This is a genomic window from Corynebacterium sp. LK31 (assembly GCF_014335015.1).
Lineage (GTDB): Bacteria > Actinomycetota > Actinomycetes > Mycobacteriales > Mycobacteriaceae > Corynebacterium > Corynebacterium jeikeium_D.
Genome location: NZ_PDGW01000011.1, coordinates 288,357 through 519,042, shown reverse-complemented (window position 1 = coordinate 519,042; position 230,686 = coordinate 288,357). Strand labels below are relative to the sequence as shown.

The 230,686-nt window shown below is 57.9% G+C and carries 200 protein-coding genes, 8 tRNA genes and 2 pseudogenes (2 of these 210 only partly in view); 70 read left to right on the top strand and 140 right to left on the bottom strand.

Features of this window, described 5'->3' with window-relative positions; genetic code table 11:
* The 7 genes from CRD18_RS04595 to CRD18_RS04565 all read right to left on the bottom strand — a co-directional run.
* Positions 1 to 245: the beginning of a YafY family protein gene (locus CRD18_RS04595; protein ID WP_049170545.1), read on the bottom strand. Its footprint begins 787 nt before the window's first position; 245 of the gene's 1,032 nt are visible here — the first part of the coding sequence; it begins with the start codon at positions 243 to 245; the stop codon falls past the left edge of the window.
* Positions 245 to 1,273: a YafY family protein gene (locus CRD18_RS04590; protein WP_049189894.1), complete on the bottom strand. Its 1,029-nt coding sequence runs from the start codon at positions 1,271 to 1,273 to the stop codon at positions 245 to 247. Before CRD18_RS04590 ends, CRD18_RS04595 begins: the two co-directional genes overlap by 1 nt.
* Before the next feature lie 43 nt (positions 1,274 to 1,316).
* Positions 1,317 to 2,777, bottom strand: coding sequence for a Pup--protein ligase (gene pafA, locus CRD18_RS04585; protein ID WP_049189969.1), 1,461 nt, complete (start codon positions 2,775 to 2,777; stop codon positions 1,317 to 1,319).
* Positions 2,778 to 2,846: 69 nt separating this feature from the next.
* Positions 2,847 to 3,041 (bottom strand): ubiquitin-like protein Pup, encoded by a 195-nt coding sequence (locus tag CRD18_RS04580; protein ID WP_005510795.1) that lies wholly within the window; start codon positions 3,039 to 3,041, stop codon positions 2,847 to 2,849.
* 61 nt (positions 3,042 to 3,102) lie between these two features.
* Positions 3,103 to 4,680 carry a depupylase/deamidase Dop gene (gene dop / locus CRD18_RS04575; RefSeq protein ID WP_070827721.1) on the bottom strand — a complete coding sequence of 526 codons (1,578 nt, stop codon included), beginning with the start codon at positions 4,678 to 4,680 and terminating at the stop codon, positions 3,103 to 3,105.
* Positions 4,673 to 6,250 carry a proteasome ATPase gene (gene arc / locus CRD18_RS04570; protein WP_242458672.1) on the bottom strand — a complete coding sequence of 526 codons (1,578 nt, stop codon included), beginning with the start codon at positions 6,248 to 6,250 and terminating at the stop codon, positions 4,673 to 4,675. The genes dop and arc overlap by 8 nt, the downstream gene beginning before the upstream one ends.
* A gap of 109 nt (positions 6,251 to 6,359) precedes the next feature.
* Positions 6,360 to 7,202 (bottom strand): tRNA (adenine-N1)-methyltransferase, encoded by an 843-nt coding sequence (locus tag CRD18_RS04565; protein ID WP_048734095.1) that lies wholly within the window; start codon positions 7,200 to 7,202, stop codon positions 6,360 to 6,362.
* Between the two features lie 125 nt (positions 7,203 to 7,327).
* Between CRD18_RS04565 and CRD18_RS04560 the strand changes: the two genes are divergently transcribed.
* Positions 7,328 to 8,215, top strand: a complete 888-nt coding sequence (locus CRD18_RS04560) for a RecB family exonuclease (RefSeq protein ID WP_070567070.1) — start codon at positions 7,328 to 7,330, stop codon at positions 8,213 to 8,215.
* 179 nt (positions 8,216 to 8,394) lie between these two features.
* On the opposite strand, the gene CRD18_RS04555 is transcribed toward CRD18_RS04560, so the two are convergent.
* The 5 genes from CRD18_RS04555 to CRD18_RS04535 form a co-directional block, all read right to left on the bottom strand.
* Complete coding sequence (locus CRD18_RS04555) at positions 8,395 to 9,708, bottom strand: anaerobic C4-dicarboxylate transporter (RefSeq protein ID WP_070429706.1); 1,314 nt, start codon at positions 9,706 to 9,708, stop codon at positions 8,395 to 8,397.
* Positions 9,709 to 9,747: 39 nt separating this feature from the next.
* On the bottom strand, positions 9,748 to 11,196 hold the full coding sequence (gene aspA / locus CRD18_RS04550) for an aspartate ammonia-lyase (RefSeq protein WP_070429707.1): 1,449 nt from the start codon (positions 11,194 to 11,196) through the stop codon (positions 9,748 to 9,750).
* Between the two features lie 258 nt (positions 11,197 to 11,454).
* Positions 11,455 to 12,300, bottom strand: a complete 846-nt coding sequence (gene hisG / locus CRD18_RS04545; protein WP_016422792.1) for an ATP phosphoribosyltransferase — start codon at positions 12,298 to 12,300, stop codon at positions 11,455 to 11,457.
* A gap of 14 nt (positions 12,301 to 12,314) precedes the next feature.
* On the bottom strand, positions 12,315 to 12,578 hold the full coding sequence (locus CRD18_RS04540; RefSeq protein ID WP_005510825.1) for a phosphoribosyl-ATP diphosphatase: 264 nt from the start codon (positions 12,576 to 12,578) through the stop codon (positions 12,315 to 12,317).
* A 22-nt stretch (positions 12,579 to 12,600) separates the two neighbouring features.
* Positions 12,601 to 13,284, bottom strand: coding sequence for an HAD family phosphatase (locus CRD18_RS04535; RefSeq protein ID WP_083276364.1), 684 nt, complete (start codon positions 13,282 to 13,284; stop codon positions 12,601 to 12,603).
* A 155-nt stretch (positions 13,285 to 13,439) separates the two neighbouring features.
* Between CRD18_RS04535 and CRD18_RS04530 the strand changes: the two genes are divergently transcribed.
* A complete protein-coding gene (locus CRD18_RS04530; RefSeq protein ID WP_016422790.1) occupies positions 13,440 to 14,345 on the top strand; it encodes a thioesterase family protein in 906 nt (301 codons plus the stop codon).
* 7 nt (positions 14,346 to 14,352) lie between these two features.
* On the opposite strand, the gene metH is transcribed toward CRD18_RS04530, so the two are convergent.
* The 4 genes from metH to CRD18_RS04510 are packed head-to-tail and all read right to left on the bottom strand — an operon-like array spanning position 14,353 to position 20,727.
* On the bottom strand, positions 14,353 to 18,012 hold the full coding sequence (metH, locus tag CRD18_RS04525) for a methionine synthase (protein WP_049193510.1): 3,660 nt from the start codon (positions 18,010 to 18,012) through the stop codon (positions 14,353 to 14,355).
* A 49-nt stretch (positions 18,013 to 18,061) separates the two neighbouring features.
* The gene (locus CRD18_RS04520) at positions 18,062 to 18,469 is read right to left on the bottom strand and encodes a hypothetical protein (RefSeq protein ID WP_016422788.1); all 408 of its coding nucleotides are present in this window, start codon (positions 18,467 to 18,469) and stop codon (positions 18,062 to 18,064) included.
* 2 nt (positions 18,470 to 18,471) lie between these two features.
* Positions 18,472 to 19,827, bottom strand: coding sequence for a cysteine--1-D-myo-inosityl 2-amino-2-deoxy-alpha-D-glucopyranoside ligase (gene mshC, locus CRD18_RS04515; RefSeq protein ID WP_070604591.1), 1,356 nt, complete (start codon positions 19,825 to 19,827; stop codon positions 18,472 to 18,474).
* Positions 19,828 to 19,845: 18 nt separating this feature from the next.
* Positions 19,846 to 20,727, bottom strand: coding sequence for an undecaprenyl-diphosphate phosphatase (locus CRD18_RS04510; RefSeq protein ID WP_040361409.1), 882 nt, complete (start codon positions 20,725 to 20,727; stop codon positions 19,846 to 19,848).
* Positions 20,728 to 20,859: 132 nt separating this feature from the next.
* Here CRD18_RS04510 and CRD18_RS04505 point away from each other — a divergent pair, with 132 nt between their 5' ends.
* The 3 genes from CRD18_RS04505 to CRD18_RS04495 all read left to right on the top strand — a co-directional run bounded on the left by CRD18_RS04505 (position 20,860) and on the right by CRD18_RS04495 (position 24,168).
* Positions 20,860 to 21,795 (top strand): aldo/keto reductase, encoded by a 936-nt coding sequence (locus CRD18_RS04505; RefSeq protein ID WP_049170569.1) that lies wholly within the window; start codon positions 20,860 to 20,862, stop codon positions 21,793 to 21,795.
* A gap of 108 nt (positions 21,796 to 21,903) precedes the next feature.
* Entirely contained in the window at positions 21,904 to 23,067 is a 1,164-nt protein-coding gene (locus tag CRD18_RS04500; RefSeq protein ID WP_187401166.1) for a hypothetical protein, read from the top strand.
* Positions 23,068 to 24,168 carry a quinone-dependent dihydroorotate dehydrogenase gene (locus tag CRD18_RS04495; protein ID WP_016422783.1) on the top strand — a complete coding sequence of 367 codons (1,101 nt, stop codon included), beginning with the start codon at positions 23,068 to 23,070 and terminating at the stop codon, positions 24,166 to 24,168.
* A gap of 138 nt (positions 24,169 to 24,306) precedes the next feature.
* Here CRD18_RS04495 and CRD18_RS04490 read toward each other — a convergent pair whose 3' ends face one another.
* On the bottom strand, positions 24,307 to 24,879 hold the full coding sequence (locus CRD18_RS04490; RefSeq protein ID WP_049170574.1) for a YbhB/YbcL family Raf kinase inhibitor-like protein: 573 nt from the start codon (positions 24,877 to 24,879) through the stop codon (positions 24,307 to 24,309).
* A gap of 226 nt (positions 24,880 to 25,105) precedes the next feature.
* Here CRD18_RS04490 and CRD18_RS04485 point away from each other — a divergent pair.
* A tRNA-Leu gene (locus CRD18_RS04485) sits at positions 25,106 to 25,191 on the top strand.
* A gap of 77 nt (positions 25,192 to 25,268) precedes the next feature.
* Here CRD18_RS04485 and cls read toward each other — a convergent pair.
* Positions 25,269 to 26,762: a cardiolipin synthase gene (gene cls / locus CRD18_RS04480; protein WP_065421642.1), complete on the bottom strand. Its 1,494-nt coding sequence runs from the start codon at positions 26,760 to 26,762 to the stop codon at positions 25,269 to 25,271.
* A 187-nt stretch (positions 26,763 to 26,949) separates the two neighbouring features.
* Here cls and CRD18_RS04475 point away from each other — a divergent pair, with 187 nt between their 5' ends.
* Entirely contained in the window at positions 26,950 to 27,282 is a 333-nt protein-coding gene (locus CRD18_RS04475; RefSeq protein ID WP_016422780.1) for a metalloregulator ArsR/SmtB family transcription factor, read from the top strand.
* A 59-nt stretch (positions 27,283 to 27,341) separates the two neighbouring features.
* On the opposite strand, the gene meaB is transcribed toward CRD18_RS04475, so the two are convergent.
* The 3 genes from meaB to CRD18_RS04460 all read right to left on the bottom strand — a co-directional run bounded on the left by meaB (position 27,342) and on the right by CRD18_RS04460 (position 32,641).
* Complete coding sequence (gene meaB / locus CRD18_RS04470; protein ID WP_049193502.1) at positions 27,342 to 28,454, bottom strand: methylmalonyl Co-A mutase-associated GTPase MeaB; 1,113 nt, start codon at positions 28,452 to 28,454, stop codon at positions 27,342 to 27,344.
* A 66-nt stretch (positions 28,455 to 28,520) separates the two neighbouring features.
* Positions 28,521 to 30,740 carry a methylmalonyl-CoA mutase gene (scpA, locus tag CRD18_RS04465; protein WP_005510731.1) on the bottom strand — a complete coding sequence of 740 codons (2,220 nt, stop codon included), beginning with the start codon at positions 30,738 to 30,740 and terminating at the stop codon, positions 28,521 to 28,523.
* A gap of 8 nt (positions 30,741 to 30,748) precedes the next feature.
* A complete protein-coding gene (locus CRD18_RS04460) occupies positions 30,749 to 32,641 on the bottom strand; it encodes a methylmalonyl-CoA mutase family protein (protein WP_049193500.1) in 1,893 nt (630 codons plus the stop codon).
* Between the two features lie 385 nt (positions 32,642 to 33,026).
* Between CRD18_RS04460 and CRD18_RS04455 the strand changes: the two genes are divergently transcribed.
* Positions 33,027 to 33,698, top strand: coding sequence for a TVP38/TMEM64 family protein (locus tag CRD18_RS04455; protein ID WP_052317814.1), 672 nt, complete (start codon positions 33,027 to 33,029; stop codon positions 33,696 to 33,698).
* A gap of 128 nt (positions 33,699 to 33,826) precedes the next feature.
* Entirely contained in the window at positions 33,827 to 34,399 is a 573-nt protein-coding gene (locus CRD18_RS04450; protein WP_049193497.1) for a hypothetical protein, read from the top strand.
* Positions 34,400 to 34,403: 4 nt separating this feature from the next.
* Here CRD18_RS04450 and CRD18_RS04445 read toward each other — a convergent pair whose 3' ends face one another.
* The 3 genes from CRD18_RS04445 to CRD18_RS04435 all read right to left on the bottom strand — a co-directional run bounded on the left by CRD18_RS04445 (position 34,404) and on the right by CRD18_RS04435 (position 37,230).
* Positions 34,404 to 35,786 (bottom strand): SPFH domain-containing protein, encoded by a 1,383-nt coding sequence (locus CRD18_RS04445; protein WP_049193495.1) that lies wholly within the window; start codon positions 35,784 to 35,786, stop codon positions 34,404 to 34,406.
* Positions 35,787 to 35,877: 91 nt separating this feature from the next.
* Positions 35,878 to 36,315 carry an NfeD family protein gene (locus CRD18_RS04440; protein WP_042388696.1) on the bottom strand — a complete coding sequence of 146 codons (438 nt, stop codon included), beginning with the start codon at positions 36,313 to 36,315 and terminating at the stop codon, positions 35,878 to 35,880.
* A gap of 60 nt (positions 36,316 to 36,375) precedes the next feature.
* Entirely contained in the window at positions 36,376 to 37,230 is an 855-nt protein-coding gene (locus CRD18_RS04435; protein ID WP_187406525.1) for a DUF3097 domain-containing protein, read from the bottom strand.
* A gap of 65 nt (positions 37,231 to 37,295) precedes the next feature.
* Between CRD18_RS04435 and CRD18_RS04430 the strand changes: the two genes are divergently transcribed.
* Positions 37,296 to 38,153, top strand: a complete 858-nt coding sequence (locus CRD18_RS04430; protein ID WP_187406524.1) for a hypothetical protein — start codon at positions 37,296 to 37,298, stop codon at positions 38,151 to 38,153.
* A 40-nt stretch (positions 38,154 to 38,193) separates the two neighbouring features.
* On the opposite strand, the gene CRD18_RS04425 is transcribed toward CRD18_RS04430, so the two are convergent.
* The 6 genes from CRD18_RS04425 to CRD18_RS04400 all read right to left on the bottom strand — a co-directional run bounded on the left by CRD18_RS04425 (position 38,194) and on the right by CRD18_RS04400 (position 45,146).
* On the bottom strand, positions 38,194 to 39,252 hold the full coding sequence (locus CRD18_RS04425; protein ID WP_187406523.1) for a ferrochelatase: 1,059 nt from the start codon (positions 39,250 to 39,252) through the stop codon (positions 38,194 to 38,196).
* 119 nt (positions 39,253 to 39,371) lie between these two features.
* A complete protein-coding gene (locus CRD18_RS04420) occupies positions 39,372 to 40,364 on the bottom strand; it encodes a VWA domain-containing protein (protein WP_049190713.1) in 993 nt (330 codons plus the stop codon).
* Positions 40,365 to 40,479: 115 nt separating this feature from the next.
* Complete coding sequence (locus CRD18_RS04415) at positions 40,480 to 41,328, bottom strand: DUF58 domain-containing protein (RefSeq protein ID WP_070827716.1); 849 nt, start codon at positions 41,326 to 41,328, stop codon at positions 40,480 to 40,482.
* Positions 41,328 to 42,332 carry a MoxR family ATPase gene (locus CRD18_RS04410; RefSeq protein ID WP_016422767.1) on the bottom strand — a complete coding sequence of 335 codons (1,005 nt, stop codon included), beginning with the start codon at positions 42,330 to 42,332 and terminating at the stop codon, positions 41,328 to 41,330. Before CRD18_RS04410 ends, CRD18_RS04415 begins: the two co-directional genes overlap by 1 nt.
* A gap of 54 nt (positions 42,333 to 42,386) precedes the next feature.
* Positions 42,387 to 44,006, bottom strand: a complete 1,620-nt coding sequence (locus CRD18_RS04405; RefSeq protein WP_049193489.1) for a DIP1281 family NlpC/P60 protein — start codon at positions 44,004 to 44,006, stop codon at positions 42,387 to 42,389.
* A gap of 630 nt (positions 44,007 to 44,636) precedes the next feature.
* Positions 44,637 to 45,146 carry a DUF6676 family protein gene (locus CRD18_RS04400; RefSeq protein ID WP_049193487.1) on the bottom strand — a complete coding sequence of 170 codons (510 nt, stop codon included), beginning with the start codon at positions 45,144 to 45,146 and terminating at the stop codon, positions 44,637 to 44,639.
* A 367-nt stretch (positions 45,147 to 45,513) separates the two neighbouring features.
* Between CRD18_RS04400 and acnA the strand changes: the two genes are divergently transcribed.
* The 6 genes from acnA (at position 45,514) to CRD18_RS04370 (ending at position 53,848) form a co-directional block, all read left to right on the top strand.
* Positions 45,514 to 48,300, top strand: coding sequence for an aconitate hydratase AcnA (gene acnA, locus CRD18_RS04395; RefSeq protein ID WP_080971469.1), 2,787 nt, complete (start codon positions 45,514 to 45,516; stop codon positions 48,298 to 48,300).
* A gap of 222 nt (positions 48,301 to 48,522) precedes the next feature.
* Positions 48,523 to 49,089 (top strand): TetR/AcrR family transcriptional regulator, encoded by a 567-nt coding sequence (locus tag CRD18_RS04390; RefSeq protein WP_016422763.1) that lies wholly within the window; start codon positions 48,523 to 48,525, stop codon positions 49,087 to 49,089.
* 142 nt (positions 49,090 to 49,231) lie between these two features.
* On the top strand, positions 49,232 to 49,981 hold the full coding sequence (locus CRD18_RS04385) for a hypothetical protein (RefSeq protein ID WP_016422762.1): 750 nt from the start codon (positions 49,232 to 49,234) through the stop codon (positions 49,979 to 49,981).
* Positions 49,982 to 50,028: 47 nt separating this feature from the next.
* A complete protein-coding gene (locus CRD18_RS04380) occupies positions 50,029 to 50,775 on the top strand; it encodes a glutamine amidotransferase (protein ID WP_083324612.1) in 747 nt (248 codons plus the stop codon).
* A 45-nt stretch (positions 50,776 to 50,820) separates the two neighbouring features.
* Positions 50,821 to 53,097: a sensor histidine kinase gene (locus tag CRD18_RS04375; protein ID WP_016422760.1), complete on the top strand. Its 2,277-nt coding sequence runs from the start codon at positions 50,821 to 50,823 to the stop codon at positions 53,095 to 53,097.
* Positions 53,090 to 53,848 (top strand): response regulator transcription factor, encoded by a 759-nt coding sequence (locus CRD18_RS04370; RefSeq protein WP_224433497.1) that lies wholly within the window; start codon positions 53,090 to 53,092, stop codon positions 53,846 to 53,848. The genes CRD18_RS04375 and CRD18_RS04370 overlap by 8 nt, the downstream gene beginning before the upstream one ends.
* Here CRD18_RS04370 and CRD18_RS04365 read toward each other — a convergent pair.
* Positions 53,845 to 55,476: an ABC-F family ATP-binding cassette domain-containing protein gene (locus tag CRD18_RS04365; RefSeq protein ID WP_038625400.1), complete on the bottom strand. Its 1,632-nt coding sequence runs from the start codon at positions 55,474 to 55,476 to the stop codon at positions 53,845 to 53,847. The two genes, CRD18_RS04370 and CRD18_RS04365, sit on opposite strands and share 4 nt — an antisense overlap.
* 20 nt (positions 55,477 to 55,496) lie before the next feature.
* Here CRD18_RS04365 and CRD18_RS04360 point away from each other — a divergent pair, with 20 nt between their 5' ends.
* Both CRD18_RS04360 and CRD18_RS04355 read left to right on the top strand, forming a co-directional pair.
* A complete protein-coding gene (locus CRD18_RS04360) occupies positions 55,497 to 56,705 on the top strand; it encodes a lycopene cyclase family protein (protein ID WP_070827712.1) in 1,209 nt (402 codons plus the stop codon).
* Positions 56,706 to 56,803: 98 nt separating this feature from the next.
* Entirely contained in the window at positions 56,804 to 58,267 is a 1,464-nt protein-coding gene (locus CRD18_RS04355; RefSeq protein WP_187406522.1) for an amino acid permease, read from the top strand.
* Between the two features lie 404 nt (positions 58,268 to 58,671).
* Here the strand turns inward: CRD18_RS04355 and CRD18_RS04350 are convergent, their stop codons facing one another.
* The 7 genes from CRD18_RS04350 to CRD18_RS04320 all read right to left on the bottom strand — a co-directional run bounded on the left by CRD18_RS04350 (position 58,672) and on the right by CRD18_RS04320 (position 65,122).
* On the bottom strand, positions 58,672 to 59,136 hold the full coding sequence (locus tag CRD18_RS04350) for a metal-sulfur cluster assembly factor (RefSeq protein ID WP_016422755.1): 465 nt from the start codon (positions 59,134 to 59,136) through the stop codon (positions 58,672 to 58,674).
* Positions 59,129 to 59,644 carry a Fe-S cluster assembly sulfur transfer protein SufU gene (gene sufU, locus CRD18_RS04345; RefSeq protein ID WP_016422754.1) on the bottom strand — a complete coding sequence of 172 codons (516 nt, stop codon included), beginning with the start codon at positions 59,642 to 59,644 and terminating at the stop codon, positions 59,129 to 59,131. The genes CRD18_RS04350 and sufU overlap by 8 nt, the downstream gene beginning before the upstream one ends.
* 20 nt (positions 59,645 to 59,664) lie before the next feature.
* A complete protein-coding gene (locus CRD18_RS04340; protein WP_016422753.1) occupies positions 59,665 to 60,918 on the bottom strand; it encodes a cysteine desulfurase in 1,254 nt (417 codons plus the stop codon).
* Positions 60,911 to 61,672 (bottom strand): Fe-S cluster assembly ATPase SufC, encoded by a 762-nt coding sequence (gene sufC / locus CRD18_RS04335; RefSeq protein WP_016422752.1) that lies wholly within the window; start codon positions 61,670 to 61,672, stop codon positions 60,911 to 60,913. The genes CRD18_RS04340 and sufC overlap by 8 nt, the downstream gene beginning before the upstream one ends.
* 92 nt (positions 61,673 to 61,764) lie before the next feature.
* Positions 61,765 to 62,955 (bottom strand): Fe-S cluster assembly protein SufD, encoded by a 1,191-nt coding sequence (gene sufD / locus CRD18_RS04330; protein WP_070567116.1) that lies wholly within the window; start codon positions 62,953 to 62,955, stop codon positions 61,765 to 61,767.
* Positions 62,956 to 62,960: 5 nt separating this feature from the next.
* On the bottom strand, positions 62,961 to 64,427 hold the full coding sequence (gene sufB / locus CRD18_RS04325) for a Fe-S cluster assembly protein SufB (protein WP_016422750.1): 1,467 nt from the start codon (positions 64,425 to 64,427) through the stop codon (positions 62,961 to 62,963).
* The gene (locus tag CRD18_RS04320; RefSeq protein ID WP_048734176.1) at positions 64,424 to 65,122 is read right to left on the bottom strand and encodes a metalloregulator ArsR/SmtB family transcription factor; all 699 of its coding nucleotides are present in this window, start codon (positions 65,120 to 65,122) and stop codon (positions 64,424 to 64,426) included. The genes sufB and CRD18_RS04320 overlap by 4 nt, the downstream gene beginning before the upstream one ends.
* A gap of 185 nt (positions 65,123 to 65,307) precedes the next feature.
* Between CRD18_RS04320 and mptB the strand changes: the two genes are divergently transcribed.
* The 4 genes from mptB to CRD18_RS04300 all read left to right on the top strand — a co-directional run bounded on the left by mptB (position 65,308) and on the right by CRD18_RS04300 (position 69,951).
* Positions 65,308 to 67,047 (top strand): polyprenol phosphomannose-dependent alpha 1,6 mannosyltransferase MptB, encoded by a 1,740-nt coding sequence (mptB, locus tag CRD18_RS04315; protein WP_069359565.1) that lies wholly within the window; start codon positions 65,308 to 65,310, stop codon positions 67,045 to 67,047.
* A 25-nt stretch (positions 67,048 to 67,072) separates the two neighbouring features.
* Positions 67,073 to 68,041, top strand: a complete 969-nt coding sequence (locus CRD18_RS04310; protein WP_049193479.1) for an ABC transporter ATP-binding protein — start codon at positions 67,073 to 67,075, stop codon at positions 68,039 to 68,041.
* Positions 68,041 to 68,844 (top strand): ABC transporter permease, encoded by an 804-nt coding sequence (locus CRD18_RS04305; RefSeq protein ID WP_070827709.1) that lies wholly within the window; start codon positions 68,041 to 68,043, stop codon positions 68,842 to 68,844. The genes CRD18_RS04310 and CRD18_RS04305 overlap by 1 nt, the downstream gene beginning before the upstream one ends.
* A 93-nt stretch (positions 68,845 to 68,937) precedes the next feature.
* Positions 68,938 to 69,951 carry a heme A synthase gene (locus CRD18_RS04300; RefSeq protein ID WP_070827707.1) on the top strand — a complete coding sequence of 338 codons (1,014 nt, stop codon included), beginning with the start codon at positions 68,938 to 68,940 and terminating at the stop codon, positions 69,949 to 69,951.
* A gap of 382 nt (positions 69,952 to 70,333) precedes the next feature.
* Here the strand turns inward: CRD18_RS04300 and CRD18_RS04295 are convergent, their stop codons facing one another.
* Complete coding sequence (locus CRD18_RS04295) at positions 70,334 to 71,248, bottom strand: heme o synthase (protein ID WP_172954651.1); 915 nt, start codon at positions 71,246 to 71,248, stop codon at positions 70,334 to 70,336.
* 289 nt (positions 71,249 to 71,537) lie between these two features.
* Between CRD18_RS04295 and tkt the strand changes: the two genes are divergently transcribed.
* Both tkt and tal read left to right on the top strand, forming a co-directional pair.
* Positions 71,538 to 73,637 carry a transketolase gene (gene tkt / locus CRD18_RS04290; RefSeq protein ID WP_049170630.1) on the top strand — a complete coding sequence of 700 codons (2,100 nt, stop codon included), beginning with the start codon at positions 71,538 to 71,540 and terminating at the stop codon, positions 73,635 to 73,637.
* A 170-nt stretch (positions 73,638 to 73,807) separates the two neighbouring features.
* Positions 73,808 to 74,923, top strand: coding sequence for a transaldolase (tal, locus tag CRD18_RS04285; RefSeq protein ID WP_070653086.1), 1,116 nt, complete (start codon positions 73,808 to 73,810; stop codon positions 74,921 to 74,923).
* A gap of 268 nt (positions 74,924 to 75,191) precedes the next feature.
* Here the strand turns inward: tal and CRD18_RS04280 are convergent, their stop codons facing one another.
* From CRD18_RS04280 to CRD18_RS04270, 3 genes are read right to left on the bottom strand one after another with little or no spacing between them, the layout of a single operon-like run.
* Positions 75,192 to 75,911 carry a hypothetical protein gene (locus tag CRD18_RS04280; RefSeq protein ID WP_070547097.1) on the bottom strand — a complete coding sequence of 240 codons (720 nt, stop codon included), beginning with the start codon at positions 75,909 to 75,911 and terminating at the stop codon, positions 75,192 to 75,194.
* Complete coding sequence (locus CRD18_RS04275; RefSeq protein WP_069358692.1) at positions 75,908 to 76,627, bottom strand: hypothetical protein; 720 nt, start codon at positions 76,625 to 76,627, stop codon at positions 75,908 to 75,910. The genes CRD18_RS04280 and CRD18_RS04275 overlap by 4 nt, the downstream gene beginning before the upstream one ends.
* On the bottom strand, positions 76,624 to 76,986 hold the full coding sequence (locus CRD18_RS04270; RefSeq protein ID WP_070549601.1) for a GntR family transcriptional regulator: 363 nt from the start codon (positions 76,984 to 76,986) through the stop codon (positions 76,624 to 76,626). The genes CRD18_RS04275 and CRD18_RS04270 overlap by 4 nt, the downstream gene beginning before the upstream one ends.
* 134 nt (positions 76,987 to 77,120) lie before the next feature.
* Between CRD18_RS04270 and zwf the strand changes: the two genes are divergently transcribed.
* Genes zwf through pgl form a run of 3 tightly spaced genes read left to right on the top strand, consistent with a single transcriptional unit; the run spans position 77,121 to position 80,556 of the window.
* Positions 77,121 to 78,725 carry a glucose-6-phosphate dehydrogenase gene (gene zwf / locus CRD18_RS04265; protein WP_016422737.1) on the top strand — a complete coding sequence of 535 codons (1,605 nt, stop codon included), beginning with the start codon at positions 77,121 to 77,123 and terminating at the stop codon, positions 78,723 to 78,725.
* 50 nt (positions 78,726 to 78,775) lie between these two features.
* Entirely contained in the window at positions 78,776 to 79,792 is a 1,017-nt protein-coding gene (locus CRD18_RS04260; RefSeq protein WP_070653088.1) for a glucose-6-phosphate dehydrogenase assembly protein OpcA, read from the top strand.
* Positions 79,789 to 80,556, top strand: coding sequence for a 6-phosphogluconolactonase (gene pgl / locus CRD18_RS04255; protein WP_070653090.1), 768 nt, complete (start codon positions 79,789 to 79,791; stop codon positions 80,554 to 80,556). Before CRD18_RS04260 ends, pgl begins: the two co-directional genes overlap by 4 nt.
* A 91-nt stretch (positions 80,557 to 80,647) precedes the next feature.
* On the opposite strand, the gene CRD18_RS04250 is transcribed toward pgl, so the two are convergent.
* Positions 80,648 to 81,958 (bottom strand): ISL3 family transposase, encoded by a 1,311-nt coding sequence (locus CRD18_RS04250; RefSeq protein WP_070439683.1) that lies wholly within the window; start codon positions 81,956 to 81,958, stop codon positions 80,648 to 80,650.
* A gap of 122 nt (positions 81,959 to 82,080) precedes the next feature.
* On the opposite strand from CRD18_RS04250, the pseudogene CRD18_RS04245 reads away from it, so the two are divergent.
* Positions 82,081 to 83,196 (top strand): annotated as a pseudogene (locus CRD18_RS04245) (AMP-binding protein); the annotation flags it as partial.
* 3 nt (positions 83,197 to 83,199) lie between these two features.
* Here the strand turns inward: CRD18_RS04245 and CRD18_RS04240 are convergent.
* The 47 genes and pseudogenes from CRD18_RS04240 to aspS all read right to left on the bottom strand — a co-directional run bounded on the left by CRD18_RS04240 (position 83,200) and on the right by aspS (position 135,855).
* Complete coding sequence (locus CRD18_RS04240) at positions 83,200 to 83,514, bottom strand: multidrug efflux SMR transporter (RefSeq protein WP_035757985.1); 315 nt, start codon at positions 83,512 to 83,514, stop codon at positions 83,200 to 83,202.
* Positions 83,511 to 83,861 (bottom strand): multidrug efflux SMR transporter, encoded by a 351-nt coding sequence (locus tag CRD18_RS04235; protein WP_035757987.1) that lies wholly within the window; start codon positions 83,859 to 83,861, stop codon positions 83,511 to 83,513. Before CRD18_RS04235 ends, CRD18_RS04240 begins: the two co-directional genes overlap by 4 nt.
* A gap of 148 nt (positions 83,862 to 84,009) precedes the next feature.
* The gene (secG, locus tag CRD18_RS04230) at positions 84,010 to 84,246 is read right to left on the bottom strand and encodes a preprotein translocase subunit SecG (RefSeq protein ID WP_005510775.1); all 237 of its coding nucleotides are present in this window, start codon (positions 84,244 to 84,246) and stop codon (positions 84,010 to 84,012) included.
* Positions 84,247 to 84,347: 101 nt separating this feature from the next.
* A complete protein-coding gene (gene ppc, locus CRD18_RS04225; protein ID WP_070653094.1) occupies positions 84,348 to 87,176 on the bottom strand; it encodes a phosphoenolpyruvate carboxylase in 2,829 nt (942 codons plus the stop codon).
* Between the two features lie 202 nt (positions 87,177 to 87,378).
* The gene (gene tpiA / locus CRD18_RS04220) at positions 87,379 to 88,167 is read right to left on the bottom strand and encodes a triose-phosphate isomerase (RefSeq protein ID WP_049193719.1); all 789 of its coding nucleotides are present in this window, start codon (positions 88,165 to 88,167) and stop codon (positions 87,379 to 87,381) included.
* Positions 88,168 to 88,236: 69 nt separating this feature from the next.
* Complete coding sequence (gene pgk / locus CRD18_RS04215; protein ID WP_187406521.1) at positions 88,237 to 89,448, bottom strand: phosphoglycerate kinase; 1,212 nt, start codon at positions 89,446 to 89,448, stop codon at positions 88,237 to 88,239.
* Between the two features lie 110 nt (positions 89,449 to 89,558).
* Positions 89,559 to 90,563, bottom strand: coding sequence for a type I glyceraldehyde-3-phosphate dehydrogenase (gap, locus tag CRD18_RS04210; protein ID WP_048731894.1), 1,005 nt, complete (start codon positions 90,561 to 90,563; stop codon positions 89,559 to 89,561).
* Between the two features lie 183 nt (positions 90,564 to 90,746).
* Complete coding sequence (gene whiA / locus CRD18_RS04205; protein WP_048731892.1) at positions 90,747 to 91,745, bottom strand: DNA-binding protein WhiA; 999 nt, start codon at positions 91,743 to 91,745, stop codon at positions 90,747 to 90,749.
* A gap of 191 nt (positions 91,746 to 91,936) precedes the next feature.
* Positions 91,937 to 92,884, bottom strand: coding sequence for a uridine diphosphate-N-acetylglucosamine-binding protein YvcK (yvcK, locus tag CRD18_RS04200; RefSeq protein WP_048731879.1), 948 nt, complete (start codon positions 92,882 to 92,884; stop codon positions 91,937 to 91,939).
* Between the two features lie 23 nt (positions 92,885 to 92,907).
* Positions 92,908 to 93,798, bottom strand: coding sequence for an RNase adapter RapZ (gene rapZ / locus CRD18_RS04195; RefSeq protein ID WP_005510809.1), 891 nt, complete (start codon positions 93,796 to 93,798; stop codon positions 92,908 to 92,910).
* Between the two features lie 112 nt (positions 93,799 to 93,910).
* A complete protein-coding gene (gene uvrC, locus CRD18_RS04190) occupies positions 93,911 to 95,959 on the bottom strand; it encodes an excinuclease ABC subunit UvrC (protein WP_070604564.1) in 2,049 nt (682 codons plus the stop codon).
* 29 nt (positions 95,960 to 95,988) lie between these two features.
* Positions 95,989 to 96,483 (bottom strand): PH domain-containing protein, encoded by a 495-nt coding sequence (locus CRD18_RS04185; protein WP_070653095.1) that lies wholly within the window; start codon positions 96,481 to 96,483, stop codon positions 95,989 to 95,991.
* A 2-nt stretch (positions 96,484 to 96,485) separates the two neighbouring features.
* Positions 96,486 to 96,968 carry a 6,7-dimethyl-8-ribityllumazine synthase gene (ribH, locus tag CRD18_RS04180; RefSeq protein ID WP_070653096.1) on the bottom strand — a complete coding sequence of 161 codons (483 nt, stop codon included), beginning with the start codon at positions 96,966 to 96,968 and terminating at the stop codon, positions 96,486 to 96,488.
* Positions 96,969 to 98,231, bottom strand: a complete 1,263-nt coding sequence (locus CRD18_RS04175) for a bifunctional 3,4-dihydroxy-2-butanone-4-phosphate synthase/GTP cyclohydrolase II (protein WP_016422725.1) — start codon at positions 98,229 to 98,231, stop codon at positions 96,969 to 96,971.
* Positions 98,232 to 98,242: 11 nt separating this feature from the next.
* Positions 98,243 to 98,830, bottom strand: a complete 588-nt coding sequence (locus CRD18_RS04170) for a riboflavin synthase (RefSeq protein WP_070653097.1) — start codon at positions 98,828 to 98,830, stop codon at positions 98,243 to 98,245.
* A 69-nt stretch (positions 98,831 to 98,899) separates the two neighbouring features.
* Entirely contained in the window at positions 98,900 to 99,952 is a 1,053-nt protein-coding gene (gene ribD / locus CRD18_RS04165) for a bifunctional diaminohydroxyphosphoribosylaminopyrimidine deaminase/5-amino-6-(5-phosphoribosylamino)uracil reductase RibD (RefSeq protein WP_070653100.1), read from the bottom strand.
* 16 nt (positions 99,953 to 99,968) lie between these two features.
* Positions 99,969 to 100,637, bottom strand: coding sequence for a ribulose-phosphate 3-epimerase (gene rpe / locus CRD18_RS04160; RefSeq protein WP_069358698.1), 669 nt, complete (start codon positions 100,635 to 100,637; stop codon positions 99,969 to 99,971).
* Positions 100,638 to 100,648: 11 nt separating this feature from the next.
* Positions 100,649 to 102,106, bottom strand: a complete 1,458-nt coding sequence (locus tag CRD18_RS04155; RefSeq protein WP_070653102.1) for an RsmB/NOP family class I SAM-dependent RNA methyltransferase — start codon at positions 102,104 to 102,106, stop codon at positions 100,649 to 100,651.
* Entirely contained in the window at positions 102,107 to 103,081 is a 975-nt protein-coding gene (gene fmt / locus CRD18_RS04150) for a methionyl-tRNA formyltransferase (RefSeq protein WP_016422720.1), read from the bottom strand. It lies immediately after the preceding gene.
* A gap of 94 nt (positions 103,082 to 103,175) precedes the next feature.
* Positions 103,176 to 103,679: a peptide deformylase gene (gene def, locus CRD18_RS04145; RefSeq protein WP_016422719.1), complete on the bottom strand. Its 504-nt coding sequence runs from the start codon at positions 103,677 to 103,679 to the stop codon at positions 103,176 to 103,178.
* Between the two features lie 60 nt (positions 103,680 to 103,739).
* Entirely contained in the window at positions 103,740 to 105,776 is a 2,037-nt protein-coding gene (locus CRD18_RS04140; RefSeq protein ID WP_070604551.1) for a primosomal protein N', read from the bottom strand.
* A gap of 49 nt (positions 105,777 to 105,825) precedes the next feature.
* On the bottom strand, positions 105,826 to 107,043 hold the full coding sequence (metK, locus tag CRD18_RS04135; protein ID WP_016422717.1) for a methionine adenosyltransferase: 1,218 nt from the start codon (positions 107,041 to 107,043) through the stop codon (positions 105,826 to 105,828).
* Positions 107,044 to 107,161: 118 nt separating this feature from the next.
* Positions 107,162 to 108,442: a bifunctional phosphopantothenoylcysteine decarboxylase/phosphopantothenate--cysteine ligase CoaBC gene (gene coaBC / locus CRD18_RS04130; RefSeq protein ID WP_070547083.1), complete on the bottom strand. Its 1,281-nt coding sequence runs from the start codon at positions 108,440 to 108,442 to the stop codon at positions 107,162 to 107,164.
* Between the two features lie 27 nt (positions 108,443 to 108,469).
* Positions 108,470 to 108,748 carry a DNA-directed RNA polymerase subunit omega gene (gene rpoZ / locus CRD18_RS04125; RefSeq protein WP_005510796.1) on the bottom strand — a complete coding sequence of 93 codons (279 nt, stop codon included), beginning with the start codon at positions 108,746 to 108,748 and terminating at the stop codon, positions 108,470 to 108,472.
* Positions 108,749 to 108,865: 117 nt separating this feature from the next.
* Entirely contained in the window at positions 108,866 to 109,438 is a 573-nt protein-coding gene (gene gmk / locus CRD18_RS04120; protein ID WP_070438382.1) for a guanylate kinase, read from the bottom strand.
* Positions 109,439 to 109,443: 5 nt separating this feature from the next.
* Positions 109,444 to 109,770 carry an integration host factor, actinobacterial type gene (gene mihF / locus CRD18_RS04115; RefSeq protein WP_016422714.1) on the bottom strand — a complete coding sequence of 109 codons (327 nt, stop codon included), beginning with the start codon at positions 109,768 to 109,770 and terminating at the stop codon, positions 109,444 to 109,446.
* Positions 109,771 to 110,191: 421 nt separating this feature from the next.
* Positions 110,192 to 111,061 carry an orotidine-5'-phosphate decarboxylase gene (pyrF, locus tag CRD18_RS04110; protein WP_070438379.1) on the bottom strand — a complete coding sequence of 290 codons (870 nt, stop codon included), beginning with the start codon at positions 111,059 to 111,061 and terminating at the stop codon, positions 110,192 to 110,194.
* A 1-nt stretch (position 111,062) separates the two neighbouring features.
* On the bottom strand, positions 111,063 to 114,422 hold the full coding sequence (gene carB, locus CRD18_RS04105; RefSeq protein WP_049193726.1) for a carbamoyl-phosphate synthase large subunit: 3,360 nt from the start codon (positions 114,420 to 114,422) through the stop codon (positions 111,063 to 111,065).
* A 24-nt stretch (positions 114,423 to 114,446) separates the two neighbouring features.
* Positions 114,447 to 115,679, bottom strand: coding sequence for a glutamine-hydrolyzing carbamoyl-phosphate synthase small subunit (gene carA / locus CRD18_RS04100; protein ID WP_255465687.1), 1,233 nt, complete (start codon positions 115,677 to 115,679; stop codon positions 114,447 to 114,449).
* A 38-nt stretch (positions 115,680 to 115,717) separates the two neighbouring features.
* Positions 115,718 to 117,079 (bottom strand): dihydroorotase, encoded by a 1,362-nt coding sequence (locus CRD18_RS04095; RefSeq protein ID WP_048731852.1) that lies wholly within the window; start codon positions 117,077 to 117,079, stop codon positions 115,718 to 115,720.
* Complete coding sequence (locus CRD18_RS04090) at positions 117,080 to 118,033, bottom strand: aspartate carbamoyltransferase catalytic subunit (RefSeq protein ID WP_070827705.1); 954 nt, start codon at positions 118,031 to 118,033, stop codon at positions 117,080 to 117,082.
* Positions 118,030 to 118,599: a bifunctional pyr operon transcriptional regulator/uracil phosphoribosyltransferase PyrR gene (pyrR, locus tag CRD18_RS04085; protein WP_016422708.1), complete on the bottom strand. Its 570-nt coding sequence runs from the start codon at positions 118,597 to 118,599 to the stop codon at positions 118,030 to 118,032. Before pyrR ends, CRD18_RS04090 begins: the two co-directional genes overlap by 4 nt.
* Before the next feature lie 434 nt (positions 118,600 to 119,033).
* Positions 119,034 to 119,555 (bottom strand): annotated as a pseudogene (gene nusB, locus CRD18_RS04080) (transcription antitermination factor NusB); the annotation flags it as partial.
* A 48-nt stretch (positions 119,556 to 119,603) separates the two neighbouring features.
* Positions 119,604 to 120,167 (bottom strand): elongation factor P, encoded by a 564-nt coding sequence (gene efp / locus CRD18_RS04075; RefSeq protein ID WP_016422706.1) that lies wholly within the window; start codon positions 120,165 to 120,167, stop codon positions 119,604 to 119,606.
* A gap of 87 nt (positions 120,168 to 120,254) precedes the next feature.
* On the bottom strand, positions 120,255 to 121,427 hold the full coding sequence (locus tag CRD18_RS04070; protein ID WP_070827703.1) for a Xaa-Pro peptidase family protein: 1,173 nt from the start codon (positions 121,425 to 121,427) through the stop codon (positions 120,255 to 120,257).
* Entirely contained in the window at positions 121,424 to 121,900 is a 477-nt protein-coding gene (aroQ, locus tag CRD18_RS04065; protein ID WP_070601466.1) for a type II 3-dehydroquinate dehydratase, read from the bottom strand. Before aroQ ends, CRD18_RS04070 begins: the two co-directional genes overlap by 4 nt.
* Entirely contained in the window at positions 121,900 to 123,006 is a 1,107-nt protein-coding gene (gene aroB / locus CRD18_RS04060) for a 3-dehydroquinate synthase (RefSeq protein WP_070827701.1), read from the bottom strand. Before aroB ends, aroQ begins: the two co-directional genes overlap by 1 nt.
* Before the next feature lie 87 nt (positions 123,007 to 123,093).
* A complete protein-coding gene (locus CRD18_RS04055; RefSeq protein WP_038628898.1) occupies positions 123,094 to 123,615 on the bottom strand; it encodes a shikimate kinase in 522 nt (173 codons plus the stop codon).
* Positions 123,616 to 123,655: 40 nt separating this feature from the next.
* Positions 123,656 to 124,843 carry a chorismate synthase gene (gene aroC, locus CRD18_RS04050; protein ID WP_070827699.1) on the bottom strand — a complete coding sequence of 396 codons (1,188 nt, stop codon included), beginning with the start codon at positions 124,841 to 124,843 and terminating at the stop codon, positions 123,656 to 123,658.
* 94 nt (positions 124,844 to 124,937) lie between these two features.
* On the bottom strand, positions 124,938 to 125,549 hold the full coding sequence (locus tag CRD18_RS04045; protein WP_070827697.1) for a prepilin peptidase: 612 nt from the start codon (positions 125,547 to 125,549) through the stop codon (positions 124,938 to 124,940).
* Positions 125,550 to 125,575: 26 nt separating this feature from the next.
* Positions 125,576 to 126,391, bottom strand: a complete 816-nt coding sequence (locus CRD18_RS04040; protein WP_070601470.1) for a shikimate dehydrogenase — start codon at positions 126,389 to 126,391, stop codon at positions 125,576 to 125,578.
* 14 nt (positions 126,392 to 126,405) lie between these two features.
* A complete protein-coding gene (gene mltG, locus CRD18_RS04035) occupies positions 126,406 to 127,632 on the bottom strand; it encodes an endolytic transglycosylase MltG (RefSeq protein ID WP_070827695.1) in 1,227 nt (408 codons plus the stop codon).
* Positions 127,633 to 127,892: 260 nt separating this feature from the next.
* On the bottom strand, positions 127,893 to 128,396 hold the full coding sequence (ruvX, locus tag CRD18_RS04030; RefSeq protein ID WP_070827693.1) for a Holliday junction resolvase RuvX: 504 nt from the start codon (positions 128,394 to 128,396) through the stop codon (positions 127,893 to 127,895).
* A gap of 37 nt (positions 128,397 to 128,433) precedes the next feature.
* Positions 128,434 to 131,094, bottom strand: coding sequence for an alanine--tRNA ligase (gene alaS, locus CRD18_RS04025; RefSeq protein WP_070827691.1), 2,661 nt, complete (start codon positions 131,092 to 131,094; stop codon positions 128,434 to 128,436).
* Between the two features lie 128 nt (positions 131,095 to 131,222).
* A complete protein-coding gene (locus CRD18_RS04020; RefSeq protein ID WP_224433708.1) occupies positions 131,223 to 132,548 on the bottom strand; it encodes a replication-associated recombination protein A in 1,326 nt (441 codons plus the stop codon).
* A gap of 148 nt (positions 132,549 to 132,696) precedes the next feature.
* Positions 132,697 to 133,878 (bottom strand): phosphotransferase family protein, encoded by a 1,182-nt coding sequence (locus tag CRD18_RS04015; protein WP_016422694.1) that lies wholly within the window; start codon positions 133,876 to 133,878, stop codon positions 132,697 to 132,699.
* 147 nt (positions 133,879 to 134,025) lie between these two features.
* On the bottom strand, positions 134,026 to 135,855 hold the full coding sequence (aspS, locus tag CRD18_RS04010; RefSeq protein ID WP_016422693.1) for an aspartate--tRNA ligase: 1,830 nt from the start codon (positions 135,853 to 135,855) through the stop codon (positions 134,026 to 134,028).
* Positions 135,856 to 136,126: 271 nt separating this feature from the next.
* On the opposite strand from aspS, the gene CRD18_RS04005 reads away from it, so the two are divergent.
* On the top strand, positions 136,127 to 137,014 hold the full coding sequence (locus tag CRD18_RS04005; protein WP_016422692.1) for a neutral zinc metallopeptidase: 888 nt from the start codon (positions 136,127 to 136,129) through the stop codon (positions 137,012 to 137,014).
* Positions 137,015 to 137,041: 27 nt separating this feature from the next.
* On the opposite strand, the gene hisS is transcribed toward CRD18_RS04005, so the two are convergent.
* Together hisS and CRD18_RS03995 are read right to left on the bottom strand one after the other, a co-directional pair.
* On the bottom strand, positions 137,042 to 138,325 hold the full coding sequence (gene hisS / locus CRD18_RS04000; protein WP_049193738.1) for a histidine--tRNA ligase: 1,284 nt from the start codon (positions 138,323 to 138,325) through the stop codon (positions 137,042 to 137,044).
* A 43-nt stretch (positions 138,326 to 138,368) separates the two neighbouring features.
* Entirely contained in the window at positions 138,369 to 139,040 is a 672-nt protein-coding gene (locus tag CRD18_RS03995; protein ID WP_049193739.1) for an MBL fold metallo-hydrolase, read from the bottom strand.
* 292 nt (positions 139,041 to 139,332) lie between these two features.
* Here CRD18_RS03995 and CRD18_RS03990 point away from each other — a divergent pair, with 292 nt between their 5' ends.
* Positions 139,333 to 140,172: a peptidylprolyl isomerase gene (locus CRD18_RS03990; protein WP_049193740.1), complete on the top strand. Its 840-nt coding sequence runs from the start codon at positions 139,333 to 139,335 to the stop codon at positions 140,170 to 140,172.
* A gap of 120 nt (positions 140,173 to 140,292) precedes the next feature.
* On the opposite strand, the gene CRD18_RS03985 is transcribed toward CRD18_RS03990, so the two are convergent.
* The 8 genes from CRD18_RS03985 to ruvC all read right to left on the bottom strand — a co-directional run bounded on the left by CRD18_RS03985 (position 140,293) and on the right by ruvC (position 149,639).
* Complete coding sequence (locus CRD18_RS03985) at positions 140,293 to 142,554, bottom strand: bifunctional (p)ppGpp synthetase/guanosine-3',5'-bis(diphosphate) 3'-pyrophosphohydrolase (protein WP_049193688.1); 2,262 nt, start codon at positions 142,552 to 142,554, stop codon at positions 140,293 to 140,295.
* Between the two features lie 7 nt (positions 142,555 to 142,561).
* Entirely contained in the window at positions 142,562 to 143,098 is a 537-nt protein-coding gene (locus tag CRD18_RS03980) for an adenine phosphoribosyltransferase (RefSeq protein WP_016422687.1), read from the bottom strand.
* Between the two features lie 110 nt (positions 143,099 to 143,208).
* Complete coding sequence (gene secF / locus CRD18_RS03975) at positions 143,209 to 144,426, bottom strand: protein translocase subunit SecF (protein WP_049193687.1); 1,218 nt, start codon at positions 144,424 to 144,426, stop codon at positions 143,209 to 143,211.
* 6 nt (positions 144,427 to 144,432) lie between these two features.
* Positions 144,433 to 146,358 carry a protein translocase subunit SecD gene (gene secD, locus CRD18_RS03970; protein WP_049193686.1) on the bottom strand — a complete coding sequence of 642 codons (1,926 nt, stop codon included), beginning with the start codon at positions 146,356 to 146,358 and terminating at the stop codon, positions 144,433 to 144,435.
* Between the two features lie 310 nt (positions 146,359 to 146,668).
* The gene (gene yajC / locus CRD18_RS03965) at positions 146,669 to 147,133 is read right to left on the bottom strand and encodes a preprotein translocase subunit YajC (RefSeq protein ID WP_070438357.1); all 465 of its coding nucleotides are present in this window, start codon (positions 147,131 to 147,133) and stop codon (positions 146,669 to 146,671) included.
* Between the two features lie 66 nt (positions 147,134 to 147,199).
* Positions 147,200 to 148,312, bottom strand: coding sequence for a Holliday junction branch migration DNA helicase RuvB (ruvB, locus tag CRD18_RS03960; protein WP_070827689.1), 1,113 nt, complete (start codon positions 148,310 to 148,312; stop codon positions 147,200 to 147,202).
* A 66-nt stretch (positions 148,313 to 148,378) separates the two neighbouring features.
* Positions 148,379 to 148,999, bottom strand: a complete 621-nt coding sequence (ruvA, locus tag CRD18_RS03955; protein WP_048731308.1) for a Holliday junction branch migration protein RuvA — start codon at positions 148,997 to 148,999, stop codon at positions 148,379 to 148,381.
* A gap of 82 nt (positions 149,000 to 149,081) precedes the next feature.
* Positions 149,082 to 149,639 (bottom strand): crossover junction endodeoxyribonuclease RuvC, encoded by a 558-nt coding sequence (gene ruvC / locus CRD18_RS03950; protein WP_070827687.1) that lies wholly within the window; start codon positions 149,637 to 149,639, stop codon positions 149,082 to 149,084.
* A gap of 115 nt (positions 149,640 to 149,754) precedes the next feature.
* On the opposite strand from ruvC, the gene CRD18_RS03945 reads away from it, so the two are divergent.
* On the top strand, positions 149,755 to 150,219 hold the full coding sequence (locus CRD18_RS03945) for a DUF3817 domain-containing protein (protein WP_070827685.1): 465 nt from the start codon (positions 149,755 to 149,757) through the stop codon (positions 150,217 to 150,219).
* A 512-nt stretch (positions 150,220 to 150,731) separates the two neighbouring features.
* On the opposite strand, the gene CRD18_RS03940 is transcribed toward CRD18_RS03945, so the two are convergent.
* The 14 genes from CRD18_RS03940 to CRD18_RS03875 form a co-directional block, all read right to left on the bottom strand.
* Positions 150,732 to 151,484, bottom strand: coding sequence for a YebC/PmpR family DNA-binding transcriptional regulator (locus CRD18_RS03940; RefSeq protein WP_048731316.1), 753 nt, complete (start codon positions 151,482 to 151,484; stop codon positions 150,732 to 150,734).
* Between the two features lie 79 nt (positions 151,485 to 151,563).
* On the bottom strand, positions 151,564 to 152,184 hold the full coding sequence (gene pdxT / locus CRD18_RS03935; protein ID WP_049193683.1) for a pyridoxal 5'-phosphate synthase glutaminase subunit PdxT: 621 nt from the start codon (positions 152,182 to 152,184) through the stop codon (positions 151,564 to 151,566).
* The gene (locus CRD18_RS03930; protein WP_187406519.1) at positions 152,184 to 153,062 is read right to left on the bottom strand and encodes an acyl-CoA thioesterase II; all 879 of its coding nucleotides are present in this window, start codon (positions 153,060 to 153,062) and stop codon (positions 152,184 to 152,186) included. The genes pdxT and CRD18_RS03930 overlap by 1 nt, the downstream gene beginning before the upstream one ends.
* 2 nt (positions 153,063 to 153,064) lie before the next feature.
* A complete protein-coding gene (gene pdxS / locus CRD18_RS03925) occupies positions 153,065 to 153,967 on the bottom strand; it encodes a pyridoxal 5'-phosphate synthase lyase subunit PdxS (protein ID WP_049172998.1) in 903 nt (300 codons plus the stop codon).
* 139 nt (positions 153,968 to 154,106) lie between these two features.
* Positions 154,107 to 154,610: a hypothetical protein gene (locus tag CRD18_RS03920; RefSeq protein ID WP_016422677.1), complete on the bottom strand. Its 504-nt coding sequence runs from the start codon at positions 154,608 to 154,610 to the stop codon at positions 154,107 to 154,109.
* Between the two features lie 53 nt (positions 154,611 to 154,663).
* Entirely contained in the window at positions 154,664 to 155,806 is a 1,143-nt protein-coding gene (locus tag CRD18_RS03915) for a glycosyltransferase family 4 protein (RefSeq protein WP_070429455.1), read from the bottom strand.
* A 2-nt stretch (positions 155,807 to 155,808) separates the two neighbouring features.
* Positions 155,809 to 156,711, bottom strand: coding sequence for a phosphatidylinositol mannoside acyltransferase (locus tag CRD18_RS03910; protein WP_070429454.1), 903 nt, complete (start codon positions 156,709 to 156,711; stop codon positions 155,809 to 155,811).
* An 11-nt stretch (positions 156,712 to 156,722) separates the two neighbouring features.
* Positions 156,723 to 157,424: a phosphatidylinositol phosphate synthase gene (gene pgsA, locus CRD18_RS03905; protein WP_049193676.1), complete on the bottom strand. Its 702-nt coding sequence runs from the start codon at positions 157,422 to 157,424 to the stop codon at positions 156,723 to 156,725.
* The gene (locus CRD18_RS03900; protein ID WP_042388668.1) at positions 157,418 to 158,053 is read right to left on the bottom strand and encodes an HIT domain-containing protein; all 636 of its coding nucleotides are present in this window, start codon (positions 158,051 to 158,053) and stop codon (positions 157,418 to 157,420) included. The genes pgsA and CRD18_RS03900 overlap by 7 nt, the downstream gene beginning before the upstream one ends.
* Positions 158,054 to 158,204: 151 nt before the next feature.
* Entirely contained in the window at positions 158,205 to 160,199 is a 1,995-nt protein-coding gene (gene thrS / locus CRD18_RS03895) for a threonine--tRNA ligase (protein ID WP_222867477.1), read from the bottom strand.
* Between the two features lie 159 nt (positions 160,200 to 160,358).
* The gene (locus CRD18_RS03890; RefSeq protein ID WP_040361740.1) at positions 160,359 to 161,585 is read right to left on the bottom strand and encodes a Dyp-type peroxidase; all 1,227 of its coding nucleotides are present in this window, start codon (positions 161,583 to 161,585) and stop codon (positions 160,359 to 160,361) included.
* Between the two features lie 287 nt (positions 161,586 to 161,872).
* Positions 161,873 to 162,481, bottom strand: coding sequence for a copper chaperone PCu(A)C (locus CRD18_RS03885; RefSeq protein ID WP_049193674.1), 609 nt, complete (start codon positions 162,479 to 162,481; stop codon positions 161,873 to 161,875).
* A gap of 4 nt (positions 162,482 to 162,485) precedes the next feature.
* Positions 162,486 to 163,076: a copper resistance CopC family protein gene (locus CRD18_RS03880; RefSeq protein ID WP_040361738.1), complete on the bottom strand. Its 591-nt coding sequence runs from the start codon at positions 163,074 to 163,076 to the stop codon at positions 162,486 to 162,488.
* 185 nt (positions 163,077 to 163,261) lie between these two features.
* Positions 163,262 to 163,336: transfer RNA gene (locus CRD18_RS03875), tRNA-Val, on the bottom strand.
* 357 nt (positions 163,337 to 163,693) lie between these two features.
* Between CRD18_RS03875 and CRD18_RS03870 the strand changes: the two genes are divergently transcribed.
* From CRD18_RS03870 to CRD18_RS03825, 10 genes are all read left to right on the top strand, one after another.
* Positions 163,694 to 163,766: transfer RNA gene (locus tag CRD18_RS03870), tRNA-Gly, on the top strand.
* 66 nt (positions 163,767 to 163,832) lie between these two features.
* Positions 163,833 to 163,903, top strand: a tRNA-Cys gene (locus tag CRD18_RS03865).
* 32 nt (positions 163,904 to 163,935) lie between these two features.
* A tRNA-Val gene (locus CRD18_RS03860) sits at positions 163,936 to 164,010 on the top strand.
* 27 nt (positions 164,011 to 164,037) lie between these two features.
* Positions 164,038 to 164,110 (top strand) — tRNA-Gly (locus CRD18_RS03855).
* A 66-nt stretch (positions 164,111 to 164,176) separates the two neighbouring features.
* Positions 164,177 to 164,251, top strand: a tRNA-Val gene (locus tag CRD18_RS03850).
* Between the two features lie 27 nt (positions 164,252 to 164,278).
* Positions 164,279 to 164,354 (top strand) — tRNA-Gly (locus tag CRD18_RS03845).
* A gap of 148 nt (positions 164,355 to 164,502) precedes the next feature.
* Positions 164,503 to 165,459 carry a DUF1963 domain-containing protein gene (locus CRD18_RS03840; protein ID WP_049193214.1) on the top strand — a complete coding sequence of 319 codons (957 nt, stop codon included), beginning with the start codon at positions 164,503 to 164,505 and terminating at the stop codon, positions 165,457 to 165,459.
* Between the two features lie 78 nt (positions 165,460 to 165,537).
* Positions 165,538 to 166,227: a hypothetical protein gene (locus tag CRD18_RS03835; RefSeq protein WP_049193212.1), complete on the top strand. Its 690-nt coding sequence runs from the start codon at positions 165,538 to 165,540 to the stop codon at positions 166,225 to 166,227.
* A complete protein-coding gene (locus tag CRD18_RS03830) occupies positions 166,224 to 166,520 on the top strand; it encodes a hypothetical protein (RefSeq protein ID WP_070438326.1) in 297 nt (98 codons plus the stop codon). The genes CRD18_RS03835 and CRD18_RS03830 overlap by 4 nt, the downstream gene beginning before the upstream one ends.
* Positions 166,513 to 168,411: a radical SAM protein gene (locus CRD18_RS03825; RefSeq protein ID WP_049193209.1), complete on the top strand. Its 1,899-nt coding sequence runs from the start codon at positions 166,513 to 166,515 to the stop codon at positions 168,409 to 168,411. Before CRD18_RS03830 ends, CRD18_RS03825 begins: the two co-directional genes overlap by 8 nt.
* Positions 168,412 to 168,478: 67 nt before the next feature.
* Here the strand turns inward: CRD18_RS03825 and CRD18_RS03820 are convergent, their stop codons facing one another.
* Positions 168,479 to 168,976 (bottom strand): ferritin, encoded by a 498-nt coding sequence (locus CRD18_RS03820; RefSeq protein ID WP_070438323.1) that lies wholly within the window; start codon positions 168,974 to 168,976, stop codon positions 168,479 to 168,481.
* A 103-nt stretch (positions 168,977 to 169,079) separates the two neighbouring features.
* On the opposite strand from CRD18_RS03820, the gene CRD18_RS03815 reads away from it, so the two are divergent.
* From CRD18_RS03815 to msrB, 3 genes are all read left to right on the top strand, one after another.
* Positions 169,080 to 169,892, top strand: a complete 813-nt coding sequence (locus tag CRD18_RS03815; RefSeq protein WP_049193029.1) for a dihydrofolate reductase family protein — start codon at positions 169,080 to 169,082, stop codon at positions 169,890 to 169,892.
* A gap of 143 nt (positions 169,893 to 170,035) precedes the next feature.
* Positions 170,036 to 171,292 (top strand): glycosyltransferase family 87 protein, encoded by a 1,257-nt coding sequence (locus CRD18_RS03810; RefSeq protein ID WP_070827430.1) that lies wholly within the window; start codon positions 170,036 to 170,038, stop codon positions 171,290 to 171,292.
* Positions 171,285 to 171,710 (top strand): peptide-methionine (R)-S-oxide reductase MsrB, encoded by a 426-nt coding sequence (msrB, locus tag CRD18_RS03805; RefSeq protein WP_048733231.1) that lies wholly within the window; start codon positions 171,285 to 171,287, stop codon positions 171,708 to 171,710. The genes CRD18_RS03810 and msrB overlap by 8 nt, the downstream gene beginning before the upstream one ends.
* Before the next feature lie 91 nt (positions 171,711 to 171,801).
* On the opposite strand, the gene hemQ is transcribed toward msrB, so the two are convergent.
* From hemQ to hemE, 3 genes are all read right to left on the bottom strand, one after another.
* Positions 171,802 to 172,500, bottom strand: coding sequence for a hydrogen peroxide-dependent heme synthase (gene hemQ, locus CRD18_RS03800; RefSeq protein ID WP_049173031.1), 699 nt, complete (start codon positions 172,498 to 172,500; stop codon positions 171,802 to 171,804).
* 84 nt (positions 172,501 to 172,584) lie between these two features.
* On the bottom strand, positions 172,585 to 174,063 hold the full coding sequence (gene hemG, locus CRD18_RS03795) for a protoporphyrinogen oxidase (RefSeq protein WP_049193028.1): 1,479 nt from the start codon (positions 174,061 to 174,063) through the stop codon (positions 172,585 to 172,587).
* 105 nt (positions 174,064 to 174,168) lie between these two features.
* Positions 174,169 to 175,278: a uroporphyrinogen decarboxylase gene (gene hemE / locus CRD18_RS03790; RefSeq protein ID WP_049193027.1), complete on the bottom strand. Its 1,110-nt coding sequence runs from the start codon at positions 175,276 to 175,278 to the stop codon at positions 174,169 to 174,171.
* Positions 175,279 to 175,448: 170 nt separating this feature from the next.
* On the opposite strand from hemE, the gene CRD18_RS03785 reads away from it, so the two are divergent.
* Together CRD18_RS03785 and CRD18_RS03780 are read left to right on the top strand one after the other, a co-directional pair.
* Positions 175,449 to 176,003 carry a DUF3000 domain-containing protein gene (locus CRD18_RS03785; protein ID WP_016422661.1) on the top strand — a complete coding sequence of 185 codons (555 nt, stop codon included), beginning with the start codon at positions 175,449 to 175,451 and terminating at the stop codon, positions 176,001 to 176,003.
* 40 nt (positions 176,004 to 176,043) lie between these two features.
* Complete coding sequence (locus CRD18_RS03780; RefSeq protein WP_049193026.1) at positions 176,044 to 177,345, top strand: HRDC domain-containing protein; 1,302 nt, start codon at positions 176,044 to 176,046, stop codon at positions 177,343 to 177,345.
* On the opposite strand, the gene CRD18_RS03775 is transcribed toward CRD18_RS03780, so the two are convergent.
* The 3 genes from CRD18_RS03775 to dut all read right to left on the bottom strand — a co-directional run bounded on the left by CRD18_RS03775 (position 177,346) and on the right by dut (position 180,096).
* Positions 177,346 to 178,611 carry a class I SAM-dependent RNA methyltransferase gene (locus CRD18_RS03775; protein ID WP_049193025.1) on the bottom strand — a complete coding sequence of 422 codons (1,266 nt, stop codon included), beginning with the start codon at positions 178,609 to 178,611 and terminating at the stop codon, positions 177,346 to 177,348. It abuts the gene before it with no gap.
* Positions 178,612 to 178,745: 134 nt separating this feature from the next.
* Positions 178,746 to 179,525, bottom strand: coding sequence for a DUF3710 domain-containing protein (locus CRD18_RS03770; RefSeq protein ID WP_070438320.1), 780 nt, complete (start codon positions 179,523 to 179,525; stop codon positions 178,746 to 178,748).
* 118 nt (positions 179,526 to 179,643) lie between these two features.
* Positions 179,644 to 180,096: a dUTP diphosphatase gene (gene dut / locus CRD18_RS03765; protein WP_016422657.1), complete on the bottom strand. Its 453-nt coding sequence runs from the start codon at positions 180,094 to 180,096 to the stop codon at positions 179,644 to 179,646.
* Between the two features lie 166 nt (positions 180,097 to 180,262).
* Here dut and CRD18_RS03760 point away from each other — a divergent pair, with 166 nt between their 5' ends.
* Positions 180,263 to 180,739 (top strand): DUF3093 domain-containing protein, encoded by a 477-nt coding sequence (locus tag CRD18_RS03760; RefSeq protein WP_049173043.1) that lies wholly within the window; start codon positions 180,263 to 180,265, stop codon positions 180,737 to 180,739.
* 109 nt (positions 180,740 to 180,848) lie between these two features.
* Here CRD18_RS03760 and CRD18_RS03755 read toward each other — a convergent pair whose 3' ends face one another.
* The gene (locus tag CRD18_RS03755) at positions 180,849 to 181,145 is read right to left on the bottom strand and encodes a DUF4193 family protein (protein ID WP_016422655.1); all 297 of its coding nucleotides are present in this window, start codon (positions 181,143 to 181,145) and stop codon (positions 180,849 to 180,851) included.
* A gap of 203 nt (positions 181,146 to 181,348) precedes the next feature.
* On the opposite strand from CRD18_RS03755, the gene CRD18_RS03750 reads away from it, so the two are divergent.
* Positions 181,349 to 181,957, top strand: a complete 609-nt coding sequence (locus CRD18_RS03750) for a LytR C-terminal domain-containing protein (RefSeq protein ID WP_160310020.1) — start codon at positions 181,349 to 181,351, stop codon at positions 181,955 to 181,957.
* Between the two features lie 9 nt (positions 181,958 to 181,966).
* Here CRD18_RS03750 and CRD18_RS03745 read toward each other — a convergent pair whose 3' ends face one another.
* Positions 181,967 to 182,944, bottom strand: a complete 978-nt coding sequence (locus CRD18_RS03745) for an inositol monophosphatase family protein (RefSeq protein ID WP_016422653.1) — start codon at positions 182,942 to 182,944, stop codon at positions 181,967 to 181,969.
* Between the two features lie 34 nt (positions 182,945 to 182,978).
* Here CRD18_RS03745 and ppgK point away from each other — a divergent pair, with 34 nt between their 5' ends.
* Complete coding sequence (gene ppgK / locus CRD18_RS03740) at positions 182,979 to 183,734, top strand: polyphosphate--glucose phosphotransferase (protein WP_042388657.1); 756 nt, start codon at positions 182,979 to 182,981, stop codon at positions 183,732 to 183,734.
* A 395-nt stretch (positions 183,735 to 184,129) separates the two neighbouring features.
* Complete coding sequence (locus CRD18_RS03735; RefSeq protein WP_049193023.1) at positions 184,130 to 185,686, top strand: RNA polymerase sigma factor; 1,557 nt, start codon at positions 184,130 to 184,132, stop codon at positions 185,684 to 185,686.
* 318 nt (positions 185,687 to 186,004) lie between these two features.
* Here CRD18_RS03735 and CRD18_RS03730 read toward each other — a convergent pair whose 3' ends face one another.
* The 4 genes from CRD18_RS03730 to CRD18_RS03715 all read right to left on the bottom strand — a co-directional run bounded on the left by CRD18_RS03730 (position 186,005) and on the right by CRD18_RS03715 (position 190,365).
* Positions 186,005 to 187,612 carry a DASS family sodium-coupled anion symporter gene (locus CRD18_RS03730; protein WP_049170921.1) on the bottom strand — a complete coding sequence of 536 codons (1,608 nt, stop codon included), beginning with the start codon at positions 187,610 to 187,612 and terminating at the stop codon, positions 186,005 to 186,007.
* 282 nt (positions 187,613 to 187,894) lie between these two features.
* Complete coding sequence (locus CRD18_RS03725; RefSeq protein ID WP_016422649.1) at positions 187,895 to 188,335, bottom strand: hypothetical protein; 441 nt, start codon at positions 188,333 to 188,335, stop codon at positions 187,895 to 187,897.
* A 39-nt stretch (positions 188,336 to 188,374) separates the two neighbouring features.
* On the bottom strand, positions 188,375 to 190,120 hold the full coding sequence (locus tag CRD18_RS03720; protein WP_048733265.1) for a DEAD/DEAH box helicase: 1,746 nt from the start codon (positions 190,118 to 190,120) through the stop codon (positions 188,375 to 188,377).
* Positions 190,117 to 190,365 carry a DUF3039 domain-containing protein gene (locus tag CRD18_RS03715; protein WP_005509477.1) on the bottom strand — a complete coding sequence of 83 codons (249 nt, stop codon included), beginning with the start codon at positions 190,363 to 190,365 and terminating at the stop codon, positions 190,117 to 190,119. The genes CRD18_RS03720 and CRD18_RS03715 overlap by 4 nt, the downstream gene beginning before the upstream one ends.
* 174 nt (positions 190,366 to 190,539) lie before the next feature.
* Between CRD18_RS03715 and CRD18_RS03710 the strand changes: the two genes are divergently transcribed.
* From CRD18_RS03710 to galE, 6 genes are all read left to right on the top strand, one after another.
* Entirely contained in the window at positions 190,540 to 191,079 is a 540-nt protein-coding gene (locus CRD18_RS03710; protein WP_016422647.1) for a DUF3099 domain-containing protein, read from the top strand.
* 38 nt (positions 191,080 to 191,117) lie between these two features.
* Positions 191,118 to 192,683, top strand: coding sequence for a methyltransferase (locus CRD18_RS03705; protein WP_049189733.1), 1,566 nt, complete (start codon positions 191,118 to 191,120; stop codon positions 192,681 to 192,683).
* The gene (dtd, locus tag CRD18_RS03700; RefSeq protein WP_016422645.1) at positions 192,684 to 193,118 is read left to right on the top strand and encodes a D-aminoacyl-tRNA deacylase; all 435 of its coding nucleotides are present in this window, start codon (positions 192,684 to 192,686) and stop codon (positions 193,116 to 193,118) included.
* Between the two features lie 136 nt (positions 193,119 to 193,254).
* Positions 193,255 to 194,244 carry a sigma-70 family RNA polymerase sigma factor gene (locus CRD18_RS03695; RefSeq protein WP_016422644.1) on the top strand — a complete coding sequence of 330 codons (990 nt, stop codon included), beginning with the start codon at positions 193,255 to 193,257 and terminating at the stop codon, positions 194,242 to 194,244.
* 303 nt (positions 194,245 to 194,547) lie between these two features.
* Complete coding sequence (locus tag CRD18_RS03690) at positions 194,548 to 195,228, top strand: metal-dependent transcriptional regulator (protein ID WP_016422643.1); 681 nt, start codon at positions 194,548 to 194,550, stop codon at positions 195,226 to 195,228.
* Positions 195,225 to 196,208 (top strand): UDP-glucose 4-epimerase GalE, encoded by a 984-nt coding sequence (gene galE, locus CRD18_RS03685; RefSeq protein ID WP_016422642.1) that lies wholly within the window; start codon positions 195,225 to 195,227, stop codon positions 196,206 to 196,208. Before CRD18_RS03690 ends, galE begins: the two co-directional genes overlap by 4 nt.
* Before the next feature lie 26 nt (positions 196,209 to 196,234).
* Here galE and CRD18_RS03680 read toward each other — a convergent pair whose 3' ends face one another.
* The gene (locus CRD18_RS03680; protein ID WP_242458670.1) at positions 196,235 to 197,347 is read right to left on the bottom strand and encodes a DUF4192 domain-containing protein; all 1,113 of its coding nucleotides are present in this window, start codon (positions 197,345 to 197,347) and stop codon (positions 196,235 to 196,237) included.
* A 229-nt stretch (positions 197,348 to 197,576) separates the two neighbouring features.
* On the opposite strand from CRD18_RS03680, the gene CRD18_RS03675 reads away from it, so the two are divergent.
* Complete coding sequence (locus CRD18_RS03675) at positions 197,577 to 198,794, top strand: PAC2 family protein (RefSeq protein WP_187406517.1); 1,218 nt, start codon at positions 197,577 to 197,579, stop codon at positions 198,792 to 198,794.
* Positions 198,795 to 198,836: 42 nt separating this feature from the next.
* On the top strand, positions 198,837 to 201,356 hold the full coding sequence (locus CRD18_RS03670; protein ID WP_141753114.1) for an RNA helicase: 2,520 nt from the start codon (positions 198,837 to 198,839) through the stop codon (positions 201,354 to 201,356).
* Positions 201,357 to 201,434: 78 nt separating this feature from the next.
* Here the strand turns inward: CRD18_RS03670 and CRD18_RS03665 are convergent, their stop codons facing one another.
* Positions 201,435 to 202,367 (bottom strand): hydrogen peroxide-inducible genes activator, encoded by a 933-nt coding sequence (locus tag CRD18_RS03665; protein WP_049189738.1) that lies wholly within the window; start codon positions 202,365 to 202,367, stop codon positions 201,435 to 201,437.
* Between the two features lie 105 nt (positions 202,368 to 202,472).
* On the opposite strand from CRD18_RS03665, the gene CRD18_RS03660 reads away from it, so the two are divergent.
* Complete coding sequence (locus CRD18_RS03660) at positions 202,473 to 203,069, top strand: peroxiredoxin (protein ID WP_016422637.1); 597 nt, start codon at positions 202,473 to 202,475, stop codon at positions 203,067 to 203,069.
* A gap of 5 nt (positions 203,070 to 203,074) precedes the next feature.
* Positions 203,075 to 203,599 carry a carboxymuconolactone decarboxylase family protein gene (locus CRD18_RS03655; RefSeq protein ID WP_187406516.1) on the top strand — a complete coding sequence of 175 codons (525 nt, stop codon included), beginning with the start codon at positions 203,075 to 203,077 and terminating at the stop codon, positions 203,597 to 203,599.
* 125 nt (positions 203,600 to 203,724) lie between these two features.
* Here the strand turns inward: CRD18_RS03655 and CRD18_RS03650 are convergent, their stop codons facing one another.
* Both CRD18_RS03650 and CRD18_RS03645 read right to left on the bottom strand, forming a co-directional pair.
* Entirely contained in the window at positions 203,725 to 204,942 is a 1,218-nt protein-coding gene (locus CRD18_RS03650) for a hypothetical protein (protein WP_070652957.1), read from the bottom strand.
* A gap of 143 nt (positions 204,943 to 205,085) precedes the next feature.
* Complete coding sequence (locus CRD18_RS03645) at positions 205,086 to 207,188, bottom strand: neutral/alkaline non-lysosomal ceramidase N-terminal domain-containing protein (protein WP_070652956.1); 2,103 nt, start codon at positions 207,186 to 207,188, stop codon at positions 205,086 to 205,088.
* Between the two features lie 216 nt (positions 207,189 to 207,404).
* On the opposite strand from CRD18_RS03645, the gene CRD18_RS03640 reads away from it, so the two are divergent.
* From CRD18_RS03640 to hrpA, 3 genes are all read left to right on the top strand, one after another.
* Positions 207,405 to 208,907 carry a DUF1846 domain-containing protein gene (locus tag CRD18_RS03640; RefSeq protein WP_070643044.1) on the top strand — a complete coding sequence of 501 codons (1,503 nt, stop codon included), beginning with the start codon at positions 207,405 to 207,407 and terminating at the stop codon, positions 208,905 to 208,907.
* Positions 208,908 to 208,968: 61 nt separating this feature from the next.
* Positions 208,969 to 209,901 (top strand): rhodanese-related sulfurtransferase, encoded by a 933-nt coding sequence (locus CRD18_RS03635; protein WP_016422632.1) that lies wholly within the window; start codon positions 208,969 to 208,971, stop codon positions 209,899 to 209,901.
* 93 nt (positions 209,902 to 209,994) lie between these two features.
* The gene (gene hrpA / locus CRD18_RS03630) at positions 209,995 to 214,050 is read left to right on the top strand and encodes an ATP-dependent RNA helicase HrpA (protein WP_187406515.1); all 4,056 of its coding nucleotides are present in this window, start codon (positions 209,995 to 209,997) and stop codon (positions 214,048 to 214,050) included.
* On the opposite strand, the gene nrdR is transcribed toward hrpA, so the two are convergent.
* Positions 214,047 to 214,529, bottom strand: a complete 483-nt coding sequence (gene nrdR / locus CRD18_RS03625; RefSeq protein ID WP_042388651.1) for a transcriptional regulator NrdR — start codon at positions 214,527 to 214,529, stop codon at positions 214,047 to 214,049. The genes hrpA and nrdR overlap by 4 nt on opposite strands.
* A gap of 865 nt (positions 214,530 to 215,394) precedes the next feature.
* Here nrdR and lexA point away from each other — a divergent pair.
* From lexA to CRD18_RS03600, 5 genes are all read left to right on the top strand, one after another.
* A complete protein-coding gene (gene lexA, locus CRD18_RS03620; protein ID WP_016422629.1) occupies positions 215,395 to 216,096 on the top strand; it encodes a transcriptional repressor LexA in 702 nt (233 codons plus the stop codon).
* Between the two features lie 93 nt (positions 216,097 to 216,189).
* Positions 216,190 to 216,969 carry a DeoR/GlpR family DNA-binding transcription regulator gene (locus tag CRD18_RS03615; protein ID WP_016422628.1) on the top strand — a complete coding sequence of 260 codons (780 nt, stop codon included), beginning with the start codon at positions 216,190 to 216,192 and terminating at the stop codon, positions 216,967 to 216,969.
* A complete protein-coding gene (locus CRD18_RS03610) occupies positions 216,966 to 217,937 on the top strand; it encodes a 1-phosphofructokinase family hexose kinase (protein ID WP_016422627.1) in 972 nt (323 codons plus the stop codon). The genes CRD18_RS03615 and CRD18_RS03610 overlap by 4 nt, the downstream gene beginning before the upstream one ends.
* A gap of 35 nt (positions 217,938 to 217,972) precedes the next feature.
* Positions 217,973 to 220,132, top strand: coding sequence for a fructose-specific PTS transporter subunit EIIC (locus CRD18_RS03605; protein ID WP_187406514.1), 2,160 nt, complete (start codon positions 217,973 to 217,975; stop codon positions 220,130 to 220,132).
* 140 nt (positions 220,133 to 220,272) lie between these two features.
* Positions 220,273 to 220,545: an HPr family phosphocarrier protein gene (locus CRD18_RS03600; RefSeq protein ID WP_016422625.1), complete on the top strand. Its 273-nt coding sequence runs from the start codon at positions 220,273 to 220,275 to the stop codon at positions 220,543 to 220,545.
* Positions 220,546 to 220,637: 92 nt separating this feature from the next.
* Here the strand turns inward: CRD18_RS03600 and CRD18_RS03595 are convergent, their stop codons facing one another.
* From CRD18_RS03595 to CRD18_RS03575, 5 genes are all read right to left on the bottom strand, one after another.
* A complete protein-coding gene (locus CRD18_RS03595; RefSeq protein ID WP_224433128.1) occupies positions 220,638 to 221,981 on the bottom strand; it encodes a uracil-xanthine permease family protein in 1,344 nt (447 codons plus the stop codon).
* A gap of 116 nt (positions 221,982 to 222,097) precedes the next feature.
* The gene (hflX, locus tag CRD18_RS03590; RefSeq protein WP_048733307.1) at positions 222,098 to 223,705 is read right to left on the bottom strand and encodes a GTPase HflX; all 1,608 of its coding nucleotides are present in this window, start codon (positions 223,703 to 223,705) and stop codon (positions 222,098 to 222,100) included.
* Between the two features lie 75 nt (positions 223,706 to 223,780).
* Positions 223,781 to 224,098, bottom strand: a complete 318-nt coding sequence (locus CRD18_RS03585) for a FeoC-like transcriptional regulator (protein ID WP_101687554.1) — start codon at positions 224,096 to 224,098, stop codon at positions 223,781 to 223,783.
* 102 nt (positions 224,099 to 224,200) lie between these two features.
* Positions 224,201 to 226,186: a ferrous iron transport protein B gene (gene feoB / locus CRD18_RS03580; RefSeq protein ID WP_187406513.1), complete on the bottom strand. Its 1,986-nt coding sequence runs from the start codon at positions 226,184 to 226,186 to the stop codon at positions 224,201 to 224,203.
* A 43-nt stretch (positions 226,187 to 226,229) separates the two neighbouring features.
* Positions 226,230 to 226,487: a FeoA family protein gene (locus CRD18_RS03575; protein WP_016422620.1), complete on the bottom strand. Its 258-nt coding sequence runs from the start codon at positions 226,485 to 226,487 to the stop codon at positions 226,230 to 226,232.
* 280 nt (positions 226,488 to 226,767) lie between these two features.
* Between CRD18_RS03575 and CRD18_RS03570 the strand changes: the two genes are divergently transcribed.
* Positions 226,768 to 227,547 (top strand): hypothetical protein, encoded by a 780-nt coding sequence (locus CRD18_RS03570; RefSeq protein ID WP_016422619.1) that lies wholly within the window; start codon positions 226,768 to 226,770, stop codon positions 227,545 to 227,547.
* A 60-nt stretch (positions 227,548 to 227,607) separates the two neighbouring features.
* On the opposite strand, the gene dapF is transcribed toward CRD18_RS03570, so the two are convergent.
* Genes dapF through CRD18_RS03555 form a run of 3 tightly spaced genes read right to left on the bottom strand, consistent with a single transcriptional unit; the run spans position 227,608 to position 230,237 of the window.
* Positions 227,608 to 228,531 carry a diaminopimelate epimerase gene (gene dapF / locus CRD18_RS03565; RefSeq protein WP_016422618.1) on the bottom strand — a complete coding sequence of 308 codons (924 nt, stop codon included), beginning with the start codon at positions 228,529 to 228,531 and terminating at the stop codon, positions 227,608 to 227,610.
* 31 nt (positions 228,532 to 228,562) lie between these two features.
* Entirely contained in the window at positions 228,563 to 229,489 is a 927-nt protein-coding gene (gene miaA, locus CRD18_RS03560; RefSeq protein ID WP_370550937.1) for a tRNA (adenosine(37)-N6)-dimethylallyltransferase MiaA, read from the bottom strand.
* Between the two features lie 43 nt (positions 229,490 to 229,532).
* The gene (locus tag CRD18_RS03555; protein ID WP_070652950.1) at positions 229,533 to 230,237 is read right to left on the bottom strand and encodes a hypothetical protein; all 705 of its coding nucleotides are present in this window, start codon (positions 230,235 to 230,237) and stop codon (positions 229,533 to 229,535) included.
* A gap of 161 nt (positions 230,238 to 230,398) precedes the next feature.
* Between CRD18_RS03555 and CRD18_RS03550 the strand changes: the two genes are divergently transcribed.
* On the top strand, positions 230,399 to 230,686 hold the 5' end (the start) of the coding sequence (locus CRD18_RS03550) for a DUF349 domain-containing protein (RefSeq protein WP_016422615.1). Its footprint extends 1,077 nt past the window's final position; only the first 288 of its 1,365 coding nucleotides appear in the window; its start codon is at positions 230,399 to 230,401; its stop codon lies beyond the right edge, outside the window.

Below are 230,686 nucleotides of genomic sequence, written 5' to 3'. Positions count from 1 at the left end.
GCCTGAGGGCGAATACGGACATCAAAGCTGTTGCGGTAATCAACTTCAAAAGCCCGCACTCCGAGGAGTCCCGGCTGGTCAATATCTGCAATCTGTTCCACGATTGCCCGAATTCGGGCAAAAGGTATGGCCAGTTCGGTAGCGGCCTCTGTCATTGAACGGTGCTGCGAAAAGTACGGTACGACCGCCAACAACTCGTCGACACTGACACCTGCGTCCAGTTCCCGGGCTGCATGCACTGTCATTAGTTGCCCTCCAAAGCGTTCTTCGCACCATTCGAACCGCCATGGCGAGCGAGTACCTGCTCCAACCGAGCAATAATCTCCGACCGTGCCTCTTCAGGTGATTCCACAATCAAATCCGGTGCGTAACTCAAACCTGTGGACACAATCTCACTCACAGGTGCCGCTGGCAGCTCGTAGCGCCCATCCCCCAACGCGGTCGCTTTCATCACCACATCAGCGCAGGTATTCGGAGCGATACGAACAACCGCCTGATAGGTCTTGCCACCGCGGTGCAACATGTTTTCCGCAATCTGTTGCAAGTCACCATCGGGCATTGGCTGGGTCGCCGACGTCCCTGTATCCGACACATCGCGGATACGGCTGAGCCGGAACATACGCGCGGCCTCACGCTGCGGATCAAAGCCCAACACATAAAAGCGCCCGCGCAGGTTAATCAGACCCCACGGCTCCAGCATGCGCAGTTCATCATCCACGCCGTACTGGCGGGAGTACCACATCTCCACTGTCCGGCGCGGCGAGGTCATCGCGGTCAGCAGTGTGCTGAAATCCACTCGACTCATATCCACCGCATCGGCCACCACCACCGACTCATCCGGCTTCGCAATGGCGCTGCGCTGCGCAAACGATGCGAGCTTCCGCCACGCCGCCACAGCCGTCGAGCTCAGCTCCTCCGAACCAAACGCCGCATTCGCCGCCTGGAAAACCACCGAAGCCTCCGCTTCAGTGAACTCGGGGTCGTGCTGGGGCCACCGTAGTCTGTTCAGGCGCAGACGTTTGACCTTATCGCCCGCGCTTGACGACGAAACCTCCACCGGGACCCCGGCTGCCAGGAGTGCCGCGGTGTCCGCACGTAAATAACGAGCCCGGGAATCCTCGGAAACACGGGAGTAACCCTCGACATGTTTGGAGATCCACGACTCGCTGACCCACCCGGTGTCGTCGGCAAGCGCCAACAGCAGCTGAACCTGACGTTGGTTCTCACTGATCGCAGCGGATCCGGGGTTTTCCGATACCGGTGAGACAGACACGACTGTGGGGCTCCTTTTCCTGGGGCAGTTTCCGGGGACGGAACTAGTTATTCGAATCCGTATCCGAGGTCTTCTTCGCGGCCGTCAGAATCTCGATCATCTCATTGACCTCATCGTTTTCCGTGGCAAAGGGGTCGCCGAGCATAGTGGAGATGGGATCGTCGCCGGAGATTTTCAGGTGTGTCCAGTCCACTACGGTCTTCAAACTGGAGTCTTCGGCTGCAACGAGGAAATCACCGCGCAGCTTCGCACGAGTAGTTGGCGGTGCGATGCGGACCGCCTCAGCGACCTGCTCATCGGTAATCCACCGCGAGGCAATACCACGGGCTTCCAGCGCGCGGAAGATGCCTCGGCCGGGACGGATGTCGTGGTAGGCCAAGTCGATTTGATGAAGCTTGGGGTCCTCCAGCGTTAGACCGCGGTCCAGGTAGCGCTTCATGAGCGAGTACTTAATGGCCCAGTCAATGTCGTGCTCAATGAGAGACCAGTCACCGGTTTCCACGGCATCGAGCGCGCGACCCCACAGCTCGACAATGCGGCTCATTTCTTCGTTGGACGTGCCGGCACCGGCAATGCCCTTGTCCTCGTTGACCATGTTTTCTTCGCGGACCTTCAGCCACTCCGTCGCAGCGTCCAGGAACTCGCGTTGAATCTGCAGTGCGGTGGCAGTTTCGCCACTTCGCAGTGGAATCTCGGCCTTGCCGGTCATATCGCGGCTCACCGCACGGATGGACTTGATTTCGTTGGCGACTTCGAAGTCCGGCAACTTCACGCCGGCTTCAATCATCTCCAGTACCAGCTGAGTGGAGCCAATTTTGAGCGCAGTCGTCGTCTCACTCATGTTGGAGTCGCCCACGATGACGTGCAAGCGGCGGAATCGGTTGGAGTCCGCGTGTGGCTCATCGCGAGTGTTAATAATCGGCCGGGAGCGCGTCGTTGCACTGGAGACGCCCTCCCACACATGATCCGCGCGCTGCGAGAAGCAGTACTGAATCGGATCGTTGTGATACGGCGAGGTTGGGTACGGCAGGAAAATCTTCCCCGCGCCACAGATGAGCTGTCGCGTAACCAAGAAAGGTAGCAGCAGCTTGGACAGGGACTTCAGTCCCAGTTCACGTCCAACCAGGTAGTTTTCGTGACAACCGTAGGAGTTACCGACGGTATCAACGTTGTTCTTCAGCAGGTAGACCTTGCCACCGATGCCCTCGTCGGCAAGCTCTGCTTCAGCCTTTTCAGCGAGTTCATTCAAGATGACCTCGCCCGAGCGGTCGTACGCTACCAGCTGCGAGACCGAATCGCACTCAGCGGTAGCGTACTCCGGGTGGCTTCCGACATCGAGGTACATACGACCAGCATTGGGGGTGAAAATGTTGGTTGCCCCGTACTTAGCGATCACCGGGCGGAACATGTAGCGGGCAATCTCATCCGGTCCCAGACGGCGCGAGCCATCCAGCGTCAGAGTGATGCCGAACTCGGTCTCAATACCGGTGATGCGTCGGGTCAACGCCTGTGCCGGTACCGGTGTCGGCGTTGCTTCCGGCTCCTGCTGCCCTACCTGCTGGTCAGTCACTTTTTACTGGCCACCCTTCTGGACATACGAACGCACGAACTCCTCGGCGTTGTTCTCCAGCAGACCATCAATTTCATCCAGCAGGTCGTCAGCAGCTGCAACGTGCTCCTGAGCCTGACCGCCGCCAGCGACCTCGCCGAACTCTTCCTCGTCGCCTCCGCCGGAACCGCCGCCGAAAACCTGAGTGTTACCAGCCATGATATTGCTCCTTAAAAATGAACTTTTGAGTATTACTGCTCTATTACTGCACTATGTGTGCCTATTGTTCGCGGATAGCCCCGAGAGTACGCAGATGCTCAACCACCTTGGCCACTGTCTCCGCAGACTCCAACACGTCACCGCATTCTGCGGCAGTGAAACGGTCAACTTCATCCAGCGTAATGTAGGCCAGCGTAATTCCAGGCGACTCCACGTCACGAGTGCTCCGATACACCCCCGCGGTGTCCACCACCAAGCTGGTCCAACTGCCCGCGACGACATCCTTGCCAAAGCGGCGCAGAATGCCACCGCGTACATACGCACGCGTAGACTCCGGTGCGTATTCAACCGCTCGGTCGACTTCTTCCTCGGTCACGAGTGTGCGCATCGAACCGCGGCGCACCAGCGCATGGTACAGCCCACGAGCAGGGTCAATATCCGAGTACTGAATATCAATCAACGCCAACTTCGGGTGGTCCCAGCCCGCGCCCAGGCGGGTACGCAGGCCCTCCATGAGGTTGTATTTCGCCACCCAATCCAGCAGATGGGCTGCCTTGCGGAGGTCGTCGGAAAGCACGTCGAGCACTTCACGCCAGAGCTTGACGACGTCGCCCTGCTGGTCGTAGCTCTCCACGCGACGCAGGTACTCGTACTGCATTTCCACTGCGGACATCCACGTGACATGGTCTGCCAGCTGCAGCTTCTCGGTGCAAGTCAAGTCTCGGGAGACCTTATGGACGGCCTCGACGGGGTTGCGGAGCTGCAGGTCGTCGAAACGCACGCCGTCCTCGATGGCGTCGATGACCAAACCTGTGGTGCCCAGCTTGAGGAAGGTGGCGACCTCGCTCATGTTGGCATCACCGATGATGACGTGCAGGCGGCGGAAGCGATCGGAGTCTGCGTGTGGTTCATCGCGGGTGTTGATGATGCCGCGGTTCAAAGTGGTCTCCAGCGAGACCTCAGTCTCGATGTAGTCCGCGCGCTGCGAAATCTGGAAACCCGACTCCTGCCCCGTCTGCCCCAGACCCACGCGACCAGCGCCCGTGAACACCTGGCGGGTGACGAAAAACGGCGTCAGACCGGCGACGATGTCATCGAACTCGGTTTCTCGGGAGAAAAGGTAGTTCTCGTGGGCGCCATACGAGGCACCCTTGCCATCGACATTGTTGCGGTAGAGCTTGAGTACCGGGCCGGGGTTGCCCTCGGCATCGGTGGCTTCTGCGGCAAGCTGAGCTGCGCGCAGCATAATCTTGTCACCTGCGCGGTCAGCGATAACCGCCTCGCGGGCGGTTGCCGTCTCCGGTGAGGAGTACTCCGGGTGCGCGTGATCGACGTAGAAACGGGCACCATTTTGCACCAGCAGGTTTGCAGCGCCGACGGCATTCGGGTCAACAATCGGTGGCTGGTGGTAACGGCGCAGGTCGAAACCACGGCTGTCGCGCAGTGGCGACTCTGGTGCGTAATCCCAGCGGATGCGCCCCGACATGCCCTCCTCCTGCTCATGCGCGAAAGCGAGCACGGCCTGCGTGGAGGTGAGAATTGGGCTGACATCCGGGTTGTCCGGGCTGGAAATGCCGTACTCAATCTCCGTGCCGAAGAAGCGGTTCGACTGTGCAGAACTGGCGGCGGATTTAGCCATGGCGAATCACCTCGACCGAGGCAACGCGCGCCGCTGGACGACCGGAGATGCGAGCCCACTCATCTGGGTTCGAGGTGTTCGGCAGGTCCTCGTTCTGCGCGAACTCCTCCGCCACTGCGGACAGCAGGTGATCCAAGCTAATACCAGCCTCGCCGCCAGCGATAACCGACTTGATGGCGGACTTCTTCGCACGGTCGACGATGTTGGAAATCATCGCGCCGGAGTTGAAATCGCGGTAGTACATAACCTCGCTGGTGCCATCTGCATAGCGGATCCGCACGTACTCATTTTCTTTCGTCTTGGCGTACATCCGCTCAACAACGTGGTCAATGAGGTGGGCGACATTCTGCTCCACCCCGCCGCGTGTCTCCACCTCGGCTGCTTTATACGGCAGCTCTGGAGTCAAGTACTTGCGGAAGATATCCTTCGCCGCAGCCTCATTCGGGCGCTCAATGCGGATTTTCACATCCAAGCGTCCTGGGCGCAGAATTGCCGGGTCAATCATCTCCTCGCGGTTGGTGGCACCAATCACGATGACGTTTTCCAGCCCCTCCACACCGTCAAGTTCACTGAGCAGCTGCGGGACCACTGTGTTTTCCATATCAGAGGAGATGCCCGAACCACGAGTGCGGAAAATCGAGTCCATCTCATCGAAGAAGACAATTACCGGCTTGCCATCCTCGGCAATGTCGCGAGCGCGGTCAAAAATCAGGCGAATCTGACGCTCGGTCTCACCCACGAACTTGTTCAGCAGCTCCGGGCCCTTGACATTCAAGAAGTACGATTGCGCCCGCTGCGCCTCCGCCTCGCTCTTGCCTCGGGATAGCGCAATCTTGCGTGCCAACGAATTAGCCACAGCCTTGGCAATCAGCGTCTTACCATTGCCGGGAGGGCCGTAGAGCAGCACACCCTTCGGCGGACGCAGGTTGTACTGTTCAAACAGTTCTGGCTGCAGGAACGGCATCTCCACGGCATCGTGAATCTGCTCAATCTGACTGTCCAAACCACCGATATCCGTGTAGGTGACATCCGGTACCTCTTCCAGCACCAGGTTTTCCACCTCGGACTTCGGAATGACCTCAAACGCATAGCCCGACTTGCGGTCAATCATCACCGAGTCCCCCGGCTTCGGCGACAAATCCCCCGCCAGAGACACCACGAATTCCTCACCGTGAGTATCCGAGGCCAAAATGCGCTCCCGATCCGGCAGCACCTCACGAACATTGGCGATGTCGCCGCTTTCCGGATAACCGCAGTCCTCCACGATTATCGAGCCCTCATTCAGACGCACCTGCGCACCCGGCCGAAGCGCCCGCTCATTAATCTCCGGCTGCACCCGCAGGCGCATCCGTCGATTTCCGGTAAAAACCTCTGCGGTGCCTTTCTCCGGCCCCGGCTTAAGGAAAATACCGTACGTGCTAGGCGGCTCCAGCATGTCCTCCATGTCTTGGCGCAGTAGCTCTAGCTTGTTACGGGAGTCCCGCAACAGCTCAACCAGGCGATTATTACGAATGCCGAGGTTGTAGTTCTTCTGCTCAAGATCACGGATTTTGTCAGACGGCGTTGTCATGTATCCCAGATTACCCATAGGGCCAGATGCCGTTGTTGCTTGGTCGATTTAGACCGTGTGTCGCATCACGCTTTACGACGGCTACACCTCCCAGCGCGAAGCGGCGGGTCTAGAGCTTCTTTTGATTTCGTCGCTGTGGGCGCGGAGGCACCGTGCCGTCGGCAAGCCTGCGTGCCCACACCAGGAATGCGGTATGCGCCTGCATACGGTGCGCCGGGCGGACGGAGAGATCCTGAACATTCCAGTCGCGGACCAGGGATTCCCAGGCGCGTGGTTCGGTGAAGCACTTCTGCGCGCGGATGCCCTCCATGACTTTCATTAGCTGCGGAACAGTGGCGACATAGACCATGAGCACGCCGCCAGGCTGAAGCACCTTCGAGACGGTATCCAGGCATTCCCACGGAGCGAGCATGTCCAGAATGACTCGGTCGACCGGGCCGCCGAGCGACTCGATGGAGGCCTCGTTGAGATCGCCCAGGCGCAAGTCCCAGTTGTCGGGCTTGTGACCCATGAAGTCGACAACGTTGCGTTCGGCGTGCTCGATGTGATCCTCGCGGACCTCGTAGGAAATAAGCTGCCCGTCAGCGCCGATGGCGCGGAGCAGGTTGAGGCTGAGCGCGCCGGAGCCAGCGCCGGCCTCCAACACGCGCGCACCTGGGAAGATGTCGCCCTCGACGATGATCTGTGCAGCATCCTTCGGGTAAATCACCGCAGCACCGCGCGGCATGGACAGGACGTAATCGACCAGCAAGTGACGCATCGCCAGGTAGACGGTGCCTTCGCCGGAGGTGACGGTGGTGCCTTCCTTGGCGCCGATGAGGTCGTCGTGGAGGATGGTGCCGCGGTGAGTGAAGAACTTGCCACCCTCCTCGAGGATGACGGTGAAGTGGCGATTCTTCGAGTCAGTCAGCTGGACTCGGTCGCCGACTTGGAATGGTCCGCTCAATGCCATAGGTGTGTGGGCTCCTTTTGGGGTTTGGTTGGGTCGGGTCATGTCGGGTTGGGTCTGGTTCGGTTTGGTTGGGTCGGGTCATGTCGGGTGCAGCCAAATCCGGGCGGTACTCTAACCTGGCTAGTATGCCCGACAATGCCCAAAGTTCTAAGTCAGCAGTTCAGCCTTCCCGCCGCTCTAAGTTGGCGCTGTCGCCGTCGAGAGCTAATGACTACCGCCAGTGCCCGCTGAAGTACCGGTTCCGTGCGATTGACAAGATTCCGGAGCCATCGACTGTCGCGCAGGTCAAGGGCACGTTGGTGCATGCTGTGCTCGAACAGATGCATGCCTGGCCCCGTGAAGAACGCACTTACCCAGCGGCGGTGAAGCGTCTGAAGCCGACCTGGGAGGACATGCGTGCAAAGGACGAGGAACTGATTGAGCTAGTTCCGGAGGATGATTACTACGACTTCCTGGTCGAATGCCGCGGCCTGCTCAAGGGATATTTCATGATGGAAAACCCCATGGGCTTCGATGCTGCCGAGATGGAAAAGTTCGTTCAGCTGGTTATCGATCCGGATGCAGATCAGACTGTGCCGTTGTCGGTGCCACTTCGTGGTTTTATCGACCGCGTCGATATTGCCCCGACCGGTGAGGTCCGGATTGTCGACTACAAGACGGGCAAGAAGCCCTCTCCTCGCTTCCAGGATGAGGCGCTCTTCCAGATGCGGTTTTACGCGCTGGTGTGGTGGCGACTCACCGGTCGTATCCCGGAACAGCTGCGGTTGATGTACCTGAAGGTTGCCGATGACCTGGTGCTCAGCCCCACCTCGGCGGAATTAGAGGCCTTCCAAGCGGAGATTGCCGACTTGTGGTCGGCGATCGTGCGCGACGGTGAAAACGGTGACTTTGTGCCGAAGAAGTCCAAACTCTGCGGATGGTGTTCTTTCCAGGAGCTGTGCCCTGCCTATGGCGGGGTCACCCCGGAGTACCCCGGTTGGCCGGGTGCTGTCGGCGATGGTGGCGCTGAGTAAAAGCTGCGGATGGCGGTGGCTCTCGCGGCGATGTTAGCTTTCGCGGGGTGCCGCCGTCGGCGGTAACGGTGCCAGTAAAAGTTACTGACTAGGTTTATGACAGGTGAATGGAATTCACAGCTTCGATTTTGTCATAAACCTAGTCAGTTTCTCTATGCGGTGTTTTAGGTAGTCCCCCACTACAGCAGTGCGCTGCCGAAGGCGAATCCGAACGCGACGGACAGGGCAATACATAAGGTTCCTGGGATGATGAACGAGTGGTTAAACACGTATTTGCCAATTCGGGTTGTGCCAGTGTCGTCCATCTCCACCGCGGCAAGGAGCGTCGGGTAAGTAGGCAGTACGAATAGCGCGGAAGTCGCTGCGAAGGAAGCAATCGCAGTGATGGGAGAAACTCCCACCGCGAGTGCAGCGGGCATGATGGCCTTTGCCGTGGCCGCCTGCGAGTACAGCAATGCGGCCGCAAAGAATAGCACGATTGCCAGCATCCACGGCATTGTGGTCAGTAGGCTGCCGGACGCGGCCTTAATGTCGTCGATGTAGTGGTTGATAATTGTGGTTCCCAGCCACGCCACACCGAGAACGCAGACGCTGGCGGACATGCCCGATTTGAACACCGGTGTGTTCAAAATGGTTGCCGCGTCCAACTTGCAGGCCAGCACGATAACGGTGGCGGCGGTCAACATGATTGACATGATTGCCTCGTTTCGTGGGAGCGTGGGATCAGCGATGAGGCCGACCTGTTCAGTGCTGATGGTCGCATAGACCATCACCGCGAGAATCGAGAGTAGGAAAACCGCCACGGACCACTTGGCCGACTTGGTTGGCACGTATTCGCTCATCTGGCCACGTGGCTTGGAGACTAACCCCTTTTCCAAGCGGCTTTGATACTCCGGATCGTCGTCAAGCTCTTTGCCTAGGTGATTCGTGACAAAGGCGGTCGGAAGGATGGCGAGGAACGTCGAAGGAATGACAATCGCCAGGAGTGTGAGATAACCAACGCCGCGGGGTTCCATGAGCGAAGCCATGAGCACCACAGCCGCTGAGATGGGTGATGCCGTAATCGCCAACTGAGATGCGATGACCGCCACGGACAGCGGACGGGACGGGCGAACGCCTCCCTCCTTGGATACTTCGGCGATAACTGGGAGGGTGGAAAATGCGGTGTGGCCGGTGCCGGCGAGCAGTGTCATCAGGTAGGTGACAACCGGGGCCCAGTAGGTGATGTGTCGCGGATTCTTGCGCAGCAACCGTTCGGCAATGTGGACGAGATAGTCCATGCCTCCGGCCTTCTGCATAGCGGCAATTGCCGCGATTACCGACATAATGATGCCGATGACATCGAACGGAATGTCGTCTTTGGTGACCGGAACCCCGGTGATGCCCAGCGCCAAAACGCCCAGCCCACCGGCGAACCCGATAGCAATTGAACCAAGACGCGCGCCAAGGAGGATCGCTGCTAGAACGATAGAGATTTGGACGGCAACTAACATGTGTATCTCCGAAAAGTCACTCGTTAGACTTGTTGCCGCTTAGGACAAATCGTCGAGGCGAGACTCCCCTGCCACATAGCGCTTACCCCGATATTCCGGGTGCATGAGGTTCTCGGTGCTCAGGACCTGGTTGAGCTCCTTCTCGTCCATCAGCCTGCGTTCGAGGACAATGTCCCGGACGGAGCGGCCGGTGCGAGCGGCTTCCTTGCCGACCATATCGCCCTCGTGGTGGCCAATGACCGGATTCAGGTAGGTCACGATACCGATGGAGTTTTCCACATAGCCGCGGCAGACTTCCGGGTTAGCGGTGATGCCGGTAATGCACTTGTCGCGCAGAGTATCGGTAGCGTTGCGCAGCAGTTCAATCGATTCGAAGAGGCATGCGCCGATGACAGGCTCCATCACGTTTAGCTGCAACTGACCGGCCTCGGCTGCCCAGGTCAGGGTCACGTCGTTGCCGAAGACCTTGAAGCAGGCCTGGTTCGCGACCTCCGGGATTACCGGGTTAACTTTTGCCGGCATAATCGAAGACCCAGCGGCGCGCTCCGGCAGGTTGATTTCATTCAGTCCTGCTCGTGGACCCGATGCCAGCAGGCGCAGGTCGTTGCACATCTTGGAAATCTTCATGGCCGCACGCTTCAGGGATGCATGCACGCTGACGTAGGCGCCGGTATCGCTGGTGGCTTCGATCAGGTCCTTCGCAGAGGTCACCTTAAAGCCACTGACCTCACGTAGTGCCTGGGTCACGGCCTCGCGGTAGCCTGCCGGCGCATTCACGCCGGTACCGATAGCGGTTGCTCCCAGGTTGATTTGCAGCAGGCGTGCCGACGCAGTTGCGATGGACTCCTGCTCTTCCTCAAGGTTGTGGGCAAATGCGTGGAAAGCCTGTCCCAGGGTCATTGGAACGGCATCCTGCAGCTGCGTGCGGCCCATTGTGATGATGTCGTTGAATTCATCACCCTTGGCGTGTAGGGCCTCAACCAGGGAGTCGAAGTGCTTCTGCAAGCTCAGTAGCGACATGTGGATAGCAAGACGGAAACCTGTTGGGTAGGCGTCGTTGGTTGACTGGCACTGGTTGACATCATCGTTGGGGTGAATGACGTCGTATCGGCCCTTTTCCAGACCGAGCAGTTCCAGAGCGAGGTTAGCGATGACCTCGTTGGTGTTCATGTTGAGACTGGTGCCAGCGCCACCCTGGAAGACATCGATTGGAAACTGATCCATGCAGCGTCCCTTTTCCAGGATTTCATCACATGCGGCGACAATGATGTCTGCAACATCGCTGGGCAGCGTGTGGACGCGCTGGTTGGCAATGGCCGTGGCCTTCTTAACCATCACCATGCCACGAATGAATTCGGGCACGTCGTTGATGGTCTTGGCTGAGATTTGGTAGTTGTCGATTGCGCGCAGGGTGTGGATGCCGTAGTAAGCCTCTGCCGGAACCTCCATAGAGCCAAGCAGGTCGACCTCGGTACGTGTTGCGGACATGTGGAAGCAATCCCTTCTAGCCTTTTAGCAGGCCTAGTAGACGCAGCCTTGTGGGCCACATTTAGTGGCGATGATTGGTTACACCGCCAAAACTACAGTGCTGGCGTATGTGCCGCATGTACAGGCATAAAGTTACTGCTTCGGTCCGGCTAACGCCGTGCGCACTCTTAGTGTCAATATTACTACCTACGCTAGCGTAGGTAAAGGGTGGATTCAGCTAGGAAGCTCCCACTGGATAGCGTGTAAGGTTCGCGTGACTTAAATACGCGCGATACGGATATTCGAAGCCAAGATCGCCTCGGCACCAATCTTCGCCAGGGCATCCATGAGCGGGTTGGCCTCTGCCTTCGGAACTAGCGCGCGAACTGCTACCCAATCCTCGTTAGCCAGCGGCGACACGGTCGGACCAGACAGGCCCGGGGTGAGCTTGGATGCCTCTTCCAGCGCGGACGCACGGATGTTGTAGTCAATCATCAAGTACGTCTTGGCATGCAGAATGCCGGTCATGCGACGTAGGAACACCTGCTGCTCCTCGGTGACCTCTACGCCCTTGCGTCCGACAACAACTGCCTCAGAGCTGACCAAAACATCGCCGAATGGCTTCAATCCCTGCTTGCGCAGGGTACGACCGGTGGAGACAACATCGGCGATTACGTCGGCAACTCCCAAGCGGATGGAAATCTCCACTGCACCATCAAGGCGAATGACGGTGGCGTTAATGCCACGAGCCTTCAGATCCTCGCGCACCAGGTTCGGGTACGAGGTGGCAATGCGCTTGCCCTCCAGAGCTTCTACGGTCCACTCCTCATCGGCCGGAGCGGCGTAGCGGAAGGTTGAGGCGCCGAAGCCCAGATTCAGAACCTCATCGACCGGAGCCAGCGAGTCAGCGGCCAGGTCGCGGCCGGTGATGCCCAAATCCAGATGGCCGTTGCCAACGTAGATGGGAATATCCTTCGGGCGGAGGAAGAAAAACTCAATGTCGTTGGCTTCGTCGTGGATGGTCAGGCTCTTGGAGTCGCCTCGACCCGGGTAGCCAGCTTCCTTCAGGATTTCGACTGCCGCCTCGGACAGCGATCCCTTGTTGGGCACGGCAATACGCAGCATGGTGTTGATTTCTCCTACAGGTACTTGTAAACATCCTCGGGGCTCAGCCCGCGACCGACCATGACCACCTGCAGCCAGTACAACAGCTGCGAAATCTCCTCTGCGAGGGCTTCGTCAGATTCGTGCTCAGCTGCAAGCCAGACCTCACCGGCCTCTTCGACAATTTTCTTGCCCTGGAAATGCACACCAGCGTCCAGCGCCTTGACTGTGCCCGATCCCTCGGGGCGCGACTGTGCTTTTTCCTTCAGCTCTGCAAACAGGTCATCAAAGTTCTTCACCCGGTCTATTGTTCCATGTCGTCTACTCGCCCGCGAAAGCAGCCCGCAAAAAGCCCAAATTCGAGGTATCCAAATTGCCCGAAATGAAGCGCGCCGGGGGTACTAACGTCCCCACATCAGCCTGCGAAACGCTCACATCCGGCATTGGATTCCACACCACCGTGCATCCCGCAGCGAGTGCAGAGCGCACCCCCGTTGAGGAATCTTCGATAGCCAGGCAGTCCTCTGGCGCAAATCCGGCTAGCTCTGCGCCACGCAAGTACGGATCCGGTGCCGGTTTGCCGTTGGCCACCTCATCGCTACACACTGTTGCGGCGAAGTGCTGCTCCCCCATGACATCAATGCAGGGTTGCGCCACGTGCCGACGGGTATTGGTTACCAACACCACCGGAATGTCAGCAGCCCGGGCCTGGTCCAAAATCGCCGGCACACCCGGGCGCCACTCCACCCCATGTTCTAGAACCAATTCAGTGAAGCGACCTTCGACGAATTGGGAGCCCGAGGCAAACAGCTCGTCGTCAAGCGTGCGTCCCGCATGATCAGCACAAATCGACAGCGTGTCCCAGAGCGTGTTGCCGACGCACTGCATGCGCAACTCCGGAGTCAGGCGGCGGCCTACGAATTCCGAGAGGTCGTACGTGGCAATCTCCCACAGAGGTTCCGTGTTGATGAGGCTGCCGTCCATGTCCCACAAAATTGCTTTCACACCATGCGACTATGCCAGGCAATCAAGCATTTAGCGATTATGTCAGCAAAACCGTCGGATGAAGGTTTAGAGTTTCAGGAAGGAAAGTATGTTGCGGTGCTGCATGAAACCACCGCATGAACGTGTCCCGCGTGAATGAAAGGCATCGACTCGCTATGACAACCACTGAAGATTCGCTCGCCCAGGCTATCGACCAACCCGAGGCATATTTCATTCCGCTAGGGACGGTCACCGAAGGCGAGCTCAGCTACGAGCGCTTCATGCCCACCAGCTTCACTTATGGGGCGTGGGGGCCGTTTCAGCACGGTGCGCCGCCGTCGGCGCTGCTGACGCGCATGTTGGAGCGCCGCCGTCTGGAAAGCGAGGGGATGCGTATTACTCGCATCGCCGTGGATCTGTTGTCGGCTGTACCGTACACGGAGCTCCGCGCGCGCTCATGGGTCTCGCGCCCGGGGCGGCAGATCGCCAAGGTCGAAGCCGAATTGCTTGCCGACGTCAAGGGTGCCTGGCGGCCAGTTGCCACGGCGTCCGCATGGATGATGGCCACTGCGGATACGCGGGATATTGAGCGTGCATTCGACAAGCAGGTGCCCGGGCCCGAGGAATGCAGCGCCGAGTACATTCCGCTTACCGACGATTGGAGTGGCGGCTACATCGAATCAATTGAAGCCCGCGCCGGCGCGACGGAAGAGCTGGCCGAGACGCAAATTCACTGGGTTCGCGCGCAGTACCCAATCGTGCTCGGGGAGGAGCCGACTGCGGTGGAGCGAGTCATGCAGGTAGCTGATACCGCCAACGGTATCGGGGCCACGCTGAGCCCGCACCAGTGGGCGTTTATGAATACCGACTTAGTGGTTCACCTGCACCGACTCCCCCAGCTCGGCGCCTCGGAGAAGTCGGCGGAATCGGAGTTGCAGTCGGAAGACGGCGGCTGGGTGGGCATCGCCGCCCGCGGTTCCATTGGGCCGGACGGAATCGGCATGACCGCGGGCGAGCTCTACGATGTGCACGGCCCCATCGGCCGCAGCATGCAGACCTTGCTGGTGCGACCGCAGGGATAACGCGAAGCTACACGTTAAAGTACTTCGCTTCCGGGTGGTAGAGCACGAACGCATCGGTGGACTGCTCTGGGTGCAGCTGGAGCTCCTCAGAGAGCTCCACGCCGATGCGCTCCGGCTGCAGCAGGTCAATCATGCCCTGACGGAAGGTCAGATCCGGGCAGGAACCATAGCCGAAGGAGTAACGAGCGCCACGGTACTTCAGGTCAAAGAAGTCCTGGGTATCGTCGGAGTCTTCCGCGCCAACACTTGTGCCGTCGGAGAACGCGAGCTCGGAGCGAATGCGCTGGTGCCAGTACTCGGCCAGCGCCTCGGTGAGCTGCACGCCGATACCGTGAACCTCCAGGTAGTCGCGGTATTCGTTCTTGGCGTAAATATCGTTGGCGAAGTCAGCGATGGGCTGTCCCATGGTCACCAGCTGGAACGGCATGACGTCGGTCTGTCCTGCGGCGATGGCATCTTCGCGCGAGCGAATGAAGTCAGCAATGCATAGGAAGCGACCACGCTGCTGGCGCGGGAAGGTCCAGGACACCACTGGCTCTGCCGCGGGGTCGGGCTGCTCCCCTTCCGCAGGTAGCGGCAGTACGTGTACGGTATCGCCCTCAGAAACTGCTGGGAAGTAGCCATAGACGACAGCCGCATGCTGGAGGATGTTCTCGGCGCGCAGGCGCTGCAGCCATGCGCGCAGGCGTGGACGACCATCGGATTCGACCAGTTCCTCGTAACTCGGCCCCTCGTCGCCGCGGGTGCCGCGCAGTCCCCACTGCCCCATGAACAGAGCGCGTTCGTCGAGGGTGGTCAGGTAGTCGTCGAGGGGCAGGCCCTTGACAATGCGGGTTCCCCAGAACGGCGGTGTCGCAACGGGGACATCAGCGGCGACATCGGAACGCTCCGGCACCTCGGGGGCTTCAGCAGCAGCCTTGGCGGCGCGCTGCGCGGCGATGCGCTTGGAGCGCTCACGGCGGGCGCGGCGAGCTTCCTTCTTCTCGCGGGCAGCAATGGCCTCTGGCGAATTCTCGTCTGGGCCGAGGCCCTTCTTAGCTGCCATCAGCTCGTCCATGATGCGCAGTCCTTCGAAGGCATCCCTGCCGTAGTAGACATCGCCGTGGTAGAGCTCGGACAGGTCGTCTTCCACGTAGCTACGCGTCAGCGCGGCGCCGCCGAGCAGTACTGGGAAGCGGGTGGCATCGCCGGCGGAGTTGATCTCCAGCAGGTTGTCCTTCATCACCACAGTGGACTTCACCAGCAGGCCGGACATGCCGATGGCGTCGACATCCAGTTCCTTGGCGGCGGACAGAATCGTAGCGATCGGCTGCTTAATGCCCAGGTTATGCACGGTGTAGCCGTTGTTGGAGAGAATAATCTCCACCAGGTTCTTGCCGATGTCGTGGACATCGCCCTTCACCGTGGCCAGCACAATCGAACCCTTGGAGCCCGTGGCATCCTCGGCATCCATAAAGCCCTCGAGGTAGCCCACCGCGGCCTTCATCGTCTCGGCCGACTGCAGCACGAATGGCAGCTGCATCTGGCCGGAACCGAACAGGTCACCAACGGTCTGCATGCCACGCAGCAGGTCCTCGTTAACAATCGCCAGCGGTTCCTTTTCCTTCATGCCCTCATCGAGGTCAGCCTCGATACCCGTGCGCTCACCGTCGATGATGCGCTGCGCCAGGCGGTCGAACAGCGGCATGGCGGCAAGCTTTTCGGCCCGGGCGTCCTTCGCGTCAGCGGCGGAGACTCCTTCAAAGAGCTCCATGAATACCTGCAGTGGGTCGTACTCCCCGTCGGGGTGTCCCGCTTCACGACGGCGGTCGTACACCATATCGAGAGCGACTTCGCGCTGCTTGTTGTCAATCTTGTTCATCGGCAAGATCTTGGAGCTGTGGGCAATGGCGGAGTCCAGGCCGGCCTCGATGCACTCGTTGAGGAACACCGAGTTGAGTACCTGGCGAGCCGCCGGGTTCAGACCGAAGGAAATGTTGGACAGACCGAGCGTGGTGTGCACGTTCGGGTGGCGACGCTTAAGTTCGCGGATGGCTTCGATGGTTTCGATGCCGTCGCGGCGAGTTTCCTCCTGGCCAGTGGAAATCGGGAAAGTCAGACAGTCGACAATAATGTCCTGCTCGCGCAGTCCCCACGTGCCGGTGATGTCGGCGATGAGACGCTCGGCGATCTCAATCTTCTTGTCCTTTGTACGCGCCTGACCTTCTTCGTCGATAGTCAAAGCGACCACGGCAGCACCGTGCTCAACAACCTGGCGCATAATGCGCTGGTAACGCGAGTCCGGGCCATCGCCGTCTTCAAAGTTCACAGAGTTGACCGCGCAGCGACCACCGAGGTGCTCCAGGCCAGTCTTCAAAACCTCCGGTTCCGTGGAGTCCAGCATGACCGGCAACGTCACCGAGGTGGCGATCTGCGATGCCAGGGTTGCCATGTCATCGCGACCGTCGCGCCCCACGTAGTCCACACACAGGTCAATCATGTGTGCGCCATCGGTGACCTGACCGCGGGCGGTGTTAAGGCACTTCTCCCAATCGCCGGCCAGCATGGCCTCGCGGAAAGCCTTGGAACCGTTGGCGTTGGTGCGCTCACCAATCATGGTGATGCCGGTTGTCTGCGTCAGCGGGGCTGCCGAGTACAGAGAAGCGACCTCATCGATTGGCTTTGCATCCGGATCCGTCGATGGGCGTGCTGCCTGAACAGCAGGGCCCTGCTCAGCGTAAGCGCCTGCACCGGTAATAGCATCGCGAACAGCGGAAACATGCTCCGGTGTGGTACCACAGCAGCCACCGACCATCGCCAGGCCAAACTCTTCAACAAAGCCGCGCAGCGCTGTGGCCAGCTCTGGGGCGGTCAGCGGGTAGGTCGCACCGTTCTTACCCAGCACTGGCAGACCCGCATTCGGCATTACCGATACCGGGATGGAGGCGAAATTGGACAGGTAGCGTAGGTGCTCGCTCATCTCGTCCGGACCCGTTGCACAGTTCAGGCCAATCATGTCGATACCCAGCGGCTGCAGCGCTGCCAGGGCTGCACCAATCTCCGAGCCCATCAGCATGGTGCCTGTGGTCTCGACAGTCACGTGGACGACAATCGGAATCTTCTTCTCAGCCTGTCGCATGGCGGCCTTGACGCCATTGACTGCTGCCTTGACCTGCAGCAAGTCTTGACAGGTCTCAATCAAAAACGCATCCGCGCCACCGGAAATCATGCCGAGTCCGGCCTCCGTGTAAGCGTCGCGAAGCTGAGCGTACGGAGCGTGCCCCAAAGACGGCAGCTTCGTGCCCGGGCCCAGCGAACCGAGGACAAAGCGTCGCATACCCTCGCGCCCCGGCCCCATTTCGTCAGCGACCTTGCGGGCGATTGCGGTGCCCTTGTGCGCTAGCTCCTGGATACGGTCTTCAATGTCGTAATCCGCGAGGTTCGGGAAGTTGCAGCCGAAGGTATTGGTTTCCACCAGGTCGGCGCCGGCCTCGAAATAACGCCGGTGAATCGTCTCGATGATGTCGGGACGAGTGTCATTGAGAATCTCATTACAGCCCTCGTAGCCGAGGAAGTCCGCGTCAACGTCGAGGTCAAAAGACTGCAGCTGGGTACCCATGGCGCCATCGCCAATGAGTACACGGCTGTGCAGTGCGGTGAGGAACTCGGAAGAGTGGCGATCAGTCATGAATAGACACCTTAGTCTACTTTCATAACCGCGCCGTTAATCGGGCTGGTTATTCCATCTCAAAGTAGCTTTCCGCCTTCACCGCAGGCAGGTCCAAACCGACAGCCTTCGTTGCGGAATTGATAATCGCGAGAATCTCGTCGAGCTCCTCATCAAAAATCGAGCCACCGTGCTCATGCTCAATCGCAGCCACGCGCTGTAGGCAGTTCTCTACCGCCTGCGTTGCGGCTTCTTCTCGCTTATCGACGGCCAGTTCCGCCGCCTGATCAATACCAGCGGCGGCCTCACGGAGGGCTTCCCCGACCTGGTCGGCTACCGATTCGTCAAAAAGTGGCTCCCAGAACTCGCGTTCCTCGGGCTGCAGGTAGCTGCCGGTGGCAAACATGCGCAAATCGGCAACTAGCTTATCGATGTTCTCTTGCGTTACTTCGACAGCAGACAGATCTGAGTTGCTCATGCTCAAATTTTAACGCCAAGCAGCGCGTCCAGCGCGGCGGCAACGAATTCTCCGGCACCCGCTGCGCCGGTTACTGTGCCAGCATCTGCCTTGTTGCTGGTATCCGAGGACCACTCCGCAGCCCAGGCATCGATAGCGGCCAGAGCAGCCGGCGTATCCAGGTCATTGGCCAGGCTTGCGCGCACATCGGCAACCAGTGCCGCTGCTGCGCTCACAGCCTTCTCATCGGTGGCAGTCTTTGTAGTTGCGCAAGCCGCACGCCAGGCCTCGTGACGTGCCTTGGCCGCCTCCAGCACCTCGTCCGACCAATCGCGATCAGAGCGGTAATGGCTGGCGAAGACGCCAATGCGAATAGCACTCGGGTCGACGCCGGCGGCCACCAGCTTGGAGACAAACACCAGGTTGCCCAGCGACTTGGACATCTTCACGCCATCGAGCGCAATCATGCCAGCGTGAACATAATGGCGCGCCATACGTGCACAGCCAGTAGCGGCTTCAGCGTGAGCCGCCGAGAACTCGTGGTGCGGGAACGCGAGATCCGAGCCACCGCCCTGAATGTCGAAGCTCTTACCCAGGCGGTTGGTGGCAATCGCCGAGCACTCAATGTGCCAACCCGGCCGGCCCGCACCGAAAGGAGCCTCCCAGCTTGGCTCCCCGGGGCGAGCGGCACGCCACACCAGCGCGTCCAGTGGGTCCTCCTTGCCCGGGCGATCCGGGTCGCCACCGCGCTCCGCAAAGAACTCCGCCATCTGCTCTGCCGAGTAATTGGACTCGTAACCAAAGTTCTCAGTGGCACTCTTGCGGAAGTACACATCCGGGTACTCGTCATCGGTGAGCTGGTAGGCCGAGCCATTCTCCAGCAGCTTCTCGACCATTTCCACGACCTCGCCCACGGACTCAATGGCGCCGATGTAGTCGCGCGGTGGAATCACCGACAGGTTTTCCATATCCGAGCGAAACAAATCAATCTGCGAGGTGCCCAGCTCGCGCCAGTCCACCCCATCGCGCTCCGCACGTTCGAACAACGGGTCATCGACATCGGTGATGTTCTGCACGTAATGCACCGAGTGTCCATTATCCAGCAGCTGACGGTAAATCAGATCAAAGGTGAGGTAGGTTGCTGCGTGCCCCAGGTGCGTGGCGTCATAGGGTGTGATGCCACACACGTACATGGTCGCCTCCGGTCCCGCTTCCACCTGGGAGACCTTCTGATCCGCGGTGTCGTAGAGGCGTAGGGGTACCGATGTTGAGCTTTCGTCGTCAAGCGAATGCGCCTTACCTGTATTGCTGGCGCGGTTGAACACATCGAAACGCGCATCGCCGAGACTGGGAACCTGTGGTTGGGGCCACGAATGCATTAAATACTCACTACCTCACTAAACAGCGTTGATCGTGCCGAAGCCGAGCAACACCATAACAATCAAACCGACCGGGATGCGGTACGCGGCGAACCAAGCGAAGGAGTGGTTCGACACGAACTTCAGCAGCCATGCAATAGACGCATAGCCGACGACGAAGGCAATCAGCGTACCGATGGCCAATTGCGCACCACTAGCGGCCTGTCCCGCCGCAGGGTCAAACGCGTCTGGAAGCGAAAAAATTCCAGCAGCGAAAACAGCGGGGATAGCCAGCAGGAAGGAAAAGCGCGTTGCAACCTCTCGGTCCAAGTGCAAGAACAGGCCGGCAGACACCGTACCGCCCGAGCGCGACACACCCGGAATGAGCGCCAGGCACTGCGCGAAACCCATGACGATGGCATCTCGCATGGTCAGCTCTTCATAGTTGCGCTCACGACGGCCGAACTTCTCTGCGGCGATAAAGACAAAGGAGAAAAGCACCAACACAGCGGCTGTAATCCAGAGATTGCGCAGGTTATCGCGGATGAGGTCCTTCCCCAGCACACCGATGATGGCAATCGGCAGCGTACCGACAATCACCATCCAACCCATGCGGTAGTTGAAACCGCGGGCTTCCTTATTGAACAGACCGGCAAACCAGCCAGTGAGGATCTGCCAGATGTCCTTGGCGAAGAACACCAACACAGCCAATTCGGTGCCAAGCTGCACCACAGCGGTGAAGGATGCACCGGCGTCCTGGCCCCACAGCAGCTCGGAGACAATCCGAAGGTGCCCCGAGGAACTCACCGGGAGAAATTCCGTCAAACCTTGCACTACGGACAGGATGATCGTCTGGGCCCAGGTCATACCGGTGCCGGCGGTATCGGCAGCGGTATCCGCTGAGGCGCTTAGTGTCGTCATGATAGTCACGGCTGTATAGGCTACTCGTCCGGTTTGTGTTGTGGCTATAGCGAGGTTTCGGTGCGGCGATAGCGAGACCTCTCCCGCGGAACTTTTCCCGCGACCGCACACGGGTGTCCTAAAGTAAAAATCGTGCAACAACGAATTCTGGGCAACAGCGGTTTACGCGTCTCCGCCTTGGGGCTGGGTACGGCCACCTGGGGTGCGGGTACCAGGCAAGACGAGGCCGGACGCATCCTGACGGACTTCCTCGACGCCGGAGGCAACCTTGTCGACGCTTCCCCACTCCACGGCGGCGACACTGTTGCCGACATGCTGGGTGCGGTCATCGCAAAGCGCGGCGTTGCCGACGAATTGGTGCTCTCGGTCGCATCTGGCATACACCCCGAGCGGCCCGTCGGCAGGCGCGTGGACTGCTCGCGTAAGACACTGCAAAAGGACCTCGACGAAACGCTCGGACGCCTCGGCGTCGAACACATTGACCTGTGGTCGCCCGGCTACTGGGATGGGCTGACCCCACCGGAAGAGGTCGCCGATACCCTGGAATGGGCTGTGCGCACGGGGAAAGTACGTTACGCCGGAGTGCGTGGATACAGCGGTTGGCAGGCAGCGGTGACGCATGCCGCCGCGGATCGAATCGCTCCGGTGTTCGCACAGCATGAGTACTCGCTGCTCCAGCGAAGCCCTGAGGCAGAACTGCTGCCCGCCTGTGAGCATTTGGGGCTCGGCTTTATCAGTGGCGCCCCACTGGCCCAAGGTGTTTTGACCGCCAAATACCAGCACATCATTCCCGAAGACTCCCGCGCTGCTTCCGAACACGCCGACGCAGAGGTACAGGACTATCTCGACACACGCGGCGTCACGGTTGCAGGCGCGCTGACCACCGCAGCCAAGGGGCTCGGCGTCAGTGCTGCCGTCGCAGCGATTTCCTGGGCACGCGATCGGCCGGGCGTCACCTCGATTCTCGTTGGCGCTCGAGACCGCGCTCAGCTACGCGAAAACCTCACCTCCGAACAACTCACGCTGCCACCGCAGATTTGCAACGCGCTTGACGACGTCACGCTGTAATCAGTAACGGCAGTCTTCTAAAGACTTATAAGGCACAACGAATGCGAGAACCTCCCACGGCTGGAGGCGTCCACAAAGTAATCAGGCCGGGGTGGTAGTTTCTATAGCGTGAGTGAAAACAGTCGTCGACGTGTCATAACCTCCCTTCTAGCGGGGCTTTCCGCTAGCGCAGTGGTCCTGGCAGGGTGCTCCTCCGATGTGGAAGGAGACATCGATGCCGGAATGGGCAACGCCACGCCAGTGCCGGCCGCTTCACCCGCTGCTCCCGATACTGCTATCGGTAGAGCCAAGAAGATTGATGAGGACGTTACCGATGCCGTGTTGGTCGGCGACCGAGTTGTCCTGAAGGCCGGGGACAAGATCTTTGCCGGTCCGCTGAATAACCCAATTGAGCGATCAATGAAGCTGGACGCGAAGTGTGGTGAGCTCGCGCCGGGCGGCCCTAACGCTCTGCTGCCGTGTGAAGATGGCATCCACGTCATTACTGACCAGGCTACGGAAACGGCCGTTGTCGGCCGTGGCACCAACTACTCCGCCGCAGTTGGCCTGGAAGGCGGCCGCATCATCGGTGCCCATGCGGATAGCAATGTCGTCGATGTGTTCGGCGCTGATGGCGAGTTGGCCAGTGACTTCAAGGCTGCCAATAACGGGTCGCAGCTCGTTGAGATTCCCAAAGCGGACAATGACGCGGACGTCAAGCTGTTAGAGGTCAACCGTCCGGAGACTTCGGTGCATGAGCTCAAGCTCGATGAGTCCCGCGCTGGCTCTGCGCTGCGTGCGGGCATCGGCGTCGGCAAGGTAGCTTCCGGTGATCATGTCATTGCTGCCGCAGACACCAAGGGCAACCAGCTTCTTATTTACACTGCCACTGACGTCATTCGCCTCCACCAGGCAGCTCCGGCCCCGGAGGCTCCGTGGGCGGTAGCGGTCGATGAATCGCGCGGAATTGTCTGGGTGACTTCGACGAAGGTGAACAAGCTGACTGGCTACGACATCAGCTCGGGTACCCCAGTCAAGGTCGCGGACATCAACACGGTTGCAGATCCACAGTCGATTGTTGCCACCGAGGATGGCCAGATTGGCGTCTTCTCGGCTACCGGTGACGGGGCCCAGATTTTTGACTCCGCGGACGTCGATAAGGCAATTGCTGATTTCAAGCAGGATGCAGAGAAGATCCGTGAGGAGATGTCGGTTCGGGAACCAGCCGATAAACTACCGACCGGTGCAGGTGACACCAAGGGAGCAGACGACTCCGAGGGAGAGACTAAGTAGATGCCTTCGAAACTTCGCGCCAAGTCCTATCAACTCGCGCTAAAGGCAATGTTCCAGGTCCCACCGGAGCAGATTCACGAGGCCATCTCGAAGACCCTGAAGGGGCTGCAGAAGTCGGAGAGTCTACAGCGGGCGGTGAGCAAGTTACTCGTTGTTGACGATGCTGTGCTGCGTCAAACCGTGTTCGGCGTGGACTTCCCGCGTCCGCTGGGGCTCGCCGCAGGCTTCGACAAGGCTGCTATTGCTCCGGATTGCTGGGGGCCAATTGGTTTTGGCTACGCGGAACTGGGAACCGTGACTGCCAAGCCGCAGCCGGGCAACGATCGCCCGCGTCTGTTCCGTCTGAAGGAAGATCGCGCCATTTTGAACCGCATGGGTTTCAACAACCCCGGCGCCGCTGCTGTAGCGGAGAACTTGCGGGCGCGTCGCAGTGACGACGTGATTGGTATCAACATTGGTAAGACCAAGGTGACTCCGCTGGAAGAGGCCGTCGATGACTATCGAGAATCGGCTAGCCAGCTCGGCGGCTTGGCGGACTACGTTGTTGTCAACGTCTCCTCACCGAATACGCCGGGTCTGCGCGACCTTCAGGCAGTGGAGTCACTGCGCCCGATTCTGGCAGCGGTGACTGAGGAGACCGACTCGCCGGTGCTGGTCAAGATTGCTCCTGATCTCTCCGACGATGATGTCATCGCAGTTGCTGACTTGGCGGTTGACCTGGGGCTGGCGGGCATTGTGGCTACCAACACCACCATTTCTCGCGAGGGCCTGCGTACGCCCGCGGATGAGGTCGCGGAGATGGGGGCCGGTGGAGTCTCGGGTGCTCCTGTGGCAGCTCGGTCACTAGAGGTGCTGAAGCTGCTGCACGAGCGCGTCGGAGACAAACTAGTTCTCATCAGCGTCGGCGGCATAGAAACGGCTGAGCAAGCGTGGGAGCGGATTGCCAACGGCGCTTCCCTACTGCAGGGCTACACACCGTTGATTTATGGCGGTCCGGACTGGATTCGTGACATTCACCAAGGGTTGGCTCGCCAGATTCGAGCTCAGGGATTCTACTCCATTTCGGAGGCAGTCGGCTGTGGTCTGCCGTGGCGTGGTTAATTGCTGAAAGCCGTTGAGGCTTCCTAACCCAATAAACACGTGACCCCGGGGCCAGCGGCCATGAAGGCGCTGGCCCCGGGGTTTTCTGTATGAGTAGCGTGCCCGGTCGGTTGAGTTGCCCGTGTGGGCGTCGTATCCCTACTCCCCGACGTTCTCCCACCACGGCGTGATGATGGCACGCGCAATCGAGTGGAAGTACAGATTGAAGCCAAGCACGGTCGGCGTCGCATCTTCCGGAACTTCAAGCTTCTCCACGTCGACCGCGTGCACCGCATACATGTAACGGTGTGGGGCATGCTGCGCCGGTGGGTTAGCTCCGTAGTGACCACGCATGCCCGAGTCGCCGACAAGCTGGATAGCGCCTTCTGGCAGCTTAGAGCCGTCTTCGGAGCCAGCTCCCTGTGGCAGACCCTTTTCGGTCGCTGGAATGTTGAAGACAGCCCAGTGCCAGAAGCCCGAAGCGGTCGGAGCATCCGGATCGAAGCAGGTCACGGCAATGGACTTAGTGCCCTCCGGCAGATTTGCCCAATCCAGTTGTGGGGAAACATTCGACGGAGCGCGGAATTCATCCGCAATCTTCTCGCCGTCCTTGATATCTGGCGAGGACAGCTCGAAGGTTGGCAAATCCTTCAGCGGTGCGTACGGATCTGGTCCCGGGAAAACCGGAGCATTTGCAGTGTCGTTTGCGGTGTCGTTGGAATTCGTAGTCATAACTACCAGTGTGCCTACTTTATGAGCGCGCTGCAGGGACTTTACAAGACTCCCTATCTGCAGGGCCTGATTCTCAGTGCGAATCCAAGGCGGATGCGGGGCTAACACCGCTGATGTAATTACACCCAGGTTTGGCGCGCTAATGCCCCTCTGACCTGCCAATTTGTGTTTCATTATGTAGTCGGGATACAGTATCACAGGTCAGCACGGAAGTGCTTCCTACCCGGTCCGGGTGGCGGAATGGCAGACGCGCTAGCTTGAGGTGCTAGTGCCCTATTAACGGGCGTGGGGGTTCAAGTCCCCCTCCGGACACAAGATAAATCCCGAGAAACTGCAATTAGTGCAGCTCTCGGGATTTTTGCTTTGTCTGTCGGACCAATGGGACTGCCCTATTGCAGCGCCGAGGTCAAGCGGAAAACAGAGTCCAGGTAGCGCTGACGAAGGGGCCGGTCATTCCATTCCTCCTGGGTGAGCAGGAAAGATTTGTCGCGGTACTCGTCGGCAAGCGTGATCAGTTTGTCCACGATGGAACCGGCGGCGGAAAGAAGCGTGATCTCGTAGTTGAGGCCGAACGAGCGCATATCCAGATTGGAGGAGCCGAACATGGCCATGCGGTCGTCGATAACCATGAACTTGGAGTGCAGGACCGCAGGCGCCGGATAGCGGTAGATCTTCACGCCAGCGGTTAGCAGTGCCTGGTAGTAGGACTGCTGCGCGTGGCCGACCATGAACTGATCGGACTCTTCGTTGACGTAGAGCTGGACGTCGATGCCTCCATATGCGGCAGAGGTCAGCGCCATGAGCATGGATTCGTCGGGGACGAAGTACGGGCTGACGGCGATAATCCGCTCGTGTGCCTGGTAGATCATGTTATTGAAGACGCGCAGGTTCGGCTCCGTGCTGAAGCCCGGACCCGACGGCAGCACCTGGACAACGTTGTAGTTGTCGTTGACTTCGGTGTTGTGGAGTGAATAGTCCCTGGTGGCGTCTGGGGTCTTGTATAGCTCGCTGGTCCAATCAACCGCGAAAATTGCGTCGAAGGCCAGCGCAATATCGCCCTCGAGCTCAATCCACGTGTCCACCCAGCGACGGCCGATCTTATGGTTCTTTTTCTTCTGATATTCGGGCTCAATCAAATTCTGCGAGCCCATGAATACAATGTCGCCGTCAACAACTACGAGCTTGCGGTGATTACGCAGATCCAGGCGGCGCCAGGTGAGCTTCAGCAAGCTCACGGGCAGCATCGGGTGCCAGGAGATTTTAGCCTGGTCCAGGCGCCTTTTCAGCTTGTAGTAGCCGGGGTACTTCCACGAACCAATTGGATCGACCAGTACCTTGACCTCTAGTCCCCTGTCGTGCGCGCGTTCAAGAGCCTGTATGAAAGGCTCCGTGCTGGAATCCAGTGCAAAGATGTAGGACTGCACGTGGATTGATTTCTGGGCCGCATCGATGGTCTCAATCATGCGGTCAATGGAGGCGTCGAATTCGGTGAAAAGTCCCTTTTCCGCGCTGGCAATTGCCGGCATTCCCGTGAGCTGGCGCGAGAGCTTGAATACGTTGACAACGTCATCTTCTATCTCGGCATCGTCCGGTACGTCGGGCAGATGCTCGGTACGTTCCGCAATGAGCTCCTGTGCCAGTGCCTGTACCTCATGCCGACGGCCCGTAATCTGCTGCGAGCCCAGGAAGAGGAACAGAGGTAGGCCGATAAATGGAATCAGCAGAATCAGCAGCAGCCACGCCGTCGAAGCCGATGGGCTTCGGTTTTCCGGTACCCATCCAATCGCGATGAACTTAATCGTGTAGTCGAGTGCGAAAAACAGTACTTGCCACCACGTTAAGTCCTCCACCAGCCACGGGAAGGTACCCATCAACCAATCCATGCAGATGATATTACTGAAGGATTTTTCAGTACCTTTGGTCGCTGCCCCTTAGGTGCACTCTCCTTTTTTCGTGACAGCCTAATGTGACATCTGAAATTGAATACTGGTATCAATACGTAGTAATGTTCAACTTATTGAACATAGTAAGCGTTTGGCATGTCGACTTCGAAAGGACTAACCCCTCCAAATGACTGAGAAGGCTCCTACGAGCACCGAGCTCGACGTTGCCACTAGCGTACTGAAGTTGATGGCAGACAAGACGCGTCTCTCCATCCTGTCGCTCCTTCGTGACGGGGAGATGACCGTCACCGCGATCGCTAGTACGCTCGATCGCCCCGTCCCCGCGATTTCTCAGCACCTGGCGAAGTTGCGCATGGCCAATATGGTGCAGACCCGCAAGGAGGGCACGTCTAGCTTCTACTCTCAGCCCGACGAGCACCTCACCAACCTCGTGGTCAACGCTCTCCACTTCGCCGAACACACGCTCTACAGCGATCCGCCCCATCACCGCGGTCAGTAGGCGCACACGGATACGCTCGCTTTACTCGCTTTACGACGAAACCCCGCGCCCTTCAGAACCTAGTTGGCGAGCCCGGGGTTCGATGCCCTTCCCTGGTCAAATGCCTCCATGATGCGCTGGGCGGCGAGCGTCGGTGTCAGCTGCCCCGAGCGGAGTTGTTTTTCCACCAGGGTGCTCTCTGTCTGCACAGCCTCATTGGTGTTGAGCCGCTGCAAGAGCGTTTCGTGCACCATGGACCACATCCACTTAATCTGCTGGTTAGCGCGGTTTTCATCAAAGAGATGATTCTCGTGCATAGCCGCGACATGGTCCTCGATGGCCTGCCAGAACTTGTCGATGCCGTCGTCCTCCAATGCCGACATAGTCAGTACCGGTGGCGTCCAGACTTGGTCTGAGGAGCGAACCATCTTCATGGCCGTCATCAGATCACGCGCAGCGCGCTTTGCCGGACGCAAGTTCTTACCATCCGCCTTGTTGATAGAAATCACGTCGGCCATCTCCAGCACACCCTTCTTGATGCCCTGGAGTTGGTCACCGGCGCCGGCGAGTGCCAGAAACGCAAACGTATCCACCATCTGGGCCACCGCGACCTCGGACTGGCCGACGCCGACAGTTTCGACGATGACAATGTCGTAGCCTGCGGCCTCGAGCACCACCATGGCCTCACGCGTTGCCTTGGCGACACCACCGAGCGTGCCCGCAGAGGGCGACGGACGGATGAAGGCCTCATCCGCGGCCGAGAGCCGGGACATACGGGTCTTGTCGCCCAGAATCGAGCCACCGGACTTCGTCGACGACGGGTCGATGGCCAGCACCGCAACGCGGTGGCCTTCCTCGATCAGCTTTAGCCCGAGGGTTTCAATCGTGGTTGATTTACCGACGCCGGGGACGCCGGTAAGTCCGACGCGCATGGCCTTGCCGGAAAATGGCAGCAACTTCACCAGTAGTTCCTGAGCCAGCACCTTATGCGCTGGAGCAGTCGACTCCAGCAGCGTGATTGCCCGAGCCAACTTAGTGCGGTTTCCAGCCCGCACGCCCTCAAAGAGGTCGTCGACATCAATCCGTCGTCGCGCACGGCGGACGACTTCGGGGGCTACAGCGGTCTTTCCCTCAACGACCGTGCCAGCGGTAGTGACGAGGGTGCCCAGGTTTTCTTCAAGATACTCGTTCATCGCTACTTCTCAATTCCGACAACGCGCTGAGCTGAACAGTCAGCCCAGCGCGGATGCGGTAGTTATTTAGGACTCTTCGTCAACGGCAAGGTCGAGGCCCAGCTCGTTAGAGAGCTTGGTCATCATGTCGATTGCCGAATCAGCGATGACAGTGCCCGGCGGGTAAATAGCCGCGGCGCCGGCATCGTAGAGTTCCTGGAAGTCGCCCGGTGGGATAACACCACCGACAACAATCATGATGTCCTCACGACCCAGTTTTGCCAGCTCATCGCGCAGGGCAGGAACGAGCGTCAGGTGTCCGGCGGCCAGCGAAGAAACACCGACGACGTGGACATCCGAGTCGACTGCCGACTTGGCGGCCTCCTCCGGAGTTTGGAACAGCGGTCCCACGTCAACGTCCATGCCGAGGTCCGCGTAGGCGGACGCGATGACCTTCTGGCCACGGTCGTGACCATCCTGGCCCATCTTGGCCAGGAAGATACGGGGACGGCGACCTTCCTGCTCTTCGAACTTATCGGCCATGGCGATGGCCTTGGAGACGTTGGACACGGCTCCCTCCTTGCCAACTTCGTCCTTGTAGACGCCGGAGAGAGTACGGATCTCGGCCTGATGGCGGCCAAAGACCTCTTCCATGGCGTCGGAGATTTCACCGATGGAGGCCATGGCGCGAGCACAGTCGACAGCGAGCTTCAAAAGGTTCTTGTCCAGGTCCCCCGGTTCACCCGGGTTACGGCAAGCGTCGGTCAGAGCGGCCAGTGCCTTCTGAACCTCTTCCTCGTCGCGCTCGGCGCGCAGGCGAGCCAGCTTGTCAATCTGCTCCTGGCGCACGCGGGAGTTCTCAACCTTGAGAACCTCGATGGCCTCGTCCTCTTCGACCTGGTACTTATTCACGCCGATGAGAGCCTGACGACCCGAGTCAATACGGGCCTGCGTACGAGCTGCAGCCTCTTCAATACGCAGCTTCGGAATGCCCTCGATGGTGGCCTGTGCCATACCGCCGGCCTCTTCGACCTCGTCGATGTGCTGGCGTGCACGCTTGACCAGCTCATTAGTCAGCCACTCGATGTAGTAGGAACCAGCCCACGGATCAACCGGACGCGTGGTGTTGGACTCCTGCTGAAGCAGCAGCTGAGTGTTACGAGCAATACGGGCTGAGAAGTCAGTCGGCAGTGCCAGAGCCTCGTCCAGTGCGTTGGTGTGCAGCGACTGGGTGTGGCCCTGTGTTGCGGCCATAGCCTCAACAGCAGTACGCGCGACGTTGTTGTAGACATCCTGAGCGGTCAGCGACCAACCAGAGGTCTGCGAGTGAGTACGCAGGGACTGGGACTTCGGGTTCTTCGGGCCAAACTTGCCAACCAGCTCGGACCAGAGGATGCGGCCTGCACGCAGCTTGGCGATCTCGGTGAAGGTGTTCATCGAGATGCCCCAGAAGAAGGACAGACGCGGAGCGAACTTATCAACTTCCAGGCCAGCGTCAATACCGGCCCGCAGGTACTCGATGCCGTCGGCAAGCGTGTAAGCGAGCTCAAGGTCGGCCGTCGCGCCCGCTTCCTGAATGTGGTAGCCGGAAATCGAAATCGAGTTGAACTTCGGCATCTTTGCCGAGGTGTACTCGAAGATCGAGGAGATGATTCGCATCGAAGGCTTCGGCGGGTAGATGTACGTGTTACGAACCATGAACTCCTTGAGAATGTCGTTCTGGATCGTACCGCGCAGCTGCTCGGTCGAAACGCCCTGCTCTTCAGCGGTGACAATGTAGAAGGCCAGAATCGGCAGCACAGCGCCGTTCATGGTCATAGACACCGAGACGCCGCCCAGGTCAATGCCCTGGAAGAGCTCACGCATGTCGTAAATCGAGTCAATTGCCACGCCGGCCATACCGACGTCGCCGGACACACGCGGGTTGTCCGAGTCGTAGCCACGGTGGGTAGCCAGGTCGAAAGCGACCGAAAGGCCCTTCTGGCCGGCCGCGAGGTTGCGGCGGTAGAAGGCATTGGACTCAGCTGCGGTGGAGAAGCCAGCGTACTGGCGAATAGTCCACGGTTGGTTGGTGTACATGGTCGGGTACGGCCCGCGCATGAATGGGGCGATACCCGGGAAAGAATCTACCGGGTGGCCCTCGGCAGCAGCGGCGTCGCGGTCAGCGCGATCGTAGACGCGCTTGACATCGATGCCCTCTGGAATGGTCCACACTTCACCAGCTTCCGCGGCAGCTGCCTTGTTGGTGGCAGCGGCTGCGTCGTCGGTGTTGCGGGAGATGTCAGCGAAATTTGGGATGGTGGTCATTACTTCCTTCACGCTCCCAGTTCGTTCAGCAGTCGGGACAGCTCCGCGACAGCATCGATGGTCATGTTCAGGTATCCGTCGGGGCGAGCGTCCTCAGCGGCATTGGCGAAGCTCTTCTCGGAGCCGGCCACCAAGACCTCCTTAGCGCCGGCGGCGCGGGCGGCCTTGACAGCGTCCTGGCCCGAGGCCTCGTACTCGCTGTCGGCTGCGCACAGCACGACAATCGGTGAGGCCTTCACTGCCTCTTCGAAACCTGCCTCGCCCGGCACTACCTGGCCGGGGTTGGCGACGGCGATACCGCCGGAAGCCAGCAGGTTGGAGGTAAATCCAGTGCGGATGTTGTGCTTGGCCAGCGGACCCAGCGGCAGCATGGCAATCAGCGGACGGTTGCCCTTTTCAGCCAGGAAGTCATCGGAGCGGTTGCGCAGCGCCTCGAAGTCGCTGGCCCAACGGCGAATCGGGTCGCCCTCCGGGCGGGCCTCAGGAGCCAGTGGGGCCTCAGCCAGGTTCGGGAACTCGTTGATGGCGGTGACCTTGGTGCGGCGGTGTGCGATGTCGGCGCGGCGCTTTTCCCAGGTAGCGTCCAGGGCGGCGCGAATATCGGCCTCCGCGGAGGCGAAACCGCCGCCGGCCTCAGTGCCGGTAAAGATCTCCCATGCCTTGTCGGCCATTTCTTCGGTCAGGTCTTCGACGAAGTAGGAGCCACCTGCTGGGTCGGCGACGTAACCAAGGTGAGACTCTTCCAGCAGCAACAGATTGGTGTTGCGAGCGATGCGAGCCTTGAAAGTCTTGGAGACGTTCGGCATGCCGCCGACAACTGCGTAATCAAACGGCAGAACCTCAACTGAGGAGGCACCGCCGACACCTGCGGCGAAGGAGGCGACAGTCACACGCAGCATGTTGACCCACGGATCGCGCTGGCTGAACATGACCGGGGCTGTCACGGCGTGCATCGGAGCGCGGCCAGCTTCAGGGGCGCCGATAACCTCAGCAACGCGGGCCCAGAGAACGCGAGCGGCGCGGAACTTCGCAATGGTGTCGAACTGGTCGTCGGTAGCGGCAAAGCGGAAAGCGATCTGGCCGAGGGCTTCTTCAGCGCTCAAGCCCGCGTCGGTCAGCGCACGCAAGTAGGCGACACCAACGGCGAGACTGTAGCCAATCTCCTGGATGTTGTTTGCACCCAGGTTGGAGAAAACAACGCCGTCGACAAGCAGGGCACGGACGTCGCCCGGCTGCTTAGCCGCCTTGACGGCCAGCTGCGTGGCCTCGTCGAGAGAAATATCGTCAATACCGGCAAAAGCGGAGGTCAGCGGAGCCGCGGAAAGCTCGACTGCGACGGCGTCCGGATTAGTCGGGTTTGCCTGCTCGATGTAGGACGTCAGTGCTTCCGCAACCTGCGCAGTCTTCTTACCGGCATGCACGGCAATCGGAGCAAGGTCGACGTAGACGTTGTTGAGCAGAGCCGGTACATCAGCGGCTTCGAGGGAGCCGGTGAAGTCCAGGCAGATGTCCGTGGTGCCGTTTTCCAGGGCAGTCAGCAGAGTCTCGTTGACGGCCTTTGGGTCAAGTGCATCCTCACCTGGGTACTGGCGACCGAAGGTTTCCCGAACGCCCCAACCGTTGGTGTTGTCCGAAGTGACTTTTGCGCCACGGACGAATGGGAACTGGCCCGGAGCTGGGCTTTCCGCGAGCTCGTCCGCGCGGGTGTAGAGCGGGCGGACATCCACACCGTCATAGGTGGTCTGGATCAGTCGTTTCCAAATATCGAGCGGTACATCTGCAACGTCTTGCTTGTGCACCCGCGCGAATACCTTGGCCACGCCCTGATACCAGGAATTCTGCAATTCCTCGAAGTTTGGTGGCAGCGTGGAAGGTGATTCGGGGGTCGTTCGGTCAGTCACGACAGACCTTCTCCCTTACATGTTCTAAGCAACGCCCCTATCAATCCACGGCCGAGGAAATTCGGCTGCGACAATTTCCGAATTCTCCGCGACGGAAAGGGATCTAAAGGCGTTGGCTTCCTCCAATAGTCAATAAGAGCCACTAGTCAGACGCTAAGACTCACCCGAGTGTCCGTGCACTGAACTTTTCAGCTACTTGTGCAATACCCTTACGTTCGGTTTGTGCTGACGGGCACGTCAAGTGCTCGAGCCAAGGCATAGTGACCTTGATTCCCATCCTAGTGAAATAATGGGCAAACGCCTTTAGCCGCTGACTACCCCTCCTCGCAGAGCCTCCAACGCGCAGGTCACACGCTTCCCCGCAATCCCCGGTAACCTCAAATGGGTGAACGTATCCGATGTGCGAATTACCCCTACACTCAAAAAGGTTCTGCTGGTGCTAGCCGTAGGTGTGGGGGTCGTCGTCACGCTGTACGTCGATGTTCCCACGGTCGCTACCATCCGGCAGTGGTCCATCGATGCCGGTGACTGGTTCCCGCTCCTCTACTTCCTCGCATACGTTGCACTGACTCAGTTCCCAATCCCCCGCACCGTATTCACTTTGGCTTCCGGAATCCTCTTCGGGCCAGTGCTCGGTTTCCTGCTGGCAATTACTGCGACGACGGTTTCTGCCCTTCTCTCCCTATGCATTGTGCGGTTTTTGGGGCGCGATTGGTTTCGCACGCACCTGACCAACCGCCGTCTTCTCAGTCTCGACCATCGGTTGGAGCAACGCGGCTGGCTCACAGTGCTCAGCTTGCGCATGATTGCTGGCGTGCCATTTTCGTTTCTCAACTACGCCTGTGGGCTGTCGTCGATACGCATCGTGCCGTATATCATCGCCACTGCCCTAGGTTCGGCGCCGAACACACTCGCCGTCGTTCTGCTTGGCGACGCGCTGTTGGTCGGCTTCGACGTGCGCTTTGCGGTGGCCACGGGAATTCTGCTCGTGCTTGGTTTGCTGGGACTTCTTGCGGACGCCAAGTTCCCTGTCGTAACCGGTTCTTCGAAACGTTAAAACACCGCTTGGCGCTCTTGAGCTAGGCGTGAGTTTTTCGGCGAGCTGGTGTTGGTTGCCTGTGAGTTTGCGGAGCGAAGGAACGTGTCTTAGCCCAACTGTCAAGGGGTGGGGCTAGACTAGAGCGTATGTACTCAGTCTTTGCCAGGTATCGCGGTCGATCTACTCGCAGGGCAGATCACGTTCAGGCCTCTGCGCAGGCACTTTCCGGCCTGGAAGGCGTAGGAACTGTTGAGGTTGCAGGTATCGAAGAGCTTCGCGCAGCTCCTGAAAATGCTGTGGGAGTCACCACGCTTGTGCTGGCGCTATTGGCCGCAGGTGACTGGGCGATAGGTATCGGTGTTTGTCCTCAGGACGACATTGAGCAAGCGCATCTGGCATCGAGCTCAGTCGTCGGTAAGGGAGGCAGAGCCGGTACGGTAAAAACCCGCATTCGGACTAACGATCCGCGTGGTAAGGACTACTCGGAGGATATTGGTGCAGCATTCACATTGCTGCACCACGTTATCTCTCGCAGGTCCCCCGAAGGGCGCGAGGCAACTGGTTTGGTTCGCGCTGGTTATTCACAGGTAGAGGCCGCGGAAGAATTGGGAGTTTCTAAGCAGGCCGTCAATCAGCGCCTCGCTGCAGCTGGCTGGCAGGCGGAGCTGGCCGGATGGAACCTGGCCGTCCACCTGCTTCAGCGAGCTGATGAGTTATAAAAACTTACTGCCCATTTTCCGGGGCGTAAGGGTCACGTGACCATCCAGAAAAATCTGGACGATCGGTGGAGTGCGCACCGCTGCCTGCATTGGTATTACCGGTGCCAGGAGCCGAGGGCAGGTCACGTTTGCCGGAAGGAACTGACGGCGCAGCGGGCGCAGCCGGTGTCGCAGGTTCAACCGCTGCCGGGCCGTTCTGGCCACCCAACTGTTCAGGCTGAGCGGGCTGAGCCGAATCAGCGCGGCGATTCTTCTTCCTCTCAGGGGTATTACCAGCTGCTGCAGCTACCGGATCATCAACCGGGCGGTTAGCGACCTCGTTCGCCGCGGCAACTGCACGAGCCAACTCCGGGTTAGTCGACATGTCGAACCAGTTCTCGTCGCGGCCCTGCTCAGCCTCTTCCTTGGTCTCTCGGCTCACGGCCGGAGGCTCGTAGCGGAAGATACCGTCGGCATCCTTCTTGCCGAAAGCCCTAGCGAAGCTCTCGAGACTGTCGCCGAACTGCGACGGAATCATCCAAACAGTATTGCCGTCCTTATTTGCCAGCTCAGGCAGCTTCTCCAGGTATTGCCAGGCAAGAATCTCAGGTGTCAACTGTGAAGCCTTAACAGCTGCGTTGACCTTCTGGATAGCGCGAGCATTACCCTGTGCCTCAAGGTAGGTAGCGGCGCGAGTACCCTCAGCGCGCAGAATGGTTGCCTGACGCTCAGCTTCAGCAGCCAGAATTGCTGCGTGCTTGTTACCTTCGGCGGCGAGAATCTGTGCCTGCTTACGGCCCTCAGCAGTTTTAATATCGGCTTCGCGGGTACCTTCCGCAGTCAGAATCATGGCGCGCTTCTCGCGATCGGCCTTCATCTGCTTTTCCATCGACTGCTGAATCGACGGTGGCGGCTCAATGGCCTTTAGCTCCACACGAGCGATACGAAGACCCCACTTGGCAGTGGCCTCGTCCAGCTCGCCGCGCAGACGGCGGTTGATGTAGTCACGGGAAGTCAGTGTCTCTTCCAGTGTCAGGCCACCCACGACGTCGCGAAGCGTTGCGGTGGTGATCTGTTCGACGCCGAAGATGTAGTCATCGATACCGTAAATTGCCCGATCCGGTTCATTGACCTGGAAGGTCACGACGGTATCGATAGCCACAGTCAGGTTGTCTTCGGTGATCACTGCCTGTGGCGGGAAGGTAACCATACGCTCACGGGTATCGACCTTCTCGCGCACTCGGTCAATGATCGGGATGATGAAGTTCAGGCCGCTGTTCAGTGTCTGCGTGTATCGTCCCAGTCGCTCTACGATTGCCGCTTCACCCTGAGGAACCAGGACAATCGCTTTGAGAACCAAGGTAACAACCACGAGAATGAAAACGACGAGGATGATAAAGCCTTCCATGGGATTCCCTCGTAGCTAGAAACTGTGTGGTCAGTTATTTAATGGTCAGTAACTAAGAGTGCTCCGAGCGCCCTTTAAGTGAGTTGGCTGCTCAGAGCAGCTTGTCCACTACTGCGGTATTGCCCGAAATCTCTACAATCGTGACTCTTTCCTTCGCATCGAAGGTCTGCGCAGTCAGAAGACTGCGCGCGCTCCACAACTCGCCATTGACCTTAATCAGGCCCGCTGACGAGGAAACTGGCTCGATGACCTCAGCATGACGGCCCGCTAGCAGTTCCGGACGCGACTCCAGTTCGGCGGACTTGTCCGGTTTTGCCATCTTTTTGCGCAACACAGGGCGAACTGTCAGCACAAGTGCGGCGGACACAACGGCGAAGATAACCACTGATAGCCAAAGCGGCGCTCCAAGCTGGCTCGCACCGGACGCTGCCAGTGCACCACCTCCGAGCATTAACAGTGCTAAATCTCCGACTGCGAGTTCACCGAGAACCAGTAGGAGGCTTGCTCCGAGCCAAAGGAGAGGAATCACGCCCTCACCCTACCTACTTTGCAGAACAAATGTGGGGCGAGTGGAGCCAGTATTCCGGGGTCAGTACTGCATATGTGGCTCAGTTACGAAGTCGACCAGGCGCTCAACTGCGCCAATCAAATCTGACTCCAGATCACGGTAGGTGTGTACACCTGCGTAGACGCGTCGCCAGCCCTCCTTGGGGTCGTCTCCCCAACCCAAGCGACGGCAGATTCCTGTCTTCCAGTCCTCCCCGTAGGGAACTTCCGGCCATGCCTCGATGCCTACCGACGAGGGTTTGACCGCTTGCCAGACATCGATAAATGGGTGGCCTGTGACCATCACGTGCGGGCCGAGCTGCTGAGTCATGCGGCTTTCTTTACTGCCTTCCACCAAGTGGTCTGCCAGGACTCCGACGCGGCGCTTCGGACCTGGGCCAAATTCGGCCAAGCGTTCTGGAAGGTTGTCCAAGCCCTCCAGATACTCGACGACTACGCCCTCAACACGCAGATCGTGGCCCCATACTTTCTCGACAATTGCCGCGTCATGAATACCCTCTACCCAGATACGGCTGGGTAGAGCAACCTTAGCCTTGACGTTGTGGACCCTGCGCGAGCCCGATGCCGACAGATCCTGCGAGGGCTTCTTTGGTTGTGCCTTCGGCCGTACCAGAGTCACAGGTTTGCCGTCGATGAGAAAACCGCGCTCGTGCATGGGAAACAGCCGTGACTTGCCGTGGCGGCCCTCCAGCCGGACGCACCAGCCGTCGAAAGTTTTCTCCAACCCGATAATTGCACCGACGAATCCGTCATAGGACGCCTCGACGACAACACCATTTTCTGCTGTTACCTCGCGTGCCGGCTGCGGGATACGACGGCGGTGGCCACGTGCGCCAGCAAACACGTCCTGATTGCGGTACGGGTCTTGAAAGCTCATGGGTACTGAGATTAACAGCATCGGTTACGGGACCGACGACACACTGCACTAGGATGAGCTGCACTATGCAGCGCAGTGTTCTCGACCAGGTCTGGAGTCCAACTCAGCACATCGCCCTTTGGCTGGGCGCATGGTTGTCGGGTTTGGAAAACTACGATCATCTCCTCGATGCTCTTGACTCGCTCGGCGGGCCCACGTCAGTTCCGGGGACATTCGTGCTTGCCGACGCCATGGTTCCGAATGTCATCGATTGCGACGCTGATCTCGATCGAAGCGACATGCTCCGCCTTCTTCGAACAGTTACTGACGCGGGAGATTGGCACAGTGACCATCGTCCCCTCGTCCGCCTTATTCTCTCCGGCCCCGGTGACGCACCTGCACTGCCTGCGGGAACCGACGCCGCTGAGGCCGCACGCGCAGCAGGCTCGGCCATTGTGATTGCGGATGCGGAGCCGGGTTGGAACCATGTGCTCGTACCAGTGACATCGCCGGTGCCCGGTCTGCCGCAGTGGCACTGGTACACGCTCGAAGGACACATCCCGGAGCCGGCCTATCTCTCCCCTGGCGAGGCAGATTTGCAGCTGGCGGATGCGGCGCGAGTTGCGGCTGCCACTATTGCGGCGATGCCGCGTTCACCGCTGACGTCGTCAAGCAGTGGTACCCCGAAGGTGGATCCCCGGCTGATGGTCGGCATGCTCGATGACCACCTGGACATGGCCTTTGTGCCGGATGATGTGCCGCGCCGTGCACTGGGAGTGCTCGCCAGAGCTGATCGGGTGTCGTCGATTCTGGCGGTGGCACAGGGCAGCGAGTCCGGGCACGGCAGCGCCGCGTTTGACGCGCAGCTCATCCCGCTGTGGCGAAAGATCCGGCAGGCGCGGATGAGCGCGGTGGAATACGCGATTCAGGAGTGGACTCGCTAGAGATTTGCCCTGCCCCGAGGCCCGATTGAAACCAAAGGAATCAGTGTGGGCGGCGCTTTGCCGGGGTACAACAGGATGCGGCGCAGGGAGCGCCGTTGCAGGCCGAGCCGAGTAGCGGTTCACTTCCCAGATGGCGGGGTTCGGCATCTGCGATGCGCTCTTCGATGAGCTCCACGAGCATGTCAGTGAAAGTAGCCGTCGGACCAGGCGTTGCGACCCGCTCGATGACGATGTCGTGATGAGCCATTTCATCCTGAAGCTCAGCATCCAAATCCCAGGCGACCTCAACATGATCCGAGATGAAGCCAATCGGGCACACTATTGCGGATCGAAGGCCTTGGGCGACCTTCGCTTCAACGTGGTCGACGATGTCAGGCTCCAACCACGGCACGTGCTCCGGGCCAGAGCGGGACTGCCAGACGACGTCAAAGTCGGTGATACCCACTGCGTCGGCGACGAGCCGTGCTGCTTCGTTGACCTGGCGGGAGTAAAGATTTCCGCCGAGCTCTACCGGCCCGGATGCCTTGTCCGCCGAGACCGGAATAGAGTGAGCGGTGAAAATAAGCCGGGTGTCCTCACGGTGGTCATCCGGTAGCTTGGCAAACGCCTCACGCACTGCGTCTGCATAGGCTTTTATAAAGAGCGGATGATCGTAGAAGCTCCGGATTTTCTCCATGTCAAAAGCACGGTCGCCCAGAGATTCGCGCATCCGAGCAATGTCTTCGTGATACTGGCGGCAGCCGGAGTAGCCGCCCCAGGCGCTAGTGGCGAAAACGAGCGCTCGCTTAACACCGTCATCAGCCATCTTTGCCGCGGTGTCTTCAGCCATCGGATGCCAATTGCGATTGCCGAAATAAACAGGCAAGTCATAGCCACGGCGAGTGAGCTCAGCCTTAAGGTTGGAGACAATTTCGCGGTTTAAATCGTTGAGCGGGGACTTACCGCCAAAGTGCGCGTAGTGTGCACCGACTTCGTCCAACCTCTCCGGCGGAATTCCGCGGCCGCGGGTGACATTCTCCAGGAAGGGACGCACATCGGCCATCTTTTCGGGACCGCCGAAAGACAACAGCAAAATAGCGTCAAAATTATCAGAAGACATAGCTAATCATGTTAGTAGCGCAGTCTGAGGACTCCATAAGACGACTGCTCAATGCCCCCGGCGTCTCCTGCCAATCGGGTTCCATACAAATCGCTTTACGACGGCACCCTAACCCAGCCCTACTGCGGAATTCGACGATTGGTCACAAGCAGTGAGCCCACGGTCACTAGCAGCATCGCGAAGGCTGCGATCAGATAGGGCCTCGGATTCTCGGCCCGCTTGAGTTCGTAACCGATGTCATCTTCCAGTGAGCCATAGGCATCGCGGAGCTGCTCGAGGGAACCAGCGCTGAAGAACTCACCTTTTGTTCGACGGGCGATCTCTCGCAGCGAATCGTCGTCGTTAGGCACTGGAATTAATTCGCCCTGAACCGTGATTGCGCCTTGCGCGGTACCGAACGAAATCGTGTTGACTGGCACCCCGGCCTTGGCGGCTTCGGCGGCGGCGGTATATGCGCCACGGGGATCGTCGAGTTCTTGTGGGACGGTCTGTTTGCCGTCGGAAAGCAGCACGATTGTAGCTGGTGGGGCGCCTTCTCCCCCGCCCTGAACTGAGTCGCTGAACTGATTGATGGCATCGAGCGCGGCTGCGATGGCATCACCGGTCGCAGTCGCCTGATCTAACTCAGCAGCCTGGAGCGCTCGATTCACGGTGTCATGGTTGGTAGTCGGGCTGACAGCAGTGCGAGCACGACCAGAGAACGTCACCAGGCCGATATTGAGGTCGTCGGGAAGGTTCTCCACGAACTCTTGGCCGGCTTCTTTAGCTGCAGTGATGCGGTCTGGCGCAACGTCTGTCGCCGACATGGACAGCGAAACGTCGACCACCAGCATAACCGTCGCTCGGTTGCGGGCGACTTTGGTCTCCGAAATCGGACCAGCCAATGAAATGATGACCAGAACTAGCGACAACAGCGCACTGATAGCTACGACATGGCGCAGGCGTGCCGACGACTTATTCCCTAGTGATCCAACGATGGTGAAGTTGCCAAAGGCAATGGCACGTTGCTTTCGCTGCTTAGTGCTGATCCAATAGGCCACGGCTGCCACGAGAGGCAGAGCGAGTGCGAGCAGCCACCCTGGGTGCGCAAAAGTTGAGTTTAGGAACGTCATCGCGGTATCAGTTTCCTCACATCCAGTCGCCTAAACAGTCGCGTATAAACCAGTGGCTATAGCCGGTTAGTCGGTGGCCCAAAAAAGATAGCACTAACAAGCGGTTACTCAGACGCTAATGTTGGCCAATTTGTCGAGCAAAATCCAGTACCCAATCGGAATCCGTACGCAAGGCAATAACGCGAGCACGGCATTTGCGCAGTTCATTGATTACACGCTCGTGGTGGGCACGAGCCTGAGCTGCATACTCGGCGCGGGTCTTGTCGTTGATGTTGAGTTCAATGGTCTCGCCGGTTGCGGAATCCGCCATGACCACCGGGCCTTCGCCAGGTAAGGCTTCATCGGCTGGATCTACCAGGCGAATCGCCATAATCTCTGTCGAGGCCGAGGCAACGCGCAGCGGGCGCGCCCAATCGAGTGATCCAAGGAAATCCGAGATGACAACCAACAGCCCAGCGCGCGGAGCCTGAGTCATTACTGTGTCAATATCCGCTGCGAGGTTATGCTCAGCAGTCGCGTCAGCCAACTGCTTGAGCAGCATCAAGCTGTGGGCACGGCCCTGGCCCGCGGGCACTGGAGTGCCACCGGCGATTAATCCAGTTCGGGACCCCGGGGCGTCGTTAAGCATCGTCACAGCGCCGGCAGCGGCGGTGAGCAGATGTCGTTTGGTGGTATCGGCCAATCCCGTGGACAGACGTGCGGCGGGTTCGGCGACGATCCAGCACTCCAGCTCACGCTCGGCCTCGGAGGTGCGAACGTGCGGCACTCCAGTGCGGGCTGTCACTGCCCAGTTCATCTGGCGAACATCATCGCCGATGACATATTCGCGGGAGCCAACCGGCTCAGAGCCATCTCCAGTAGCGGTGGAGAGAAAGCTGCCGCGCAAAAGTCCGTTGAGCTTACGCGTAACAGTTAGCTCTAAGTACGCCAGGACGCGTGCAAGATCGTCTTCACGAGCTGACATTAGGAGGCAGTGCCCTCATCGGAGCCAGTGCTCGCGCCTTGGGGAAGGCGCACGTGAGACAACACGATGTCAATAATCCGTTCGGGAGTAACGCCATCGGCCAGGCCCTCATAGGACAGGACCAAGCGATGACGCAGCACGTCGGGAAGCACGGAGACCACATCGTCCGGCACGACATAGTCGCGACCGGAAAACAGCGCGTGGGCGCGGGCAGCCGCGACAGCACCAAGAGTTGCACGCGGTGATGCGCCATAGGAAAGCCAGCGGTCGACATCCTTCAACTCCGCCCGCATCGGATTGCGGGTGAGTTCGATGACGGCCACGATGTAGTCAATCAGTGTGTGGTGGACAAAGACTTCGCGGGTAGCGCGCTGCAGTTCCCGAACGCTCTCTGGGGTGAGAATCTGCTGCGCGACTGGAGGGGTGGCTCCCATGCGGTAGACAATCTCCCGCTCTTCCGCCGGAGTGGGGTAACCCACGAGGACCTTAAATAGGAAACGGTCCCGCTGGGCCTCCGGCAGTGGGTAGACACCCTGGTTTTCGATTGGGTTTTGCGTGGCCAGAACCAAAAACGGCTCCGGTACTGGCGTGGACTCCCCTGCGATGGACACCTGGTGCTCTGCCATGACTTCCAGCAGAGCCGACTGCACCTTCGCCGGTGCGCGGTTGATTTCATCAGCGAGCACGATATTTGACATGACCGGGCCGGGCTCGACAATGAACTCCGAGGTGTCCTGGCGGAAAATCCGGGTGCCGACAATATCTGATGGCACCAAATCCGGAGTGAACTGGATACGGGAGTAGGACCCACCCATCACTGTGGCAAAAGTAGACACTGCCAGAGTTTTCGCAACACCCGGAACACCTTCGAGCAGGACATGACCTCCTGCGAGCATCGCGATGAAGAGCTGCTTAATCAGGTGCTCCTGGCCAACCACAACCTTCCCCAGCTCCGCGTATGCGCGCTCGAGGTCCGTGTGGTCAGTGGGCGTTGGGTAGGTCACAGAGAAACCCTTCTTTAGGTCGGTCGCCCGACCTGTAGAACACGTCGTTAGAAACTAGACGAGGCGGACAACGTTCGGTGTCATTCCGTTATAACGGACTGGCGAAATCTTAACCACAGAACCGGACTGCGGTGCCTCAATCATCTTGCCATCGCCCAGGTAGATAGCGACGTGGCCATGACCATTCGGGCCCCAGAACAGCAGGTCACCACGCTTCATCTGAGATGCCGGGTAGTGCTTTCCGCGCTGGTACTGGTAGCCGGTGTAGTGAGGCAGGTCAATGCCGACAGCGGCGTAGGCGTACAGAGTCAGGCCCGAGCAGTCGAAACCAATCTTGTTGTAGTCGCCGTGGGAGTCAGCTACTCCGCCGTCACGGATGCCCTTGGTCGGGCCGTTGGCGTTGCCGCCGCCCCATGCGTATGGGACACCGAGCTGCCCCATCGCGCGTGCGATGACAGTCTCGACCTTCTGGCTGGAAGAACCCGAGGTGCTCTGACCGGTCTCTGGATTCGTCGGCGCCACAGTCTGCGCCGGGGTGCCGCTTGACGACGAGCTGTCGGTGCTAGAAGATTCCGAGGTCTCGGTGGACTCAGAGGAGTCCGAAGATTCGGTCGTCTCAGAGGAACTGGTGGAGCCAGTGGAGCTGTTAGAACCAGTCGAGCGAGTCGAGCCGGTAGTATCCGTGGAGCTGCTCGAACCAGTCGAGTCGGTGGAGCTAGTGGAACCAGTCGAGCTCGTAGAACCAGTGGTGCTAGAGCTTTCATTTGTGGACTCAGAAGAGGAATCCTCATCAGTCTGGTTCGACTGCGCCTCGGCGCGAGTCTTAGCTGCGGCTTCCTCAGCGGCCTTCTTGGCAGCGGCGTCTTCCGCTTCCTTGCGGGCCTGCTCGTTCTCATAATTCTGGCGCTGGGAGTTCAGCTCGTTGACCGCGTTTCGGGCTGCATCCAAAGATGCCTTTGCGGCATCGCGATCGACCTGAGCCTGCTGGTAATCAGCTTGCTCCTTTTGAAGCTCCTCGTTTGCCTCGGAGTACGCGTTCTGAGCATCGGTGTTTCGCTGGTTTGCGGTGGCTTCCGCCTGCTGAGCTTCGTCACTCTTCTTGCGAAGCGTGGACTCCTGGTTAGCAGCCTCGGTTCGATTCTTATCCAGAGAGTCAACGGTCTGCTCTTGACGATCCGCTTCGCGACGCAAAGCGGACAGACGGTTAATAGCCTCGGATGCATCTCGCGCACCCTCGAGAATCGAGCCACTGGAACGTCCCTGGCGCATGATGGTGCGTGCTAGCTCGTCGAACTGCTTCTGGGCACTAGCGAGCTCAGCGCGGGAACGGTCGAGTTGGGTTCGCGCCTCGTCGACCGCCTCGCGCGCACGGTTAGCGGCATCTCGAGCGTTCTCAAGGTCCACCATGGCCTTGTTGACATCCTCGCGGAGAGTGCCCATGCGTAGCTCGAGGTCAGATACCCGGCGCTCGCTGGAAGTTACCTCGGCGACCAGGGACTGCAAGTACGACTCGGCGTTAGAGGCCGCCTCACGCGCTTGACGGATCTGGGCGTCGCTCGGATTCAGTGGTTGTGCAGCTGCGACCTGAGTGTTCGTCGCCAGAAGACCCGCCGTGATAATACCGGCAATTGGACGAGTCCAATATGATGCACGGACTTTGCGATTACTCGGCACCGCGTTACTCCTACATTTCTCCTATGGGTGCGTTCACGCCTCAGAATCGACACCAGCGACTTCCCCATCGTTGGATATCTTCCCGTTGTTGCCTCCAGGTCTTGAGTGGAACTTCGAAAAACGTCGAACCGAAACCAGAACCAAAAGCAACAGCGGCGCTCCCGCGAGTTTTCATTGGTCAATACTGGACCCTTGAGTCCACTATTGGCATCACGAAGCACTTTACGGGTCAAAAAGCTCTAAAAAAACATAAGTAACAAAATTACCAACTGTCCCCCACTTTGTAACCGTTTCGTTATATGCCGTGGCCTGCGGTTATGATGAACCCCAGTTTTCTGTGTGAATTATGTCACTATGTGATGACTTATCGGCGTGCCGGACTGCCGCGGACCTTTACCTGGGGTACCGGGCATAAGAAAAGGTCAAGCGCTCATGCTTGACCTTGGCGAAAATCGTTGACACGGTTACGGCGACTGCAACAGTGTTATCCAATTGAGATAGTGACTGAGTTCTCCACTGCTACCAGTTTTTGGGGCATTTACCCTGTCCCTTGCCGTGGGGTGGAAAACCGGGGACGGTGAATGTATTCAGTGGGGCCGTTAACTCCAGCGTCCGTCGTAAAGCGAACTCTTAGGCGGTTGGGCGTGTGTGTAGCCAGTAGAACGTCAGCCCGACGAAGAGTGCGACGATAACGACGCCTGCGATGAGGCTGTAAAGAGTCCACGGAACGACGTAGTTAGTGAGCTCGTGCAAATAGGCATCGAGACCCGCCGGATAGTCTCGCGGAGTCTCCATCATTGCGTGGTCGGCGCGTTCAATGGCTGCGCGGGGGAAATCGGCAGATGCGGTGGCCACATTGCCCGGTGTGCGCACGACAGTCGTTCCGCCGACTTGGTCCGCTACTTGGCGGGCAAAGGAAAAGATGTCGGTGTTCTTTTGTTCGGCGACGGGGTAAATCTTCTCGCTATCTAGGTAGATGATATTGAAATTGGGCACCCCCCGATTTGCTGCATCGTCGACAATTGGCTGGACCGCTTCTCGGAGCTGTGGGTTATTTGTCACGATGTTGTCGGTGCGTAGCTGAGCGACCACCTTCTCGACGGTTTCTTTCGCTGCCTGTGAATCTGCTGGCGTATGCATTAATTGCCTTCCGTATCGTGCTCCTGTTTTGCGTGAGAATGGTTTCCACGCGCCCCAATTTGGCGGAGATGCTGCTTCGTTTGTCCTATCTATAATGGCCTGCTCTGGATGTGAACGGGGGTAGTGTGACTCGGCGCGCCGCGAGCAATCTACATACAGAACGTTCGTACTGTTATTGTTGATGCAAGGACGGTAACGCTTCCTTAAAAACGTGTGTGTGGGCTCGTGTGCCCCGCGTCGTGATTATTGCTTTAATTGGTTGATAAGGGGCGGCGTGATCGCACCTATGCCTTATGGAGAGCCGAAATTCGAGTGCCGGACTCTTCAGTTAAGGCGACAATTCACCCGAATAGAAATGGAGCTGACTGTGGCTGAAAGCAAGAACTCTTTCAACGCCCTGCGCAAGCTTGAGGTCGGAGACAAGTCTTATGACTACTTCGCTCTTGACGCCGTGCCGGGTATGGAGAAGCTGCCTTACTCGTTGAAGGTTCTCGGTGAGAACCTGCTGCGCAACGAAGATGGCGCCAACATCACTGAGGAGCACATCAAGGCTGTCGCCAACTGGGTTCCTTCGGCTGATCCGTCGATCGAGATTCAGTTCACCCCTGCTCGCGTTATTATGCAGGACTTCACCGGCGTCGCCTGTGTTGTCGACCTGGCTACCATGCGTGAGGCTGTTAAGACTCTCGGCGGCGACCCGGATCAGGTTAACCCGCTGAACCCGGCAGAGATGGTCATCGACCACTCGGTCATCATCGAGGCCTTCGGTAGCGAAGACGCTCTGGCTAAGAACGTCGAGATTGAGTACCAGCGCAATGATGAGCGCTACAAGTTCCTCCGTTGGGGTACTGGCGCATTCTCCAACTTCCGCGTTGTTCCTCCGGGAACCGGTATTGTCCACCAGGTCAACATCGAGTACCTGGCTCGCGTTGTCTTCGAGAACAACGGCCTGGCATACCCGGACACCTGTGTTGGTACTGACTCTCACACGACCATGCAGAACGGCCTGGGCATCCTGGGCTGGGGTGTCGGTGGTATTGAGGCTGAGGCCGCAATGCTTGGCCAGCCAATCTCCATGCTCATACCGCGCGTCGTTGGCTTCAAGCTGACTGGCGACATTCAGCCGGGTGTTACCGCAACCGACGTTGTGCTCACCGTCACCGATATGCTGCGCCAGCACGGCGTCGTCGGCAAGTTCGTAGAGTTCTACGGCGCTGGCGTCTCCAAGCTGCCGCTGGCCAACCGTGCGACCATCGGTAACATGTCGCCAGAGTTCGGTTCCACCGCCGCAATCTTCCCGATCGACGATGAGACCGTCAAGTACCTGGCCCTGACTGGCCGTGACAAGGAGACCCTGGAGCGCGTCGAGGCTTACGCCAAGGCTCAGGGCATGTGGTTGGACGAGAACACTCCGGAGGCTGAGTACTCCGAGTACCTCGAGCTGGACCTGTCCACCGTCGTTCCGTCCATCGCTGGCCCGAAGCGCCCGCAGGACCGCATCGAGTTGGCTTCCGCCAAGGAGCAGTTCCGCAAGGACCTGCACAACTACTCCGACGGCGAGATTAAGGGCGCTGTCAAGGCTTCCGCACCGACCTCCGAGCTGGCCGCAGACTACAACGAGTCCCGCGAGGGCCACGGCGAGTCCGCCGCTAACGGCGCTGAAGGTCGCCCGAGCTCCCCGATTACCGTCACTTCCCCGAAGGGCGGCGAGTACACGCTCGACCACGGTATGGTCGCTATCGCTTCCATCACCTCTTGTACCAACACCTCCAACCCGTCGGTCATGATTGGTGCTGGTCTGTTGGCACGCAAGGCAGTCGAGAAGGGTCTGCAGGCTAAGCCGTGGGTCAAGACCATTTGTGCTCCGGGCTCCCAGGTTGTTAACGGCTACTTCAAGCGTGCTGACCTGTGGAAGGACCTCGAGGCTCTGGGCTTCTACCTGTCCGGCTTCGGTTGTGCAACCTGTATCGGTAACTCCGGTCCGCTGCCGGCTGAGATTTCCTCCGCCATCAACGAGGCCGACCTGGCTGCTACCGCGGTTCTGTCCGGTAACCGTAACTTCGAAGGCCGCATCTCCCCTGACGTGAAGATGAACTACCTGGCCTCCCCGATCCTGGTTATCGCCTACTCGATCGCCGGTACCATGGACTTCGACTTTGAAACCGACGCCCTGGGTCAGGACGCAGAGGGCAACGACGTCTTCCTGCGCGACATTTGGCCGTCCACCGAAGAGATCGAAGCAACCATCGAGGCCTCCATCTCTTCCGAGCTGTACGACGAGGACTACAAGGATGTCTTCGCTGGTGACGAGCGCTGGCAGAACCTGCCGACCCCGGAGGGCAAGACCTTCGCTTGGGACGACAAGTCCTCCTACATCCGCAAGGCACCGTACTTCGACGAGATGGAAATGGAGCCGGCACCGGTTTCCGACATCAAGGGCGCTCGCGTCCTTGCTGCCCTGGGTGACTCGGTGACCACCGACCACATCTCCCCGGCTTCCTCCATTAAGCCGGGCACCCCGGCTGCTCAGTACCTCGACTCCATGGGCGTTGAGCGCAAGGACTACAACTCCCTGGGTTCCCGTCGTGGTAACCACGAGGTCATGGTGCGCGGCACCTTCGCTAACATCCGCCTGCAGAACCAGCTGCTTGACGGTGTTACCGGTGGCTACACCCGCGACTTCACCCAGGAGGGTGGCCCGCAGGCCTTCATCTACGACGCTGCCATGAACTACAAGGAGGCTGGCACTCCGCTGGTCGTCGTTGGTGGTAAGGAATACGGCACCGGTTCCTCCCGTGACTGGGCAGCTAAGGGCACCCTGCTGCTGGGCGTCAAGGCTGTTATCGCTGAGTCCTTCGAGCGTATCCACCGCTCGAACCTCATCGGCATGGGCGTTGTTCCGCTGCAGTTCCCGGAGGGTGAGTCCTGGAAGTCCCTCGGCATCGATGGCACTGAGACCTTCGACATCGCTGGTCTGGAGGAGCTGAACAACGGCTCCATCCCGAAGACCGTCAAGGTTACGGTTACCAAGGAAAACGGCGAGTCCTTCGACTTCGACGCTGTGGTCCGCATCGATACCCCTGGTGAGGCTGACTACTACCGCCACGGCGGTATTCTGCAGTACGTCCTGCGCAACATGATCAAGGGCAACTAGTTTCCCTTTGACTCGTGCGCGCTAGGGCTTGTTACAAGCAGCGCTTCTAGAGGCCGGTAGGTAGCGCTAGCCCGCGGATTCATACCCCACGGGCTAGCGCCCTGCCGGCCTCGGGTTTCTCTACCCCAACCAAAATGAGGCTTGGGAAGTATAGGAATGGCGCTGCCACGTCATGCAGTGAAACATGTCCCTGGGCGTCGCCGGCAAGAAAAGAGTTTCCTTATGCCAAAAGTGAGTAACCAGGATTTAGCTCAACGGCGGCACGAAATTCTCGACGGCGCTCGGCAGTGCTTTGCAGAATTCGGCTACGACGGCGCAACGGTCTCTCGTCTGGAGTCCGCTACCGGTAAGTCTCGCGGTGCTATTTTCCATCACTTCGGATCCAAAGAAGGTCTGTTCTTAGCATTGGCCGAAGAAGATGCCGCAAATATGGCGGAAGTCGCGGAGGCTTCCGGCTTAGTGGAAGTAATGCGTGACATCGTGGCGAACCCAGACAAGCATGGCTGGCTGGGAACTCGCCTTGAGATTGCCCGTCGCCTTCGCAGCGATCCGGAGTTTAAGGGCCAATGGTTGGGCCATCAGGATCAATTGGATGACGCTGTTGCCCACCGATTGACCCAGACATCCTCATCCGGCTCCCTACGGTCGGATTATTCGGTTCGCACGATGCAGCTTTTTCTCGAGCTGATGCTCGATGGCATCATCGTTCGTCTGGCATCTGGTCGCACTGTCGACGAATTGGATTCCGTGCTTGATTTAGTTGAAGACAGCTTACGGCGCAAGGACTAGCCACTCAGGCTAGGCCTGATAGCGTTACGTACCACCCGCTCCCCTAATACGGGAGCGGGTTTCGGCTTTCTGCCGTGCATTTACCCCGTTTGACCGGTGAAGATGCATAGATTTCACTCAATATGGACTAAGCTGTCTATTTATGAGTGTGGGTAAGTTTTTGTTGGTGGCGCTCCGCCCCGCAGATGGTGCGGGGCAAGCCGAGTACCAGGACTTTCTGGATTCCACCGGGCTTGAGCCCAGCCAGTTGGATCTGTTTACCATCGACGCTGTCGGCGCTAAGTTGCCCGACCTGACCTCCTATGACGGCGTATTTGTCGGAGGCAGCCCATTTAACATCACCGACCTTGAGCATTCGGGTTTGCAGAAGTATTCGCACGATGTGCTTTACGACGTACTTAGGAGTCCTGTCCCCGCACTGCTTATCTGCTACGGCGCTAGCTACACAGCCTTTACTTCGGGTGGTTTGGTTAACCTGCGCCACGGCGAAGTAGCGGGTTCTACCCGGGTAGAGCTCACCGAAGCCGCCACTCAAGATCCAATAGCTTCGGTGTTGCCTCCGGTTTTTTATGCGTTGACTGGCCACAAGGAATCCGTTGCGGAACTTCCCAATCACGCAACTTTGCTTGCCACAGGTCCAACCTGTCCGGTGCAGATGTACTCGATCGGATCGAATAACTGGGTTACCCAATTTCATCCGGAGATGAATGCTAACGGACTGCTCCGCAGAATGTCTTTCTACACCGACGTCGGTTACTTTGACCCGTTGGAAGTCGACGCGATTCGACTAAAGGTATCTGATGTGGACCTCCAGGCCGTCTCGTCAATCATCCCCCGATTTATGCACGTATGTACGCATGCAGCCAATCCGAGCCTGCTAGTGGTGCAGTAGTCTCCGTCCCCCTCTAGCTCCCTTTTTCACGAAATTTGTTCCCGCAAATGTCTACCTCCGCCAAGCCCTTCCTCTTGCTTTCCACACGCGGCGAAGATGCCGCAGCTCACGCTGAACATCTCTCATTTGCCAGGAGGTGTGCATTGGCGCCGGCAAAGTTGCATCAAATTCGCCTGGAACAGTCTCGTCCGGGGAATCTGAATCTAGATAACTACTCGGGCGTAATCGTTGGCAGAGGACCCTTTAACGCCTCTGATGACGATAAGAGCTATCTACAGAAGGAAGTCGAGACCTGGTTCGAGGATTTGTTGGCAGAAGTGCTCGAACGAGACTTCCCCTTCTTCGGAGCTTGTTATGGCGTCGGCCTGCTCGGTACTGCTGGCCATGGCCGTGTCTCCCGCAAGCACGGGGAGCAGGCAGCTGTAATCGAAGTAGCTGCAACTCCAGATGGCGAATCAGATCCAATTCTTGATGGTTTACCGGCCCACTTTCACGCCATCGTCGGCCACAAGGAGGCCATCGAAGAACTGCCTGGCGACGCTACGTTGTTGGCAACTGGTAAGGACTGCCCCGTACAGATGTTTCGGTTGGGCCGCAATGCATATGCGACGCAGTTTCACCCGGAATTAGATGCCAACACATTTGCCCAGCGTCTCCAGATTTACGCAAATGAGGGCTACTATTTACCAGGAACAGATCTTAAAGCGGTGTCGGCCGCGCGACAGTTGGATGTTGCTCGAAGTGGGCGTATTCTTCAGAATTTCGCTCGGCTCCATACCGCATGTAGAGACTAATTAGTTTTATCTAGTGGCAATAAGCAAAAGGAATGTGATTGTCGCATGGAGAGGTGGAATCCCGATTCGGCACTTGCCGGACAGTCACCATCAATTGAAATGTCTGTGCTGCGATCCGGCGCGATTATTATTGCCGTCACCGGCTTTTTGTGGCAGGTTGAATCGGCTGTTCGTTCTGTCCCCTTTGAAAACTTTCTGAGCCACTGGTTCCCTTTTGCATCACTGCTCATATTCATTCTCAGCGATATGTTGCTGATTTGGGCTGTGATTAATAATACGCGGCGAGGCCTTATTACCGCACTGCGTGTGCCGATGTACATCATGTTGGTTTTCCTGATGTTGGTTTCAACCTATTGGGATCTCCCTCATAACCTCGTTGGAAATGCGCTCTGGTATAGCCCATTTTCAGGTTTAGCCCTCGCTGCATTTGCTCTGACAGTGCCACTCCACATCAGTTTGTCCGTGATGGTATTTGTTCCCGGACTTATTGCGGTCATTAATTCGTGGTTGCTGGGACACACTTTTTGGCTCGACATGTTGTCGGATGTTGGTTTCAATCTCATCAACACTTTTCCATTTGTGATTATTGCAGGCTCTGCACAACCCGTCGCAAGGCTTATTGACTTCACCTACGAGAACTCTCGGAAGGTCAATGAGAGAGCGGAGCGTATGCGTGTCCGCGGCGAGGCGATGAGCAGCTTCAACGCCTATGTCCATGACTATGTATTGGCCGCACTGTCTGCAATCGGTAAGGGCTCTAAGATTGACTTCTCGCTAGACGAGCAGACTGGGCTGTTTTTCTCGCCTCGGCAAACAGTAAGCGGTAGAACTTTTGCTGAGGCTGTACGGGCGCAATTGATGTCGGTGAGCCCCGACATTTCGGTAACGCTAGACACCAGCGAAGAAGGCGGTCCAGTTCGGCTGCCAGGAGAAGTTGCTAACACGTTCCTATTAGCCGCAACCGAGGTGGCAAATAATGCCAAGCGTCACGCAGGTGCCGCAGCGGAAAAGAAATGCCACATTCGTGTTGCCTCGGGAGAGGTGTCCATTGATTTTCGTGACGATGGCACCGGGTTCGACCCCGAGGGAATTGACCCGCATCGTGCAGGTATCCGGTTGAGCGTTAAAGGGCGAATGGAGGCCCTTCGCGGTGGAGATGCTCTCGTTAATTCAAAGCCTGGGAAAGGTACTCAGGTTATTCTCAAATGGCACGGTAATACCTCTCCTGTGGAAGAGGAAGATGTAGTCGATTCCTCCGCTCACACGACATCGCTGTATGACCTCATGGGAATGTCAATTGTTTTTTCCTGGCAGTTCTACGGCGCGATCGTCGGCGTGTTGTTCATGGTTCTAGTCAGTAATGGACAATTATTTACCGCGGCCGGGCAAATCAGTCTGGCATTAGCGATCGGCCTTCTCGGGCTGATTATGTATGGCCGCCATTCACAATTGCCGTTAGCCCGTGCAATCGTAACTGGTGTCGCGATCGTTGTATTAGCTGTGGTGGGGCTCTACCAGCCCATTCCAAATAATTTGGAATGGTCGTATTTCTGGCACTTTAGCTTAATTTCTTTTGCATCTGCATTGCTCGCCATCCGCGGCCGCCCCTGGGTTGCGCTGAATTCAGTGCTCGGTGGCGCGATCATGGTGGAGCTTCTCAAGTTCTTCCCCTTTGCCCCCTCGGATACGACCCACATCAGTATCTCTGGAGTTGACCTGTTAGTTCGCTCCGTGATGTTGGTCGCGGGAATTTTGACGTCCATCATGGTCCGCTTTTTTATGCGCACCGTTCCGCAGTCTATTCAGGATTATAATCGTGCGCTGTACGCTGCCGGGGCCGCCAAAGAGTACGAAATTAGCAGCCAGAGTAACTACGAATGGCTGCAGCGCCGGGTCGGCCCCATTTTTAGCGCCGCTGCAGTTTTGGAAGAACCGACCCCGCGACTGCAGTTGCGTGCGCGGCTTACAGAGCAGCTTCTCCGAGACGTCCTACGTTCGCCGCATCTAAATGTTGGGTCCCTTCACCAAGCTGTTTGGGACGCCCGCGCAAGAGGTGTTCATGTCCGGCTCCTCGATGACCGCAATCACACGCAGGCCGTTTCCGATAGCACCGATGTGCGCCGTATTCCGCTTGTCGACGACGATTCCGCGGTGGCCAAGTTGATGCCGAACTTCCTCGAAGCAATCGATAACGCCGAAGAAGGATCGGTAACAATTCGCCTATTGCCCCCGGGCAGACGTGCATTTGCATCTATTTCTGATGACAATGGAGTGCAAAGGTTTGATGAAGCCGGTGAGAGGATAGTGATGTCACGTGACTAGGGAGAATATTGCGGGAATGAGCAATGCTTCCATCGACGTCTCGGCTGCAATTGACTCCGACAACATCGGAGATTACAGCGTGCAGTCGGATCGTTTGCTTCGCGTTGCTGCGATTGATGATCATGCCTTGACTCTGCAGGGGCTCGAAACCCTGCTTTCTGCAGAGCCAGACTTTGAGCTCGTCGGCTGTTATCAAACTGTGCCGGAGCTACTGGCCGATGTGGGCACCGATGACCGCCTGGATGTGGTCGTGCTGGATCTACGGCTGGCGGATAATTCAGATCCAGCGCAGAACGTTCTGTCGCTGGAATTGGTTACCGATCACGTGCTCATCCTCTCGTCAGCTGAAAGCCCATACCTTGTCCGAAAGGCAGTGCGTACCGGAGTGATGGGGGTTGTGCAAAAATCGGAAACCCCGGAGACAATCGTGTCTGCAGTACGGCTGGCGGCACTTGGCAAGGGTGCGCTGACTACAGAATGGGCATCGGTAGTTGACTCTGATCCCCTGCTCGACTCTGTCGATTTGTCAGAACGCCAGCGTGAGGTACTGGAGCTGTACGCCTCCGGTGAGTCGACGAAGCGAGTCGCGTCGATGACAGGGCTGACACCGAACACCGTGTTGGACTACTTGGGCCGTATTCGAGCCAAGTATGCGGCAGCTGGCCGGGCCGAGAACAGCCTTAACAAGTCGGAGATGTATAGGCTCGCGCAGCAGGACGGTTACCTGCCAGGGCCAATGGATCCGTCTTAAGCCAGCTCGACGATTTCCATGTAGTCGTCGCTCCAGAGGTCTTCGGTGCCGTCGGGAAGCACGATGACGCGCTCGGGCTCTAGCGCCTTGACCGCACCTGGATCGTGGGTAACCAGAACGACGGCCCCGGTGTAAGTGCGAAGTGCATCGAGAACCTGTTCGCGGGACTGCGGGTCGAGGTTGTTAGTGGGCTCGTCGAGAAGCAGGACGTTTGCGCGGGAGCTAACCAGCGTCGCCAGCGCCAGACGCGTCTTCTCACCACCGGAGAGGGTTCCCGCTGGCTGCTGCAGCTTGTCGCCGGAGAACATAAAGGCACCGAGCAGGCTCCGCAGCTCCGGCTCGTTGACGTCAGGGCAGGCGTAGACGGTGTTTTCCCAGACAGTCTTGTCCGGATCAATCGTGTCGTGCTCCTGGGCGAAGTAGCCGATGCGCAGGCCGTGGCCGGAGACAATGCCGCCTTCGCCATCGGTGCGCTCCACACCGGCGAGTAGCTTCAGCAGCGTCGTCTTACCAGCACCATTGAAGCCGAGGACAACCACGCGGGAACCCTTGTCAATCGCAAGATCAACACCGGCGAAGACCTCCAACGAGCCATACATCTTGGTCAGTCCCGTGGCGTTGAGCGGAGTCTTGCCACAGGGCGCCGGCTCGGGGAAGGAAATGTGGGCGACCTTATCCTCGACGCGGACTTCGTCGAGACTGTCCATCATGCGCTCAGCACGAGCCACCATCTGCTTGGCCGCACGGGCCTTCGTCGCCTTCGCGCCTAGCTTCTCGGCCTGCTTGCGCAGTGCGCTGGCTTTCTTCTCCGCGTTAGCGAACTCACGGCGACGTCGAGCCTCATCGGTCGCGCGTGCCGACAGGTAGTTCTTCCAGCCCATGTTGTACACATCAGCTTCGGCGCGCACCGCATCGAGGAACCAGACTTTGTTACACACGGCCTCGAGCAGCTCGACATCGTGCGAAATCATAATCAAGCCGCCCTCATGCTTACTGAGGAATTCGCGCAGCCAGGTAATCGAATCCGCATCGAGGTGGTTCGTCGGTTCGTCGAGAAGCAGCGTCGTGGCGGACTTGCCCGAGCCTTCGGTAGCGGCGAAGAGAATCTGCGCAAGCTCGACGCGGCGGCGCTGACCACCCGAAAGCGTCTTCAGCGGCTGGTCGAGTACGCGCTCCGGCAACCCCAGCGCGTCGCAAATGCGGGCTGCCTCGGCGTTCGCCTCGTAGCCGCCGAGGTCGTGGTAGCGCTCCTCGAGACGCGAAAACTTCCGAATCGCCGCATCGCGTTTCGTGTCAGTGGTCGCGGTCTCCATGATCTCCTGTTGGCGATCCATGCTGCGGCGGATTTGGTCAAGACCTCGCGCCGACAGCACACGGTCGCGGGCGGAGATGTCGATGTTGCCCTCGCGCGAGTCCTGTGGCAGGTAACCAATCGAGCCAGAGCGCACTACTGAACCGCCATAGGGTTCAGTTTCACCGGAGAGAATACGCATAGTCGTCGTTTTGCCAGCACCATTTCGCCCGACGAGTCCAATCCGGTCTCCCGGCTGGACGCGCAGCTGCTCACCCGGCGCAGTGAGCAGGGTACGGGCGCCGACTCGGACTTCAAGGTCATGGGTCACAATCACGAACGAGTAGCCTACCAGTTATGACTTCATTTCCCGTGACCGCCTCCGTCGTCGGCCTCGGGCCCGCCGGAAGAATCGCCGCCCACCGTGCATCCGCTCGCGGCTGGGATGTCACCGCTTATGACCCAGCCGGTGGCACACTGCCCTCGACGATTGGTCTCTGGTGCGACCAACTCCCCGACTGGTTGCCCAGCGACTTCCTTGCCGCCACCTTTCAACCCAGCGTCATTCTTGCCGACGGCACCGAACGTCAGCTCGCCCGCAACTACGGCGTTGTTAACAAGGACTGCCTGCAAAAACTGGGCGGTTTCCACATCGAACGCCGCGCGCTCACCGATTCCGAAACCACGGGTACTGACATCACAATTGTCACCACCGGGCGCACGCACGCCGCAGTCGGGCGAGGTGGGCAGGTACGGCAGCTCGCCATCGGGCACATCTTTTCGCTTGACGACGTCCCCAGCGCCCACCGCCGCGCAGTTTTCATGGACTTCACTCCGGCTGAACCGGTTGACCCAGCGACAGAGCCGGCTAGTTTCTCCTATCGCATTTTCTTGGATGACAGGACCTTCCTCATTGAAGAGACCATTCTCGCTACTCCGACTCCTATGGTTGACGGGTATCGTGGCGAAGCCGGTGCGCCAGTCGGCAGCGGCGGTGAGGCCGATGACTCCGTACTTCTAGCGCTGTTGCGTAGACGCCAAAGTGCACGGTTGAAGTCCCTGGGGCTTTCGGAAGATCTGGCCATCGACGAAGAAGTGGTGTCCTTTCCCCTACTGGCAAACCTTCCCTCTCGCCGCGGTGACGTGACGCACAGTGGACCATCCATGGGCACTCTCTTCGGCTTTGCTGGTGGTTGGATGCATCCTGCCACTGGTTACTCGGTGGGTTCGGTTATCGAAGATGTCGACCGCTTCTTGGCCGATATGGAAAAGAAGGGAAGCCGGACGCTGGGGACGTCGTTAAGCATGCGATTGCAGCGATGGCTACGCGAACGTGGGCTCGCGGCGTTGCTGGGGTTCGATGCACGACAGACGGGTGCGTTTTTCCGGGCGTTCTTTTCGTTGCCGGAGAAGGACGTTTTTGCCTATTTGATAGGGACATCCCCACTGACGACGCTTCGCGCTATGGCGAAAGTGGCCGTGCCTTTGCTGAAAATGAGTCCGCGTACGTGCGGAAAGCTCATCGCTGGGTTTGTGCGGGGACCTGGGAGATGGAGAACTCGTTGACCGGGAGCATATACATCAGCCGATTTGTGGGGTGATACCAACAATTAAAGCGGTGTGGTTTTTGCATTCACCGGAGTACAAACGCTTATGATAAATGAATGACTTCGACGCAATCTGAGGAGACTTCCTCACAAAACCATAAGCTTCAGCGCAGGCTGAGAGCTCGCCACCTGAACATGATTGCCATTGGTGGTGCCATTGGTACGGGCCTGTTTGTTGCCTCCGGTGCGACCATTTCGCAGGCCGGTCCAGGCGGTGCGCTTATCGCTTACGCTCTTATCGGCATCATGGTGTGGCTGGTTATGCAGTCTCTCGGCGAGATGGCCGCTTACCTGCCGGTGCCCGGTTCCTTCCAGGAGTACGGTCGCCGATACGTCTCAGAATCCTTCGGCTTTGCCATGGGCTGGAACTACTGGTTTAACTGGGCGATTACTGTGGCCGCAGAGCTCGTCGCTGCTGCGCTGGTGATGCGCTATTGGTTCCCGGATGTGCCTTCAATCATCTGGTCCGCGCTCTTCCTCGCGATTCTATTCGGGCTGAATGCCCTGTCCGCACGTGCATTCGGCGAGGGTGAGTTTTGGTTTGCGACCATCAAAGTCATTACCGTCATCGTCTTCCTCGTTCTTGGTGTCGGCATGATTTTCGGCATCTTGGGTGGGTCCTCTCCCGGCTTCGAAAACTGGACCACGGGCGACGCCCCATTCGTCAATGGCGGAATGGGACTGTTGGCTGTCTTCGTCGTAGCCGGATACTCCTTCCAGGGCACCGAGATGGTTGGTGTAGCAGCAGGTGAGGCTGAAGATCCTGAGCGTACGATTCCCCGCGCGATTCGCACTATCTTCTGGCGTATCCTGCTGTTCTACATCGGTGCCATCGCGGTTATTGGTTTCCTTATTGCGTACACGGACCCGAATCTTCTGAACGCCGCCGAGGACAACATTTCCATTTCACCGTTCACCCTGGTCTTTGAACGCGCAGGTATCGCGATTGCCGCTGGCCTGATGAACGCTGTCATTCTGACTTCGGTGTTGTCCGCGGGTAACTCCGGTATGTATGTGTCCACTCGTATGCTGTTTTCCCTGGCCCGTCAGGGACACGCTCCGCGTTACTTTGGCAAGCTTTCTGGGCATGGCGTTCCGCTGCGCGCTCTGATTGCCACCGCTGTCATCGGTATGGCTGGCTTCATTACCTCATTGGTAGGCGATGGTGTGGCGTACACCTTCTTGCTGACGCTGTCTGCGCTCGCGGGCTTTATCACCTGGTTTGGTATCTCTTTCAGCCACTACCGCTTCCGCAAGTGTCTGAAAGCCCAAAATATCCCGTTGGATTCGCTTCCCTACAAGGCGAACTTTTTCCCCGCCGGTGCTGTGCTGGCACTGATTATGTGCTTCTTTGTGGTGGCAGGACAGGCACTTGATCCGATCCGTACTGGCGAAAATATCTTTGCTATCCTCACTCCGTACCTGGGTATTCCGGTCTTCGTCCTGCTGTGGTTCATCCATAAGAAGGCCACGGGCTCCAAGCTCGTTGACCCGGCCACCGCAGACATGAGTCGCGAATAGCTGCGAAGGGCTGTGAATAGATGCGAGTAGCTATGCATCTCGCATCTAACTCTCACAACTTGGATTAGCAGTCGAAGACAATAGCGACCCCGCTTGGCACTTTTCAGTGCCAGGTGGGGTCGTTTTTAACTCCGAGTCGGACAGCTTGAAAAAATTGCGGGGATGCTCGTGTGAATACGGGCTGCAGATGTGAAACTGTGCAAGTTTATGACGCTTTCAGGCCATTTTTTGAGCCATTTTTGACATAAATGCAGTCAGTAACTCGCATCGCCCTACCGATCCCGGCCATAAACGCAGTCAGCAACTCATAAACAAACGAAAAAGTGCCTAGCTGAACGAGCCAGGAGCTCGTCGCCAAGCACTTTTAACGTAGCGGTTCTCTAATCACCGCTGTCACTGATCATCTAGACCGAGAAGCCGAGAGCGCGCATCTGCTCGCGGCCGTCCTCAGTGATCATGTGTGGGCCCCATGCCGGAGACCAGACCCAGTTGAGGCGGAAGTCGCGGATACCCTCGACCTTCATAACCTCGGAGGCAGTCTGGTCGGTGAGCATATCGGTCAGCGGGCAGGCCGGGGACGTGAGTGTCATGAAGATAGCGGCAATGTCGCCTTCTTCAATCCAGATGTCATATACCAGGCCCAGGTCCACGACGTTGACTCCGAGTTCCGGATCAACAACCTCGTACATTGCCTCTTCAACCTGGATGGCCAGCTTGTTATCGGCTTCGGTCTGCTCCGGTGCCGGCGGGACGGTGATGGACTCGTACGCATCCCCCTCATCAATGGGAGCACCAGTAGTCATGGTGTCCTCGTCGACAGCATCAGGCTGTGCGGGCGAGGTGGCGTCATTAGCGATTGGTTCAGTCATGGCGATGGCCTTCCTCGTCATTGGTAACGGTTACAGTCGCGGTACCAACGCCGTTGCCTTCAGCAGCGTTGGCCAGGGCCTCAGCGGTTGCGGCCTGGAAAGCTTTCCATCCGAGAAGTGCGCACTTCACGCGGGCGGGGTACTTAGAAACTCCAGCGAAGGCAATCCCATCGCCGATAATGTCCTCATCGCCCTCAATCTTGCCTCGGGAGGTGACCATCTTCTCGAACTCGGCAAGCTTGGCCATGGCCTCGTCGACAGTCTTGCCGACAATCTCCTCAGCCATAACTGAGGTAGAGGCTTGCGAGATAGAACAGCCCACGGCGTCATAGGAGACGTCATTGACGACGGTGAGGTCGTCGTTCAGAGTGACGCGAAGCGTGAGTTCATCGCCACACGACGGGTTGACGTGATGCACTTCCGTATTGAAAGGCTCCCGCAAACCCGCATGCTGCGGATGCTTGTAGTGATCCAGGATAACTTCCTGGTACATCTGCTCGAGCTTCATGTCCTTCTCCTTTCTTAAAGTTACGGGGTGACACCGAAGAACTTCTGTGCATGGCGCACTGCGTCGGCAAGCGCCTGAACGTCCTCTTCCGTGTTGTAGATGTAGAAGGATGCCCGGGCGGTCGACTGGGCGTTGAGGATTTGGTGAATTGGCCACGCGCAATGGTGACCGACGCGGATGCACACGCCCTGGTCGTCTAAAACCTGGCCAAGATCGTGCGGGTGAATGCCCTCGACCTTGAAGGAGACTGCAGAGCCACGCTGTTCTGGAGTAGTCGGACCGATGATGGTCACGCCATCAATTTCCTGCAGCTTCTCCAGTGCGAGCGCGGTCAGGTGGTGCTCATGAGCAGCTACCTTATCCATACCGATGGCATCCAGGTACTTCACCGCAGCCCCCAGGCCGACGACCTGGGAGGTCATCATGGTACCCGCCTCGAAGCGCTGCGGAGGCGCCGCGAAGGTGGTCTTCTCCATGGTGACGACCTCAATCATCGAGCCACCAGTGAGGAACGGCGGCAGTGCCTCGAGCAGTTCCCGGCGACCGTAGAGCGCGCCGACCCCGTTGGGGCCGAGCATCTTGTGGCCGGAGAACGCCAGGAAGTCCACATCGAGCTCCTTGACGTCGACAGGCATATGCGGCACCGACTGGCAGGCATCGAGGACTACCAGCGCTCCGACCTCGCGAGCACGGCGCACCATTTCCTTCACATCGGTTACTGCACCGGTGACGTTTGACTGATGGGTAAAGGCCACAACTTTGGTCTTCTCGCTGAGCTCCAGCGAGTCCATATCAATGCGGCCGTCTTCAGTCACGCCATACCAACGCAGTGTCGCACCAGTGCGGCGAGCCAGCTCCTGCCACGGCACCAAGTTCGCGTGATGCTCCAGCTCAGTGACGACAATCTCGTCACCCTCGCCGACCTGGTACTGACCTGCGCGGTCGTCGCCAAGCACGAATGCCACTGTGTTCAACGCTTCGGTGGCGTTCTTGGTGAAGACCAGCTCGTCATAGTCGGCGCCGATGAAGCCTGCAATGGCTTCGCGGGCATCTTCGTAGGCGTCCGTGGCCTCCTCAGCAATCTCGTAGGCACCGCGGTGCACCGGTGCATTGTGGTGGGTTAGGAACTCCACCTCAGCATCGATGACTTGCTTGGGGCGCTGCGAGGTCGCTCCGGAATCCAGGTAGACCAGCCGCTTTCCGTCACGGACAGTGCGCGACAGAATCGGAAAGTCCTCGCGGAGTGATGGGCTGAGTAGTTCGGCGTTAGGCATTGATGTACTTCTCGTAGCCGTGCTCTTCCAGCTCGTCTGCAAGCTCCGGGCCACCGGAGGTGATGAAGCGACCATCGTGGAAGACGTGGACGAAGTCCGGCTTCACGTAGTTCAGGATGCGCTGGTAGTGAGTAATGATCAGAATGCCGCCGTCGTTTTCGTCCTGGTAGCGGTTAATGCCGTCAGAGACAACGCGCAGAGCGTCGACGTCCAGGCCGGAGTCGGTCTCGTCCAGGATGGCGAACTTCGGCTTCAGCAGGTCGAGCTGCAGAATCTCGTGACGCTTCTTCTCGCCACCGGAGAAGCCCTCGTTGACGGAGCGCTCGGAGAACGACGAATCGATCTCCAGGTCAGCCATTGCCTCACGGACCTCCTTGACCCAGTGGCGCAGCTTCGGAGCCTCGCCGCGGACAGCGGTTGCTGCAGAGCGCAGGAAGTTGGACATGGACACGCCGGTGACCTCGACCGGGTACTGCATTGCCAGGAAGAGCCCAGCGCGAGCGCGCTCGTCGACGCTCATCTCCAGCACGTTTTCGCCGTCGAGGAGAATCTCGCCCTCGGTGACTTCGTAACGCGGGTGACCTGCGATGGTGTAGCTCAGGGTGGATTTACCAGAGCCGTTCGGCCCCATCACAGCGTGGGTTTCGCCGGAGTTGATCGTCAGGTTGACGCCCTTCAAAATCTCCTTGGGCTCGGCGGACTCATCGGTCGGCAGCACCTGCGCGTGGAGGTTACGGATTTCCAAAGTGCTCATAGTGAAATCTTTTCCTTTAATCGGTGTAAGTGGCCTGTCCCCCGGCACTTCCGGGTTGACAGGACGGAAAGGGTGAGAAAGAAGATAAGCGGTTAGAAGCCAGCGGTGTTGAGCTCTTCGTCAACGAGCTTTTCAAGCTTCTCGCGAACGGACTCGACCGGAATCAGGTTGATGACCTCGCTGAAGAAGCCGCGAACCACCAGACGGCGAGCGGCCAGCTCCGGAATACCGCGCGAGAGCAGGTAGAAGAGCTGTTCCTCGTCGAAGCGGCCAACGGTGGCAGCGTGCCCAGCACCGGCAATCTCACCGGTTTCAATTTCCAGGTTCGGAACTGCGTCGGCACGCGCGCCTTCGGTGAGCAGCAGGTTGCGGTTGAGCTCGTAGGTGTCGGTGCCCGTCGCTTCTGCACGAATGAGCACGTCTCCCACCCACGCGGTGCGGGCCTCACGATGAGCGACATTCGGCTCGCCCTGCAGCGCGCCCTTGTACATCACGTTGGAGCGGCAGTTCGGCACAGCGTGGTCGACCAGCATGCGGTTTTCAAAGTACTGACCGGCATCAGCGAAGTACACGCCCAGCAGATCGACGTCGCCGCCGGGTGCCGTGAAAGCAACGCGCGGAACGATACGGACAACCTCGCCGCCAAACGTTGCGACAGTGTGGCGCAGCGTAGCATCGCGGCCGACACGAACGTGGTGCGCAGAGCCATGAACGGCATCTTCGTTCCAGTTCACCATGGTCACGACGCCCAGCTTGGCGCCGTCGCCGATTACGAACTCGATGTTGTCCGCGAACGTGCCACTGCCTCGGTAGTTAATGACGCAGACGGCCTCGGCATGGGACTGCACGTCAATGACAATGTGGCCGTAGGACACCTTGTCCTCGCCCGGACCATCGATGTCGATGACGACAGGCTCCTTGGACACCGAGTTCTTCGCGAAGGTCACGATGTGCGCATCGTCGAAGTTGGAGTACGCCTGTGCTGCCACGCGGTCCGTTGGGGCGCCGGCGCGACCAAGGCGCTCGTCGTCACGCTTGACGACGTCCACAGCGACGCCATCCTGACCAGCAGTCTCGACCGAAATTGAGGCTGCAACCGGCTCTGCTGCGGTGCCGTTGTGGAGACCGCGGAGCTTACGCAGCGGCGTGAACTTCCACTCTTCATCCTTGCCATGCGGCACGGCGAAGTCCTCCACGTTGAAGGATGTGAAAACGTCGCCCTTGTTCGCCAGCACGCGGCGGCTATGAGCAGCCTGGTTTTCGTTGTTAATCGTCGTAGTCATTGGTATTAACCGACCGAACCTTCCATCTGCAGTTCAATGAGGCGGTTGAGCTCGAGGGCGTATTCCATCGGGAGCTCCTTGGCGATGGGCTCGACAAAGCCGCGCACGACCATGGCCATTGCATCTTCTTCCTCGATGCCGCGGCTCATCAGGTAGAAAAGCTGATCGTCAGAGACCTTGGAAACCGTTGCCTCGTGGCCGAGGGTGACGTCGTCCTCTCGGACATCCACGTATGGGTACGTGTCCGAACGTGAAATCGTGTCCACCAGGAGTGCGTCACACTCGACGTTGGAGTGCGAGTGCTTGGCACCCTTGTTGACCTGCACCAGACCGCGGTAGGCAGCGCGTCCACCGTTGCGGGCCACGGACTTGGACACGATGTTGGAGCTCGTGTGCGGAGCCATGTGCACCATCTTGGCGCCGGTGTCCTGGAACTGGCCCTCGCCAGCCATAGCCACGGACAGCACCTCGCCCTTGGCATGCGGACCGGTCATCCACACTGCCGGGTACTTCATGGTGACCTTGGAACCGATGTTGCCGTCAATCCACTCCATGGTTGCGCCCTCTTCGCACTTGGTGCGCTTGGTAACCAGGTTGTAGACGTTGTTCGACCAGTTCTGGATCGTGGTGTAGCGGCAGCGGCCACCCTTCTTCACGATGATCTCCACAACAGCCGAGTGCAGCGAGTCGGACTTGTAAATCGGAGCGGTACAGCCCTCGACGTAGTGCACGTAGGCATCTTCGTCGACAATAATGAGCGTGCGCTCGAACTGTCCCATGTTTTCCGTGTTGATACGGAAGTATGCCTGCAGCGGGATGTCCACGTGGACGCCCTTCGGCACGTAAATGAAGGAGCCGCCGGACCAGACTGCGGTGTTAAGAGCGGAGAACTTGTTGTCACCGGACGGAATGACGGTGCCGAAGTACTCCTTAAACAGCTCCGGGTGCTCCTTGAGAGCGGTGTCGGTGTCCAGGAAGATAACGCCCTGGGCCTCCAGATCCTCGCGAATCTGGTGGTAGACAACCTCAGACTCGTACTGAGCGGCGACACCTGCGACCAGGCGCTGCTTCTCAGCCTCCGGAATGCCGAGCTTGTCGTAGGTGTTCTTAATATCCTCCGGCAGGTCTTCCCAGGTCTGGGCCTGCTTCTCGGTGGAGCGAACGAAGTACTTAATGTTGTCGAAGTCGATGCCCGACAAATCCGCGCCCCAGGTGGGCAGCGGCTTGCGGTCGAAGATTTCCAAAGCCTTCAAGCGACGTTCAAGCATCCACTCCGGCTCGTTCTTCTTAGCCGAAATATCGCGAACGACCGCTTCAGACAGGCCACGCTTCGCGGAAGCGCCAGCGGTATCCGGGTCGTGCCAACCGAACTGGTAGGCACCAATGGACTCGATAATCTCTTCGTCAGTCTGCGGAGTGGCAGCCTTCGTGGATTCAGCCACGTCGGTGGAGTTCTCATGGGCGAGGGTCATTCTCCGCTCCTTTCTTGTGGCGATTCAGTAAGTGTCTTTGTTACGGGAGTGAGTGGGATATTCGTAGTGCAGATACCGTTTCCATCAGCGATAGTCGCCAACGGTTGGGTGTGCTGACCTAATAATTTACTAACGGCTTCATGCTCCGCCGCGCAGAGCTCCGGAAACTCGGAGGCTACGTGGCTAATTGGGCAATGGTGCTGGCAAATTTGCACGCCGCCAGTGTTCTGGTTGATAGTTGCCGCGTACCCGGCCCGTCGGAAAGCATCGACGACGGCCTCTACGACCTCTTCCTTCTCTGCGTCCTGCCCCACTGGGGTGACGCCGAGCAGAATGTCATCAATGCGCTGACGGGCAAACTGGGCAACTGCCTGCTCACCACCGGCCTTGCGCAGTGCGGTCAGAGCTGCACTGGCAAGATCGTCGTAAGCGTGCCCGAATCTAGCGCGGCCCCGATCTGTCAGGCGATAGGACTTTGCTGGCCTGCCTCGGCCCCGGGGGCCGGTGCTGGGTGCCGGAGCGGTTTCGGCAAGACCTTCGTCCACCAGAATGTCAATATGACGGCGGACGCCTGCAGCGGATAGTCCCAGGGTGTCTGCGATAAAAGTCGCGGACGCCGGGTTGTGTTCCAGAAGCAATTGGAGAATGCGCTTGCGCGTATCACCATCATTGACTGTCGGCTTCCGATCTGCCATGACTGGTGAGTCACCTCCTGCGATTGGACTGCTGGATAATAATGGGTGTCTAGGTGGCTCAGCGAGGCAAGTATCCCACTTGCGCCGCTGGTGTATTAGACAACATAATTGTGTCGTAATTGGGCCACAATGTCCAACGCATTTAAATATCAATGCAACGTCGCTGATTAGAACGCCCTTTCGGCGTGTCGAATCGTCTACTATGTGACCTTGTGAAAACTAACCGACCTACCTCGCGCCGCTCGTCCACCTTCGACGACGCTCTCGGGGTGCGTGACGCCATTCCGAAAATTGGTCTGGCCGGTTCTAGGTCGGCAACCCTCCACCAGGGCTCAGAACAGCCGCTCCAACACCGCATCAATTACCGCGAACTCCGACGCTTCACCTGGCTGCGTTGGCTGGGTGCTCTCGGGGCGGTCTTTATTATGGTCGCCGGGATTGGCGCAGGCGCGACACCGGTGGTTGGAAATGAGTTTTGGGGTACACCACTTGGGCTAATCCTCGGTCGAATGTTGGTGGCAACGACAATCGTCACCTTCGTGGGCATTGGCATGTTAGTCACAGCCTGGTTGGGTGTCGGCGCTTTCGTTCTGGCCGGTGCGCGGACTCGCGTCACCGCAGTGACTACTCCGATGCTCATACGCACCTACGCGGCATGGGTATTGCCCTTGATGTTTACCGCTCCCCTGTTTACGCAGGATATCTATTCCTATTTGGCGCAGGCTGCAATTGTGGAGCGGGGTATGGATCCCTACCTCGCAGGGCCTGTTGACCTATTGGGAGCCAACGACCCACTTGCCCGATCGGTGCCATTGATTTGGTCGCACTCTCCGAGCCCATACGGTCCCACGGCCCTCGCAGTGGCATGGGGTATCGCCAAGATAACCAGCGACGGGGTGATCGCTTCCGTCTTTCTGCATCGACTCGTCGCCATTGTTTCGCTTCTCGTGGTGTCCTGGGCGCTGGTGCAGCTTGGTCGCCGCTGCGGCGTTAGCTCTCAGTTCACCCTCTGGCTGGGCACGCTCAATCCGCTGGTATTGCTGCACCTGGTGGGCGGTATCCACAATGAGGCCCTGCTGCTGGCACTCCTGCTTGTTGGTCTCGAACTGTGTCTGCGCGCTATCCACGGCCCTGCGCAATCGATGGTGCCCGATGAGCTGCCAGAACCCGGACCAATCGGACACGAGAACCAAAGCCGAGGTAGATCGTGGGCAATGTATGCAGGCGGTATTGTGCTCATCAGTCTCGCCGGAATGGTCAAAGTCACTGGTTTCGTGGCGCTCGGCTTCGCCGGCATGTGGCTGGCTCGAAAGTTTGGCAGTACCTGGAAGGCCGTTGCTCTTTCCGCGGTAGTGACGGGCGCAATGACCGTCGTCACGGCAGTCGTTGTTTCCTTAGGAACTGGTCTGGGCTTTGGTTGGATCACCGCGCAGGGTGGCGCCGCAACGGTGCGCAGTTGGATGTCGTTGACTACCCTGCTCGGGATCATCGCTGGTTTCTTCGGCAGGCTTCTGGGGCTCGGCGATATCAGCGACAGTGCTTTGCTGTTTACCCGCGGCATTGGCGTAGTGCTGGTGGCTGCCTGGCTCCTGCGCATGCTGTTAGCGACGTTCCGTGGGCGCATTCACCCGCTCGGCGGCTACGGCCTCGCGATGTTCGCTCTAGTAATCCTCTTCCCCGTCGTGCACCCCTGGTACCTGCTATGGGCCATCGTGCCCCTGTCCGCTTGGGCCAACCGGGTACAATTTCGCATTGCCGTGGTTCTGTACTCGGCAATTTTCAGTTTTGTAGTACTACCACGCGGCCTGGGGTTGCCTCCGGGCACCGTCGCTCAGATTTACCTACTGGCGTTGGTATTCTTCGTCGCAGTCATGTTCGTCATCTTGGCGTACTCGACGCGATCTAAGGTATTTCGCCTTCATTAAAACTGTGAGATTAGACTGACTAACCGTGAATAACGCTGCCAATTCTCCTGCTCTGCGCCTTGAGAACGTAACGAAGAAATTCGATGACGTTGAGGCTGTATCAGACCTTTCGCTTTCCCTGGATCGAGGTAGGGTTCTTGCGCTCCTCGGCCCCAACGGTGCTGGTAAGACCACAACCGTTGAAATGTGTGAGGGCTTCATCAAGCCGGATGAAGGGCGAATTCGCATTCTCGATCTCGACCCGGTCGCTCAAACCACAGCACTGCGCAGTCGCATTGGCATCATGCTCCAGGGCGGAGGCGCCTACCCCGGTGTTCGCGTTGGCGAAATGCTGAACCTCGTTGCCAGTTACTCCGCAAACCCGCTGGACACTGATTGGCTTCTTGAAGTCGTTGGCCTAGAACGCCATCGTAAGACGAACTACCGCAGGCTCTCTGGCGGTCAGCAGCAGCGACTGTCGCTCGCATGTGCCCTGGTCGGACGCCCGGAGCTTGTGTTCCTCGACGAGCCGACAGCAGGCCTCGATGCTCAGTCCCGTCTAGCCGTCTGGGATCTCATCTCGTCGCTGCGCCGTGATGGGGTCACCGTGGTCCTGACAACGCACCTCATGGACGAGGCCGAATCGCTTGCCGACGACGTTGCGATTATCGACCGGGGCCATTTAGTTGTGGCCGGTACCACCGAGGAGATCACTAGCGCAGGCGCATCGGCTCTCCAGGGAACGTCGTCAAGCACTGCTATGAAGATCAGCGTTCGAGGCAGCCTTGACTTCGAAGAGGTCAACCGCAACTTCAGCGAGTCCGGTCTTCCACAGCGTCTGCAGCGTTCTGGCGGTGGAGAGTTTTCCCTGATTGGTGAGGCTTCACCGCGCGCCTTGACTGTCTTGGCGCAGAGTTGCGAGCAGCAAGAGGTGTTGATCACCTCGTTGAATAGGGCGACGCAATCGCTTGAAGATGTCTTCTTGCAGATCACTGGAACGGAGATGAGGAGCTAATGACTACCGCACCGAGGGCCGATGCTTCCCGCTTTGCAAAGGGCACTTTCGCCCCAGCGCCACAGCGTTCGGACATGGCGAAGTTGGTCATGTCGCAGGCGTGGTTGGAAACGAAGCTCTTCTGGCGACATGGTGAGCAAATGCTCCTCACCATCATTATCCCGTTGGCGATGCTCATCGGCCTGGTGATGGTGCCGGTGTTGGAGCTCGATGATCCGCTCGAGCGTATCTTCCCCATGGTGCTGGCGATTTCCGTCATGTCTGCAGGGTTTACCGGACAGGCAATTGCCGTGGGCTTTGACCGCCGTTACGGAGCCCTGAAGCGCATCGGCGCCTCAGGCGTGCCACCCTGGGGCATTATCGCAGGCAAGATTGTGTCGGTCTGCACCACCGTCACGTTGCAGTACATACTGTTTAGTCTCGTGGGGCTCGCCCTTGGCGCAGAGCTGTCGATTGGCGGCTGGCTGCTGGCTTATGTGGGGATGCTTCTGGGAACGTTCGTCTTTACCTCATTGGGCTTGCTCATGGGAGGTACGTTGGGAGCCGAGCTAATCCTAGGTCTCGCCAACCTGATCTGGTTCCTCCTTATTGGTGCTACTACTTATGTGGCCGTCGCACCGTCGCTAGATGGCATCAGCTCTGTACTGCTGCACCTCTTGCCGTCCGTCGCGCTTACCGACGTGATCTCCGCGGCATTGGCCATGTCCGTCCATTGGTCAGCTGTCGGGGTGCTGATCGTGTGGGGTGTCCTTGGCGCTGCACTGGCGGTCCGCTGGTTCCGTTTTGATATGCCGAATGACTAGGAATCTATCGGGGAATCTGCATAGAAAAGCGCAGCCCAACGCAGGGGTTTCGCTTATTACCATTTTCCGCCAGCATGGGTAGAATTTCTTAATGTGAATACTGCAGATCGAAGTTTGCCCCTATCGTTTTTGCCGCTGACACCAATCGGGCGCCAGAAGCTCTATGCCCTGCTGGTTTTGATTGCACAGGCGGCAATTGCGGTAACCGGTTCTATCGTCCGTGTTACTGGTTCAGGTCTCGGTTGTGCTTCGTGGCCTGAATGTCACCCAGGCAGCTTCGTTCCTGTCGCGGGGGAAGCAGAAATGCTCCATCAGATTATTGAGTTTGGCAACCGGCTGCTCACCTTTGTGCTGGTTGCTCTGACACTTCTGCTCTTCCTTTCGGTTATGCGTGTCGGTCGCCGTCAGGAAATAAAGTTGCTGGCCTTCCTCAACGGTCTCGGCGTTATCGTCCAGGCTGTTATCGGCGGTATCTCCGTTTGGGTTGACCTGAAGTGGTACGCCGTAGCGCTGCACTTCCTGCCTTCGATGATTCTGGTCTGGCTCGCTGGCATGCTTTTCGTCAAGATTTCGGAGCCTGACGACGGCACTGCTACCCGCATGTACCCGCGCTATCTGCGCTATCTGACTGCCGCCTCCGGCTTGGCACTGACGATGACGCTGATTACCGGAACTATGGTCACCGGTGCGGGACCACACGCTGGAGATGCTTCGGTGCTCCCGGAGGATCGCCTCCAGCTACCGATTGTTGACCTGGCACATATCCACGCTGGTTTTATGTACCTCTACCTTGGCCTGGTTATCGGCCTCATTTTCGGTCTGCTGGCCTCGGAAGCCTTTGCACCTGTGCGTAAGGTTGCCATCGCACTCGTTGTGTTCATTTTGGCTCAGGGCGTAGTTGGAATGATTCAGTATTGGTCCGGTGTACCGGAGGCATTGGTGCCGGTTCACGTTGCCGGATCTGGTATCTGCACCGCTTTGACTGCAGTACTTTTCCAGCACGGTTACCGCACTGTCGGTGGGAGCGCAGAAGTCACTGGCTCGCTTGAAGGCGATGCGGCTGCCGCCACTGTTGCTTCGGAGAAGAACGTCGAGGTTACCGCGTAGCTAGCTGCCGGTCAGCGGCTGTGTTAACGACTGTGGTTACCGGCCGTTGATTCCTTCTCGAACCGCCTAAACACGCGCTTTGGTTGTGCGTGTTTAGGCGGTTCTGCTGTCTGCTCGGCTCCGTGTGCTCGGATGTGCGTTTCCCAGTGGCTAGCGGGCTGCGCGGGCGGTGCGGGCTGCGCGGGCGGTGCAAGGGGGCGGTCTGCCCACTTATCGATCCGAGTTACTGACTATGTTTATGACAGAAATCGCGCGAAAAATGGCCTGAAAGTGTCATAAACTCGCACAGTTTCACATTTGCAGCCCGTGCCCATCTCCACACACAAAAAGAGGCCCTTCCCGCAACCGGAAAGGGCCTCTTCAAAGGAGCTCAGCAGCTGCCCTAGAACATGCTCGAAATTGTCTGCAATCCGAGTACGGCATCGAGAGAAAGCGCCACACAGACGATAGACAAGTAGTTGTTCGACATGAAGAACAGCTTCATCGGCTTGATCTTGCCACCGGTCTTAACGTGGCGGTGCAGGTCAATGGCGCCCCACAGGAACCAGGCACCAGCGCCAACGGCGCCAATCAGATAGATCCAACCCGCGTACGGAACCAACAGCAGAGTGGTAATCACGGTCGCGGCGGTGTAGTAAATAATGCGCTTGGAAACGACGATTGCCGGCTTGACCACTGGCATCATCGGCACGCCAGCGGCCTTGTAGTCCTCCTTGTAGCGCAGGCCCAATGCCCAGGTGTGCGGCGGAGTCCAGAAGAAGATAAGCAGGAACAGGATGAATGCCTGCCACCAGTGAGCGAGCCCCGTAATCTCCGGGTTGTTGTCAGTGATTACGGCCCAGCCGACCATCACCGGCATACAACCCGCAGCGCCACCCCAAATTACGTTCTGATCAGTACGGCGCTTCAGCCACAACGTGTAGACGAAGATGTAGAAGGCAATCGTAATCAGAATGAAAACGGCGGCCAGCAGCGAGTTACACAGCAACCACAGCCATAGGAACGACGCAATCATCAAGACAGTGCCGAAAATCGCTGCCGCTCGACGGCTAACCTGGTTGCGCGCGAGCGGGCGACGGCGAGTACGGCGCATCTTCTGGTCAATGTCGTAATCCATGACCATGTTGAAGGTGTGCGCAGCTGCGGCACCCAACCAACCACCGAACAAGGTGAGAAGAATCAGTCCAACGTGAACATGACCGCGATCAGCCTGAAGCATTGCGGGAATGGCCGCGACGAGCAGGAGCTCGATAATTCTTGGCTTAGTCAGTGCAATATACGCCTTGACTGTTTCCAACAAAGCAATGTCCCTTTCACGCGCCATAAACAAACCCCCCGTTTACAGATAGTCGGATGTAACGGTCGGAAAGTTCCCGACGAGTTTTTCCGCAAAATTAAATGAGGGGCAGGCAATCAGTTTACCGGTAATCATAACGGTTCCAATAATGACCGTCGTAAAGCATGTGCGGCGCGCCCTCTGAGACTTATCTCTCAGCTATTCGGCCCGGTTTGAACCCGGAGCGCGCAATCCTAGTTAGTATGGAAGAGAATTTTACTAATCCATTTGGATACTAGGAGTCATTCACGTGACACTGTCGACTGAGCATGAAGCACGGGTTGTGCGCAACTACCCCTCGGACTGGTCTGACTTGGATACGAAGGCCGTAGATACGGCCCGTGTGCTGGCTGCAGACGCCGTTGAAAAGGCAGGTTCGGGGCACCCCGGCACTGCGATGAGCCTCGCACCGCTGGCTTACTCTCTTTACCAGCGCGTTATGCGCCATGACCCGAAGGATACGAAGTGGATTGGCCGTGACCGTTTCATTCTCTCCTGTGGTCACACCTCTCTGACGCAGTACGTCCAGCTCTACCTCGGCGGTTTTGGCCTGGAGCTCGATGACCTGAAGGCGCTGCGTACGTGGGATGCACTCACCCCGGGTCACCCGGAGTACGGCCACACTGACGGCGTGGAAATCACCACTGGCCCGCTGGGTCAGGGGCTGGCGTCGGCTGTCGGTTTTGCCATGGCTTCGCGACGGGAACGTGGGCTGTTCGACCCGGAAGCTGCTCCGGGTGAGTCTCCGTTCGACCACTACGTGTACGTCATCGCTTCTGATGGTGACGTTCAGGAGGGTGTCACTGCCGAGGCCGGCTCGCTGGCCGGCACTCAGCAGCTGGGCAACCTGATTGTCTTCTGGGATGACAACGGCATCTCCATCGAGGACGACACCACCATTGCCTTCACCGAGAATGTCGCGGATCGCTACCGTGCTTACGGCTGGCAGGTCATTGAGGTCGACGGCGGCGAGGACGTCGCAGCACTCGAGGCTGCTGTCGAGGAGGCCAAGAAGGATACGGAGCGTCCGACCTTCATTCGCGTTCGCACTGTGATCGCTTACCCGGCTCCGACGAAGATGAACACCGGCGCTTCGCACGGTGCTGCTCTTGGTGGCGAGGAGATTGTCGGCATCAAGGAAGCTCTCGGCTTCGATACCGACAAGAGCTTTAACGTCGCTGACGAGGTCATTGAGCACACCCGCAAGCTGGTTGAGCGTGGTGCTGAGGCTCACGCACAGTGGCAGGTCAAGTTCGACGAGTGGGCTGCGGCTAACCCGGAGCGCAAGGCTCTGCTGGACCGTCTGACCGCTGGCGAGCTGCCGGAGGGCTTCGACGCTGAGCTGCCGACTTGGGAGCCGGACGAGAAGGGCGTTGCTACCCGCAAGGCCTCTGAGGCCGCGCTGCAGGCACTGGGCAAGACCCTGCCGGAGCTGTGGGGTGGCTCGGCTGACCTGGCTGGCTCCAACAACACCGTCCTGAAGGGTGAGCCGTCCTTCGGCCCGAAGTCCATCACCACCGGTACCTGGACCACCGACCCGTACGGCCGCAATCTGCACTTCGGTATCCGTGAGCACGCCATGGGCTCGATCCTCAACGGCATTCTGCTCCACGGTGGCACCCGTCCGTACGGCGGCACCTTCCTTATCTTCTCGGACTACATGCGTCCGGCTGTCCGCCTAGCATCGCTGATGGGCATCTCCCCTATTTACGTCTGGACTCACGACTCCATTGGTCTGGGCGAAGACGGTCCGACGCACCAGCCTGTTGAACAGCTGGCTTCGCTGCGCGCTATCCCGGGTGTGTCCACTGTCCGCCCGGCTGACGCTAACGAGACCGCTCAGGCTTGGGCCGCTGTTCTTCAGGGCGAGGCAGGCCCGAAGGCTCTGGCCCTGACCCGCCAGAACGTTCCGGTCTTGGAAGGTACCAAGGAGAAGGCCGCTGAGGGCGTCCGTCGTGGTGCGTACGTGCTTGTCGACGGTGCCAAGGAGACCCCGGACGTCATCCTGATGGCTACCGGTTCGGAAGTTCACCTCGCTGTCGAAGCTGCTGACAAGCTGGCTGAGGAAGGCGTCAGCGCCCGCGTTGTCTCCGTTCCGTGTCTTGACTGGTTCGAGCAGCAGGACGATGCCTACCGCGAGCAGGTTCTGCCGAAGTCCGTCCGCGCTCGTGTCTCGGTTGAGGCCGGTATTGCAATGCCGTGGTACCGCCACCTGGGTGATGCTGGTCGCGCTGTCTCCCTGGAGCACTTCGGTGCATCGGCTCCGTACAAGGAGCTGTTCGAGAAGTTCGGCATCACAGCAGAGGCTGTTGTCGATGCCGCCAAGGAGTCCATCGAGGCTGCTAAGTAAGTTTGTTAAAACCTGGCGCTATCGGCCGTTGTCGGGACGGGATTTGTGAAAACCGTACCGCGCTCCGGTAGCGCCAGTATTGTTTGTGACGCACAGTAGTTTAAGGACATACAACTTTTAGCGAAGTCTTTAGGCAACGAAGCGGTATTGACAGAAAGGCGTTAAACACTATGGGAAACACCACGATGGAAGCGCTCGCCAAGGTAGGGACTTCGGCGTGGCTCGACGATCTTTCGCGCCAGCGCCTCACCTCGGGCGATTTGAAAAATCTTATTGAAGAGCTTCGGGTTGTCGGTGTCACTACTAACCCGGCAATCTTCTCTTCGGCGATGACCGCCGGTGAGGATTACGACTCTCAGCTGGCGCAGCTCACTGCAGAGGGTGCGAACCCGGCAGATGCTGTGTTCGCGATGGCAATCGACGACGTCCGCGATGCCTGTGACCTTTTCGCTGGTGTATCCGAAGAAACCGACGGTGTCGATGGCCGTGTTTCCATCGAGGTCGATCCTCGCTACGCCGACAACTACGAGGCCACGATTGCGCAGGCCCGTAAGCTCTGGGAGCGCGTCGGCAAGCAGAACGCGATGATTAAGATTCCGGCGACCGATGCTTCCCTGCCGGCTGTCACCCAGGCTCTGTCCGAGGGAATCTCGGTAAACGTCACCCTGATTTTCTCGGTGGAGCGTTACCTGCAGGTCATTGATGCGTTCATCGAGGGCATTGAGCGTGCGAAGGACAACGGCGTGGACCTGGCTTCGGTTCACTCTGTTGCGTCGCTGTTTGTTTCCCGCGTTGACACCGAAATCGATGCTCGCCTGGACAAGATCGGCTCCGTGGAGGCCCTGGCTCTGCGCGGCAAGGCTGGTCTGGCCAATGCCCGTGCAGCTTACGCCAAGTTCGAGGAGACTTTCTCGGCGCAGAATATTCGCTGGGCACAGCTGGAAAACGCCGGTGCTAAGCCGCAGCGCCTGCTGTGGGCTTCGACCGGTGTGAAGAACCCGGCTTACCCGGACACCCTCTACGTCACTGAGCTGGCTGCACCGCAGACTGTGAATACCATGCCGGAGAAGACGCTGCGTGCTGCCGCGGGCTTCGAGGGCGAGGTTCGCGACGCCGTCAGCGGCCAGGGTGACGCAGCCAATGCCGTTATGACTCAGCTCAGCGAGATTGGCATCGACCTCGATGACGTCTTCGCTGTCCTGGAGCGCGAGGGCGTGGAGAAGTTCGTGGACTCCTGGCAGTCCTTGCTCGAGTCGATTGCACAGCGCATGGAGCAGCTGAAGTAAGCCTGCTGATTATCTAGGTGCCTGTTGGTAGTGGCTGCGTTTCTGGCTGGCGCCAGCAGGTCGCCTGGCGATCCGAGTTACTGACTGCGGTTATGTCAAAAACGGCCCGAAAAATAGCCTGAAGGTGTCATAAACTTGCACAGTTTCACATCTGCAGCCCGTAACTTTTGGGGTTGTCAGTTTCGGTTCGCCTGTTGTGTTACTTAACCCGCATGTTCAACGTTGGACATGAAAAAGCTCCCCTGCGCGGGGAGCTTTTCTATTGGTGCTAGGACGTGGCGAAGGTGGGACGCACAGAGGGCAGTGGGCGTTTGTCTTCCTTTAAAGCCCAGGCCATCACGAACGCAGAGATTACGGCGATGATTGAGGCAAAGATCGGCACAGCCGGCCAGGGGGCACCCGGTACGGAGTCGGTCACGTCCAGCAGATAGCTGAAGAGGAAGAGCGTGGCCAGGGCCAGGCCAATGGTAATTGATCCTGCACGAGTGCCCTTCGCGCCGGCGACGGTGCCGACTGCGGTGCTCGCCACGGTAGTCATGAGGAAGCTCAAGAAGACGCACAGCGCGGTGAGCAGAACTGTGGTGTAGTTCTGCCCGGAATCCTCAATCATGTACAGCTCCCCGTTAGTGTCCGGAAACAGGGCCGGTCCGGAGGTGACAATGAAGCTATCGAATCCGCGGTAGTAACCGGACTTGTTCTGCTCGATGACCATCGCCGTGACGATGAAGGCGGTAGCCACCAACGATGTGCCCAAGATTGCGATGATTGCGGAGCGTACCCAGCGGGCGGTGCTCACGCCGTAGTCACGCAGGGTGACCGAACGCCGGGCTGTGATGAGGAAGAGGATGCCCAGCGCGATAATGCCAAGCAAGGTGTTGCCGGTTCCGCTGCCTACGAGCATGCGCCCGAAGGCCGAGTACAGGATGGCCACGGCGGCAACACCGAGGAAGGTTTTCTTGTTGGTCGCGATGAAAGCTCCGGTGCTCATTTCTTGCTCCGTTCGATGTAGGAGGAGGTGCTTGCGAGGTCGATGAGGGCCGCGGGGTCGAGGTAGCTCACCTCAACGCCGAGGGCGCGGGCATGCGCAGCGGCAGACGAACTGAGCTCTGTAGCCAGGATTGCCTCGCAGCGCTCGCCGAGGGTTTTCTTAGCGAGCACTGGGCCGGCCACCTGCGCCACGAGATCCGTAGGGCCTCGCAGCACCGGATGGCTAGCGCGCAGCTTATCGACGTCATAGGGCCCGTACGCATCCTGCTTGTGGATGACAATCAAGGTGTCGACTAGGCCGGCTAGATCCTGGGAGTGCTGCGAGGTGACCACAATGTTGGCCGATTCGGCCGAGTCGATAAGCATGCCGCGCAATGTGGCGCGGTGCTCGACATCGAGGCCGTTGAAGGGCTCGTCGAAAAGCAATGCTTCCTTGCCCGATGCCAGGGTGGCAGCGGCGATGAGCAGCTGGCGCTGGCCCAGGCTGAGCTTTTTGATAGGGGTGTCAGCGGGGAAATCGAGGAGGGACTCCGCGTGGGGCACATCGAGCTGATCCCAGCCGGTGCGCAGGATCTGGAAATATTCGCGCGGGGTGGCACCGAAGACCTGGGTGTCGGGTGCAGCCTTCGCCAGGGCCGCCGTAGGCATCTGCGCGAGGGTACGCAGGTAGTAAGTCTTGCCGGCGCCGTTGGGGCCAATCACGCCGTAGATGCTCATTTCTCCTCCTCCAGCATGGCGATGATGTCGTGGAGCGTGAGGCCGAGAATGCCGGCCTCCACTTTTAATGGCTCGATGTAGGTGCGCTGGAACGCTTCACGACGCTCAGCGCGAATGCGCTCACGGGCATCTGGAGTGACAAACATGCCGAGTCCTCTTTTCTTCTCCACAAGCCCCACCATCGACAGTTCCGTCATGGCCTTGGCGGCCGTGGTTGGGTTGACCTGATAGAACTCCGAGAGCTCCTTGGTTGAAGGGGCACGATCCTCAGCCGAGAGCTCCCCGGACAAAATCATTGATTTCAGATCCTCGGCGATCTGGACGTAGATGGGCCGAGGGTCCGCCTCCTTCGCCTGCATATCCACCTCCGTGGTTTATGGGTATACCACCTAGGTCATAAACCTATGGCAGAAGAAAGGGGTCCGTCAAGGCCCCATCGGAGGAATCGGAAACGATTCCACCGGACTTTTCTCGATATGACATTATGTAAACCGTGAGTGATTCTCTGCAACGCAACGATTCGAACTCCCCTACTGCCAGCTCTCCGCACAACGGAGACGACAGCACCAACCACGACGGATACATCAACCCGCTGCGCGACCCGCAGGATAAACGCCTGCCGCGTATTGCCGGCCCGGGTGGCATGGTGATTTTCGGAGTGACGGGCGATCTGGCCCGAAAGAAGCTTCTGCCTGCCATCTATGATCTGGCCAACCGCGGTCTACTGCCTGCCTCCTTCGCGTTAGTTGGCTACGGTCGTCGCGAATGGTCGAAACAGGACTTTGAGGATTATGTGCGCACCGCAGTGGAACAGGGCGCCCGCACAGACTTCCGTGAGAGTGTCTGGCAGCGCCTGGCTGAGGGCATTCACTTTGTCACCGGTACCTTCACCGATGACGAGGCCTTCGATCGCCTGGCCGCACAACTTGAGGAGCTCGATCGCTCCCGCGGCACCGCTGGCAACTGGGCCTACTACCTGTCCATTCCGCCAGCTAACTTCCCCGATGTCTGTCATCAGCTCGATCGTTCGGGGCTGGCGCAGTCGGGCGAGGATTATTGGCGTCGCGTGATTATTGAGAAGCCATTCGGACACGACCTGGCCTCCGCTCAGGAACTCAACCGGATTGTGAACTCGGTCTTCCCAGAAGACGCTGTGTTCCGCATCGACCACTACCTGGGCAAGGAAACCGTCCAGAACATTCTGGCCATGCGTTTTGCCAACCAGTTGTTCGATCCGATGTGGAATTCTCACTACATTGACCACGTTCAAATCACCATGGCCGAGGATATCGGTTTGGGCGGTCGCGCCGGCTACTACGATGGTATCGGTGCAGCTCGTGACGTGATTCAGAACCACCTACTCCAGCTCCTGGCGCTGGTGGCAATGGAAGAGCCCATCGCCTTTACCCCGGAAGAGCTGCAAGCGGAAAAGATCAAGGTTCTGCGTGCCGTCGAGCCAGTGCGTCCGTTTTCGAAATACACCGCTCGTGGCCAGTACACGGCGGATTGGCAGGGCAGCAACTTCGTGCCAGGGCTGCGCGATGAGGAAGGCTTCGACCCCGAATCCACGACCGAGACCTACGCCGCCTGTACGCTGCAGATCAACTCCCGTCGCTGGGCCGGTGTCCCCTTCTACCTGCGCACCGGCAAGCGCCTCGGCCGCCGCGTCACTGAAATTGCGCTGGTCTTTAAGTCCGCACCTCACCTTCCCTTCGCAGAGACAATGACTGCCGCTCTCGGCCAGAACGCAATGGTCATCCGTGTTCAGCCAGACGAAGGCGTGCTCATGCGCTTCGGCTCGAAGGTCCCGGGCTCGGCCATGGAGGTGCGCGATGTCAACATGGACTTCTCCTACTCCGAGGTGTTTACCGAGCAGTCGCCAGAGGCCTACGAGCGCCTGATTCTGGATGCGCTTCTCGACGAGGCCAGCCTCTTCCCCACCAACGAGGAAGTCGAGCTGTCCTGGAAGATTCTTGACCCCATCATCGAGTACTGGGCCAAGCGCGGTCGTCCCGAGGGCTACCCCGCAGGTTCGTGGGGGCCTTCCTCCGCTGACCACATGCTCGAGCGCGACGGTCGCGCTTGGCGACGGCCATAGGCCGCCGACCTCTCAGTTCTTAAGAATTTTCTGACAGAAAGAACACTTTCATGATTGTCAATTTGCCAGACACTGACACCGCGAGCATTGCTCGTCAGTTGGTGCAGCTTCGAGAGCAGGGCGGCATCGTTACCACGGGCCGTGTCCTCACCCTGATTGTTTTGGCCAAAAGCGAAGACGACCTGGAAAACATTATTTCCACGGTCAACTCCGTTTCCCGCGAGCACCCATCCCGTGTGCTGGTATTGGTCTCCGATGATCCAGGCCTGGACAATCGCCTTGACGCGGAGCTCCGCGTCGGTGGTGATGCCGGTGCCGCTGAGATCGTCGTTATGCACATGTCCGGAGAGATTGGTCAGCACCACAGCTCTGTGGTGACTCCCCTGCTGCTGCCGGATACGCCGGTCGTGGCGTGGTGGCCTTCTGAGGCGCCGCAAGTCCCAGCGGCGACACCAATCGGCCGAATTGCCCAGCGCCGTATCACCGATTCACTCTGTGACCCGAATAGCAACGCTATCTACACGCGCCGTACGGGCTACACGCCCGGCGATTCCGACCTGAGCTGGTCGCGGCTGACGAACTGGCGCGGTGTGTTGGCATCCGCTTTCGACTTGCCGCCGCACTCGCCGGTGACCTCCGTGTCCATCTACGGCCCACAGGACTCGCCATCGGTCGAGGTCGCCGCTGGATGGTTGGCAGATCGCCTGGGGCTGCCGGTCAACCGTTACTCCACCGGTGAGAAGAAGATTCCGGTGGACGAAAAGGGCCGCGCCAAGCCACCGGTGACCTCCGTCGCCTTTGAGCGTGAAAATGGCCAGACTTTGCGCATCGATATTGAAAGCGCCACCACTGCATCGGTCACCAACGGAGAAAAGCCCCCGTTCAAGGTTGCAGTATCGCGTCCAACACGCTCCGAATGTTTGGCAGAGGAGCTGCGTCACCTCGACCACGATACTGCCTACGGACGTGCCCTGCGTGGCCTCAGCCAGATTCACACGGTGGGAATGCAACCTCCGACGTCCACAACAACTAGCTTCGCTAACGAACCAGGAGTCTCTGACAAGTGACCACCGATAACGCGTCGAATACCGTCCCTGCCCCTCAGTTCCACCGCGCCGCTGACCAGGCGGGTATCGTCGAGGCTGCACGTCAGCGCTTCATCGATGCGGTTGTCGCCGTCCTACATGGCAACGCCTCTCCGGTCACCGATGACGGTTTCGTACGCGTCGTTCTCACCGGTGGCGGCGCGGGTACCGCTTTTCTCAGTGCGCTTGCCGACGATTCCGGAGACATCGACTGGAACCGAGTCCTGGTGTTCTTCGGAGATGAACGTTTTGTCGCTGCCGACTCGGCAGATCGCAATGCGTTGGCTGCTCGTAAGCGTCTCTTGTCCCCTGTCGGCGTGCCGGAGGAAAACATCTTCGAGTTTGCCGCTGCCGACAGCGGCGTGACCACCACGGAGGCCGCCGAAAGCTACGAAGCTATCGTTCGGGAGATGGCTCCAAATGGCTTTGACCTTCACCTTCTTGGTATGGGCGGAGAGGGACACATCAACTCGATTTTCCCACATACCGCAGCGCTGGCTGAGCAGGAACGCTTGGTCGTGGACGTGCATAACTGCCCGAAGCCACCGCCGACCCGCATCACGCTGACGATGCCGGCCATCGCCAGCTCTCAGCGTGTGTGGCTACTTGTAGCGGGCGGCGAAAAGGCTGAGGCAATTGCAGCTATCGCTCAGCAGGACGACCCAGCGCAGTGGCCGGCGGCCGGGGTTCGCGGTGTTCAGGAAACCGTTGTCTTTGTTGACGATGCTGCGGCTGCGCAGCTCTAGGCTTCCGCTTCACCGCTAACAGCCCAGAAACAGCAAATTCCCGTCGATAAGCGAAATGCTATCGACGGGAATTTTTATTGCTTAAAGGGGCTCATCGTAAAAATGAGTGTATTTTGGTTCGGAATCCGCCGGTGTCCAGCAGTGCTCTGGTGATGTAGTGGGTGAGGTTGCGGAAGCCTAGGGCGGTACCGCGCAGGTGTTCGATTCTGCCGTTGATGGCTTCGGTGGGACCGTTGCTGGTGCCGATATGATCGAAGTAGGCCAAGATGTCATCAGCCCGGCGTTTCATCGTCCGGCCCAACGTCTGCAGCTCTTTGAGCGTGTTGGGGACCCCGTGGCTGATGGAAGCAATGAGTTTGCGGAACCGTTTTTTGGCTTGCTTCTTGTTGGGGTTGCGGTAGGCGGCGACAATCTTTTGGTAGATGTCATAGGTGGTCTTGACCGGGGCATGGTCCGGGTTGGCAAACACGGCATCCCGGCGGGCTTGTTGTTGTTCGGTCAGATACTCTTTGCCGGTTTTTAGCACTTTGCGGATCCCATACAATGGGTCCCCGTTGCGACCACGCCGGCTCAGGGTGGCTTGTTGGATGCGTTGTCGAACCTTATCCACGGCCTGACCGGCCAGGGCCACCACATGGAAGGGATCCATGACCGTGGTGGCCTCAGGCAGGGTTTCAGCTGCTGCGGTTTTATACCCGGTGAACCCATCCATGGCCACGATCTCAATGCCGGCCCGAAACGCGCTGGTTTGCGCTTCTAACCAGGTGATGAAGGTTTGTTTGGACCGGCCCGGGACCATATCCAATAACCGTGCCGGGCCTGTGCGGTCTGCCACGGGGGTCAAATCGATGACCACGGTGACATACCGGTTACCCCAGCGGGTGTGGCGCCACACGTGCTCATCGACCCCCAACACTCTGACCCCATTGAGCCGGTTGGGATCGTCAATGAGCAACCGCCGACCCGTGGTCAGCACCGCGTCGTTGGCGGTATGCCAGGACACGCCCAGATTGGCCGCCACCCGGGCAATGGATAACCGGTCGATGACTACCGATTTCAACGCCCACAACGCGGCAGCATGCGAGAGTTTGGCCTCCGGAGCCACCACGGATGTGGTGTCTTGTTGCCAGACACGGGCACAGGTATCGCACCGGTAGCGGCGTAACCGCACATGCAAGTGGGTGGGCCGCCAACCCACCGGCACATGCGTGACTTTGCGCACCACACTGCCTCGCACTGTGGCTTCAGCACCGCAATGCCGACAGAACTGATCGGCCTCCACGACTCGACATTCCAGCACGGCTTGCTCGGCGGTGACGTGTTGACCGGTCACGGTGACGCCGGAATTGCTCAGCAGGCAAAAGGCATCAAGATCTGGGCGCGAGAAGGTAAGCTGGTGCATGTCGAGGTCTTTCTTCAGATGTGTGGTTTCGTCACTTCCATCTTCGGAAGACCTCGACTCTTTTTACGCCTTCAACACACCCCGATCACCAAACCCATCTACACCCAAAATTCCGAAGAGCCGGATATCTCGTGGGGGTTTCCTACACCCACTGGGCGGTTTTTGATATCAAACCCGAAACCGATATCTACTGGACGGCCGCCGATATCGGCTGGGTCACCGGGCACTCCTATATCGTCTACGGGCCGCTGGCCAATGCGACCACCTCGGTGCTGTATGAGGGCACCCCGGATACTCCGCATCGGGGGCGCTGGTGGGAGATCGTGCAGAAATACGGCGTGACGATTCTGTACTGTGCGCCCACCAGTATCCGTACGTTCATGCGCTGGGGTCGCGATATCCCGGCCGAATATGACCTGTCGTCGCTGCGGTTGTTGGGCAGCGTGGGTGAACCGATCAACCCCGAAGCGTGGATGTGGTACCGCGAGCACATCGGGGGCAATAACGCACCGATCGTGGACACCTGGTGGCAGACCGAAAACGGCCATATTCTGATCAGCCCGCTACCCGGGGTGACCGCCACGAAACCCGGGGCCGCGATGCGCGCCCTGCCCGGCATTACGGCCGATATCTATGACGAAGCCGGCGTTCCGGTAGAACCCGGCAACGGTGGCTATCTGGTGATCACCGAACCGTGGCCCGGCATGCTGCGCACCCTGTGGGGCGATGAGGAACGGTATCAGAAAACCTACTGGTCACAGTACCCTGGCGTATATTTTGCCGGTGACGGCGCGAAATTCGATAAGGACGGCGATATTTGGGTCCTGGGCCGGGTCGATGATGTGCTCAATGTTTCCGGGCACCGGATGTCGACGGCAGAAATTGAATCGGCGTTGGTCGCCCATGCGATGGTTGCTGAGGCCGCTGTGGTCGGGGCCCAAGATGAAACCACCGGGCAGGCGATCGAGGCGTTTGTGATTCTGCGCGAAAGCGCTCAGCAACTCGACGACGCCGTCGGGGTCCTGCGTGATCATGTTCGTGCCGCGATCGGACCGATTGCGACACCGCGATCAATCACCGTGGTCACTGACCTCCCCAAGACCCGCTCGGGTAAGATTATGCGCCGTCTGCTCAAAGATCTCGCCGAAGACCGCGAGATTGGTGATACCACAACCTTGGCCGATGCTTCGGTCATGGAGACTATCCAGCAGCAGGTTCGCGCCGCTCGGGCCCAATAGCGCTTACCCCAGTTCGACGAGCACCACCCCCGCCATGATCAGCACCAGTCCCAAGATCATGCGCGGGGTTAACGGCTCTTTCCAGATGATCCGCGCCAGCACTGCGATGAGCGCGACACCGATAGCTGACCAGATGCCGTAGGCAATGGCCACCGGCATGCCGTAGGAGATAGTAACCGCTAAGAAAAAGAAAGCGAGCCCGTAGAACACCACGAGTGGCAGGATCCAGATTTTCTTCCGAAAGCCATCCGAAGCACGCAGACTCAGGGTAGCGATAATTTCAGAAACGATCGAAAAGGACAGAAACAGCCAGCTCATGATTCCAACACCTCAGCTTTGCCTGGATCGCGCTGGCCGGTTTGGACAATGAAGACGCCGGCCATGATGGTGACAATGCCGATGATCGCCGTTAAGCTGAGCGTTTCATGGAATAACACGGCACCCAGAACCGCGACCAGGGCAACTCCGGCTGCTGCCCAAATTCCATAGGCAATGCCGATTGGAATACCTCTTCCCAGGGCGAGTCCCAAGAGGGTGAAAGCAATGATGTATCCGATGACCACCCCGATGGCATAGAGCGGTTGATCAACGGCTGCACGCAGGCACATGGTGCCAAGCGCCTCGGCAACAACCGCCCCGATCAGTAACAGCCAGCTTTTGAGCATGTGGGATTTCCAACTTCCGTAATGAGTCCGGGCTTACTCTATCAATCGCGTCCGACCACTTCAACACACCCCGATCACCAAACCCATCTACACCCAAAATTCCGAAGAGCCCTTAAAGGCCTGCGGTGGGGCGTGCTGCGTGCGGAACCTACCAGCCGAAAGTATTGAACAGCAGCAACAGGACAATGCAGAGCAACCAGATAATCACGGTCACAATAGTGACGCGGTCAAGGTTCTTCTCCACCACAGTCGAACCGGACAGATTCGACTGCATGCCGCCACCAAAGAGGCTGGACAGTCCGCCACCCTTACCCTTGTGGAGCAGGATAAACAGCGTCATCAGGATGGATGTGATGACCAGGACAATCTGAATGGCGAGGTACACGCGCACTTCCTTTTGAAACGTCGCTTCTTTAAGAACTCCAACTATACTAGCGCAATTGCTCCGCTGGCTAGGTATCCCTAGCCGTATCCCTAGGCGAATTCCTAGCCGGAGTTGCGCAGTGCAGTTGCCAAACCATTCATGGTCAGCTGAATGCCCCGACGCACCTTGTCGCGATTATCGCCGGCACGGTAGCGACGCAGCATCTCCAGCTGGATGATGTTCAGCGGCATAAGGTACGGGAAGCGCATGTCCACCGAGCGCCTGAGCAGCGGGTTGTCCTCCAGCAGGTGCTTGTACCCGGTTACCTTCAGGAACATCTCCAAAGTCAGGTCGAACTCTGCCTTGATGATGCCGTAGATGCGCTCACCGTCGGCCTTATCTTGGCACAGGCTAGCGTAGGCGCGCGCAAGGTTGAGGTCAGCCTTGGACATGACCTGCGCCATGTTCGACAGCACCGAATTGAAGAACGGCCAAATCTCGTTGAGCTGACGGAGCTCAGCCAGGCGGGAACCGTCTTCGTCCTCGCCGATCCACTCCTGCAGTGCAGAGCCGACACCAAACCAGCCCGGCACCATAGAACGCTGCTGCGACCAGGACAGTACCCAGGGAATTGCGCGCAGGTCAGAAATGGTCTGGGTCTGCTTGCGTGAGGTCGGACGCGAACCGATGTTCAGGCTGCCGATCTCATCGACCGGGGTCGACGACGTGAAGAAGTCAATAAAGCCCGGGTCCTCGTGCATGAGCTTCGAGTAGGCCTCGCGAGACATGTCGGAAATCTCCGACATAATCTCGTGGGCGCGAGCTGGGTTCTTCAGGTCATCGACGTCGAGCAGAGTCGACTCAATCGTTGCCGAAACAAGTGCGGCGAGGTTCCTGCGTGCCGCTGCAGGGTGACCGTACTTGGCAGAGATAATCTCGCCCTGCTCGGTGATACGCACCGACCCCTGGACTGCACCCGACGGCTGCGCCAGAATTGCCTCGTAGGACGGTCCGCCACCACGGCCAACGGTACCTCCGCGGCCGTGGAAGAGACGCAGGCGAATGTCGTTGTCCTTCGCGGCTGCCACGATTGCGACCTCCGCGTCGTAAAGCGCCCAGTTTGCAGCGAAGTACCCGCCGTCCTTGTTGGAGTCGGAGTAGCCAAGCATGACTTCCTGCAGATCTCCGCGTGCGGACACGTATGCGCGGTAGACCGGAATGTCCCACGCAGCACGCAGCACGTCGGCACCAGCCTGCAGGTCTTCGATGGTTTCGAACAGCGGAATGACGTCAACAGAACCGGTCGGCTGGGAGCCATTCGGGCGAATCAGACCGACTTCCTTGAGCAGAATCATCGGCTCCAGCAGGTCGGAGACCGATGTACACATCGAAATGATGCAGTGCGGTACCGCGTCGTGTCCGTACTTGCGCACCGCACGGGATGCCGCACGCATAATGCCTAGCTCGCGAGCCGTAGCTTCGGAAAGATCTGCGGAAGTCGAAACCAGCGGACGGGAGGACTGCAGTTCCTTGGTCAGCAGCTCGACCTTGTCAGCTTCCTTCAATCCCGCGTAGTTGTCCACCACACCGGCAGCGGAGAACAGCTCGGTGAGGATTTCCTCATGAGAGTCCGAATTCTGGCGGATATCAATCGAGTACAGGTGGAAACCAAATACTTCGACTGAATCAATCAGATCGCGCAGGCGGTGATCGGCGATGAGGTCATCGTGGCTGGACCGCAGTGAGTCGTCGATAATCGAGAGCTCTTCAAGTAGCTCCTCGGCGCTGTCATACGGAGTGAATTCCGACCAGTCGCCCTCGATGATGGACTCGTCGAAGAAGTTCACCGCTGTTGCCGCCACGCGACCGCGGATACCGTGAACCGCACGACGGTACGGCTCATCTTCGCGGTTAGGTACGTCATTGTGGCCGCGGCTGGCCAGAGCGACCAGATCCACGGTGACCTTGGTCAGGCGGTCGCTGAGACTGAGCTCGCGCTCCAGCAGGTGCAGCTGCGAGAAATAGTGACGCAGGATCGTACCCGCCGCCCTATCGGAGGCATAGCGCAGCGTTTCCTCTGTCACGTATGGGTTGCCGTCGTGGTCACCGCCAATCCACGAGCCCATGCGAATCGTTGGGTAAGCCGGCAACTTGTTTCCGCCGAGCTGACGCAAGTGCTTGACGACGTCTCGGTTAATCTGTGGCACAGCTTCCAGCAGAGAAAGCTGGTAGTAGCGAAGACCAACCTCGACCTCGTCGCGAATATCCGGGCGGTTCATGCGAATGAGGGCCGTTTGCCACAGCGTCAGGATACGGCGGCGGATATCGGCATCAATCTCAGCGAGTCGGTCCGCGGTGCGCGCATTCATCGGGGCCGCCTGAATCTCGTGGCGGCGCCGCATTGCGGCCGTGATGTGCTTCTGCACATCGAACACTGTGCGACGACGAGTTTCCGTTGGGTGTGCGGTCAGAACCGGGACGACCTCAATGTGGTCCATCATGTCCGCAATGGCGCTGCTGGAAACCTTGGCGTCGCGAAGCTTCTGCCATGTTGCCTCCAGAGTGGAGTCCTGCGGTGGATCGCCAGCATCGAGAGATGCCTCGATGCCCAGCTCCTCGTGCAAATCCTCAGCGAGGTTAGCCAAAAGTGCGAAGTGCGTGAAAGCACGGATGACAGGGCTTGCCTCGGCAGGGTCAATATCGCGGAAGAGGCCGGTGAGCTTCTCGATGTCGCCATCGCCACGATGGAGTTCGAAGGCTGCACGGCGAGCATTTTCGACCAGGTTAAAGACCTCGTCACCCTCTTGCTCGCGGATTACCTGCCCAAGAATTCGACCCAGGTGGCGAATATCCTCCCAGAGCAAGTCCTGCTGCTTCGCGGTAGCGGTCGATGAGGATTGCTCATTGCTTGCAGTGTGTCGGTCAGTGTCACCATGTACTTGTTCGTTCATTGAGCACGTCCTTTGAAAATTGCCGGGCATTCCAAGTGGAAAGCCTCGGGAAATGTATTGCGCTGAATTATTGCCAGTCGGTGTGCCTGGATTGAGTCCGCCTAAAGGCAATAACCCCGAATCGGTTTTATGAGAATCAATAAAACCAATCCGGGGTCGCGCATGGCGCCTATCTTATCAGTTGTTCTGAATTTATATGCACTTAGGCGTTCTGGGCGGCATCTGCAGCAAGTGCGCAGAGCTTCGCGAATGCTTCACCGTCGAGCGAAGCGCCACCGACGAGGCCGCCGTCGACGTCGGGCTTGCCGACGATCTCAGCGACGTTCTCGGCCTTGACGGAACCACCGTAGAGGATGCGCATTTCCTTTGCGATGTTCTCGTCCGCAATTTCAGCGATGGTCTCGCGGATAGCTGCACAGACTTCCTGAGCGTCTGCAGCCGATGCGACCTTACCGGTGCCGATAGCCCAGACCGGCTCGTAAGCGATGACAGTCTTGGCCAGCTCAGCGTTGGTCAGGTTAGCCAGGGAGCCCTTGACCTGAGAGACAACGTACTCGACGTGCTCTTCGACCTCTCGGACCTCCAGCGGCTCGCCGACACAGACGATTGGGTTCATGCCCTCGCGCAGTGCTGCCTTGGCCTTCTTTGCGACCAGCTCGTCGTCCTCTGCGTGCATATCGCGACGCTCGGAGTGACCAACGACGACCCAGGTGCAGCCGAGCTTTGCCAGCATCGATGCGGAAATCTCGCCGGTGTAAGCGCCGGACTCGTGGACTGAGACATCCTGCGCGCCGTAAGTGACGCCGAGCTTATCGCCCTCAACCAGAGTCTGGACCGAACGCAGGTCGGTAAACGGCGGGATGACAGCGACGTCAACCTTGTCGTAGTACTCCTTCGGCAGAGCGAACGCGAGTTTCTGCACCACACCGATAGCCTCGAGATGGTTCAGGTTCATCTTCCAGTTACCAGCAATAAATGGTGTACGTGCCATAGTGGTGGAATTCACTTCCCTATCAATTAGCGGATTTTTAAGCGATGAAAATCCGGTGGTGGAAAAATCTTAGTCTTCCAGGACGGAGACGCCCGGCAGAGTCTTACCCTCGAGGAACTCCAGCGAAGCGCCACCACCGGTGGAGATGTGGCTGAAGCCGTCCTCGTTCAACCCCAGAGTACGTACTGCCGCTGCGGAGTCGCCGCCACCGACGACGGAGAAGCAACCGTTGTTAGTGGTGGCATCGATGATGGCCTGTGCAACCTCGCGGGTGCCAGCTGCGAAAGCCTCCATCTCGAACACGCCCATCGGGCCGTTCCAGAACACAGTCTTGGACTCAGCGAGCACCTTGCCGAATGCCTCGGCGGAAGCCGGTCCGATGTCCAGGCCCATCCAGCCTTCCGGAATCTCGGTGGCGTCTACCACCTTGTTTTCAGCGTCTGCAGCGAACTTGTCAGCCACAACTACGTCGGTTGGCAGAACGATCTTATCGCCGTAGCGGTCCAGGAGATCCTTACAGGTGTCAATCATCTCTTCCTGCAGCAGGGATGCGCCAACGGCGTAGCCCTTGGCAGCCAGGAAGGTGAAGCACATGCCGCCGCCGATGACCAGGGAGTCAACCTTCGGCGCGAGAGCCTCAATAACGCCCAGCTTGTCGGAAACCTTGGAACCGCCGAGCACGACGGTGTACGGCTTCTCCGGGGTCTCTGCAACCTTGCGCAGAACCTCAAGCTCAGCCTGAACCAGATTGCCGGCGTAGTGCGGCAGCTTCTTAGCGATGTCGAAGACGGAAGCCTGGGCGCGGTGAACAACACCGAAACCGTCAGAAACAAATGCTCCGTCCGGAACAAGTGCAGCCAGCTCGGCTGCGAACTCGGCGCGCTCTGCCTCGTCCTTGGAGGTCTCGCGCGGATCGAAGCGGACGTTCTCCAACAAGAGTACATCGCCCTCGGTCAGGCCATTAGCGCGCTCGTGCGCGTCCTCACCGGAGACATCACCGGCGAGCGCGACGTACTGCTCCAGGCGCTCAGACAGCGCCTCAGCGACCGGGGCCAGGGAGAACTCGGACTTAACCTCGCCCTTCGGGCGACCCAGGTGAGCCATAACAACGACCTTGGCGCCGGCCTCGACAAGCGCGGACAGGGTGGGCAGCGAAGCACCGATTCGACCCGGATCGGTGATAACGCCGTCCTTCAACGGAACGTTAAAGTCGGAGCGGACGAGGACGTAACGGCCTTCAATACCTTCGTTGATCAGGTCTTTGACAGTCTTAACAGTCATCTCAATGAAATCCTTGTGAAAGTGTGTAAAAAACGGGCCGTGGGTGGCGTGCCCTACTCAGGCACAACCACCCCGGCCCGTTCGGGGTCTGGGATTAACCAGGTGAGTTATTAGAGGCGCTCACCGACGTAGACAGCCAGGTCGACGAGGCGGTTGGAGTAGCCCCACTCGTTGTCGTACCAGGAGACAACCTTGACCTGATCGCCGATGACCTTGGTCAGCGGTGCGTCGAAGATAGAGGAACGCGGGTCGCCCTCGATGTCCTTGGAAACGATTGGGTCCTCGTTGTAGCCCAGAACACCCTTGAGCTCGCCCTCAGCAGCTTCCTTGATGGCAGCATTAACGGACTCGACGGTGACCTCGCTCTTCGCAGTGAAGGTCAGGTCGGTGACAGAGCCGGTCGGAGTCGGAACACGCAGTGCGTAGCCGTCCAGCAGACCCTTGAGCTGCGGCAGAACCAGAGCGACTGCCTTTGCAGCACCGGTGGAGGTCGGAACAATGTTCAGAGCAGCAGCGCGGGCGCGACGCAGGTCCTTGTGCGGAGCGTCGTGCAGACGCTGGTCACCGGTGTATGCGTGGATGGTGGTCATGAGACCGCGCTCGATGCCGAACTTGTCGTCCAGGACCTTAGCCATCGGAGCCAGGCAGTTGGTGGTGCAAGAAGCGTTCGAAATGATGTTGTGCTTCTCCGGGTCGTAGTCAGTGTGGTTGACACCGACAACGAAGGTTGCGTCTTCGTTCTTAGCCGGAGCGGAGATGATGACCTTCTTGGCGCCAGCCTCGATGTGAGCCTTGGCAGCGTTGGCATCGGTGAAGAAACCGGTGGACTCAATGACGATGTCGACCTCGTGCTTGCCCCACGGCAGGTCCTTCGGGTCACGCTCAGCGTATGCCGCGATGCGCTTGCCGTTGACGGTGAGGGACTCATCGTCGTAGGTGACCTCTGCGTCAAGCTTGCCCATGATGGAGTCGTACTTGAGCAGGTGAGCCAGGGTCTTGTTATCAGTGAGGTCGTTTACAGCAACGACTTCCAGGTCAGCGCCCGCAGCGAGCAGGGAGCGGAAGAAGTTGCGGCCAATGCGACCAAAACCGTTAATACCTACACGAACCGTCACAATAATCTCCTTAATGGATTGGCGAATCGATGCCACTTGTCAGGGCGCTGATTGCGCTCCAACAGGTTCACTACAGAAGTGTACGTTGGGTTTTTCATTCGCGCAGCGGTGGTTTGGTGCGAAAATCCCAAATAAACGGAGATTTATCAAAAATTACGCACCTGACTAGGCATAACAGGTGCTTTACTCGTCAACTTCTTTGTCAAAAAGTTCGTCTGTAACGACTGCAGTTGTGGGGGGAATTCCGAGTTCGTTTGCTCTTTTGTCTGCCATGGAGAGCAAACGGCGGATGCGTCCTGCGACGGCGTCCTTGGTCATTGGCGGATTGGCCAGCTGCCCAAGTTCTTCCAATGAAGCCTGCTTGTGCTCGATGCGCAGCTGTCCTGCAGACACCAAATGGTCTGGTACATCGTCACCGAGAATCTCTAAAGCACGCTCTACTCGCGCTGCTGCAATAACGGCCGCACGAGCCGAGCGCCGCAGGTTGGCATCGTCGAAGTTTGCCAAACGAGTGGCCGTCGCTCGCACTTCACGACGCATACGCTGTTCTTCCCACTGCAGGCGAGTAGTCTGGGCTCCCATTCGCGTCAGCAGCGCACCGATTGCATCGCCCTCCCGGATGATTACGCGATCGCCACCGCGGGATTTATTCTCCTTGCTCTTAGCCGTAATTCCGAGCCTACGAGCACATCCCACCAATGCGAGTGCCGCTTCAGCAGAAGGAGCAGTGACTTCCAAAGCTGAGGAACGCCCCGGCTCAGTCAGTGAACCATGTGCCAAAAAGGCACCCCGCCATGCAGCTTCTTGATCGATCTTCTGTCCCATGATCAGCTTGCGTGGTAGCCCACGTACGGGACGTCCTGCAGAGTCGATCAGGCCAGTTTGCCTAACGACGAGTTCCGCGCCATCAGTTACCCGCACGATGTACTTCGAGGTCTTTCGCAAGCCGCCGGGAGACAAGACATTGAGGCTGGCTTTGACATCGTAGAGTTCGGCCAGCATGGAGCGCAGGCGGCGTGCGACAGCGCCGGAATCCAACTCAGCCTCCAGCACAATCGAACCTGCCACCAGGTGGAGTCCTCCTGCGAAGCGGAACAGGGTCGAAATCTCCGCTGCCTGAGCGCTTTCCTGCGAAACTGACACGCGGGCTAGTTCGTCTTTGACCTTCGCCGTCAATGCCACGATGCTGTCCATCCTCATTTCATGTGTACGAGCTGGGTTTGGGCCTGGTTAATTTAGGTAAAATTAACCCCATTTGAGCTTTAGCAATAAACCTCAAGGATAGTATCCGGTACCAATCGAGTGGCAATTAGTTGATTGTCTATTGCATCCTCGCAGGAGAATGCATAAAAACCCTCGACTGACCGGACGCTTTAGAGGAACTGACGAAGTGCGACAGCTAGTTTCTCCGGCGAATGCCGACCCGTCAGAGCTCCGTGGTCATCAACTTCTTGCACATCGGCGAAGACAACCTGCGCGTCTAGGCTATCCGCCGCTCGCTGCAGGTATTCTCGTTCGGTATCCGCGAGCGGCGTGTTGTCGTCGACAAGCACGTAATTGAGCTTCAAGTTAGGTGCATGCTGCGTGAGCATATGGATGTGCCGTTCGGAAGAAAAACCGGCGGTCTCCCCCGGCTCGGCGACAAGATTCAGCACCACGACGGTTGTGGCATTGGTTTCTTGCAGAGCATCCCGCAGCCCGGGCACCTGAAGATGTGGCAGAACCGAAGTAAACCACGAACCCGGACCCAGCGTCACCAAATCGGCATTGAGGATAGCTTCAATGGCCTCCTCGGATGCCGGCGGAGTCTCAGGAATCAGCCGGATTCGGCGCACCTGGCCAGGTGTCGTGGCCACTGCGACCTGGCCACGGACCTGGCGCACAACGCGAGCATCCTGCTCCAAGCCAACGACTTCGGCCTCAATCTCTAGCGGGATCGGCGACATGGGCACGACGCGACCCCGGATTTGCAGCAACCGGCCAATTTCGTCAAGCGCGTCGACTTCATTTCCCATCACACTGGTGAGGCCAGCGATAATCAGATTGCCAATCGCATGCCCTGCCAGTGCGCCAGTTCCGCCAAAGCGGTGCTGCAGTGTCTTTTCCCACAGATCGCCTTTTTCCGTATCTGCGGAAAGCGCGGCGAGTGCCATGCGAAGGTCTCCAGGGGGAATCTGCCCCAGCTCACGACGAAGGCGACCCGAGGATCCGCCGTCGTCGGCAACTGTGACCACCGCTGTGACATGGTCCGCAACCTGACGGTCAGCTCTCAGCGTGGCAAATAGACCATGACCGCCACCCAGACTGGTAATTGATGTCAATTTCTACACCTCCACTAAAACCGCTAGTTGCGGTCAATATCGCGGTGGACGACGTTGACGTTGATCCCGGAAACTCCCTCGAGCTTCTTAGCCAGCGCCTCCGACATGGCCACACTTCGGTGATGGCCTCCGGTGCATCCCACAGCGATAGTCATAAAACCCTTGCCCTCACGGCGGTACCCGGGCAAAACCAATTCAATCAAGTTTGTGACGTTGTCCAAAAACCCCTGAGACTCAGGTTGGGACAGCACGTAGTCGGCCACGGCTTTGTTGGTACCGCGGCCCGCACGCAGCTCAGGTACCCAATAGGGATTGGGGAGAAAACGGACGTCGAAAAGCATGTCGGCATCGCGCGGTGCACCGTGCTTAAACCCAAAAGATTCGATGGTGATCTGCTGAATCTTACTAGCGGTATCCGACAACTGATGCTCTAACTCACGGCGCAAATCGTGCACGCTCATGTCAGAAGTATCCACTACTAAATCCGACATGCCCTTTATTGGCAGCAACATCTGACGTTCAGCGGCAATACCCTGTGAAAGCGTGCCATTTTCCTGCAGCGGATGGGTGCGGCGGACAGAGTCGTAGCGGGCGATGAGGGTGTCGTCGTTGGCATCAAAGAAGATGACATAGGGCTGGCGCCCCTCATTGCGGAGTCCGTCGAGCACCTCCCCCAAACTGCCGGCGAACGCGCGCGAGCGCACGTCGGTGACGATAGCGAGGCGCTCTACTGGAGAGTCCGCTTCAAACGACAACTCGACCATGCGCATAATCAACTCCGGGGGCAGGTTGTCTGCGACATACCAGCCCATCTCCTCCAAGACGCTGGCGGCCGTATTGCGTCCGGAACCGGACATGCCGGTAATCAACACAAGTGACTTTTCAGCCTGAGGGGAATAACCCGAAGTAATCATGCCATCACTCTAATACAATTTCGCCCAACCGCTCTCGGTTTTACTAGCGGAAGTAAACCCCCTAGCACTGTTTCAAGTGCGGTTTTAGCCACTTGTTTACCTACTTCTACGCCTACTCTCCCGGACCGACATCCGAGTTTGGCTCTGACGACTTCTCGTCTGGATGGAGGTAATCGTAAACAGTTTTCGCGAGCATCGGCCCGAAACCAGCCACTTCTTCGATCTGCTCGACGCTGGCCTTCTTCAGCGCCGCAACGGAACCAAAGTGCTTGACCAACTCACTGCGGCGTGCTGGCCCCAGCCCCTTAATGCCATCAAGCACCGACGAGCGCATGCGTTTAGATCGCTGCTGACGGTGATAATTAATGGCAAAGCGGTGCGCCTCATCACGAATTCGCTGGATTAGGTACATCGCTTCCGAATTACGCGGCAGAATAAGCGGCTCATCATCGTCGGGAATCCACAGCTCTTCTAAGCGCTTGGCAATTCCCACCAACGTCACATCGGTGACCCCGAGTTCATCGAGGACCGCCTGTGCGGCTGCGACCTGCGGTGCACCACCGTCGACGATGAACAACTGTGGCGGGTAGGCAAACTTGCGGTTACTCCGCGACTGCTCATCGACGGCATCAGTCGTCTCTTCGACGAACATCTCGCTTGCATCATCGGGCATGGCGAGCTTGTCCTCGTTATGGCGCAGAAAACGACGGCGCACCACCTCAGCGATAGAACCGACGTCGTCCGAGCGACCGTCACCTGCTGCATCTTTGATTCGGTAGCGACGGTAGTCGGACTTCTTGGGCAATCCATCCTCGAAGACCACCAACGAGGCCACCACATCGGTGCCCTGAATATGCGAGATGTCAGTGCACTCGATGCGCAGCGGCGCTTCATCCATAAATAGCGCGTCCTGGAGTTCGGAGAGAGCCTGCGATCGAGTAGTTAGATCTCCACTTCGCTTTAGCTTGTGCTGGCGTAGCGCTTCAGCTGCATTTTTCTGCACGGTCTCCATGAGCGTCCGCTTGTCACCGCGTTGTGGGACGCGAATATCTACATTGGTGCCACGAATATCGGCCAAAAATGCAGTAACCTCGTCAAGATCGTCGGGCGTGGCCTGAACGAGAATTTCGCGTGGCACAACCTGGGCGGCAGTGGTTGATTCATCGCCGTCGACATCCGCGTGCTTGGCGGCGTCGCCATAGAACTGTGTCAGGAACTGCGTTAGCAGCCCACCCAAGCTGGGGTCAGTCTCTCCCTCTCGAAACTCCGTAGTCGCGTACTCGCCGGACTTCTCCACTACCCAGCCGCGCTGACCGTAAATACGTCCCGCCCGAACATGGAAAATCTGCACGGCCGCTTCCAGTTCGTCGGTTGCTAGCGCAATAAAGTCGGCATCGGCGGCGTCGGAAAGCACGACTGACTGCCGCTCCATGACCTTGTCGATGGCAGCGAGGTTGTCGCGCAGACTAGCGGCGCGCTCGAAGTCTAACTCGCCGGCAGCTTCCTCCATTTCCTTCTTTAAGCGCCTCGTGACCGGGCCCGTATTTCCCGACATGAAGCTGGTAAAACCACGGACAATTTCGCGGTGTTCCTCGGCACTGACACGGCCGACACAAGGCGCCGAGCATTTGTCGATATAGCCGAGCAAACAGGGCCGCCCCAGGGCTTGCTGCCGGTTGAAGACTCCCTTTGAACAGGTGCGGGCTGGGAAAACTCGTGTAAGCAAGTCGAGAGTTTCTCGGATAGCCCACGCGTGTGAATAAGGCCCGAAATAACGCACGCCCTTCCGGCGCGGTCCTCGGTAGAGAAAGAGCCGCGGGTACAGCTCTCCAACGCTGACGGCCAACATCGGATACGACTTGTCGTCGCGGTACATCACGTTGAACCGCGGATTAAAGCGCTTGATCCAGGTGTACTCCAACTGCAGCGCTTCGACTTCATTGTGGACGACAGTCCACGTCACCTTCGAAGCGGACTGCACCATCTGGCGGGTGCGGGGATGAAGCCGAGTTAAGTCCTGGAAATAGTTAGACAAACGCGCACGGAGATTCTTCGCCTTGCCGACGTAGAGAACGCGCCCGGTTGAATCGAGAAAACGGTACACCCCCGGCTCCGTGGGAATGGTGCCGGGGGCGGGACGGTACTGAGAAGGGTCAGTCACTTACGGTGTCCTTAAAACGTGTCCTTGGGTTAGTCCTCCGGCATGAACTTGTCTTCAAGTTCACGGAACCGGCGGATGTCTTCCACGACGCGGCTGCCGTCGGCCGACTGGATCGCGAGCATCGGCACAAACTCAAAGTCAGGCAGCTCCAAGCGAGCCCAGCGGGACTTCTTTGGAAAACTCAGGCCGTAGATATCGACCCACGGGTAAAACTTCGCATTGAGTAGATTGCGGACTTCCACACCCCTGGCATTTACGCGAACGCGAACCCGAGTCAGCAGCAGGATTACCCCGGCGATGATCAAACCAATCATTGGGAAAGCCAGCTGGTCGATAGCGGTCACCGAAGCTCCGGTGTTACCAAAGTCCACCACGATACCCATGAAGATATGGATGGCGAAAACCACAACTGCAGCGATAATCGCCCACAGACGCAGCTTTTGCGAGGTGATTTCCAACAGCCATTTGTCTTCGTTACCGGTGTCGACGGCAGTCGAATTGCTGTGGCGTTCGGAGTTACCCATTCTTACTCAGCTCCACCTTCACGAAGGGACTTCAACACTGCGACGGTGTGCAGCGCTGCGGCCATGGCCTCGCGACCTTTATTCTCCGCGGCGCCCTCACCGCCGGCACGATCAATTGCCTGCTGTTCAGTGTTGCAGGTCAGCACACCATTGCCAACTGGCGTTTCACAGTCCAGTGCGATCCGCGTCAGGCCCTCAGTCACCGAGTCGCAGACATAGTCGAAGTGCGGCGTACCACCGCGGATAACGCACCCCAGCGCCACCACGGCGTCGTGAGTTCGGGCGAGCTGTTGCACCACAACCGGAATCTCCAGAGCACCGACGACAGTCACATCCGTAACTACAGCGCCGACCTCCTCGGCCTGGGCCAGCGCTTCACCACGAAGCTGCCCAGTAATCTCCTCGTTCCAGTGAGAGGTGACCAAACCGACGGTCACACCAGTGGAATCGGGAACGGAAATTTCAGGAAGACCTGCGCCACTCATCTACTGTGCTCCTTCTGTCGAAATGCCGTGGGTCTCCATGTACTCATCCAACCAAGGGAGCTCATGGCCCATGCGTTCGCGCTTTGTCAACAAGTATTTCAAGTTATCCTCGTTGACCTCAACTGGCACCGGTACCCGGCGGCTCATCTCCAGTCCATAACCACCTAGGCCGGCACGCTTGGTCGGATTGTTCGTCAGCAGCGCCATAGTGGTGACTCCAAGATCCTGCAGGATCTGTGCACCAGTGCCGTACTCACGGGCATCCGACGGCAAACCGAGCGCGAGATTGGCATCAACGGTGTCAGCGCCTTCATCTTGCAGATGGTAGGCCTGCAGCTTCGGCATCAAACCAATGCCTCGGCCTTCGTGCCCGCGCATGTACAGGATGACGCCGCGCCCCGCTTCGTGAACCATGCGCATGGAGTTGTGCAGCTGCTGACCGCAGTCGCAGCGGCGAGATCCCAATGCGTCGCCGGTGAGGCATTCGGAGTGCACACGCACGAGGACGTCCTGACCATCGTTGGAAGAAACATCCCCCACAACGAGAGCAACATGCTCGACACCGTCGATAAGGCTCCGGTACCCAATGGCACGGAACTCGCCGTAGTCGGTCGGCAGCTTGGTTTCGACAACGCGTTCAATCAAGTGCTCGTTGTGGCGACGGTATTCGATCAGCTGCTCAATGGAGATCAGCGCTAAATCGTGCTTGTCGCAGAAGCGACGCAGTTCCTCCGCGCGCGCCATACCGGTCGGGTCTTCCTCGGAGACAACCTCACACAGCACGCCGGCAGGACGAAGCCCTGCCAGGCGGGCGAGATCGACCGCAGCCTCGGTGTGGCCGGCACGGACGAGGACGCCACCATCGCGAGCTCGCAACGGGACCACGTGTCCTGGTCGGGTGAAATCGTGCGGGCTCGACGTGGGGTCAGCGAGAGTACGAATGGTGTTCGCACGATCTGTGGCGGAAATACCGGTCGTACCGGTGTTGGCATCCACGGTCACTGTGTATGCGGTACCGCGGGCATCCTCATTCTCTGACACCATCGGTGGCAAATTCAGACGCTCGCAGTCCTCGGCGGTCAGCGGCGCGCAGATGTAACCAGAGGAATAGCGAACCATAAAGGCAACAAGTTCAGGCGTTGCCTTCTCGGCGGCGAAGATGATGTCGCCCTCGTTCTCACGATCTTCATCGTCGACGACGACCACGGCCTTACCGGCTGCGATGTCCGCAATGGCCCGCTCTACAGAATCGAACTTAATCACAGTCTTGTAGCTTATCTTTCCAACATTTTCTCGACGTACTTGGCTAGCACATCGACTTCCAAATTGACCTTGGCGCCTACCGCGGTCGAACCAATAACGGAGTCCGTCAGCGTCGTCGGTATCAGGCTGACCTCAAAGAACCCCTCGCCTACTGCAGAGACGGTCAACGAAGTACCATCCACGGCAATTGAGCCCTTTTCCACGACATACTTGGAGAGATGCTCCGGCAGCGAAATCCGCACTACTTCCCAGCGCTCCCCTGGCGTGCGCGAAATAACCTCGCCGGTGCCATCGACATGTCCCTGCACGATATGGCCGCCGAGGCGTTGACCGACTGCGGTTGCACGTTCGAGGTTGACCTTGGAGTCGACCTCAACCTGGCCGAGGCTCGACCTAACCAGAGTCTCTTGCATGAGATCAGCGGTAAAGAAATCATCGCCAAACTCCACGACGGTCAAACAAACGCCATTGACAGCAATGGAATCACCGTGGTGCACGTCGTCAAGCACGGTGGTCGCGCGAATGGTCAGAGTAATGGAATCGGCTTCGCGGTGGATTTCGCGAATTTCGCCGAGTTCCTCAACAATTCCCGTAAACATAGTGGTCAGGAAAATCCTTTACCGTTTGTTATAAATTGAAAGATTTTTACAAAATTAACTCTAGCCGGTCTACCCGCGATCTTTGCCACTGCGGAGAGCCGTAATCAAAATGTCATCCCCCAGAGTCTCGACCGCGACGGTACGAAAGCGCGAGATGTCAGTGATGGTGGTCTCATGGTTGGCCGATGTCACCGGCAGACCAGCTCTGAGAAACGCCGGGGCAATGTAAGACTCAATCGCGTCGACAGCATCGGCTTCTAAGAAAGCGCTGGCGAGCCGTGGGCCGCCTTCTACCAGCACGTCAATAAGTCCCATATCCGCCATTGTCTCCAGCGCCACTTCCACATCGTGAGTGCGAATGTGGCGGAAGTTATCGCCGCGGATATTCGCATCGGCGGCGACCTCCGAGGTGCCGATCACGATGCGCAGGGGTTGCGTTGACAGCTCCTCGCCGTCTGGTGTGCGCGCGGTCAATCGCGGATTGTCAGCGAGCACTGTTCCCGTTCCGACGACAATCGCTTGCCGACGTGCACGATCGATATGTACCCGTGCCCGCGCCTGCTCCCCCGTAATCCACTGCGAGGTGCGGTCGGTAGCGGCGGCGAAACCATCCAGCGTGCCCGCCGTCTTCAGCGTGATGTGTGGGCGCCGAGTGCGCTGCCAGTGTAACCATGGACGCAGATAGCCATCCGCCACACGATTGCGTTGGAACTCCTCGACCACGTCGATTCCCTTGTATCGCAACCACTCGCTGCCGCCAGCGGCCACGGGATTAGGATCGGCGACCGCAAATATGACGCGGGAAACTCCGGCTGCCGCAAGTGCCTCGGTGCACGGTGGTGTACGGCCGATATGATTGCACGGCTCTAGTGTGACCACTGCAGTACCGCCCTGAGCTCGTGCCCCCGCCATTTCCAATGCTTGTGGCTCTGCGTGTCGGCCACCTACCGGCTCAGTTCCGGCCACTCCTACCGCAATCCCTGCGGTATCGAGGATGACGCAACCAATCGGTGGATTGGGATAGGTGGTGCCCCGAACTCGCTGGCCGGCTTCTATGGCCAATGCCATAGCTTGAGCGTCAGTCAGCGGCTGTGCGGAGACGAGATCCGGAAACTGTGCCACCGTGCTTCACCGCCGTCTACTTAGTTGCAGCAGTAGTGGCCAATGCGCGCAGCTCATCGACAGCCGCCGCACGATCCTCAGCGCCGAATACGGCCGACCCTGCAACGAAGGCGTCGCAACCGGCGGCGGCAGCGGATTCGATGGTCTTGGCGGAGATACCACCGTCAATCTCGATCAGAGTATCCAGACCTTCGGCATCAATGCGCTGACGCAGCTTCTCGACCTTGGTTAGCTGATCCGGCATAAAGGACTGGCCCCCGAAACCGGGTTCGACACTCATGACCAGCACCTCGTCGAATTCGGCGAGGTGATCCAGCCACGGCTCAATTGGGGTACCCGGGCGCAGCGAGAACCCGGCCTTCACGCCCTGGGAACGAATGTGGCGTGCCAGTGCGATGGCATCGTCGACGGCTTCCACATGGAAAATAACGGAGCTCGCCCCCGCCTTAATGTAGGTGTCGACCCACTTCTCCGGGTTCTCAATCATGAGATGGACATCCAAGTACTTGTCCGTCACCGCAGCTACGGCCTCCAGCACCGGAGCGCCGAAGGACAGGTTGGGAACGAAGTGGCCATCCATGACGTCGATATGCAGCCAATCTGCATTGGCTACAGCCTCAACCTCGCGGTCGAGGCGAGCGAAGTCAGCAGCGAGAATGGACGGGGCAATAATTGGTGCGCTCATAACCTCTGAGCCTAGTCGTTCTTGCGCAAAACTGAGAAGAACATCGCATCGGTACCGTGGCGGTGTGGCCACATCTGCACAGATGGATACGGTCCGACATCGGTCATCGGCGCTACCAACTCGTGTGCATTCAGCTCAGTCACCGGCAATTCCGTCACTGCCCTATCGACAATTCCCCTGGTTTCACGCAGATGCGGAGAACACGTGGAATAGACGATGATGCCACCCAGCCGTGCCAGACGCACAGCTTCACTGAGCAGTTCAAACTGCAGCGCAGTCAAGGAGTTCAGATCGGACGGCGACTTCCGCCAGCGCGCTTCCGGGCGACGGCGAAGCGAGCCCAAACCAGAGCACGGCGCGTCTACCAAAATGCGGTCAAAGCCTGCCTCCAGCCCGGTATCGCGACCATCCGCAACGGTTACAGTCACTGGCAGCCCGGCCGTGGCCTTCTTCACCAGTTCTGCGCGAGTCGCAGATACCTCAACAGCGTCGAGCTTCGCGCCCTCAATAGCTGCGATGCCGCCGATGAAAGCTGACTTACCACCGGGGCCGGAACACAGATCTAACCAGCGGCCGCTGTCTTCACCGGCAACGGGTGCCATGGTGACGGCACGCGCAATGAGCTGAGAACCCTCGTCCTGCACCGCAGCCAAGCCCTGTCGGACCGGATCCAATTCTCCTGGGGCACCGGAATCCAAGCGCACGCAGTACGGCGACCACGGCCCCTCTTCACCGCCGGTAATCAGTGCCAATTCCTCAGCCGTAATCTCGCCCGGACGAGCGACCAAGTGCACCACCGGGCGCGCATCGTCGGCAGCGAGTGCCTGCTGCAGCTCACCGGCTTGTGCACCGAGTGCACGGGCAAACTCCATCGCAATCCAGCGCGGGTGGGCATGCTTCATCGCTACGTAGCCAATCGGATCGGTCGCAGGATCCGGCGCAATCTCAGCCACCCATTCGTTTTCGGTCTTCGAGGAAACCTTCCTCAAAATGGCATTGACAAAGCCGCGCGCACCAGGTCCCGCCACCTTCGCCACTGCCCGCACCGAGGTATCGACCGCAGCGTAGGCGTCGACGCGCGTACGCAGCAGCTGGTACGTGCCCAGGCGCAACACATCCATCACCGGTCCAGCAATATCGCTTAACGGGCGTGACGACGATGCCTCAATCACGGCATCCAACAGGCCTTCCGCCCGCAGTGTGCCGTACGTCAGCTCCGTTGCAAAAGCAGCATCCCGACCCTTGAGCTTGTGTGCCTTCAGCAACTTGGGCAGCAGCAGGTTCGCGTAAGCATCATTCTCGCGAACGTCGGCTAGTACCTTCAGTGCGACCTTGCGCGGCTGGTCAATGCCACCGCGATTGTCCCCACCTCGGTTGTCACGGTTACGGTTGCGGTCATTGCGGTTCTGTCCGCTGCGGTTGCCGCGCTGCCGTCCGCCACCGGTGTGGCGGGGTTTGTCGTTGCCCATTTACTCGCAGACCTTTCCGCCGGGTTGGCTACCTCGCGCCCAGTCGGACGCATCCATCATCTTCTTACCCTGTGGCTGCACCTTCACCAGCTGCACATAGCCATCGGCACAACGCACGGATACCCGGTGCTTCTCCACTACCAACTCACCCGGCGTGGCGGCTGCCGCCTCCGGAGCAGCTGCCTTTCGCACCTCGTCGACCGCGGCGCTGTCCTCGTCGGAAAGCGGGGTGAGCTCTCCGACCTTCAAACGTGCGCCGTCGAGAGTTGTCCACGCACCTGGGGCAGGCGTGAATGCACGAGCGCGGCGGTCAAGAAGATGTCGCGGCTGAGTCCAAACGATTCGGGCATCCTCCGGCCCGAACTTAGCGGCGTAACTGACATCCTGTTCTGGCTGAGCGGTCGGACGCAACGCACCGGCTTCGATGCCGTCCATGGTGGCGGCTAGAAGATCCGCGCCGGAGTATGCCAGGCGGGTCAAAAGGTCGTCGGCATTATCGGTCGGGCGAATCGCTTCGGTGACGGTACCGAAAACTGGTCCGGTATCCAGACCCTTTTCAATCCGGAAAGTACTGGCACCCGTGACTTCATCGCCGGCAGCGATAGCTGCCTGCACCGGCGCGGCACCTCGCCAAGCAGGAAGCAGTGAGAAATGCAGATTGACCCAGCCGTGCGTCGGTACATCGAGCAATTCCTCCGGCACGAGATTGCCGTAGGCGACCACCGGGATGCAGTCGGCGTTTAATTCGCGGATCTGCTGCTGGATCTCTTCATCGCGCAGGGTCGTCGGGGTGAGCACGGGAATGTCGTGTTCCAAGGCCAGAGCCTTCACCGGCGAGGGCGAAAGCGACTTACCGCGGCCACGGCGGGCATCGGGGCGAGTGAGAACAGCGACGATTTCATGACGGGAGTCTTCGAGCAACTTCTTCAGTGCAACGACAGCAGGTTCCGGGGTTCCGGCAAAAATCAGGCGCACAGTAAGTGGATTCCTTCCTGGTGGACCTAGTTGTTCTAGTTAATCTAGTGATGAAACTCGGGGCGCCACACCCAGGGGTCTAGGCGCAGGTGAGTTAACCGCGGTTGAGGAACCAGTCCTGCTCACGCAGAGAACGCATCGCGGTCTTGCGCTCGTCGCCCTCGAGACGCTTCAAAAACAGCACACCATCCAGGTGGTCGCTTTCATGCTGCACACAGCGAGCCAGCAAATCATCAGCTTCGAAGCTCACCGGTGTGCCGTGGCGATCCTGGCCAGTAACGCGCACACGTGCGTGTCGAGTCACGGGTCCATTAATACCCGGGATAGATAGGCATCCTTCGATTTCGTGGACAGTCTCGTCGCCGATGGCTTCCCATTCCGGATTGACGATGTGCCCGCGGGTGCCGTTGCAGTCGTAGACGAAAACGCGCTGCAGCACGCCGACCTGGTTTGCCGCGAGCCCGACGCCCTGTTGCTCGTCCATCGTGTCGAACATGTCATCAATCAGGTGCGACAGCGTCGCGTCGAAATCAGTGACGGTATCCGCCTTGGACAGCAACACCGGATCGCCGAAAAGACGTACCTCACGAACTGCCATGAACTTAGAGCCTCCAAGAAAACTGGTGTGAATCAAGCGATAACGCGCTCATTTTAGCAGCTAGCCGAAATTAATCGGATCGACGACAACGCGCACCGGCGTCGGGTCCTTCCTGGTCGCTCGAACGACCTGTGCTGCCTTCAACGCCGCTCCCACCGCCCGTGCTTGCCGACGGTCACAGCGCACCAACATCCGCTGAATAGGTGTACCCGGTTCCACGCCTGCTGGTGGTCTGGCGTTGCGGGGAAGGTCTACCGGCCCCAGGATTTCCGCGCCCGATGGAACCTCCAGGGACTCCATGAAGTTACGCAGGCCCTCTTCAGTCCCGTCCACCGCTGCCACGTGAAAGGCCGGAGGCAGAGCGGCGGCTGTACGGTCGGCCAATTCCCTGTTCGCAGCGCCTACCGCGTCCCATGCCAGAAGATCGGCCACAGTCGGGACTGCAGCATCCGCATCGATAACCACTGCCCCTCCTCGCTCCCGCGGGCGCGCAAGCGTGACAGCTCGAGACCAATGCGCATAGGCCTCTTCATGAGCGCGCAAGTCCTGCCGGCCGAGCATCGCCCAAGTGTCCAGCAGCATCACTGCTCCGTAGCCCTCCGGCGCATAAGGCTCGGCTCCCGGCGTGGCCACCACGACCCTCGGGCCTTCGGGAATGTCGTCAACAATCCGTTCGCCAGAGGAAGCGACGACTGGGAATGGACTGAAAATACGACCAAACTCTTCCGCCGTACGTTCACTGCCGACCACGACTGGCCGAATCTTGGTGGAACCGCAGCTATGGCAACGGTGGTGGATGTCGATGCGGCCACACCACCGACAGGTCGGCGGCGCCGGATCGTCCGGGTTATCGGACGGTGGAATTCCCAGTGGACCGTTACACCAGCGACAGCGCGCAGGCGCGCCACAGGAGCGACACGACAATGTCGGTACATATCCCTTGCGGGGTACCTGGACCAGAATCGGAAGCTCTTCGCGCAGCGCGGCTTTTGCCCGTCGAAAAGCGATGGCAGGAAGGCGTCCCCTACTCACGTCATCCGGGTCTTCGGAAGTGTCCGTGGAGGCAATCATCTCCGGCATGGATTCAGCGAGGGCGTCGGCGCCTGCAACCAGATTGTGCGCCCAACCTGAGGAGACCAGCAGCTGCACCTCTGCTGTACGGCTATACGATGCAAAAATAAGAGCGCATCCCTCCTGCGCACTTCGCGTGACCAGCACCTCGCGAGAGTGGACGTAGGGTGCGCGGGGGTCTACGAGGTTGTCATCGCCATCATCGACAATCACTGCTAAACGCAGATTCTGCACTGGGGCGTACGCTGCCGAGCGCGTTCCGACGACTATGCGCCCCTGGCCGTGCAGGATATCCAGGTAGCGGCGATAGCGGGACTCGGGACCGAGACCAGCCCCGAGAAGAGTGAGCTGACGGGCAGAAATGAGCTCGCGAAAAGCGCTCTCGAAGCGTGCCTGCGTGCGTGCGTCCGGCACAATGATGAGAACACCGCCACCATCGCGGGCGACCAAAACGCTGAGCGCGGCGAGCATGGCTGCCACCTGTTCCCCTGGAACTGGCTGCCACGCTGCGCGTGCCGGGGCGCCCTTGCGGACGGAATCGACAAAGGATTCGCCGAAGACATAGTTGCCCCACGCGGAAAGGTCCGGATCCTCGGTGGCAAGCTTTCCCAATTCCTCCCACGTTGGGGGCATCTTCTCCTTGCGGGCACGTTCGGCCCGTGCATGACGGGTTGGGATGGCGGATCGAATGATGTTTGAGCGTGTTGCGCCGTAATACTCCGCCAGAGAATCCACCAACCGTCGAAGCTGTGGCGGATAGACAACCTCAGTGCTGATGACATCCTTGAGATAGGACAGTTTGCCGTCGTGAGTGGGCGTGGCACAGCGCTCCAGCACCAGCGCATTGACCAATTGGCCGTGGAATCGAATCCGCACCCGGCAACCGACAACCGCTTCCTCCGCTAGCGCGCGCGGAACCAGGTAATCGAAGGGGCGATCCAACTGCGGCAGCCCCAAAAGTGGAAGCACCCGCGCGACAGGCAGCTTCTCAGCTGCGGCGGCGGGTGCGAAAGGGGCGTCGGTCATAGAGTCTTACTCTACTTCCCCACCCCAGGGTCATGCTGGCGGGTGGTGTTTATCCCAGGCCAGCGGCTGCGCGGAGCTCTTCAACACGGTTGAGTTGCTCCCACGGCAGGTCCAAGTCAGTTCGGCCGAAGTGACCGTAGGTGGAGGTCTGCGCATAAATCGGGCGCAGCAAGTCCAGGTCACGAATAATAGCGGCCGGACGAAGGTCGAAGACCTTGTTGATAGCCTCGCGGATGGCGTCGTCCGAAACGTGACCGGTGCCGAAAGAGTCGACGTAAAGGCCTACCGGGCGAGCGCGGCCGATAGCGTAGGCGACCTGAATCTCCAGGCGGTCAGCCAGACCCGCAGCCACGGCATTCTTCGCAACCCAACGGGTGGCATAAGCGCCGGAGCGGTCCACCTTTGACGGGTCCTTACCCGAGAATGCGCCGCCACCGTGACGAGCCATACCGCCATAAGTGTCGACGATAATCTTGCGGCCGGTCAGGCCGGCATCGCCCATCGGCCCACCGATAATAAATTGGCCAGACGGGTTGACCAGCAGCTTCAATTCATCGGTAACAAAGCGCTCGCGCAAGTTAGCGTCGTCGAGCACCCAATCGACTACGTGAGTCTTAATCTGCTCGGTAATCCACTCCTGGGTCACATCCGGGTCGTGCTGCGTGGACACCACAACAGTGTCCAAGTACACCGGGTTATTGTCTTCGTCGTAAGCGAAGGTGACCTGAGTCTTACCATCCGGTCGAAGCGATGGGACGATGCCTTCCTTGCGTACCTGCGTCAAGCGGCGAGCCAGGCGGTGTGCCAGCGCAATCGGTAGCGGCATGTACTCCGGAGTTTCGTTGGTAGCGTAGCCGAACATCAGCCCCTGGTCGCCAGCGCCCTTGAGATCTTCTGCTTCGACTTCGCCATCAGAGCTGCGTGCTTCCAGAGAAGTGTGCACACCGTCGTGAATATCTGAGGACTGCTCACCGATCGAAACGGAGACGCCGCAGGTCTTGCCGTCAAAGCCCTTTTCAGAAGAATCGAAACCGATCTCCTTCAGTCGACTCCGGACAATACCGGGGATGTCAACGTAGCTCTTCGTGCGAACTTCGCCAACAACATGGACTAAACCGGTAGTCACCACAGTCTCAACGGCGACCATCGATGCAGAATCCTGCGCGAGCATAGCGTCAAGGATGGAGTCCGAAATCGAGTCGCAAATCTTATCTGGGTGCCCCTCGGTAACAGATTCACTGGAAAACAGCCGAAGATTAGAGGCCACGAGCAGTACAACTTTCTTCTAGATCATTTCCCCACGCCTGCGGTGTCGCTGCGGCGTGGGTTTTCGTTTGATTCGATAATTATAGACCAAGCGGTTCAGTCGCCGTAGTAGGCCTCCGCTACTCCGCTGGCTGAGGTTCCTGTCGCAGCTCGGAAACTGCATCCAAAATCGAACCGGCCACCGAGAATTTTGAGCCCCGCGGCACGTCCCACTGCTCGCCATCGAGAGACAACAACCATCCGACATTGTCCGTCGCACCGAAAGTTTGCCCACCTGAGACGTCGTTACACATGAGCAAATCGCAGCCCTTGCGCACAATTTTCTGCTTCGCAAGCTCGAGTGGCGTCGTCGTCTCGTCGCCGGTCTCAGCCGCAAAGCCCACCATCGTCGTGGTTGCCGGAATCTCGCCCGCTTTACGCCGCTCCACAGTGGTAGCCAGAATGTCAGGGTTTTCTACGAGCTGGATGTTGCTCAAAGCGTCGTCTGCGACGCCCTTCTTCATCTTGGCCCCAGCGGTCGATGCCGGACGGAAGTCGGCGACGGCAGCGGCAAAAATGCAGACATCGGCCAACTTGGAGTGTTCGTGGGCGGCCTTGGCCATCTCCAAAGTGGAATCAACCTTTACAACATTCGCGCCCAGCGGTGTCGGCAACTGATCTGTATGTCCTGCCACCACAGTGACCTGAGCGCCACGCTGTGCTGCCATCTCAGCTAGCGCGAAGCCCTGACGCCCTGAGGAGTGGTTGCCGATAAAACGTACCGGGTCGATAGCCTCACGGGTGCCACCGGCAGTAATCATGAAGCGCACGCCCTCGAAGTCGCGGCGGAAGTGGCGCGGATTCTCGACTGCCGCTAATGCCAGCGAAACTATCTGCTCTGGCTCCGGCAGACGACCTGGACCAGTGTCCTTACCAGTCAAACGGCCATGGGCCGGATCGAGGACAATAGTGCCATGGCGACGAAGAATCGCGACATTATCGCGCGTAGCTGGATGGTTCCACATCTCAGTGTGCATGGCAGGAGCCAGAACCACCGGGCAGGTCGCCACAAGCAAAGTTGCGGTGAGAAGGTCGTCGGCACGCCCGTGTGCGGCACGCGCCATAAAGTCGGCAGTCGCGGGAACCACGACGACGAGGTCGGCCTCCTGCCCCACGCGGACATGCTGAACTTCATCGACTGCGTCAAAAACCGTAGTCGACACCGGGTTCCCCGACAGCGCCTCGAAAGTAGCCGCACCTACAAAATTCAATGCGGACTCGGTGGGAACGACGCGAACATCGTGACCGAGTTCCTTGAAGCCACGAACAACGTGTGCGGCCTTATATGCAGCGATGCCGCCGGCAACCCCGACGACAACCTTTAAACATTCGGATACGTCAGCATTACCGGCGGCATGCATACAGATATCTCCCCTTAAGGAAATGCTCTAGCCCTCAGTGTGGTCCAGCAGACCAGCGTTGATTTCACGAAGAGCGATGGACAGAGGCTTCTCAGCGACCCCCGGAGTAACCAGCGGGCCAACGTACTCCAGCATGCCTTCGTCAATCTGCTGGTAGTAGTCATTAATCTGGCGTGCACGCTTGGCAGCGAAGATAGCCAGAGCGTACTTCGAAGAAGCCTTACCAAGCAGCTCATCGATCGGCGGATTGGTAATACCAATTGGCGGGTCGAACACTGCCTCGGTGGCGGTATTTTCCTGGGTCACGAGAAATCTTTCCTCAATAGAACGTGAGTTACTGGGGTGACAATAGAAACCGTCGGAGCAATAGAAACACCATTGCTTGGAAACGATTTCTACTATCGATGATGTGGAGTCGCCCTGTTACTTGCCAGTAGTCAGCGCCTGAGCGATGGCCGCCACAGCATCATCGACATTGTCGTTGACAACAACCTCATCGAATTCGTGCTGAGCATCCATTTCCACTCGCGCGGTTTCCAGGCGACGCTTGACTTGCGCCTCGGTTTCCGTGCCACGACCAGTGAGCCTGCTGACGAGAATCTCCCAGCTTGGCGGAGCCAAGAACAGCAGGTGAGCATTCGGCGCTACCTTACGGATGGAGCGGGCTCCCGCCAGATCCACCTCAACGAGTACCGGACGTCCCTCGGCGAGAGCTTTATCCACCGGGCCACGCGGCGTTCCAGAACGCTGCAGACCACCGTGGATTTCAGCCCACTCGAGCATCTCTCCTGCATCAATATGCTGTTGGAACTTCTCCGGGGTCACGAAGAAATAGTCGCGGCCATCGACCTCACCCGGCCGTGCGGCGCGGGTGGTCATGGAAACGCTGAAGTACAGTCCGGGAACCTCGGCACGGAGCCGACTGACAACAGTGGATTTTCCCACACCGGCAGGGCCGGCAAGGACTACCAGCTGACCGTTTTCATTCCCGGCCACTGCGACTAGTCCTCCACTGCGTAGCCGAAGCGCTCCAGCAGAGCGCGACGCTGACGGTCACCCAGGCCACGCAGGCGGCGGGTCTGAGCAATCTCCAGGTCATTCATGATGTCCTGTGCCTTGACCTTGCCGACCTTCGGCAGAGCCTCGAGCAGAGCGGAGACCTTCATCTTGCCGATGATCTCGTTCTCGTCAGCCTGCTTGAGAACCTCTGGCAGGTCGATAGCGCCACGCTTCAGCTTGTCCTTGAGCTCTGCGCGTACCTTGCGGGCCTGAGCTGCCTTCTCGAGTGCTGCTGCACGCTGCTCCGGGGTCAACTGCGGAAGGGCCACGTGTTCCTCCGTAAAAATAGATTGGTTAGTTTCTTATTTACTTGCACGAGCCTCGCGTCCACCAAGGGCAGGCAACGACACCGTGCTTAACGATTGGAGACCGTACCGCACTTACCGGTTGTTGAGGCAAATGCTGACGGGGTGTCGATAAAAATGACACCAGGGCTTTATCCGCCCCACCTTTCGGTCGTGGTCAACCAACTCCGGCGATTGTAGCACCGTTTGCCCAGGAGAATGGAAATTGACCACGGTTTTTGTACGAAATCTCCCAGGAATCGTCACAGTAACTTGCCTATACCTACTCCGCCGCCACCTGAGGCTCATTAGGAAAATCTCGGCAGCTAGGTACGGAAGAAGCCCGCAGGGGCACCTGTTCTATGAGGTGCGCCCTGCGGGCCTCTGCCAAATTGTCGATTCGCTGCTAACTCTCGGATAGGAACGGAGCCGCAGCTTCAATAGTTGCGCGCCGCAGCGCAGCAGGATCAGGCCCAGCGGAGAGAATTGCACGCGAAATATTTGGCAGTGCAAGCCCCTTGGATTCCCCTGCCAGACGATCTACATCGGCCGGGGTTCCACCCTGAGCTCCCACACCGGGCATGAGAATGGGACCACGCAGGTCACTGAGCACCGGGGCGTCGTCAAGCGTTGCGCCAACAACAACGCCGATGCTGCCCGCCTTTGCACCAGCGTCAATCTGGCGGGCATTAATAGCGGCTGCCTGGTTGACCATGGTCTGAGCCAGACTCTCACCCGAAACCGTCGCCTTCTGTACGGACGCACCTTCCGGATTGGACGTTGCGGCCAGCACGAACAGGCCGCGTCCGTTCTCCAACGCCAACGAAAACGCCGGATCAAGAGCACCGAACCCAAGGTACGGAGATACCGTCAGTGCGTCGGCGGCTAGCGGCGAGCTATCCGACAGCCAGGCATCAGCGTATGCAGCCATCGTCGAACCGATATCGCCCCGCTTGGCATCTGCAATCGACAGCGCACCGGCGTCCTTCAGATCCGCCAACGTCCGCTCCAGGACGGCAAAGCCCTTGGAACCGTAGGCTTCGAAGAACGCCACCTGGGGCTTGACGACGGCAACGATGTCACCGAACGCCTCGACGCATGTGGCGGCAAAACGCTCTAGACCGTCAGCCGAATGCGGCAACTGCCAGGCATCCAGCAGCCCCGGGTGCGGGTCGATGCCCACGCAGAGCCGACCGCGCTCGGCGACAACCTCGCTGAGGCGATCGCCGAAACCTTTGACTGTCCGCACTGCGGAACCTTCAGCCTTCGCGGTCATGTTAGGCCTGCTCCTGAGCAGCCAACTCTGCCGGGTGGAGTTCCTGCAGAGCCTTAACGCTCATCTCACCGTTGCGCAGTGCCAGAATGCCCTGCAGTGCGGCGACGGCCCCCTGAGCGGTGGTCACACAAGTTACGCCCTGGCTCACAGCAGCAGCGCGAATCTCATATCCGTCAGAGCGTGCGCCAGCAGAACCGGACGGGGTGTTGATAATGATGTCAACCTCACCGTCGCGAATCATGTCGACGATGTCGCGCTCGTCCGTCGGCGCATCGGAATCAGTCGTACGCTTTGCGACGACCTCACACTCAACACCGTTGCGGCGCAGCATACCGGCCGTACCCTCCGTTGCCAGGATGCGGAAGCCCATATCCGCCAGCGTGAGGATCGGGAAGACCAGAGTGCGCTTATCGCGGTTGGCCAGCGAGACGAAGATCGTGCCCTCGGTCGGCAGCTCACCGAAACCGGCCAGCTCGCCCTTGGCGAAAGCGGCACCAAAGTTGTCTGCCAAGCCCATGACTTCACCGGTGGACTTCATCTCCGGGCTCAGCAGGCTGTCGAGAGCGCGGCCCTCGAAGTCGCGGAAGCGGTTGAACGGCAGGACGGCTTCCTTAACCGCAATCGGAGCGTCAGCAGGCAGAGAGCCACCGTCGAAGTTGGACGGAATCATGCCCTCTTCGCGCAGTTCCGCGATAGTAGCGCCCATCATGACGCGGGACGCGGCCTTAGCCAGCGGAACTGAGGTTGCCTTGGAGACAAACGGTACGGTACGAGATGCACGCGGGTTGGCCTCGATGACGTAGAGCGTCTCGTCCTTGAGTGCGTACTGAACGTTCATCAGGCCCTTGACACCGATGCCGTGTGCCAGTGCCTTGGTGGATTCACGCACCTTGTCGATGATGCCTGCAGACAGAGTCATCGGAGGCAGCGCACACGCGGAGTCGCCGGAGTGAATACCGGCTTCCTCAATGTGCTCCATAACGCCGCCGAGGTAGACCTCTTCCCCATCACACAGTGCATCAACATCAATCTCGATGGCGCTGTCCAGGAAGCGGTCAACCAGTACCGGGTGCTCATTGGACAGCTCGGTAGCGCGGTTGATGTAGTCCTCCAGAGTGGCCTCATCGTAGACGATTTCCATGCCACGGCCGCCGAGGACGTAGGACGGACGGACCAGCACCGGGTAACCGATACCAGCGGCAACCTGGCGAGCTTCTGCGAAGGAGGTGGCGGTACCGAACTCCGGCGCCGGCAGCTTCGCCTCAGCCAGCACCTTGCCGAACTCACCGCGGTCCTCAGCCAGGTCGATTGCCTCTGGGCTAGTGCCGACAATCGGAACGCCTGCGGCCTGCAGACGCTCCGCCAGGCCCAGCGGAGTCTGGCCACCGAGCTGAACAATGACGCCTGCGACCTTTCCGGACTGGCTCTCAGCGTGGTAGACCTCGAGGACATCCTCGAAGGTCAATGGCTCGAAGTAGAGGCGATCTGCGGTGTCGTAGTCGGTGGAAACCGTTTCCGGGTTGCAGTTGACCATGACGGTCTCGTACCCAACCCGGGAGAGCTCGAGCGCCGCGTGGACACAGGAGTAGTCGAACTCAATACCCTGGCCGATGCGGTTAGGACCGGAACCGAGGATGATGACCTTTTCCTTCTCGGTCTGCGGGGCGACCTCGGACTCAGCAGCCGGGTCCAGCTCGTATGCCGAGTAGTGGTACGGAGTCTGTGCTTCGAACTCGGCGGAGCAGGTATCGACAGTCTTGAATACGGGGTGGATGTTCAGGCGCCAGCGCAGCTCGCGCACGCCGTCTTCCCCGGCCAATTCCGGACGCAGCGCAGCAATCTGGGCGTCGGACAGTCCCCAGTACTTAGCCTCACGCAGCAGGTCGGAGGTCAGCACCGGAGCGTCGATAAGCTCCTTGCGGATATCCTGCAGGTTTTCCATCTCGGCGATAAACCACGGATCCAGGCCGGAAGCTTCGTGGATCTGCTCGATGGAAGCACCCAGACGCTGAGCCAGCTCAACGTCGTAGATGCGACCTTCAGTCGGACGCTTCAGATCCTCAAGGACAGCGTTGACATCGTTTGCGCGCTCACCTGCGAAGTCCTCATCCGGAACAGTCCAGAAACCAGCTGGCTTGTTCTCCAGCGAACGCATGACCTTACCGAGCGCGCCGATGTAGTTACGGCCGATAGCCATGGCCTCACCGACGGACTTCATGGTGGTGGTCAGCGTATCGTCAGCACCTGGGAACTTCTCGAAAGCAAAGCGTGGAGCCTTGACAATCACGTAGTCCTGCACCGGCTCAAACGCTGCCGGGGTTTCACCGGTGATGTCGTTGGTGATCTCATCGAGGGTGTAGCCGATAGCCAGCTTGGCAGCAATCTTTGCAATCGGGAAACCAGTTGCCTTGGAAGCAAGCGCCGACGAGCGGGAGACACGCGGGTTCATCTCAATGGTGATGATGCGGCCGTCATTCGGGTTGATGGCGAACTGGATGTTACAGCCACCGGTGTCAACGCCGACCTCACGCAGAATTGCGATGCCTTGGTCACGCATGGTCTGGAACTCGCGGTCGGTCAGAGTCATCGACGGGGCGACAGTCACCGAGTCACCAGTGTGGACACCGAGGGCATCAACGTTTTCAATGGAGCAGACCACGACGACGTTGTCGTCGCCATCGCGCATGAGCTCGAGCTCAAATTCCTTCCAGCCGAGGATGGACTCCTCGATCAGAACATTGGCCTCGGGCGATGCGGCCAGGCCGCCACCTGCAATACGGTCGAGGTCTTCCTGGTTGAAGGCCAGACCGGAACCCAGACCGCCCATGGTGAACGAAGGGCGAACAACGACCGGAAGACCGAGCTCTGCAACAGTCTCATGGACTTCTTCCATGTTGTGGCAGACGCGGGAACGAGCGGATTCGCCACCAATCTTGGCGACGATGTCCTTGAACATCTGGCGATCCTCACCGCGCTGAATGGCCGGAATATCAGCACCAATCAGCTCGACATTGTACTTCTCCAGAATGCCCTCGCGGTCCAGCTGAATAGCTGCGTTCAGTGCAGTCTGGCCACCGAGAGTTGCCAGGACAGCGTCAATCGGGTTGCCCTCTGCAGCTTCCTTGGCCAGAATCTTTTCGATGTACTTGGTTTCAATCGGCTCGATATAGGTGGAGTCTGCGAACTCCGGGTCAGTCATAATCGTTGCCGGGTTGGAGTTGACCAGCGTGACTCTCAGGCCCTCTTCGCGCAGCACGCGGCAAGCCTGGGTGCCGGAGTAGTCGAACTCGCAGGCCTGACCGATAACAATCGGGCCGGAGCCGATAACCAGTACGTGGTTGATGTCTGTACGACGTGGCATGGTGTTAGGTCCCTTAGCCCTTTCCTACTTGTTCGAGTTTCCGGTTGCGGACTTGTTGAAATCGACCTTCTGGATCAGCGCCAGGAAGTCATCAAAGAGAGAGTGCGCATCGTGCGGGCCGGCTGCGGACTCCGGGTGGTACTGCACAGAAAAGGCCATGCCGTTCTTCAGTGCGACACCTTCCACGACGTCGTCGTTAAGGCAGGTGTGCGTAACCTCTGCCTCGCCCCACGGGGTATCGAAACTCTCGCCGGCCTTGCCTTCAAGTGCGAAACCGTGGTTCTGAGCGGTGATAAAAATACGGCCAGTGCGGTGGTCTTTCACCGGAACATTGACGCCGCGGTGACCGAAGACCAGCTTGTAGGTATTCAGGCCGAGTGCGCGACCAAGAATCTGGTTACCGAAGCAGATACCGAATAGCGGCATGCCGTCATCGAGGGCAGCCTTGGCGACCGCAACCATTTCATCAGCAGTTGCCGGGTCACCCGGGCCGTTGGACAAGAAGACACCGTCCGGCTGGTATTCCTTCTTAATATCTTCGTACGGAGTGTTAGCCGGAACAACTACGACTTCCAGGCCACGCTTAGCCAGCTCACGCGGGGTGTTGGACTTGATGCCCAGGTCGTAGGCCACAACACGTGCCTTCTTCTCCCCCTGTGGTTCCACGACATAGGCCTCATCGGTGCTGACCTCGCGAGCCAGGTCCGCGCCCTTCATCGCAGGCTGAGCGCGAACGATTTCCACCAGCTTATCGACGGGCTGCTGTGCGTCCTCACCGGAGAAAATACCAGCGGCAATCGAGCCATTGTCGCGCAAATGGCGAACCAGCGCGCGGGTATCAATCTGGCGGATACCGATGATGCCCTGTGCCTTCAGTTCATCTTCCAAGCTGCGCTCCGAGCGCCAGTTGGAGGGAATGCGCGACAAATCGCGGATAATAAAGCCAGCTGCCCAAATCTTGTTTCCGCGGGACTCGTAGTCCTCATCGTTCCAACCGGTGTTGCCGATCTGTGGTGCGGTAGCCACAATCAGCTGGCGGTGGTAGGACGGGTCCGTCAGGGTTTCCTGGTAGCCCGTCATAGCGGTGGTAAAAACTGCCTCACCCAGGGTTGTACCGGTGGCGCCGAAACCGCGTCCGCGGAACACTCGGCCATCTGCCAATACCAGGACTGCCGCTGTAGCGGCCGCGGCCTGCGACTCGTTGCTCACGTTATTGCCTTTCAGTTGGGTAGCGTGCGAGGAATTTACATTAATCATACGGGACGCATGTGAATGTTTATGCGTTGACATGAATATTATCCAGCGACCTCTCCGTTAAGAGCGGTCACCTTACCGCGCAGCACGGTAGCTGCCACGGACACGGCCATCTCCATTTCCTCATATGGAGTGTTCTCAGACTTCGATGCCAGGTCTTCGCCGCGGACCGTCCACTTTTTGCCCGGGTCAACAACGGTCAGGTTGGCAGGCTCACCGACAGCAATCGGACGGCCGTGCCCCGGTAGCTTCACGATTTGAGCGGGACGCTCACTCATGACCTTGGCCAGCCAGCGCCAATCACAATCGCCCTTCAAAACGAACTCTTCGGCGATGATTGGCATCGAGGTCTCCAGACCAAGCATGCCGGGCTTAGCGTGCTCGAACTCGCAGCACTTTTCTTCAGAGCCGTGCGGAGCGTGGTCGGTAGCGACACAGTCAATGATCCCGTCAATCAGAGCCTGACGCAGAGCCAGGGTGTCGCGCTGCTCACGCAGCGGCGGATTGACGCGGTAGACGCCGTCGTAGGTCTCCAACTTCTCATCGGTGAGAATCAGGTGATGCGGGGTAACCTCGGCGGTCAGCGGAATATCATGCTCCTTTGCCCACTTGACCAGCTCAACCGTGCCTTCGGTGGAAGCGTGGCAGATGTGCATGCGTCCGCCGTAGTCGCGAGCCATAATGGCATCTCGGGCCACGATGGACTCCTCAGCTACGCGCGGCCACCCGGTCAGGCCGAGTCGTGCGGCGGTCGGACCTTCGTGAGCCGATGCATCTGCGGTCAGACGCGGATCTTCGCAGTGCTGCGCCAGCAATACGTCTTCGCCGCGGGCGTATTCAATCGCGCGCCGCATAATCAGCGGATTGTCAACGCACTTACCGTCATCGGAGAACATGCGTACCTTCGCCTGCGAGTCTGCCATCATGCCGAACTCAGTCAGCGTCTCGCCCTTCAGCCCCTTAGTAATGGATCCGACCGGGTGAACGTCGCAGAGGTTCAGCGCCTGGCCCTTGAGCCACACCGACTCAGCAATCGAGGGGTCATCGGTTACCGGCGCGGTATTGGCCATAGTGAACACTGCGGTGAAACCACCACGTGCTGCGGCAGCGGAACCAGTGGCCAGGGTTTCCGTATCTTCACGGCCCGGCTCGCGCAGGTGCACATGGATGTCAACCAGACCTGGCAGAAGGACCAGCGAGTCGAACTCCAGGACCTCTACCCCGTCCTCGGCCGTGAGATCTTCTCCAATCTCAGCGATAACGCCATCTTCGATCAAGACGTCGACGTCTTCGCCTTCACCGTAGGGACGCACACCCTTCAGCAGCAGCTGTCCCCGTGCGGGTGCTGCCAATGGTCCTACCTCGGGGTACGAGGCTTCGTCATACTCATTGCGATTCGACATTTATGCCTGCCCTTCCAAGTTGGCGGAAACACCTGAGGTCAGCAGTGTGAAAAGAACTGCCATGCGGACGTGGACACCGTTGGCTACCTGCTGCAGCACGGCGGTGCGCGGCAGATCAGCGACGGCGTCGTTAATTTCCATGCCACGAAGCATCGGACCTGGGTGCATCACGATGCAGTCGTCGCGAAGCATCTTCTCGCGAGCCTTCGACAGCCCGTAGCGAGTGGCGTATTCGCGATGGGATGGGAAGAAGCCTCCGTTCATGCGCTCCTGCTGAACGCGGAGCATCATCACGGCATCAGCATCGCGGATCTCGTCTTCCATGCGGTAGGCAACACGCACCGGCCAGGTCTCGATGCCAAACGGCAGCAGCGTCGGTGGCGCGACGAACACGACCGCGGCGCCGAGCTTGCTTAGCAGATCGGCGTTAGAGCGAGCGACGCGAGAGTGCAAAATATCGCCAACGATGACGACCTTGCGCCCCTCAATTCCACCGAGGCGCTGACGCAACGTCACCGCGTCCAGGAGAGCCTGCGTCGGGTGCTGGTGCTTTCCGTCACCCGCGTTGATGATCGATGGGCCGTTGCCAAATTCCTCAGTCCACTTGGCGATCAGCTGTGCCGCGCCCGACGATGGGTGCCTAACGACGATGGCATCGCCGCCGATAGCATCCAAAGTCAGCGCGGTGTCTTTCAGACTTTCGCCTTTCTTCACAGAGGAAGAGGAAGCCGAGATATTAATAACATCGGCGCTCATCCACTTACCCGCAGTCTCAAAAGAAGAGCGGGTACGCGTGGAGTTCTCGTAAAAGAGGTTGTAAATAGTGCGGCCGCGCAGGGTCGGCAGCTTCTTAATTTCCCGACCGCGGATGACCTCCTTGAAACGATCGGCCTCATCCATCAGGCCGACAATTTCATCCTTGGTCAAATCCGCAATGCTAATCAGGTGTTTCACTGTTCCTCCGCCCGGGTGAGAATAACCGCGTCACGGCCGTCAAGTGCCTCTACCAGCACATCGACGTCTTCGTCGCGGGAAGTTGGCAGATTCTTACCGACGTAATCGGCGCGAATTGGTAGTTGACGATGACCACGATCAACCAGCACTGCAAGCTGAATTACTCGCGGGCGACCGATGTCAGCAATAGCGTCGAGTGCGGCACGAATTGTGCGACCTGAGAAGAGGACATCGTCTACGAGAACAACGGTGGTACCGTCGATTCCGGAGTTTGGAATGTTCGTGGGCTGCAGGGCGCGGTGCGGGCCCTTGCGCAAGTCATCCCTGTACAGGGTGATATCAAGCGATCCAGTTTCCGGGCGAATGCCGGAGAACTGTTCAATCAAATCGGCTAGCTTCTCCGCCAGCGGTACGCCACCAGATGGAATGCCGAGGAGAACTACGCGCCCAGCATTTGGGCTATCCAGCGCAGTTTTTTCAATAATTTGGTGCGCGATGCGCGCGATGGTACGTGCAACTTCGTCTGCATTGAGCAGCTCGGTTGTTTGCGGCGTTCCTTCGCTCATCGTGACCTCCTTCCCCGCCTCTCAGTGCGGTCCGTTAAAGGATGTCTTGATTGTGGATATTTGATTATCAGTTTGCGTGACCCGCAACTACGGTCGCGGTGCAAACTTCCGCTGACCAGAATAGCACTCACACTTAAATTGCCTCTAAATGCAACAAAACTCCAAGCCCCCAAAAAAGGGACTTGGAGTTTCAGACAATCCGCGAGAACCGACTGCGATCGGCTCGCAGTGAGCCCGGCCGCTTTGATTGGCTAGGACCCGTTCTCGCTCTTAGCCACGTCTTCAGCCACCAGCTTGGCAATATCGCTCATGTCCAGGCCGGTAATCTTAGCCATCTCATCGGAGTCAGCCAGTGCCTTGTCAGCTTCCTCATTTGCAGCAGCCTGTGCCTGAATAGCCTCGTCGAACTGGGACTCGCCCACCGAAGTGCTAACAGCTGCTGCTGCCAGGCGTGCCTGGTCGGCAATCTTGGCCTCGGCATCGAGAACTGCGTTGATGTACGGTGCCGCCACATCAGTGGAGTATTCCGATGCCAGCTCAACGCCTTCCACCACGGCCACACGCGGAGGCACGTCGGAGTTGTAGAACAGCTCCCAGGTGGAAAGACGCAAGATAGCACGGTCGACTGCCGGTAGGCGACGCAGCGGCCACTCCTCCGTCAGGTACGAGGAAATCGTCGAGTCGATACCGATAATTTCGGCAGCTACACCGCGCACGATCTGCTCGGTGTACTCCGCAATTGGATTCACATCCAGATCTGGATTACGGACCATTTCCAGCCGCTCTTCAAGAAGCTTGACGACGTCGACGCCTCGCTGCTCGGCCTCAAATAGCAGATCTACCGCACGACGGCGCGCACGGTAGCGCGCGCCGTGGCGCTTGTAGTTAGGTTCGCGAACTTTCGCGGACTCCTGCGCATCCGGGGTCTCGACGGACTTGTGATCCTTTTCAGTCATGGATGTGTATGTATCGCTCTCAACAAAAGGGTGAACTAGATGAGGGAATTAGTGGTTGACGCGGGACAGGTAGGAGCCGTCACGGGTGTCGACCTTCAGTACGTCGCCGGTTTCGATGAACAGCGGCACCTGAATCTCAGCGCCAGTCTCCAAAGTTGCCGGCTTGGTGCCACCGGTGGAGCGGTCGCCCTGCAGACCCGGGTCGGTCTGCTCAACCTTCAGTTCAACCGAAACAGGCATTTCAGCGAAAAGAACGTTGCCCTCATGGAAGGACACCTGGCAGGTGGTTTCCGGAAGCAGGAACTTAGCACCCTCCGGCATCTGAGCGTCCAGGATGGAAATCTGGTCGTAGGTCTTGTCGTCCATGAAGACGTATCCTTCACCGTCGTGGTACAGGTACGTCATGTCGCGACGGTCGACGGTAGCAGTCTCAATCTTGACGCCAGCGTTGAAAGTCTTGTCAACAACCTTGCCGGTCAGAACGTCCTTCAGCTTGGTGCGGACGAATGCCGGACCCTTACCTGGCTTGACGTGCTGGAACTCCACGATCTGCTGAAGCTTATTGTCGTGCTTGATAACTAGACCGTTTTTAAAATCTGCGGTGGTAGCCAACTAAACTCTCCTGAAATTGTTAAAAAGCTCTCTGACGAAACCACGATACTCCGTATCTCATCGAGAGAAAAATAAAACGCCGTGATGTTAGGCCCGCGGTTTCGGCAGCTGCGTAATAATTTCCGGCTCGGTGTCGGTGATAATCAACGTATCTTCGATGCGCACACCGCCGAACCCCGGCACATAAATACCAGGCTCGATGGTCAACGTCATGCCAGCTGCCAACTTCCCCTTGCCGGTGCGAGCAGCAAATGGAGCCTCATGCACCTCAATACCGATTCCGTGGCCGGTGGAATGAACGAAGTGCTCCCCATAACCAGCCTTTTCAATAATGTCCCGGCATGCTGCGTCTACAGCCACAACATCAGCCCCTGGCACGGCCGCTTTTACGCCAGCCAGCTGGGCTTCCAGCACGACATTGTAAATCTCTCGGGCCTTCTCGTCTGCGAACTCCACCCCGGCAACAATCGCGCCGTCCAAATCTGACGACGTATTGTTCGGACCGTTTTCGCTTGACGACGTTCCCGCCTCACCGGCAAAGAGGGTACGTGTCATATCTGAGTTGTAGCCCCCGGCAAAGGCGCCAAAGTCAATAGTGACCAGGTCACCTGCCTCGATTACGCGATCTTCCGCTCCGTGGTGTGGCTTGGCGGAATTCGGGCCGCTCGCGACAATCGTGTCGAAGCTTGGCCGATCGGCGCCATGCATGCGCATGCGGTACTCCAACTCTGCGGCGACTTCGCGCTCCGTGCGGCCGGCGACCACGATGCCGTCGTGAAGCAAGTCCTCGAATGCGCGGACCGCGATGTCGGCGACGTGGCGCAGAGCGACGAGTTCTGTATCGGACTTGACCTCCCGCAGTTTAGAGACGACGCCCGTAGTCGATACCAGCTCGAGTGCCTGTGGCCGGGCATCCTCTAGCTCTTGATAAGCGGCCATAGTGAGGAACTCAGATTCAACACCAAGACGCGAGATATCCAGCTTTCGGCATTGACCGACGAGTGCCACGCCGGTGTTGCGGGCGGTGAGTAACTCCACGTCCGGTGCCTGTTTGCCAGCCTGAACCGTATAGCGGCCGTCGGTGGAAAGCAGCGCTTCCCCACTGGCCGCAACAATCAAACCAGCATTCGAGCCGTGGAAACCTGTAAGCCAACCAACATGCGTCGGATCGACTGTGAGGAAACCGTCGCAGTCGTTGTCGGTCAATGCGTCGATAAGAGCGGCTCGGCGGGCGGCGTAGTTCGTGGAGATATCTGTCATAGTGTCGTACTCACCCTTCTCAGTGCCATGGAATAGCCATCAGTTCCACATCCGACGATAACGCCCGCGGCAAGCGCCGAAAGATACGAGTGATGCCGAAACTCCTCCCGGGCGTGAATGTTTGAAATATGAACCTCGTGGAAGCCCGCGCCGTCAGCAATCTCGGCAAGCGCGTCCCGTAGGGCGACGGAGGTGTGTGTCAACCCTCCTGGGTTGATAATTACTGGCCAACCGTAATCGGCAGCTTCGTGAACCCACTCGATGAGTTGACCTTCATAGTTGGATTGGCGGCAATCCACTACGACGCCAAGCTCCTTGGCTAGGGTGCGAAGTTCAGATTCGACATCGGCCAAAGTAGTGGCACCGTAAATTTCTGGCTGACGCTTGCCCAGACGGTCGAGGTTCGGGCCGTTCAGAACAAGCACGGTCGGAATCGCCGTTGTGGCATCCGTTGCTGCACGAAGAGAGGTCATTAGCGGGTTGACTCCTCAGATGCGGCCTGCCCATTGTTGCAGAGCAGTTCGTATGCACGCTCGAGGTCATCCATGCCCGGACCTTCAAGACGGGCTGTTTCACCGGGGCGTTCCAGAATAACGAATCGGATCGCACCATCCCGGTTCTTCTTATCCCTGGTCATAGCATCGTAGAGCTCGGTAAAACGACCCGCCTGGTAGGTCGTTGGCAGCCCAATGGACTCTAGGATGCGACGGTGGCGGTCTACAAGTTCCTGATTAATATGTCCGGTAATCTTGGCCAGCTCGGCGACATAAACCATGCCTACAGCTACGGCGTGGCCATGGCGCCAGCGGTAGTTTTCAAAGTGCTCAACGGCATGACCGAAAGTGTGGCCATAGTTCAGGATCTCGCGGAGGCCAGATTCCTTCAAATCCTCAGCGACAACGCGTGCCTTGACAGCAATCGCGCGCTCGACCAGTTCTGGCAAGTCACCGTCAACATCGAGGCAGGTCTGCGGGTTTGCCTCGTAAAGATCGAGAATCTTCGTGTCCGCGATAAATCCAGCCTTGATGATCTCTGCCGAGCCCGCAATCAGTTCAGCCTTCGGCAAGGTGCGCAGGACATCCAGGTCACAGAACACCGCGGCAGGCTCGTGGAAGGCGCCGACCAGGTTCTTTCCGGCTGCAGTGTTGATACCGGTCTTACCGCCGACAGCTGCGTCGACCATGCCGAGCAGCGTTGTCGGGACCTGGATAACCTTCACTCCACGCATCCACGCGGCGGCGACGAATCCACCGAAATCTGTGGCTGCACCGCCGCCAATCGCGATTACCGCGTCACGCCGGCCCAGACCGCGTTCACCAAAAGTGTCCCAAACTGTTTCAGCAACTGTGAGCGTCTTACCCTCCTCCGCATCCGGAATCTGGATGCTGAAGGCATCGACTCCCTTGTCCGCCAGTGCCTTGATGACGCCGAAGCTCAACTCTTGAACGCTCCCCTGGTGAATCACCGCAACCTGGGAGGCAAAGGTAGCGGCCTCCGCAATCTGCTCGGTGAGTCCATGCCCCATGGTCACCGTGTACGGGGATGGGCCTTCAACACGGATTGTGCGGGTTGAGTTCATTGTCAGTCCCTAGTCGTTAGCGTAAGAAATGTATGGAGTTGCTGGTTATGCGGCAGTGATTAGCTACCGCCATTTAATAGTCGCCAGTTAAGCCTCGTCGCAGGTTTCATCGAGGTAGCTGAGGATCTCGGCTACAACGCGCTGCGGGGAACGTTCGTCGGAACGCACCTTGAAAGTGGCTGCATCTTCGTAGAAAGCTCGGCGAGCCTCATAGAGTGCGCGGTAATGAGCCTCTGGGTCAGCCGCCTGGAGTACCGGGCGCGAATTGTTACCCGCGGTACGGCGGACGCCCTCTGCAATGCTGATCTCGAGGTAGACGACGTTATGGTCTGCCAGCAGGTCACGGGTCGCCTGCGAAATCACGGCACCACCGCCAAGTGAGACGATTCCGTCGTGGGTCAGAGCCTCTGCCACGACTTGTTCCTCGATGCGACGGAATTCCGGCTCTCCCAGCTCGGAAAAGACTTCCCCACAAGTCTTGCCCATGCGCTGTTCAATCATCTCATCGGTATCGGTGAGTCTTGTGCTCAATGCACGAGACAGTCGACGACCGATGGTGGACTTTCCCGATCCGGGCGGTCCGACAAGGACAATAGTAGGAACGGACATTCCCCTCGTTTTACCCTTCTTCGTGTGCGCGACAGTGGCGCTATTTCCAATCAAGGCGACGTCGAGTCTGCTCCAAGTAGCCCTCAACGTTACGCTTGGTTTCCTCCAGGCTATCGCCGCCGAACTTCTCCATTACTGCACGCGCCAGTACTAGCGCAACCATTGCCTCTGCGACAACACCACCGGCCGGGACCGCGCAGACATCAGAGCGCTGGTGGATTGCGGTAGCTGCATCGCCGCTGTCCATATCAACGGTCTTCAGCGCACGCGGGACGGTCGAAATTGGCTTCATCGCAGCACGTACAACGAGAGGTTGAGCATTAGTCATGCCACCCTCCAGGCCACCGGCGCGGTTAGTTTCACGATCCACGCCGTCGTCGGTACGCACCATTTCGTCATGGGCCTCGGTGCCACGGCGACGGGCTTCCTCAAAACCGTCGCCGATCTCCACGCCCTTGACGGACTGAATTCCCATCAAGGCACCTGCAAGCTGCGAATCCAGACGGGCATCACCGGAAATGTGCGATCCCAGGCCCACCGGCAGACCGTGGACAACGACCTCAACGATGCCACCGAGAGTGTCGCCCTGCTTCTTGGCGGCCTTGATTTCGTCAATCATCGACTCCTCCGCAGCTGCGGAGAATGCACGCACTGGCGACTCGTCAATCTTGTCCTGATCGGCGAAGGTCGGCAGTGGCCCCTCGAAGGGTTCGGAACGACCGATGGAAATAACGTGGCTGACAACTTCCACACCGAGAGTCTCACGCAGAATTGAGCGGGCCACAACCGATGCCGCCACACGTGCTGCAGTCTCACGAGCCGATGAACGCTCCAGGATGTTTCGAGCATCGGTGTGGTTGTACTTCAGCATGCCGTTGAAATCGGCATGCCCCGGGCGCGGGCGGGTTAAGGTGGCGCCACGAGCTGTATCCAGAACAGCTGGGTCAACCGAATCCGGGCTCATGACCTCAGTCCACTTGGGCCATTCGGAGTTGCCGACCATTATGCCAATCGGCGATCCCAGCGTCTCACCATGTCGAATGCCAGTCAGCAGCGTGACCTCATCAGCCTCAAACTTCATTCGCGCGCCTCGACCATAACCGAGGCGGCGGCGTGCGAGGTGGCGTGATACGTCATCTGTAGTCAGGGGAAGTCCGGCTGGCGCACCTTCTACGAGAGCGATAAGCGCTTTGCCGTGAGATTCACCCGCGGTAGTCCAACGAAGCATAGGTATCATAATGTCACGTTTGCCGTACTTCTTGTGCATTTGGGGGCATACAAGTATCAAATATGCCCCATTTTATCGCCCCTGGTCTACCGCTTCAGGGGACTTGTAGGTGCCCTCCGCTTATCCCCCACACAATGGCGGTTGCTGCAAGCATCGCAGGCCCATGAGCCACGCTCGCCGGTACAAGCGCTGTTTTTGCTTTACGACGGTCACCCAAGCGCCGCTTTCCCGCGGTGGCTCCTGCTATGAGGAGAGTGAGTCCCGCAGCCAACAGAATTGCCACTGCAATCCAGATTGCTGCCGCCACCGGCTCGCCCGATACCAGACCGACACCGCCACCGAGAATTGCTGCGAGCTTCACATCTCCAGCCCCCATAGAGCGTGGGTTAAACATAAAGACTGCTACATAGAGGCCAAACCAGAGGCCTATCCCCATTCCTACGGCTGCGACCGCAGTGACGAGATTGTCAGCCAAGGTGCCTTTATGCTGGAGCACCATTCCAGTGATCGCTATCAGGCCCACTCCCCCTAGCATCAACCACCAGTTCGGCAGTCTTCGCCGGGTCACATCCAACCAGCAGCCAGTACCGCCCCAGCCGAGAACAAGCAACACGACTAGATAATAGAAAACCCGGTCAAGGTAGACCGGGTCAATCCTGTACTGTCCAATTGGAGACAGCCCTATCTCAATTATGTCCCACCCCATAACTTTGAGATTCTAACGGGGGTGAGCTAGTTCGGCAGCGCTGCACGCATCGCCTCGACATCGGGAGTGCGTCCGGTGAACTGCTCAAACTGTCCCACCGCTTGATGTAGCAGCATGGACAGTCCACCGACCGCCTGTGTCCCTCCGCGTTCGGCTGCTTTCACAAGTGGGGTTGGCCAGGGATTGTAAATGACATCGAGAATCTTCGGTGCTCGAGCGAGGTAGCCAGCAACCGATTCAATTGCGGCTGACGGCACCGTAGAGACCAGCACGTCGGCATTGCCAGCAATATCTGCCAGGTTTGGAGCATCAAAAGTCACCCAAACAAATTCCATCCCCAGCGCGGCAGCTAGCGGTTCAATGTCATATGCGCGCTTGGAGCGCGCTACTACAGTCACATGATTGACACCCAGCTGCGATAGCGCCCAAAGTGCCGGTCGTGCCGTGCCACCGGCACCAACAACAACGGCGCGACCACGTGGTGCGTTCGTGCAGTCAATCTCGCGCAGTGCTCCCAATACGCCGTCACCATCAGTGTTGTCGGCAAACCAGCCCGAATCGCGACGGACCAGGGTGTTCGCTGAACCAATGAGCCGTGCGCGCTCACTGACTTCATCGGCGAAGTCCAGCGCGGCAAACTTGCCTGGCATTGTGACGGAAAACCCCTGGAAACTGGGGTCTGCGCCACCAACGACGTCGGCAAGCTCTTCGGCGTTGCACCGAATGCGGTCATAGTGCCAGTCATTCATTCCCGCAGCGCGGTAACCGGCGTTGTGAATAGCCGGCGAGTACGAGTGATCAATCGGATCTCCCAGCACGGCTGCGCGATGAGTTATAGGCATAGGAGTTCTACCTCTTAGCGGTTGGAATCCAGCACGCCATTGCTGCGTGACTCGTCAATAGCGGCCTCGTGCTCTTCGAAGGTCGTGCTAAAGACGGTATTCCCTTCCTTGTCCACCGTGACAAAATACAGCCAGGTTCCGTCAGCCGGATTTTCCATGGCACGAATCGCCTCGATGGAGGGCGAAGCAATAGGGGTTTCCGGCAGCCCCTCCTTGGCGTAGGTGTTCCATGCGGTCTTTCGCGCGCGGTCCTCATCCGTGGTTGCGATTTCCTGATCCGGCAGATCGTAATTGACTGTCGAGTCGAACTGCAGCTGCATCGGTTCGTCGAGACGGTTGAGAATAACGCGAGCGACCTTATCGAAGTCACCATCTGGCGACTCCATCTGAATCAGAGAAGCTGCGGTAATCAACTCGTATGGAGATAGACCAACCATGTCCGCCGAAGCCATGAGGCCCGTGTCCTCATAGTTCTTCACCGATTCCTTGACCAATTTTGCCAGCATCTGTTCGGGCGTCTGCTGCGGGTCAAGGTGATGAATACCCGGCGTAATGAGTCCCTCAAGACGACGGGGGTCGTTGCCGCGCGCAGCTACCGCGTCCCGTGCCCATTCTGGAACACCGAGCGCGGCCAAATCGGCCTCCCCAGCAGCACGTTCGAGGTCGGCCTTGGACACGCAGTCATTGTCCTCAACACAAGTGGCCTCAGAAATAAGCGAGAAAATTCCCTTACGTACATCCGATGAGGACACAATGCGGGTATCGGCGAAACGGACGCCAGTCGGAATGTCAACGGTACCGACCTGATTTTCGACATTCAGAAGAGCCTCGACGGTCTCGGCGGCCTTCATCCGCTGATGGAGTCGGTAGAAACCCGGCTGCAATTCACTTGAATGGGAGTTCTCATTCGCGGCCTGGATGAACGCACGGGAAGACTTGACGACGCCGCTTTCCACCAATTGGTTGGACAAATCAGTAAGTGACGTGCCTTCACTGACTTCGACAATCGTCAATGGACCCTCAGCTTTGCCATCGTAATCGTCAACAATGCCGCCACGATTCCAGACGAGGCCAATCACTCCGAGGACCAACACGCATAACAGCACAGAAGTCACGTTGATTGCCACTGCCGTTTGGCGGTGACGAACTCGAGGCTTTGTCCCACCGCTACGAGCACCAGCGCGGTCCCGGTCGGCACGGCCGCTAGCAGTGCGGCGCGCAGTCTGCGCGTCTTTACTCATCAATAATCTCCTCGAATGCAGCTCACTCTCCCATCGGTATCAGCAAGGAGTCCTCCCATTTGGGTACGACACGCGACTGATAACGACTGGTGCGACATAGCTTTACGACGAAGTCGTAGCACTAGGTTGCATTGTAGGTGTGAATCGCCACTTCAACTTTTCAAATCCCATGCACGAAGAAAACGTGCTCAGGTATTACACACTTAATAATTGCGCAAAGGTGGGTGAATTGTCACCTTTCGGTAACTTTTGTGTGCCCCCTAGTCGGTACTTTCGTCCAAAGCTTTTGCCCGTCTGTCCAACCAGGATTGTAGAATTTCTACTGCCGCAGCCTGGTCAATAATCTTCCGCCCGGACTTAACATCAATACCTGCTGCGTGCAGCCGTGATTGAGCCATTACCGTCGTCATACGCTCGTCGGCGTAATGCACTACGACTCGGTCACCGAGTCGGCGCTGCAGCCGGAATCCAACGTCAGTAGCTTTCCGCGCAGAAGTCCCGAACGTGCCGTCGAGCATAAGGGGCATGCCGACAACAATCTCGACGACCTCAAGTTCAGTGGCGAGTTCCACGAGCCGGTCAATATCCGGCCCGTCAGGATCTTTTCGCCCCGTTGCTCGAGTGACTGTTTCAACCGGGGTCGCCAGGATACAGTCGGGGTCAGAGACTGCGACACCAACGCGGACATCGCCGACGTCGATTCCGAGCCGTCGACCCCGACCGGGATCATCCTGGCCGGGGGTATCAATGCGGGGCTTAGCCATTGTTTACTGCTCTTCCGATAGCACAGCCGTTAATTGGCTACTTGGACAGTTCGGCCTCAACAGCGGCCAATGCTGCGTCGATACCGGAAGCATCAGAGCCGGAGCCCTGTGCCATTGCCGGTTTACCGCCGCCCTTGCCGCCGACCTCAGCGCCCATCAGCTTCACCAAATCGCCGGCCTTAATACCGCGATTGACGGCTTCATCCGAAACCGAGGCCACAAACGGAACCTTGCCGCCGGCGTTGGAGATCAACGCAATGACGCTTGGGCGATCCGCAAGGCGCTTCGCCAAGTCATTAGCCAGCGAACGGATGTCCTTCATCTCCGTACCGTCGGGAAGCTTAAGTCCGAGGTAGGTGACATCGCCGATGGTGCGAGCGGACTCCAGGTGAGACGCGGCATTGGCCAGCAGCTGTCCGGCCTTGAAATCAGCGAGCTGCTTCTCTGCAGCCTTGAGCTTCTCAGCCAGTGCTGCAATGCGGTCTGGCAGCTCAGCAGACGGAGCCTTGAATTCAGTGGCCAGTCGCTCAGCCAGGAGACGCTCGGTGGACAGGTAGCGGAAGGAATCGATACCCGAGTAGGCCTCAATACGGCGCACGCCCGATCCGACAGAGGACTCGCCCAGCACAGCTACCGGACCAATCTGCGAAGAATGCGAAACGTGGGTACCGCCACACAGCTCAATTGAGAACGGGCCACCGACCTCAACAACGCGGACGATGTCGCCGTAGTTTTCGTTGAACAATGCCATGGCACCAGCGGCCTTGGCCTCTTCCAACGGCATCTCGGCAGTATTGACAGCCCAGTCGTTGTCGACAGCCTCATTGGTAATCTGCTCAATCTCACGGAGCTGTTCCGGTGTGAGCTGCTCACCGTACTTGAAGTCGAAACGGAGGTAGCCCGGCTTATTCATGGAACCAGCCTGAGTTGCAGTATCCCCCAGTACCTGACGCAGAGCACCGTGAATCAGGTGAGTTGCAGTGTGCGCCTGACGAGCACCGTGACGCCACTGCTCGTCTACCAAAGCTTCAGCGGAGACGCCCGGGGTAAACTCACCGGCTGTGACGATGCCCTTGTGCAGCCACAGCTTCTTGCCCACCTTTTGGACATCGTTGATGTGGACCACAGCGCCGGAATCAGTCACGATTCGACCACGGTCAGCCAGCTGACCTCCGGCCTCGGCATAGAGCGGAGTGCGGTCGAGGATAACCTCAATCTCATCGCCCTCTGCGGCAAACGCCTGCTTCTGGCCATCAGCAATGATGCCGAGAATCGTGGATTCGTCGGCAAGCCGATCGTAACCAGTGAAGGACGTCGGGTGTTCATCGATGAACTCGCGGTAGACGTGCAGGTCGGTGTGCGACTGCTTCTTTGCCTGGCTGTCGGCCTTTGCACGCGCACGCTGCTCAGCCATCTCGCGATCGAATTCCTCGCGGTCGATGGTCAGGCCAGCTTCTTCGGCCATCTCGATGGTCAGGTCGATTGGGAAGCCGTGGGTGTCATGCAGGGTGAAGGCGTCGTGACCGGATAGAACGGTTTTACCCTCTGCCTTGGCCTTGGTGGCAGCACGTTCGAACAGCTCCTCACCGGCGGACAGAGTCTTGGTGAAGGTCTTTTCCTCGGCGACGGCGACGCGGCGAATACGGTTCCAGTTCTCCGCGATCTCTGGGTACGACGGGGTCATGGTCTCGGCCGCAATACCAATCAGCTTCTCCAGCACTGGACCGTTAGCGCCGAGCAGACGCGCAGAGCGGATGATGCGGCGCAGCAGGCGACGCAGGATATAGCCACGATCGGAGTTCGAGGGGGTGACACCGTCGAGCATCAGCATCAAGCCGGTGCGGCTGTGGTCAGCGATGACGCGGAAACGGATGTTGTCCTGGTGGTTGGAGCTGTACTTCGAACCGGTGAGCCGCTCAGCTTCGTCGATAACCGGACGCAGCAGATCGGTTTCATAGACGTTGTCGACACCCTGCAGCAGAAAAGCAACGCGCTCGATGCCCATACCGGTATCGATGTTCTTCTTCGGCAGCGGGCCAAGAATCTCGAAAGAGTCCTTGCCTGTTCCTTCGCCACGCTCGTTTTCCATGAAGACGAGGTTCCAAATCTCGATGTAGCGATCCTCGTCCGCCTCTGGGCCACCGTCAGCGCCGTACTCCGGGCCGCGGTCGTAGAAAATCTCTGAACACGGGCCACACGGGCCAGGCACACCCATGGACCAGTAGTTGTCCGCCATGCCTCGGCGCTGAATGCGCTCTTCCGGCACACCAACCTTCTCGTGCCAGATGTCATGAGCCTCATCGTCATCGAGGAAAACCGTCACCCACAGCTTCTCAGCCGGGATGCCAAAGCCGCCGTCCTCAACAGCACCAGTCAGAAGGCTCCATGCATGAGTGATGGCACCTTCCTTGAAGTAATTTCCGAAGGAGAAGTTACCCGCCATCTGGAAGAAGGTGTTGTGGCGGGTGGTGATACCCACCTCTTCAATGTCCAGTGTGCGCACGCACTTCTGAATTGAGGTCGCGGTGGAGAAGTCCGGAGTCTCATTGCCGAGGAAGTAGGGCTTGAACGGCACCATGCCGGCATTAACGAACAGCAGGTTCGGGTCATCCAAAACCAGGGAGGCACTGGGGACCTCGGTGTGTCCCGCCTTTACGAAATGCTGGATGAAGCGATTTCGAATTTCATGAGTCTGCACGGTGTTCTACTTCCTCGTTTCACGTCGAGCGTCCGAGATGTTTAATACAAAACTAGCAGTCTACCCGCTCGGTTCGAGCAACTTTAAAACCACCCCACCGGCACCCCGTAGATTCCGACCGATCTCGCCTACTTCGATTTCCGGCGGCTCCCCCGGATAATTCGGCGAATGCGTCCGAGGTATTCAGCCATGCCGTTTTCACGACCGTGATTGGATGGGACGAAATAATCAGTGCCCACCAACTGATCTGGTGGATACTGTTGGGCGACGACACCCATGGGGTCATTGTGCGGGTAGATATAGTCCACCGCGTGACCAAGGTCCTTAGCCCCGCTGTAATGTCCGTCGCGCAAATGTGGTGGCACCGGTCCGGTCTTCCCGGAACGAACATCCTTCAATGCCCCGTCGATTGCGCTTATGACCGAATTCGACTTCGGTGCTGTTGCCAAGTGAATCGTGGCCTGCGCCAGCGTCAGCCGGGCTTCCGGCATCCCTATCAAGGCAACTGCCTGCGCCGCGGCGACGGCGGTTTGCAGAGCTGTCGGGTCGGCCATACCGATGTCTTCGCTGGCCAGAATTACGATTCGGCGGGCAATAAACCGAGGGTCTTCCCCACCCTCAATCATCCGCGCCAGGTAATGCAGGGCAGCATCGACATCAGATCCGCGAACGGACTTAATAAACGCGCTGGTGACGTCGTAATGCTGGTCGCCGTCGCGGTCATAGCGAACCACGGCTCTGTTGATCGAATTGGCAAGCGACTCAGCGGTAATCTGCTCACCATCGGCGACGGCTTCTGCGGCTGCCTCGAGGTACGTGAGGGAACGACGAGCATCACCAGCTGCCAGCGCAATGAGCTGTTTACGTGCATCGTCTGTCATACTGACGCGACCATTCAGGCCGCGCTCATCGGTAAGTGCTCGATCAATGAGCGTGCCGACGGCTTCGTCGTCCAGTGACTGCAACTGCAACAGCAGTGACCGACTGAGCAGCGGGGACACCACTGAGAAGGATGGGTTTTCCGTCGTTGCCGCGACGAGAAGGACAATCCGGTTTTCCACGGCACCCAACAGGGCATCCTGCTGGGTCTTGGAAAAACGGTGCACCTCGTCGATGAAGAGCACCGTTTGAATGCCCTGGTTAACGAGCGTGCGACGAGCAGTGTCGATAACCGCACGCACTTCCTTTACCCCGGCATTAAGCGCGGAAAGCGCTTCAAAGTGTCGTCCAGTCGCCGCGGAAATCAAACTGGCGAGAGTGGTCTTGCCAGTTCCGGGAGGGCCAAACAAAATAACGGAGGTGTCGCCGCCACCTTCGACCAGACGGCGCAACGGTGCTCCGGGGGCTAACAGGTGGTCTTGACCAACGACTTCATCGAGGTTTCGCGGTCGCATCCGAACCGCCAACGGCGCGTGTGCACCTGGGTGAAAATAGGCGCTCGCATCGGAGTTCAGGCCAGTGCTTGCTGGCCCCGCACTCCGACCTTGGCTCTTGGCCGCTGTAGGTCCGGCGACCGAAGGCTCGTCGAAAAGCCCTGGAGCGTCATCGGCGGAGCCGTTTGCACCGCCTGACGGCAGCTTATTCGGATCCGCCACGTGTGCCCTAGCCTTCCTCTTGCTCTAAGAAATCGATGACTGCATGCGCGAACTGTTCCAGCTCGTCGGCACGATCGTCCTCACACTTATGGGCGAACTGTGCAATCGCGCGAGCCGTGTTAGCCATGTCGCGCCGCTCCAGTGCTGAGCCGCCAACTTCCGGCTTCAGGTCCGTGCGTCCTTCATGCCCCACCCACAGCGCTTGTTTTGGAGAACCGAAGAAGGAAACCGTTGCGGAGATGAAAAACCAACCGAGCAACGCCGCAGCGATGAACGCCATCAAACGGCGGTCGCTCGTGCCGCGATACCAATGGTCACGAATCTCTTCCATCCAGGCACGGACAAACACGTCGACCTCTGCCTCCGATGGACGCTCCACGAAAACGTGCAGCGGGAAGCCTGCGACGACGCTGGCCACGTCGAAGATGACATCGCGGTAACCAGCCCACTCATAGTCGAGGAACTGGACCTTATCCGCCAGCAGAATGTTGTCCGGGGCGAGGTCAAACGGAGTAAACGCCCTATGCGTGCCCTTCTCAATTCGACGAGCAGCATCCTCACCGAAAGAGCGCACAGCGTCGGGAACAGGAATGCCGGACCCCTCGACAGCTCGCATACCAAAGCGAATCCCCGACACAATGCCGTGGTCACGCGCCTCGAGAGCCTCGCGATCGACCTTGTTCTTCACCCACATACGACGACGCAGGGTCTCAAATCCCTCTTCACGAGTATGCGTGTGAATATGCATCCGACCCAGCGAAGCGCCGAGGCTGCGGAATGCGCGCAATCGTCGCTCTTCATCGCCACGAAAGAGTACGTCCGCAAGAGTGTCCACGACACCGACGTCGCTGAGAACCAATAGCTGCTTTGAAACATCGTAAGCAAGAAGCTGAGGCCCCGGGCGGACGTCGTCAGGCAGTGTATTGATGAACTGGTACGCCACGACTTCCCGTAAAACGGCGGGATCGACGCCTTCAGTCGTCGTAGGAATTTGCTTTACGACGACCGTGCGTTCCTGCATAAAGGGATTTGTGGCGACCCGTACGCGGACAACAAGAGCGTTTGACTGACCTGTAAGTACTTCTGGATCCGACAACACTGGAGTGCCGCCGAATCGTGCGGAAAGCAGTGTCTCTGCATCTTTAACTACGCTGTCAACTTCTGCTGCAGCGTCGTCCGAGTACTCCATTGAATGCCCTTTCAATGAGCCAGTTTCAGTCAGGCGATACGGATGTTGCGTTGTGGCCAGTAACGCCTTGGTTAGGAGGAATTGGCGCCACTCGCGCTGTTCACGCTGGAGTGACAGATCACATTCCTCGCAATGTGATTTCTTTGTTTACTTGCTGTCGCCTGCGTCGGCTGCTGCCTTAACGCCGTCTGCCTTCTGCTTTGGCTTCGGCTTGAAGTCGATACCGGTCTCCTTGCGCTGCTGAGCGGTAATCGGAGTCGGGGCGTCAGTCAACGGATCAACGCCGCCACCGGACTTCGGGAAGGCGATAACTTCGCGAATGGAGTCAACGCCGGCCAGCAGGGAAACGATACGGTCCCAACCGAATGCGATACCACCGTGCGGCGGAGCGCCGTACTGGAAGGCATCCAGCAGGAAGCCGAACTGCTCCTGTGCCTCTTCCTCGCCGATGCCCATAACATCGAAGACGCGCTTCTGGACATCTGGGCGGTGAATACGAATGGAGCCGCCACCAATTTCGTTACCGTTGCAGACGATGTCGTAGGCGTAAGCCAGTGCGTTGCCAGGATCCTTGTCGAAGGTATCCATGTGCTCTGGCTTCGGCGAGGTGAAGGCGTGGTGCACAGCAGTCCACTGCGAGTGGCCCAGGGCAACGTCACCGGAAGCGGTAGCGTCGGCAGCCGGCTCGAACAACGGTGCGTCGACGACCCAGGTGAATGCCCAGTCGCCTTCCTTGATAAGGCCGAGCTTCTTGGCAATCTCTCCACGAGCAGCACCCAGCAGTGCACGGGAGCTCTTAGCGTCACCTGCAGCGAAGAAGATGCAGTCACCCGGCTTCGCGCCTACGTGCGCCGCGATGCCTTCACGCTCTGCGTCAGTAATGTTCTTGGCAACCGGGCCGCCCAGAGTGCCGTCCTCCCCAACAAGGATGTAGGCCAAGCCCTTTGCGCCGCGCTGGCGGGCCCAATCCTGCCAAGCGTCGAGCTGACGACGAGGCTGCGATGCGCCACCGTCCATAACAACTGCACCGACGTAATCGTTCTGGAAGACACGGAAAGTGGTGTCCTTGAAGAACTCGGTGCACTCCACCAGCGGAATGTCGAAGCGCAGGTCCGGCTTGTCAGAACCGTACTTCTCCATGGCCTCCTTGAAGGTCATGCGTGGAATCGGGGTCTGAACAGTGACACCGGCCTCGGCGAAGATAGCAACCAGAATCTCTTCTGCCAGCGCAATGACATCGTCCTGCTCGGCGAAGCTCATCTCAACGTCGAGCTGAGTGAACTCCGGCTGGCGGTCAGCGCGGAAGTCCTCATCTCGGTAGCAGCGGGCGATCTGGTAGTAGCGCTCCATGCCAGCGACCATAAGCAGCTGCTTGAACAACTGAGGGGACTGCGGCAGTGCGTAGAAAGTGCCCGGCTTCAAACGAGCCGGCACCACGAAGTCACGAGCACCTTCCGGCGTAGAGCGAGTCAACGTCGGGGTCTCGATTTCGGTGAAGTCGTGGCTGTCCAGCACCTTACGGGCTGCGCGGTTGACAGCCGCACGGAGACGCATAATCTTGGCCGGGCCTTCACGGCGTAGGTCTAGGTAGCGGTACTTCAGGCGGGCTTCCTCGCCGACAGTGCCAGAAGTTCCAACATCCTCGAGCTGGAACGGCAATGCCGCCGACTCGTTGAGGATGGTCAGCTCCGTAACATTGACCTCAATTTCACCCGATGCCAGGTTCGGGTTTTCGGAGCCCTCCGGGCGCTTCTCAACGACACCGGTGACCTGAATGCAGTATTCGCTGCGCAGGTGGTGTGCACGCTCAGCAACTTCGCTGTTGCGGAACACAACCTGGGCGTAACCGGAGCGGTCACGCATGTCGATGAAGATCACGCCACCATGGTCACGGCGGCGTCCTACCCAACCGGTCAGGGTTACTGTGCTGCCGGCGAGGTCAGCGCGGAGGTCTCCGGCAAGATGCGTACGAAGCACTGCGAATTGGTCCTTCCAAAATTGGTGCTATAGGGATTAACGCTGTGGATAGCGGTTTCGTCCGTGTAGTCTACCTTGAAGCCAGAAAGGTGAGAAGAAGACCCCGGCTATTTTGCTTATTACCGGTCATCGCCTTGGGCCTACCTCGGGCTTCATGTACTCACTTAGACAAAGTTCTCCGTAGATCCTGACGTTGATTTACATGCGGATACTATGACGCAGCGCTATTCAATGGCCCGTTTTCCGCACCTTATGCAATAGTCTTACTCCTATGACCTTCCGGAATGACTTCCAAAAGAGCTCGGCTCGTGCCGAGCGACGCTCGGGTGGTGGCCGCGCTATCGCCGTAGGCGGTGGCGGTATCGGCGGCCTTGTCCTCATCGGCCTGTACTTACTTCTCGGCGGCGACCCGGGACAATTGGGACAGCTGACAGGTGCCCAGAACAACCAGTCCTCGCAGACTGCACAGCAGTCCCCTGGCGAGGATCCATGCAAGACCGGCGAAGATGCCAACAGCCGCATCGATTGCCGGATGGAATTCACCGGTATTTCGGTCGACCGAGTCTGGGAAGAACAACTCCCCGCACAGGCCGGCATCGAGTACACGAACCCAGGCTTAGTCCTCTTTGAAGGCTCCACTCAGTCGGGCTGCGGCGCAGCGTCCTCGTCCACCGGCCCGTTCTACTGCCCCGCCGATCAAACGGCCTACTTCGACACGGAGTTCTTTAGCACCCTGGAGCGCATGGGCGGAGGCAACGGACCGCTCGCACAGGAATACGTCGTGGCCCACGAATTCGCCCACCATATCCAAAGGTTGGAGGGCACACTCGGCCGCAGTAACTACAACGAACCGGGCCCCGATTCCGACGCTGTAAAGATCGAGCTGCAGGCCGACTGCTACGCGGGTATCTGGGCTCATTACGCGGACAAGGGGCCGGACGCAATCCTCGAACCGCTTTCCGACGAGCAAGTTGCCGATGCCCTCAAAACTACGAAGGCCATTGGCGATGACACCATCCAGCAGCATTCCGGCGGTGGTGTTCAACCGGACTCCTGGACCCACGGCTCGGCCGAGCAGCGTACGAAGGCATTCCTCACCGGCTACAAGTCAGGAAAGATGTCTCAGTGCGACACTCTCGAGCGCGGCGTCTACAGCTAGACTCCGCACTCAACAAATGCGCGTTTCCTAGATGCGCGACTGCAACTCCTGAACCAGTGCATCTAGGGCGACTGCGTGCTGCTCGTGGGACTCAAGGTTCTTCAGCTGAACCTCGCCCGCGGCCAATTCAGACTCGCCGAGGACCAACGCAAATCGGGCTCCAGCGCGATCGGCACCCTTCATCGCGCCCTTCAGACCGCGGCCGCCGTAGGACATATCTGCGCGGATACCCGCTTGGCGCAGCTTATTGATCTGCACCGCCATAGCGTGAGCGGCTTCTTCACCGAGCGCAACACCATACACATCGACGCGTCGACCATCGCTGGCCTGCTTGCCCTCTGCTTCCAGTGCGAGCAGTGCGCGATCCACACCCAAACCAAAGCCAATTCCAGACAGCTCTTGGCCGCCTAGCTGCGCCATCAGCCCGTCGTAGCGACCACCGCCACCGATACCCGACTGAGCACCAAGGCCGTCGTGAACAAACTCGAAGCACGTCTTGGTGTAGTAGTCCAGTCCGCGCACCATTCGAGGATTGATGACATAGGGCACCTTCATGTCATCCAACAGTCCAGTCACAGCTTCAAAGTGACCGCGAGCGCTGTCAGAAAGGTGGTCCAGCATCAGCGGCGCGTCGGCAAGCATTTCCTGCATTTCCGGTCGCTTATCGTCGAGAACGCGCAGCGGGTTGATGTTTGCACGGTGGCGCGATTCCTCATCCAGAGGCAGGTCAAACAAGAACTCCTGCAGCTTAGCGCGATATTCAGGGCGGCAGGTGTTGTCGCCAAGGCTTGTCAGTTCAAGGCGGAAGCCTTCGAGCCCGATACCGCGGAAGCATGCGTCGGCAAGCGCGATGACTTCAGCGTCCAGCGCAGGATCATCGACGCCGATTGCCTCTACGCCCACCTGCTGCAACTGACGGTAACGGCCTGCCTGCGGGCGTTCATAGCGGAAGAATGGCCCCGCGTAGGAAAGCTTGACCGGCAACTGACCGCGGTCCAAATTGTGCTCAATGACCGCGCGCATCACGCCCGCGGTACCCTCCGGGCGCAGGGTGACCGAACGGTCGCCGCGGTCGGCGAACGTGTACATCTCCTTGGTGACGACGTCCGTCGATTCACCTACGCCACGTGCAAAAAGCCCGGTTTCCTCGAAAATTGGCAGCTCAATGTGCTCATAGCCCGCAAGTCGTGCGCGGTGCTGGAATGAGTTTCGCACCGCCTCGAATTCGCGGGAGACCGGCGGGACGTAATCCGGCACGCCCTTGGGCGCGGAGAATGGCTTCAACTTCTTTGGCTTCTGGCTAGAGTTCACCCCGCTAACTCTACCTGCCAACTCTCACGACGTGTCAGCCAGGCTAGGTGAGGTTTTGCAGGAACGGGTTGGTCGCGCGCTCCTCGCCTATCGACGATGCGGAGCCATGGCCCGGAAGAATCATGAGGTCATCCGCCAGCGGGAGGACCTTATCCTTCAACGACTGCTGCATGTGCTCCGGACTACTGCCCGGCAAATCTACGCGACCGATAGCCCCCTTAAAGAGGACGTCCCCGCTGAAGACAATCTCATCTTCCCCATCGGAAGCGCGCAGCATCACGCATCCCGGAGAGTGACCCGGAGCGTGAATGACTTCGCAATTCAACCCTGCCCACTTTACTTCGTCGCCATCCTCGAAGAAATCGGCTTCCGTATAAGCCTGCATAGAATCGATGTCAAAGAGGTGTCCGAAAGAAGAACCGCCGAGCTTCGGATTGGCCAGCAACACATTGTCGCTTTCGTGAATGAAGACGGGGATATCCCAGAAGTCGGCGGCCTCCGCGACATCGCGGACATGGTCGATATGACCATGGGTCAGCAGAATTGCTTCCGGCTTCCAATCTCGCTTCTCAACCTCGCCGCGTACTACCTCGAACGCCCCCATGCCCGGGTCAACAATGACGCATGGGGTGGACAGGCCGTCCATTTCCGGAGCGCCTGTTGCCACGTAGCAGTTGGTCTGAAAAGGGCCGGCTGCAAAACCAAATATCTCCATGGCGCTCCATTGTAACGATTGTGTACAGCCCCCGGCAGGCTATTTGCGCCTTCCAACAACGGGAAGAGAGCACCTTTCCCCTTGCTCGTTGGCCTGTCATCTCGCAAATGGGAAGCAATCCCGGGCATAATGGTCGATTGTGTACGCGACGGTGACCGACTGAGCTGTTACTTCAAATGCGGTCACTATCAATGGGCAAAATCGTCCGCTGGTGTTCCGTCACCAGCAATAGATGACTAACAGATACGGAGAAAGACTAGTGGCCAATAATGAGCAAAGGCGCAAAGATGCGATGCGGACGCTCGAGCGCGAACTTAAGCGCCGTGCACGTGCCGAGAAGCTGAAGCCACTGGGCGTTGTCGTAACTACCTTGGCTATCCTGCTCTTTATCGGTGGCGGCATCTACTTGCTGACCACGGCTGGCGGCGCTGACGACAATGAGGCCGCTGATGCATCCACGACTCCAGTCGAACCTGCAGCTCTGACAGCTACTCCCGTCAGCGGTGAAAAGGTTCCAATGAAGCGCTCTTCCCCACTTCCGGAAACCGTGACCTGTGACTACCCGGATGATGGCGAGGCATCGAAGGACATAGATAAGCCAGCTACCGACAACGTTCCCGCCACTGGCACTGTAACCATCACCCTGAAGACTAACCAGGGCGACATTCCGATGGAGCTGGACCGCGCTATTTCACCTTGCGGCGTCAATGCAATTGAGCACATGGCCAAGTCCAACTACTTCAACGACACCGTGTGCCACCGTATTACCGGTGGTGGCCTGAACGTTCTGCAGTGTGGCGATCCGACTGGTACCGGTACCGGCGGACCGGGCTTCAAGTTCGCTGGCGAGTGGCCGGTCAAGGATTCCGGCCTGGATCAGAACACCCCGTTGGTGTACCCGAAGGGCTCTATCGCCATGGCAAACCCGAGTGACCCGGATGCCAACGGCAGCCAGTTCTTCCTCAACTGGGCAGATTCTCAGCTGCCTCCGCAGTACACCGTGCTTGGCTCCATGACTGACGAGGGCACCAAGACGGTTGCGGACATTGCGAAGAACGGTATCGAGGGTGGCGGTACCTCTGACGGTAAGCCAGCTAAGGAAGTCCGTATTGAGAAGGCGGAAGTCAAGTAGTTGACTCAACTAACTGATTGAGAAATTAATCAAAAACAGGGTCAAGGTGAATCACCTTGGCCCTGTTTTAGTATCTACGCGGTCTCATCCTTTTTCACATATCGATGGCTACTAAACCGCCTACTGACCAGAAGTAATGCGGTAGACATCGAACACTCCCTCGACACCGCGCAGAATGTTGAAGATATAGCCCATCTGCTTAGTGTCCGAAACCTCGAAGCTAAAACGCATTACGGCAACGCGGTCATCGGAGGTATGAGAGGACGTCGACAGGATTGAGACCTTCTGATCGGAGAAAACGCGAGTGATCTCCGAGAGCAGTCCGTGACGGTCAAGTGCTTCGATTTGCACCGTAACCATGAAGACCGCACCGGAGGAATCCGTTGCCCAGGAAACCTCGATAATGCGCTCGGGCTCCTGGTGCAGTTTCTCCGCATTAGTGCAGTCCGTACGGTGCACGCTGACACCGCCACCGCGGGTGACGAAACCAAAGATGGCATCGCCAGGCACCGGTGTACAGCACTTGGCCAACTTGGCAGCCATATCCGCACTGCCCTCCACAAGCACGCCGGTGCTGTCGGCGCGACGCGGAGTATTGTGCACACTCATCTTCGAAATCGGAGTGCGCGAGACCAACTGCTCTTCGGCATCGTCTGTGCTCGAGAACTGCGCCATCAGCCGGTGAGTCACATGCTGCGCTGAGACCTGCCCCTTACCGATAGCGGTATAGAGCGCATCGACATCCGCATAGTGCAGCTCGGAGGCAATCTGCTTGATGGACGCCGGAGTGAACAGGCGGTGCATCGGCAGACCGCCGCGCTGTACCTCTGCAGCCAGCGCGTCACGGCCGGCATCGAGTGCCTCCTCGCGGCGCTCTTTGGCAAACCACTGACGGATCTTTGCCCGCGCACGTGGAGTTTTAACAAACTTCTCCCAGTCCTTAGACGGACCGGAATCGGCATCCTTGGACGTGAAAATCTCGACGCGGTCGCCAGTTTTTAGCGGTGATTCCAACGCCACTAGCTTGCCGTTGACTTTGGCACCAATACATCGGTGACCTACTTCAGTATGGACCGCGTAGGCAAAGTCGACCGGCGTGGAGTCCGCGGGCAAAGTGATGACATCGCCCTTAGGTGTGAACGCAAAAATTTCAGTGACTGAGAGGTCATAGCGCAGGGAGTCCAGGAACTCGTTAGGATCTGCGGCCTCGCGCTGCCAATCCAGCAGCTGACGCATCCACGCCATCTGATCGACTTCGGCGGAATCTCCCTTGTGAGAGCCCTTGGTTTCCTTGTAGCGCCAGTGTGCGGCAATGCCGTACTCAGCGTTGTAGTGCATCTCATGGGTGCGAATCTGCACTTCTAGCGGGGAGCCACCTGGACCGATGACCGTTGTGTGCAACGACTGGTAAACCCCGAAACGCGGCGCGGAAATATAGTCCTTGAATCGCCCCGGCATGGGTTTGAACAGCGAGTGGACGGCACCCATGGCGGCATAGCAGTCCTTGGTCGTGTCCACCAGAACTCGAAGTCCGACCAGGTCAAAAATCTCGTCGAACTCATGGCCGCGGACAATCATCTTCTGATAAATCGACCAGTAGTGCTTCGGCCTGCCCTGTACCTCAGCAGCAATGTGAGACTCCTTCAGATCCTTCTGAATCATCTCGGAGACTTCCTGGATGTACCGGTCCCGCTGCGGCGCTCGATCTGCGACCAAACGCACAATCTCGTCGTACTTCTTCGGGTACAAAATGGCGAAGGAGAGATCTTCCAACTCCCACTTCACGCTGGCCATTCCCAAACGATGCGCCAGCGGTGCAATCACCTCGAGGGTCTCACGGGCCTTCTTAGCCTGCTTTTCCGGCGGCAGGAAGCGCATTGTGCGCATGTTATGCAGCCGGTCAGCCACCTTGATAACCAGCACGCGCGGGTCCTGGCTCATGGCGATAATCATTTTTCGCACGGTCTCTGCCTCGGCGGCGGAGCCCAACGCGACCTTATCCAATTTGGTCACGCCGTCGACCAACCGTGCGACTTCTGGGCCGAAGTCCCGCTCCAGGTCCTCCAGCGTGTAATCGGTATCTTCGACCGTGTCATGCAGCAGCGCTGCCACCAGCGTGGTGGTATCCATGCCGATCTCGGCCGCAATAGTAGCGACTGCAAGCGGGTGAGTGATGTATGGCTCGCCGGATTTCCGATAGACGCCGTCGTGAAGGCGCTCGGCGGTATCGTAGGCACGCTGAAGCACAGCCAAATCTGCGCGCGGATGCACCTGTCGATGCACCGCGACAAGGGGATCTAGCACCGGGCGGATCTTCGTTCTGTTGCCGGTAAGGCTTCGCGCTAGGCGGGCACCATAACGGCGTGCGGGCCCTTCAGCCATGACTCATTCACCCCTTATTAACCACGTACAGAGGCAGATCAGCAAGCTTCTCCCGAGCTCCCAGGCCTTCAACCTCCAGCACGGTGCACAGCCCGGTTACCTCGACTCCAGCTGTCTCCAGCAGAGCGCGAGCTGCACACAGGGTGCCACCAGTTGCCAACACATCGTCGACAAGTACGGCCTTCTTGCCCTTCAGCTCAAAACCACTAGCCGGAATCTCAAGCGCGGCCGTTCCATATTCCAGTTCATAGGTCTCGGTCAGCACAGGCGGTGGCAGCTTACCCTTCTTACGAATAGCGAGCACTCCCAGTCCGAGCTTGTACGCCACCGCAGAACCCAGCAGGAATCCACGCGCATCTAGGCTGCCTATAACATCAGCCCCGAACTCTTCCACCTTGGCGGAAATCTCGTCCACAATCAGGGCGAACGTCGTGGCGTCGGCAAGCGCCGGCGTCAGGTCCTCGAAGAGTACGCCCTCAACTGGAAAATCGGGCACGAACCGAATCTGATCGGCTAATGCCTCACGCGCGTGTGCATACGACACAGGTTTAAGCTCCTTTTCGGCGAAAAGAAAAAGTGCGGGTACCTGTCAACGATACCCGCACAATGCGCTTTTAAAGTAGTTTCACCCGAACCACTGGGAGGCGCTACCTCCTACTGCCCCGGACGCCAGGACAGCGGCTTGTCTTCATCGCCCTCAAGCTTCGGAGTCGTCACCGTTCGTTTCGACGTCGACTGCTCCATCTCGCTTGCCGACGGCTCCTTCGAGCCCGAGTCCTCCGCAACATCAGTGGTGGCGGAATCGGTGCCCGATCCTGCCCCCTCAGAGGCCTTTGCGCGAGCAGACAGTACCGCCTCTTCATGCTTGCGGTATTCACGCTGCCGCGACTTGAGAGACACCAACAGCGACGAAGCCAGGAAGATCGAAGAGAACGTACCTTGAATAATGCCGATGAGCTGAACGAGTGCAAGGTCCTTCAGCGTTCCGACCCCCAGCATGCCCACGGCGATGACCATCAGTGCCAGGATTGGCAGGAGCGTCGACACCGTGGTGTTGATAGAACGCATGATGGTTTGGTTGACCGCCAGGTTCACCAACTCGGCGTAACTTCTACGGGTCGATGAACGATAGCCTGCCGTGTTCTCGTCGACCTTGTCGAAAACCACGACGGTGTCGTACAGGGAGAACGACAGCACGGTCAGGAGACCGATAATGGTTGCCGGGGTGACGTCAAGACCAATGAGCGCGTAGATTCCCATAATCACGATTGCATCCACAACCAGGGCGAGAATTGCGGCAATGGCCATGTCGCGCTCGAAGTGAATGGTGATGTAGATGAACACCAGACCCAGGAACACCACTGCAGCCAGCAGCATTCGGTTGGTAATCGAAGAGCCCCACGACTCCGACACGGTCGAGTCACCAATGGCATCCGGGGTCTGCTGCCCCTGCACATCGACGGGCTTGAATGCATCATTCAACGCGATACGAGCACTATTAATCTGGTCCTGAGTCAGCTTCTCAGAGGTGATCTCCAGGATTCGGCCCTCACCAGAACCGATAATTTGCACCAGCTCCGGCTTCACGCCGGTCGCCTCGGTGAAAACCTCCTCGGCCTGCTCAGTTGTCACTGAGGCCGGCGGCATAGTCATCTTGGTACCGCCCTCGAAGTCGATACCGAAGCTGAACCCGCGAATCAGCATCGCTGCGAAAGCAACAACGATGATGGCGACGGCAATCTGGTACCAGCGCTTCCGCTTGCCGACGATGTTGATTCCACCCTCGCCGGTGTAGAGGCGGCGGAAAAAGGAGTCGTCTTTCACGCTTTCTGGCTCAGTGATTAGCGCCGGATTCGTCTGAGTAGTATTCATGGATTCCTACTTCCCCTCATTCGCGCTGGAGTGAGCTGCACCGGTGTCGGCAGCCGTACTGGCGGAGGCATCGGAGGCTCCGGCCTTCTTACCGGCAGCTACAGTCTTATTCCTCTGTGCAATCTCCATGACCGAGCCGAAGCCGTTCATCGACGGCTTGGACAAAGCTGGCCACTTACGAGTAGCCAGGATGACCAACGGCGCAGTCACGAGGAAAGCCGTCACAATGTCGAATGCTGTGGAGAGACCAAGTGTGAACGCGAAACCGCGGACATCGCCAACGGCCAGGATGTAAAGAACCACAGCCGCAATGATGGACACAAAGTTACCCGATAGGATGGTGCGCCGTGCTCGTCGCCAAGCGTGCGGAACCGCGGAGCGGAAAGTTCTACCCGCGCGGATTTCGTCCTTAATGCGTTCGAAGAAGACGATGAAGGAGTCAGCCGTTACGCCGATAGAGATGATGATGCCGGCGATGCCAGCGAGATCGAGCGAGTAGCCAATCCAACGACCAAGAAGGACAAGGACGCCGTAGACCATCGCTCCAGCTGCTGCCAGCGAAACCAGCGAAATCACGCCCAGGCCGCGGTAGAGAGCAATCGCGTAGACGACAATCAGGGCGATACCGATAATGCCGGCAAGCAGACCGGCTTCCAAGGAAGCCGAACCAAGCATGGCCGGGATAGTCGTGGTGGTGCCGCCCGGCTCGCCGTCCTCACCTGCGAACGACAGCGGCAGTGCACCATAACGCAGGTTATTGGCCAGCCCCTGTGCCTCGTCGATTGAGAAGTCGCCCGTGATGCGGGTGGCAGAACCAACTGGGGTTGCCTCCTGAATCACCGGGGCGGAAATGACCTTCGAGTCCAACACGATAGCGACCTGCCGCTGCAGGTAGTCATTGGTCAACTTGGTCCATGTGCGAGCGCCGGTGTCATTCTTCCCGGACTTGAAGCTAAAGGAGACCTGAATCTGACCAGACTGCTGATCGTAACCACCGTTAATCGGCGCATTGGTATCAATAGCGTCGCCGGACAGACGCTGGCCCTTGGCCTCGTCCTCCTGCCCAATCAACAGCGGAGCCTTGCCCAGGAAGATGGCTTTACCGCCTTCGGGCGCACAGGTCACCAGCGGCTTGGCCGGGTCATCGGCACCCTGTAGCGGATCAACTGCATCGCGGTTATCGCAGGTCATCAGCGCAGCGGCTGCAAACTGTGTCGTTGGGTCTTCGGACTGGCGAGTCGCCAACAGCACGTCACGAACCTTCGTACGCAGCTCGGCCGCTTCAATTGAGTTCGCCGGCTTTGCCGGAGCTGTTGCGTCCAACTTCGGGGCCTCGCCCAGCGACTTGGACAGCTCCTCGGGAACCGGCTGATCTGGGTTCTGTTCCTTGAAGGCATCAATTGCACGCTTCTGCGTTTCGTTCATGTCCTTGTAGAGGTCATCAACACGCTTGGTGGCTTCCTCCTTCGACAGGACACCGACTGACACCCAATCTTCAGCAGTCTTCTTAACTACCTCGCCAAAGGCAGCTTCATCAGGGCCCTGGGTGGGCTGTTCTACCGGACGGAAGAAGAGCTGCGAAGTCTGGCCGAGCGTACGCGCCTCCTGTGAGTCTTCACCCGGCACGGTAATGACCAGCGTGTCACCGTCGGTGACAACTTGAGCGCCGCTGACGCCCATGCCGTTTACGCGGTTCTCCAGAATCTTGCGAGCCTGGTCCAGCTGATCGCGCGTCGGCTTTTCGCCCTGCGGCACCAAGGTTACTCGGGTACCACCCTGCAAGTCGATGCCCAACTTTGGCTTGGCTGATCCGCCGCCGGTGAAAAAGACGAGTGCGTACGTAAGGATGAGGAAGCCAACAAACAGTGCCAACAGCCACTGCGGCCAGTTCCTCTTGAATGTATTCGCACCGGATCTGGATTTGCTGTTCAAAGCAAAGTCTCCTGAATCGTGACGTTTAGGTACTTAAGCGTTTCGGGTAGAAACGCAGGTCTATAACCGCACCGCGAAATCGCGCGATACCAGGAAGAGGCATTGCGGGCGTCGCTAAGCAAAGCTATAAACACCAACCGCTAGAGAATAACCGATTTAGCGTAGTGCGCCGGTTTTGACTTGTACCTATTTAGTGAAAATCTTGCCCACGCTTGCCGACGGCGAAACCTGGGACGCGCCCGCTAACCCCACGGCGCACGCTACAGCTTGGATGCATGCAAACCGACGGGGCGTGGGCGTGCAAAAACTGCTACTGCTTTTCGGTGGAAGTGGAACCGTCTGTACCCGGGTTATCCGGGGTACTCGGAGTATTCGGGTTCTCGACCTGCTCATTGACGTCCGAAGCTGCATTGTCAGCCGGACCGTGGCCGGTGATTTCTTGGACGTCGCCGACGTGGTCATCTGGCGCATCGGAAACACGGCCACGTCGATCACGGTGAGCGTAGCTAGCTCCGGTACCGGTGGTGAGGTTGCGGGCAATGGCGCCCTTTTCCCAACGGGTCACGATGCCGTCAGCGATAATCAGGTCGACGGTTGTTTCGGTCGTATCAACGACCACACCATGCATACCGGAACCGGTGATGACCTCTGCGCCCGGGGCCAACTTATCCTGCATGTCCCGAATGGTGCGCACCTGCTTGTTCTGCTTGATGATCTGCCAAATTGGCAGCGCCAGGAACAAGAAAATAAGTAGGAGGAGAATAGTTTGATCCATGTCTGCCGAGTTTAACGAATTGCCAGCTAGCAATTCCACACTGCCCCGGCCAGGTCGATGAGAAAGCTATTCTCCGATAGTTCCCTCCGGAGGCTGCAACCCCAAGTGCCGCCATGCTCGGGCAGTTGCAACACGTCCGCGCGATGTACGCGCAATCATCCCGGCACGGACCAAGTAGGGCTCGCACACTTCTTCCACAGTCGAGGGCTCCTCACCGACTGCCAGCGCCAGGGAATTCACGCCCACCGGGCCGCCACCGTGCCCCTTGACCAGGGCAGTCAGCACTGCGCGGTCCAAGCGGTCCAGCCCAAGCTCATCGACATTGAAGACAATCAACGCCGCCTTGGCCGCACCAAGATCAATAACGCCACCGGAGTGAACATCTGCGAAATCGCGAACGCGACGCAGTAGGCGGTTGGCAATTCGCGGGGTACCTCGCGAACGCGAGGCAATCTCCACTGCAGCCTCTGGGCTGATATCCACCCCGAGGATCCCAGCGGCACGGGTAACCACCTTTGTCAGATCCTCGACCTCGTAGAACTCCATCTGCGCAGTAAAACCGAAACGGTCACGCAGTGGGCCAGTCAGCATACCCGAGCGCGTCGTTGCGCCTACCAGCGTAAAAGGTGGAATCTCGAGTGGAATTGACGTAGCTCCAGGCCCCTTGCCCACGATGACATCAATACGGAAATCTTCCATTGCCATGTAGAGCATTTCCTCCACGGGCCTGGCAATGCGGTGGATCTCGTCAATGAAGAGTACATCGCCCTCGAGCAGGTTCGATAGCATTGCTGCCAAATCGCCAGCGCGAATAAGCGCCGGACCGGACGTCATTCGCAGGGACGACCCCATCTCCTGCGCAATAATCATGGCCATGGTGGTCTTACCCAGGCCGGGAGGTCCCGACAGCAGAATGTGGTCCGGAGTCACATTTCGTCCCCGTGCCCCGGAGAGCACCAAATCCAGCTGCTCGCGGACCTTGGGTTGGCCGATAAACTCCCCTAACGACTTTGGTCGCAGGTTCGATTCCGCATCGACTTCCTCGACCTGAGCGCGGGCATCGACATCACGTTGTGCACCATTTCCCCCACCGCCAAAATGGTCGTTGGCTGCTCCATCTAAAGAGTCCCTGAAGGGATTGCCCGACACGTTAAACTCCGTGCGCTCGATATCGCTCATAGTCCCCTCATCCTAGTGCACTGCCATTTTTCATCATCAATGTAGCTGCAAGTCCTCGACCTGGATTTACTTTTCGCCCAATGTCTTTAGCGCCGCCTTCAGCGCCATTGATGTATCCAAGGTCGGATCAATCCGAACAACAGTCTCCGCTGCCTCATTCGCATCAGCTTCCGGGAACCCAAGCCCGACCAAAGCACCAACGACCTGATCCAGATCTGCCTTCAAAACAATGCCAGGCGCTGCTCCGCTTGCAGCTTCCTCCGGCTGGGATACCGCCCTATCCGCGAAAACCTCGACCTTATCCTTCAACTCAACCAACAGGCGCTCCGCCAATCGCTTGCCGACGCCGTTAGCCGCCTGGAGGGCCTTGGCATTCTTTGAGGCAACCGCATTGGCAATCTCGGCCGGCGACAGTACCGATAGAACAGACATCGCTACTTTTGGCCCCACTGTCGAGACAGTGCGCAAGAGCGCAAACATCTCACGTTCCTGCGAGTTGGCAAAACCAAAAAGCGTAATCGCATCTTCACGAACCGCCATTGTGGTCAACATGAAAGTCTGCTCATGCCTCACCAACTGAGAAGCTAACCTGCCCGTAATGGTGACCAAATGCCCGACACCACCGCACTCGATAACGCAATAGTCCGCACCGAGATCGATAACCTCACCGCGTAGAGATGCAATCACTTCTCACAATTCCTTTCACTACGGCTTCCCGAAAGACACCGAGATAAACGCCGAACTCACAAGTGTGCTCTAGCAGGCTCCCCTACCGCGAGGGATTCTCACGGCGAGAAAGCTCCAACTCCCGCTCCTCGTGTTGCTTAGCAAGCGCAGCCAAGGTGTCGCGCTGGCGTTGCAGAACCGGACCACGCCAACAGTGGCAGATAGCGATGGCCAACGCATCCGCTGCGTCCGCAGGTTTTGGCGGAGTTTCCAACCCGAGGATTCTCGTCACCATCATGGTCATCTGCTTCTTATCAGCCCGACCGTTGCCGGTAAGCGCCTTCTTTACCTCCGACGGCGTGTACATATGCACTTCCAAACCGCGTCTCGCCGCAGCGAGGACAAGGACACCAACCGCGTGCGCCGTCTGCATCACGGTGGACACGTTGCCGCGCTCGAATACCCGTTCCATCGCAACCACGTCCGGTTCGTACTCATCCATCCACTGCTCCACGGCGTTGGAAAGCCGTAAAAGACGATCCTCCAACGACGCCGTGGTTGGTGTGCGGGCGACCCCCACAGAAATGGGAATGACTTTCCTGCCCTGAGCGCCTTCCGCAATGGAGAGACCACAACGAGTAAGGCCAGGGTCGATGCCCATCACCCGCAGAGATCCAGCTCGATAATTCACTCCTCCACTAATACCATATTTCGAACAGCTGTTTGTATCGTAGCTAGAAGGAGTACCAACCGTTGGTTCTGATACGTTTAACACCATGAATTCACCGAAGAAGCTCTACGGCGTTCTCGCTGCAGCTGAAATGGTCACGTGGGCTCTGCTGCTTTTAGGCCTGGCGCTGAAGTACCTGTTCAAAGTCACGGACGTCGCCACCACTATCTTCGGCAGCATCCACGGCTTTACGTTCCTGTGCTACGTAGTCACCACCATCATGGTGTGGATCAACCAGCAGTGGAGCTTTGGCCGCGGTGTCATCGGCCTCGCCTCTTCTATCATTCCATTCGCAACCTATCCGTTTGAACGAAACACCCTGAAGGCAGGCCTTCTGGATCGGCCCTGGCGCTTTACCGACGAAGCCGAGGAGCCACAGGGCATTTTCGAGTGGGCACTCGCGATGATTATTCGTCGCCCCTTTATCTCGGCGTTCGTCATCTTGATTGTTCTCGCGGTGGTCTTCACACTGTTGCTGATGGCCGGACCTCCTACTCAGTGGTTCTCCTAAAACGGTTCAACTAAAACTTTCAGAAACCAAAATCGGTTTAATAGACAAAAATATGTCCGCCTGGCGTGTCGACCGGCGCGTCGGCGGGCGGGCACCCTTCGCTACTTACCCCAATGCGAGTTACTGACTGCGTTTATGACAAAAATGACCTGAAAAATCGTCTGAAAGTGACATAAACCTGCACAGTTTCACATTTGCAGCCGTATTCACACGCGCAGCCCGTAATTTTTTGAGGTTGCCAGTGTGTCGGGTTGTCAGTTTTTCTCCTTAACCCCAGGGTGTGGAGCTACCCGCAGGCGGGCTCTGACCAGTCGCTATCCTGAGGATCAGACACACTCTTTGACTCTGTCTGTCTCTCTCCCCCCCCCAAAAAAAATCCCCATCGGACGACTCTCCGATGGGGATCTTCCATTCACACCAGCTCGCCGCGCAATTCAGCGCTGCAGACTACCCTGCACGAGCATCCTTTAACGCCGGGAAGCCGGTCAGCGGAACCGTCGCCAAGCAAACGCCTAGTCTTCGAGTTCGGCGATAACCTCGTCGCTGATGTCGGCGTTCGAGTAGACGTTCTGCACGTCGTCGGACTCTTCGAGAGCGTCAATCAGACGGAAGAGCTTGCGTGCACCGTCAGCATCGAGAGCCACCGTGGTAGAAGCGCGGTAGTCCTGATCTGCGGAGTCGTACTCCATTTCGGCATCGACAAGAGCGGTGCGGACATTCATCAGATCGGTAAAGGCGGAGACAACCTCGAACTTTTCGCCCAGGTCGTTGACCTCCTCTGCACCAGCATCGAGAACCGCCATAAGCAGGTCATCCTCGGTCAGCTCGCCCTTCGGCAGCTCGACGACACCCTTCTTTTCGAAGAGGTACGCCACGGCGCCGTTGTCTGCCATGTTGCCGTTGTTCTTGTTGAACGCCGAGCGCACATCGGAAGCAGCACGGTTACGGTTATCGGTCAGGCACTCCACAATCAAAGCGACACCGCCAGGTGCGTAACCTTCGTAGACAATGGTCTCCCAGTCAGCACCGCCGGACTCCTCGCCGGAACCACGCTTGCGGGCACGCTCAATGTTGTCGTTGGGAACCGAGGCCTTCTTGGCCTTCTTAATCATGTCATCGAGGGTGGGGTTACCAGCAGGATCACCGCCGCCGGTACGAGCCGCGACCTCGATGTTCTTGATCATCTTTGCCCACTCTTTGGCGCGCTTGGCGTCATTAGCAGCCTTCTTGTGCTTTGTGGTTGCCCATTTTGAATGACCCGCCATGTGCTAGTTCCTACCATTCCTCTCGTCAATACCCATGTAGATGGGAATTCGTCAGGTGTTCATTATACAAACCGGGGATTTAAATGCCGACAAGCTCTCGCAAAAAGAACTCGTGGAGCCGCGTCTCCCCCGTCGACTCCGGGTGAAAGCTGGTGGCCATCGCAGCCCCCTGCCGTACTCCGACCACTGTACCTGCGGTCTCTCCAGCCGATTCTGGCACCCGCGCTAGCACCTCAACATCATCACCGACACGCTCGACCCACGGTGCGCGAATAAAGGCGGCGTGTACAGGCGGCTGGTCACCACTGATCGCCAGCTGCGGAATATCCAAGTCAGTTTCGAAGGAATCCACTTGCCGGCCAAATGCGTTACGACGGACGGTGATGTCAATCGCCCCCAGGCTAACGGCATCCGGACGGGTATCGAGCACTTCGTCGGCAAGCAAAATCATGCCGGCGCAGGTGCCATATGCCGGAAGGCCATCGCGGAGGGCTTCCCGCAGCGGGTCTTCAAGCTCATTGAAGACCATCAGCTTGCTCATGGTTGTGGACTCGCCGCCGGGCAAAATTAGGCCGCTAAGCCCTTCCAGATCACGGGGCAAGCGCACCTTTCGGTGCGGGACGCCGAGCTGGTCAAGCACATATCCGTGTTCGGCACCGTTGCCCTGAAGAGCGAGGATACCGATTGTTTCCTGTGTCATTAATCTCGGTTCTCACTGCGAGCATCGAAGTTCGTCGCCACTGGCACGGGCTCGACACCCGGGGCCAGGCTTCGGGTCAGCCCTTCCTGCGTGACGACGGCCACGAGCTCGCCCTTTTGGTTAAAGATGCGACCGTGAGTCAATGCGCGACCCGCGTGCGCCGATGGCGAAATCTGGTCGTAGAGCAGCCATTCATCCGCACGGAACGGACGCATAAACCACATCGCGTGGTCGAGGCTGGCTTCCTGGACCTCAACGCCTGGATGCGGAACGAGTGCCGATGACAGCAAAGTCATATCCGACATATACGCCAGCGTGCAGACATGGAAGGTCTCGTTATCCGGCAGGCGATCCTTGCACCGGAACCACACCAGCTGCTGGGACGGGGTGTACTTGTTGTGTTCGAACTGATCATTCGGCACTACCCGGATATCCCAGTCCGCCCACTCGCGCATTAGTAGACGACGTGTGTTCGTCATCTCAGAGGTGTCGGTGACCACGTCTTCAGGATCTGGCACCTTGCGCATCACGTCAGAGTGCTCGAGTCCCTCATCCCCCTTACGGTGGAAGCTGACCTGCATGACGAAAATCGTACGGCCATCTTGCACAGCTTCGACGGATCGGTGGCAGAAAGACCGGCCGTCGCGAATACGCTTGACCATGTACACCGTCGGGATATGGGGGCGGCCCGGGCCTACAAAGTAGGCGTGGAGGGAGTTCACCGCGAAGGTATTACCCACCGTGCGCGTCGCCGCGACGAGGGACTGGCCGGCAACTTGGCCACCGAAAGTGCGCTGCAGGATTGACTTAATGACTGGGCCACGGAAAATGTCCCGGTCAATCTGCTCCAGATCTAATACCTCGCGGATGTTAGCCATTTTTACCAGCCACGCTCAGCGAGTCGGTGCGGCTGCGGAATCTCGTCGACGTTGATGCCGACCATTGCCTCGCCGAGACCGCGGGAGACATCAGCGATGACCTTCGGATCATCGTAGTGCTGGGTTGCCTGGACGATAGCCTTGGCGCGCTTCTCCGGATCACCGGACTTGAAGATACCGGAACCAACAAAGACACCCTCGGCACCGAGCTGCATCATCATTGCAGCGTCAGCCGGAGTTGCAATGCCTCCTGCGGTGAACAGCACGACTGGCAACTTACCGGTCTCAGCGACCTCGCGTACCAGCTCGTACGGTGCCTGCAGCTCCTTGGCGGCAACATAGAGCTCGTCCGGAGCCATAGAACGCAGACGGTTAATTTCAGCGCGGATGGTGCGCATGTGAGTCACAGCGTTGGAGACATCACCGGTACCGGCCTCGCCCTTGGAGCGAATCATGGCAGCGCCCTCGTTGATGCGGCGCAGAGCCTCACCCAGGTTGGTCGCACCACAGACGAAAGGCACGGTGAATTCGAACTTGTCGATGTGGTTCGAGTAATCGGCCGGGGTCAGAACCTCGGACTCGTCAATGAAGTCAACACCGAGGGACTGCAGAACCTGTGCCTCAACAAAGTGGCCGATTCGGGCCTTGGCCATAACCGGAATGGAGACGGCATTGATAATGCCCTCGATCATGTCCGGGTCAGACATACGCGACACGCCACCCTCTGCGCGAATATCGGCGGGGACACGCTCCAGCGCCATCACGGCAGTTGCGCCGGCATCTTCAGCGATCTTGGCCTGCTCCGGCGTAACGACGTCCATAATGACGCCGCCCTTCATCATCTCAGCGAAACCGCGCTTCACGCGTGCGGTGCCCTGCCCGGAGTTGTTCTCAACCGTGCTCAACGAACCCTACTTCCCTAATAAAACTGGTGAATGTGACCGTTTGTAGTCGTTTAACACTATAACGCCTGAACTAGACAGTGCTGTTCATTGAGTCACAAAACACGGCGAACTTCCAGCACAACAGCGAATTTTCCCACAATTAAGCAGTTGTCAGTCCGTCTGCAACATCGAAATATTCCGGTTCGGGTGCAGTGCCCGCCAGCCGCAGCGCGCGTACTAGCGGCCTGGCTCGCAGTGCTTTCGTATCCGTCACCGCATCATTGTAGAAACGGCGGGCGAGCTCGAGCCGCGTGTGGGCGTCAGAAAGCTCAATTGCCATCGTTCGGTCCACGGGCTGTTCCTCATAGAGCGCCACAATTTTCCTAGTCAGTTCGTTTTCCACGTCTGCGCGCTGTCCAGTGTTGTTGGCTCTAAGTGGTGTGGCTTCCACCTTCGTCACTACGCCGGCGAGTTCCGGGTAGGCGGCACGAGCGACTGCGGCCCTTCGCCCCAACGCCGCTTCCAGTGAAGAACGCGCCAAGTCCGTGCGAATGTGCATACGGTTCAAACGCGTCGCTGTCGATGAAGCCACCAAACCGCTAACGAGTACGACAATCAGCGCAATGACTAGGACAACGACCCAGATTGGAACGGTTACGTCCACCGAAAACCCACTTTCACTCCGCTGCGTTTAATCAGCTAACACGACGGAAATCTCTATGGCGCAATGACGACCTTTTCGCCATCCATGCGCACCGTATCGTACACACGCAGAACGCCGTCGGCGACCTGCGACCAGTCATACTCCCAAGCCCGTTTATGCCCGAGTGCGCGAAGCTCCTCCCCCAACTTTGACTGCGTCAAAAGGCGTACGACTGCATCCGCAAGGTCTGCGGAGTTACCGTTTTCAAAGTGAAGCCCGTAATGGCCGTCGTCAAGCACGAGTTTGAACGCATCGATGTCGCTGGAGATCACCGGCGCACCCGCCGCCATCGCCTCTACCAGCACGATGCCGAAACTCTCTCCACCACGCTGCGGGGCAATGTACGCATCCGCATCGGCGAGTATTGACGCCTTAGCATCCTCCGACAGTCTGCCGACGAAATGCAGGACATCTGCGTTTCTGCCCGCTTTACGACGAGCTGCCGCGACATCACCATCACCAACAACACAGACCTCAAGCTGTGGAATCTCTGCACGTATTGCCGGCAGCGCGTCGAGCAACACGTCAAAGCCCTTACGAGATTCGTCGAAGCGTCCGAGGAACACGAGCCGATAGACCCCCTCACGCCGTGGCGGGATCTCAGGCAACGATGAGGCGGCCGGGCAGGACTCAAAATCTCCAACACGGACACCATTGGGAATGAGAACCGGGTCGCCGCCGAGTTGCTCAACCTGCCAGCGACGAGCCACTTCCGAGACAGCGATGCCTCCCCGAATGCGTTCAAGGTACTTCCGCAAAAATGGCGTGGCCAACTTCAATGCTAGGGAGTCCGTCGCCGCAGAGTGATAGGTCGCGACAATTGGCCCGACCGAGTTTACTAACGACAGCATTGAAAAACTGGGCGAATTCGGCTCATGGATATGAAGAATGTCAAAGCTACCTTCCTCGATCCATGTGCGGACTCGACGGCTCGTGCGGGGACCAAAAGACAGCCGAGCGACTGAGCCGTTATACGGAATCGGGATGGCGGCACCACCTCGAATAACGAAATCCGGCACATCCGCCTGCGCGCTAGCCGGGCCGATAAGACTGACCTCGTGGCCGCGGCGGATGAACTCCTCACACAAGTCAATCGCGTGAGCTTGAACCCCACCTGGAACATCGAACGAGTACGGGCACACCATTCCGATTCGCACGGCTACTTTGACCTCTTCTTATCCGCTGGCCACAGTGGCTGCATCATGTGCCAATCCGCTGGATGCTGAGCAATATCAGATTCAAAAACAGTAGCGATGTCTTGGACAATGTCAGCTAGATTGCGCCCCTCAGTCGGCACGAATGGATGCGCTACAAAGCGCCAACCATCGCGCGTGTAGGACAGGCCCGCGGGCATAAGCCGAGCGCCCGTGTCCTGTGCCAGCTTTGCCGCGCCGACCGGCATTGTCGTCTGCTCGCCGAAAAAAGTGACCGGGACCCCGTGGCCGCCGAAGTCACGATCAGACAGCAGGCACACAACGCCACCGTCTTCCAATCGCTTCTGCAGTTCCGGCATCGCGGGTTTGCCACCGGTAAGCGGGAGAATGTGGAATCCGAGGGATTCGCGGTACTCCACGAAAGCGTCGTAAAGCACCTCTGGCTTCAGCCGTTCCGCCACGGTACTGAACCGGCCATGGCGGGAAACGAGCCACATACCTGCCATATCCCAGTTACCAGAATGCGGCAGTGGGATGACGATGGAATCTCCGGCCTCGAGGGCCTCAGCAACTCGTTCGAGCCCATCGCTGGTGGATTCGACCGTGTCTGCCAGCTCTGGAGAGGCGATGGAGGGCAACCGGAATGCCTCCACCCAATAGCGTAGATAGGAACGCATGGAAGCCCGAATAAGCCCTTGCGGCACTTCCTCAGGCGGACAGCCCATAACGCGAGCCAGGTTCTTGCGAAGCTGGCGGGTCGTCGTGGGATTTGCTGCTACCCGATCGGCGGCTATGTTGCCGATGCGGTAGGCCACGCGTTCCGGCAGCAGACCAAAAATCTTCCACCCGGCCATATAGCCGAGCGCAACGAAATCATCTTTCGAGCGAGGCAGGAAGAAACTAGTCATCGTATCCTCCTTTAGTTGTTGGAATCAGCCGAACCCGTGGACTTCGTAGCAGAGTCAGGGTTGATAGATGAACTATCAGCTGCGCCTTCTGGCGGGGCGATGGGATCCAACGCTCCTGGCTGCTTAGCCACCATGTACAAGCGCTGAATGACGGTGAATACCGACCCAATCGCCAGGAGCCACATTGCGACGTAGAGGGCATAGTCCACGCCAAGCCCCTGGAGCCCAATGCCGATTAGACCGATAATCAGGCGCTCCGCACGTTCGACGAGACCGCCGTTGACCTTGAGGCCGCTAGCTTCTGCCCGAGCCTTAACGTAGGAAATGACCTGGGAAGATCCCATAGTGATCAGTGTCAGAATAAGCAGCACTGAATCCGCGTCATGGTGATACACCACCCAATACGCTATCGCCCCGAACAGTGCAGCATCCGTAATGCGGTCACAGGAAGCATCCAGCGTCGCTCCGTATTTCGTTCCCTGCCCTCGAAGTCTGGCCATCGTGCCATCGAGCAGGTCAAAAGCAGTGAAAATAGCGATTGACACCGCAGCTGCGAAAAGATGGTTGGTAGGAATCAGGATTACCGCAAGCAGAACGGAAACTACCGTTCCCACCAGGGTGACCGTGTTCGGGCTAATGCCGACCCGCAAAAGTGCAGCGGCAATCGGTTCAACTACTGGGCGGATTGGAGCCCTGCCACGGACACTCAGCATGCTGCCCCATCCTCTTGATTAAGGGCACGCCAGCCGTCGGCAAGCAACTCGCGAGTCTGACGAAGAGCCTGCGGTAACACTTTGGTGCCATCGATCACGGTCATAAAATTGCTGTCACCCGACCAGCGCGGTACGACGTGCATATGCAGGTGATCGGCGACCGAACCGCCGGAGGCCTTGCCTAAGTTGAAACCTACATTGACGGCGTGCGGGCGCGAAACCGATTTGAGAGTACGAACCGCATGCTTGGCAAATCGCATCATCTCGGCTGTTTCTTCGTCGGTCAAGTCCTCAAGGTTGGCGACTTCGCGATATGGAACCACCATGAGGTGCCCTGGGTTGTACGGGAACAGATTCAAAACGGCGTACACCCACTCGCCGCGAGCGATAATGAGTGCTTCCTCATCGCTTTGCTTCGGCAAATCAACGAAGGGGTTACGAGATGGCTTGGAGTTATGCACACCACGCTTGACGATGTAGTCCAGCCGGTAGGGTGCCCATAAGCGCGTGAGCCGATCCGGTTCGCCGTAACCGCTGTCGACGTATACGCCATCAGACGATTCCTGCTGGCCGGCATTGCCCTGCTGCTGCGGAGGCAACTCTTCACTTCCCGACTGATTCACTGCCATCCCCTTCGTTGCGTGGCCGGGACCCCATTCGAGCCCCGACCACATATATTTCTCTGCTGTAGTTTACGACCTCGCGGTCAACTTCTTTGGATTACCACGCGTGGTTCACCAGTTAAAACAACGCGGTCGAATTAGAGAGCGTTAACGACCTCTAGAGAGCAGAGACATTCTCCTTGTTCGGCTGTTCGTTATTCCGCGAAGCAACCCAATCACAGATGATGTCGACAGCCTTCTCAACTGCCATCCCGTTAATCTGAGTGCCATCGAGGAACCGGAAGCTGACGGCTCCTGCCTCAATGTCGCGGGCACCAGCCAGAATCATGAACGGAACCTTGGCCTGGGTGTGGTTGCGAATCTTCTTCTGCATGCGGTCATCGGACGTATCCACGTGGACGCGGATGCCACGAGACTTCAGCTGTGCAGCAAAGCCCTCCAGGTGTGGGATACAGTCATCCGCAACCGGAATACCAACAACCTGTTCCGGAGCCAGCCAAGCCGGGAAAGCACCTGCGTAGTGCTCCAATAGGACGCCAAAGAAACGTTCGATGGAGCCGAAAAGCGCACGGTGAATCATAATCGGGCGCTTCTTGGTTCCGTCAGGTGCGGTGTACTCGAGCTCGAAGCGCTCCGGCAGGTTGAAGTCGAGCTGTACCGTCGACATCTGCCAAGTACGGCCGATGGCATCGCGGGCTTGGACGGAAATCTTCGGACCATAGAAAGCGGCTCCGCCCGGATCAGGAACGAGCTCGAGGCCAGAAGCATCGGCAACGCGCTGGAGAATAGCTGTGGACTTCTCCCAAATTTCATCCGAGCCGACGAACTTCTTTTCGTCCTTCGTAGACAGCTCCAGGTAGAAGTCATCCAGGCCGTAGTCACGCAGAAGCGAAATGATGAAGTCGAGGACATTAGTGAGCTCTTCTTCCAGCTGATCCTCGGTGCAGTAGATGTGGGCATCGTCCTGCGTAAAGCCACGGGCTCGGGTAAGACCGTGGATAACGCCTGATTTCTCGTAGCGGTAGACGGTGCCGAACTCGAACATACGAATCGGAAGTTCACGGTAGCTGCGACCACGCGATGCGAAAATGAGGTTGTGCATCGGGCAGTTCATCGGCTTGACGTAGTAGTCCTGCGGAGCCTTGGTGCAGTTGCCGTGTTCGTCATATTCGCCGTCGAGCTGCATCGGCGGGAACATGCCATCCGCGTAGAAGTCCAGGTGACCAGACTTCTTGAACAAGTCACCCTTAGTTACGTGCGGCGTGTTCACAAAGTCATAGCCCGCTTCGATATGACGGCGACGGGAGTGCTGCTCCATCTCGTTGCGGATGATGCCACCCTTGACATGGAATACCGGGAAACCAGAACCAATCTCATCCGGGAAGCTGAACAAATCCAGCTCGGAGCCCAAACGGCGGTGATCGCGCTTCTCAGCCTCGAGCATGCGGTCGAGGTACTCGTCTAACGCTTCCTTGGACTCCCACGCAGTGCCGTAAACACGCTGCAGGTTATCTCGAGATTGGTCACCCCGCCAGTACGCAGCGGAAGAACGCATGATCTTAAAAGCAGGGATGTAGCGGGTGGTCGGCACGTGCGGGCCGCGGCAAAGATCAAACCACTCGGTCTCACCGGTACGCGGATTGACGTTGCGGTAGCCGGTCAAGGTCGTGCCTGCACCACCGACGTCGACATTGGCCTCATCATCTTCGGCCACCTTGCCGGCCGACTTTTCAACAATCAGCTCGAGCTTATACGGCTCGTCGGCAAGCGCTTCCTGCGCCTGATCGGCAGACTCGAACGCGAAGCGCTCGAATCGCTGACCAGACTTGATGATCTTCTTCATACGCTTTTCGATGCGCTTGAGATCCTCCGGCGAGAAAGGCTCATCGACACGGAAGTCGTAGTAGAAACCATTGTCGATGGCAGGGCCAATGCCCAGCTTCGTCCCAGGGAACTCCAACTGCACGGCCTGAGCCATCACGTGAGTCGCAGAGTGGCGGATGACATCGCGACCGTCCGGAGTATTCGCCGGAACGGGCTCGAAGACGGTTTCCACTTCTGGCTTAAAGGACAGATCCTTCAAATTGCCTTCAGGGTCGCGGACACAAACGATGGCGTCAACGCCCTTGTTCGGGAAACCCAGGTCTCTCATCGCCTCGCCCGCAGAAACTCCTGCGGGCACGGAAAACGGTGCTGGGGTTGCAAATTCTTCTGACACGGCGTGCGTGTACTCCTTTTCAAAGTGTCTTCGAAAATCACATACCTGGTGACCTTCGTCAGTCGTTCACACACTTTACCGCACGGTCAAAACTCAGGCCTCGAAAAGGTCCTGGGCCCAGTACTCCTCCTCAGAAGTTCCTCGTGGCATAACAAACACGGCGGATCCAATGTGGAAAATCCACTGATTGAGACGGTCGTTCTTGGACAGCCGCTCTTGAATCGGATTGAACTGCTCCAACGGGTCCTTCTGGAAACAAATGAATACCAGGCCGGTGTTGGTCTCGAATCGACCATTCGGTTCCGGTGGCAGGTCATAGTTGTAGACCCGTCGCAGAATCCGCTGATTAGGTTTCTCTTTCGGAGGCATTGACAGCGCAACATGGCTGTTCGGATCCGTCAGAGGCAGACCATATTCATCAGTCTTCGCCAGGTCGACGGTCTCAAACTCGTCCTTACCTCCAATTGGCGCGCCGGTGCCGATATCTCGGCCGGTAATAACAGTGCGGCTTTCGCGGTCCAACACATCCCAGCCTGGAATATCCATTTCGATACGGCGGACAACCATCGCTGTACCGCCCCGCAACCAATCCGGACCACTATCAATCCACACCTGCTTGTCGAATTCTTCACGAGTGCGCGGGTTGACCGTACCGTCCTTCTGACCGAAGAGATTGCGCGGGGTCTCGCCTTCCTGCGTAGAACCATTGGCGTGCTGGAAACCAGCTTGCACCCAGTGAACATCCAAATAAGAACCTGCATTTCGGATCATCATTCGGGCCGCATGGGAGACCATTACTGGGTCGTCCGCACAAATCTGCAGGCACAGGTCTCCGCCGTTCCACTCCGGGCGGAGCTCATCGTTAACGTACTTTGGCAGATCTCCCAGCCACTCAGGCTTCTGGTCTTCCCTATCGATGATTGTGAAGAAATTCTCCCCATATCCAACTGTGATAGTCAGATTGGCCGGACTCCCCATGAGCTCGGGTTCCAAATCCGTTCGAGTAGCCTTGCCGGCTGTCATTCGGCGGGCGTCATCCGTCCAGGCACGCATGAGGTTTTGGAGGCGATTGCGATCGACCCCCTTCTTCACGTTGAAGGCTATTAGCCATAGATTCGCCTGTGCGGGCGTCGCAATCCCCGCCTGGTGAGCGCCATCAAAAGGTACGGTTGCTGTCTGCAAAGGCGGTTTCGGTGGCTCTTCCTGTGGACGTTCCAACCCAATCGCCTGGGCTTCCGGCGCCCCCAGGGCGAGCGCTGAGGCTCCTGCGGCGGTGCCGAGCCCGCCAAGAAAACGCCTTCTGGAAAAGCCTTCGGACATGTTGTGCACTCTTACCTTTCTGATTACTTCGAACTGGAGCACATGAGATGGCTGGGAATCCGCCAACTTTTCAATAGCTTCAACGCAACCACTGGCCTATCCAATTCGACCGTATCGAAAACCTTTTTCGGAAAAAGAAAAGCGCCGGAGTTCGTTGCATATGCTGCAATAACCTGCCAACTCCAGCGCTTCTGCCACCATTAGATTCCAGTTAGTCAATTCCTCGACGTACCTGAGCTCACGCCCGCTTTACGACGAGCGATTACTTGACCAACTTGTCACAAGAATTAGTGACCCGAGTGATCCATCTCACCGCCGCCCATGTGCTCTGGGTTGTTCAGGTCACCGTCATTACCGTAGTCCTCTTCACCCGCTGGCTGGACGCGAACCTCAACGTCCTGGGTAATGCTAGAGCCGTCGGAAAGCTCAATGACGAGCTTGTACTCAGCTCCCACATCCATAGCTTCATCATTGTTCATGATCATGAAGTGAGTGCTACCCGGTTCGAGAACGAGTTCGCCATAAGCAGGAATCGTCAAACCTTCCGGCACCTCGAACATCTTGCCGTCCTTGGTATCGTGCTGCTCGAACTTCGTGCCTTCCTTCAGCCCCTCAAGCTTGAAGGAGGAAACCTTGATGTCCTTATCGGTGTTGTTGGTCAGCGTACCGAAGATGGCGGTCATGCCCTTGTCAGCCGGCTTTTCCTTGATGTAGGCATCGGCCAGCTGCACAGCAGCATCACTCTTCTCCATCTCAGAAGTAGCTTCGGTCGCAGCGGAGGTTGCGGACTCAGTCACCTCAGCAGCAGTGTTATCGTCGGACGAGCAACCTGCCAGAGCAAGGGTCAGGGCTGCGGAACCAGCGATCAGTGCAGTTGCAGTGCGATTGAGCTTCATGTGTCTATTTTGCCTTTCGATTAATAACGATGACGACAGCGGCGATGATGACGATGAGTCCACCACCGAGGCCATAAGCCCATAGCGGTATTGACTTCGTTTCCTCGGCGTGCGCACCGGTCTGACGAGATTCTGCCCCGGCTTCGGCTGCGCCAGCAGCATCCGGATCAGCCACTGAGAAAGAGGTCTTTCCTCGGGTGGAGTGACCATCAGAGGAGGTGATTTGGAAACCAATGATGTAGTTACCAGGGCCTGGATTAATATCCTCAGGGATATCCAAAGAGACCTCATTACCCACTACCTCTGGCTCGTGGGAGTACAGGACTTCCTTGGCATCTGCATCACTAATTGCAACGGTGTTGAAATTGTTCTTGGGGTTGCCGGAGAACTTGAGAGAAACGTGGTGCGGAAATTCATCGAGAACCTGCTTGTCGCCTGGGTTAGACGACAGCACGGAATCGTGAGCATGCGCGGGGCCAGCATTAATAACTGACGCGCCTGCAAAGACTACAAGCGTCGCAGCGGCGGCTACTGCACGCCGGAAACCCGACTTTGAGAACCGAAACGTTTCGCCTGAAGCGACCCGGGGACTCACTAGAACAGTTCAACTCCTTTAAGCGGGACAGTTCGAGAAGAACAGCAGTAGTCTGACCGCTGCCCTTATACCTATTGTCGGATGGTAGTCCAGAAAAGTTCCCGAGAGGGACGAATATAGTTCAGGTCACACAGCAAAACCCCGGCCGCGCAGTTTTTATACGATGCGTCGACCGGGGTTTTAAATGGTAGTCCCAACTGGGTTCGAACCAGCGACCTTTCCGGTGTGAACGGAACGCTCTTCCACTGAGCTATGGGACTCGGACAGAAAAGCACTAAGCCTTTGCTGCTCTGCGGAATAAGTTAGCACGCGTTTTGGAAGTTTCCCTAATTGGGTTGCATTGCGTTTGCGATTGCGCAGTTCGACGATTTATTACCCCACCGATGGAACTCCATGACGATAGCGACTCGATAGCCCCCAGTAACCAACCCACGAAAGCGAATAAATGACATCGTTGCGATTCAGAGGCATCAAAGGTTGGTCTTTAGCCCTACGCCCACAGGCACAATACAGATGTTCACCTGGTAATTTGTAATCAATCGCACAAGCACGCTAAAGTATCTTTCGCACCGCAAGAGAGCAATTGAGATTCTCCTTCGCTCTCCTTGCAACGTGATGCGGATGTAGCGCAGCTGGTAGCGCATAACCTTGCCAAGGTTAGGGTCGCGGGTTCGAGTCCCGTCATCCGCTCTGGTTTCTCAAGAAGTTAAGCTCTGTGGTATAACTTCGAGGCAACCACTGAGGCGGCAGCCTCACGGTGGAATGGCCGAGTGGCGAGGCAACGGCCTGCAAAGCCGTGTACACGGGTTCGATTCCCGTTTCCACCTCAGCAGAGATTCCTTACCGGTTTCGATGTAATGCGCGTTTAGCTCAGCGGGAGAGCGCTTCCCTGACACGGAAGAGGTCACTGGTTCAATCCCAGTATCGCGCACCACGTAAGCCCTTATGGGCGAGCGTATTTGCGGATGTAGCGCAGCTGGTAGCGCATAACCTTGCCAAGGTTAGGGTCGCGGGTTCGAGTCCCGTCATCCGCTCAGTGCAAAACCCCCTTCTCCTGGAAGGGGGTTGCGCTTGAAAGCTTCTATATAGCTTTTACCCCAGCGCGATTAGCTCAGTGGGAGAGCGCTTCCCTGACACGGAAGAGGTCACTGGTTCAATCCCAGTATCGCGCACCACGTAAGCCCTTATGGGCGAGCGTATTTGCGGATGTAGCGCAGCTGGTAGCGCATAACCTTGCCAAGGTTAGGGTCGCGGGTTCGAGTCCCGTCATCCGCTCCACGCTAACTCCCTTGTGGTCCTCCACAAGGGAGTTTTTTGGCGAATCAAGGAAAAGGATGCTGCAGTGGATAGCTATTGCAGCATCCTTTCGTTTGAAGGATAATCCCTGATTAAACACCTTGTTTTCCGAGAGAAAGAACCACCTGCCATGTCAGAGTTCACAGCACAGGTTCAAGCACTTCGCTCGTTGATCGAGGCCGGAGAGTTTATCTCCGAAGACACTGATGGCCTCATCCAACTTGCTCAACCAGGCGTAACCCTTCCCTACTCCAACAGCACTCCCACCGACCATGGTTCGTACTTCGGTGGCAGGCCGTATCTTCCGGAAGGTGCGACATGGCCCATCGCAAAGAGCGGTCAGCCACTGCTCCACATCATTCAGCTGAATTTTGCGGATATTGTCGGTCATGTGCGTGCGGAGGGGGCGTCGACAAGCGAAGCAACTCTCGACGGATTGATTCCCGAATCAGGAATTTTTCAACTCTTTGTCGGCGCTGATCCCCTCAGCGGCGGATTTACTTCAGATTCGCCAGGAAACGGCATGGAGATTCGCTATATCCCTGAGCCTGCGGAAGGCTTTGGCAACCACAGCTTCCCTGGACCTCATACCGCGGAGCCAGCAGCCTTCGATGAAGAGCACGAGGATTACTGCTCCCCGTTCAACGAGGATATTGGGACGGTTATGAACTCTCCGATTTCCTTGTCTAGTGCAGTGGCAATGATCCCTCCCACTGACCAAGCAGTGTACGAGGCGTTGGAGTCCGAAAAGGACGATGACTTTCTTGATAACGATGACTACTTTGACGAGCTAGTTGAGTTGCGAGCCGCAGCCAGTAACCAAAGCAACATTATGCTTGGCGGTTTCCCCGCTTTCGCGCAAGACCCTTTTCAGCCTGATGGGTACGTTCACTTCCTAGAGATCGATTCCACATATCTCGAAGAAGAAGAGCTCCCCTTCGAGGCCATGTGGGGCGATCTAGGTGTGGCCCACGTATTCCTTCACCCAGACGCGTTGAAGAAGATGCACGCCGGCGAGGCCGTGGTGTACCGCTCCGAAAATACTGGCACGACCGATGGTGCTGTTTTCTACTGGGATTGTGGCTAGGTTTGTTTTCCACAATCGCCCCATTTGGTTTGCCTTTAATCCAAACCACAGTTTCGACCATTACCTGGAGTAAATAAAGTGGTAGGCGACTTTCTTATATTCGCAGTTATTATCGTATTTGTATCCCTTTTAGTATTTTTTGTTGAATTCCGCGGATCCGATAAACCTGTGGAGTGGCCACAGGCGAATATTGGTGTTGGACAGATCGAATCCTTCAGCGTCACCGGCAAGCCCGATAAGAAGGGTTACTACACGGTCATCATGCAGATGGCAGTCGAGGCACAAGATGGGAGCCACTTTAAGTCGGTTTTGACCCGTCAACTACCGGAACATAAGCACTCCCTCCTGCAGCAAGGCATACTCGTCCCTGTGATGTACCGCCCAGACCGACCGGAGAAGGTCAAGATTGCCCGCGGCAGGCATGAGAAACGGGCTCAAGATTTCCTGAACCAAGTCAAGATTCGCGATGGAATTCTTGATCGCGAAATGTTAGAGGCTGATCTACGAGGACGTCCGACTTACTCACAGGTGAAATACATCAAAGACACCGGACGAAAAGTTCGTGGCCTCAATGAATATGAACTTGGACTGTCTGTCTTCCCGGCGCATGGTGAGCCCTACTCTGCCACTAAGACAATGGTGTTAATGAATTACGAGGCGGCAGCGGTAACCCCGGGGACCATCCTGCCGACACGATACCTTCCAAATCAACCAAACGCACTGGTAGTTAGCCTGCGTCCTAAGAATGAAAAGGCCGATGCAAAATGACGAACTATGAGTCGTGGGAAAACGAAGAACTAAATGAGCTGGAAAAATATCGGCGAACTGCAGACGTTGGCGGCCATAACCGTACCGGTACAGGTGCGAGCACCGGTGGCGACGGCAGCATTCCGGACTATTTCGACCAGTCGGACTTTGACTGTCCATTCTCTGAAACAGGAAGTTTTACCAACGGTTGGTGCGACGCTCTAAATTTCGGTGACGGCAGCGACAGCGGAGACGGCGGGGACTCGAACAACAACAATAACAATAACAATAACAACAACAATAATAATGGCTAAGACAATACTTCCGTTACCGACGATTCCTACCGTCGGCGTGCCAGCACTTGATGAGACCGCTGCTGCGGACAACGCCACTTTTCAAGCAGCTGTAACCACTAAAGCTGGATTCAGACTTCACCACAAAGCAATTAAGCTGACCTTTGTTCCTAACCAGTATTGCAATCTTGGGTGCAGTTACTGCTACCTGGGCGATCTCACCGAGAACAAAGACAATCCTTCGGATGTAGTGTCACAATTCAATCGCATTGCGAACCATCTGGATCACCAGGGAATCCTCATCAGCTCGTTACTTTTGCACGGTGCGGAAATTTCGACTTTGCCAGCATCTGTATTGCGCGACCTGTTCAACGCATATACGGAGTATCGCTCTAAGTATCGCTTGCAGCTCAAAGCTTTAGGCAGCAACGGCGCAGCGATCCACATTAAAACCAATCTGTACAACTCCGATAAATTAAGGCCCCTCTACGAGGAGTTCGAAGTTTCCATTTCAGGCAGCTTTGATTTGCCATTTAGCCTGCATGAGAAACTGCGTACAACCAAGGCGGGGAAATCGACCCTCAAGCGAACAATTAACAATGTTTTGCTCCTTGGTGAATATCCATTCCGCAAGCAGATAAGCTGCGTAGTTGGGAAAGAACACCTCGAACGCATCGACGAGTTTATTCATGATATTGAATGGCTCGATGAACATGGTTTTGACATGGTTACCGACTTCTACATCATGTTTGCCTACGATAGCGTGAAGTCGGACTACACTTCCCAGCTCAACCAGCAGGAAATGGTTGAATTCTTCGAAGCTTTGCGGCTCCATTTCGAAGGCACAAAGTTCGAACAAGCCATTTATTATGAGTGGTTCAAGGAATTTACCCACGGTTACTGCACTAATCAGATCAATTGCGGCACCAATAACTTTCTAGTGCAGAAGGACGGGGACGTTTACCCGTGCCACAGAGGTCAGGCAGAACCTGACTTGAAGTTTGGCAATATTCTCCAACTGGGAATGCCTGAGTTGATTACGCGCGGCGGCGATGCCATTCGCGCTTATGAGCGGGCCAATCCTGCTCTATCCAGTGACTGCATTAGCTGTGAGTATTTCTATCTCTGCCATGCCGGGTGTCCAATTCAACGCAACAACACCCAGCAGGACAAGGCCTATACCTGCGGTATCCAGAAGGCGCTTTATCGCGCCCAACCACATCGCTTTCCGCCCAAGCCGGAAGTTTCGCGCCGCCTTGTTGACTCATTCATTCGACAAAACCAGCCGCGTATTTACGATGACCTGTCAGTTCCTCGAGTAATTGAGTTTAATCCCGAGCTCTTCGAAGAGAAGAACTCGATTACATCGATTATCAACCGCGATTCTAATTTGGCAACGTTGTTCCGAAAAGGTGCGATACGTCTCCATGTCAACGAGGCGTCCTGTGACTTGTTCTCCAGCCGACTCTATGGTCGCATCACCCAGGCCAATATTTCGCCTAGCGATAGCATCAAGGTGTTTGTCGCAGACGACCTTTGGGCACTGAATGCAGGCGACGGCGCAATTAACGCGGTCCGGGTACAACTCTTGCGTGACAATCTCGTTGTCTATGGAGACGAGGCCCGAACAAAGATGGAGCACGTCGCCACGACCGATTTTTATGCCGCAGAACTGACTCGCGCGGAAGGTGGTTGGATTTTGGATTTAACCGGGTTTTTCAAGCAGTACGCACACACGTTCCTTCCCGATTATGGCAATCTCTTATCGATCACAACGATCAAAGCTCGTGAATACCACTACGCAAAGCACGCCAAAAACGCGTTCTACCACCTGGAAACGGTGAATCTTCCCTTCCACGAATTTCGGTTTGATTGGAAGCCAGATCCGTCAATTGATATTCAGGCTACATAGAAACGACCGCCCCAGGAACTTCCCTGGAGCGGTCTTCTCTTTTCGAACTCACAAATCGAGTTTGACGTTAAGCTGCGTCGCGAGCGCCAAGCTCCCGGTCGATACGCAGCAGGCCAGCACCGTTGTCGCCAACAATCTCCAGGCGACCGATGATGCCACGCACGGTGTCCTCTTCCTCAATCTGCTCAACCACGAAGCTGTCCAGCAGCGGGCGGGAGTCGAGATCACCCTCGCTATCAGCAAGCTTGCGGAGGTTACGGATAGATGCCGAAACCTTCTCTTCATGCTCGAGAGCAATGCGGAATGCATCGATTGCGGAAGTGACCTTCACCTCCGGTGCGTCGACAGCACCAATCTGCGGGTGGTTGTCGCGAGCATCGAGGTGTGCGATGAACTGGTTCGCGTGATCAACTTCCTCATCCGCCTGTGCACGCATCCACTCTGCCATGCCGGAGAAATCCAGCAGGTCCAGTTCGATTGCCAGCTGGCGGTAGACGTGGGAAGCGGTGAGCTCCATAGTGATCTGGTCGTTGAATGCCTTCTCAAGAGTATCTGTTAGTCGCATGCCCCTACTATAAGTCCAATCGTTATAAATGACAACGATTATAATACTTCCCTTATAAGCCAGGCCTTGCCTATTCTGCAATCGTCGGCTTAACCTCGGCGGTATGGCTACACTCACCTCCGTAAGCCCATCGACCGACGAAATTCTGCAGTTTCTTTCTCGACCTGCGCAAACGACACATGATACAGCGGCGGTGTCTCACAACACCTCCACCGTCACGGCCATCGCCGTCACCAGCTTGGACGGACGCGGCGCCGTCGAAGGCACCTCTGGCCAGCTTGGCAACGACACCGATGCCACGGTTTTCAACACGCTTCGCGCGCTTGCCGACGTCGTTTTCGTTGGTACAGGCACCATTGCGTCCGAGGGGTACGGGCCAGTTGAGATACCGGAGTACCTAGAGGCCGTTCGACAGAAGCTAGGTCGCTCCGAGCACGTGGCGATGTCCACACTTTCGCGCTCGTTGGATTTAGATATAAAATCTGACTTTTTCGCGAATGCAGAAGTCAATCCTCCGATAATCTTCACCCCGACTAAAGATGCTTTTAATGATGAAGAGGCAAGAGCCGCTCACAAGAACAAAGCTAAAAAGATGGAGTCGGCCGGGGCTCGCGTCGTTAAGTTCCCTAACCCCTCGGTAAAAGCGGCGTTAACGTGGCTGGCTGAACATGGGTATCGGGACATTGTCGTAGAGGGTGGATCGACGATGTATCGAGAAGCATTCAAAAAGGGGTGCGTCGACGAACTGTTCCTGACATTGTCGCCGATGTGGGTGGGTAACGGCCCCCTGACTTTCGGCGAGAACGACCCTGATGAGGACTCGAACTCGACGAACCCGCAGGCTTTTGAAGTGCGGGATATCCTACGTTCCGACTCACACATCTTCCTACGCTATTCCCGCAGCTTCACCCAGTAGGGTGGAGTATTGTGAGTAAACCAAAAATCGACGTGAGCGCAAGCGCAACGGCATTAACGCAAACGTCCAAGGACACGCCAGAGACAAATTCGGTGGCTCCACGCCCTCTGTCTCGGCACGTGTCGCGAGGACTCAGCGCTTTCTTGTGGCCTATCGCAGCTGTGGTGATTTTTCACCGCACCTGGGTTTTGCCGAAAGACGTTTCTGGCACAGATGACTTTACGACCGTCTGGTCGGCAATTAATCGATTCGTATCGCAGGTACCCGTTTATTCGGAAGACTACGTAACAGCCGATCCGCACTATCTGTATTCCCCAGGCGCTACCCTACTTTTAGCCCCGATTGATTTGTTCGGCTCGCTTGAATCGGGCCGAATCTGGTTTGCGGTGTTTCAGTCAGCTGCAATCATTGCGGCAATTGTATTGCTGCTGAGGTGGCTTGGTATTGCGCGCTCTGGCCCCATCATTCCAGCGTCGATAGCACTGCTCTACCTCACGGAACCCGTTACCAACACCCTTGATTTTACGAACGTCAACGGTTCACTCTTCCTTGCATTAGTGCTGTTTTTTATTGCTCTGACCGAGCGGCGCAATATCCTGGCCGGCCTGATCATCGGTATCGCAATCACCATTAAACCTGTTTTCTTGCCAATGCTGTTCCTACCGTTCATGCGCAGGCAGTTCTCTACGGTACTGACCAGTATCGGAGTGGTAATTGCAGCCAATGTCATTGCGTGGCCGCTCATGGTCCAACCACGTGACTACCTAGATATCACCGTCCCCTACCTGGGAGTTGTCCGTGACTTTGCAAATGCTTCACTGACTGGACAGCTTGTTTGGCTAGGTGCCCATCCGACCCTGATTTTGCTGTGGCAGATCTTTTTCGGCATTTTCGTCTTGGTATCCGTCGTGCTCCTTCTTCGCTGGCTCGAAAGGGATGAGATATTCTGGATTGCTACGACTTCCGGAGTTCTCTTCACCGGCGCGTTCTTCCTTTCCAGCCTGGGCCAGCAGTACTACTCGATGACGCTCTTGCCAATGGTTCTCACCGTGCTTCGCCCATTGGTTTTGGCTCGCGACAATGAAGGAAATATTGGTTCGACAGTCATGTTGAATTGGGGCGCAGGACTCGGAGTCGTACTCTGTTTCTTCTACGCCAATTGGTGGATTGATGAAGATGACCTCTTTTTCCCGTGGTTCACGGTTGCAATCGGCGGTATTGGATGGGCCGTTCTTATTCTCTCCATCACGGCAGCACTCATTCGAATGACGATTGTGGATGCCGTCAATGGGCGTAGCTTTGCATCCGGCTTCAGCTGGCTGAGCGACTGGAAGATAGCAGGCAGGAAGTCTAATCAGGAATCTGATCTCAAGTCTGAGGAGGCTATTCAGAATGGTTGATTCGCATAGCGAAGACTGGAATCTGAGCGAAGAAGAATGGCGCGAACGCCTCAGTGCCGCGGAGTACCAGGTTTTGCGTCAGGCAGGTACTGAACGCGCCTTCACCGGTGAGTACACCGATACCAAGACTCAAGGTGTCTACCGCTGCCGGGCCTGTGGTTACGAGCTGTTTCGGTCGAACGAGAAGTTCGACTCTCACTGCGGTTGGCCATCCTTCTTCTCTCCACTAGCTGGAGACCGGATTATTGAGCGCCGAGACACCAGCCTCGGTATGGTCCGTACCGAAGTGCTGTGCAGTCGTTGCAAGTCTCACCTCGGCCACGTCTTTGAGGGTGAGGGATACAATACTCCGACCGACCTGCGTTATTGCATCAATTCAATTTCACTCACGCTCGAACCGGACAAGACGGCTGAATAACTAGATAGAGAAGCAGCGCCGCTGGTCAAAATCCCGTCAGTTAACGGGGCTTGACCAGCGGCGCTGCTGATTCTCTCGTTGATTGCGTGAGCTACGGCAGAACGTTGATGATCTCTGCGATGTCATCGACGCGACGTCCCGTGTGGAACGGAATCTCTTCGCGGACGTGCAGACGAGCCTCGGTGTAACGCATCTTCCACATCAAGTCCACAATGCGGTCGAGCTCCGGCCCCTCGAATGCAAGGATCCACTCGTAGTCACCGAGTGCGAACGCCGGGACAGTATTGGCGCGCACATCCGGGTAGTCACGACCGGCCATACCGTGTTCAGCAAGGATGCGGCGTCGCTCGGTCGGCTCCAGCAGGTACCAGTCGTAGGAACGAACGAAGGGGTAAACCGCAATCCATCGTCCCGGCTCTTCACCCATGATGAACGACGGCAGGTGCGACTTGTTGAACTCAGCTGGACGGTGCAGCGCAGCGTTCGACCAGTGCGGAGTGGATGCCTTGCCCAGCGGAGTCTCGCGCAGGAAGGCGTTGTAGAACGCCTGCAGGTCTTCCAGCTTCTCTGCGTGGATCCAGAACATGAAGTCGGCTTCAGCACGCATGGCCGAAACATCGTAGAAACCACGGATGATCAGATCAGTGTCTTCGTAACGAGCCAGGAATTCCTTGGTCTTAGCCACTGCCTCTTCGCGGTTATCACCGAGTGCACCTGGGGTCACCTTGAAGGCAGACCACATGGTGTAGCGGATGGTGTCGTTGAGCTTCTTGAAATCGAGCTTGGTCATTAGTTGTCTCCTAGTTCGGTTGAAAGGTTTGTTTAAAAACGATGGGTCAGCGCCAGTTTCGTACTCAGCACCAATCTCGCAGCTTTATGCCAGCTCCGCAGCAATCTTGCTGGCCGCAGCCTTGGCGTTGGAGATACATTCCGGAATGCCCGGGCCACTGAGCCACGCCCCTGTTGCTGCAAGCTTAGGCACCTCGGCCAAATCCTGGCGAGCAAAATCCATCAGGCCTCCATGCCCCATATCGAAGCGTGGAATCCCCGCCCACCAACGCTGGACGAAAACCGCTGTCGGTTCGGCATCAAAGCCAGTCGCCTTAGCCAAATCTGCTTTTGCCCTGGCGATGAGGTCCTCGTCGCTACGATGCACGTGCGAGTCATCATCAAAACGGCCGAAGCTTGCCCTCACAACGGCACCGTAGCGCTCACCAATATGTGGCCACTTCCGGGACGACACTGTAAAAGCTTTCGCGGACAGGTCAGCACCAATCTCGCACAACACGCCGTTGATCTCCGGCAGTCCTTCCGACGAGTCGAAACACATACCGACCACCGCCGAGTTCGACGTGTCTACCCCACCAATGAGCTCGGCCGCCTCTGGCGCAAGATTGCTCAACAGCTCCGATGTGGTTGCAGAAGGTGCCGCCACGACAACACCGTCGACGTCGATAGTGCTAATGCTCGTGCCGCTTTCCGACGGCAGTTCCACTGTCACCTCAAAGCCGTTGTCATGCTGGCGCAGACCAGTAGCCTTCGTCGACAAGAGGAGTTCGGCTCCCGATTCGTCGACAAGCGTGTTGTAGAGAACCTCGAAGCCATCGCGGAACGTTTGGAAGACCACCGGTCGCTTCGTCTTCGTCGAATCTGTCGCAGCCTCACTACTCAGACGCGCCTGCTGCGCCTCCTTACGTGCTTCCAGAACGCGCTGGACAGCGCCGGTGAGGCTGACATGGTCACCGACACTAGCCATTTCATCAAGCGCTGCCGCCAGCTGTGGGATGGTCGCACGCAGACCCAGATCGTATGCGGTGGTTGAGTAGACGCCCCCGAGCAGCGGGGAGACGATGCGGTCAACGACTTCCTCACCGAGCCGCGCCGCGACCAGCTGGCCGACATTCATGTCGTCTCCCAGTACCCAGTGCAAGGCTGGAGTGAGCTCGGGGTTCGACTCGGCATCAATCTTGGCGAGGGTGGCCTCGCTGAGGAGGTAGCCCAACCCTTCTGAGCTTCCTGGAATACCGGTGACCGTGTTACGCGGAAGGTCCTTGAGTTCACCTCCAATGTAGAGCTTGGAAGGCAGCCCCGAAGGGGCGACTAGCTGATCTGCCAAACCGAGTTCCTTGAAAAACTCGGTGGCATCGTGACGGAACGCCAGGTACGCCTCAGCGCCCGCTTCGAGAGGGCCGTTAGTTCCTGTTCGAGTCTTCAGCTTGCCGCCGACCTGTGCACTGGACTCGATGACAATTATTCTTGCGGCGGGTCCGAGCTTTTTACGCAACTCATACGCTGCGGTCAGGCCGGAGATACCGCCACCTATGACGGCAATGGTAGAAGGTTGTGCAACCACGGTATTTCGTACGCTTTCTCTATGCCCGCGCCTCGAGCGGGCACGGTCGATAAGACTTGTAGGAAATTAGCTAGTGCGTGTTTTACACGCCTGTTGCGTCGGCTTTTACGTTGCGTGAATGATCTCAACGGCGCGCGTAATCGCGTCGGCATCGGTATTCGGTAGCACCCCGTGACCCAAGTTGAAGATATGTCCACGGGCGTCACCACGCTTAATTGCACGGTCCGCCTCAGAGCAGATGCGCTGAATCTCTTGGGTCATTGCATCTTCACCGGCAAAGAGAATCGCCGGGTCAAGGTTTCCCTGCAATGCAAGGCTGTTTTCCGCAGGGTCTGCGCCTCGGTGAACGTCGGAAAGCGTGGCACGAATGCGGTTGGCAGCAACGTCCAGTGGCACGCGCCAGTCGACGCCCATGACTTCTGGGCCGGCTTCAGCCATCGCACCGAGAAGCTCGCCGGTGCCCACACCGAAGTGGATGCGCGGAATGCCGGCGTCGGCGACGGCCTGGAAGATTTCCTTCGAGTACGGCAACACAAAGCGGCGGTAATCACGCTCGGTGAGATAGCCAGCCCAGGAGTCGAAGAGCTGAATAGCGTCCACACCAGCACCAATCTGCGCGCGCAGGAAAGCAATCACCATCGGAGTGATTTTCTGCATCAGGTGATCCCACAATTCAGGGTCCGAGTGCATCAGCGCCTTAGTGCGCTCGTGATTGCGGGATGGACCGCCTTCGATCAGGTACGACGCCAAAGTGAATGGTGCACCGGCGAAGCCAATGAGTGCCTGAGTCTCAGTCAGCTCTTGCAGAATGAGGCCGATACCCTCGGCCACCGGAGCGAGTTGCTCTTCCGTGACTTCCGGCAGCGCCTTAATGTCTGCTTCCGAGCGCACCGGAGTATCCATTACTGGACCGCGGCCAGGAACAATATCCAGGTTGACACCTGCGGCCTTCAGTGGCACGACGATATCGGAAAAAAGAATCGCAGCATCAACGTCGTGCCTACGTACCGGCTGCATAGTAATCTCAGCGAGCAGTTCCGGGCGGAAGCAAGAGTCCAACATACCGATGTCCTTGCGCACCTCACGGTACTCAGGCAGTGAACGACCAGCTTGCCGCATAAACCACACCGGGCGGCGCGACGGAGTTCGACCGTAAGCTGCATCAAGAATCGGGGCATCAGTCAAAGTGCGACGATTGTTCATACGGACAATCATGCCCCACTTACCTTAGAAATTGATGTGTGGGGTACTAAGAACAGGGAAATCGCTCGCCCTGCTGTGCGTTTTCGACGAACCGCTTGGTCGCTTCCCACTCTTTTCGGCGCGCCTCCCACTAACGCAAGCGTCATATGGCTAAGTTCAGGCGCGTGAATGGAACCGATTCAATGCCACAGAACTTCCGCGCCGCGGTCCAGTCAATGCACTCTGCTGAACTGCGACCTGAGATTGCTCTGGGCACCGTTCGGCCACCGCAGAAGCTGGCACCGTTTAGCCACGCTGTCTCGCTTGAGGTCACGCAGCCCGAAGCTGATATCGTCCCCGAGTCCTCGGACGACGATGCCTTTGGTCGTTTAATTTTGCTCCATGACCCCCGCAGTGAGGAAACCTGGGACGGTGACATGCGCTTGGTTGCATACATCCAGGCGGATATGGATGCCTCCCTCGCGGAAGATCCGTTGCTTCCCCAGGTTGCCTGGCAATGGCTCACCGAGGCTCTGGCTGAGAACAACGCCGAACTGTCGAACTTGGGTGGCACGGTGACTACTACGAACTCTGTCCGCTATGGCGAGATCGGCGGCAAGCCACAGGCCTTTCAATTAGAAATGCGCGCATCGTGGACTGCTCGTGGCACCGACCTGCGCACCCACGTTGAATCCTTCGCTCAGGTACTAGCGAACGTCGCTGGTCTGCCACCCGTCGGCGTTTCCCTGCTGGGCTGATACCGGCGACTGCTGATACCGACGACCGAAGAGGCGTGCGATGAGCTCCGACGTGGAAACTAGTCCCGACGTAGAAGTAAGACTTGCCCCAGCCGAGGGAACTCCACGCGTGCTTTCTGCCATCGACGACATTATTGACGCCGGTGAGCAGCTGGCCAAAGGACACGGTTGGCTCGCAGTCGATACTGAACGAGCTTCGGCATATCGCTACGACGACCGCGCCTTCCTGCTTCAATTTCGCCGCCGTGGAGCGGGCACCTTTCTCATCGATCCCGAAGATGGTCGCAAGGCGATGGCCGTTTTTGGTTCCTCAGTCAACGACCTGACCTGGATTATTCACGCCGCTCATTCTGACCTTCCCTGCCTCGCAGCTCTGGGCCTCTACCCCACCAAAGTCATTGACACTGAGCTGGCCGGCCGCCTTCTCGGCCTGGAGCGAGTCAACTTAGCAGCTCTGACAGAGCGACTCCTCGGAGTTGGACTTGCCAAGGGGCACGGTCGAGAGGATTGGTCTACTCGTCCACTGCCAGCAGATTGGCTGGACTACGCAGCCTTGGATGTCGAGCTGCTCATCGAACTCGCCGAGGTTCTTTGTCAGGCGCTGACTGAGCTCGACCGTTTGGAATGGCTGGAACAGGAATGCGAACGCGAACTCGCTCTAAACCGTAAATACCTCGATGGCCTGCACGTCGGACACTCGTGGCAGGGGCTCAAAGGGATTGGGAAGCTGCGCACTCCCGAACAACTTCACGTCGCCCGTGCACTGTGGACTGAGCGTGACGAAATCGCGCAGCGCCGTGATGTCTCCCCAACACACGTCATGGGTCACAGCGTTCTACGTACAATCGCAGAACAACTCCCCGGTACGCAGCGTGAACTGACTGCAATCCGTGGATTTCCACGTCGCCGTCGCGGTGCTGCGGACGCTTGGTTGAAGGTCGTTAATGAAGCCCGTCAGGAACCCAGGTCGTCATGGCCGAAGCCCCAGAAGCAGGCTCCCAACCAGATGCCCCACTTTCGGCGTTGGGCTGAACATGCCCCACAAGCCGCCGAGATTTTCGAAACCACGCGAGACTGCATCGACAACGTCTGTGCCCAAATACATCTGCGCAAAGATACACTCATCACTTCCGCGCAGACACGTGAACTGGTGTGGTGGATTCACAGCCGCGCAGTCGGCTCATTCGTTTTCCGCCACCACGACAACTACGCTGGCGGCCTGCCAGCCGTTACCGAAATCTCCGCTCACCTCAGCGAACAGGGTTTCCGCCCATGGCAGGCACATTTGCTTGCCGACGTGATCGGCGCCAACGTTCTTGCGCCCATGCGGCAGCCACTCTAGCTACAGCCGCTCTAGCACCGCGATGGTTTCAAAGTGATGCGTTAGGCCAAATGCGTCAACGACCTCGAGGTGTTTGAACGCGTAGCCGTAGTCAGCCCAGTACCGGGCATCGCGGGCAAAAGTCGCCGGATCGCAACCGAAATGTACAACCACGCGTGGCTTTGCCTGAGCAATAGCTGCAACGGCATCCTTACCAGCACCGGAGCGCGGAGGGTCGAGAACGACGATATCCGGGTTTGGTGTTTCCTCATTAGCAACTTCGCGGCGCACTACCTTGGTGACATCCCCAGTAACGAACCGGACTGGTGCCGCAGACGACGCATTCGCACTGTGGTCAGCTGCAGTGAAGGCCTTGCGCCCCGCCGTCGCTGCCGCTGCAAAACCCTCGACAGAGAGAATTGAGCCCTCTGCGTCAACTAGCTTGCGCAGTGCCGCCGACAGAACGCCTGCGCCACCGTAAAGATCCCAACCACAGGAGAAAGACTGACCGGCCAACAGTTCAATGATGCGCGATCCATAGAACTCAGGGGCATGGCAATGGGCTTGCCAAAAACCGGTAGTCGGCACATCGAAAGTAATTCCGTGAACAGTGTGCTGTGTGGTTGGCTCGCCTTCAATCACCGTTTGCTTGCGGTTCCTGCCGGTGCCGGAAACGTACACAGCACTTCGGTTACCCTCCGTGTCCATGGCCACATGGAGTTCTCCTGGCTTCGGCTTCTTGCTCCCGCGACCGCGAGCAGGCTTAGCGGCGGGGATGGTTCCGGCCGTCGAAAAGCCAGCGATGAGATTGGGAACTGTTTGGACGCACTCGGAGCCGATGACGAGCTCGTGGGAACGGGAACGACGTAATCCCGCTCGTCCCTGGGAATCCACACCCAGCCGCACGCGCGTGCGCCAACGGGAGGTCGGAGCCAGTGGAAGAACATCGATAGCTGGCAGCTCGTCGGCGGTGAAACGTCCAAGACGGCGCAGGCAATCGGTCAAGACATCAGCCTTGAGACGCGCCGCGTGCTCAGGATCAATAAAACCCCAGTCGCAACAGCCCGCGCCCTGCTGAGCTGCTTCGCAACGCTGCGAAATTCGATGCTCTGAGGCATCCAAAACCTCAACGACATTGCCGCGCCACAGCTTGGCATCAGGTTTGGCAATTTCGACAACAACGCGTTCGCCGGGGATACCGCCGGTGACGAAACCGATTCGTCCGTCGTAGCTGGCAATGAATTCTCCGCCGGCAGCGGGACGGTCAATAGTCACTTCGATGTTCACGCAGTGTGATACTACCCGCTGACAAGAGAAAAGCCGCCGTCGGGTGACGGCGGCGGGCAGTGCACAGTGGCGCCTGCAGATCCTTTTCTAACTGGTCAAGTAGCTAGCTTCTCTCTGCTGGCGGGTTGACCAAACTAATTGGTGGAGCCATCCGGGTTGATACCAGTAGCGCCTGGCACCTGCCCGGGTTCACCTTCAGCTTGGGCAGCCTGGGTCTGCTGCTGGTATGCCTGACGAATCTGCTCGGCCATCTGGGACGGCAGCGTAACCGGAAGCGGCTGACCTGCTGGCATCGGGTTTTCACCGCGAGAGACGAAGCTACGGGCAAGGAGACCGCGGGCGAGATCTGCGAGTTCCTCCGCCCGATCAGCCGGACCGGAAGCCGTCATGCGAAGCATCCAACGCGGGCCGTCGGCGCCGATGATTCGCATTTCCATATCGGAGGTGCGACCTACGACCTCAGAACCCCACGGCCCCTGCTCGACGTGGACATCGAGGCCATCGGACTCAAGACCGTCCTTGATTTCCTGAGCGGACTCCTCCCAGAGGCCGCCCGACGTCGGAGCAGCGAATGCTACAGGAGTTACGCGGCCATGCTCAGTGGCGACGTGCAGCATGGTTGGACCTGTCGGCCCCATCTCCACCTGAATATCACCAACGTGAGGAATAGGCAGCAGCATCGAACCGAGGTTCAGGCTGGCCTTCGCGAAGTCCGAAAAATCAAACTGCGTCGGGCTAGCGCTGTTGATGTCGAAGGGGCCGTTTGCTGGTGCGTTCTCCGCGGCGGTTTCCGACGCGTCGTCATGCACGGTTGCGGTAGCCTCCTCAGAAGCTGGCGCCGCAGAGTCGGTGGCAACGGTCTCTGCCTCAGCAGCTGGTTCTTCTGGCTGGTTCTTCTTTCCAAATGGCCACATGGTGGTTTATTGACACCTCGCTAAAAAGAAATCTTTGTATACGCTTTTGTAAACGCTTTATTGAGCTCTTCACGCATTGAACCACACTTGGTAGGGTCCCCGCGCTGTCAGAGGCGTTTTAAAGCGTCGTGGACACTCCGGTTGACCCGTGACCTCCCACGCCGCGTTCAGTTTCATCGAGCTCATCGACTTCCACCAGCGGGCTGAGCTCGACCTTCTGCACAACCAATTGGGCAATTCGATCGCCCTTGGCGATCTCCACCGCATTGGTCGGGTCCAAGTTGATCAGGCAGACTTTAAGCTCACCACGGTAACCGGCATCAATCGTGCCGGGAGCGTTGACGATGGACAGCCCCTTTTTGAAAGCCAATCCGGAGCGAGGATGAACCAATCCCACTGTGCCCGCCGGCAAAGCAATGGCAATACCGGTTCCCACGAGCGCCCGCTGCCCTGGTGCTAGGATGACATCCTCCACTGAGCTCAAATCCACACCGGCATCATCGGCATGCGCACGCTGGGGAATCACAGCGTCTTTAGCGAGCTTTTTCACTTGCACCGGGGCATAAGTCATCTCTTTGTATATCCTTCGCTGTCGCGTCTTTTAAGAACCGCACTTCGGCCTTGTCAGTACCGAGCATAGCCGTGCCCTAGAATGGATAACCGTGAGTGGAAAAGATAACCTGCAGCCTCGTCGCGACGACAGCTCAGCATCCGTCTCTGAAGGTGCGGCAATAGCAATGAGCTCGAGCGGAGATTCATCGATTGTCTATTCCGAAAAGCTCTGGGTTCCCTGGTGGTTCTGGGTACTCGGCGCTGCTGCCGTTTTTGTATGCACGGCCCAGATTGGCTTTAACCGTTCACCGATTTGGCTTGTCATCGGCGGCATTATTTGTCTGGCCGTGGGCGTGTGGGTGCTGTTGACTATGTCGAAGACCACGGTGTCCGTGGAAGTGGACAGCACTGGTGAACGCTGGCTTCACGCTGGCACGGCAGTTTTGCCAGCATCGGTTGTTGCCAAATCCCTGGTGGTCCCGAAGTCCGCGCAGCGCAATGCGTTGGGCCGTCAGCTCGATCCAGCAGCGTTCCTGGTTACACACACGTGGATTCCCACGATGGTGCTGCTAGTCCTCGACGATCCGGACGACCCCACCCCCTATTGGCTGGTCTCCACCCGCCACCCCGAGGCACTGCTTGACAGTCTCTTCGACCGCTAGGTCAAATCTCTCACCGCCGCTACACGCTTGCCGACGGCCCCAGCGCCGCCAGAACCGTGGTAGTGGCGGTTTTCCTTTTTCCTAGGAAGCTATCCCGGCTGTGCGGGGATTAGGCACAGTCCTGACAGATGGGGAATCCATCGCCGTTATCGATTGCGATCATTGAGCGGTGCATCACCATGAAGCAGGAGCCACAGGTGAATTCATCCTCCCCCTTCGGGGCAACATCCATATCGAATTCTTCACCCGCGATGTCGGCAACCGGCAACTCGAACGGCTCAACAATTTCGCCGTCGTCAGTGTCGTCGATTTCCTTCTCAGCAGATGCAGCCTGAAGGCCCTCGAGGGAATCGGTCTCCAGCTCTTCGGTTTCACGAGTACGCGGGGCATCGTAGTTTACAGCCATGTCCCAAACCTTCTTTCTGGACCTTTGCTAGACATTGTGAACTGACTTTTTCTCGGAGAATACAACGCGTTGAGACGATTGACACCCTGTACTCTCCAGCGCCTTTCTCAGCGGATATTAAGGCAATTCACGCAATCTGTCATCTCTGCAGGTCAGAATAGGTTTCTATGCCCATAAGCCGAGGAGAGGATAACATGATGGCTATGAGTTCAGGCCCCGCGAGCACTTCGAGCACATCACATCGACGAAAAATTGTTCCCTACGTGGTGGTTTCCGTCGTTGCTGTAGTGATTGCCGCTACGTTGTGGGTATTGGCATTCCGCAGCCAACCGGCAAGTTATCCGGTGTCCTGTTCCCTCCCCGCGGCTGGGGCCCCTGTTTCCTCCACCACGCTAATCGGAGAGCACGTCGTTCCACCGTCGGATGTTCATGTGCGCGTTTATAATGCCAACGGCAAAGTCGGCCAGGCTACAACCGTCGCCGAGCAATTGCGGCAGCTCGATTTTGTCCTCGATGAGCAGGTTCCCTACGGCAACGACCCTATTGTGGAAAACCAAGACCTCGGTTGCTTCGGCCAGCTGCGTTATGGCGAGGACTTCAATGGCCACGCCGCGGCGCTTCACGCTCTTTTCCCCTGCTTTGAGCTCATCCACGATGGTCGGCCGGATGCAACCGTCGATGTGTCGTTGGGTAAGGGGTTTAAGGATCTCGAAGTAGCCAGCCAGGTTGAGGAAACGATGTCCGCATTGAACCGTGGCGAACAAGCCGACCTAGAGGGTTTGAGCTCGTTAGGCTCGAGCACCTGCTCCTAGACCGACGCACTAATTCCTAGCCTTCGCGATAGCACCATCCAATGCCTCGAAGAACGCATCGGCAACTTCAGAGTTCGCCGCACCGACACCAAAGTCGAGCGGGTCTCCCTCCGGCCGGCCAGTAACGTTGGCACACTGAGTGAATTCCGGGACCCTAATCCTTGCGCCTGCTTCAGCCGCAATCAGAGCACCAGCTGCATAATCCCAAACCTTGATGTCGTGTTCGTAATACGCATCAACACGGCCGTGCGCCACCATGCACAAATCCAGCGCCGCCGATCCCATGCGCCGAATATCTCGACACTCCCCCAGCAACTGCGACGCTATCCGGCCCTGCACCTGCCGGAGACTAGCGGAATAGCTGAATCCCGTTGCCACAAGTGTCTTTTCCAGCTCGGCCGTTGGGGAACAACTAAGCGTCTGCACAGTGCCGTCCCGTCGAGAAACCTGAGCGCCCTCTCCCTTAGCTGCACTGTAAATCTCTCCCGAGGACGCATTTGCCACTGCACCCGCCACTACCTCATCGCCTACGGCGCAAGCGATACTCACGGCACAATTGGGCAGGCCGTAAAGGAAATTCACCGTGCCATCAATGGGGTCTACAATCCAGGTCACCGCTTCGCCCTCGTTGGCAGCCTGCGCTGGGGAACTCGCGCCGTCGTCAAGCCCGCCTTCTTCGCCCAAAATGCGGTCAGAGCTGCTAAACGTCTTGATAAGCGAACGAATGAGCTCCTCAGATTCACGGTCGACGACGGTGACGGGGTCAACAGCTGAGGACTTCGTTTCGGAACTTGCTAAAACGCCATCGGAGCCGAGTTCGACCCGACGACTGGCGATGTGCGCCGCGGCTGCGCGGGCGATAAGTACCGCGCGGTCACGCAATTCCCCGACGCTGGGCCGCACGGACCCGGGGCTATTCGGTGCAGCAGACCCCCTATTATCCGCGCTGTTAGCGAGTTGTTCGGTGCCATGCGAGTTATTGCTCATGCCCCCATTGTGTCTGTTTCGTACAATTTGAGCTATGGGACAACGAATTGGATTTGGCATCGACGTGGGAGGCTCTGGAATCAAGGGTGGCCGCGTAGACCTTGAAACTGGGCAGCTTATTGGCGACCGCATTAAAATTTTCACGCCACAGCCGGCAACTCCGGAAGCGGTTGCGGAGACCATTGCAGAAATTGTGGACATTGCGAAGTGGGATTCCGATGTCGGCATCACGATTCCGTCCGTCGTACAGAATCAGATTGCCTTGCTGGCCGCCAATATTGACGGTTCTTGGGTTAATACGAACTGCCAAGAGCTCTTCGCTAAATACCTGCCCAACAACAAGGCGCACGTGCTTAACGACGCTGACGCTGCCGGCCTCGCTGAAGTCCAGTTTGGCGATCCGGGCAATAAGACAGGCGCCGTGTTGTTGCTAACTTTTGGTACAGGCATCGGCTCCGCGCTTATTCATGACGGACTGCTCTACCCCAATTCGGAGTTAGGCCACCTCATCATTGATGGCATGGAGGCCGAACACTTTGCATCCGCGAGAGTTAAGGATGTGGAGGGGCTCGGCTTCGAAGAGTGGGCTGAGCGCGTGAGCAAGGTGCTTAAGACCTACGAGGCACTGTTTTGGCCGTCACGGATCATCGTCGGCGGCGGAATCAGTCGCGAACACGAAAAGTGGATTCCGCTGTTGACATGTAAGACTCCAGTTGTCCCCGCAAGTCTGGATAATAATGCGGGTATTGCTGGCGCCGCCTTTGCAGCTGACCAGGGACTTTACCCTTAACCACTTTCATTTCTTATATGGGGATTGGTAGCTACGTGTCGGGCGTGACACGTGCTTGAAGCCATGCCCCGTGGCGGCGATTTTAAGAATTGGTTTACAATAAGAAGTTGACTCACGGCAAGGTTGAATAATCAACAGGCTCGAGGAGGATTGGGAAAATCGAATTCCAGCGCACTGCTTCGATGAGGATTTTCACCGATTACTTCTTCGCTAGGAGCCAGAAAGCAACACTGATGACCGTGGCACGAAAAGGTCAGCTCTGAATGTTTTCCATTCGGCTAGTTGGCTATAGACGAAGTAAAGGCGCACCACTGGCGCGTTGAGCTTCTCTTCGACCGAGAGAAGCTGGCGGCGGCTTTGGCGGCGCACACAACGTACATCGTGAAAGGGCGTTCGTGGCAGGCAACGAACTGGGGCAAGCTCAGGACCAATCCACCGGGAGTGGCACCGGTTCAGCTACTCCTGCAAAGAAGGCTGTAAAGAAGGCCATCAAGAAGGCAGTGAAGAAGACCGTGGCAAAGAAGACTGCCGCGAAGAAGACTGCTGCCAAAAAGACGGCTGCTACCAAAACTGCGGCGAAGAAGACGACCGCTAAGAAGGCAGCGGCCAAGAAGACCGTGAAGAAGGCGGCCAAGAAGTCCGTCGCTAAGAAAACCACGCGTAAGGCCGCCGCCAAGAAGGCAACTAAGCGGACAACGGCTGCGAAGGCCACCGCGGCCAAGGCTGCTGCAGCGAAGGCGAAGGACGCGCAAGCTCTCGACGCAACTGAGAACGAAGAGCTCGAGGACGAGGAACTCGACCACGACTTGGAGCAGGAGCAGGACTACGACCCGGATCTGGATGATGATCTCGAAGACGATGATCTTCACGACGATCTGGATGATGACGACCTCGAAGACGACGACCTCGACGATGATGAAGAAGAGGACGACGAGGACGAAGACGAGGATGAAGAGGACGAGGGCGACGAGGTCTGGAACGAGGACGAGTCCGCTCGTCTGCGTCAGGCCCGCAAAGATGCTGCCCTCACCGCCTCCGCCGACTCTGTCCGCGCCTACCTCAAGCAGATTGGTAAGGTCGCGCTGCTGACTGCCGAGGAAGAAGTCAGTCTGGCAAAGCGCATCGAGGCCGGTCTGTATGCGCAGTACAAGATTGACGAGGCCAAGGAAGCCGGCGAGCGCATCGCTTACGCTCAAAAGCGCGACTTGCGCGAGATTTCTCGCGACGGTCAGCGCGCCAAGAATCACCTGCTCGAGGCCAACCTCCGTCTTGTGGTGTCCCTGGCAAAGCGCTACACCGGCCGTGGCATGGCTTTCCTCGACTTGATTCAGGAAGGCAACCTCGGCCTGATTCGTGCGGTCGAGAAGTTCGACTACACCAAGGGCTACAAGTTCTCCACCTACGCAACGTGGTGGATTCGCCAGGCCATTACTCGTGCAATGGCCGACCAGGCTCGAACCATTCGTATTCCGGTTCACATGGTCGAGGTCATTAATAAGCTCGGTCGTATCCAGCGTGAACTGCTTCAGGATCTGGGCCGCGAGCCCACCCCGGAAGAGCTCGCCAAGGAAATGGACATCACCGAGGAAAAGGTTCTCGAGATTCAACAGTACGCTCGTGAACCGATTTCCCTGGACCAGACCATCGGCGACGAGGGTGACTCTCAGCTCGGTGACTTCATCGAGGACTCCGAGGCAGTTATCGCCGTGGACGCCGTCAGCTTCACGCTCCTCCAGGATCAGCTTGGCGACGTCCTGGAAACTCTCTCCGAACGTGAAGCCGGTGTCGTCCGCTTGCGCTTCGGCCTTACCGACGGCATGCCACGTACCCTGGACGAGATTGGTCAGGTCTACGGTGTGACACGCGAGCGCATCCGTCAGATTGAGTCCAAGACGATGTCCAAGCTGCGTCACCCGTCGCGCTCGCAGGTGCTGCGCGACTACTTGGAGTAAAGCTTTAACCTGGAGTTGTTCAGGGGCTAACTGCTTGACTAGAAAAATCGGGCTTGAATGAGGTTTCACACCTTATTCAAGCCCGATTCTTCTTTTGGTGTCAGCGCTAGTGAGTTACTGACTGCGTTTATGTCAAAAATAGCCTGAAAAATGGCCTGAAAGTGTCATAAACTCACACAGTTTCACATTTGCAGCCAAAAGCCCCGGACCACCGAAGTGGAACGGGGCGAAGGAGTATCTGAGCAACGCTAGGCGAAGCAGTCCGGTGGCGGTTCAGCGCGCTGCCCCACCATCCACTACGGGCTACTACCTACCCAGCTAGTACACGACGCCGAATACCCACTGCAGGAGCGTCAGCGATGCCACAGAAATCACGATCAGTGCGACGACGTTCAGCCAGACACCGGCCTTGACCATGTTGTCCATGCTGACGTAGCCGGAGCCGTAGGCGATGGCGTTCGGCGGTGTTGCAACCGGCATCATGAAGGCCGAAGTAGCTGCCAGTGCAACTGGAACGGCGAAAATCATCTGGTCGTGGCCCAGACCGATTGCCATCGCACCAACCAGCGGCAGGAAGGTCGCGGCCGTCGCGGTGTTAGAGGTGAACTCGGTCAGGAACAGCACAACGGCGCCGACGACAACCACGAGTGCAGCCACTGGCATCCAGCCGAGAGTAGACAGCTGCTCGCCAATCCAGTCCGACAGCCCAGAGGCACCGAACTGCGAGGACAGTGCGAGGCCACCACCGAACAGCAGCAGCACGCCCCACGGCAGCTCTAACGCATTTTCCCAACGCATAAGCTTAACGCCATCAGGACCGCCCGGAATAATGAACAGCGCAATACCCACGGTCATTGCGATAACCGCATCGGCAATCTTGGTGTCGGGCAGCAGCACCGGAACAAAGACCCACGCCAGTGCCGCCGCGATAAACACCAGGAGCACTCGGCGCTCTCCAGTCGACATACGGCCAAGGCGCTTCAACTCGTCACGCATGAGTTCGCGCCCACCTGGAATATGCGTAATCTCCGGCTTAAACAGAACATTTGTCAGCAGGAACCATGCACAGAGCATGAGCACAACCGCCACCGGGACACCGAGCAGCATCCACTGGCCAAACCCAATATTGACTCCCTGCTCCGCCATGTAGGCCGCCAGCATAGCGTTCGGAGGAGTACCAATAATGGTGCCCAGCGAACCAATCGATGCCGCGTAAGCGATACCCAGCATCAGCGCGATACCGAAGTTTGACTTTGGCATCGGGTCATAGCTTGACGACGACTCCTCGGCCTCCTCCAGCGCATCCCCACCGGGGGTTTCAGCGACGGATTCACTCGCAGAGCCCGTATCCTCTGCAGCAACCTTTTCATCGTGCAGCATTCGGACAATGAGGCTCAGGACGGACACACCGATTGGCAGCATCATCACGGCCGTGGCCGTGTTGGAGACCCACATCGACAGGAAGCCAGTAGCCACCATGAAGCCGAGAATCAGCATCTTTGGTGACGACCCCATGAGCACCAGAACCCACAATGCGACGCGCTTGTGGAGGTTCCAACGCTGCATCGCCAGCGCCAACAGGAAGCCGCCCATAAAGAGGAAGATGGTCGGGTCTGTGTACTTGCCCGAGAAATCCTTAATCTCCGCGAGGTTGAGAATCGGGAATAGAGCCAGCGGCAGCAGAGCCGTAACGGCAATCGGGATAGCCTCGGACATCCACCACACGGCCATAAGCACTGCTACACCTGCGGTTGCACGCAGGTTGTGATCGAGCTCAGCCGGCATAAAGAAGTACACGAGCAGGGCCAGGATGATACCGAGTCCTAGACCGGTGCGCTTACGGAAAAGCTCTCGGCTGAGGTATCCACGGTCTTGTTGGCCAGGTGACAGTTCCGGGGAGTTGTCGCGCGTAGATGTCGCTGCCACGATTCACGCTCCTATTTAATAATCAGCAGACATCCTGTATTGCACGCATGTTCAAACGTTTACCGCATGTAGGGGATGCCAAATGTGGGTACTTTCTGACACCAATATCATTACCAACACTCGGCCAAATATGAGATTTCACTAAGAAACCCCCGGCCGAAACTGCAGGCAGTTGGGCTTCGGGGGTGGATTACGGGGTTAGCTCATTTCCTGATTGCGTATCTGGCGTTGACCGAAAACTCCGGGCACAAAGTAAGACCGCCATTGATGTCGCTTCCGAACTCACTCCGATTGCTTCTTTGGCTGATCAGTACCCATCTGCTTAGAGATGCACTCGGCATACTCTCCAGAGGTGCGCTCGAACTTCTCGCACTTCGACATCGCATCTGATGTCGACGAATACAGCATCAGCGACACCACGGCGGCTGCAATACCCGTCACAATGCCGACCACGCCCAATCCGAACGAACCGCTGATGACCGCGTCTCCCCCGGCTGCCTGCACGCGTTTCTTGGCACTCATTGCCTTCGCCATCGCGATGATGCCCAGAACAATGCCAAAGACACCGAGGATGCCACCAACAATCATCCAGGACATCAAGAGTCCGCCGACGCCAAAGATCAGTGCCAGCACGCCAATAGTCCGACCGTCATTGCCTGGTACAGCTGACAAACCACCGCCGGTCAATTCTGACGGCCTCGACTTATCACTGCTTGCCGACATTCTTCTCTCCACCATAGATTGCTCAGTTCGTTTGAAACCCTACCAATTACGCAGGTAGCTGATGCGATCACGCAACTGTTCCTCCGTACATAGCGCAGTCGGCGGGCCACCACAGGCGCGCCGAACCTCGTTATGCACTTGACCATGTGGCTTACCGGTTCGCGCCGCTGTCATCGACACCAGCGTATTGAGCTCCTTCCGCAACTTCGGCAACACCTCACTGGCCACCTTCTGCGGCCTTGGGTACGCCGATCCCTCAATCCGGTGCACCGCGCCCCCTTCGCCCCCGCTTGACGACGATTCCCTCGCCTCCTCGCGGGCTTCCTTCTCTCGGGCACTGGCGGCTTTAAGCTGTTCATCCTGCCGCTGACGCAGCAAGAGTCGCATCTGATCGGCGTCGAGAAGCCCTGGCAAACCCAGATAATCGGCCTCTTCGGCGGAACCAGCAACGGTTGCGGTGCCGTAGGAGGAGCCGTCGTAGATGAGGTAGTCGAGTTCAGCATCCGCGCCAATGGATTCGTAGGCCGGCAGCAATTCATCGGGCTCATCCTTGCGGCGATTGGCCTCAGCGACCAAGTCATCTTCCCAGCCCTCCGAAGGCCGATCCGGCTTGCCGAGCACGTGGTTGCGCTGCACCTCCATCTGCGAGGCCAAGTCGAGCAGCACCGGAATCGACGGCAAGAAGACGGAAGCAGTCTCCCCCGGCATGCGGCTTCGCACGAATCGTCCGATAGCCTGCGCGAAGAATAGCGGAGTCGAGGAACTTGTCGCGTACACACCGACCGCCAGCCTCGGCACGTCCACGCCTTCGGAGACCATGCGCACGGCTACCATCCACTCATCGGTGGACTCGGAGAAAGTCTTGATTCGTTCCGACGAGCCCGGTTCATCCGAGAGCACTAACGCCACCGGCGTAGAGGCAATCTGCTCGAGAATGCGTTTGTACGCACGGGCAGTTGCCGCATCGGAGGCGATAACCAGGCCACCCGCGTCCGGGATATGCTGCCTCATCTGCGAGAGCCGGGTGTGCGCTGCCCGCAGCACAGATGGCATCCACTCGCCCTTTGGGTCAAGCGCGGTGCGCCAAGCACGCGTGGTCTCCTCTGGGCTCATCACGGTGCCCAGTCGCGCAGCGAACTCATCACCCGCGCTATCACGCCAGCGAGCTTCACCGGAATAAGCCAAAAAGACCACTGGGCGCACGACGCCGTCGGCAAGCGCATTGGAATAGCCGTACGTGTAATCGGCGACGGAACGCGAGTAACCATCGCCGTCCGGCGAGTAGCGAACAAACGGAATCGCTGCGTCATCGGAGCGGAACGGCGTACCAGTTAGGCACAGGCGGCGTTCGACATCGCCGTAAGCTTCGGAAATACCGTCGCCCCAGCTCTTGGCATCGCCGCCGTGGTGCACCTCGTCCAGAATCACCAATGTCGGCCGAGCGGTGGCTACGGCATGGTGCTTAAACGGATGCACTGCGACTTGGGCGTAGGTCACAACAATTCCCTGGTAGGAGGGGTTTACCACACCCTTGGCGTTGGTGAATTTGGGATCCAACGCAATCCCCGAACGAGCAGCGGAAGCAGCCCACTGCACTTTCAGGTGCTCAGTGGGAACCACGACGATGATGCGCTCGACGATCCGGCGCGACAGCAACTCACTGGCGATACGCAAGGCGAAGGTCGTCTTACCTGCGCCCGGTGTCGCCACTGCAAGGAAGTCCTTGGGGTTAGTCGCCAGGTATTTGTCGAGGGCCTCCTGCTGCCATTTACGAAGCCCGCTCACTTGCGACGCAGGGACTTGTAAATCCGCTCGCAGTCAGGGCATACCGGTGAACCCGGCTTCGCTGACTTCTTCACAGGGAAGGTTTCACCGCACAGAGCAACGACGTAGGAGCCGTTGACCGCGGAGTTCACGATCTGGTCCTTCTTGACGTAATGGAAGAACTTCGGGGTATCGTCCCTCGTCGACTCATCGACGCGGGTATCGGTGCGTTCAATCGTCTTTGTCGTCTTCAATGGAGTGCTCACAGATTCCAATTGTGCCCCATCGGTCAAATTATGCCCAGTGACCCAGGTGCTGGCCGCTGCTGACTGCTGCCTTCCACAGCCATCCACAACATCGCTACGACTACGCGAGCATGCGGCTGCAACGGACATAGCTAGTTGAGACGACCCCACGCCACAGGCGTATGCTAGACAACCATGGCGCGAATCAATGACCGTCGCGACTCCGCGCTGCCGAAACGCGGAAGTTCCCGGCGACGCAAGAAAGACGCGGCGTTGATTACCGACGCCCGCGGCTCTCGGATTCGCAACTATGACCACCGCCGCCACGTCTACGCGGCTCTGCAATGGTCTCGCATTCCGCTGCTGCTTCTTTCCGGCGCTTTTTATCTGTGGTGGGATGTGCCGTGGATTGCAGCGATTCTCATGGTCGTCTCCGTACCCATGCCGTGGATCGCGGTTGTCATCGCCAATGGCGTTGGAGAACCCGCTGACAAGCGTAAGCCGCGCGTCTACAAGCCTGGAGTTGTACGCGAGCAAAACCGCAAATGGGAGGAGCAGCAACGCCAGCGCGCCCTCAAGGAAGCAGAGATGCGCGCGCTCGGTTCTGCCGCCAGTACCGAAGACACCGACGCACCGACGCAGTCCGGTAACGAGACCACCTCAAATCCCTTCGATGACGCAAATGTCATCGATATGCCGGAAGACGACGATTCGTCGTCAAGCTCCCCTAACTAGCCCCTCCGCCCCGCTTTACGACGAAGGTAGTGCCTACGATGACCTTTTCCCCCTCCACCTTCACCCCACCGACTGATCAGCAGCTTCGTGATTTTGTCGACTGTGCGGAGGAATTTGCCACCGCGCTCAGGCGCCTTGAGTTTTCCAGTGAGTCACTGCGTCGAGTCCTAGGCGCCGAGGGACTGGCCGCGCTGGACCGCGGTGAGCCCGGCGTTGTCGATGTTCTGCTTACCGAAACTGAGGGCGTTTCTGCGGACACTGTGACCGCGTTGCGTCTTTTCATCCTGGGCGATTTCGCCGACGCACAGCAGCTATTTGGGGCTGAGCTGACAGCCAAGTTACTGGGCAGCGGCATACTTGCCGGCACCGCCACCAACGCACAGGTGTGTATCGATGTGCGCCCGGTCGAGATTGCGGGAGTCGACCGTATTGTCTTTTCCGACCGCGATGCCTCTATGAGCGATCACGTTCCTGGACCCGATCATGTCTTGGGCGTAGGGCGGGCTTCCCGCTCCCTCCTCGATATTTCGCCGACCTCGGCGGTGGAATCCGTACTCGACCTCGGTGCCGGTTGTGGCGTCCAGAGCCTTGCCCAGCCGGATGCAAAGTCGATTGTCGCGACGGACATTCACCCCCGGGCGCTGTTTTTTGCCCGCGCTACTTTCGCAGCTAATGGCTTCGCCCAGGCGCAGGTCCTCGAAGGATCCTGGTTTGAACCGGTTGCAGCCAAGAAGTTTGACCGCATTGTGGCGAACCCGCCGTTCGTCGTAGGGCTGCCAAGTGTGGAACATGTTTACCGTGACTCAGGATTGAATCTGGACGGTGCCACCGAACTTATGATCCGCGGTCTGGCCGACCATCTCACCGACGGCGGCACGGCGCATCTGCTCGGTGCTTGGGCCCATATCGAAGGCGAAAGTTGGCAACAGCGCATCGCCTCTTGGCTCCCTGCTGAAGGCCTCGAAGTGTGGGTAACACAACGAGATGTCGCCACGCCGGCGGAATACATCGGCACCTGGCTTCGAGACGAGTCCATCGACCCCCGCAGCCCAGAAGGCTGCGAGCGCTCCCGTGCCTGGCTGGAGCACTTCCGCAACAGCGGCGTGACAGGCATCGGGTTCGGCTACATCACAGTCCAACGCATTGCCGGCCCGACTTCCGCCGTGTGCGAAGAAATGCCGCAGCCTTTGGCCGCTCCCTTCGGCGCCGAAGCCCAGGAGTATCTCGGCCGCGCCGAATGGCTTCGCGCACAAACTGCTAACACCATCCTCGAAGCTGCCTTTACTGTGCGACCCGGCGTCGCCTTAGAACGCGTTTCGCTTGCCGACGTCGACAGCGGCCAGGGCTTCACTGAGTTCGATACGCGCATCTCACGCACCGACGGCCCCGCCTGGACACACTCAATCGATGAGTCCGTCGCAACCATCCTGGGTGCACTGCATCCCGAAGCTGCCCTGGGCTCCGTCATCGACATCATGGCAATGTTTGGAGCCTTTGATGAGTCCGAAGTCCCTGCAATCAAGGACGCCCTAGTTCCCATCGTCGTTGACTTGGTTCGCCATGGTCTGATTCTCCCCGCCGAGCTCTTGGAGGATAAACAGTAAATGAAAGCCGTTCTCACCCGAGTTAAATCCGCGTCAGTCACTGTCGACGGCTCCGTTGTTGGCCACGTTGACGGAGGCGATACCGGCGCCATTTTGGCGCTCGTAGGTGTTGGCCGCGAGGACACTGCCGATGCTTGGGAAACGATGGCCCGCAAGATTGCGGAGCTGCGCATTCTGGATGGCGAGCTCAGCGCTGTCGACGCTGGCGCCCCGGTGCTCGTTGTTAGCCAATTCACGTTGATGGGGGCGACAAAGAAGGGACGGCGGCCGTCGTGGGTAGACGCGGCTCCGGGCCCAGAGGCCGGACCCGTCATAGAAAAAATTGTCGAGAACTTGCGCAATCGTGGCTTGACGGTCGAAACGGGACAATTTGGAGCGATGATGGAGGTCGCATCCGTCAATGATGGACCCTTTACAGTTCTCATAGAATGCTAGTCGCGGCAGTTTTTCTTAACATTATATTTGCATGGCAAAATTACCCTATTGACATTCATCAACTTTCACGGGAACATTTCCGTAACTCCGTGCGTTGTAGTTATCGAGTCCACTTAAAAATCCAGGAGGCAGATTCATGAAGAGTGCCGATATTCAAAATGACGAACTGGAAGGTCAGCCACGGGACAAGGGGCGCCGCACTGGCAATAACTCCAATCCGTCCGCCGATTTGGTTCGTGTGTATTTGAACGGCATCGGAAAGACTGCTCTTCTCAGCGCTGAAGAAGAGGTGGAACTTTCTAAGCGCATTGAAGCCGGTGTATACGCCGAGCATTTGCTGCAGACCGGCGCGAAAATGACCCGCGCAAAGAAGCGTGATGTCAAGATTTTGGCAAAGGAAGGTAAGGCTGCACGCGCCCACCTACTCGAAGCCAATCTCCGTCTTGTGGTCTCGCTGGCGAAGCGCTACACCAACCGCGGTATGCCTCTGCTGGATCTAATCCAGGAGGGCAACTTGGGCCTCATCCGCGCCATGGAAAAGTTCGACTACACCAAGGGTTTCAAGTTCTCCACTTACGCAACGTGGTGGATTCGCCAAGCTATTACCCGCGGTATGGCTGATCAGTCGCGCACCATTCGCCTCCCTGTTCATTTGGTTGAGCAGGTCAACAAGATTTCTCGTATCAAGCGTGAGCTCTACCAGCAACTCGGCCGTGAGGCTACGAATGAGGAATTGGCAGAGGAATCCGGCATTCCAGAAGCCAAGATTGAGATGCTGCTGCGTCAGTCCCGCGACCCGGTGAGCTTGGACATGCCGGTGGGCACTGATGAGGAAGCTCCTCTGGGAGACTTCATCGAGGACTCAGAGGCAACTGATGCCGAGGAGGCAGTTGTCGCTTCCCTGCGTCACCACGATGTCCGCAAGGTTCTGTCCACTCTCGAGATTCGAGAGCAGGAAGTTATTAAGCTCCGCTACGGTCTCGACGATGGCCTGCCCCGCACGCTGGATCAGATTGGCCGCCACTTTGGCCTGTCTCGAGAGCGCGTCCGCCAGATTGAGCGGGAAGTTATGTCCAAGCTCCGCGAGGGTGACCGTGCTGACAAGCTGCGTGAGTACGCAAACTAACGCCACATGGCGGTGACATCGATAGGGTTCCTAATTTCAGCCCTGAGATAGAGCTGGACTTCAATGCCGACCCCGTGCCGGAGTTTCATCCACACTGGCGGTCGGCGTTTTCGTCTGCACGTCGAACTTTCGACATCGCGTACGCTCCCTTCCGTCTCAGCAGCGCCCACCGAACCAAGCTTTTCGCTGCCTAATCAGCACCAAAGCCACTAGATTTGCGAGCCCTAACATCTTTCTTGCGCAAGTGTGGTTATCCTAATACTTGAGTGAAAACTTTTAAGACTGTGTTATCGGAGGAAAACCGTGAGGGATTTGGTTGACACCACGGAAATGTACTTACGTACGATTTTCGAACTCGAAGAAGAGGGCATCATTCCTTTGCGTGCTCGCATTGCCGAACGCCTTGAGCAGTCGGGGCCGACCGTTAGCCAAACCGTTGCGCGCATGGAGCGCGATGGCCTTCTCGTAGTTGCCCCAGATCGCAGCTTGCAGCTTTCCGACGAGGGCCGCAGGCTGGCCACGGCTGTCATGCGTAAGCACCGCCTAGCTGAGCGCCTACTTACGGATGTCATTGGCCTCGAATGGGACAAGGTTCACGACGAAGCCTGCCGCTGGGAGCACGTAATGAGTGACGAGGTCGAGCGCAAACTTCTCGACGTGCTTGACTCTTACACACGCTCCCCATTCGGCAATCCGATTCCCGGTTTGGGAGACCTCGGTGGGACTCAGTCACCAGAGTCGTTAGAGAACGTTCGCCGACTGTCCGATCTAAACCCCGGCGAGTACACCGTTGAGATCGTCCAGATTAACGAAATCCTGCAGGTCGAGCAGAGCTACATGAAGCGTCTCCACAAGGCTGGAATTATGCCGGGTACTGAGGCACTTGCCGAGGTTGCCGCCGGCCGCGTGACTCTCGCCCGTGGTGATCATTCTCTTGACATTCCGGATACTCTGTCTCACGCAATCATGGTGATTATCAAATGAAACTCCTCGTCACTGGTGGTGCCGGCTACGTCGGTAGCGTGTGCTCGGCAGTATTGATTTCTCTTGGCCACGACGTCACCATTCTGGACAACTTCTCTGTTGGCAACCGTGATGCGGTGCCAGAGGGCGCGACCCTAGTCGAAGGCGATGTGGCGGACAAGGCCTACGAGGTTCTGTCCTCCGACAGCTTCGACGGCGTCGTTCATTTCGCTGCGAAATCGCTTGTTGGCGAGTCTGTTGAGGTTCCTTCCGACTACTGGCACAACAATGTGGGCCAAACCCTGAAGCTACTCGACGCAATGCGTGATACCGGTACGAATAACCTGGTGTTCTCTTCGACAGCTGCAACCTACGGTGAGCCAGAGAAGACACCAATTACCGAAGACATGCCAACCGCACCGACCAACCCTTACGGTGCCACCAAGCTGGCCATGGACTACGCCATCTCGTCTTACGCCAAGGCATACAACATCGGCGCTACCAGCTTGCGTTACTTCAATGTGGCGGGTGCCTGGGGCGGTTTTGGCGAAAACCGTGAGGTGGAAACTCACCTCATCCCCCTGGTACTGCAGGTTGCGCTCGGTCACCGCGACAAGATTATGGTCTTTGGCAATGACTGGCCGACTCCGGACGGCACCGCGGTTCGTGACTACATCCACATCAAAGACCTCGCCGATGCGCACGTCTTGGCACTGGAGTCCAACACGCCGGGAACCCACCGTATCTTCAACCTCGGTTCTGGCGACGGCTTTTCGGTTCGCCAGGTTATTGAGACCTGCCGTAAGGTCACCGGTCACCCGATTCCTGCTGAGGATGCACCGCGTAGAGCCGGTGATCCGGCAACCCTTATTGCCTCTTCTCAGCGCGCCATGGACGAGCTCGGATGGAAGCCCAATCATACGGAGCTGGAAACCATCGTCGCCGATGCATGGGAGTACACCAAGAACCTCGGCGACCGAGCCCACTCGGCGCACCGCTAGGTACTGCAGCACAGCTTGCAGGGTCGCTAATCAATACGCGGCATTTTCACCTTGTATACCCTGCGCAGCACCTCTTGTGCCGCACCAAGAATTGTGCCAACGCACCTCGGCACAATTTGATTGGCGACCGCAATTTCCAGCAACTGAGTCAGTGAATGATTCGGTTGCTCCCCCGCTGCCTCATCGAGAGCTGTTTGCGCATAGTTCTCCAGCCCAGCCGCGAACTTTGCGATGGCAAAACACGCTAAAGCGTTAGCACGCAGGCTGCCGCGGTGGACGATTGCGGCCTCGCGCCAGATTTCTCCCATTGATTGCGCCAACTGCGTAGTAATGAAAATCATGGACATATCGCGCAAGGTGACGTTGGTCAGTGCTGCTGCAATGGCATATCCTGCGTTTTCATCGCGCACCGCCTCATGTGCATCCATCACACCATCGGCCACGTTTTCCACGGCGGTTTTGAGCATGTCGAAGTGCTCAATGAGCGCGGGATTGTCCGAACCAATTTTGAGCTTCCTCGGCTGCTCAACGGCTGTCGCTCGTTCCCGGAGGCGTTCAATCAGAGCCCTGTCTTTACTGTCGTGGAATTGGCCACCTCGAAAATAGCTGCGGTACTCCTCATAGTTTTTGAAAATCTGCTCTCCCTGCCGGGAGATTAGATTTGCATTGTCGGTCATCAGACTGTCACCGACAATGCCGACGATCTCTCCCTGCTCGTCCGTGACAACTTCCCCCGCAGCAATAGTGGCAACGCCCGCCAAACGCACCTCATGCAGGCCGCCTTCTCGCAGCCAGCCTGTAATAGGTGTGGAGTCCTTTTCAATCCCCCAGGATTCGTCGATGATAAACACATCTGCGTGAGTGCATCCTTCATCGAGCAGGAAGTCCGCGGCTGCCCGCACCAAGTCAGGATTGTTCTCCATCGAGGCCACATCCTTAATCAGCATCGGGCCAGCATGCGCTGTCGGATCAAACTCGACCTTGCCATCGATGAGATCTTCGACCTGCTGACGATACAACGCCGCAATCACTACCTGCCCCCGCGGATAGAATCCAACGATTCCCGGCAGGTTCGTCAGAAAAACACTCGGCTCAATTTCAGGCTTTTGTCCTGCACCGAAGTTCTGTTTGTTTCCCATTAATTCCTTACCCCTTTTCCCCCATTGGAATAGCTCGACAGCGGACAATCCTCTCGCCATCTGGTGGCTCTCATTGTTATCGAATCCGCAACAGCCTTGCTTGTGCGCGACCGGAAAAATCGGCCCATCTGTGGACTACTTTCTACTTGTGGATAACTGGAATAGTTTCTGCGGTATCGTGGTTGTTTACTTCAAATGACGAAAAATGTGATGCAGGAGGTAGTCGTACGTGAGTGATCCGACCGACAAGCCTCAGGGCAATATGTACGAGGTAGTTTTTCCGGTTCCTGACGTAACGGGAAGCGAGGGCCATCTGACCCTGGTCATTGCACTTAGCGGTTATGCGGATGCCGGTAATGCCGTCTCGGAATCAGCTAGTTTCCTCTTGGATGCTCTCGAGCACCGTCCATTGGTGAACTTTTCTATCGACGAGCTGATTGATTATCGTTCTCGCCGTCCCTCTGTGACGATGAACCACGACCAGATTGTGGATGTATCCGATTTGAACCTGTCACTCAATGTGGTTCGCGACAACGTCGGCAAGCCGTTCTTACTGCTGTCTGGCCCTGAGCCAGACATGCGGTGGGAGGCTTTCTCGACTGCGGTCGCAGATTTGGCAGAGCGCTACGATGTCGGTCGGACTGTGTCACTGTACTCGGCGCCGATGACGGTTCCGCACACCCGACCGCTAGGCATCATCGCCCATGGCACAGATAAGCGGAAACTCAGTGATATGCATACCTGGGGCAACCGCGTCACGGTTCCGGGTGCTGCGAGCCTGAACATTGAGTATGAGCTCGCAAGCCGCGGTTGTGATGCCTTCGGCTTCACCGCGCAGGTGCCACACTATGTCGCGGCCTCTGAGTATCCGCTGGCATCACTGCGGCTGTTGCAGGAGGTAGCAAAGCTAGCCAAGCTCGAGCTCCCGCTTGAGGCGTTGGAGAAGGAATCCGCGCGGGTGGCGGAGCTGCTCAATACGCAGACGAATGATTCCGGCGAGGTCTCTCAGCTGGTCAATCTTCTCGAGGAACAGTACGACCAGGAAGTTCAACGTCGCCAAGAGCTAGAGACGTCTCCCCTGCTTGGGCCTAACGGCGAGATGCCTTCGGCCGACGAGATTGGCGCTGAGTTCGAGAAGTTCCTCGCTTCCCAACCGCTGCGTCCCGTAGAGGACTCTTCCTCGCTTGACGCCGAGGAGGAAACCCCGGCCAACGCGGATTCCTCGGCAACTACATCAGAGGACGCTGACGCACACTCGGAAGAACCCGAGTCGACCTCGGCGGATGATAAGTCTGCGGAGTTTTCTGCAGACGAAACTGCCGAACAGCCTGAGTCTGAACAGCCTCGGGAAGAGCAGCCTCGGGAAGAGCAGGCAGAAAGCGAAGAATCCGGTGAACCGGAAAAGCCTCGTCGTCGGCGTGGCTGGAAGCCCTGGTTCCGCTTCTAATCCGGGGTTACCGCTAGGGTGGGAAGCGTGTCACTATCTGAAATGCTTCCCGACCTAGCTGAGGTTCCTGAGTCCCTTTTCGACGATGCGATTATGGACTCGTTCATTGCCTGGACCAGGGATCAGGGCATCACGCTCTACCCGGCGCAGGAAGAGGCCGCTATCGGTTTGGCTGGTGGCGACCATGTCATCCTTGCCACTCCAACGGGGTCGGGCAAGTCGATGGTAGCTATCGCCGCCCATTTCTGCGCGCTTGCCCGTGGTCAGCGCAGCTTTTACACAGCGCCAATCAAGGCCTTGGTCAGCGAGAAGTTTTTTGCCCTCTGCGAGGTCTTTGGCGCTGAAAATGTCGGTATGATGACCGGCGATGCCACGGTCAACGGCGGCGCCCCCATCATCTGCGCAACTGCGGAAATTGTTGCCAATATCGCTCTGCGCGACGGGGCCGATGCCGATATTGACCAAGTGGTCATGGATGAATTCCACTTCTATGCGGATCCCGACCGCGGCTGGGCATGGCAGGTGCCACTGCTCGAGCTTTCCCGTTGCCAATTCCTGTTGATGTCCGCCACTCTCGGCGATACTCAAAAGTTTGAGACGGATCTGAAGGAACGCACGGGCCTCGACGTCAACCTCGTTACAGGTACGACGCGCCCCGTGCCGTTGGATTTCCACTATGTCTACACGCCAGTTCATGACACGCTCGCAGAGCTGTTGGAATCTGGCAAAGCCCCAATCTACATCGTCTTTTTCTCCCAGCGCCAAGCAGCTGAACAGGCCCAAGCACTGACCGGTCTGAAGTTGCTGACGAAGGAGGAAAAGGAGCGGATTCGCGAGGAGATTGGCGATTTCCGGTTTACCACGGCCTTTGGTCGAGTTCTTTCCAAGTTGGTGCGCCAGGGAATTGGCGTCCACCATGCGGGAATGCTGCCGAAGTACCGTCGTTTGGTTGAGCGTCTCTCTCAGACTGGTCTGCTGAAGGTCATCTGCGGCACGGATACCCTCGGCGTCGGCATCAACGTGCCTATTCGCACGGTGCTGATTACCGGTTTGGCCAAATTCGATGGCCGTCGTAGCCGAATTCTCAAGTCACGCGAGTTCCACCAGATTGCTGGACGCGCCGGCCGTGCTGGCTACGACACCGAGGGCACCGTAGTTGTCGAAGCACCTGAACACGAAATCGAAAACGCCAAGCTGCGTCGCCGTGCCGGCCAGGATGAGGCCAAACTGAAGAAGTTGCGGCTGAAGTCCGTTCCCAAGGGCGAAGTGACATGGTCGGAGAAGACCTTCGACAAAATCGTTTCTCAGCCACCAGAGCCGCTGACCAGTCGCTTTGCAGTTACCAACGGTATGTTGCTCAACGTCATTGCACGTGGTGGCGATACCTACGAACACATGCGTCATCTGCTGCGCACCAATCACGACACCCGCCACCAGCAAAATGAGGCTATTCTGACCGCAATTGAGCTCTACCGCGGTTTGGTCAACGCGGGAATCGTCGTCATGCATGGCGAGGGCGATGACTGCCGCCCCGAGCTGACAATGGAGCTGCAGCGTGACTTCGCGCTCAATCAGCCGCTGTCGCCTTTCGCCATCGCCGCGCTCGAACTGTTGGATAAGGACAGCCCGAACTACGCACTCGATGTCATCAGTGTGTTTGAGTCAATTCTGGAAGACCCTCGCCCACTGCTCATCGCGCAGCAGAAAAAGGCACGCGGTGAAGAAATCGCCGCGCTCAAGGCCGAGGGTGTTGATTACACCGAACGTATGAACATCGTCGAAGACATCACATGGCCGATGCCGCTTGCCGACGAGCTGGAGGGCGCATTCGACACCTATGCTCAAGGTCACCCGTGGGTGCGTGAGTTTTCGCTGTCGCCCAAGTCTGTGGTGCGCGAGATGGTGGAAAAGGCCATGACTTTCTCGGACGTGGTATCTGAGTATGGAATTGCCCGCTCTGAAGGTATTTTCCTGCGCTACCTCACCGATGCCTGGCGCACTTTGCGACACACTCTCCCTCCGGAAGCCGCTAACGAGGAACTCCGGGACATTGTGGAATGGCTCGGCGAGCTCGTTGTGCAGGTGGATAACTCCCTGGTGGATGAATGGGCGCAGATGGCCGATCCGGACAAGCCATTGGACGAGGAAACTCTCAAGGAAGCGGCTTTTGGCACCGACGAGTCGCGGCCCCTTACAGGCAACGAACGTGCATTTACCCGTATGGTGCGCAATCTCATGTTTCGCCACGTGCAGCTCTTTGCCTTTGAAAAGGAGGAGGAGCTGGCCGACCTGGACAACTACCTCGACGATGCGCCAGATTGGCCTGCCGCGATGGATGACTACTTCGATGAATACGATGACCTAGGGATCGATGCAAAGGCTCGCGGCGGCGATATGATTTCGATTGACCGCAAGGCTGGTGAGGGCCTATGGCATGTGATCCAGATACTCGATGACCCTGAGGGCGACCACGGCTGGCGCTTTGAAGCGGACGTTGACTTGGCTGCATCTGATGAATACGGCGAGGTCAGGTTGGCATCGCTGCGAATTATTCAGGGATAAACGCGAAAAACCGGGCTGGAACTGCCAGCCCGGTTTTTGCTTATTTCGTACGCTATTGCAGCATGCGCCAAGAGAGCTTTAGGCAACAGCGTCTATGTATGCTTGCCGTACCAGTTCGGCAATTCGATTGAACTCGCCGCCGCGTACCGATGATGCGCGGTGAACCAGCCCAATGGTGCGTCCCGGCCGTGCCGGACCTTCGAATCGCGCAACAGCCAGGCCGGGTCGGTCGGCCTCAATCTTGACAGCCGATTCCGGTACAAGCGACTGCCCCAACCCACCGGCAACACACTGCACGACGGTCGATAGAGAAGCCGCCCGTGTTTCCAAGCTGGAGGTCTCGCCGTGAACAGCATCGACCTTGCGACAAATATCCAACACCTGGTCACGCAGGCAATGACCGTCGTCAAGCAGGAGCAAGTCCAAGTCCCTGATCGCCTCAAGCTTTACGTCTTCTTTACCGGCCAGCGGATGATCCTCTGGCACGACGATGTAGAACTCCTCGTCGTAGAGGTAAATCTCTTCAAAGGAAGGCACATCAGACGGCAGTGCCATGATCGCTGCATCAATGGTGCCGGAGCGAAGTGATTCGATGAGACGCTCGGTCGGCTCTTCGACGATCCTAGGCTTTAGATCTGGCAGCTCGTCACGAACCAACTGGAGGAAGTTGGGCAGCACGTATGGAGCAACCGTAGGGATAACACCAATGGATAGTGGTCCGGACAAATCATCTGTACGGCCAGAGGCGCGAGCAACGATCTCGTCAACAATTTCAGATGCTTGGCGGGCATATGGAATCAGACCGCGACCGAGTGGCGTCACCAGCACTCGGCGAGTCGAACGCTCTACAAGCTGCACCCCCAGTCCCTGCTCAAGGGTAGAAAGCGCTTGTGACAGGCTGGGCTGTGAAATGCCGAGGCGGGCAGCGGCTTGACCGAAGTGACCGGTATCGGCAATCGCGACAAAGGCACGTAACTGAGGCAAAGTGGGCCGATAATCTCTATTACGCATACCTATAAGCCTACACGAGCTTATTAACTTTTTCCTCTTGACGGTTCGGGGATCCATAGGCATAATGGTGTGTGACCCCAAAAGGAATACATTCAGGAGGATTCCATGGCAATTTTGACTGTTGGCGACAAGTTCCCCGAGTTTTCTCTGACCGCTCTGAAGGGCGGCAACCTGCGTGATGCAAACGCTTCTTCTCCGGATGACTACTTCGAGCAGGTAACCAATGAGTCCTACGAGGGTAAGTGGAAAGTCGTCTTCTTCTACCCGAAGGACTTCACCTTTGTCTGCCCGACTGAGATTGCTGCATTCGGCAAGCTGAACGAGGAATTCGAAGACCGCGACACCGTTATTCTCGGTGGCTCTGGCGACAACGAGTTCTCCCACTTCAACTGGCGTGCAACCCACGAGGAACTGCTGGACATCCCGTTCCCGATGTTCTCCGACATCCGCCACGACCTGATGCGTGCACTCGGCGTCGAGAACGCTGACGGTGTTGCAGACCGCGCAACCTTCATCATTGACCCGGACGGCATCATTCAGTTCGTCTCCGTTACCCCGGACGCTGTCGGTCGTAACGTTGACGAGGTTCTGCGTGTTCTCGACGCTCTTCAGTCTGAAGAGGTCTGCGCATGTAACTGGCAGAAGAATGACCCGACCAAGAACATCGACAAGATGGATGTTCTGAAGCAGGAGCTGAAGTAACTCATATGAGCATCGATAACCTTCGTTCCGGCCTACCGGAGTACGCCAAGGACATGAAGCTGAACCTTGGCACTCTCACCCGTTCTACGGAACTCTCCGAGCAGCAGCTGTGGGGTACCCTGCTTGCATCTGCTGCTGCCACCCGCAACGAGACCGTTTTCTCCGAGATTGCTGAGGAAGCCAAGGAGCACCTGTCTGACGAGGCTTTCGAGTCTGCGCTTGGTGCGGCCACCGTTATGGGCATGAACAACGTCGCTTACCGCACTCGCCACATGCTCGGTGATGACTACGCACAGGTCAAGTTCGGTCTGCGCATGAACATCATCTCCAATCCGGGTGCCGAGAAGGAAGACTTCGAGCTGTGGTCTCTGGCAGTTTCTGCCATCAACGGCTGTGCAGCATGCGTGACCTCCCACGCAAAGGTCGTCCGCGATGCTGGTCTGACCAAGGAGCAGGTCTGGGAAGCTGTGAAGATTGCAGGCACCGTCTCTGGTATTGCACAGGCTGTCTTCGCTGAGGCTACCCGCTAAGTATTAGGAGGATACGTTCGGCTTTGATAGTCGAACGCTCCCCCGCAGGATTTCCTGCTGATCAAATAACGCCCAAGGAACCAATTTGTACCGGTTCCTTGGGCGCTTTTTCTTATTCGTTTCGGCTACTGCTGCGGAGGGTAATAGCCCGGATTTTCCTGCGCGTCATTAATAACTCGCCGGCCACCGATGAGCTGGCGGTAGATGTGCACCTGAACCAGCATAGCCAGCGGCATTGTGTACAGGATGCCAATATAGAAGAGCATCGCACCTGCGGAAGAAACAATCGACGTCAGAATGAATGCAACAAGCATCGTCCAATATTGGGGCTTTACCAGGCGCCAAGCGACAACCGGCGCCTCAAGCGCAGTTGCTCGACCATCGAAAACAAGTAGTGGCATAGTCGCTGTAATTGGCATGATGAAAATCGACGTCAACAACAAAACCAAGTAGCCCAGTGGAATCATCGCCGCGGCAGCTTCACTGCCATTGGCGGACAGGGATGCTCCAGCGATGAAGAGCACCATCCCCGGCAGCATGGCGAGCAGTCCCACCAGGAACGTGACAATGTAGACACCGATAAGAGACCCCCACCTGTTTACACGGAAGAAAGTACCGTAGTTCGGCACTCGCCCATCGACAGCGTCGAATGCACCGCGCAACATAAATGCCTGCATCGCGAACATGCCCACGGCAAATAGGAGTGCCATCGCGCCGACAGTCGCGAACATTGACCCTAGATCCTCAAACGGAACATCGCCTGGATAGTTCGGCTCAAATTCCGGATCGAAGTCACCAGAGGCAAAGAGAATTGCCGCTGCGCCAACAATCAGGGCGACTAGGACGGCGAAGAACGTCAGCATGACGCCAAGCCAAGAAGCAAAATTGCTATTTAGACTACGAAACGCCGCGGAAAAGGCACTTCCAATGTCGACCTTCGTCGGCCCTTGTGCCACAGGCTTCACCGGTGGCTCATTGCCACCTGGCATGTTGACTCCGGGAGCAAGTGCACCGGCTGCAGGATTCCCCCCTGCCGGTTGCTGCCAGTAGCTTGATCCCGCACCATAGGGCTGGCCACCATAGTTCTCGCTTGGCTCACCAGTTCCGTAGGACGGAATATCGCCATAGGCCTGTTCCCTACCGTAAGCCTGATTCCACTGTGGCGAATCCTCTGGTCCACGCGAGCCATGTTGTGCGTCCGAATCGAACCCGTAAGGGTTGTAGTCCTGCGAACCATTGTTGGGAAAACCGTGGCTCTGGGAGTCATAGTTACTGGACTCATTGTCCCGGCTGCCGTCACCGTAAGGATCGTTGTTGCTGTATGGATTGTTTGGGGTATTCATGAAGCAGACTGCTCCTGCCAAATTGACGGATACATACAAATAATGCGCACAACGGACTATACGTGAGACAAGCCCTTGATGAGATTTTAATGGGCCAAAGTATAAGTCACATTGTGCGCATTAATGTATTTAATTGGACGTTCTTACACGAGCTCCACCGAAGCGACTCCCTCGAATTCGTTCAATGAATCACCGACACCCAACGCGCTACCACGCACGATGATGTCATACTTGCCCGGCGCGACTCCTCCGGTCTCCCAAGTGACCTTGGCGGTGGTATAAATACCGTCCTTGGCAAATTCAATGACAGTTGCCTGGTCCCAGTCGTCGGAAACAATCTCACCGCGGTCATTCTTGATAAGTAGGTAGCCGTCTTCCAGTCGCAAGTCGTTATTCGGATTTGCCGCGACGAATTGGGCAACGGCTTTCTGCCCTACCGTGACGCTTGCCGTGGATTCAAGCACGTCACCAAAATTCTTGCCCATTGGAGCGGAATCGATAACCTTTCCTCCTGCTGGCGACGGCGGGATGATGCCAGTGAGATCGCCTGCCGCACGGCCTGGCTCGACCGCAATGCCGTCGGCAAGCGCGTGAGCGAGATTGTGATAAATGGAAATCATCGCACTGAGCGTGTACTTGCCGAAAGCCGTTGCGCCGCCCTCGTAGTCCTGCTGATCGTATTCCTCTGGGGTAGCGACGTAGTGGCCATAGCTGTTGGTGTAGCCCTGGCAGATGACAGTATCGATTGGAACACCGAGGACTTCAGCGACGTGCTGACGCATGCGGTAGCCCGACATTGTGGTGGGTTCAAGGCCATTGGTGATCAAGGTGAAGCCACCGATGCGGGTGATGGAGAACATGTGGGTCTGCTGGAGAAGACCATCGATGTAGCCGACTGGCAGCAGGCACTCTTTGTTGCCCTGAATCTCCCCGATGTTTTTCGGGAGTACGACGTTATTGAGCTGGTGCACCCACGGCGTACCGCCGCGCTCGCCTTCGTTGAACCCGAGGGCTGGTTCTCCACCGCCATCCTCCTGGCTACTGGCTGCGAAGGCCGCACCGAGGATTGCAGGTCCAGTGCGATGCGGCTGGCCGTCGGGCGTGAATTGGCCGTCGATGTCGACATCGCCCAGGTTGACCCACTTGTGGACAGTGGAGATACCGCCTCCTGGCAGTGCAATGGTCTGTCCCTGGGTAGCGTCAATCTGACGCTGACCGAGAATGCGGGCAGACTCTGCTTCGTCTCCGTTGCCTGGGCCCGAATTTGGCACGAGCCCCATGTTCGGGCTGATGTCACCCGGGCACGACATGGTAAATGCGGCGACAAAGGGGGCATCGGCCGGCTCACGGTGGGTAACCCCGCGGTCGACCTCAACCTTCCATGCTGCGTAGCCCTTGTTGTCGCCGTCGATGATGGTGTGCTCGGGACCGAAGGTGGTCGGATGAATTCCATACCAGTTAATGAAGCCGACTTCGCGACCACCACGACTCACGTGCAGTGTATGGCTTTCCGGGTTGACTCCGTCGGGGAAAAGACGCTGTTCTTCCTCGGGGTTACGCCTGAATGCCTCCAGGGAGCGGTTAACACCCGCATCCTGGGCAATCCCCTTGGTCAGGTGGATAGTCGACGGCTGGTAATCAGCGTGTGCACGTTCAATAGCCTTGACCACACCGACGACTACAGCTTCGAAAGTGACGGGACGGAATCCGAGAGTAGTCAGGTCGACCATAAGATGGCCCGATGTACCACCCGGCGCGACATGCGTATGAGATGCGCAGATAAGCACGTTGCCCTCGTGGTAGAGGTCTCCGAAGAGAGCTCGCAGTCGCCGCAGAACTTCCATCTGGATGGACTGGAACATGAGCCCCATATCTGCGGTGACGTGGACGACACGGTTGTCGTTGTCATCACCGAAGATGAATGCACGCGCCATCTGGCGAAGACGCAGACCCGAGGTGGTCTGGTCCATGACCGCATACCCGTTCATGCCAGCGCCGAGTGGCTCGCCTGTCATGTCAGCCATTCCTCGACCGACATTCAAATTGGTGGTCGAATTCCCCGCGGCGGCAGAAGCCCCGTTTGCAGGAGCGGCGTTTGCCTTTGATGCACCATTTACGGCAGGCATCATACTCGCAGCTGACACGGCAGTTGCTCCGACGAGGAAGCCTCGCCTGCCCACTTGGTACGGGGCGCGTGCGGTTGGTTCTGCCGAATTCGACGATGATGCCATCTGGGGATCGAGCATGTCACATCCTCTTCATATTTCTTTTTGAATATCAATACATGGGAGATTAATCAGACAATCCCCTACGCGTGGCCTAATAAGCCAAAGTTCCCAAAATTCCCCCCGCGACAGCAGTAACCGATACAACATTCGCAAGGCAGTATCACTACCATGGACACAGTAGAATTTCGCAAGCTTTAGCGCGCTCCCCGCAGACACAACTTCAGAAAGGGCACCATGGCTCAGGCTGTCGGTTTTAACCGCGAAAAGTACATCGAAATGCAATCCGCTCATATTAAGAAGCGGCGCGCAGACATCGCAGGTGAAGGCGGCAAGCTCTATCTCGAAATGGGCGGCAAGCTATTTGATGACATGCATGCCTCGCGCGTGCTCCCCGGCTTCACGCCTGACAATAAAATCGCTATGCTCGATCGCCTCAAAGACGATCTGGAAATCATGGTGTGCATCAATGCCAAGGATTTGGAACGCCACAAGGTCCGCGCTGACCTCGACATCACTTACGAAGACGATGTGCTGCGCCTCGTCGATGTCTTTCGTGAACGCGGGTTTCTAGTCGGCAGCGTCGTCGTCACGCAGCTTTCCGACGACAACACCCTGGCAAAGAACTTCATTGAGCGCCTACAGCGACTCGGATTGAGCGTCATCCGCCATCGCAATATCGAGGGCTACCCGACAAACACGGAGAAAATTGTCAGTGAAGCCGGCTTCGGGCTGAATGAATGGGCGCAAACGTCGCGGGACTTGGTCGTTGTTACAGCGCCGGGCCCGGGCTCTGGAAAGCTAGCGACCTGTCTATCGCAGATTTATCACGATCACAAACACGGAATTCGTTCCGGTTACGCAAAGTTTGAGACCTTCCCTATCTGGAACCTGGCACTCGAACACCCGGTAAATCTGGCCTACGAGGCGGCAACGGCTGATCTCGATGACATCAATCTCATCGACCCTTTTCATTTGGCCGCCTATGACACCAAGGTCACCAGCTATAACCGTGATGTCGAGGTCTTCCCACTGCTGCGCACTCTGTTGGAGAAGCTCGCGGGCGAGTCACCGTACAAGTCACCGACCGACATGGGCGTCAATATGGCCGGTTACTGTATCGACGATGACGAAGTGTGCCGAGAGGCATCCAACCAGGAAATCGTTCGCCGTTACTACAAGGCTCTTGTCGACGAACACAAGAACAGCGCAGACGACGAAGTCTCGCAGCGCATTGCCATGATTATGAGCAAGGCCAACGTGTCGACAGCCGCCCGCCGAGTCGTCGCACCAGCGCTTGAAGTTGAGAAATCTACCGGGGCGCCGGGCAGCGCAATCGAATTGCACGATGGCACAATCATCACGGGCAAGACTTCTGAACTACTCGGATGCTCAGCAGCAATGCTCCTCAACGCTCTCAAGAAGCTCGCCAATATCGACCCGGACTTGCACTTGCTCTCCCCTGCTGCCATTGAGCCAATTCAAACGCTTAAGACGCATCACCTGGGCAGCCGCAACCCCCGCTTGCATACCGACGAGGTTCTTATCGCCCTTTCCGTGTCGGCGGCCACCAGCGACGATGCCCGCGCAGCCCTCGCCGAGCTGAAGAACCTTCGAAACTGTGATGTCCACACCACTACCATTCTGGGCAGCGTGGACGAAACAATTTTCCGCAACCTCGGTGTGCTAGTGACTTCGGAGCCTAAGTACCAGAAGAAGGCTCTCTATCAGAAGCACTAAGCCATACCAGCAGCTCACGCCGAAAATAGGATAACTGAGAGAGCAGACTAGAATAGTCCCCGTGAGCATCAGCAAGATTCTTCTGTACTACCAGTTCGCCCCACTGTCCGATCCGCGTGCCATCATGCTGTGGCAGCGCGATCTTTGCGAGTCGTTAGGGCTCAAGGGCCGCATTCTGGTGTCCGAGCACGGCATCAATGGCACCGTCGGCGGTGATCTCGATGCCTGCAAGAAGTACATCAAGAAAACCAAGCAGTACCCCGCTTTTCACTCCATGCAGTTCAAGTGGAGCGAAGGCGGCGCTGATGACTTTCCAAAACTCTCCGTCAGGGTTCGCGACGAAATCGTCGCTTTCGGTGCTCCGGGTGAGCTGAAAGTCGATGTCGATGGTGTCATTGGCGGCGGCACACATTTGAAGCCGGAAGAGGTCAATAAACTGGTCGAGGAACGCGGCGACGATGTCATCTTCTTCGATGGCCGCAACGCAATGGAAGCCGAGATTGGCAAGTTTAAAAACGCTGTCGTCCCGGACGTAAAGACCACGCACGACTTCATCGACGAACTGGAATCCGGTAAGTACGACTGGATGAAGGACAAGCCGGTTATCTCCTACTGCACCGGCGGCATCCGCTGCGAGATCCTCTCCGCACTTATGAAGAACCGCGGTTTCGAAGAGGTCTACCAAATCGACGGCGGTATTGTGCGCTACGGCGAAAAGTTTGGCAATAAGGGGCTGTGGGAAGGCTCCCTCTATGTCTTCGACAAGCGCATGCATATGGAGTTTGGCGATGGCATCGAAGACGAGGACTACGTACAGCTCGGGCACTGCGTCCACTGCGGCAAGCCCACAAACACCTTCCAGAACTGCATCAACGAAGATACCTGCCGTCGTCAGGTGCTTATTTGCGATGATTGCTGGGAGCACACCGAGACACAGCACTGTGGGCGCGAGGACTGCAAGGAAGTTGCCGAAGAGCTAGCGGCGGCAAAGTAGGACGCTCCCTGCTGCCATCGGACCATTTTGAGCGTCTCCAATCAGCACAGATGTGGGTTGTCTCCCCAGACGCGGCTAATCTAGTAGGCAACCATGAGTACTCCTAGCCGTTCTGATAAACCAGCTCCACGTGTCCAGTCGGGAAACCGCAATTCTGGAAACCGCACTTCCGCCAGACCGCAGCGCTCTGGCAAGCCCGTTAAAGACGCGCGTAAAAAAGAGCTCTACCAGCTCGCTGATCAATTACCTATTCGGGAGGCTCAGTCCTTCCGTCGTCGGCTGAAGCGAGCATCCGCGCCGAAGGCGCTGTCTGCCATCTCTGCAGACCTCGACTTTGCGCTGGAGCGGTTAGAAGATCGTCGTAAAGCGATTCCTCGCATCACCTACCCGGCGCAGTTGCCGGTGTCCGCGCGCCGCGACGATATTGCAGAGGCGATTGAGAACAATCAGGTCGTCATTATTGCTGGTGAGACTGGTTCTGGTAAGACTACGCAGATTCCGAAGATATGCCTCGAACTGGGACGGGGCGTACGCGGCAAGATTGGCCATACGCAGCCCCGTCGTATTGCGGCGCGTTCGGTGGCGGAGCGAATTGCTCATGAGCTGGGCGAAAAGATTGGTCAGCACGTCGGCTATGCGGTGCGTTTCGATGACCGTGTCGGCAAGGATACCTGCATCAAACTGATGACCGACGGTATTCTGCTGGCCGAAATTGGCCGCGACCGCCTGCTACGTGAGTACGACACCATCATCATCGACGAGGCGCACGAACGCAGCCTCAACATCGACTTCCTGCTGGGATATTTAAAGCATATTCTGCCGCAGCGCCCAGATCTGAAGATCATTATCACTTCGGCGACGATTGATCCGGAACGGTTCGCCCGTCATTTCGCGCCTGACGACGAGCACCCTGCGCCCATCATCGAGGTGTCAGGGCGCACCTACCCGGTAGAAATCCGCTATCGCCCTCTGGTGCGGACTGTTGTTGCGAAAAATGGGCAAGAAAAGGAAGTCGCCATTGAGCAGATCGATGGTGTTATCGCTGCGTGCGAGGAGCTCATGCGGCTTGGCGATGGCGATATCCTGGTGTTCTTTTCGGGTGAGCGCGAGATCCGAGAAGCAGCCGAGGCCATCGAGGGCAAGCACTGGAAGGGGGTAGAAGCCGTTCCACTATTCGGACGGCTATCTAATGCAGAGCAGCATCGGATCTTCACCCCGCATTCCGGGCGTCGCATTGTGCTGGCGACCAACATTGCGGAAACGTCGCTGACAGTACCGGGTATCGAGTACGTCGTCGATACTGGTACCGCACGCATTTCCCGCTACTCCACCCGCACGAAGGTCCAACGTCTACCAGTCGAGGACATCAGCCAGGCATCCGCGAATCAGCGCTCTGGACGCTGTGGTCGTGTAGCTGATGGCGTGGCGATTCGTCTCTACAGCGAGGAGGATTTTCTCTCGCGCCCCGAGTTTACGGATCCGGAGATTCTGCGCACCAATCTCGCTTCGGTTGTACTGCAAATGATTTCGCTGCGGCTTGGCGCGATTGAGGCCTTCCCCTTTGTCCAGCCACCAGAGCAGAAGGCAGTGCGCGATGGCATTAACCTCCTCACAGAGCTTCAGGCTATTACCACAACGTCGGGGTCTGGGAGAGGCCGTGAATCTGGCTCCGGCTCCAGTGCCGACGCCCCCGAACTGACGGACATCGGCCGACAGATTGCCCGTATACCTGTCGACCCGCGCCTTGCCCGCATGCTGGTCGAAGGGTACGAAAACACCACTCTTGGGGCTGTGACCGTCATTGTCGCCGCGTTGTCTTTGCAGGATGTCCGCGAACGTCCGCTGGAGTGCCAAGCTCAGGCAGATCAGCTACATGCCCGTTTTAAGGACACCACCAGCGACTTCAACTCCCTGCTGAAGCTTTGGCAATACCTGGAGGAAAAGCGCCGCGAGCTTAGCGGTAACCAGTTCCGCAAGATGTGCAAGCGCGAGTACCTCCACTATTTGCGCGTTCGGGAGTGGCAGGACTTGGTGCGTCAACTCCACCAGGCAACGGCTGAGCTGGGCTGGAGTCTTTCGGCCCGCAGCTCAACCAGTGGTGTCGACGATCCCGACGAGGTGGCAAAGTCGCTGTTACCGGGTCTGTTATCGATGATTGGTACGCGCGAGGGCGAGGGCAAGGAATTTACTGGCACCCGAAACACGAAGTTCCTCATTCACCCCTCGTCCGCGTTGGCAAAGAAGCCGCCTCGCTGGGTGATGGCTGCGGAAATCGTCGAGACCTCGCGCACTTTTGCGCGCAACGTAGGCACGATTCAGCCACAGTGGGTAGAGAAGGTAGCCCCTCATCTGCTCAAGCACCAGTACTCAGAGCCTCACTGGTCGACTAAACGCGGTGCAGCGATGGCTTACCAGAAGTCGACGCTCTACGGCGTGCCTGTGGTGGTTGATCGCCTGGTGCCATATCACCGAGTCGATGCCGATGCCGCCCGCTCGATCTTCATTCGCTCTGCGCTTGTCGACGGCGAGTGGAACACACATCACGAGTTCTTCAAGAACAACCAAGACAAACTGGCCGAGGCCGAGAAGATCGAGGAAAAGCAGCGTTCGCGCGGCATTGTCGTCGATGACGACGTGCTCTACGCGTTCTACGACTCCAAGCTGCCCGCCTCTATCACCACGGCCGCCAATTTTGACCGCTGGTGGAAGAAAACTAAGCCCAAACAGCCGAATCTACTGGACTTTGATCCCAATAAGCTTCTCAACCCCGAAGCCGGCGACATCGATGACAATGCCTTCCCCGAAATGTGGCAGCAGGGCTCGGTCGATTTCTCACTGTCCTATAAATTCGAACCGGGCGCCCCTGATGACGGTGTGACTCTCCGTGTCCCCGTGCCTCTTCTTGCGGGTTTGCGTGAAGATGGCTTCGACTGGCAGGTGCCAGGTCTTCGCGCTGAGCTCGCAGAAGCCTACATTCGCACTCTGCCGAAGGCAATGCGCAAGTCCGTTGTCCCCGCACCGGATTTCGCACGCCGCGCGCTGGAGACGATGACTCCGTACTCAGGCCGTTTCGTCGATGTTTTTGCCGATGCTTTACGACGACTCGGAGGCTCGGGCATCAATGGTGCAGACTTTGCGCCTTCGAAGCTGCCAGCACACTTGCGCTTTAACTACGCAGTGGTAGACCGCCATGGAAAGATCGTCGATCAGAGCCGGGATCTTGCTGGGCTTCGAGACAAGCATGCCACGACCGTCTCAACGGCTGTGTCGAAACGTTCGAAGTCTGCAGCTCGCGAAGCTGTGAAAAAGTGGACTTCAGACAACTTGGGCGCCGTCTCAGAAACGGTCAAAAGTACTGTCGACGGTCAGTCCGTCACCATGTATCCGACGCTGGTGACCACTAAGGATGGCGTGGCCATCGAGGTCAAACCAACTAAGGCGCAGGCAGAGGCGACGTTGGCGACCACAAATCTGACAATGCTACTGCGGGAGTGCCCAGTAAATGGTGCACAAATGACTAAGGGGCTTCCACTCCAACAACGTGTTGGCGTGGACGCATGGCCACATGGGGGCGCCGATGGACTTGTCGAGGACTGCCGTGTCGCCGTGATCCGCGACCGTATGATGGCTGCCGGTGGCCCCGTCCGCGATCCGAAGGAATTCGACAAGCTACTCGAACACGTTCGTTCTGGTGTTGCCTCAGAGGTACGTCAATTGGTCGTCGGCGTTGCCCAGGCAATGCCCCGTTATGTCTCGGTGGTGAATCAGCTAAACAAGTGGGAAGGCGATGCCATCGACGATATGCGTCGCCAGCTGGCGTTCATGTTCCCTAAGGGCGCTGTGGCAAGGCACGGTTGGCAGCACCTACGCCATTTGCCGCGTTATCTCCAAGCAATGGAGATTCGATTTGAGGAAATGAACCGTGACCCGGACCGTGATGCTGAACGTGAGGATGAGGTGACTGAGGCCCGCGAATACTTGGCGGCAAAGCTTAAGCAGCTACCTAAGGCACGTTCGAATTCCGCGGAAGTACGGGATATTCAGTGGCTCATCCAAGAGCTGCGCGTCAGCCTTTTCGCACAACGCTTGGGTACCGCCCAGAGCGTATCCCTGACCCGAGTAAAGAAACGTGTGGATAAACTGCGTTAGTTCTTTTTAACCTCGTTGCCATTAGCCTGCGGTCCTTTCCCCTTGCGCATGCTGGCAATCTCTTGCGCGAAATCGTCCGCGGAGGAAAAGGACTTGTACACCGAAGCGAAGCGGAGATAGCCAACTTCGTCCAGTTCTTTGAGCGGCTCAAGGATGGCAAGGCCGATATCGTTTGAGTCCACCCGGGGCGTGCCTTTCTCGCGGAGGCTCTCCTCCACTTTTTGTGCAAGTTTCTTCAGCTGAGACTCTGATACTTCGCGCCCCTGGCACGCACGTCGAACACCCTGGATAACCTTTTCGCGGTTGAATTCCTCAGGGATTCCATCCCGTTTAACGACCATCAGCTGCGAGCGTTCAATCGTAGAAAAACGTTTGCCGCAATTCAGGCATTCCCTTCGGCGACGAATCCCCATACCGTTATCTATCAACCGTGAGTCCAAGACTCGTGTCTGATCATGATGACAAAACTGGCAATACACGGTCTCCAGTCTACGTCCCACCCCAACACCGGAAACTGGAATGATTATTGCGCGGAGTAGGAAGCGTACGTAGACGTAAAGGTGCTTTCGACCGCCTCACTTTGTCCCTGTTCAAAGACCATGCTGCCGAAAACTCCGAAGAAAGCACCAAGCCCTAGAGCCCATACCGCCATCAGGCGAGTCAGGTTAGTGCCTGCGGATACATCACTACGATTGGACTGCTGCGCCCTGCTAACGGATAGAGACGGACGCCCGTAGTTGACCGAGACATGACTGGGCCGCGACCTGTCCCTCCGCATTCGCGCCGATGAAGCCCCATTTCGATTGCGCTGTGCAATACGTGCACGCTGACCGGGCCGAACGATGTGCTGTGTGCAAGACGCACTACGTTCACCCCACACCAACGGAGCTTTCCGTGTCGTCCGAGCAGGGAGCTCGGAAACTTGAGAAAAGTCAATATCAGATGTGCTGCTAACACCAAGTGCGGTTGAAACCGTAGACATCATGTTTTCTCCCTTTCCAACGTTGACTCTCCCACCGTTGCCGGCCTGGAGAGAATAAGAGTTGTACGACCGTTTCCCGACGCTGTGGAGACTATGTCCAAGGGCGGATGCGGAGAATCCGTCTAGACCCTTTCATCAAACGACTGTTCGAGTAACTTGTCATGTTCGATTTATAACACCATGTTCGAATATTGTCTACTGCTATCCGGATTTATTTTCGATTTTCGACATCATCACCGCCTCCGAGCACGGATAATGTACACGTTTTCTAAAGAATTCAAGGGCGCACAGTGTTCGATGCTCGACGATTCGAACAGTTTTGAGTTATGATTCATTCGAAAGAGTTTGAGAAGGGATGTTCCATGGCTCAAAAGAAGAAAGCGAACCCTAAAACACTCACCGATCGGCAGCGTCGGATTCTTGACGTCATTTCGGATGCCGTCGTACTTCGCGGATACCCACCGAGCATTCGAGAAATTGGGGATGCTGTGGGCTTGAATTCCACCTCGTCGGTGGCATACCAACTCAAGGAGTTGGAGAAGAAGGGCTTTCTCCGCCGCGACCCACACAAACCCCGCGCGGTAAACGTAAGGGATTCGAAGTCCTCCGCTGGCACTTTCACTCCGGTAAAGCCTGGGCCAAAGGCTACTGGCACCACCCAAACTCCCGAGATGCCAGAGGACATGCCAGAGCCAATCTTCGTTCCTATCGTTGGACAGATTGCGGCTGGCAACCCTATTTTGGCGGAGCAGCATGTGGAAAGTCACATGGCACTTCCGATGGAGATTACGGGCTCTGGTCAGCTATACCTACTCAAGGTCGTGGGTGATTCCATGGTTGACGCGGGCATTCTCGACGGAGACTGGGTGGTAGTCCGTTCCCAAGACGTGGTCGAACAGGGAGATTTCGTTGCAGCCCTGTTTGAAGATGAAGCAACAGTCAAGGAATGGCACGAAGACGCTGCTGGCAAGTGGCTCATGCCCCATAATCGCGCCTTTGACCCACTCCCCGCGGAGCACGCCAAAATCCTCGGCAAGATTGTCAGCGTCCTACGCAGCCTCTAATTTCCCACATTTTCGTTGCCCGAAACAGACATAAACGGGCATACTGGGAACAGATAGTAAAGCTGAAATTTCTTAACAGCTAAGGAGCGGGGAATGTACGCAGAGGAACGCCGCCGGAAGATTGCGTCTTTGACAGCAGTCGAAGGGCGCGTGACGGTCGCTGATCTTGCGGAAGCTTTCGATGTCACAGCAGAGACGATTCGCCGTGACCTAGCTCAGTTGGATGCAGAGGGCGCAGTTCACCGCGTACACGGTGGCGCTGTGGCTACTCGTTCTTTTCAGACTGTTGAGTTTTCAGTTGCCGCTCGAAAGAACGCGCAAAAGGACGCGAAGCTCTCTATTGCCCGCTGTGCTGCGGATTTTCTGCCTGACTCTGGTGGTGGAATTTTTCTCGATGCTGGAACTACCACCGAGGCTCTTGCAGAGCTGATGGTCCACTCCCCTGATAACCGCCGTTGGTCGGTTGTCACAAACTCTCTTCCCAACGCCATCACACTCGCAGGATCGAACCGCATTGAGCTTCAACTCCTTGGCGGCCAAGTTCGCGTCATTACTCAGGCGGTTGCTGGCGATACGGCACTCCGCACTCTCGCGGTTATGCGTGCCGATGTCGCTTTCATTGGTTCTAATGCCTTGACAATTGACCACGGTCTTTCTACTGCTGATCCGCAGGAAGCGGCGGTAAAGCGCGCGATGATTACGAATGCGCGCAAGGTCATCGTTATGGCGGACTCGACGAAACTTGGCCGCGACTTTCTCGTCAGCTTTGCAGCATTGGAAGATATCGACGTCGTGATTACAGATTCCTCTGCCCCGGAACAGTTCGTCAACGATCTCAGGGAGCAAGGTGTCGAGGTTGTGGTTGCTTCATGATCCTGACCTTGACTGTAAATCCGTCAATCGATCGACTTGCTCGACTCGATACGGAGCTCAAGCGAGGTGGCGTGTTCCGCCTACCAATGGCTGAGGACATGGCTGGTGGCAAGGGAATTAATGTGTCCAAGGCGTTGCACTACGCCGGAGAAAAGACGCTCGCGCTCTACCCGGCATCGGACTCCGGAAAATTCACGCGCCTGTTGGAAGTCTCTGGCATACCCCATGAAGCCATCAACACGACTAACGAAGCCCGCGTTAATCTCACACTCGCAGAGCCAGATGGGACGACCACCAAGCTCAATTCCCCTGGCATGACATTGACGAAAGCGCACCGTAGGCGTGTCCTGGAGAAACTTATCCACCATGCTAAACACGCCACGTGGGTAGTTTTCGCAGGTTCATTGCCCCCTGGTGTCCCCAGGGATTTTTACGTTCAATGCACCGAGGCGGTGTATTCGGTCAACCCGAATATTCGTGTTGCTATGGATACGAGCGACGGCCCACTGACTGAGGTCGTTCGCGCATTTCCAAAGGTGCGACCTTTTTTGATGAAGCCGAACGCCTACGAACTTGGTCAAATCATTGATCAGGACGGCGAAGAACTTGAGGCCGCTGCAGCCGAAGGGAACTATCTTCCCGTAGCGCAGGCTGCTCGTGCGCTGAACGAGCTTGGCGTTTCCGAAGTCCTGGCCACTCTCGGCGAAGCAGGGGCGGTGCTTTCAGTGAAGTCAGGCGGTTGTTTCGCTGCTACCTCCCCCTCGATAGTCGCTCAGTCGACGGTCGGTGCTGGAGACTGTGCTTTGGCCGGCTACGTTATGTCCCGCGAACGCGGTGATAGCTACCAAGATGCACTAACCACCGCCGTAGCTTATGGGGCGGCGGCAACCAGTCTTCCCGGTACGACCATCCCCTATCCAGAACAGGTTCACCCCGAGGCCGGCCGGTTATGGCAGCTCGACACTTAGCTTTTCGATGCCTAGATAAGGAGCATTAGAAAACCATGTCTTCTTCGGCAGATTTTTCCGCTATTGCATCAGACCTAGCCGATGAGTCGACAGTGTTCCTTGACCTAGATATCGGTCCGCAAAAGGAGAAGATCCTTAACTATCTCATCGCTAAAGCTGTAGAGACCGGCCGCGCCACCGACAGCAACGGCATCGTCGCAGCAGCCCTCGAACGCGAAGAGAAGGCCCCGACAGGTCTGTCGGGAGGGATAGCCATCCCCCACTGCCGCCATGAGGACTGGTCGAAGCCGACCCTGATGTTTGCCCGCTTAACCAGCGCTACAGAATTCACCACACCAGATGGGCCGGCGGACCTGCTCTTTTTCATTGGTGTCCCATCTAGTAACAGCGATGTCCACGTCGATATTCTGGCCGCACTCGCAAAAGCACTTCGCGATAAGGGGTTTCGCGCAGCTCTTCGCGGTGCTGAAAGCGATGAAGAGACTGCCCGGATCATTAGCGAGCACGTCACCAAAGCGCCTCGTCGGAAAGCGAAAAAACCTCCGGCGAAGACCAATATCGTCGCCATCACGGCCTGCCCCACGGGCATCGCACACACTTATTTGGCAGCCGAAGCGCTTACTGGCGCGGCAGAAAGCATGTCTGATGTCACACTAACTGTAGAGACGCAGGGCTCGGCAGGAACCCAGGAAGCCCCCGCAGAGGCAATTGTCCGGGCCGACGTGCTAGTAATCGCAGCCGATATTGGGGTTACGGGGCTTAAGCGCTTCAGCGATAAACCACAGGTCAAAGTGCCAATTCGTAAGGCAGTCAATGAACCTACTGCGGTTATTAAACAAGCGAAGGCAAAAGCAGAACAATCACGGGTTCGCGCCTACGACCGAAAGGCGCCGCAACCTAAGGATGACCACGACAAGGAGGCCGGTTCGCAAACCGGTACTACAGGCGCAGACCCTTCATCTGAGAGGGTACAAGCAACTACGAAGGTGGGGGCACATAAATCATCGTTAGGCGGTGACAAAGCCTTCGGACACTGGGTTCGTGATGCCATTATGACCGGTGTCAGCTATATGGTGCCGTTCGTGGCCGCATCGGGGTTGTTGATTGCGCTGGGATTCCTCGTCGGCGGTCATCAGGTTGGTGTAGTAGCTGACGCCGTGACTAGGGATTTGCGGCTGCCGGAGATTATCGGACTCGATGCCCCGATTGCTGTGCCGACAGAAGATCTCGGCACCGTGCTAATTGATCGTAGTGGGCTGTGGCTGTATCTCGGCTCGGCGCTTTTTGCCATTGGCAACCACGGCATGCAGGTCATTGTGGCTGTAATGAGTGCTTATATCGCCTTTGGCATGGCTGGCAGAGCCGGCATTGCACCAGGCTTTATTGGCGGTGCCATCGCGGTCACGGTTGACGCCGGCTTCCTTGGGGGCCTGGTGACAGGCATCCTGGCGGGACTAGTTGTAGCCCTACTGTTGAGGATGAAAGTCCCGGACTGGCTGCGACCGCTGATGCCGGTTGTCGTGATTCCTATGCTCGGCGCTATGTCCGTTGGGCTCACCATGTACCTGCTGCTCGGGATGCCGCTGGCGTGGCTGATGACGGCTCTGCAGCAGTGGCTGCAATCACTGGATACGACGGCGGCGTTCCTGTTCGGTGGTCTTCTCGGCGCAATGATGTGCGTGGATATGGGCGGAATGATCAACAAGGCTGCTTATCTTTTTGCCGTCGCAAACATCGCCTCAGCAGATCCCGCATCATGGAAGGTCATGGCCGCTGTGATGGCGGCGGGCATGGTACCTCCATTGGCTACATCTCTGGCAGTTGTGCTCCGACCAAAGCTGTTCAGTTCGGCGGAGCGTCAAAACGGCAAAGCGGGCTGGGTGCTCGGTGCGGCCTTCATTTCAGAGGGAGTAATTCCCTTCGCCGCCGCAGATCCGCTACGTGTGATTCCGTCGATTGTGATTGGCGGTGCCGTCACCGGTGGCACCTCAATGGCTTTGGGTGCGGCCACACGTGTTCCGCACGGAGGTATTTTTGTGCTGTTTGCAATCGACAACCCTGTCGCATGGCTTACTGCAATCGTCTTGGGCAGCATAGTGGCAGCAATTCTCGTTGTGGCAGCTAAAAGCCTGTGGCCGCGGCAAGTCAGCACCGATAATCAAAACCTAGAAGCAGACGTTTCAGCGGAAGCGTAGTTTTTACCGCACCGGCTGGTTTATCCCAACGAGCATTTCTACGATTTTCAGCAAACATTCCCCAACCCATCCGGGCAACCTATTAAGCTCAGAAATGGCATCGAGGAAATCGAGAAGCAGAAAGGCAGGATGCCGCTCGCATGGTTACTCAACATGTCCACGTCGGCTCCAAGGTGGGTATTCATGCCCGCCCTGCAACGGTCATCGCTGAGCGTGCCTCCCGTTTTCAGGAAGAAATTCTGGTCGAGCTCCTTGACTCAGACGAGCCCGACAACGAACCGGCCGATGCTTCATCCTCGTTGATGCTCATGGCACTCGGTGCCGAATTCGGCGATGAAGTCACTGTGACCAGTAGTAACGCGGTTGCGGTAGAGAAAATCGCCGAACTCATCGCCCAAGACCTGAGCGATTAAAAAGCAAAAGAGCTTAACGACGAAACATCGTGGCAACGGTCACGGGGTCCGTCGTTAAGCATTCGTGCGAGATTCTGCCCTGGACGGGTGGCCTACGAGCGGTTCTCGCCGATGCGATTGTAGAGCCAGTTCAAAATTGGATAGCCGATAATAATGCCGACCGACCCCCAAGCAATACCCTCCAGCGTCAGCGAACCAATGTCGAGGGTGAGGTTACCGATACCCGCGATCAGCGCGGTGGCGGCAGCGGTGAGATTAACCGGGTTGTTGAAGTCGACCTTTTCGTCCATCCAGATGCGCACACCGAGCAAACCGATCAGGCCGTAGAGCACCATCGTTGCCCCACCGAGCACGCCGGTAGGAATGGTCAAGATGAGTGCGCCGAACTTTGGAATGAAAGCCAGTGCAATGGCGGTGAAAGCTGCCACCCAGTAAGCTGCGGTCGAATAGACACGGGTAGCGGCCATAACACCGATATTTTCAGCGTAGGTAGTGGTACCAGAACCACCAGCTGAACCGGCGATGGTGGTGGCTAGACCGTCTGCAATAAGAGCATCGCCAGCGATGTCATCGAGGTTTCGGCCGGTCATGGCAGCAACAGCCTTGACGTGACCGACATTCTCTGCGATGAGTACTACGATGACGGGCAGACCAATCAGCATCGCATTGAAGTGGAACTCCGGCGCGTGGAATGCGGGCAGACCAATCCAGGCGGCATTGCCGACAGTTTCTGTAGCCTCGGGCGAGAGATTTCCAGTGGCAGCGGCGAAGACCCAGCCGATTAGTACGCCGATAAGGACACCCAGACGGCTGACCATACCGCGGCCAGCGACGGTTGCGAAGACAATGGATGCCATCGTGACAAATGCGACCAACGGCTGAGTGGCGAAGTTCTCCGTGGCGGCAGGCGCCAGGTTAAGTCCGATGAGAGCGACGATGGCACCGGTTACTGCAGGTGGCATCACTGCATCGAGGACACGCTTGCCGGCGAACTTTACAACGCAGCCAACGAGCATGAGCGCGATGCCGGCGCAGAGCACGACACCGAGCTGAACACCAATACCCTGCGCCTGTGTCGCGGTCAGTGGTGCGATGAAGGCAAACGACGAGCCCAGGTAAGAGGGCAAGCGGTTTCGGGTGATTAGCAGGAAGACAATCGTGCCGATACCCGAGAACAGCAGTGTGGTATTGACTGGGAAACCAGTCAACAGCGGCACCAGAAGAGTTGCACCAAACATGGCAATGACGTGCTGTGCGCCAATGCCAATTGTACGAGGCCAATCGAGGCGTTCGTTGGGAGCCACCACGGCTCCCGGTGCAATCTTTCGACCGTCACCGTGAATATCCCAACCGAAAAGACGGCCACGTTCGGCGTTTTCAGCAGGCGGATTTGCGGAGGTTCCCTGTTGGGTCTCCGCGTCAGAAGTAGAATTCATGGTTGTAATGCTAGTGGATGCCCACCGCAGATCACGCCACGGATACCGCATTAAACCCAGGACTGCCGGAGCTCTTTGTCGCTCTCCCTATTCCAACTCCGCTCTCCCTATTCCGACTAGGCGTCGTTGCTACTATCCTCATTCGCATCCGCCGTGAAGTGAGGATCCGCTGCAGGTTCGATGCGGTATGCCGACAGTTCATCCGCGAGGCTAGTGGGCAAACGCACATCCATCTGGGTGCCTTGCTCCGTCCATGTTTCCGACAGCACAGTCGCATCTTCGTGGAGCGTGGAGACAATATTGCCCTTGTCATAGGGAATCAACATATGGACGTGAGACTCCAACTCATTGAGAGCAAGCTCGAGTCGGGTCTCCAGTTCACCAATCCCCTCACCCGTTCGCGCAGAGACAAAGACCGCATCATCGAGCTGGTGGCGCAGTTGCGCCAGGGTAATGCCATCGGCCTTGTCCACCTTGTTGACTACCAACAGCTCGGGCGGAATCTCGGCCTTTTCTTCCTCCGCGATTTCGTTGATGACTTTGTTGACAGCCTTAATCTGCTCCAGCGGGAATGGGTCAGAGGAGTCTACGACGTGCATGATGACGTCGGCTTCGAGCACCTCTTCCAAGGTCGAGCGAAAAGCTTCAATGAGCTGCGTCGGCAAGTGGCGAACAAATCCGACCGTATCGGTCATAATCACCGTGCGACCGTCGCGAAGCTTGGTGCGACGAGTCGTCGGATCCAGCGTTGCAAACAGCGCGTCTTCCACCAGCACACCAGCGCCTGTCAGTGCGTTGAGCAACGAAGATTTACCCGCGTTGGTGTAGCCGACAATTGCCACGCGCGGCAGGTGTCCAGCCTTACGACGTGCGCGTTTAATCTCACGCGCAGTCTTCATGCCAGCTAATTCCTTGCGGATTCGCGCCATATCTTGGCGTAGGCGCTGACGATCGGTTTCGATCTTAGTTTCACCCGGACCACGCAGACCCACGCCGCCGTTGGAGCCCGCGCGACCACCAGCCTGACGCGATAGGTTGCCGCCCCAGCCGCGCAGACGCGTGTACAGGTACTGCATTTGTGCCAGCGAGACCTGCGCCTTGCCCTCCTTGGACTTCGCGTGCTGAGCAAAGATATCCAGAATCAGCATGGTGCGGTCAATAACCTTGGCGTCAAGGCGATCCTCCAGCGCCACCAATTGACCGGGAGACAGTTCACCGTCGCAAATAACTGTATCTGCGCCGGTAGAGGCGACAATATCGCGAAGCTCGTTGAGCTTGCCAGATCCCACGTAAGTACCAGGGTCCGGCTTATCGCGGCGCTGCAGCACCATCTCTAAAACTTCCGAACCTGCAGTCTCTGCCAGTGCGGCGAGCTCCTCCATCGCCACTTCAGCTTCCTGAAGGGTCCCGGATGTCCAGACACCGAGCAGCACCACGCGTTCCAGTCGGAGCTGACGGTACTCGACCATCACTTCTTCAGACTCAGTATGTGCTACTGACCTGGTCAGCCGGCGCAGAGAGGAACGCGCCTCCAGATCCAAATCACCGACGGTAGGTTCCCTTTGCGTGCCGACGTCCGTTGCGAACGCATCCCCGGAGGCACTATCGGCGTTTTCGCCAGCATCGTTAGCGTCGATGAAAAAATCGTCCATCTCGTGCGAGGTGCGAGCTTGCTGCGACGTTTCGTCGCTGACCTCATCAAAGTTGTTGGAAAAATTCGTCATACTAGCTGCTATTGTCGCATGACAAGCCAAATTCTCCGCATTGTGTGCGGAGAATACCGAGCCGAAGCTCAAGACTTAGGCTGCAGAAGGTGGCCTGCGTGTCAGAACCAGTGCGACCGGACCACTCTTAGAACTACCACCAGCACACGTACCACTGTCGGACATTCCACAGTTGGAACAACCTCCGCCTGGGCACATGCCACCGAGGGATTCCCGGCGCAGTTGGCCGGTGTGTTCCATGCGGTCAAGGATGAGGTCTACCGTTGCTCGCTGCAGGCCAGTGATTTCGCAAATCTTGCGTCGGGAGCTAATGCCCTGCGCAATTGCATCCTGAACGGCTTCTGAAGGCCGACGAGTAACCGTCGTATTCTTCCTGGCTCTAAAGAGTCCCACGGCGATAGCTCCTTTCCGTATCGCGATTCTTGTTGGATCTGATTTCTAGTTCGCAAGTGTGACTTAGTAGCTTTGCCGAAGCTACTAGGAATCAACGAGGCTTTACAGGAACAGCTTCAACCCTTGGAAAACAATCACGGCCAGTGCCCATGCAACGACCAGCTGCGCTAGCAAACCGAAGCCCGTCCACTTCACGCCGATCTCTCGACGTTGTGCCGCGAGCGTAGCCACGCACGGTGTGTAAGCCAGCAGGAAGATCATATAGGCCCAGACTGCTGCCAATCCGTGTCCATCGGATGCATTGTCAAAGTCACGTCGAATATTCTCCGCGAGCGGGCTGGAGGCCTGTTCGCTCGAATTGGAGTCGGTGACGTCCTCCACTGCATAGGTCTGTGCCCAGGTAGAAATGACGGCTTCCTTGGCCACAAAGCCCGTCACCAACGGACCTGTCAGAGACCATGTACCGAATCCTGCCGGGTTAAACACAGGAGCAATAGTTTCGCTGACTGCACCGTATGCGGAGTCCTGCGGTGCCAGGTCTTCATCGGCAAAGGAGTGCCCGGAGACAACCGGAATAGACATCAGTAGCCATACGACGATGACGGTGCTGACGATGATTCCACTAGCGGTCTGCAGGAATCCCTTCAGACGCATCCACATCACAGATAGTGCCAGCCGTGCGGTCGGAAGCTGGTAGGTTGGCAGGTCAATGACCAGCGGTTCCGACGGCATGGTGCGCCACAGGGTCTTACGCAGTGCAAGGCCGGTCAGAACGATCAGCAGAATCGAGATCACGTACATAGCGAAGACGACTGTGCCCGCGTGTTCCGGAAAGAACACCGCACCCAACATGACATACACGGTCAGGCGCGCCGAGCAGGAGGTAAACGGAACCAGTAGAGCCGTCAAAATGCGGTGGCGCGGATTACTCAGCACACGTGTTGCCGAGATTGCTGGCACATTACAGCCAAAGCCGACGATGAGCGGAATAAATGCCTTACCCGGAAGACCAATTGCACGCATGACACGGTCCGCCACCACGGCTGCACGCGCCATATACCCTGAATCCTCGAGTACTGCGAGGCACAGGAACATGAGTGCCATTAGCGGAACGAAGGTCAGCACCATGCCGACACCACCGATGATGCCGTTTACAAGCAGCCCGGTGACAATCGGATGGTCCCATCCCACCGCTTCTAATCCACGGGTAACCAAATCTGCGAAATTACCGGTAATAAGGGTTTCCAAACCGTCCTGCAACGGTGCTGCTACCGTCGTCGTGATTTGGAAGACTGCCCACATAACTGCCAGGAACACAATCGGTCCGAGCACCGGGTGAAGAACCACGTTATCAATGCGGTCGGAGAAAGTCTGGCGATCTTCCACCCCGCCCGTAGATGCCGCAACCGCCGCATCAATCGCGGCAAAGCGTGCGTCGTCCCGGCGTTCAATCGATTCACCATCGACCTGGCGAATCGGTGACGACACCGAACTACATCCGTCCAGAGCCGCTGCTACCGCGTCGGCCAACCGCGCCATTCCCGCTTTACGACGGGGATCCAGCGCCACCACCGGCATCCCCATAGCTGACTGCAATGCGTCCGGATTCACATCGATGCCCTTGGCCTTGGCAACATCTAGTTTGGTCAGAGCCAGAACGATGCGCTGGGGCTGTTCCGCCAATTCCGCGGCCATGTAGAGACCACGGCCCAGTGCCGTGGCGTCGACAACGACAACGACGAGATCCGGGCGTTCTTCTTCCGGTTTCTCGATGAGCATCTCGCGAGTGAGCTCTTCGTCCGGACTCATGGCATCCAGCGAGTAGGCACCCGGGAAATCGATGACATCGTACTCAGCGGCATCGGTCTTCCACGCGCCGCGGCTGACCTCTACGGTCGTACCAGGCCAATTGCCCATCTGCGCTTTCGCACCAGTCAAACTATTGAACAGTGTTGACTTACCGGAGTTCGGTGCGCCGACTACTGCGACAACAGGTGCACCATCCTTTGCTGGTGCTCCGCCACTGCATGCATGGCAGCTGGGCGTGGATGCGAATTTTCGCGTTGAGGAATCCGTAGGTGTTGTCATTGTTTACTTTCAGGAGGGAGGTGAGAAAAGAGATGTAGGGGACCTAACCCACGACGGACATCTTGTGCAGCGTGCTGGCATCGATGGCGTAGCGCGTTGCGCCAGCATGGACGATTCGCCCACCGCCGCTGGTGCTCCGTCCCACAGTGACACTCATTCCAGGGCGAAGCCCCAGTTGCGAAAGCCTGCGGCACAGGCGCTCATCCACATGCGACGCTCCCAGAGTGACGGTTACCCCCACCGGGACGTCGGCAAGCGACTGAATGTCATCCGACTGTTTTCGAGACCGCAATCCGAGCATGAGAAACCTCGCTTATATAGATAAGAATTAAGCTAAGCAAATCGTGTTTACGGAGATGAGCTTACTCTTAGGCATGCCTAAATGGAATAAACCGGGCACACCTAAGGAAAGTTATTTATGCCACACTTAATATTTGCCTATTTAGCGTGGCAGAATTGTTAGTCCCATCCGAATAGTTGCCGCGGCGTGGAGGAATGGTTCTAGGTACCCCAGAGCACAATGTGCTCACGTGCGATTCGTTAGTTCGCAGATGAAGATATGGGAAGTATCATCGAAAAGTATGACTACTGACTTGCGAAGCATTGGCATGGACTACCCCAGCTGGCGAGACGCGATGGAAGCCGCGATTGCCAGTGACAATCTGTCGGTCATCGGCGAGGTCCGCGGTGGCCAGCTGGTCCGTTTCGAAGATTCCTCTGGTGCGCGTCTGCACATCCTGGGTGTTGAACCATTTTCTACCTACGCCGGCTTCGCGGGCAGCCCGACCGTCACTGCCCATGTATCCAGCGTGGACGATGTCTTGGCGCTCGTGGAAATCGTCGAGGATGATCCCTCCTCGGATAACTTTGACAAGGTCATCGAGGTCGCTACCTGCCTGCTGTCACAGGGGCCAATGATTGTTGATGCCGGAACTCAGACTTTTGAGCATGTCGCGCTATCAGCTCTGGCAACTGATTTCACCCTCGACGCATCCGCTGAGGAGTACGAAAAGCGCACTGGGGCAACCCCGACAACATTGGACTTCGAAGGTGCTAAGGCAATTGTCGGAGATCAGGTCGGCAAGGCATCGCCTAGCGCAACCGTCAAACTGGCTGGTGTTATCAATAACTCCCGCAAGCATGTCAATGAGCTGACCGGCAAGAAGTTCTGGGTGCTCAACCTTGCTCTTCCGACCCCCATGGACGTACTTGTCCCCGGCGGCGACGAAGCTCCCCAGCCAGGTATGGTCGTCTCCGGCACTTTCTCACTGACCGGTGAGATCATTCCGCCTCAAGGTTGCGGAGGCGGCTGTGGCGATGGCGGCTGTGGTTGTGGCGACGGTGGCTGCGGCGGACACTAGTCCGCTAACTCCCCACCGCTTCCACTACCCCGCTAGGGCTCCTGCTGCACTAGCTACCAGTCACAGGGCTTCCAGCTCAATATCGCCGAGCGTGTGAATCACGCTCGGCCCGGTCAAGGTCGCCGAGAAGTCCCCATCCGCATTGCTGGCCTTGTGGACATCCACAGTCACCACACCGCCAGGCACCTTGACTGTCACAACCCCCTCAGTCCGGCCGGCATCGGCCAGCGCGGCAATAGCTGCCGCAACCGTACCGGTGCCACACGAGCGGGTCTCACCAACTCCACGTTCAATTACTCGCATGGACACCGAATCAGAGGCATCCAGCGGGGTGACAATTTCCACATTGAGGCCGTTCGGGAACATGGCTTCGTCGGCACGCACTGGCTTCGCGACACTACCCGCCGCTTCCAATTCCAGCTCCGCCAGAGCGGCGGCATTTAGGCCAGGCATGACGCAGGCCAAATGCGGATTTCCCACGTCGACACCAATCCCGGCGAATTTCTGGGCATTGTTGCCCGAACCGATGAACGCAGTAGCGAGGCCGAGGACTTCTGGCTGGCCCATATCCACCCCAACGACCGCGTGCCTGCGGCTGAGCTCATCAATCGAAACAGCGCGCAGCCCTGCTCGAGTGCCCACCCGCAAGGTTCCGTCGACGACACTGTCCGGGCTGTGAATCGCGGCAATATAGTGTGCAAAGACGCGGACACCATTCCCGCACATCTCGGCAATAGAACCGTCACTATTGCGGTAGTCCATAAACCAATCGTCGGCTTTAACGCCCTCCGGCAATGCCGCCAAAACACCGGCATCGACGAGTTTCCCCGCACGGGCAACCCGCAGGACGCCGTCAGCGCCAAGACCTCGCTGTCGATCGCACACTGCTGCGACCAGTGATTCGGTCAAATCAATCGACACCAAATCATCTGGAAAAATCAAGAAATCGTTTTGCGTACCGTGGCCTTTGGCAAATGAAACCATGCCCTTGATGCTAGCGGGAGGTCCGAATCTCTTACAGACCAAGTGCGGAAAACGCCTGTCCCGGCACGTCACCGGCAGCGTCTAGCCACATGATCCGATGATCACGGTTGAACCAGGAGCGCTGACGTCGCACATACCTGCGCGTACCAGTAATCGTGCGTTCACAAGCCGTATCCAGGTCGTAAACCCCATCGAAGTAGTCCAGCACCTGCGCATAGCCAATCGCGCGACTAGCGGTCACACCTTCGCGCAACCCTTGCGCAATCAGACTCTCAGTTTCTTCCACCAGGCCAGCGGCAAACATGCCCCGCGTACGCTGTTCAATCCGCGGATTTAGCCATTCCGCCTGCGTGCGCAACCCCAATATGCGAGTGTTCCACCGCGGTGGCTTATCAATCGACGGCTTCGACGCTGCAAAAGGTTTGCCCGTGAGCTCGATGACCTCCAGGGCGCGGACGGTGCGCCGCGGGTCATTGGTCTCAATAATTGCCGCCGCATCCGGATCAATCTCTGCCAGCCGATCATGCAACGCCGCCGGACCGATCTCGTCCTGCACTGTCTCCCACTTCGCACGTACTTCAGGGTCCGTAGGTGGGAACTGCCAGTCGTCCACCAACGCCTGCACATACATCATCGACCCGCCGACAAGGATGGGGACTTTCCCCCGCGCGCGAATGGCCTCAACATCCGCGACCGCCTCACGCTGATACGTCGCCACACTCGCCGGCTGCGTCACGTTCAGCACATCGAGTTGGTGGTGCGGAATCCCCCGCCGCTGGTCCACCGACAGCTTCGCTGTTCCGATATCCATTCCTTGATAGAGCTGCATCGAATCAACATTGACGACCTCACCGCCAAGCTGCTCCGCAAGTACCAGCCCCAAATCCGACTTTCCCGACGCCGTCGGCCCTACCACCGCAATCGGCACCGGCAAGCTCTCACTCTCGAAAGCCGTCACTACCCAGTTCACACTCCTGCACAAAAACTAAAAACGCGCGCTCTTACTTCGCAACACACCGCCAGCTGGCCACGTGGTAGCCGATTCCATAAGGCGCCCCGTCATAGTAAGAACGCTTTACGACGGTCATTCCAGACCCCGTCCAGCTTTCAGCAGCTTTACTCAGCTGCTGCCATAACTCGGCCGCGTACGCGCCGGGAGCTGGAAACACAATATTTTCCACGTTAATGCTTGAGCAGTCCTGACCAGCAATCAGACTGCACAGCGCATCAACCTCCGCTGCACCTTCAATTACGCCGACCGGGGAATCGTCCGCAAGGCCGAATGCGCCGTCGACAAGCACAAGCAGACGCGTGTGACCGGCAGCGAGTGCCTCAGCGATAGAGTCGAAGCACGTTGCCTGAATGACGCGGCCAGTGGGTCCTTCAGAATTCCGTCGCGCGTAGTCTTCGATAAGCCAGCGTCCCAGCAGCTCAGGTAATTCGGTTCCGCCTGACACCGTGACATCAACCCCATACGGAGAAAAACTGCCGGGTGCGCTGGTCTGGTGCGGGGACTTCGCCTGCATCCTGCCAGTGATAATAGCGACCGCGCCGGGCTCCCCGGGTTCGTCATCTGTCCACAGCGTCGCGACGGTTTCACGGGCATGACGGCGCAATTCCGTGGCGGTGGGCGCAAAACCACCTAGCTCCTCGACGATGAGGAGCGCACGCGGAACGATAACAAGCCGAGGCAAACGCGAATTCACGTCCTCAACGCTACCGTGAGGGGCTAGTCGATGCCTTAATCCGGCGGTGTTACGCGCGCTGTGCCAAAATTTTTGGGATACTCGAGCACATACCGTAAGTGTTTGATGGCAGCCGTGTCGCGCGGCAGTTCTGCATGAAGATTGGAAGAGGTTTACCCACTATGACCGGTACCAGCAATTCCCCTAAGCCAGGTCCACGCCCGGGTCCACGCCCGGGACCTCGACCAGGCTCAATGCCGGCTCATCGTAAGGCCCCTGGAGCTACTCCAGCGCCTGCGGGGTCGGCCGCTGTGGCACATGCCGTCCACAATGATCCAAAGAAGTTTGGCCGCATCGACGAAGACGGCACTGTTTGGCTGGTCACCAGCGCCGGCGAACGCAATATTGGCTCCTGGCAGGCTGGCACCGTAGAAGAGGGTTATGCCCACTACGGCAAGCGCTACGAGGAT

Coding starts and splice junctions, on each gene's coding strand:
- CRD18_RS03655 (WP_187406516.1), top strand. CDS start 203,075: ATGAGCATCGATAACCTTCGTTCCGGCCTACCGGAGTACGCCAAGGAC.
- scpA (WP_005510731.1), bottom strand. CDS start 30,740: ATGACCACCATCCCAAATTTCGCTGACATCTCCCGCAACACCGACGAC.
- CRD18_RS04270 (WP_070549601.1), bottom strand. CDS start 76,986: ATGCAGGCGAAGGAGGCGGACCCTCGGCCCATCTACGTCCAGATCGCC.
- CRD18_RS03930 (WP_187406519.1), bottom strand. CDS start 153,062: ATGGCTAACATCCGCGAGGTATTAGATCTGGAGCAGATTGACCGGGAC.
- ppc (WP_070653094.1), bottom strand. CDS start 87,176: ATGAACGAACAAGTACATGGTGACACTGACCGACACACTGCAAGCAAT.
- thrS (WP_222867477.1), bottom strand. CDS start 160,199: ATGAGAGACCTGGGTTTCCCGAACAAGGGCGTTGACGCCATCGTTTGT.
- hrpA (WP_187406515.1), top strand. CDS start 209,995: ATGAGTACTCCTAGCCGTTCTGATAAACCAGCTCCACGTGTCCAGTCG.
- CRD18_RS04420 (WP_049190713.1), bottom strand. CDS start 40,364: ATGACGTTCCTAAACTCAACTTTTGCGCACCCAGGGTGGCTGCTCGCA.
- CRD18_RS04445 (WP_049193495.1), bottom strand. CDS start 35,786: ATGGAAGGCTTTATCATCCTCGTCGTTTTCATTCTCGTGGTTGTTACC.
- CRD18_RS04340 (WP_016422753.1), bottom strand. CDS start 60,918: ATGCCTAACGCCGAACTACTCAGCCCATCACTCCGCGAGGACTTTCCG.
- CRD18_RS04250 (WP_070439683.1), bottom strand. CDS start 81,958: ATGCACCAGCTTACCTTCTCGCGCCCAGATCTTGATGCCTTTTGCCTG.
- CRD18_RS04435 (WP_187406525.1), bottom strand. CDS start 37,230: ATGAGCTTTCAAGACCCGTACCGCAATCAGGACGTGTTTGCTGGCGCA.
- CRD18_RS04390 (WP_016422763.1), top strand. CDS start 48,523: ATGCCAAAAGTGAGTAACCAGGATTTAGCTCAACGGCGGCACGAAATT.
- hflX (WP_048733307.1), bottom strand. CDS start 223,705: ATGACGAATTTTTCCAACAACTTTGATGAGGTCAGCGACGAAACGTCG.
- aroC (WP_070827699.1), bottom strand. CDS start 124,843: ATGCTTCGTTGGACTACCGCGGGTGAATCTCACGGCAAAGCGCTTATC.
- CRD18_RS03945 (WP_070827685.1), top strand. CDS start 149,755: ATGAATTCACCGAAGAAGCTCTACGGCGTTCTCGCTGCAGCTGAAATG.
- dut (WP_016422657.1), bottom strand. CDS start 180,096: ATGACTTATGCCCCGGTGCAAGTGAAAAAGCTCGCTAAAGACGCTGTG.
- CRD18_RS04375 (WP_016422760.1), top strand. CDS start 50,821: ATGGAGAGGTGGAATCCCGATTCGGCACTTGCCGGACAGTCACCATCA.
- dop (WP_070827721.1), bottom strand. CDS start 4,680: ATGGCTAAATCCGCCGCCAGTTCTGCACAGTCGAACCGCTTCTTCGGC.
- CRD18_RS04070 (WP_070827703.1), bottom strand. CDS start 121,427: ATGACAGATATCTCCACGAACTACGCCGCCCGCCGAGCCGCTCTTATC.
- CRD18_RS04450 (WP_049193497.1), top strand. CDS start 33,827: ATGTACTCAGTCTTTGCCAGGTATCGCGGTCGATCTACTCGCAGGGCA.
- CRD18_RS04430 (WP_187406524.1), top strand. CDS start 37,296: ATGCAGCGCAGTGTTCTCGACCAGGTCTGGAGTCCAACTCAGCACATC.
- CRD18_RS03995 (WP_049193739.1), bottom strand. CDS start 139,040: ATGGAGATATTTGGTTTTGCAGCCGGCCCTTTTCAGACCAACTGCTAC.
- CRD18_RS03985 (WP_049193688.1), bottom strand. CDS start 142,554: ATGGCTGAAGGGCCCGCACGCCGTTATGGTGCCCGCCTAGCGCGAAGC.
- pgsA (WP_049193676.1), bottom strand. CDS start 157,424: ATGCTGAGTGTCCGTGGCAGGGCTCCAATCCGCCCAGTAGTTGAACCG.
- CRD18_RS03650 (WP_070652957.1), bottom strand. CDS start 204,942: ATGAATACCCCAAACAATCCATACAGCAACAACGATCCTTACGGTGAC.
- CRD18_RS03705 (WP_049189733.1), top strand. CDS start 191,118: ATGACCTTTTCCCCCTCCACCTTCACCCCACCGACTGATCAGCAGCTT.
- CRD18_RS03575 (WP_016422620.1), bottom strand. CDS start 226,487: ATGCTCGGATTGCGGTCTCGAAAACAGTCGGATGACATTCAGTCGCTT.
- CRD18_RS03750 (WP_160310020.1), top strand. CDS start 181,349: ATGAGTTCAGGCCCCGCGAGCACTTCGAGCACATCACATCGACGAAAA.
- tpiA (WP_049193719.1), bottom strand. CDS start 88,167: ATGGCACGTACACCATTTATTGCTGGTAACTGGAAGATGAACCTGAAC.
- CRD18_RS04490 (WP_049170574.1), bottom strand. CDS start 24,879: ATGACTACGAATTCCAACGACACCGCAAACGACACTGCAAATGCTCCG.
- aspA (WP_070429707.1), bottom strand. CDS start 11,196: ATGTCCGCAACACGTACCGAGGTCGACCTGCTTGGCTCTATGGAGGTT.
- CRD18_RS04560 (WP_070567070.1), top strand. CDS start 7,328: ATGCCCGACAATGCCCAAAGTTCTAAGTCAGCAGTTCAGCCTTCCCGC.
- msrB (WP_048733231.1), top strand. CDS start 171,285: ATGGTTGATTCGCATAGCGAAGACTGGAATCTGAGCGAAGAAGAATGG.
- sufD (WP_070567116.1), bottom strand. CDS start 62,955: ATGACTACGACGATTAACAACGAAAACCAGGCTGCTCATAGCCGCCGC.
- pyrR (WP_016422708.1), bottom strand. CDS start 118,599: ATGAGCGAAGGAACGCCGCAAACAACCGAGCTGCTCAATGCAGACGAA.
- CRD18_RS03785 (WP_016422661.1), top strand. CDS start 175,449: ATGCCACAGAACTTCCGCGCCGCGGTCCAGTCAATGCACTCTGCTGAA.
- CRD18_RS04305 (WP_070827709.1), top strand. CDS start 68,041: ATGACTACCGCACCGAGGGCCGATGCTTCCCGCTTTGCAAAGGGCACT.
- mshC (WP_070604591.1), bottom strand. CDS start 19,827: ATGCATTCGTGGCCCCAACCACAGGTTCCCAGTCTCGGCGATGCGCGT.
- arc (WP_242458672.1), bottom strand. CDS start 6,250: ATGACAACGCCGTCTGACAAAATCCGTGATCTTGAGCAGAAGAACTAC.
- CRD18_RS04045 (WP_070827697.1), bottom strand. CDS start 125,549: ATGGGGTGGGACATAATTGAGATAGGGCTGTCTCCAATTGGACAGTAC.
- CRD18_RS04385 (WP_016422762.1), top strand. CDS start 49,232: ATGAGTGTGGGTAAGTTTTTGTTGGTGGCGCTCCGCCCCGCAGATGGT.
- CRD18_RS04170 (WP_070653097.1), bottom strand. CDS start 98,830: ATGTTTACGGGAATTGTTGAGGAACTCGGCGAAATTCGCGAAATCCAC.
- CRD18_RS03645 (WP_070652956.1), bottom strand. CDS start 207,188: ATGCTCGATCCCCAGATGGCATCATCGTCGAATTCGGCAGAACCAACC.
- galE (WP_016422642.1), top strand. CDS start 195,225: ATGAAACTCCTCGTCACTGGTGGTGCCGGCTACGTCGGTAGCGTGTGC.
- metH (WP_049193510.1), bottom strand. CDS start 18,012: ATGACTGATCGCCACTCTTCCGAGTTCCTCACCGCACTGCACAGCCGT.
- CRD18_RS04355 (WP_187406522.1), top strand. CDS start 56,804: ATGACTTCGACGCAATCTGAGGAGACTTCCTCACAAAACCATAAGCTT.
- CRD18_RS03680 (WP_242458670.1), bottom strand. CDS start 197,347: ATGGGAAACAAACAGAACTTCGGTGCAGGACAAAAGCCTGAAATTGAG.
- CRD18_RS03745 (WP_016422653.1), bottom strand. CDS start 182,944: ATGAGCAATAACTCGCATGGCACCGAACAACTCGCTAACAGCGCGGAT.
- CRD18_RS03570 (WP_016422619.1), top strand. CDS start 226,768: ATGACTACTGACTTGCGAAGCATTGGCATGGACTACCCCAGCTGGCGA.
- meaB (WP_049193502.1), bottom strand. CDS start 28,454: ATGAACGAGTATCTTGAAGAAAACCTGGGCACCCTCGTCACTACCGCT.
- CRD18_RS03615 (WP_016422628.1), top strand. CDS start 216,190: ATGTACGCAGAGGAACGCCGCCGGAAGATTGCGTCTTTGACAGCAGTC.
- secF (WP_049193687.1), bottom strand. CDS start 144,426: ATGAATACTACTCAGACGAATCCGGCGCTAATCACTGAGCCAGAAAGC.
- sufB (WP_016422750.1), bottom strand. CDS start 64,427: ATGACCCTCGCCCATGAGAACTCCACCGACGTGGCTGAATCCACGAAG.
- CRD18_RS04140 (WP_070604551.1), bottom strand. CDS start 105,776: ATGACCGACGCCCCTTTCGCACCCGCCGCCGCAGCTGAGAAGCTGCCT.
- carA (WP_255465687.1), bottom strand. CDS start 115,679: ATGATTAATGTAAATTCCTCGCACGCTACCCAACTGAAAGGCAATAAC.
- rpe (WP_069358698.1), bottom strand. CDS start 100,637: ATGAGCGCACCAATTATTGCCCCGTCCATTCTCGCTGCTGACTTCGCT.
- pgk (WP_187406521.1), bottom strand. CDS start 89,448: ATGACTGTTAAGACTGTCAAAGACCTGATCAACGAAGGTATTGAAGGC.
- CRD18_RS04380 (WP_083324612.1), top strand. CDS start 50,029: ATGTCTACCTCCGCCAAGCCCTTCCTCTTGCTTTCCACACGCGGCGAA.
- pdxT (WP_049193683.1), bottom strand. CDS start 152,184: ATGACACAGGAAACAATCGGTATCCTCGCTCTTCAGGGCAACGGTGCC.
- CRD18_RS04530 (WP_016422790.1), top strand. CDS start 13,440: ATGACAACCACTGAAGATTCGCTCGCCCAGGCTATCGACCAACCCGAG.
- CRD18_RS03610 (WP_016422627.1), top strand. CDS start 216,966: ATGATCCTGACCTTGACTGTAAATCCGTCAATCGATCGACTTGCTCGA.
- CRD18_RS04155 (WP_070653102.1), bottom strand. CDS start 102,106: ATGGGCAACGACAAACCCCGCCACACCGGTGGCGGACGGCAGCGCGGC.
- CRD18_RS03665 (WP_049189738.1), bottom strand. CDS start 202,367: ATGCGTAATAGAGATTATCGGCCCACTTTGCCTCAGTTACGTGCCTTT.
- CRD18_RS04260 (WP_070653088.1), top strand. CDS start 78,776: ATGATTGTCAATTTGCCAGACACTGACACCGCGAGCATTGCTCGTCAG.
- CRD18_RS03760 (WP_049173043.1), top strand. CDS start 180,263: ATGAGCTCGAGCGGAGATTCATCGATTGTCTATTCCGAAAAGCTCTGG.
- CRD18_RS03725 (WP_016422649.1), bottom strand. CDS start 188,335: ATGTCGGCAAGCAGTGATAAGTCGAGGCCGTCAGAATTGACCGGCGGT.
- pyrF (WP_070438379.1), bottom strand. CDS start 111,061: ATGACCGCGAAGGCTGAAGGTTCCGCAGTGCGGACAGTCAAAGGTTTC.
- CRD18_RS04240 (WP_035757985.1), bottom strand. CDS start 83,514: ATGAGCTGGCTGTTTCTGTCCTTTTCGATCGTTTCTGAAATTATCGCT.
- def (WP_016422719.1), bottom strand. CDS start 103,679: ATGGCAGTTCGTGAGGTACGTCTTTTCGGCGATCCGGTGTTGCTGTCC.
- CRD18_RS03780 (WP_049193026.1), top strand. CDS start 176,044: ATGAGCTCCGACGTGGAAACTAGTCCCGACGTAGAAGTAAGACTTGCC.
- sufC (WP_016422752.1), bottom strand. CDS start 61,672: ATGAGCACTTTGGAAATCCGTAACCTCCACGCGCAGGTGCTGCCGACC.
- CRD18_RS03755 (WP_016422655.1), bottom strand. CDS start 181,145: ATGGCTGTAAACTACGATGCCCCGCGTACTCGTGAAACCGAAGAGCTG.
- CRD18_RS04005 (WP_016422692.1), top strand. CDS start 136,127: ATGACCTTCCGGAATGACTTCCAAAAGAGCTCGGCTCGTGCCGAGCGA.
- CRD18_RS04475 (WP_016422780.1), top strand. CDS start 26,950: ATGACTGAGAAGGCTCCTACGAGCACCGAGCTCGACGTTGCCACTAGC.
- CRD18_RS03605 (WP_187406514.1), top strand. CDS start 217,973: ATGTCTTCTTCGGCAGATTTTTCCGCTATTGCATCAGACCTAGCCGAT.
- CRD18_RS03830 (WP_070438326.1), top strand. CDS start 166,224: ATGACGAACTATGAGTCGTGGGAAAACGAAGAACTAAATGAGCTGGAA.
- hemQ (WP_049173031.1), bottom strand. CDS start 172,500: ATGACCAAGCTCGATTTCAAGAAGCTCAACGACACCATCCGCTACACC.
- CRD18_RS03820 (WP_070438323.1), bottom strand. CDS start 168,976: ATGCGACTAACAGATACTCTTGAGAAGGCATTCAACGACCAGATCACT.
- CRD18_RS03695 (WP_016422644.1), top strand. CDS start 193,255: ATGAAGAGTGCCGATATTCAAAATGACGAACTGGAAGGTCAGCCACGG.
- dtd (WP_016422645.1), top strand. CDS start 192,684: ATGAAAGCCGTTCTCACCCGAGTTAAATCCGCGTCAGTCACTGTCGAC.
- carB (WP_049193726.1), bottom strand. CDS start 114,422: ATGCCACGTCGTACAGACATCAACCACGTACTGGTTATCGGCTCCGGC.
- ruvB (WP_070827689.1), bottom strand. CDS start 148,312: ATGAGCGATATCGAGCGCACGGAGTTTAACGTGTCGGGCAATCCCTTC.
- CRD18_RS04520 (WP_016422788.1), bottom strand. CDS start 18,469: ATGAGCAACTCAGATCTGTCTGCTGTCGAAGTAACGCAAGAGAACATC.
- CRD18_RS03825 (WP_049193209.1), top strand. CDS start 166,513: ATGGCTAAGACAATACTTCCGTTACCGACGATTCCTACCGTCGGCGTG.
- CRD18_RS04275 (WP_069358692.1), bottom strand. CDS start 76,627: ATGAGCATCTACGGCGTGATTGGCCCCAACGGCGCCGGCAAGACTTAC.
- CRD18_RS04400 (WP_049193487.1), bottom strand. CDS start 45,146: ATGCATACGCCAGCAGATTCACAGGCAGCGAAAGAAACCGTCGAGAAG.
- CRD18_RS04565 (WP_048734095.1), bottom strand. CDS start 7,202: ATGGCATTGAGCGGACCATTCCAAGTCGGCGACCGAGTCCAGCTGACT.
- ribH (WP_070653096.1), bottom strand. CDS start 96,968: ATGAGTGGCGCAGGTCTTCCTGAAATTTCCGTTCCCGATTCCACTGGT.
- CRD18_RS03940 (WP_048731316.1), bottom strand. CDS start 151,484: ATGGCGGGTCATTCAAAATGGGCAACCACAAAGCACAAGAAGGCTGCT.
- CRD18_RS04015 (WP_016422694.1), bottom strand. CDS start 133,878: ATGGAGTACTCGGACGACGCTGCAGCAGAAGTTGACAGCGTAGTTAAA.
- CRD18_RS04425 (WP_187406523.1), bottom strand. CDS start 39,252: ATGTCTTCTGATAATTTTGACGCTATTTTGCTGTTGTCTTTCGGCGGT.
- CRD18_RS04510 (WP_040361409.1), bottom strand. CDS start 20,727: ATGACGACACTAAGCGCCTCAGCGGATACCGCTGCCGATACCGCCGGC.
- CRD18_RS03890 (WP_040361740.1), bottom strand. CDS start 161,585: ATGTCCGAAGGCTTTTCCAGAAGGCGTTTTCTTGGCGGGCTCGGCACC.
- CRD18_RS03600 (WP_016422625.1), top strand. CDS start 220,273: ATGGTTACTCAACATGTCCACGTCGGCTCCAAGGTGGGTATTCATGCC.
- CRD18_RS03710 (WP_016422647.1), top strand. CDS start 190,540: ATGGCGCGAATCAATGACCGTCGCGACTCCGCGCTGCCGAAACGCGGA.
- CRD18_RS03815 (WP_049193029.1), top strand. CDS start 169,080: ATGGCTACACTCACCTCCGTAAGCCCATCGACCGACGAAATTCTGCAG.
- CRD18_RS04360 (WP_070827712.1), top strand. CDS start 55,497: ATGACTTCATTTCCCGTGACCGCCTCCGTCGTCGGCCTCGGGCCCGCC.
- CRD18_RS03840 (WP_049193214.1), top strand. CDS start 164,503: ATGTCAGAGTTCACAGCACAGGTTCAAGCACTTCGCTCGTTGATCGAG.
- CRD18_RS03900 (WP_042388668.1), bottom strand. CDS start 158,053: ATGGCAGTGAATCAGTCGGGAAGTGAAGAGTTGCCTCCGCAGCAGCAG.
- aroB (WP_070827701.1), bottom strand. CDS start 123,006: ATGAACTCAACCCGCACAATCCGTGTTGAAGGCCCATCCCCGTACACG.
- CRD18_RS04040 (WP_070601470.1), bottom strand. CDS start 126,391: ATGCCTATAACTCATCGCGCAGCCGTGCTGGGAGATCCGATTGATCAC.
- CRD18_RS03990 (WP_049193740.1), top strand. CDS start 139,333: ATGCGGACGCTCGAGCGCGAACTTAAGCGCCGTGCACGTGCCGAGAAG.
- CRD18_RS04555 (WP_070429706.1), bottom strand. CDS start 9,708: ATGTTAGTTGCCGTCCAAATCTCTATCGTTCTAGCAGCGATCCTCCTT.
- aroQ (WP_070601466.1), bottom strand. CDS start 121,900: ATGACCTCTCTTCGTGCAGCAACGGATGCCACAACGGCGATTCCGACC.
- yajC (WP_070438357.1), bottom strand. CDS start 147,133: ATGGATCAAACTATTCTCCTCCTACTTATTTTCTTGTTCCTGGCGCTG.
- dapF (WP_016422618.1), bottom strand. CDS start 228,531: ATGGTTTCATTTGCCAAAGGCCACGGTACGCAAAACGATTTCTTGATT.
- CRD18_RS03640 (WP_070643044.1), top strand. CDS start 207,405: ATGGCTCAGGCTGTCGGTTTTAACCGCGAAAAGTACATCGAAATGCAA.
- ruvC (WP_070827687.1), bottom strand. CDS start 149,639: ATGGGCATCGACCCTGGCCTTACTCGTTGTGGTCTCTCCATTGCGGAA.
- tal (WP_070653086.1), top strand. CDS start 73,808: ATGGGAAACACCACGATGGAAGCGCTCGCCAAGGTAGGGACTTCGGCG.
- CRD18_RS04415 (WP_070827716.1), bottom strand. CDS start 41,328: ATGTCAGCTCGTGAAGACGATCTTGCACGCGTCCTGGCGTACTTAGAG.
- CRD18_RS04350 (WP_016422755.1), bottom strand. CDS start 59,136: ATGACTGAACCAATCGCTAATGACGCCACCTCGCCCGCACAGCCTGAT.
- mltG (WP_070827695.1), bottom strand. CDS start 127,632: ATGAGTAAAGACGCGCAGACTGCGCGCCGCACTGCTAGCGGCCGTGCC.
- sufU (WP_016422754.1), bottom strand. CDS start 59,644: ATGAAGCTCGAGCAGATGTACCAGGAAGTTATCCTGGATCACTACAAG.
- ppgK (WP_042388657.1), top strand. CDS start 182,979: ATGGGACAACGAATTGGATTTGGCATCGACGTGGGAGGCTCTGGAATC.
- CRD18_RS04185 (WP_070653095.1), bottom strand. CDS start 96,483: ATGGGTAACTCCGAACGCCACAGCAATTCGACTGCCGTCGACACCGGT.
- hisG (WP_016422792.1), bottom strand. CDS start 12,300: ATGCTGCGTATTGCCGTGCCCAACAAGGGATCGCTGTCCGAGGCGGCA.
- CRD18_RS04095 (WP_048731852.1), bottom strand. CDS start 117,079: ATGTCGAATCGCAATGAGTATGACGAAGCCTCGTACCCCGAGGTAGGA.
- ruvX (WP_070827693.1), bottom strand. CDS start 128,396: ATGGCTAAGCCCCGCATTGATACCCCCGGCCAGGATGATCCCGGTCGG.
- CRD18_RS04235 (WP_035757987.1), bottom strand. CDS start 83,861: ATGCTCAAAAGCTGGCTGTTACTGATCGGGGCGGTTGTTGCCGAGGCG.
- CRD18_RS03670 (WP_141753114.1), top strand. CDS start 198,837: ATGCTTCCCGACCTAGCTGAGGTTCCTGAGTCCCTTTTCGACGATGCG.
- hemE (WP_049193027.1), bottom strand. CDS start 175,278: ATGATTGTCCGTATGAACAATCGTCGCACTTTGACTGATGCCCCGATT.
- coaBC (WP_070547083.1), bottom strand. CDS start 108,442: ATGCATGCCGCCGGTAATGCTGACGTATCCGAATGTTTAAAGGTTGTC.
- CRD18_RS03910 (WP_070429454.1), bottom strand. CDS start 156,711: ATGACTAGTTTCTTCCTGCCTCGCTCGAAAGATGATTTCGTTGCGCTC.
- cls (WP_065421642.1), bottom strand. CDS start 26,762: ATGGATTGGTTGATGGGTACCTTCCCGTGGCTGGTGGAGGACTTAACG.
- CRD18_RS03660 (WP_016422637.1), top strand. CDS start 202,473: ATGGCAATTTTGACTGTTGGCGACAAGTTCCCCGAGTTTTCTCTGACC.
- feoB (WP_187406513.1), bottom strand. CDS start 226,186: ATGACAACACCTACGGATTCCTCAACGCGAAAATTCGCATCCACGCCC.
- CRD18_RS04320 (WP_048734176.1), bottom strand. CDS start 65,122: ATGGCAGATCGGAAGCCGACAGTCAATGATGGTGATACGCGCAAGCGC.
- rapZ (WP_005510809.1), bottom strand. CDS start 93,798: ATGATTACTTCGGGTTATTCCCCTCAGGCTGAAAAGTCACTTGTGTTG.
- CRD18_RS04055 (WP_038628898.1), bottom strand. CDS start 123,615: ATGTCCGTTCCTACTATTGTCCTTGTCGGACCGCCCGGATCGGGAAAG.
- CRD18_RS03885 (WP_049193674.1), bottom strand. CDS start 162,481: ATGAAGCTCAATCGCACTGCAACTGCACTGATCGCTGGTTCCGCAGCC.
- CRD18_RS03770 (WP_070438320.1), bottom strand. CDS start 179,525: ATGTGGCCATTTGGAAAGAAGAACCAGCCAGAAGAACCAGCTGCTGAG.
- CRD18_RS04280 (WP_070547097.1), bottom strand. CDS start 75,911: ATGAGCACCGGAGCTTTCATCGCGACCAACAAGAAAACCTTCCTCGGT.
- CRD18_RS03595 (WP_224433128.1), bottom strand. CDS start 221,981: ATGAATTCTACTTCTGACGCGGAGACCCAACAGGGAACCTCCGCAAAT.
- CRD18_RS04495 (WP_016422783.1), top strand. CDS start 23,068: ATGCCTTCGAAACTTCGCGCCAAGTCCTATCAACTCGCGCTAAAGGCA.
- lexA (WP_016422629.1), top strand. CDS start 215,395: ATGGCTCAAAAGAAGAAAGCGAACCCTAAAACACTCACCGATCGGCAG.
- CRD18_RS04580 (WP_005510795.1), bottom strand. CDS start 3,041: ATGGCTGGTAACACTCAGGTTTTCGGCGGCGGTTCCGGCGGAGGCGAC.